The organism is Candidatus Solirubrobacter pratensis (assembly GCF_000425945.1).
GTDB lineage: Bacteria > Actinomycetota > Thermoleophilia > Solirubrobacterales > Solirubrobacteraceae > Solirubrobacter > Solirubrobacter pratensis.
The window spans coordinates 1-226,600 of record NZ_KE384480.1 but is presented as its reverse complement, the minus strand read 5'-3'; the positions used below and the strand labels follow the sequence as shown (position 1 = coordinate 226,600).

The window sequence follows — 226,600 nt, the reverse complement described above, 5'->3', positions numbered from 1 at the left end:
CACGCGGATCAGCCGGCCGCCCGCCGCGCTCCGGAACAGCGTGACCTCCTCAGAGCCGGCCGTCAGGCACAGGCCGCGATGTCCCCGACGCGGACCAGTGCCCGCTGGGCGGGCCTGCGCAGCGAGTCGGTGTTGATGAGGACCACCATCTGGCGCGCGGCATCCTCGCTGGAGAACGCATTGCTCAGGTAGCCGGGGAAGTCGCCGTTGTGGCCCCAGACCGACCCGCACGCCAGCTTGTTGGTCGGCGACAGGCCCATGCTCCGGGTCCTCCACAGCCCGAACCCGTACGACTCGCCCGGGGGGCCCATCGCCACCGTCGTCTTCATGGCCTCGAGGAGATCCGGGCGCAGCAGACGGCCTTGGAGGAGCGCGCGGTAGAAGCGGGCGAGGTCGTCGGCGGTCGAGACGATAGCGCCGGCGGCCCAGGCGAAGGAAGGACTGAAGACGGTGACGTCCCGAAGGGGCCGCTTGCCGAGCGCGAGGTAGCCGTGGGCGTGTCGGCCCCCGATCCGCGGCGACGTGTCGAACGTCGTATGACGAAGACCGAGGGGCGTGAAGATCCGCTGCTTCAGCTGCGCCTCGAGCGAGTCGCCGCCCGCGGACTCGACGATGAGCCCGAGCAGGATGTACCCGGTGTTCGAGTACGACCAGTTCGCGCCGGGCGCGAACAACGGCGGATGCGCGATCGCCCGCCCGACCAGCGTGCGGGGCGCCCGGACGACCCGCAGATGGCCATGCAGGTAGGGCTTGAGCACCGAGGGGTCTTCGGTGTAGTCGTAGAGCCCGCTGGTGTGGTTGAGCAGCTGCCGGATCGTGATGCCCTGGCCGTCGGGAACCAGCCCCGGCAGCCACCGCTCGACCGTGTCGTCGAGCGACAGCCTGCCCTCGCCCGCAAGCTGCAGGACGACCGTCGAGACGAACGTCTTCGTCACGCTGCCCACGCGAAAACGGTCGCTCACGCGCATCGGCGTCCTGTGAGCCCGGTCCGCAAGCCCTCTGGCCAGCCGGACCGTGCGGTCACCGTCGCGGACGAGCACCACCGCGCCCGGGGCTCCCGCCGCGACGAGCCGGTCAAGCGCCACACGGAGCCCTGGCAGGCTTCTCGTCAGGCGATCAGAACGCTCCCGGGCCGCGCCCGAGGGGGCCGTCACGCCGATCGCGACAAGGCCCGCGACCAGGCACGCCATGACGACGCCGGTACCCGAGCGGGGCACGGCGACAGCTCGTAGGGCATTCGAAAGCATGAAGCCTCTTCCGACGAGCAGCGATACGTCGAACCTGCCGCGCAACGGCAAGCACTTGCACCGTACGCCTGCGGCGTGCGCGACGCAACCACTCACCGGCCGTTTGCAGTGCGTTGGTCGCGGTCCTCGTCGCGGTCGTCGCGATCGGGGGGTCGCGTCGGCGCGCTAGGCGCGTACACCGCCGGGCTGAGCCGCCCGGCCGCGGGGCCAGGGCCGAAGCGCCTCGCATCGAGTGCGCTCGCCGAAGGGTGATGCGCTACGTCAGGTCGTGGTCAGCTTCAAGGCGAGTCATGCGCCCACATTCGACGCCCTGTGCGACGTCCCGCCTCCTCGCGCGGGCGGCATCGAGAACAACCCAGACGTCGGTTCAGCCGCTTGAGCGAAATTGCACGGTGAAACTCCGGTCGCGGCTCTCCCGCCTACGGCCGGATCGCGCCTCGTCCGGAATGCCGGCGCTAGCCATTGCGGGTTCCGTGCCTGGGTCGGCGCGCGTGAGCGGCATGTACGGTGCCCTGTGCATGGGCGACAGTTCTCCTTGGCCCGCGCGCGGAATCGCCACGCGTGCGCGCCTCACGGCAGCGCGGGAGCATGACGATGAGCGTCTTCAGGGAGGCTGAGCTTCGCTACCTGGCCGGGGGGCGCCAGCTCGGACGGCTCGCGACGGTCGGTGCGGACGGCACGCCGCACGTGGTGCCGGTCGCCTGGATCTACAACGCCGTACGCGACACGATCGACGTCGGGGGCTACGAGCTCGAGCGGTCGAAGAAGTTCCGCGACGTGGGCCGGACGGGGCGAGCCGCGATCGTGATCGACGATCTCGAGAGCACAGACCCGTGGCACCCGCGCGGCATCGAGATCCGCGGGCGCGGCGAGGCGATCGCGCTGCCGACGGCGTTGATCCGGATCCATCCGGAGCGCATCGTCACCTGGGGGCTCGAGCGGGCGCGCAGCGCGCGCACGGTGCAGCGGTAGGCGCGTTTCCGTGGCGCACAACCACGGAGTCGTACTCAGTCGAGCCGGATCACGATTCCGGTGAGGCCGTTGAGCACGGCCGCGACACCGGCCCGCACGGCGCGCGCGGCGCGCTCGCGGGTGAACGTGGCGGGATCGTAGGCGGTGGGCATGCCGAGTCCCTCGCCGCGGAACGAGGCGCCGGTCCAGTCCGTCGCGGTCACGTTCTGGGTCGGCTCGGCCAACTCTGCCCCGATGACGAGGAACTGCTGGTCGAGGTGGTTGGGAGTCACCAGCGCCAAGGGGTCGACGAGGGCGTTGCCGGCAGTGATGACCAGATCGGGCGCCAAGTCGATGGCTCGGCTGATGCGCGAGACGAACTGGCCGGGGTCGGCGGCGGTGACGGTCTTGAGGCTCACGTGCTCCTGCTCGGCCCACCTCGTCACCGCGCCCACCAGCGTCCTTGTCGGGAGGTCTTCGCCTGCCGTCAGAAGCACCACGCGGTAGCCCTTCGACGGGTGGACCCCGTCCCAGGACCCAAGACGCGGCGTGATGGTCGCCTCCGGGGCGGGCGGCGCGGTGCGGTCGACGAACCCCGGACCAAGGGTCCCGACGGCGGTGGGCTTCGTATGCGGCGCGGACCAGTCGTCGCTGGAGCCGCAGCCGCTGACCAGCACGGCCGTCGCGACCGTTACGAGCAGAGCGCAGGCGCGCCGGGGTCGAGAGCGCAAGAAGATCGTCTTTCCGGATTGCGGGCAGTGACGCGCACTTCTTACCAGTCGTCAGGTCGGGTCGCCGCTCGTTCACACATCGTTCACCGTTCGTGTACCTGCGGCAGCCAGGATGCCCCGCCGAAGGGAAGCCATGGCGTACCGCGTTCGACATCGCATCCGCTCTATCGTCCTGGCGGCGGCCACGGTAGGAGTCCTGCTCGTAACGGCAGCCTCCGCCTTCGCCCACGGGTTCAGCTCAGTGGTGTACGTCGATGCCACGTCTCCGGCGAGGGAGCACGTCCGCGCGGCGCTCGGGTTGGAGTACGACCTGCTTGTCGTCTCCGCCGCCGACTCCGAGAAGGACGATGCACTCTTCCGGGCCGGCACCGCCGCGTTCGAGGACCGCGACTCGGCGGAGCAGACGGCCGCGCTCGACGCCCACGCCGGCTCCGTCCTCGCCTACGTGACCAGGCGCTTCGGCGTCACCGCCAAGGGGGCAGACGCGTGCACCCCCGCGCGGGACGGCGGCTTCAGGATCCAACAGCGCGACGGCGTCCCGTACGCGCTGCTGGTTCTCGACTACCGGTGCCCGGAAGCCGCCGACGCGCACGTGCTGCGCAGCGAGCTGTTCCCGAACTCCGAGGGCTACGTGCGCGACACCAAGACGATCGTGACGTACGACCTCGACCTGAATACCGGCAGCGCCAGCCTCGATGCGCGCCAGCCGTCGTTCTCCACGCAGCAGTCGCTGCTCGAGCAATTCCGGGAGTTCTTCCGCCTCGGGGCCGAGCACCTCCTCACCGGCATCGACCACATCCTGTTCCTGCTGGCGCTCATCGCCGGGTCACGCCGTCTGCGCGAGATCGTCTTGGCGGCGACGACCTTCACCCTTGCCCACTCGGTGACCTTCATCCTGGCCGCTCTCGGCGTCGTGCACGTTCAAGCGTCGCTCGTCGAGCCTGTCATCGCGCTCTCGATCGCGGTGGTCGCAGGCCTGTACCTGTGGCGGATCTGGCGGCGCGGATCGCACGCCACCGACCTCGAGACGGTGGGTCAAGGGCGCCTTGGCCTCGACGCCGCGGGGCGGACGCGGCTCGCGGTGGTGTTCTGCTTCGGCCTGGTGCACGGGCTCGGGTTCGCCTCGGCGCTCGGGATCGACCGGGCCTGGTCGTGGACGCTTCTGTCGTCGCTGTTCGTCTTCAACCTCGGTATCGAGAGCGTGCAGCTCGGGATCATCTTGGTCGTCTTCCCCCTGCTCGCCCTGCTGCGCCGCCGCGCACCGCTCGCCGGGCTCTCGGCGACCGGAGGGATCGCCGCAGTCGTGACCGCGACGGGCCTGGTGTGGTTCGTGCAGCGCGTGATGCAGGGCTGACCGCGGCTGATGGATGGGCGGTTCTGGCGCAGGTCGCCTCGGCGCCGGCGCGCCCGCCGGCCGGTCACATCCGGCCCGGCCTCAGACATTCGCGCAAGTGCCATGGATTCGTCACGCACCGTTCACATCCGGCTACACCGGCTGCTGGAAGCTACGCGCGGTCCACTCATATCGACGAAAGGGAAGGAAACGTCGGTGAAGCTCTCCAACAGGACAATGAGGTCCTCTAATTCGCCACGGCCCCCGCGGCGTGGTCGACGCCGACCGGCGGTGAACGCCGGCCTGGCGGCCGTCGCCGTGTCGGCGGTGTTCGGCATCGGCTCGATGACCATCGCCGGTGCTCAAGCTCCCGCGACGTCCTCCGGCATCGTCCTCAGCGTCGGCGCCAACGCGTCGCAGCGTGTCGTGTCCTGGTACACCTCGGCCAACACCGCGCAGGCGGTGCAGCTCGCGCCGACCTCTCAGCTCGTGAACGGCGAGTTCCCCGCGAACGCCGTCACCTTCGCGGCCACCGTGGCCGCGAACAGCGTCAACGGCGGCTACAACGCGCACGCCGCGATCGATGGCCTCCAGGAGAACACCGCGTACTCCTATCGCGTCGGCGCCGAGGGCGCCTGGTCGCCGGCGTACGCGTTCAAGACCCAGAAGTTCGACGGTGACTTCGACTTCCTGTTCTTCGGCGATCCGCAGATCGGCTCGTCCGGGGATGTGGCCAAGGACGGCGCCGGCTGGCAGGACACCCTGAACGTGTCCCTCGCCGCGAACCCGGACGCCGAGCTGCTCGTGTCGGGCGGTGACCAGGTCGAGACCGCGAACACCGAGACGCAGTGGAACGCGTTCCTCGCGTCCGACAAGCTCCGCCAGTACCCGTGGGCGCCCACCATCGGCAACCACGACGTCGGCGGCAAGGCGTACGACCAGCACTTCTGGACCCCGAACACCGACCGTTCCGCGCCCTTCTACTCGGGCAACTCGACGACCCAGTCGGGCGGCGACTACTGGTACATCTACAAGGGCGTCCTGTTCATCCACCTCAACAGCAACGCGTACGCCAACGGCTCCGACGCCGCGCACATCGGCTACGTCACCGATGTCGTCAACGCGCACGCGGCCGACGCCAAGTACACGGTGCTCGTCTACCACCACTCGATCTACTCGCCTGCCGATCACGCCAACGACAGTGACAACCAGCAGCGCCGCCGGGACTTCCCGACCGCCTTCTCGAACCTCGGCGTCGACCTGGTCCTGCAGGGTCACGATCACAGTTACTCGCGCAGCTACGCGATCAAGAACGGCCAGAAGGCCAACGCGGATGAGCAGCCCGGCGCCGCCCAGGTGTCCGAGGGTCCGGGTGGGGTCATCTACGTGACGGGCAACTCCTCGTCGGGCTCGAAGTACTACGACCTGTCGGCCCCGAAGGTGGGCTCGGACTTCGGTCCGGACCCGCTGGACCCCACCGGCAAGCGACACTGGGCCAACTCGGTGGAGAACCAGGAGCACGTCCGCACCTACGTCAAGGTCGAGGTGGGCAAGAACGCGCTCGTCGTCGAGAACATCCGCAGCGGCACCTGCGCCGCCCCCAATGCCGCAGTCGAGCGCGGCAACGTGTCCTGGTGCGGCCCGAACAGCGGCGCCAGCCCGGCCCAGCCGGTCGGTTCCACGGTCGACAAGGTCGTGATCCACCGGTTCGCCGCGCCCCCCGTCGAGGCCGGCGTCGGCGGGACGGTCCCGCCGACGCTCGCGCTGACGCTCGGCGCGCCGGCGAGCTTCGGTGCCTTCACGCCCGGCGTCGGCAACGACTACACCGCCTCGACGACGGCGACCGTGACGTCCACCGCGGGTGACGCGACGCTGGCCGTGACCGACCCGAGCTCGACCGCGCCGGGCCGCCTGGTGAACGGCACGTTCGCGCTCGCCTCGCCGCTGCGGGTCGCGGGCACGCCGCTGCCGGCGACGGTGAGGACCTACGCGGCGCCGGTCTCCAATGACAACGTCGCGATCGACTTCAAGCAGTCGATCGCCGCGAACGAGCCGCTGCGGACCGGCACGTACGCGAAGACGCTGACGTTCACGCTGTCGACGACGAATCCGTAACGACCGGTAAGTCCCACAGCGGTGACGGGGTGGGCGCCATCGGCGCCCATCCCACTCGTGCGTTTACCCCCAGTTCCCAGACTCCCCGAGGACCATGACGTTGCACCCGCCCACACGCCGCACCGCCGCGGTCGCACTGCTGTTGGCCACGTCGGGGCTGTTCGGGTTGGTCGCCCGGCCTGCCGCGGCTGCGGACGACGCCGTCCCCTGGACGGTAAAGACGGCCGCCAACGACTTCGGGGCCGACCGGCAGAACTACGGCTACACCATCAATCCGGGCGGACGACTCGAGGACGGCATCGTCGTCGTCAACCGCGCCACCACGCCGCTCCACCTCACTCTCTACGCCGCCGACGGCTTCACCACCCACGCGGGCCGGCTCGACCTGGTCACCAAGGATGCGAAGTCGACGGCGGTAGGTGCATGGGTACACCCGGACCGAGACGACGTGACGGTCCCGTCCGGCGAATCGGTCGAGGTGCCGTTCGCAATCACCCTTCCCGAGGACGCCGCGCCGGGCGACTACGTGGGCGGCATCGTGACCTCGCCGGCGCAGACCGCCGCAGCGGGCGGGAGCGACGTGGACCGGCGAGTCGGCATCCGGATCCGCCTGCGTGTAGCCGGAGCGATCAAGCCGAGCCTCTCGGTCGAGAGCGTGCGCGTGCACTACTCGCATACGCCCAACCCGTTCGGGAAGGGAGACGCGACCGTCACCTATACGATCCACAACACGGGCAACGCCATCCTCACCGCCCGCCAAGCGGTGTCCGCCTCCGGTCCCTTCGGCCGCTGGGCGGTTGGTGGCAGGAAGATCGCCGACTCGCCCCCATTGCTGCCTGGTGACATGTGGAAGGAGTCCGTGCCGCTGCACGGTGTGGCTCCTGCGCTCAGGCTGAGGGCGACCGTCACACTCGTCCCTCTGCTCACCGACGCGGCAGGCTCGATCGCGCCGCTCGCCGCCACCAAGGCATCGGGGCACGCCTGGACGGTCCCGTGGTCTCTGCTGTTGGGAATCATCGTCCTGTGCGGCCTCGTCGTCGCAGGTGTGGCTCTTCGGCCTCGCCTGCGGGGCGCGGCTCCGCAGTGGTTTCGAAAGTGACCGGGCGCCTGCCCGTGCATGCTCGGAAGTCTGGGACGATGCCGGTTTCCGTCCCAGTGGAGGAGAAGCTGATGGTCGAGCCGTATCAGGCGATCGGGCTGGTCCCAACGATGTGGGGAATCCGGCGCCGCGACGACATCCGCCGCAACCTCGAGCACATCGACCACCTCATGACGGCGTCGACGTGGCTCGGTGGGCTCGACCTGCCGGTACGCCTGGTCGCGATCCCCGAAGGGGCGCTTCAGGGGTTCAACGACGAGGTGCTCGACGTCGACCACGAGACGTTCGCGCGCGAGTGCGCGATCGACATCCCCGGGCCCGAGACCGACGAGCTCGGGCGCCTGGCTGGCAAGTGGGGCGTGTTCGTGATGGCCCAGGCCAAGGCCCGGCATCCCGAGTTCCCGGGCCGGTTCTTCAACGTCGGCTTCGTGCTGGACCCGGACGGCCAGGTCGTGCTCCGCCACCACAAGGTCGTGCCGCTGCTCCCCGTCGAGCACTCGGTCACCCCGCACAACGTCTTCGACCGCTGGATCGAGCTCTACGGCGCGACGCTCGACGCCTTCTACCCGGTGGCGGACACCGAGATCGGCCGGCTCGGGATCATGATGGCCAACGAGGGCTCATATCCCGAGAACGCCCGCGGCCTGGCGATGAACGGCGCCGAGGTCGTCTATCGCGCCTCCTTCCCGCATCGCGCGAGCGACACGTTCGTCGTCCAGACCCGGGCCCGCGCGCTGGACAACAACATGTACGTCATCGCTCCCAACGTCGGCACCTACTACCTGACGCCCGAGGACGAGACGCCGATCGACACGTTCGGCGGCCACTCGCTGATCGTCGACCACCTCGGCCGCGTCGTCGGAGAGCACGCCTACAGCGGCGGCTCCTCCTGGGTGGCGGGGACGATCGACGTGCACGCACTGCGGCACTTCCGCGCCAACGCGAAGTGGGGAAACTGGCTCAAGGATCTCACGACCGAGCAGTACCGCCTGATCTACGAGCAGCCGATCTACCCGAAGAACCTCTACGCGGACCGCGCACCGTACGACCACGACACCTATCGCCGCGAGGTGCTGGAGCCCCAGGTGCGAGCGCTGCAGGAGCGCGGCATCTACGCGGCACTCGACCCGAGTACCGCGACCACCGCGTGAGCGCGGCACCGCGATCGACGAGCTGAGGGGCGCGCAGGCGGCGCTGCGGCCGCTAGCGGTCCGCGATCTGGAGCCGCTCGGCCGCCACGGCGGCCTCGCCGCGCGAGCGCACGTCGAGCTTGCGCAGGATCGCCGAGACGTGGTGGGCGACCGTCTTCTCGGAGACGAACAGCCGCGCCGCGATGTCGGCGTTGCGCAGCCCCTCCGCGACCAGCCCCAGCACCTCCTGCTCGCGCGCCGTGAGCCCGTTACGGTCGGCGCGGGTGGCGACGCGCGGGCCGCGGCCGACGTCGCGGGCGCTGCGCTCGCGCAGCATCCGCGCGACGCGCAGGGCCGCGGGGGGCGCGCCGAGGCGCTGCAGCCAGCCGAGCGCCTCGCGCTGCGCCGCCTCCTGGTCGGCGTGCGCGAGCGCGAGCGCCGCCTCGTACGGGCAGCCCGTCTGCGCCCAGCGCTCCGCCGCGACCGCGGCCGCGCCGGCGAGCTCGAGCATGAACGGCTCGGCGACCGCGTCGAGCGCGACCTCGTCGGCCATCCCGGCGCGGCGGCGCCAGACGAGCAGCTCGCCGGCCGCCCACGGATCGTCCTGCTCGACCGCGAGGCGCAGCGCCGCGACGGTCTCGGCGCCGATCGCGCCGTCCTCGCCGCCCAGCCAGCGGGCCTCCGCGCGCGCCGACGCCACCGGATGCAACCGCTGCAGCTCGCCGGTGCCGCGCGCGAGCTCGAGCGCCTCGTCGAGCGGCGGCCAGACGTTCGCCTCGCCGCGGCGGGCGCGCAGCCGGCCGAGCACGACGAGCGGGTAGATGCGGCTCGGCATCGCGACGCCGGGATGCGCGAGCACCTCGCGGGCGCTCTCGGCGGCGGCGTCCCAGCGCCCTCGCGCGAGCTGCGAGAGCGCGCGCTCGCCGCCCATGGAGAGCCGCCACGCATCGAGGTCGCGTTCGCGGCAGTACGCGATGCCCGCGTCGAGGCTGCGGTCCGCGGCCGAGTAGTCGCGCAGCCCGAGCTGCGTCGAGCCCAGGTTCGCGTACGCGCGCGCGACGTGCTCCTCGAACCCGTGCTCCAGCGCCAGCGCGAGGCTGCGCTCGAGCTTGGCCGCGCTCCCGCCGCGCCGCAGCTCGGCGGTGCCGGCGTTGTTGAGCGCGTGCGCGAGGATCTCGGGCTCGCCGAGCCCTTCGGCCAGCGCGATCGCTCGCTCGCCCCACGCGATCGCCGCGTCGTCGTCGCTGATCAGCATCCGCAGCTGCGCGAGGTTGCTGTAGGCCATCGCGAGCTCGCGGCCGGGGCCGAGTGGCTCCAGCAGCTCGATCGCGACGCGCGCCTCCTCCTCCGCGACCGCGGTCTCGCCGGAGAACCACGCCAGCCGCGACAGCCAGCGGTGCGCGCCGCCCTCGCGCAGGCGGTCGCCCGCGGCGCGGTGCAGCTCCATCGCGGCGCGGCGCGCCTCCGTCGCCTCCGCGATCGCGCCGGTCAGGTAGCACTCGTAGGAGCGCCGCTCGAGCAGCTCGACGCGGCGCGAGTACCCGAGCCAGGCCGAGTGCCGGAGGGCGCGGGCGTACTGCGACGCCGCCTCGCCATGCGACCCCAGCGCCGCCGCCCGCGCAGCCGCCGCCGAAGCGAACCGCAGGACCGCCTCGGCGTCGTCGGCAGCCTCGGCGTGGTGGGCGAGCCGTGCCGGGTCCGGGGGCCGCCCGATCGCCCCCTGGAGCGCCGCCAGCGCGCGGCGGTGCAGCTGCAGCCGGCGCAGCGGGGACAGCGCCTCCTCGATCGCCGCGCGCGCGATCTCGTGCCGGAGGCCGATCGTGGCGCGCTCGACCTGCAGCATCCCCGCCTCCAGGCACGCGTCGAGCCCGGCCGTCTCCCCGTCCGCCAGCGCGTCGAGCAGCCGCAGCTCCATCCGCGCGGGCTCGATCGCCACCGCGTCGAGCACCATGCGCGCGTGCTCGTCCAGCCGCGCGGCGCGCGCCAGCACGGCGTCGCGCACGGTGCGCGGGATGTCGCCGCCGGCGGCGACGACCTCGGTGACGAAGAACGGATTGCCGGCCGTGCGGTGATGCAGCTCCGCCGGATCCAGCCGGCCCGCGAGCGCGTGCACGGCTTGGAGCGAGAGCGGCGCGAGCGCGAGCCGGTCGATCGCGTCCGCCGGCACGTCGCCCAGCGCCACCTGCAGCGGCGCCGAGCCGTCGCGGCAGGTCGCGACGAGCAGCGCCGGCAGCGAGGCGATCCGGCGGGCGAGGAGGCGCAGGACGTCGAGCGTCGCCTCGTCGGCCCAGTGCAGGTCCTCCAGCACGACGATGCTCCCACCGCCGCGCAGCTCCGCCATCAGCGCGGCGGCGACCTCGGCGGGCGGCGCCTGGCGCACGATCGTCTCCAACAGCTCGCCGCCGGCGTCCTCGGCGATGTCCACGAACGGCCCGAGCGCGCGCGGCGTGCGCAGCGCGTCGCAGCCGCCAGACCGGACGCGCTCGCCACTCGCACGCGCGCACAGCTCGCGCACCAGTGCCGACTTGCCGATGCCGGCCTCGCCGGAGACCACGACGAGCCGCCCGCGCCCGCTCCCGCGCACCTCGCGCCGCCGGTCGTCCAGCCGCGCGAGCTCCGCGTCGCGTTCGAGGATCCGCGGCATCGCCTGCCTAGCATGCCGCTCCGGGGCCCGCTTGTCACTAGCCGCTCCCCGGTCAGGCCGCGGCGAAGAACGCGAGCAGCGCCTCGGCGGTCTCCTGCGGCGCCTCCTCGGGCAGATGGTGATCGGCCGGCAGCGGGCGGCCGTCGACCAGCTCCGCGTAGCCGCGCCAGACGTCGAGCACGCGGTAGCTGCGCCCGACGAAGCTGTGCCGGCCCCACAGCGCCAGCAGCGGCGCAGTCACGCGATGCCCGTGGGCGGCGTCGCGCGCGTCGTGCTCGAGGTCGATCGTGGCCGCCGCCCGGTAGTCCTCGCAGGAGGCGTGGATCGTCGCCGGATCGGAGAAGCAGCGGACGTACTCCTCCAGCGCGCCGGGATCGAACGGCGCGCCGCCATGGTGGCGCGCCTGCACGTGGGTCCGGATCCAGAACACAGCTTCGTCGGCGAGCAGCCGCTCGGGGACGCCGTCGGGCGCCGCGAGGAAGAACCAGTGGTAGTAGCCGCGCCCGAAGTCGGCGTCCGCGTGCCGGAACGCGTGCAGCGTCGGGACGATGTCGAGCACCGCCAGCGCGGACACCGCCGCCGGGTCGTCGAGCGCGAGGCGGTGCGCGACCCGGCCGCCCCGGTCATGCCCGGCGACGGCGAAGCGCTCGAACCCGAGCTCGCGCATCACCAGCAGCTGGTCGCGCGCCATCGCGCGCTTGGAATAGGCCTCGTGGCGGGTTCCCCCGCTGGGCTTGTCGCTGTCGCCGTAGCCGCGCAGGTCGGTCATGACGACCGTGTGGCGCTCGGCGAGCACGGGCGCCACCCGGTGCCAGACCACATGCGTCTGCGGATAGCCGTGGAGCAGCAGGACCGGCGGCCCGGCGCCGCCCGTCAGCGCGTTGATCGTGATCTCTCCGGCCCGCACGGCGCGTCTTCGGAACGTGTCCGGCAGCGGGACGCTCACCGGCCGATTCATGCACGGACCTTGTGGTTTGTCCAAGGCAAGGCGGCTGTTTTCGCCTGATCGCGCAATGGTCGCTCTCACGATCCGCCAATAGGGTGCGGGCGGGGCACAACCGAGCTTTCAGGAGGGACCCATGGAGCAACCGACGCAACCGCGGACGGGAATACCGGCGGCCGAGCTGGCCGCGCGCCGCGAGCGGCTGCAGGAGCACGTGCGCGCTGAAGGATTGAGCGGCTACGTGCTCTTCGGCGCCGACTACATCCGCTACTTCACCGGCTTGAACTTCCTCGCCACCGAGCGGCCCGTGGTCGTCGCCCAGGCCGTGGGCGGCGAGCCGGCGGTCTTCGTGCCCGATTTCGAGCTCGAGCGAGTGCGGGCCGAGACGGCGTTCGAGCGCGTCGAGTCCTACCCTGAGTATCCAGGCGTGCAGCACCCGATGCTGCTGCTCTCCCGGCTGCTCGCGGACCTCGGCATCCGCGGCAGCATCGGCGCCGACAGCGACGGCTATCCCGGCATCCTCGGCTACCGGGGCCGGTCGCTCAGTGACGCGGCGGAGAGCGCGGTCCTCCCGCTCGCGCCGGTCATCGAGGCCATGATGATGTGCAAGAGCGAGGCCGAGATCGGACTGATCCGCGAGAGCGCGCGCTGGTGCGAGCTCGCCCACCGCCTGCTGCAGGAGTACAGCCGCCCGGGCGCGACCGAGACCGAGGCCAGCCTGCGGGCCGGCATGGAGGCCACGCTCGCGATGATCGCGGCGCTCGGCGACGACTACGGCCAGCAAGGCTCCCAGGACGGCGCCGCGGCGGGCTACCGCGGGCAGATCGGGCCGCGCAGCGCGTGGGCGCACGCCGTCGCGCACAACATCGAGCTGCGCGCGGGCGACGTGCTCGTGAGCGAGACCAGCGCGCCGGTGTGGGGCTACAACGCCGAGCTCGAGCGCGCGATGATCATCGGCGCGCCGACGGACGAGATGCGCCGGCTGTTCGACCACACCGTGGCCGTCCAGCAGGTCGCGTTCGCGGCTCTGCGCCCGGGCGTCACCTGCTCGGACGTCGACGCGGCGGTGATGGAGTATCTCGAGGACCACCGGCTGCTCGGGCACTGGCGCCAGCACACCGGCCACGCGATCGGCCTGCGCAACCACGAGGCGCCGTTCCTGGACCTCGGCGACCACACGGTGATCGAGCCCGGGATGGTCTTCACGGTCGAGCCGGGCCTGTACGCGGCCGACCTCGGCGGCTTCCGCCACTCCGACACGGTCGCGGTCACGCCAGACGGCATCGAGATCCTGACCGACTACCCGAGCGACATCGAGAGCCTCACGATCCCGGCCTGATAGTCCTTCCGCCATGGCGGTGCTCGTGATCGGGACCCTGGACACCAAGGGCGACGAGCTCGCGTTCCTGCGCGAGCGCCTGCTGGAGTCCGGCGTCGGCGTCCTCCTCGCCGACGCGGGCACGCAGGGGGCGCCGCACGGCGCCGAACCGGACATCACGCGCGAGCAGGTCGCGGCGGAGGCGGGCGCCGACCTCGCCTCGCTGACCGATCGCGGCGCGGCGGTGAGCGCGATGGCCGCCGGAGCCGCCGCGCTCGCGGCGCGCCTGCACGCCGAGGGCCGGCTCGACGGCGTGCTCGGCGCCGGCGGCTCGGGCAACACGGCGATCGCGACGGCCGCGATGCGCGCCGTGCCGGTCGGCGTGCCGAAGCTGATGGTCTCGACGATGGCCGCCGGGGACACGCGCGACTACGTCGGCGGCAGCGACGTGACGCTGATGGCGTCGGTGACCGATGTCGCCGGGCTGAACTCGATCTCGGCGCGCATCCTCGCCAACGCGGCCGGCGCGATGGCGGGGATGGTCGGCGCGCCGCCGGTCGAGCAGGGCGAGCGGCGGGCCTTGCTCGCCGCGACGATGTTCGGGGTCACCACGCCGTGCGTCGACCACGCCCGCGAGCTGCTCGAGACGCGCGGGTACGAAGTCCTCGTCTTCCACGCCACCGGCACCGGCGGGCGCGCGATGGAGGCGCTCGTCGAGGCCGGCTTCCTGCGCGGCGTGCTCGACGCCACGACCACCGAGCTGTGCGACGACCTCGTCGGCGGCGTGCTCTCCGCCGGGCCGGAGCGGCTCGAGGCGGCCGGCCGCGCCGGCCTGCCCCAGGTCGTCTCCCTCGGCGCGCTCGACATGGTCAACTTCGGCGCCCGCGACACCGTGCCGCCGCAGTTCGAGGACCGCAACCTGTACGTCCACAATCCGTCCGTGACGCTCATGCGCACGACCGCGGAGGAGTGCGCGGAGCTGGGGCGCCGGATCGCCCGCAAGCTCTCGCGGGCCACCGGCCCGACGGCGCTCTTCATCCCGCTCGGCGGCGTCTCGCTGATCGACGCCGAGGGGCAGCCGTTCCACGACCCGGAGGCCGACGCGGCGCTGTTCGCCGCCTTGCGCGAAGGCCTCGACGACCGGGTCGAGCTGATCGAGCTGGACTGCAACATCAACGACGAGGCGTTCGCCGCGGCCATGGCGGAGAAGCTCGACGAGTACGTGCGAGGCGCCGCATGACCGGCGAGGAGGCCCGCGCGCGGCTGCGCGCGACGCTCGACGCCGGTGGCGTGATCATCGGCGCGGGCGCCGGGACCGGGCTCTCGGCGAAGTGCGCCGAGGACGGGGGCGCCGACCTGATCATCATCTACAACTCGGGCCGCTACCGGATGGCCGGTCGCGGCTCGCTGGCCGGGCTGATGCCCTACGGCGACGCCAACGCGATCGTCATGGACATGGCGCGCGAGGTGCTCCCGATCGCCCGCCGGACGCCGGTGCTCGCCGGCGTCTGCGGCACCGACCCGTTCCGGCTGATGGACCGCTTCCTGGGCGAGGTGCTCGACGCCGGCTTCGCCGGCGTGCAGAATTTCCCGACCGTCGGCCTGATCGACGGCACGTTCCGGATCAACCTCGAGGAGACCGGCATGGGCTTCGCACTCGAGGTCGAGATGATCCGCGCGGCCGCCTCGCTGGGCCTGCTGACGGCGCCCTATGTCTTCGATCCCCTGCAGGCGGCGGCGATGGCCGAGGCCGGCGCCGACGTCCTCGTCCCGCACATGGGGCTCACGACGAAGGGCACGATCGGCGCCCGGACGGCGAAGACGCTGGACCAGTGCGTCGAGGAGATCCAGGCGATGCGCGACGCCGCCGTGGCCGAGAACCCGCGCGTGATCGTGCTCTGCCACGGCGGCCCGCTCGCCGAGCCCGACGACGCCCGCTACGTGCTGGATCGCACAGAGGGCGTCGTCGGATTCTTCGGCGCCTCCAGCATGGAGCGGTTGCCGACCGAGGTCGCGATGACCGAGAACATGCGCCGCTTCAAGGCGCTCGCCGAGCGGAGCTGACCGCGTAAGCGATCCGGGCGGCGTGCCCTTGCGGGCGATCCCCCCGGCGTGCCAGGCTGGGGCTTGAAGGGTGCGACCCGGAGACCTCCGGCGTGACATTTCCCCGAGATGACCGGACCAGGGGTGAAGTGAGCGATCTGCGCGGGCTCGTCGAGCGGTACCTGAGCGCCTACAACGCGCGCGATCTCGCCGCGTGGGGCGAGCTGTTCCACGAGGACGCGATGATCCGCGCCGACGCCGGCACGATGCACGGCCGGCAGGCCGCGCAGGCGTTCGCGGAGGGGACGATGCGCGCGTTCCCGGGCGTCCGCGCCGAGCTCGAGCGCGTCGTCGGCGAGTCGGACACGACGATCGCCGTCGAGTACCGCCTCGTGAACCCGGACGAGGAACGGTTCGGATGGCGCCTGGCCGGCACGGTCTGCGACGTCTACGACGTCCGCGACGGCCGGATCGCCTCGTGCCGCTCCTATTACCTCGCCGACCCGGCGGACAAGACCGCGGCGGTACCGGTCCCCTCGCGGGCCGAGGCGGCGCGGATCGCCGAGGAGCAGGCCGCCCTGCGGCGCGTGGCCACCCTGGTCGCGCGCGGCGTGGCGCGCCGCGAGCTGTTCGCCGCCGTCAACCAGGAGATCGCGCAGCTCATCGGCGCCGAGCAGACGTCGATGATGCGGTTCGAGCCCGACGACACGATGACGCTCGTCGCCGCCTGGAGCAGCCACGAGGTCCCGTTCGAGCTCGGGGCCAACCGGCGGCTCGACGACACGCTGCGCGCCGTGCGCGATCGCGGCCACCCGCTGCGGTTCGAGTCGGCGGAGCTGCCGGAGTCCGGCCCGTTCATCGAAGAGGCGCGCCGGATCGGGATCCGCTCGTCGGTCGGGGTCCCGATCGTGGTCGAGGGCCGCGTGTGGGGCGTGGCCTTCGCCGCCTCTACTTGCCCCGAGCCGTTCCCGCCGGACACCGAGGCGCGGATCGCGGCGTTCTCCGAGCTGGTCGCCACGGCGATCGCCAACGCGCAGGCGCGCGGGGAGCTCCGGTCCCTGGCCGACGAGCAGGAGGCGCTGCGGCGGGTGGCGACGCTGGTCGCCGGCGGCGCTTCGCCGCCGGAGGTGTTCGCCGCCGTCACGCGGCAGGCGTCGCGGCTGTTCGGCGGCCAGCCGATGCGGCTGCACCGCTACGACGAGGAGGGAGGCGCGCCCGTGGTGGCGCTGCACGGCGCCCCGAGCTCGCTCGACGTCACCGTGCCGGCGAACGCCGACAGCGTGTCGTGGCGGATCCTGCAGACGAGACGCCCCGCCCGCATCGACGACTACGACGACATCGAGGGTCCCGTCGCCGATCAGGCGCGCTCGGTCGGCCTGAAGGCGGCGGTCGGCGCGCCGATCTTCGTGGGCGGCGTGCTCTGGGGCCACCTGCTCGCGATGTCCTTCGACGGGCCGCTGCCGCCCCGGACCGAGGAGCGCCTGGCGCAGTTCACCGAGCTCGTCGGGACGGCGGTCGCCAACGCCGACAGCCGCGAGGAGCTGACGGCGTCGCGAGCGCGGCTCGTGGCGGCCGCCGACGACAGCCGCCGCCGGATCCAGCGCGACCTGCACGACGGGGCACAGCAGCGGCTGATGCACGCCATCCTCAGGCTCCAGCTCGCCAGGGCGGCGCTGGGCCACGGCGGCCCGGGGACCGACCTGGTCGAAGAGGCGCTGCAGCAGGCCGAGCAGGCCAACGAGGACCTGCGCGAGCTGGTCCACGGCATCATGCCCTCGGCGCTCGCGCACGGCGGGCTGCGGGCCGGCGTCGAGGCGCTCGCCGCACACGTCGACCTGCCGGTGGCGATGGATGTCACGCCGCACCGCCTGCCCGCCGCCGTCGAGACGACCGCCTACTTCGTCGTCGCGGAGGCGCTCACCAACGCCGTCAAGCACGCCGGCGCGACGAGCGTGCGGGTCGTGGCGGTCGACGAGCCCGGCGCGCTGCGGGTGGAGGTCCGCGACGACGGCGCAGGCGGCGCCGATCCCGCGCGCGGCACGGGGCTCGTGGGCCTCGCCGACCGCGTCGCCGCCTCGGGCGGCTCGATCGCCGTCACGAGCCGGCCCGGCGAGGGCACGACGCTCGCCGTCACGCTTCCGGCCTGACCAGGCCCCCTCCTAGCGGCCCGCGAGCCGCTCGTCGGCGAGGCGGACGGCCGCATCCAGCGTCGTGATCCCCTCCGCCTCGGCGCGGCGCAGGATCTCGAGCGCGGTGTCGCCGAGCCGCTCGACCCGCTCGAAGGCCTCCTCGCGCGTGCGCCGGTCGCGACCGACGGTGACGGCGTAGAGCAGGCCGCCGGCGTTCGCGACGAAGTCGGGCACCCAGGCGATCCCGCGCGCCGCGAGCGCGGCGGCGACGCCGTCGCCGGCGAGCTGGTTGTTCGCCGCGCCGACGACGAGGCGGCAGCGCAGCGCGGCGGCCTCGTCCTGGGTGAGCGTCGCGCCGAGCGCGCAGGGGGCGACGATCTCGCACTCGCGCCGCTGCGCGCCGTCGAGCTCGATCCACTCGGCGCCGAGGTCCGCTGCCACGGTCCGGCGCGACGGGTCGATGTCGGTCACCGCGAGGCGCGCGCCGTCGGCCGCGAGCCGGCGGGCGAGCGGCTCCCCCACCCCGCCGAGCCCGACGATCGTCACGCGCACGCCGGCGAGCCCGGCGTTGCCGAGCACCTGCGCGGCGGCGGCGCGCATGCAGGCGTGGACGCCGACCGCCGTGCCGAGCGCCGTCCCGCCTTCCGCGAAGCCGGCCGCGTGCGGCGTGAGGCTGTGGACGAACTCCATGTCCGCCGGCGTCGTCCCGACGTCCGGGCCGGTCAGGTAGCGGCCCTCGAGCGAATCGACGATCTCGGCCAGGTCGCGCAGCACCGCCTCGCGCCGCTCGCCCTCCAGCGGCCACGGCGCCTCGCCGGGCGGCACCGCGATCACGCACTTGGCCCCGCCCGTCCGCGTCCCGGCGATCGCGGCCTTGCGCGACATCCCCTCCGACAGCCGCAGCGCGTCGTGCAGGCCGTCGAGCGGATCCGCGTAGCGGGCCAGGCGGCAGCCGCCGCCCGCGCGCCCCCGGGGCTCCGTGCCGGCCGTGGAGTGGATCGCGACCACGAACCGGTATCCGGTCCGCGGGCCGTGGCGCGCGATCACCAGCTCGTGATCGAACGGGACCTGGAGCTCGCTCACGGCGCGCACCCTACCGCGGGCGGCGGGAGGCAGCCGGTCTGGTGCGCGCTCTCGCTGACGCGCTACGGCGCGGTTCGCCTGAGGCCTCAGCCTCGCGCGGTCAGCAGCTCCGAGAGCGCACCGATCAGCTCGCGCGGCAGCGACTGCGCGTGCAGCTCGGCGAGCTTCGCCTCCGGCGACAGGTCCGACGAGAGCGTCCGCCACGCGCGCTCCTTCGCGCTATGCCCGTACTGCGCCGCGTCGAGCAGCGCGAACAGCGCCTGCGAGCGGTCCGGCGTGCGCGGGAGCAGGCCGGCGCCGGCGACGATGCGCAGCGGCTCCCCGGTGGGCGCGGCCTCGAGCGTCTCGCCGGCGCGGCCGGCGGCCAGGAACGTGACCGTCCACGTCCGCTCGGGCGGGAGGATCCCGTGCGGGTCCTCGGCGGCGCCGATCGTCAGCTCCCCGGTCTCCTGGCGCCAGGTGATCGTCGTCCTGGCCGTCGGGATGTCGTCCGGCGCCGCGCCGGTGCCGTCGTCCTCGATCAGCGTGAACACGCCGTCGGCGCCGGGGGCGACGATCAGCTCGAGCCGCTCCGGGTTGCGGGTCGCGTCCAGGTCGTCCTCTGCGGAGAGCGGGAGGATGCCGCCGGCGCGCAGCAGCGCCGGGATCGTGCTCGTGTCCCGGTGCAGCTCGATCTCGCGGTCGCCGTCGTAGACGGTCGAGGTGAAGATGTCGGTCCAGGTCCCCGGCGGCAGCCACGCGCGCACGGCGCCGCGCAGCGTGACGCGGTCGCGCGGCGCGGTGATCGGGGCGACGATCAGCTCCGAGCCGAAGGCGAATTGGTTCGGCACCTCGTAGGCGCGCGGGTCGGCGGGCGCGAGGTGGTACATCGGGCGCACCAGCGGCACGCTCTCGACGGCCGCGCGGTGGTTCATCGTGTGCAGGTAGGGCACGAGCCGGTGGCGGAAGCGCAGCGCGGCGACCATCGCGTCGCGCGCCTCGCGCGGGTACTGCCACGGCTCCTTGACGAGGAACGGGTTGCTCGACGAGTGCAGGCGCAGGATGGGAGAAAAGAGCCCGAGCTGGACCCAGCGCGTCGCGAGCTCGTCGTCGCGCTCGCCGTGGATGTGGCCGCCGACGTCATGGCTCCACCAGCCATAGCCGACGTTCGACGCGGTGGCGGTGAACTCGGGCTGGAAGTCGAGCGACGCCCACGTGATGTGGGTGTCGCCGGAGAAGCCGATCGGGTAGCGGTGGCTGCCCGGCCCCGCGTAGCGCGAGAACGTCAGCGGCCGCCGGCCCTCGCGGCCGGAGTCCAGGAAGTGGAAGTGGTTGAGCATCCACAGCGGGTCGACGCCCTGGACGCGCGAGTAGGTGCCCTGCTGCCAGTCCAGCCACCAGAAGTCGACGCCCTGCGCCTCGAGCGGGTGGTGCACGACCTTCAGGTACGCGTCCAGGAACGCGCGGTCGGTGATGTCGAACGCGATCGGCACGTCGGACTCCGGGTCGCGCCTCAGCGCCCGCGCCATCGCCGGATACGCGTCCTCGTACGGACGCACGCCGTCGGCGGGATGGACGTTGAGCGTCACCCGCAGCCCGCGCCGGTGCAGCTCGGCGAGGAAGCCCTCGGGATCCGGGAACAGGCTCCGCTCCCAGCTGTAGCCGGTCCAGCCCGAGCCGTAGGCCTCGGGCACCGAGTCCACGCGGTGCCAGTCCATGTCCAGCACCGCGACCGAGAGCGGCACGCCCTCCGCGGCGAAGCGGTCCATCAGGGCGAGGTAGGCGTCCGCGCTGTAGCGGTGGTAGCGGCTCCACCAATTGCCGAGCGTCCAGCGCGGCAGTACCGGCGGACGGCCGGAGACCGCGTAGAACGCCTCCAGCGCGGCCGCGTAGTCATGGCCGTAGGCGAAGACGTAGATGTCGATCCGGCCGCCGTCGCGCGGGCTCACCCAGCCGTCGTCCTCGAACACGAACGAGCCGGAGTCCTCGAGCGCGGCGATCCCCCCGCGCGACAGGATGCCGGGCTCGAACGCGACCCGGCCGTCGACGTCGTCGAGCGTGCGCACGGTGCCGCCAAGGTTGCGCAGGGGCTCGCCGTAGCGCCACACGCTGTGGTAGTTGCTGACGTTGCCGCGCGCCTGGATGCTCAGGCCGGCGGGTGAGAACGGCTCGCGGTCGTAGACGAGCCGCAGCCGGTCCGTGACGAGCTCCAGCACGGCCTCCCCGTCGGACAGCTCGAAGCGGGGCACGGGCAGGTCGCGGTGCAGCGCGAACGTCGAGGCGCGATCCTCGAAGACGCCGTCGTCGGCCCACTCGAGCCGGACGAGCCCCGCGGCGAGCACGGTGATTCGCCACCGGTCGCCCTGGACGACGGCGTCCGGATGGGCGACGGGAGACGTGTCGAGACGCAGATGCGAGTCCAAGCCGAGCAGAATGACCGATCGACCGGCCGCAAGCGGCGCACGAGGCCACCCACGGGAGAAACGGTCACTCCGCAGGGCCGGGTTCGCGCGGCCCGCGGGTCCTGTCCTCGCGGGACCCGGGTCGCCGGTCGACCCGACCCCCGCGTGCCAGGCGCGGATGCCTGCGGCGGTCGACGCGCCGACCCCCAACGCCCACAAGGCCACCCACGGGAGAAACGGTCACGCCGGAGGGCCGGATTCGCGGGGCCGGCGGGTCCTGTCCTCGCGGGACCCGGGTCGCCGGTCGACCCGACCCCCGCGTGCCAGGCGCGGATGCCTGCGGCGGTCGACGCGCCGACCCCCAACGCCCACGAGACCACCCACGGGAGAAACGGCCACGTCACATACCTAGCCTCGCGCTCTCGCCGAGGGTGTTTGTCGCCACGGCTTCGCGTTCCACCAAGGCGACTCGGTGGCGAGTCGGAACGCCGGCGCGTGGGGCAGCCGGCGGCGCTCGGCAGCGGTGATCGATGCGCCCGCGGCGCGCGAGGGGTGCACGACGAACCTTCGAACAGTTCGAAGGTTCGTAGGGCACTCCCGTGTACTCGTGCGCGGCGATGATCGTCGTGCTCGATCGCGCCGAGCAACTGGTCGTTCGTGTCCGCGGGGGCTCTGGTTCCCGACGCGGCGGCGCAAAGCGCGCGACGGGGATGACGGCAGGCCTCTTGGCTCAGCCTCGACTAGAGGCTGAGATCAGGCCGTGCGTGTGTAGACGAAGTCGGCGATCTGCTCGAGCTCGTCGGTCCGTCCCGCGCCGGCGCGGGCGAGCTCGGTGCGGGCCCTGCCGTGCGACTCCGCCGCCAGCCGGCGCGCCCGGCGCAGCCCGTAGCGGCTGACGTAGGTGAGCTTCCCGTGCCGCTCGTCGGAGCCGCGCGGCTTGCCGAGCTCCGCGTCGGTCCCGGTCACATCGAGGATGTCGTCGATGATCTGGAACAGCACGCCGAGCTCGGCGGCGAAGGCGCGGAAGTGGGGGCGCGCGGGCGCAGGCGTCTCGGCGAGCAGGAGCACGCACTCGACGGCGGCGCCGATCAGCCGCCCGGTCTTGAGCCGGTGCAGGCGGCGCAGCCCCACGCCGCGCATGCCGGCGAGGGCGCGCACGTCGATGTACTCGCCGCCGACCATCCCGTTGACGCCGGTCGCGTCGGCCAGCTCGGCGATCGCCGCGAGCACGTTCGCGGGCTCGCCGCGCTGCTCGCGCAGGACGAGCTTGAACGCCTCGGCGTACAGCCCGTCGCCGGCGAGGATCGCGACGTCCTCGCCGAAGCGCTTGTGGCTCGTCGGCCGGCCGCGGCGCACATCGTCGTCGTCGATCGCCGGGAGGTCGTCGTGGATCAGCGAGAACGTGTGGATGAGCTCGAGCGCGGCGGCGAGCGGGAGCACCTCGCGCGGGTCGCGGCCCACCGCCGTCGCCGTCGCGAGCGCCAGCACCGGGCGGATCCGCTTCCCGCCCGCCAGCAGCGAGTAGCGCATCGCCTCCTCGAGGCCGGCGGTCGCCGGCTCGCGCGCGAAGCGCAGGGCGGCGAGGTAGTCGTCGACGAGGTCGCGCAGGTGCAGCGGGTAGCCGGGCCCGGGCGCCATCGCGCGCTGCGCCTGGGCCCTTCCCATCAGCGGGCGCCGAGCGGCTCGGCGATCTCGCGGAGCTGGTTCTTGCACCACCAGGAGAACGTGTCGGCGGTGTCGCCGGAGGCGGCGAGCACGAAGTCCTCCCATGCCATCCAGCGGTGCTCCGCCACTTCGCCGGGGTTCGGGCGCGGCAGGCTGTCCGCGCGCGCCACGAACACCGGGCAGAACTCGTGCTCGACGATGCCGTGGAACGGCGGCGCGCGATAGACGTGGCGTGGCAGCACGACCTCGATGTCGCGCGCGGTCATCCCGAGCTCCTCCTGCAGCCGCCGCTCGACGGCGTCGGTGAAGCTCTCGCCCGGCGCCGGGTGGCCGCAGACGCTGTTGGTCCACACGCCCGGCCAGACCGTCTTCGCCAGGCTGCGGCGCGTCGCCAGGAAGCGCCCGTCGGCGTCGAACACGTAGCACGAGAACGCCAGGTGCAGCGGCGTGTCGGCATGGTGCGAGGACAGCTTCTCAGCCGTCCCGATGGGGTTGCCCTGCTCGTCGGAGAGAACGATGAGCTCCTCGTGCATACCTGAATCATGGGGATCCGGAGCGCGCGCGTGCGCCATCCCTTGGCCGGGCGGCGTCGCGCCCTTAGGGCAGATGCCCGCCCATCGGCGGCGCCGATCATCGGCTGGTGCCCGTCGCCTCCTTCCACTTGACGCGCTTTCCGAGCCCGGCGACGCAGCTCTCGCGCATGGGGATCGACCGGCTGCAGCTGCGGCGCGTCGGCGGCCTGCGCTTCTGGCGGCTGCTCGGCACGGGCCGCGGGCGCACGATGACGCTCTCGGCCGACCTGCGCCGCTGGGGGATGTTCGCGGTCTGGGACGACGACGCGGCGCTCGACGCGTTCCTCGCCGCGTCGCCGGTGGCGCGCCGCTGGGCGGCGCTCGCGCACGAGCGTTACGTGGTGCGGCTCGCGCCCGTGCGCTGGCACGGGGCGTGGGGCGCCCGCGACCCGTTCGAAGGCGCCGTTCCCGCCGCGCTCGGCACCGGGCCGGCCGCGATCCTCACGCGCGCCGCGATCCGTCCCCGGCGCGCGCGGGCGTTCTACGGCGCGGTCGCGGGACCGGACGCCGATCTCCCGCGCCAGCCCGGCCTGCTCGCGGCGGTGGGGATCGGCGAGCGGCCGCTGCTGCGCCAGGCGAACTTCTCGCTCTGGCGCTCGCTCGACGACGCCACGCGCTTCGCGTACGCGCGCCGTCCCCACGGGACGGTGGTGCGCCGCGCGCGCGCCGAAGACTGGTTCGCGGAGGAGCTGTTCGCGCGCTTCGTGCCGTACGGGTCCGAAGGGACCTGGGACGGCCGCGACCCGCTACGCGGCTGAGCCGATCTCGCGCGCGACGGCGCGGCCGCCGAGCACGACGAGCGGCAGGCCTCCGCCGGGATGCACGGTCCCGCCCGCCAGCCACAGCCCGTGCGCGCCTCGTACCCGGCGTCCCGGCCGCAGGAGCCCGCGCAGGCGGCCGTGCGGCGCGGCGCCGTAGATCGCGCCGCCGAGCGCGCCGGTCTCGCGCTCGAGGTCGGCAGGCGTGCGGACCACGAGCTCGGCGACCCGCTCGCGCACGCCGAGGCGGTCGGCCAATGCCGCCGCCGCGGCCGCCCAGTCCGCGCCGCCGCCGATCGCGGGCGCGTTGACGAGCACGAACCACGCCTCGTCGCCGGTCGGCGCGCCGGAGGCGTCCGTCACGCCGGGCGCGCAGACATAGACGGTGGGATCGCGGACAGGGCGGCGGTGCGCGAATACGTCGTCGAACTCGGCGTCGTAGTCGGCGGGGAAGATGATCGTATGGTGCGCGAGCGCGGGCGTACGCCCGCGCAGGCCGAGCATCAGCGCGAGGCCGGACAGCGAGCGCTCGGGCGGCGCCTGTGCGGGGCCGGGTTTCCCGAGCAGCCACGGCACGGCGCCCTCGTCCACGTCGGTCACCACGGCGTCGGCTGCCAGCGCCCCGGCGGCGGCGATGTCCACTCCCCGCACCTGGCCGTCGCGCATGACGATGCGCTCGACGCGCGTGTGCAGCCGCAGCTCCCCGCCGAGCGCCTCCAGCCGCCGCGCCATCGCCGCCACGAGCTCGTGCAGCCCGCCGCGCGGGTGCCATGCACCGAACGCGTGCTCCACGTACCCGGCGACGGCCAGTGCGGCCGGCGCGCGCCGCGGGTCGGCGCCCGCGTAGGTGGCGAAGCGCTCGATGACCATGCGCAGCCGCGGGTCGCGGGCGCGCGCGCGGGCGAGGTCGCGCAGCGTCCACCACGGGCGGATGCGGAGGGCGTTGCGCGGATCCTGCGGCCGCCACGGCGACGTCACGAGGACGCCCTCCGCCGCGCGCCAGATCGCCGCGCACGTCTCGAGGAAGCGGGCCCAGTCGGCTCCCGCGCCGGGTGACCACGCCTCCAGCGCCTCCAGCGCCCGCGGCAGGTCGGCCGACAGCTCCACGCTCGTGCCGTCGGCGAAGCGGTAGCGGGTGACGGGCTCGACGCGCAGCAGCTCGACCTCGTCGTCCAGCGGCGGGCCCGTCGCGGCGAAGAGCGCGCGGAACACCTGCGGCAGGGTGAGCAGCGAAGGCCCGGCGTCCCAGCGGAAGCCGCCGCGGGCGATCCGCGCGCACTTGCCGCCGGGCGCGTCGGCCTGCTCGAGCACGGTGACCGCGTGGCCGCCGTGGGCGAGCTCGATCGCGGCGGCGAGGCCTCCGACGCCCGCGCCGACGACGGCGATCCTCACCGGAATCTCTTCAGCAGCGCAGCAATCGCGAACGCGCCCATCGCCGGCGCGCCCGCCGCGGCGACCGCAGGCCGTCGCCAGAGCGCGGCGTTGGCGATCGTCTCCCCCGCCCATGTCCACACGTAGAGGGCGAGCGCGCCGTCGTCGCGCTCCTGCGGTCGTGCGCCGTCGGCGGCGGCGACGAACGCGAAGGCGGCGAGCCCGGTCGCGAGCCAGCCCGCGAAGTTCGTCGCGGGCACGCCCTCGTAGGCGCCGCCGTCCGGCCACGTCCAGTAGCCCTCGCGGGCCATCCGCGGATCGAGGAACACGTCCCAGGCGGTGAGGGCGCCGGCGGCGAGCGGCACCCGCAGCGCCCGGCGGTCGCTGATCCGCCCCGCGACGACCCAGGCGGGCCGCGCGAGCACCGCCCACCCGGCGGCCGCAAGCAGCGGAACGCCGCGCACGCGCGGGCCGAGCCGGTCCGAGTACGCGTAGCGCCCGAACGGAACCCCGGTGGCGACGCCGGCCAGCTCCGCGCCGAAGCCGGTGGCGCCGGCGGCGGCGAGCGCGAGGGCGCCACGCGGCCCCCGGGCCTCGAGCGCCTCGGCCGCAGAGGCCGCCAGCATCAGCAGCACGACGCCCCGGGTCTCGGCCGGCGGGCGCGGCGCCGCCGCGCGCCCGTAGGCGATCTGCTCGAGCGCCAGCGCACCGAGCAGGACGCGCGCGGGAGTGATCGGGCGAGCGCGCCGGACGACACGCACGGCGCGGCGGGCGCGCGCGCCCGCGCCCGCCGCTCCGTGTTCGTGTGCGCGGGTCTTCACCCGCGCCACGCGGCGCGGCCCCCGACGGCCAGCTTGCGCGTGCGGGGGACCACCGTGCGCCCCGGCTCCGGGCCGTAGCCCCCGCGCTCGATCTCTCGCAGGATCTCGCGGTACATCGCGCCCGCGGCCGCGATCGCCCGGCCGCCGCGGCGAAGCTCCACGACGCCGGCGAGGCCGTGGTCATAGAGCTCGTCGGCGTAGGCGATCTGCTCGCGCAGCAGGGCGGCGCGCCGTCCGGGGTGCGGCGGCCCGTGCCGGTTCACCGCCTCCTGCGCGATGTAGAGGCGCCCGTCGGCGGCGTCCTCGTCGATGTCGCGCAGGATGTTCGTCCGCTGCATCGCCATGCCCAGCGCGGCGGCGGCCGGGACCGCGCGGCCGACGTCGCGCGCGCCGAGCACGGCGGTCATCACGACGCCGACCGTGCCGGCCACCCGGAAGCAGTACTCGTCGACGTCGGCCTCGGTCGCGAACGTCGCCCGCGCGAGGTCCTGGCGCATGCCGGTGCAGAACTCCGCCAACGCCGATCGCGGCAGCGGATGACGGGCGGCGAGCGCGTCGAGCACCGCCACCTCGTGCGTCGCCTCGCCCGGGCGCCGCTGCGCCCATGCCGCGACCGCCTCCACGCGCTCGGCTGCATCCGGGTGCCCGTCGTCGACGAGGTCGTCGAGGGTGCGGAACACCAGATACAGCAGGTAGACGTCGTCGCGCACGGCGCGCGGCAGCAGCCTGCAGGCGAGCGCGAAGGTCCGGCCGGCGTGGCGGGTCGTCGCCCGCGCCTCGGCGACCGCCGCGCGCCGCGGGAGCGCCGCCGCGCCCTTGGCGCGCCGAAGACCCGATGCGGTGCTCATCACGCGGCCGCCGCGCGGCTCGTGTGCGCGTCGGCGACCACGAGCTCCGCCGTCACGCCTGCGCCGAGCAGGACACCCGGGATGCCGGCGCCCGGATGGGTCCCGCCGCCGACGTGGTACATGCCGCCGACGCCGCGGACGCGGTTGGGCGGGCGGAAGTACGCCGACTGCTGCAGCGTCGGCTCGACCGCGAACGCGTTGCCGGCGACCGCCCCGAGCTCGCGCTCGAAGTCCAGCGGCGTCATCCGGTGCTCCACGCGGACCGCGTCCGCGATGCCGTCGAGCCCGAAGGTGCGCTCGAGGTCGGTCACCAGGGCGTCGCGCAGCGCGCCGGCCTCGTGGTCCCAGTCGATCCCCGCGCGCAGGTTCGGCACCGGTAGCAGCACGCTCAGCGCGTCGCCGCCGGGCACCGCCATCGCCGGCTCGGTCCGCGCCGGCGCGTTCACGTAGGTGCAGAACGAGCTCGGCATCCGCCCGCCGCGCGTGGCGTTCTCGATGAAGCCGCGGTAGTCGGAGCCGACCAGCAGCGTGTGGTGGCGCAGCTCCTCGAACGTGCGGTCGAGGCCGAGGTAGAGCAGGAAGCACGACATCGTCGGCTGCAGCCGCCGGCCCTCGCGCGCGCGGCCGAGCAGCTCGTCGGTGCGCATCACGTCGGCGTTGGAGATCACGACGTCGGCCGGTATGCGCTCTCCCCCCTCGAGCCGCACCGCCCGCGCCTGGCCGCCGACCGTCTCGACCGCCTCGACGCGCGCGCCGCAGCGGACGTCCAGCGGGCGCGCCATCGCCTCGACGATCGAGTAGACCCCGCCGTCCGCATACCAGGCGCCGTCGAGCACCTGCAGATAGACGAGCGCCGCGTAGATCGCCGGGACGCGATACGGGTCGCCGCCGATGAACAGCGAGTGGAACGAGAACGCCTCGCGTATCCGCGGGTGGCGGAAGAAGCGCGATACGAACCCGTACAGGGGCAGCATCGCGTCGAGCCGGATCATGCTCGGGATCAGGGCGGCGAGCGAGCGGAAGTCCTCGAACGACCGGCGCCCGGCGCCGAGGACGGCGCGCTCGTAGATCGGCTGGAGCGCCTCGAGGAAGTCGTCGACGCGGCGGGCGTCGCGCGTGGAGAAGCGGGCGACCTCGTCGCGCAGCTGCGCGGGCGAGTCCCCGAAGTCGAACGTCCGCGCGTCCTCGGCCCAGCAGATCCGATAGAGCGGGTTCAGGCGCTGCAGCCGGATCTCCCGGTGCAGGTCCAGGCCGCCCGCCGCGAACGTCTCCTCGAGCAGCCACGGCATGGTGATCAGCGACGCCCCGGCGTCCCACGTGTAGTCGCCGTCGCGCAGCCGCGACACGCGGCCGCCGGGCGTCTCGCGCTGCTCGAGCACGGTGACGTCGAGGCCTTGGCCCTGCAGCCGCAGGGCGGCGGCCAGGCCGCCGAGCCCGGCGCCGATCACGACGACCTTCATGGCCGGGCGACGGCGGGGCGCGCCGTCGGGAGATGGGAAACGGACACGCGCTCAGGTTCGGGCTCCGGCCCGGAGCGGACGACTGTCCCGGCGGCGCGGACTCACCGTCCTTTGGTTTCGCCTGCGCCCGTCGCGACCTCGGCGGCGCGCCGCGGAACGTCAGACGATCGGCGGCGGGCTGCCCTCGGCGCTGGCGGGCAGCGCCGGATCCCAGTCGCAGACCGCGCAAGCATGACGGAACGTGGAGCGGGCGAACTCGAGTGCCGCGGCATGCGGGTCAGGGCCGGAGCGGATGTCGTCCCAGTCGAGCACGTACTCGCCGAGGTCCGGCTCCCACCGTGCCGCCGGAGGCGAGAGCCGCGCCTCGGCGAACCCCTCCGGCGCCGGGTGCGCGTAGGCGTAGAACGCGGCGCGGCCGTAGCGCGCGTCGCCGGGCCACCAGCCGACGGCGACCTCCTGCGCGTCCATCGCGTTGCGCATGATGAAGTCGCCGGACGGTGGATCGGCCGGCATTCCGGAGAAGAGGTTGACCGCCACGTCGAAGGAGCCCCACCAGGCGTTGACGGGGGTGGAGCGCCCGCGGTAGGGCGCGCGGAACTCGGCGAGGACGAGCGCGGCGCGCGTCGCGGCGGCGAAGTAGGACGCCACCTGATCCGCGTCGTAGCTCGCGTGCTCGTCGTCCTGATCCAGCGGCACGCTCCACGGCACCTCCTGTGGCGTCGGATCGATCTCGACCTCGCCGGCGAGGTCGCCAACCGCGTCGAGCAGCTCCCGCGTGACCTCCCCGACGGGCCGGTCGGGCGTCAGCGGAACGCGCCTCACCCGCCCGTCGCTGTGCTCGGCGACGACGTCGTGGGCGTGCAGGTCGAGCGCGACGACGAGCGCTCCGGAGCGGTCGGGTGCCGGCAGTGGGAGGGTCTCCCAGCCGCGGGCGCTGAGTCGCAGCGCGGTGTGCTGGAGCTGGGGCGCGGGCGGGGCGAGCGCGACCGCCAGCTTGCCGAGCACCTGGGTATGGGCGTGAAGCGTGTCGCACGTCGGGCGCCACCCGTCGTAGGAGAGCGCCGGCCACTCACGGGACATGCCAAGACGCTACCGGTCGGGACCGGCAGCCCCTCGTCGTGCCGCGACTCGGCCCTGCGCCCCACGCCGGCCACCGGCGCGTCGCGCCTCGAGCGCGCGCCGGCGTCGGCGCGCAACGCCCTGATCGGCGGCACCGCTGAGGCGCTCGCGATCATGCGCGAGGCCGACCCGCTCGTCAGCGTTGGGCGGCGCGATCGCGTTCGCGTCGCTGCGGCGCGCGCTCGACCGCAGCGGGCGGCGGGACCTGCTGACAGGCCGGGCGAACGTCTCGTCCACCCAGCGCGGACCCGCATCCGGCGCAGTCAGATCAAGGACGGAGCGTTGCTCGCAAGCGCGCCGGCGAGGTAGGCCCGCCGCATGCATGCCAAGGCAGCCATCACGGTGCTCCGCTCCCGCGAAGAGGTGGAGCGGCTCTGGCGCAGCGGCGACCACCGGCCCGAGTACATCTCGAGCGCCGGCGCCGAGGTGACCTTCAAGGACGCCCCCGGCGATCGAGGGACCGAGATCCACGTCGACCTGGCCCACGATGCCCCGGCCGGCAAGCTCGGGGACACGATCGTCAAGCTGGCCGGCGCCGCGCCGCTCGCCAAGATCAAGGACGAGCTGCGGCGGTTCAAGCAGCTGATGGAGACCGGCGACATCCCGCGCTCGGACGCGACGCCCGAGGGCGAGTCGGCGGAGCGCAAGCTCAAGCAGCGCCCGGCGCAGCCGCTCTCCGCCTCCGAGCTCGAGAAGGTGGGCGTGCTATGAGGGCCAACGTCTGGTCGGGCCGCAACACGGTCCAGGTCGAGAACGTGCCGGATCCCAAGGTCCTCAACGATCGCGACGCGATCGTGAGGATCACGTCGACGGCGATCTGCGGGTCCGACCTGCACCTCTACGACGGCTACGTCCCCACGATGAAGAAGGGCGACATCCTCGGCCATGAGTTCATGGGCGAGGTGGTCGAGACCGGCCGCGGCGTCTCCAACCTGCAGGTCGGCGACCGCGTCGTGGTCCCGTTCCCGATCGCGTGCGGCGACTGCTGGTCGTGCCGCCACGGGCTCTACTCGGTGTGCGAGAACTCCAACCCGAACGCCGGGCTGGCCGAGAAGCTGTTCGGGCTCCCGACCGCCGGCATCTTCGGCTACTCGCACCTGACCGGCGGATACGCCGGCGGGCAGGCCGAGTACGCGCGCGTGCCGTTCGCCGACGTCGGCCCGATCAAGATCGAGGACGACCTGACCGACGAGCAGGTCCTCTTCCTGTCGGACATCTTCCCGACCGGCTACATGGGCGCCGAGTTCTGCGAGATCAGCGGCGGCGAGGTGATCGCCGTGTTCGGCGCGGGCCCGGTCGGCCAGTTCGCGATCGCCAGCGCCATCCTGCTCGGCGCCGAGCGCGTGATCGCGATCGACCAGTACGACTACCGGCTGGAGATGGCACTGCGCAAGGCGGGCGCGACCGACGCGATCAACTTCGCCGAGAACCCGGACGTCGTCGAGCAGCTCAAGGAGCTCACCGGCGGGCGCGGGCCCGACGCGGTCATCGATGCGGTCGGGCTGGAGGCCGTGCACGGGCACGGCGCCCTGCACGCGGTCGAGCGCGTCAAGCAGGCGACGCGCTCCGAGACCGACCGCGGCCACGCCCTGCGCGACGCCATCCTCGCCTGCCGGCCCGGCGGCATCGTCTCCGTCATCGGCGTCTACGGCGGCCTGCTCGACAAGTTCCCGGCCGGCGCGCTGATGAACAAGGGGCTCACGCTCAAGACCGGTCAGTGCCACGTCCAGCGCTACACCAAGCCGCTCTACGAGCGGATCCGCAACGGCGAGATCGATCCGAGCTTCGTCGTCACGCACCGCCTCGAGCTCGGCCTGGCGCCCGACGCGTACGAGACGTTCAAGCACAAGCAGGACGAGTGCGTCAAGGTCGTGCTCAAGCCCTGAAAGGAGCCGAGATGCGCTTTCCGCGACCCGTCGACTCGACGCTCCACGGCGTCGTCGACTACAGCGCCGGCACGCTGCTCACGACCGCGTTCCCGAAGCTGGCCGGGATCGAGGGGACGCGGTCGGCCGGGCAGATCCGGCTCGCCGGCGCCCTGCACGCCGGCTACAGCACGCTGACCGACTACCCGCTCGGCATCGTCAAGCTGATCCCGTTCCGCGTCCACCTGGCGATCGACGCCCTCGGCGCGATCGCCCTGGCGGCGACGCCGTTCGTCACCGGTCAGTACCGCCGCGGCCGCGGTCAGTGGCTGCCGCATGTCGCGCTGACCGCGTTCGAGCTCGGTTCGCTCGCGCTGACCGACCCCCGCGGTAAGGGCAGCTTCCACGGCGACGTCGAGGCGGTCCGCCGCGCCAACATGCTCGAGCCGCACAGCAGGATCTACACCGGAGAGCCCGCGGTCGCGGCCGCGCGGGCGTAGCCCGCCGCTAAGCTCGCATGGCCGTGAGCCGCCCCTGCACCGCCCGCCATTGAGCGCGACGACCACCGCCCACGCCGCCGCCGCGGCGTCGGATGCGGGCAAGGTGGCGGCGGAGGCGGCGCGGCGCCGCACGTTCGCCATCATCTCGCATCCGGACGCCGGTAAGACGACGCTCACGGAGAAGCTGCTCCTCTATGCCGGCGCCGTCGGCGAGGCCGGAGCCGTCAAGGGCCGCCGCGGGCGGCGCGCGGCCACGTCGGACTGGATGGAGCTGGAGCGCCGCCGCGGCATCTCGGTCAGCTCGACGGTCCTGCGCTTCGAGCACGACGGCGTCGTGTTCAACCTGCTCGACACCCCGGGGCACCGCGACTTCTCCGAGGACACGCTGCGCGTGCTCGCCGCCGTCGACTCGGCCGTGATCCTGCTCGACGCCGCCCGCGGCGTCGAGCCGCAGACCGAGCGCCTGTTCCAGGTCGCCCGTGCGCGCGGGATCCCGCTGATGGCGTTCGTGAACAAGTACGACCGGCCGGGGATGGAGCCGCTCGCGATGATCGACCACCTCGAGTCGACGCTCGGCCTCTCGCTCGCGCCGCTCACCTGGCCGGTCGGCATCCCCGGCGACTTCCGCGGCGTGATCGACCGCCGCGACGGGACCTTCCACCGCTTCACGCGCAGCACCGGCGGCGCGCAGGTCGCCGGCGAGCAGATCCTCGCCGCGCGCGACGCCGCCGGGGAGGACGCGGCGCTGTGGGCGGTCGCCGAGGAGGAGCTCGAGCTCGTGGACGCCGTCGGCGGCGGCTTCGACGCGGCCGGCTTCGCGAGCGGCGAGCGCGTCCCGCTGTTCTTCGGCTCGGCCGCGTGGAACTTCGGCGTCGGACTGCTGCTCGGCGCGCTCGCCGAGCTCGCCCCGCCCGCCCGCGCCCGGCCGACCGCCGACGGCGAGCCGCGCGGCGTCGAGGAGCCGTTCGCCGCGCAGGTCTTCAAGGTCCAGGCCAACATGGACCCGCGCCACCGCGACCGCGTCGCGTTCCTGCGCGTCTGCTCCGGCCGCTTCGAGCGCGGCATGCGCGCCACCAACGCGCGCACCGGCCGCGGGCTCGCGCTCAGCCACGCGCACGAGGTGTTCGGGCAGGAGCGCGAGGTGCTCGACGACGCCTATCCCGGCGACGTCGTCGGCGTCGTGATCGGCGGCGACGTGCGCGTCGGCGACACGCTCTACGCCGGACGCCCGGTGGGCTTCCCACCGATCCCGAGCATCACGCCCGAGCACTTCGCCACGATCTCCAACCGCGACTCCAGCCGTCACAAGCAGTTCCGCCGCGGCCTCACGCAGCTCGACCAGGAGGGCGTCGTCCACGTCCTGCACCGCGAGCACGCGCAGGATCCGGTGCCGGTCCTCGGCGGCGTCGGCCCGATGCAGTTCGAGGTCGCCGTCGAGCGGCTGCGGACCGAGTTCGGCGCCGACGTCCGCACCGAGGTCCTGCCCTGGCAGGCCGCGCGCGTGACCGACGCCGGCGGCGCCGCGACCGTGCTCGCCGACACCGTCCGCAGCGACGTGCTCGTGCGCTCAGACGGGATGCAGCTCGCCGTCTTCCCCAACCGCTTCGTGCTCGAGCGCTTCGCCGACCGCCATCCCGGCGTGAGGCTGGACCGCATCATGCGCGACCCGGTCGCGCGGGCCTGACGCGTCAGCTCCACGACGTCGCACCCGATTACGGCGGTTCCCGCGCCGCCAGGCGGGGACCCTTTGAGTAACGCAAGCGAACGAAGGGAGCCCTATGCCCTGGACTGAGCTCAAGCCTCGCAAGTTCGCCGCCTTCGACAAGGAGCTGGACGGGATCTCCCGTCAGACGATGCAGGACCACTACAAGCTCTACGAGGGCTACGCCAAGAAGGCCAACGAGTGCCGCAAGATCCTCAACGAGTTCGACTACTCGCAGATCGAGGGCAATCAGGTCTACTCGCCGCTGCGCGCGGTCTCGGTCGACTATACGTTCGCGCTGCTCGGCTACAAGAACCACGACCTCTACTTCGGCCATCTCGGCGGTGACGGCGGCGCGCCGACCGGGCGCTTCGCCGAGCTCGCCGAGAGCGAGTTCAACGGCGTCGAGAAGTGGCAGGACGCCGTCAAGAAGGCCGCATCGGCCGCCCGCGGCTGGGTGATGGTCGGCTACGACCTCAACGACGGCTCGCTGTTCAACTACATCATGGACAGCCAGAACCTCTGGGCCGTCTACAACATGGTCCCGGTGCTCGCGATCGACGTCTACGAGCACGCCTACGTGCGCGACTTCGGCGCGACGCCCGACGGCCGCAAGCAGTACGTCGAGGCGTTCTTCCGCAACCTCGACTGGGACCACGTCAACCGCCAGCTCGCGCAGGCCGAGGCCGCCAAGCAGGGCGCCGACTCCAGCGTCTCCGAGCCCGCGGTCCCGTAGCGCGCGCGTGCCCCGTCGTCTTCTCCCGGCCCCGGGCGGGGCCGGGCGGGCGGCGCCTACGCAGCCGCGCGGATCGCGTCGTGATTCGGGGGCGTGCTGGGCGGGCAGGTGATGAGCATGGGCCAAGCCGCCCGGAGCGTCGCGCGCAAGCTGCTGGAGTCGCACCTGCTCGAGGGCGAGCTCGAGCCGGGAGCCGAGATCGCGCTGCGGATCGACCAGACGCTCACGCAGGACGCGACCGGCACGCTCGTGATGCTCGAGTTCGAGGCGCTCGGCGTCCCCGAGGTGCGGACCGAGCTGTCCGCCCAGTACGTCGATCACAACCTGATCCAGGCCGACTTCCGCAATGCCGACGATCATCTGTTCCTGCGATCCGCCGCGCGCCGCTGGGGGCTGTGGTTCTCCAAGCCCGGCAACGGCGTCTCCCATCCCGTCCACATGCAGCGCTTCGGCGTGCCGGGCAAGACGCTGCTCGGCTCGGACTCCCACACGTGCGCGGCCGGCTCGCTCGGCATGCTGGCGATCGGGACCGGCGGCCTCGACGTCGCGCTCGCGATGGCCGGCGAGCCGTACCACGTCAAGATGCCCGAGATCTGGGGGGTGCGGCTGGTCGGCGAGCTCCCGGACTGGGTGAGCGCGAAGGACGTGATCCTCGAGATGCTGCGCCGCCACGACGTCGATGGAGGCTACGGGCGCATCGTCGAGTACCACGGTCCCGGGCTCGCGCGTCTCAGCGCGATGGACCGGCACGTGATCGCCAACATGGGCGCCGAGCTCGGCGCGACCACGACCGTGTTCCCCTCCGACGGCGAGGTGCGGCGCTTCCTGGCGAGCGAGGACCGCGAAGGAGACTGGGTCGAGCTCGTCGCCGACGCGGGCGCGGCCTACGACATGACCGACGAGATCGACCTCTCCGAGCTCGAGCCGCTGATCGCGCTGCCGTCGAGCCCAGGCAACGTCAAGCCCGTGCGCGAGGTCGCGGGGACCGAGATCTCCCAGGCGCTGATCGGCTCATCCGCGAACCCGGGGCTGCGCGACTTCGAGATCGCCGCGCGGATCGTCGAGGGGCGCCAGACCGACGACGGCGTCTCCTTCGACGTCAACCCGACGTCGCGTCAGACGCTCGAGGCGCTCGCCCGCAGCGGTGCCGTCGCGACGCTCGTCGCCGCCGGCGCGCGGCTCAACCAGGCCGGCTGCCTCGGCTGCATCGGCGTCGGGCAGGCGCCCGCGAGCGGCGCCGTCTCGCTGCGCACCGTCCCGCGGAACTTCCCCGGCCGCTCCGGCACGCGCGACGACCAGGTCCACCTGTGCTCGCCGGAGACCGCCGCGGCATCCGCGCTCGCCGGGCGGATCACCGACCCGCGTGAGCTCGGCATCCCGTATCCGCGCATCGAGCCTCCTTCCGAGCAGGTCCCCAACGTGCGCATGCTCGTGGCGCCCGACCCCGATCCCGAGCGCCCGCTGCGCCGCGGCCCCAACATCAAGCCGCTGCCCCGCTTGGACCCGCTGCCCGGGGCGATCGAGGCGCCTGTCCTGCTCGCCCTCGGCGACGACGTCTCGACCGACGAGATCATGCCCGCGGGTCGCGCGCTGAGCCTGCGCTCCAACATCCCCGCGCTCGCCGAGTTCTACTTCGCCCAGATCGACGAGACCGCCTACGAGCGCGCCTGCGAGCTCGACGGCCACATCGTCGTCGGAGGCGAGAACTACGGCCAGGGGTCCAGCCGCGAGCACGGCGCGCTCGTCCCGGCGTTCCTCGGCCTGCGGGCCGTCATCGCCAACAGCTTCGCCCGCATCCATGGCCAGAACCTCGTGAACTTCGGCGTCGCGCCGCTGCTCTTCCGCGACGCCGCCGACCACGACGCGATCGAGCCGGGCGACCTCCTGCGCATCGACGACGTCCACGCCGGGCTGCGCGCCCGCGAGCCGTTCACGATCCGGAACGTCACGCGCGATCGCACCGTCATGGTCCGCCACGACCTCTCCGACCGGCAGGTTCGCGTCCTGCTCGCCGGCGGGCTCGTCAACGAGTTCCGAGCGCGCGACGCGGCGCGGCGCTGAGGTGTCCCACCCGCCGTGGGCCGCGTAGCAGGCTGATACGCCACCTTCGGTTGCACATCGTGTATGATGCGCAACCGATGGTTGCAAATACCGCCGCGATCGGCGCATATGGACGACATGAAGGAGCCCGACGCATGACCACGCACGCCACCGGCACGCCCGAGGAGCACCTCGCCGCACGGCTGAGCCTGCTCGAGGAGGAGAAGGAGCTGACGCGCCGGGGGGACGAGCTCGCCCGCCGCCGCCGCGAGCTGCCCTGGGTGCGCGTCCAGGAGCCCTACCGCTTCAGCACGCCCGACGGCGAGCGCACGCTGGCGGAGCTGTTCGACGGCCGCTCCCAGCTGCTCGTCTACCACTTCATGCTCGGTCCGGAATGGAGCGCCGGCTGTCCCGCGTGCTCGTTCTGGGCGGACGGGTTCGACGGCGTGACCGTCCATCTCAACCAGCGCGACGTGACGATGGTCTGCGTGTCGCGCGCGCCGCTGACGGCGATCGAGGCGTACAAGCGCCGGATGGGGTGGCGGTTGGACTGGGTGTCGTCGCTCGACAGCGACTTCAACGCCGACTTCGGCGTCTCGTTCCCGCCCGGCGCCGGCGGCGCGCACAACTTCACGCAGCCCCCGCACGGTGAAGAGCACGCCGGCCTGAGCGCCTTCGTCGCCGAGGACGACGCGATCTACCACGCGTACTCCTGCTACGCGCGCGGGCTCGACGCGTTCAACGTCGGCTACCAGCTGCTCGATCGCGCTCCGCGAGGGCGCGGCGAGGACGGCGTGCAGCCTTCGCACGCCTGGCTGAAGCGCCACGACGAGTACGCTCCCGTCCGGTGATCACGTTCGCGCACGTGGCCGGCGTGCCGGTCGAGGAGCTGTTGCCGCTGGCGCCCGGCGCCGCCGTCGTGCTGACCGCCCTGGCCGCCCGGCTGCGGGCGCTGCGGCATCGCCGCCCGCGGTCGGGTCCGCCCGCGGAGCAGGCGCGCCGCGACCGCGTCGCTTGACGCCGGCGGCTACGCCCCCTCCCCCGGTTCGCCGCGCCGGCTTCACGCGGCCTGGCGAGCCGCCCAGGCACACTGACCCATTCCGTTACCAGCGCACCGAGGTCGAGCGCCGGTTCGGCGTGTCCCCCATGACCGCGCCGCGCGATCTCGCCGAGCTCGAGCGCCAGGGGATCGCGCGGCGCACGCACGGCGGAGCGGTGGTGGCGTCGATCTCGGCCCAGGAAGACTGGTTCATGCAGCGCGTCGAGGTCGCCACGGAGGCGAAGGCGCAGCTCGCCGAGGCCGCCGGGCGTCTCGCCCTTAATCGCACGCCGTCGACCATTCGTCCTCGCTGTGACGGTGCTCACTCCGGCGGGATGGGGAGCGTGGCCACGACCACGGTGCCCTCGCCCGGCGGGCTGTCGATGTGCAGCTCGCCGTTGATCGCGGCGGCGCGGTCACGCAGCCCGAGCATCCCGGTGCTGCCGTCGAAGCTGGCGCCGCCGGCGCCGTCGTCGCGGATCTCGACCCGCAACGTGTGTCCGTCGATCACCGCGCTGATCCGCGCATGCCGTGCGCCGGCGTGCTTGACGGTGTTCGTCAGCGCCTCCGCGACGATGAAGTAGGCGGTCGCCTCCAGCGCCGCCGGCAGCCGTTCGGCGGTGATGTCGACCGACACCGGCAGCCGCACGCGGGAGACCAGTGCCTCGACTCCGGCCCGCAGCCCGCCGATGCTGAGCGACGCCGGAAGGATCCCGTGCGCGAGGTCGCGCAGCTCACGAGCCGCGAGCTCCCCGGATTCGAGCGCCTCCTCCACCAGCGTGACCGCCGGACCTGCGGCATCGCCGAGCGCGCGGCGCGCAAGCTTGAGCGCGATCACCGTCTGCACGAGGTGCTGCTGGGCGCCGTCGTGCAGGTCGCGCTCGATCCGGCGCCGCGTCTCGTCGGCCGTCGCGACGACCCGGGCGCGGGAGGCGGCGAGCTCCGCCCGGCTCTCAGCGTTCGCGATCGCGGTGCCGACGAGCTCGGCGAAGCTCTGCATCCGCTGCTCGGTGTCCGGGGGCAGCTGTCCCTTCGAGTCGCCCACGACGATCGTGCCCCAGAGGCTGCCCTCGACGATGATCGGACTGGCGACCGACGAGCGGATGCCGAGCCGACGCATGACATCGGCGACCGGCGTGGCCGCAGGTCCGTGACCGGCATCCTCCACGCGCGCCGCGCGCCTGGTGCGGAACACCGGCGTCATGGGCGATGCCTCGTCAGGCTCCCAGCGCGAGCCGACCGGGATGACGACGGCCTCCTCGACCGCGGCGACCATGACCGAGGTGCCGTCGGGCTCGAAGCGCGACACGGCGGCATGGTCGGTGCCGAACAGGCGGCGGACCTCGTCCGCAACCGCCTCGAAGACCTCCGCGGGCGCCACCCCGCGCGCGACGAGCGTCGCGACGCGCCGCAAGGCCGCCTGCTGGTCGGCCAGCCGGCGAAGCTCGTCGCGGTTGGTCTCCAGCGCGCGCGCCATCGTGTTGAACGAGCGCTCCAGCGCGCCGATCTCGGCCGGGCCGGTCTCCGCCATGCGCGTCCGCAGATCCCCGCCGGCGAGCCGGCCGGCCATCGCCGCCGCCCGGCGCACCGGCAGCACGATCGCCCGCGTGAGATACGCGCCGGAGAGGATGATCAGCAGCACGGAGCCCGCCAGACCGGCGCTCGCGACGGCGACCGCTCGCCGCGCATCGGCATCGGCGTGCGCGCTGCGCGCGTCGAAGATGCCGCGCTCGGCCGCGATGAAGCGGTCGAACTCGGCCCGGATGGCGTCCACGCGCCGGCTTCCCTCGTTCAACGCCGCGGCGCCCCGCGCCGACGGCCGGCCGCGCCGCGCCGCGTCCACGAGCGGAACCGAGTAGTCGCGCACGTAGGACTCGACGGCGGCCCCGATCTGCTGGGCTCGCCGGCGTTGCGCGGGCACCGCGCCGAGCGTGTCGAGCTGCCTCACAGCGTCCGGGATGGCGGCGCGGTCGGCCGTCCACGGACGCAGGAAGCGCGGGTCGTGGGAGATCAGGAACCCACGCTCGCCGGTCTCGAGGTCGAGCACGAGCCGCTCCACGGTGCTCGCGGCCGTCAGCGACCGCCGCGACTGGGTCGCCATCCTCGCCGATTCGCGCTGCTCGCCGATCGCGCGGTCGAGGATCGGGAACGCCGCGCCGATGAAGAGCGCGAGGAGCCCGCCAACCACGATCGTCCGGCCGGTAAGCCCAGTCACGGCCCGTCGGCACGATAGAGCCGCACCCCCGCGGACTCGGCGAGCGGAGCGTCGGGATCTCATGATCCACGCGCGCGCTCCCGGTGCGGCCGCGCTCGCGGTCACAGGCGCGCCGGTGCGCAGCCCCTCCCCCGGCTCCGAAGCGGACGGCCGCGGATCCCCGGTGCTCCGCGGAGGCCAAACGTGCTTCCGTACCCCCTAGGGGTATGCTAGCCTGCGCCACTCGATGTTCCTGCCGACCTTCGCAGTCATCGGCCTCCTGTGGGCCGAGCTGCTGACCGACCTCGGCGCGCTAGATGGTCATCGAGCACGCCGCGATGCTGCCGCCGATGGCGGCCGCGATGCTGCTGCGCCCGGCCGAGTACATGCACCACCACGGCCCCGAGCAGGTGACCGCCTGAGCCCGCTGCCCAAGCTCGCCTGACGCCGCCCGCAGGGCCCCCGAGGCGCGCGGGCAGACCGTGATCGCCGCCTGGGACGGCCGAGCATCTCGGTCGTCTCCAACGCGCTGCGCCTGCGCCGCCTCCAGGCGCGGCGCCCGCGGGGCCGCTCGATCGTCTGACCGCGGTCAGGCGCCGGTACCACGACGGGGGCTCCCCCGCCCTGAATGAGCGCGCGCGGGCATGGGTAGCGACCTGGGAGGTGGGACGGCGGAGCCGGGCCGGCGGACAGGCCGCGACGACGGGCTTCACCGCTCACCGGCCCTGGCCGCTCCCGCGCGGCCCGTGGGTGATGGGCCAGACGTGGGAGCACCTGCTGTTCGTCCACTGGACGGTCGAGCCGGACGTGCTGCGCTCGGTGGTCCCGCCGCAGCTGCCGATCGACACGTTCGGCGGCAGCGCCTGGCTCGGGATCGTCCCGTTCGAGGTCCGCGCCCTGCACCTGCGCGCTACACCGCCCCTGCCCGTCGGCTCGCGCTTCCTCGAGCTCAACGTGCGCACCTACACGACGATCGCCGACCGCCCCGGCATCTACTTCTTCAGCCTCGACGCCGGCAGTCGCCTCGCCGTCGCCGCGGCGCGCCGGACCTATCGCCTCCCGTACTTCCACGCGCGTATGGCCATCGCCCGGGACGGCGCGTGGGTGCGCTACTGCAGCCGCCGCGACGACACCCGCTGGCATGCCGAGTACCGCCCGGCCGGGGCGCCGTTCAACGCGGCGCCCGGCACGCTCGAGCACTTCCTCACCGAGCGCTACCGCCTCTACACGGTCCACCCCCGGCACGGCGTCATGCACGCCGACATCCACCATCGGCCATGGCCGCTGCAACCGGCCGAGGCGCGCATCCTCGAGAACACGATGGCGTCCGTCGAGCTCCCGGGCAGCGAGCCGCTGGTGCACTTCGCGGCGCGCCAGGACGTGGTCGTCTGGCGACCACGGCGAACCCCGTCCGAGCGCGCGGATGAGCATCGCTTCGCGTAACCCGGCTGACCGCCGTGGCCCCGGGGGCGTCCGCGCGTTGACGGGGGTCGCTCGGATCAAGCCGGATCTCCGCACCATGCGGGCGAGTGGCAGGAGTCTCTCTCGCAAACGCGAATGGTCCGACGTGCGAGCCGGCCTGGTGATCGCGTGCGGTCTGGCCTTGTGCGCCGCCGGCTGCGGCCGCGACGGCGACCGTGCCGAGGTGCGCACCGTCGCCGGCCGCTTCCTCCAGGCGCTGGAGGACCACGACGGAGCCGCCGCCTGCGCCGAGCTGAGCGCCGACACGCGCAAGCAGCTCGAGCAGTCCGAGCACCAGTCCTGCAGGGATGCCGTCGGCGGTATGGGCCTGCAGCGCGCGCCGGTGACACGCGTGCAGGTGTTCATCACCAACGCGAAGGCGGATCTCGCCAACGGGGACAGCCTCTTCCTTTCCCAAGGCGCGGCGGGCTGGCAGCTCTCCGCGGTGGGCTGCCGCCCGAAGGAGGGCAAGCCGGCCGACCGTCCCTACGACTGCGCGCTGGAGGCCTGAGATGCGAGCGACGTTCACCCTCTACATCGCGATGATCAGCGTGGGTCTGCTCGTCTACTTCGTGATCGGACTGCTCGCCCGGTGAGGCTCCGGCACCACGGCCTCGGGCTGTTCTTCGCCGCGATCTTCCTCGCCGCGCTCGTCGGCCAGGCCATCGTCGGCCACGCCGACTTCAACCACGCGCAGGCCGCGCACCATGGCGACCCCATCTCGCTCGGCCGCTACGTCACGTCATCGGCCTTCGGCGGCGACGTGCTCGAGAACTGGCAGTCGGAGTACCTCCAGTTCACGCTCTACATCCTCACGACCGTGTGGCTGCTGCAGCGCGGCTCGCCGGAATCCAAGCCGCTCGACAAGCGCGGCCGCGAATCCGACGCCGACCAGCGCGTCGGGGAGCACGCCTCCGAGCGCTCGCCGCGATGGGCCCGTGTCGGGGGCCTCCGGACCCGCCTGTACTCGAACTCGCTCGTGATCGTGATGACGGCGATCTTCTTCGCATCCTGGGGCGTGCAGGCGGTCGCCGGGCGCGTCTCGTACAACGCGGAGCAACTCGACCATCAGGAGGCCGCGGTCGGCCTGGTCCAGTACATCGGCAGCTCGGACTTCTGGGATCGCACGCTGCAGAACTGGCAATCCGAGTTCCTCGCCGTCGGCTCGATGGCCGTGCTCTCGATCTACCTCCGCCAGCGCGGATCGCCGGAATCCAAGCCGGTCGGCGCGCCGCACGACGCGACCGGCGGGGAATGACCGGGCGCGTCCCGGGATCGGCGAACTGCGGCTCCGACTACGCGTCCTGCTCCTCCTTCGCGATCTCCTCGTGGGGCGGCACACCGACGTCGTCAGGCGGCGCCGGCGCCTGTGTCTGGCCGTGAACCGCGTCGTCGGCGATCGGCGGCGCGGCCTGCGCGTTGCGGGCTCCTTCGTCGCCCGAGGAGGCGACGTCCTCGTCGACGCCTGGGTTCTCGCCGCCGGTCGCCGGCGGCTCCTGCCGCTCGCTCATGACTACGGCGCCGCCGAGATCGCCTCGACGAGGTCGCCGACCTTCTGCTCCTCGACGTTGCGGGCCAGGTCGGCCTGGCTCACCACGCCGATCAGCTCGTGCCCGTCGATCACCGGCAGCCGGCGGACCTTGTGCTCGGCCATCGTGTGCAACGCCTCGTCGACCGAGTCGTCGGCGCCGATCGTCACCGGCTTGCCCTGGGCAAGCTCGCCGGCGCGCGTCTGGGCGGGGTCCTTGCCCTGCGCGAGCGCCTTCACGACGATGTCGCGGTCGGTCAGCATGCCCTTCAGGCGGTCGTCCTCGCCGCAGATCGGCATCGCCCCGACGTCGAGGTCGGCCAGCTTGCGCGCCGCGTCGATCAGCGTCTCGTTCTCGCCGATGCACTCCGCGCCGCCGGACATCACGTCGCGTGCGGTCTTGCCCATGAGGGCCTCCTCTCGGTCGCTCGCGGATTCGCTACCCAGCGCCGGGCGCCGGCACCGGGCGGCGTCAGCGATGTGATCGCGCCCGCTACCGCGCTAGACGGCGCCTTGGTGTCGCATAGCGGTGTGATGGACCCGACTGCCCGGTTGCGCGAGTCGGCCATGCACCGCTCCCCGCGGACACGGCGCTGCCGCCTGGCAGGCGACAGCCGCGGGCGTTCTCGCGAATGGTTACCAGCGCCGAACCGCACGGAAGGCGCCACCGCGCGGCGGGCGAGGCTCGACGCGTCGTCGCTCGACTTTCGTCCAGAATGTCAACGACGCGGCAAAGCGAAGCACACCTTCACCGCTGCCTGATGTAGGTTCGGCTGACACTTCGCCGAATCCGGCGGGGTGGTTCTCGCGGCGCAACTCTCGGCCGGCTCTCGCACGTCGACCCCAGCGGTCCCGCGCCTTCTAGAGCAGGAGTCCGGTATGTCGATGTTGCCGCCGAATGGGTCCTCGTCAGCAGCGCCTGATCGACCGAGGGAATGGTCGACGAGGACGGTCGCGCGCGTCGCAGGGGTGTTGTTCGTCATCACCTTCGTGACCTCGATCCCAGCGTTGCTGCTCTACGACCCGGTGCTGAACCACCCCGGCTACATCCTCGGTTCCGGTGCCGACACCCGCGTGCTCCTGGGAGCGTTCTTGGAGCTGATCCTCATCATCGCGAACATCGGCACGGCGGTCGTGCTGTTCCCGATCCTCAAGCGGCAGAACGAAACCCTCGCTCTCGGCTTTGTCACGGCCCGTGTCGTCGAGAGCACGTTCATCGCCGTCGGCATCCTCAGCCTCCTCGCGGTCGTGACCCTGCGGCAGGACCTGGCCGGCACCGCCGGCTCGGACACAGCCGCGCTCACCACCGTCGGAAGGTCGCTGGTCGCGATCAAGGACTGGACGTTCCTCCTCGGACCCGGCTTCATCGTCGGCATCGGGAACGGGCTGTTGCTGGGCTACCTGATGTACCGGTCGGCCTTGGTGCCACAGCGCATGGCCATGCTGGGGCTCATCGGAGGACCGCTGATCTGCGCCTCGGGGATCGCCGTGCTGTTCGGCGCGTTCGACGCAGGCTCCGCGCCGCAGGCGATCGCGACGATCCCGGAGTTCGCTTGGGAGCTGTCGCTCGGGCTCTATCTGACGTTCAAGGGCTTCAAGCCGTCCTCGCCCATCCTCGACGAGACCCGCCATACCCGAGTGAACGAGGGCTCCCTCACCCGTGCTGTGTCTGCGCAATAGACGCCAGCGTGGCTGAAGTGCTGCTTTGCACGAGGCTCCGGTACGCTGCCAACGGCGCCGACCACGGGCGAGCACGCTGTGGCTTTGTGGCGAGGCTGTTGCGTAATTCGATCGAGCCGCGCCGCGATCACACCGCTATGCGACACCGGGGACGGCGCTAGACGGCGGTGCGGCCTCCGTCGGCGGCGAGGATCGCGCCGTTGACGTAGCTCGAGCGCGGCGAGGCCAGGAAGACGATCGCCTCGGCGATCTCCTCAGGGCCGGCTGGGCGGCCGAGCGGCGTCGTCTCCCCGAGCTGGCCGATGTCGTCGGCCATCTCCGCGGTGCCTTCGGTGCCGGTCGGGCCGACCGAGACCGCGTCGGCGCGCACGCCGTGCACCCGTGCTCGGCCGCCCACGTCTGCGTGAGCGACACGATCGCGGCCTTCGGCCTGCTCGTCGCCGAGGTGCGGCAGAGTCTTACGAGCCGGTGAACGGGCCGGCGCGCGGCGTAATGGGATGACGGGCGGCGGATACCAACGGGCGTTCATCCACGTCGCAAGGAGTGCCAACGTGAAGTTCTCTCGTCTCGCCGCCGCGGCCGGTGCCGCGCTCGCGGCCGCCGCGCTGCTCGCCGGACCCGCATCCGCCGCTCCGCACAAGCCGCGCGGTGCGGTGTTCGTCCAGACCGACGACCCCGCCGGCAACACGATCGTCGCCTACGACCGCGGCCCCGACGGCAGCCTCGAGCAGGCCGGCAGCTACCGCACCGGCGGGCTCGGCGGCGTGCTCGACGGGTCGATCGTCGACCACCTCGCCTCCCAGGGCTCGCTGCAACTCGACGACGGCCTGCTCTACGCCGTCAACGCGGGCAGCGACACGATCACCGTCTTCGCCGTCGACGGCGACCGGCTCGTCCGCCGCCAGGTCCTGCCGTCGTTCGGCGACTTCCCGGTCAGCATCGCCACCCACGGCAAGCTCGTCTACGTCCTCAACGCCCGCGGCGGCGGCTCCGTCCAGGGCTACGCGCGCGTCGGCGGCATCCTCGTCCCGGTCCCGCTCTGGCACCGCGGCCTCGGGCTGGACCCGAACGCCGCGCCGGAGTTCACCCACACCCCCGGCCAGGTGGCGTTCGCGCCGGACGGCTCGCAGCTCGTCGTCACGACCAAGGCCAACACGAACGCCGTGGACGTGTTCTCCGTCGATCGCCGCGGCGGCCTCTCGCCCCGCCCCACCACCACGGTCCTCCCCGGCGCCGTGCCGTTCGCCGTCGCGTTCGACGCGCGCGGGAACCTCGCGCTCGCCGAGGCCGGCCCGAACGCCGTCGCGACCTTCGGCCTCGACCGTCGCGGCGCGCTGAACCGGATCGCGCAGGTCGCGACCGGCCAGGCGGCGACATGCTGGATCGTCGACGTGAACGGCCGCCATTACCTCTCCAACGCGGGGAGCGGCACGGTGTCGGCGTTCGACGGCGCGCTCGCGCCGCTCGGGATCACGCCCACGCACGGCGGCACGGTCGACGCGGCCGCGTCGTCCGACGGGCGCTACCTCTACGTCCAGACCGGCGCCAGCGGCGGCGTCGACGCGTTCCGCGTCGGCCCCGACGGGGCGCTCACCGCGGCCGGCTCGGTCACCGTGCCCGGCGCCGTCGGCGGCGAAGGCATCGCCGCCTCCTGAAGGCGGCCACGCCCGGGGAGCGTCCGCGCTCCCCGGGCGGCGTGTCACCAGACGGTGTCCATCAGCGCGCCGTAGAGGAGCGCCTGGACGGCCGGCGCCGCGGCGAGCCCGCGGTGGCGCCGGACGAGCGGGGCCGCGGCGAGGCAGACGAAGGGCGCGAGGAACAGCCAGATGCGCTCGGTCTCGGCCTTCGTGAAGCCGGCGAGCGCGGAGACGGCGATCACGGCGCCGATCGCGACCGCGGCCGGCGAGGAGGCCTGCAGCGCGAGCCACGCGATCGGGATGCCGAGGACGATCGCGAACGCGACCGGCGACCCGAACACCCGCCGTCCAGCGCCGCGCCAAGCTAGGTCTGCCCGGCCGCGCCCCTATTACGAAGCCCTGAACTCCGCGGACGCGCGTCCTGGCGCTGAGACAATGGTCGGCATGGATCACGTCCGCGGCTCGGTGCTCGTCGTCGACGACGAGCCGACGATCGGCGAGGTGGTGTCGGCCTACTTGGAGCGCGCCGGATACGAGACGCGCGTGGCGGCGGACGGGCTCGCCGCGCTCGACGCCGTGGCCGAGCGGCGGCCTGACCTGATCGTGCTCGACCTCATGCTGCCCGGCCTCGACGGCCTCGAGGTGATGCGCCGCGTGCGCGATCGCGCCACCGCGATCATCCTGCTGACCGCCAAGGGCGAGGAGTCCGACCGCGTGATCGGGCTGCGCCTCGGCGCCGACGACTACGTCGTCAAGCCCTTCTCCCCCGCCGAGCTCGTCGCGCGCGTGGACGCCGTGCTGCGGCGCGTCGACACCGTCCCGGACCGCGCGCCGTCGCTGAGGTTCGGCCCGCTCGAGGTCGACCCCGGCGCGCGCCAGGCACGCAAGGACGGCGAGCCGGTCGCGCTGACCGCGCGCGAGTTCGACCTGCTGCTGTTCCTCGCCCGCCATCCCGGGCAGGCGTTCACGCGCGAGGAGCTGATGGATCACGTGTGGCGGTACGCGTTCTACACGGACACGTCGACCGTGACCGTGCACATCCGCCGGCTGCGCGCGAAGCTCGAGCGCGACCCGGAGGCGCCGCGCTGGATCGAGACGGTATGGGCGTCGGGTACCGCTTCGCGCCGTAGCGTTCGCGCTTGCGCTCGCGATCGCGATCGCCGGCGTCGTGCTCGCCGTCTACGGCGGCCACGCGGCGCTGATCACGTTCGAGATCGTCGCGCCGGTCGGGGTCGTCACGGTGCTCGCGTCGGAGTGGATCGCCGGCCTGCGCTGGGGCGGGCTGCGCCGGCGCTTCGCCGCGGTCGCCGGGCTTGCGGCGCTGGCGCTGGCGGTCGCGGTCGCGCTGTTCGTCGAGCTGATGTTCGTGTCACAGCACGACGCGCTGATGACCGCGCTGGTCGCGGGCTACGCCGCCGCGCTGGCGCTGTGGGCGGCGCGCCGGATGGGACGGCGCGCGCTCGCCGACCTCGATGTCGTGCGGGCGACGCTGCACGCGGTGGGAGAAGGGCGCCGCGACGTCCGCACGGGACTCTCGGGCGCCGACGAGATCGCGCAGCTCGGCCGCGACGTCGATGCGATGATCGCCCGCCTGGACCGCGAGGAGCGCGCCCGCCGCACGCTGTTCGCCGCCGTCTCGCACGACCTGCGGACGCCGATCACCGCGCTCGGGCTGCTCGCCACCGCGATCGACGACGAGGTCGTCGACCCGGAGAAGCGGCGCGAGTACGCGGCCCGGATGAGCACGCACGTACACGCGCTCGGCGCGCTGATCGACGACCTGTTCGAGCTCACGCGGCTGCAGTCGGACGACCTCTCGTGGACGATGGAGCACGTACGCGTGGACGAGCTCCTGCACGACGCGGTCGAGGCGATGCGGCCGGCCGCCGACGCCGGCTCGGTCGCAGTCGTGGCGGAGCTCGCCGATGACTTGTCCGCTCCGCGGGGGAATCCGGAGCAGCTGCAGCGCGTGCTCTTCAACCTGATCCAGAACGCGATCCGGCACACGCCGCCGGACGGCAGCGTGACCGTGCGGGCCGAGGACGTCGACGGCGGCGTCGAGGTCGAGGTCACCGACACGGGCGGCGGGATCGCCGCCGAGGCGCGCGACCGCGTCTTCGAGCCGTTCTATCGCGCCGACGCCGCCCGGCACGAGCCCGGCGCAGGCCTGGGACTCGCGATCTCGCGGGCGATCGTCGAGGCCCACGGCGGCGCGATCTGGCTCGAGGACGCCGCGCTCGGCACGCGCGTGCGCTTCAGGCTCCCGGCGACCGGAGAGCGCCCGGCGGCGTCCCCGGCCGGCTGATGCCGGGATCAGCTGGCCATGTCGCTCGGCCGCGCGATCCTTCGCCGCTCATCACGGGCGAGTGGCGCGCGGGTGACGTCCACCACGTGCGCGCGTGACGCGGTTCGCGGGCGAGGGCGGGCAATACGATGCGACGGAGGAGTGCGTCCAGGAGGCGTGGCTCGGCGTGATCCGCGGCCTCGACGGCTTCGAGGGACGGTCGCGGCTGCGGACCTGGGCGGTCGGGATCGTCGTCAACATCGCCCGCCGGCGCGCGCAGCGCGACGGGCGGGTGGTGCCCTGGACGGCGCTCGAGGACGACTCAGGCCCGACCGTCGATCCGCACCGGTTCCGCGTGGCCGGCGAGCGGTGGGCGGGCGGGTGGACCGAGCAGGGCGCGCCGCGCGCGTGGGAGCCGGAGGCGGCGCTGCTGTCGGGCGAGGCGATGGATGTCCTGGCGAGCGGGCTCGCCGAGCTGCCCCCGCGGCAGCGCGCCGTCGTCACGCTTCGCGACGTCCACGGCCTCACGCCTGAGGAGGTGTGCGGCGTGCTGGACCTGACCCTCGGCAACCAGCGCGTGCTCCTGCACCGCGGCCGGGCGCGCTTGCGGCAGCTCCTGGAGGACTACCATCGGCCGGACGTGGAGGCGACGCGGACATGACGGATGCCGGCCTGCGCTGCATCGAGGTCGTCGAGCTCGTCAGCGCCTACATCGACGACGAGCTCGACCCGCAGACGCGCCGGCGCGTCGAGGAGCACCTCGAGCTCTGCCCGCCCTGCAGGGTCTACGTCGAGCAGGTGCGCGAGACGGTCCTGACCCTCGGCGAGCTCCCGGCAGGAGCCCTCTCCGACCAGGCGGTCTCGGAGCTGGAAGCCGCGTTCCGCGCGTTTTCTCGCGGTCGCGCGTAACGCCCGCTCATGCCGCGTCACTCACGCGGTATGACTCCATCGGTCCTCCCCACCGGCTACGCGCTCGACCCCGCCTGGCACGCCGAGCGCGACCGCCTCGACAGCCTCACGTCCCCGTATGACCCGCGCACGCTCGCCCTGTGCGAGCGGCTTGGACTCGCGCCGGGCTGGAACTGCCTGGACGCCGGCGCGGGCACGGGCAGCCTCGCCGCCGCGCTGGCCGCGCGCGTCGGCCCGGCGGGAACGGTCACGGCCCTGGACGCGGACGCCCGCTTCCTCGCCCCGCTGGAGTCCGAGCGCCTGATCGTCGTCGGCAAGCCCGGCTCGCGCGTTCTTCACCACGATCCTCGACGGCGCCGGGGTCGAGCCGGGCGCGGCGCTCATGGTCGGCGACGACGTCGAGAGCGGACGAGCACGCCGGCGAGACCGGCGGCGAGCGCACCGCCGACGTCGGTCGGCAACTCCGCCGGGCGCAATGCACGACGCCGATGCGCTGATCGACCGGAGGGCGCGGCGGTTTCGCCTGGCTACCGCAGCGAGCCCGCGCCTGCACGAGGCTCCCGAAGTAGGGTGGCCGGACACAACGAAGGGAACCACCATGGTGAAGCTGATCGTGCTCTACGGCCCAGCCGCGGACCCGGATGCGTTCGAGCGCCACTACGCCGATACGCACACGGGGCTGGCGAAGGCCATCCCGGGGCTGCGGCGGTTCGAGGCAGGGCGTGGCATTGCCACCCCCGATGGCAGCGACCTCCCTTACCAGCGCATCGCCGAGCTCTCGTTCGACGACGCGGAGGCCCTGCAGGCGGGCATCGCGTCCGACGAGGGACAGGCCGCCGTCAACGACATTCCCAACTTCGCCACGGGTGGCGTCACGATCTTCATCGCGGAGATCGACGATTAGCGCCGGGCCGGCCGACCGACTGCCGCGAGCCGCCAGAACGTCCCCGGGCTCAGATGCGGTCGTCTGCCGGCGGACGTCCGGGATGCGTCACTCCGGTGGGATCTCGGTGTTGGAGTAGTAGGGCGCCCCGAACGGGAACTGCTCCGCGAGCCAGTGGCGCAGGGCGTGGTAGAGCGTCCGGTAGTAGCCATGCTCGTAGGCGCCCTGGGTCACCCACCAGCTGATGTCGACATCGTGCTCGAGGAGCGCCTCGGTCAGCTCCGTGCGGCGTCCCATCGGGTACAGGTAGCAGCAGCCGAGGTAGCCGCGGCCCGCGTCGCGAACCACGTAGGTGAACGAGGCTCCCTCTCGGAACTCGAGCTCGTGCCAGACGATGTCGACGAAGTTGAACTCCTCGGTGACCGGCTCGGTCGGCCAGCCGCCGCCCCGCGTCCGCTGGATCAGCGCGATACTCGCGTTGATGCCACGAACGTCGTCGCGCAGGTCGGCTCGCGTGATCGCCGTGGCGACGAGATCCTCGTAGGTCGACCGCGTCGGCGCGGTGAACCCGGGCGGCAGCCGGAGCTTCTTGATCAAGCTCGCGTAGTCGATGCCCGGCCCCTTCGCGCCGGCCGGCTTGCGCTGCGCTGCGCTGCAGGCATCTACGCGGCCGCGCGAGCGAGGGTCCGGTGGGTTTCGTAACTGACGATGACGATCCCGTCGCTGAGCGTCGTCGCGTCGGTCAGGTTGAAACCGACTGCGGGAGCGGCGCCGAACAGCAGATCGCTCGGGCTGCCGTTGCCCAGGATCAGCGGGTGCACCCAGAGCCGCAGCTCGTCGAGCAGGCCGTGCTCGAGCAGCAACCGCGAGACGGCACCGAAGCCGTATTGGAGTCGCCGTAGGTGCGCCGGCCCATCAGCAGCGCGTCACAGGACAGGAGCAGATCGGTCTGGATCTGCTCGGCGCGCCCGTCGCCGGGGCGGCCGAGCGAGGGCCACAGATGCGGCCCTTCGATGACACCGCCGGGGTGATGTAGGTCCAGTTGATGAGCTTGCGCGTCGTCGTCGAGGCCTACCAGCAGCTCGTCGCCGAGGGCTACCTGACCAGCCGGGCGGGTGGGTACACCCGCGTCGCCATCGGACCCGAGACCGCCGCGCCCCCTGCGCGGCCCGCTCCCGCACGAGCGCCGAGGATCGACTTCTGCCCGTGCAAAGCCGACGGTTCGCGGTTCCCGCGGGCGGCGTGGCTGCGGTCGATCCGGCGGGTCCTCACCGAGGCCTCCGCCGAGGACTTCGGCTACGTGAGCGGCCGCGGCGCGCCCGCGCTGCACGACGCGCTGGCCGGATACCTCAACCGTGTGCGCGGCACGTCGGCCAACGCGCGCGACATCGTGATCTGCAACGGCTACGCCCACGGCATAGCCCTCGTGATCCAGATGCTGGTGAAGTCCGGCGCTACGCGGCTTGCGGTCGAGGACCCGTGCGCGGACGACGATGCGGTTCCGGTCGCGCGCGCGGCCGGCCTTGAGGTCGTCGGCGTGCCGGTCGACGAGGACGGCGTCCGCGTCGACGCGCTCGACCGCATCGACGCCGATGCCCTGATCCTCACGCCGTCGCACCAGTGGCCGACCGGCGCGGTCCTGGCGCCCGCGCGGCGCGCCGCGGCGCTGCGCTGGGCGGAGGAGCGGGACGCGCTGATCGTCGAGGACGACTACGACGCGGAGTACCGCTACGACCGGGCGCCGATCGGCGCGATCCAGGGCCTCGCGCCCGATCGGGTCATCTACGCCGGCACGGCGAGCAAGACCCTCGCTCCGGGCCTGCGGCTCGGCTGGCTTGTCGCGCCTGGGCAGCTCATCGCCGGCATCGCCGAGGCCAAGACGCTCGCCGATCGCGGCTCGCCCGTGCTCGACCAGCTCGCGTTCGCCGACTTCCTCTCCCACGGCGAGTTCGACCGCCACCTTCGCCGCATGCGACCCCTGTACCGGCGGCGCCGGGACGCGCTCCTCACCGCGCTGCGCGAGCGGCTACCCGACCTCGAGCCGGCGGGGATCGCCGCGGGTCTGCACCTCGTGGCGTACCTGCCCGACGACGTCGCCGAGCCCGCGGTGGTCGAGGCCACATCCACACCCTGGCCGAAGTGATCGCGGAACTACGGGGCGCCGCGCCTCCGAAGGCCGCCTAGGCGAACGCATCGGCGCCACCGCCCGCGAGGCCGCCTCGAGTTCCCCGTAGGTCTCCGTGTTCAGATCAGGACGCGCGGTTGACCCGGCCGGCCGACGGGGGCTAGGGTGCTGCGCGGCCCCACGATGCGTGTTGCCCCCGTTCAGCATCCGCGCGGCCATCCCACGCCGCGCGTCGAGTTCAGCTCACTCCACGAGACGCTGATCATCGCGAGCGCGGCGACGGTCCTGGTCGAGCGCGGAGGCCCGGATGCCGCCGGCGGTGACTGAAGTCCTCGCGCGCCGCCCGCGACTCGCCGGCGTACCGAAGCAGTTCGTCGCCGTGGTGTGGCGCGTCGCCATCGTCCTCGTCGTCGCCGAGGCCGCCTACCAGCTCTCGGGTGCCGACGGCTACGACACGCTCTTCAACGACATCGTTCACGACGCGGTGATCTTCGGCGCCGCCGTGCTGTGCATCGCGCGCGGACGCGACGACGCGCGCTGGCGTCCGGTGTCGCTGGCGTTCGGCCTCGGGCTGATGGCCTGGACGGCGGGCAACGTCCTGTGGGCGATCCTCTACGCGCACGATCCGACGCCGCCCTACCCGTCGCCGGCAGACGCGCTGTGGCTGGCCTGGTACCCGCTCACCGCGGCCGGGATCGCCCTCCTCATCCGCCTGCAGATCACGCGCTTCCATCTGCACCGCTGGCTCGACGGCGTCGCCGTCATGCTGATCGTGCTCGCGCCGTGCGCGGCCTTGCTGCTGGAACCCGCCGCCATGGAGGCGACGTCGAGCACCGCCGCCACCGCCGTCAACTTCAGCTACTCGATCCTCGACACGCTGCTGATCGGCGCCGTCCTCGGCGTCTACGGCGTCACAGCCTGGCGTCCCGGCCGGACGTGGCTGCTGCTCGGCTTGGGCTGCATAGTGATGGCCCTCGGGGACGGCCTGTTCGCAGTCCAGGAGGCTCGCGACGCCTACGTCGCGGGGCGATACGACTTCATCTGGCCGCTCGGCGCCCTGATGATCGCCTACGCGATCTGGCGCCCGTCCGAGAAGCCCGTCTTCGACGCCGAGGTCGTCGGGTGGCGCGCGATCGTCCTGCCGGTCGCCGCCCAGGCGCTGGCGGCCGGCATCCAGGTCTATTCGCTCTTCCACGAGCTCGGCAGCGCCGAACGCATCATCACGCTCGTCGTGCTGCTCGTCGCGATGGCCCAGATCATCATCGCTCGGCCGCGGGACAGCAGCTAGCGCCGGCCGTTGAGGGACGCCCGCGGACCGACGTCCGTCGCAGCGCCCCTCGGCGCGCGGTCGGCCAATGCCACGACCGGCCAGCGCAGCCCGGCGCACGGTCATCGTCGCGCAGACAGATCGCACGGGACGGACCCCGGTCCTCGGCGACCTCGCGCCGGATCCATGCATCGACGCCGGCGTTGACCGGGACGGCGATCGGCGTCGCGTCAGGCGAACAACCCCGCGATCATCGCGCGCGCCTCATCCGGGCCCGTGATCTCGAGCTCGAGCTGCATGCCGGACGTGCGCAGCTCCATCGCGAGGAAGGCGCAGCATTCCGCCTCGGCCGCGATCGCGTCGCGCAGGGCGGACTCGGCGTCCGCGTCGAAGACGAGCAGCTCGCCTCGCTCGACGGACCGGCGGGATCGCAGGGCGTGGCGGGCGAGGTCCGCGGTCTCGTGCCGGCGTATTCGCAGCTCGGCGGGGCTCAGGGTGCAAGCGATCGAAGGCTTGGTCATGCCTAGACTCTCGATCCTCAACCCGACTTGAGGTCAAGTGCGATGGACGAGACACTCCGGATCGGCGATGTCGCCCGCACTGCCGGCGTGCGAAAGTCGCTGATCCGCTACTACGAGCTGATCCGCCTGCTCCCCGAGGCGCCGCGCGTCAGCGGTCAGCGTCGTTACGACGCCTCGGTGCTGCGCCGCCTCGCGGTCATCGACGTCGCCCAGCGCGCCGGCCTCTCGCTCGACGAGATCCGCGACCTGCTCGAGCTCGGCACCGATCCGCTCTCGCCGCGCCTGCGCGAGCTCGCCGAGCGCCGGCTGCCCGAGATCGAGCTCCTGATCGCGCGCGCCCAGCAAGTCCGCGCGTGGCTCGAGACGGCGACGCGCTGCGAGTGCGGGACCGTCGACGCCTGCGACCTCTTCGACGACCCTGCCCTACCCGCTCGCCACCAGGCGCTCGCGCTGCGAGCCGTTCACCGGTGACCGGACGCTCGATGGCCCTGTTCGTCGCGGCGGCGGTCGCCGAGATCGGCGGTGCGTTCTTGATGTGGCAGGCGATCAAGGACGGTCGCGGGCCGCTCTTCGCCCTCGCCGGCGCGGTCGCGCTCGCCGGCTATGGCGCGATCGCGGCGCTCCAGCCCGACGCGCACTTCGGCCGCGTCCTCGCCGCCTACGGCGGCGTGTTCATCGTCGGCTCACTGCTGTGGGGCGTCGCCTTCGACGGATTCCGTCCCGATCGCTATGACGTCACCGGAGCGCTTGTCTGCCTCGCGGGCGTCGCGCTGATCATGTACGCGCCGCGCTGACGCGACGCCGCGCCGAACCCTCGGCGCCGTCGCGCAAGGCCCCCTCCCGGCGACGACGCCACCGCGCTGCTGCGCCGCGCCGACGAGGCGCTCTACGCCGACAAGCGGCTCGCGATCACGTTGAGGGAGCCGACGCCCTGGCGACCGCGTCCGGGGCGGCTACGGACCGACGGCGGTGATGGACCCGGCGGACACGTTCACCTGGGCGAGCGGGGAGCCGATGATCGTGGGCCCGACCACGCTGCTGATCTGCCCGATCTGCGGGCCGGTGAACGCCAGCGCCGCGCCGCATGTCTGCGCTGACGTGCTGCCGTTGTTCCCGCCGAGCGACGGCCGGGTCGTCCCCACGCAGCCCGCGCTGCCGATCTCGTTCCCGCCGATCGCGACACCGCCGACCGGCGGGCCTGGATAGCCGATCGGCGCGACCTGCGCGCTCGCGCCGGAGACCGGAGTGACCACGGCCGCTGCGCCCATCGCGATCACCAACGCCAGTAGACGTCTGCGGATCAATCTCACGTCGACTCCTGTGCGTGTCGTCTCGCTGTCTCGGCGCCCGCATGCTTCTCGTACGAGCGGATACTCCACAGACTGGTGGCGGCGGCGTGGGTCCAGGACTGGCCGCCGGGCCAGCGGGCGCTAGCGCGATGATCAGGAGCCGGCAGGCTACGAGGCTCGCGCGCGGTCGATCGCGGACTGCAGCGAGCGTGCGTACGCCTCGCTGGTGTAGGTCGCGCCGGAGATCACGTCGACCTTCGCGCTGTGCGCCTTCAGCGCCTCGCTGCGGAGCAGCGGGATGGCCTGCGCGTCGATCGACTCGGAGCGGCCGGGCTCCGGCTGCAGCAGGACCATCTCGACGCCCGTCAGCCGCTTGCCCGAGAGCGTGGCCTTCACCTGCAGGACGCCGTAGGGATAGCTGATCGCGTCGCCCGTCGCCGACGCGTGCGTAGCCGCATGGCGATGGCGACGTGTGCGCGCCGGCGTCGGGGACGGGGCGGCGGCGGTCGCGCGCGGCAGCACGCCGGCGTTCAGGGCGGGCACGCGCGTCTTGAACGACGCGAGCACGACCACGACGACGGCGGTGACCACGAGTGCGGTGATCGCGCGGCGCATCAGTAGCCGAACCCCTCGCAGATGACCTGGCGCCGGGGCACGCCGGCGCGGCGCAGGGTGCGGCGTACGGCGTCGGCCATCGCGGGCGGGCCGCAGACGAACACGTCGCGCGCGCGGAGATCAGGGACGAGGTGGCGCAGGTGAGCCGGCCCAAGCAGCTCGCGCGCCGCCGGGTCGCGATGGTCGCCCAGCACGTAGTGCAGCTCGGCGCCGCGCCGGCTCGCGAGCTCGTCGAGCTCTTCGCGGAAGATGACGTCGCGCTCCCCGACCGCGCGGTAGACCACGGTCATGTCACCCGGCCCACCCGGCATGTCCTGCAGCAGGGCGCGGATCGGGGTGATGCCGACGCCGCCCGCGATCAACAGCGCACGGCGTCTGCGGCGGGCCGCGGCCGTGAAGGACCCGAACGGTCCCTCGGCCAGCACCCGCGTCCCGGGCCGCACACGGGCCAGCGAGGCGGAGAAGTCGCCGAGCGCCTTGACGGTGATCCGCAGGTGGCGGCCGTCGGGCGCGCAGGAGAGCGAGTACGGGTGCGCCTCCCACCAGCGGTCGCGCGTGAGGAAGCGGAAGAGGAAGAACTGGCCGGAGCGCGCCGCGAGGCGGTCGAGCCGGCGCCCGCCGATCCACAGCGTCACCACGCCGGGGCCTTCGGCGATGACGTCGATCACCTGCAGCCGGTGGTAGAAGCCACGCGCGATCGGCGCCGCCACACGGAAGACCACGAGCGCCGCCAGCGATCCGGCGTAGAGCGACTTCCAGTAGACCTGCGCGACGGGGTTGCCGGCGAAGTCATGGCCGGTCGCGATCTGGTGGCTGAAGGCGAGCGCGATGCCGAGGTAGCTGTAGAGATGGACGAAGTACCAGGTCTCGTAGCGCAGGCGCCGCCGCACGATCACGACGGACGCGACCACGACGCCGCTCAGCGCGAGCAGGCCCGCCGTCGCCGTCAGCACGCCCGGGAAGGTCGTCAGCAGGCTCCAGACCTCGCGCGGCAGCGACAGGCGGTCGGTCAGCGCGTAGCCGATCGAGATCAGCGCCGCGTGCGCGATCAGCAGGCCGAGCGCGGTGCGGCCGTTGACGCGATGCCAGAACGTCAGCCGCTCGAACCCGACCGCGCGCTCGAGCGCGGGTATCCGCGCGAGCAGCAGGACCTGCACGAGGATGAGATACGCGCCGAGCAGACCGGCCAGGCGGCCGCCGCTGGTCAGCACCCCGCCGATCTGATGGAGGTTCGAGAGCTCTCCGCCGCGCCACCACAGCCCGGCGACGAGCACCAGGTTGCCGGTGAACAGCGCGGCCAGGTCGAAGCCGGTGAGGCCGCGTGCGCGTGCGTGCACGCGGTGCCGGGGGATCGCGACTGAGGCCATGCGCTCCAGCATCGGCAACGACCGTAAGCCGAACGTAGGAGTCGCCGGCGTCAGTCGCCGAACCGGATCCGCAGCAGCGCGCCGCCACCAGGCGCGTTCGCCGCCGTGACCCAGCCGCCGTGGGCCTCCGCGGCCTGCTTGACGATCGCCAGCCCGAGGCCGGAGCCCGGCATCCCCCGCGCGCCGCCGGCGCGGAAGAAGCGCTCGAACACGTGCGGCAGATCCGCAGGCGCAAAGCCCGGGCCGTGGTCGCGCACGCTGAGGATCCCCTCGCGCAGCTCGACGTCGATCGCGCGGTCCGCCGGGCTCCACTTGATCGCGTTGTCGAGCAGGTTCGACACCGCGCGGCTGACGCGATCGGGCTCGCCTTGGACGACCGTGGGCTCGAGCGAGAGCCGGAACTCGGCGGCGCGCACCCGCGGCCGCTCCACCAGCGCCCGCACCACACGGTCCAGCCGGACGTCGTCCAGCGCGCGCTCCGGCGTGCTGCCGCGCGCGAGCTCGACCACGTCGGCGACGAGTGCCGTCAGCTCGTCCAGCTCGCCGACGATGTCCGCCCGCAACGCCGCGCGATCCTCCTCGGGCAGCTCGTCGGCGGCCTCCAGCGTCTGGATGTTCGCGCGCAGGCTCGCCATCGGGGTGCGCAGCTCGTGACTGGCGTCGGCCACGAGGTGCCGCTGGGCCTCGACGGACCGCTCGAGCGCGTCCAGCGTCGTATTGAAGCTGCGGGCGAGCCGCGCCAGCTCGTCGCCGCCGCGCACCTCCATCCGCTCGGACACGTCCGGATCGTGCGACAGCGCCTCGGTGCGGCGCGTGAAGCGATCGATCGGCGCCAGCGCGGTGCGCGCGACGAGCGCGCCGAGCGCGGCGGCCAGGGCGACGCCTGCGGCGGCGACGATCGCGAGCACGGCGACGATGCGGTCGAGCTCGTGATCAGCCTCGCCGAGGGGCCGCGCCACCTGCACCGCGCCGGCTCCCGTGCCGGTCGTCAGGACGCGCAGGCTCGTGTCGCCCACCGCCTGCGTGCTGACGTCGCTGCCGCGGCCGCTGCGCGCGATGGCGCGTGCGGCGGGGGTCAGCGGCACCGTCGTGGTCGCGCCGGCGGCGCGCACGATCGTCCCGTCCCGGCAGGCGATCTGGATGAAGCCGCCGGCGCCGCCGAAGCGCAGGTCGTCGCTGCCGGGCGCCGGCGCTGGGAACGAGCGCTCGTTGCTCGCGCAGACCTGGTCGCCGTCGCGATCGGGATCGGGGTCGTGGACGAACTGCTCGCTGCGCTCGTGCAGGGCGCTGTCGATCTCGCCGAGCAGGTCCGCGCGCAAGGCCAGGTAGATGACCGCCGCCGCGGCCAGCACCGCGACGGCCACGGCGGCGCCCGCGACCGCCGCTATCCGATGGCGCAGCGTCATGGCTCCCGCAGCGCGTAGCCGACGCCGCGCACGGTGTGGATCGACACGCGCGCACCCGCCTCGTCGAGCTTGCGCCGCAGGTAGCCGACATAGACGCGCAGCGCGTTGGACGCCGGGCCGAAGTCGTAGCCCCACACGCGGTCGTAGAGGACCTCGTGCGGCAGGACGTTGCGCGGGTTGCGCATCAGCACCTCCAGCAGCGCCAGCTCGGTCCGCGTCAGCACGACGAAGGTCCCGTCCACGTCGACGCCATGACGGGCGCCGTCCAGCGTCAGCTCGGCGAAGCGCAGCTCCCCTCCCTCGCCGGGTTCGACGCGACGCAGCAGCGCCCGCAGCCGCGCCTTCAGCTCGCCGACGTCGAACGGCTTGACCAGGTAGTCGTCCGCGCCGGCGTCGAGCCCGTCGATGCGATCCTCGACGGCATCGCGCGCGGTGAGCATCAGCACGGGCACCCGCTCGCCGGTCGCCCGCAGCCGGCGGCACACCTCCAGGCCGTCGACGTCCGGAAGCCCCACGTCGAGCACGATCGCGTCCGGCGGCGACTCCCCCACCCGCAGCATCGCGTCCTCGCCGCCGGCCGCGGTCTCGACGTCGTAGCCGGCGAGGCTCAGCGCGCGGCGCAGCGCGTCGCGCAGTGCGCGGTCGTCGTCCACGATCAGCAGTCGCATCGACTCCATTGTCGGCGCTGGCGGCCGCCTGGCGACCGGGTTCCTACGTTGCGCTTACGCAGCGGTGGCGGGCCGGCGCACCGTACGCCAGGAGTCCCACGTGATGCGGAGGATCACCACGGAGATCGCGAGTCCGATCAGCGGGTCCGCGATCGGCAGCCCGAGGGCGACGACGGCGGCGGAGGCGATCACGGCCAGCGAGACGTAGGCATCGGCGCGGGCGTGCGCGCCGTCGGCGATCAGCGCCGGGCTGTCCAGGCGGCGTCCGGCGCGTGTGCGGACCGACGCGGCCAGCCAGTTCCCGATGAACCCGATGGCGCCGGCGGCGGCGAGGGCTCCGAGCTGTCCGACGTGGGTCGGCTCGATGAGGCGGTGCACCGCTTCGTAGGCCGCGACGCAGGCGCTGACGAAGATCGCCAGGACGACGGCGAATCCCGCCCAGCGCTCCGCTCGGGCGCTCCGCAGGGCGAAGGCGATGCCGAGCGGGATCGCCGTGGCGGCGTCGCCGGCGTTGTGGATCAGGTCCGCGAGCAGCGCCACGCTGCCCGACATCGCGAACACGATGGCCTGAGCGGCGGCCGTCAGACCCAGGATCAGCAGCGCGACCGCGACCGCGCGGACGCCGTCCTTGGAACGCTTGATCGACTCGTCGACGAGCCCGTGCGAGTGGCCGTGGCCGTGGTGCGCCGCGTGCGGACCCGCATGAGCAGGGGCGTGTGGATGCGTGTGGCTGGGCATCGGCAGCGAGGGGTCAGCCGGTCGTGGTCTCGGCCGTGCGGCGCCGGCCCGAAAGGCCGAGCCGAACGTGCTCGACATGCGAGACGACCTGCTCGAGCAGCTCGGCGACATGGTCGTCGTGCAACTCATAGACGACCTGGCGGCCGTCGCGATCCCCGACCACCAGGCCGAGATGCCGGAGCATGCGAAGCTGATGCGACACCGCCGAGCTCTCCATGCCGACGCTCGCGGCGATCTCGTTGACCGACGCCGCACCGGCGTGCAGCCGAGCGAGGATCCGCAGCCGGCTGGGCGTCGCCAGCGCCTGCATGCTGTCGGCCGCCGCGCGGGCGAAGCCGCTCTCGTCCAAGAGGCGATCGACCTCCGAGTGCTCACCATGCGCCATTTCACATCCATGATACCCGCATAGGTGTTCAGGTATGCAGACGGTCCGGCGCTCGGCATGATGTGGCCGTGAGCGCACGCGACCACGAACCGGCCCGGCAGGTGATGGTGGAGCGGATCGAGCTGCGCGGCGGCGGCGGCGAGCCGGTCGACCTCGCACGCACGCTGCTCTCGCACGGCGTCGCCGAGCTGACGCCGAACGTCGTGGCCGAGGACGGCTCGGCGCTGGAGACGGTCCTGCCGGGCAGCGGACAAGCGTGGCTGGTGCGGGTCGTGGCCGACGGCGCGGACGGAGCCCGCATGGAGATCCGGGACGGCGCGCCGGCGGAGGAGCTCGCCCGCGCGATCCGGCACATGCTGCGGCTGGACGACGACCTGCGCCCGTTCTACGCCCGCGCGGCCGCGGACCCGGAGCTCGCCTGGGTGACGCAGGGCGCCGGACGCATGCTGCGCAGCCCGACCGTCTTCGAGGACCTCGTGAAGACGATCTGCACGACCAACTGCACCTGGGCGGCGACCAAGCGGATGGTCGGCGCGCTGGTGGACGAGCTCGGCACGCCGGCGGCCGGGGCGCCCGGGCGGCGCACGTTCCCCTCCCCCGCCGCGATGGCCGAGGCTGGCGACGACTTCTACACGGGCATCGCCAAGGCCGGCTACCGCGGCCCGTACCTGCGCGCGATCGCCGCCGACGTCGCCGAGCGGCGGCTCGACGTCGAGGCGCTCGCGGACCCGGCCCTGCCCGACGCCGAGGTGGCCGAGCGGCTGCTCGCGCTCCCGGGCGTCGGGCCGTACGCGTGCGCCCACACGATGATGCTGCTCGGCCGCTACGGCCAGCTGGTGCTCGACTCATGGACGCGACCGACCTACCGCCGGCTCTCCGGGCGCTCGCGCGTGACCGACAAGGGGATCGAGAAGGCCTTCCGGCGCTACCGCGAGTACGCCGGACTCGCGTTCTGGCTGATGCTGACCCGCGACTGGGTCCGCGAGCCGGCGCGAACGTGAGCCGCCGCGGCTCCCGTGACGTGGCGATCGCTGCCTACTTGACGATCAGCGACCCCCGCATTCCCGCCGCGTAGTGGCCGTCGACATTGCAGAGGAAGACGTACCTGCCGGGAGTGAGGTTGAAGGTATGCGTCCCGCTCGCTCCGGGTTTGCGCTCGCTGATCTCGCCGACGGACCCGGCCTCGGACGCCTTGCCGCCCTTGCTCGGGATGGCGTCCGGGGCGGCGTTGGTTCGCACGAGGACGAGCTCGTGCACTTGCTGCCCCGTGTTCGTGGCCTTGATCGTGAGCTTGCCCGCGCGAGCCGTGAGATCGCTCGGTGTGAAGCGAAAGTCGCGCATGTCGACGGTCACGCTCCGGCCGGCGACCGTGGGCGCGGAGGACTGCTTCGCTGCGCTCGTGGCGGTGCTGCTGGGGGCCGGATCCTTCGACGGATCGCTGCTGCTGCCGCATGCGGCGACTCCGGCTGCCAGCAGGGTGATGACGGCAGCCGCGGCGACTGTCCTGCACATTGGGGTCCTCCCGAACGACTTGAACGAAACGGAGGCGCGCGCCCCGGCAGACCTACCCGCCGAGTGCGACGGCTCCAGCGGATCGGGTCGCGATTGCGACGGATCGCGGGCGCACGAATGTCATCGCGCGGACTCGAGGGTCCCGATGCGATGCCAGTGGTGCGGCGGACCGTCGATCACTTCGTGGCGGCGGTGGAGCACCCGTGGTCGCTGGGCCGCCTCGGCGAGACGGCGCGCGAGTTGACGAGCAGGTCGTCGCGTTCCGGCTGCACGCCGACTCCTGGCACGCCGAGGGCAAGCTTTCGTAGGACAAGCCGGAAGCGGAGCGCCTGCGCGTGCTCGCCGGGCTGGAGGCGCCGGGTCCCGACGCCAAGGGACCGCTCGCGGCGGCGATGCGCCGGCACGCGATCCGGCCGTAGCATGGCGCGCGGAAGCGGCTTCGCGCACCAGAAGGTCCGCATGGCGTCGCTCCGCGGCCGGTGGGGAACGGGGTCACCGCTCGTTCACCTGACGTGACGGTTCGGCGTCTACGGTGGAGCGGGTGTCGTCAGCCGCGCCCGCGAGTCCGTTCCCGTACGTCGTCACGCTCGCAGGCGCCGCGGCGATGGCCTACGCCCGCTTCGGGACGCCGGACGCCGCGGAGGTGGCGCTCGTGTCGCTCGGCGCGGTCGCCGCCTTCATCCTCGCCGCCGTCGTGGCCCCGGACGGGCCGGTCGACAGCCCGATCGCCCAGGTCGCAGGCGTCGCCGCAGGGCTCGCGACCGGGTGGTGGCTCACGCACGCCACGGGCCCCGGCGTCCTCCCGTGGCTGCTGCTGGGCGTGCTGGCGAGCGCGGCGCACTTCGCCGCGCAGGAGGCGCCGGCCGGCGTCGCCAGGCTGGCGAAGGCGGTCGCGCACGTGGCGCGCCTGCGTATCGCGCGACGGGCGATGCGGCGCACGTAGTTCAATTGCCGCCATCTCCCTCAGCGACGTCCATCACGGCGAGGCGCGATGAGGCGGACCGGCGTCGCCGCCAAGCGGTTCGCGCTGCGCGTGCTGCGCGCGCGTGGCTACGAGCTCCGGCGCGCGGGATCGCGGCCGCGGCGCGACGTCCTGCTCGCCGGCGACCGGCTGGTGCGGGCGCCCGCGTTCATCCTGTGCTCCGTCCGCTCGGGGTCGACGCTCCTGCGGGTGCTGCTCGACAGCCACTCGGAGATCCACTCCCCGCCTGAGCTGCATCTGCGCGATCTCGTCGTCGAGTCGCGGTCGGACTACTCCGATCGCGCGCTGAAGGCGCTCGGGCTCGACGTCACGGCCCTCCAGTACCTGTTGTGGGACCGCCTGCTGCACCGCGAGCTGAGCGAGAGCGGCAAGCGCCTGCTCGTCAACAAGACGCCGAGCGACGTCTTCATCGCCGACCGCCTGCTCGACTGCTGGCCGGACGCGCGCTTCATCTACCTGCTGCGCCACCCGGCGGCGATCGCGGCCTCTCGCCACGCCGTTCGTCCGCAGGACAGCGCCGAGCGCAACGCCGAGATGGTGCTGCGCTACGGCGATGCGCTGGAGCGGGCGCGCCGCGTCCACCCGGGGCTCGACGTGCGCTACGAGGAGCTCGCCGCCGACCCGGCGCGCGTGACGCGCGACGTATGCGAGTACCTCGGCGTGCCGTGGGAGCCGAGCATGCTGGAGTACGGCCGCTTCGATCACGGCGGATACCGCGCCGGGCTGGGCGACTGGAAGGAGAAGATCCGCTCCGGCCACGTGCAGGCGCCGCCCCCGCCGCCCGAGGAGACGCCACCGCGGCTGGTGGAGCTGGCCGCGGCGTGGGGCTATGCCGTCGCGCGCCCCAGCGGCTGACCGCGCAGCCGGCGGAGGCGGCGGAGCGCCGCGGGCAGTCCCGGCACCCGGCGCGCGAGCCGGCGCGGCGTCGAAGGCCAGATCGTCGCCCGGCCTTCGGCGTTGACCGCGACGTACAGCGGATCGCCGCCGCGCAGCACGGTGGCCAGATGGGCGAACCCGCCGAAGGAGACGTTCGCGCGCACCTTCCAGCGGCCCGGCGCGAGCGGCGCTCCCGCCGCGGCGGTGGCGGGGTCCAGGCGCGCGGACGCGGTGAGGCGCGGTGCCCCACCGGGCGCCGGGGGGAGCGCGCGGACCTCGACCGGCTGCTCGTACTCGACGTCGTCGTCCGATACCAGGAGCAGCTGCACGCGGGCCTGCGTCATCGCGTCGGTGACGTCGGCCGCGTGCTCGCCCAGCGCCTCGGCGATCGCCTCCGGCAGCCTCCACAGCAGTCGGTCGCCGTCGCGGAGGAAGCCGGCGGCGCCGAGCGTCGCGTCGAGCTCCACGTGCACGGCACCACCGCGCCGGCGCGCGCGCCGCGAACGCACGCCGGCCCGCACGTGCAGCTCGAACGCCCCGAGGGCGCGCAGGGCCGCGAGCTCGCCGGTGCGCGTGAGCCGCGCCCGCAGCCGGTCGCGATACGAGAGCCCGGCGTCCAGGCGCTCGGGGACGCGGGTGTCGAGCAGGAGGCGGGCCTCGCGCAGGACGGCGGCCATGTAGGCGTCGTCGTTGCGGGCGAACTGGCGGCCGTTCAGCCGCCCGAGCAGCTTGCCGCGATACCAGCGCATGTACAGGCGGTCACGGAGCTCGCCGGGCTCGGTGTGCGCGTCGACGAGATCGAGAACCTCGCGCACGGCGGCGAAGTACGCGGGCGGATCGGGCGGCTTGAACGAGGCGTTCGTGTCACGGCCCCGGTGCATCCAGTGGTAACACGGGTAATCGGCGAGGATCGAGATCCTCCGCGCCCGGAAGTACGCCTCCACGACGAAGGGATGGTCCTCGAGCGGACGGGGGGCGTCGGGGAAGCGGATCTCGTGCTCCTCCAGGAGCGCGCGGCGGAACAGCTTGTGCGGCGTCAGCAGCCCGAACGGCGCCTCCCCGGCCGTGAGGCCGTGGGCGTCGCGCACGAACATCCCGCGGGGAAGCCAGCGGCCGTGTCCGACGACCTTGCCGACGACGATGTCGGCCTCGCCCGCCACCGCCGCCGCGTGCAGGCGCTCGAGCGCCTGCGGGCCGATCCAGTCGTCGTTGTCGACGAAGTGGACGAACTCGCCGGCGGCCAGCTCCAGGCCCACGTTTCGCGGGCGCCCGGGCCAGCCGGAGTTCGGGATGTGCTCGACGCGAACGCGGCGCTCGGTCGCCGCCAGCGCGTCCAGGCGCTCGCCCGTGCCGTCGGTGGAGCCATCATCGACGAAGATCAGCTCGTAGTCGGCCGGCGGCAGCGTCTGTCCCAGCAGCGACTCGAGGCATTGGTCGAAGTGGCGGCCCGGGTCGTACACCGGAACGATCACGCTGACCTTCATGCGGCGCCCAGAATAACGCGGGTCAGCAGCGTCCCCACGCCGCGTAGTAGCCGTTGGCGGCCAGCAGCCGGAAGCCGCGCATGGGGATGGCGTTGCGATAGCTGTCGGGCGAATACCCGTACCGCAGCAGCGTCAGCCGGCTCGTGGCATAGAGCGCGACGCCGCGCCGCGTCCGCTCGCGGGTGGCGCGGTCGCTGCGCGCCACGACGGCCCCCGCCGGCGCGCGCGCGATCCAGCGCAGCTCGGGGATGAGCTTGTGATTGGGCACCGAGATCGGGCCGCAGGCGCGGGCGGCGACGACCCGCGGGTCGTCGACGAGCGCGCGCAGCGCGGCGTGCGAGCGCCCGCGGAAGCGCAGTTCGGCGGCGAAGGTCGACGGTGTCGTATGGGTGACGGTGAACGCCGCCCCGGCGGCGACCGCGACGGCAGCCGCCGCGGCCCAGCAGCGCCGCGCGCGCGTGCCCGCGGGCAGCAGCGTCCAGCCCGCGACCGGCACGGCGGCGAACAGCACGAGCATCAGCGACGGCACGAGCAGGTAGCGGAACACGACCGACGCGCCGACCGCGGTGACGGCGGCGAACGTCGCCAGCCCGAGCCCGAGCAGCGCCGCGGGCACGCGCACGCGGGCACGGCCGAGCACGGGCGTCAGCACGATGCCCAGCACGCCCGCGGCGAGGATCGGCAGCTTGTCGAGGCCGACGAGGAAGCGGACGGTCGCCGCGGGGAGCTCGCCCAGCCCGGCGCTGCGTCCGAGATCCTCGGCCAGGGTGCTCGTATGCGAGAGCGAGAACAGCGGATCGCCGGTCACGGCCAGGTCGACCGCCGCCCACGCCAACGGCCCGGCGGCGGCCAGCGCGACGTACCCGGCCCGCCGGCGCGGCGACGCGCCGCCCCACACCCACAGCACATACGCGCCGCTCGCGACCCACGCGTCGGGCCGCATCAGCCCGGCCACGGCGATCATCGCGAGCACGGGCAGGCCGCGTCGCGGCCGCTCGGCCTCGAGCACCGCGGCCCACAGCAGCAGCGCGAGGTACGGGATGTCGACGTAGGCGCGCGCCGCGAGGAACGGCAGGTCGAAGCGCGTGCAGAGGATCGCCGCGGCGACGACGCCCGCGAGCATGCCGAACGAGGCGCGAGCGAGCCGGTACATCGCCGCGACGAGCGCGAGGAAGGACGCGAACGTCGCGGCCACCATGAGGCGGTCGGCGTCGAGCCCGGCAACGCTCAGCCCGGCGCCGAACGCGATCGTCAAGGGATGCTCGGTCGGCGCCCGGTAGGCCTCGAACGTCGGCGTCACGCCGTGCAGCAGCTCACGGCCCCACAACAGCGCGTAGTAGCTGTCGTAATTCGGATACGTCGGGTAGACGAGGACGCCCGCGACGGTGAGGCCGATCAGCGCCGCGAAGAGTGCCGCCGGCCACGCCCGGGTGCGCCGCGGCGCTGCGCGCCCTGGCCGGGGAAGTGCCCGAGTCGGCGAGAGCTGCGCCATGGGACCGGATGGCGAGTCTACGCCGCAACCGCGAGCCGGTCCCCGTGTTCAAGCTCGCCGGTGCCGCCTGCCGTCCACGTCCGCCGGTGCGCCCGCGCGCTGGCGGGGGCCCTCGCGCTGCTGCTCGGCGCCGCGACGCCGGCCCACGGCGCCTTCTCCGGCCGCGACGGAAAGCTGACGTACACGGCGGCGAACGGCCGCGACCGCGCCGTCACCCTCCGCAATCCCGACGGCTCGGCCCCGCGGCGGCTGCGCACCGGCGTCCCGGCCTCGACACCCGTCTTCTCGCCCGCCGGCCGGCGCATCGCCTTCTCGGGCCAGGGGCGGATCTGGGTGATGTACGCGGATGGCTCGGCGCTGCGCGCCGTCACCGATGGGCTGCAGCCGGCGTCCGAGCCGGCGTGGTCGCCGGACGGCACCGCGCTCGCGTTCGCCCAGGGCGCGCCCGGCGCGCGGCACATCGCCGTCGTGCGGGCGGACGGCAGCGGCGTCACGACGATCACCGCGGGGAGCGGAGACGACCGCTCGCCCGCCTGGTCGGCGCGGGGCATCGCGTTCGTGCGCCGGACGCGCCACGGCGGAGACGAGCTGTACGTCACCGGGCCGCTCGGCGGCAGAGCTCGGCGCCTGACCCGCACGCCCGCGGACGAGGAGTCGCCGGCGTGGTCGCCGGACGGGCGGCGGATCGCGTTCTCGAGCGGGCGCCCCGGGAGCCGCACGGTCGGCGTGATCCCCTCGGCCGGAGGCCGCGCGCGGACGCTGACGGCGCCTGCCGATGACGCCGCCGCGCCGGCTTGGGCGCCCGACGGCCGGCGCATGGCGCTGACCTTGCGCGCCCACGGCCGGCGCCGCGTCGCGATCATGCCCGCGCGCGGCGGCGATCGACGGGCCATCTCGCCGAGGTCCGTGGACGCCGGCCCGCCGGACTGGCAGCCCGCCGGCGCGGAACCGGTCATCGCCGCCGCGGGCGACATCGCCTGCGACCCGACGTCGCCTGACTTCAACGGCGGTCTGGGCACCCCCTCCCTCTGCCATCAGCGCCAGACCTCTGACATCCTGATGACGATGGATCTGTCGGCCGTGCTGGTGCTCGGTGACGCCCAATACTCCGACGGCCGCGCCGGAGCGTGGAGCGCGTTCGACAGCACGTGGGGACGCCTGAAGCCGCTGCTGCGGCCGGTGCCCGGCAACCACGAGTACCGCGACCCCGGCGCGTCCGGCTACTACGACTACTTCGACGGCGCGGGCGCGGCGAACGGACCGGCCGGCGCGCGCGGCCAGGGCTACTACAGCTTCGACGTCGGCACGTGGCACGTCGTGGCGCTCAACTCCGAGTGCTCCGATCCGCCGGCGCGCAACGGCGGCGTCGACTGCAGCGCCGGCTCGCCGCAGGAGCGCTGGCTGCGCGTCGATCTCGCGGCGCATCCGGCGACGTGCACGCTGGCGTTCTGGCACCACCCGTTGTGGAGCTCCGGGATTTCTGGGGAGAACGGCGCCATGTACCCCATCTGGGAGGACCTCTACAACGCGGGCGCCGACGTCGTCCTCAACGGCCACGACCACGCCTACGAGCGGCTGGCACCGCAGGATCCGGGCGGGACCCGCGATCCGGTGCGCGGGATCCGGGAGTTCGTCGTGGGCACCGGCGGCCGGAGCCTCCAGCGGGCCGTCGCCCCAGCGCCCAACAGCGAGGTCCGGCACGGCTCCTACGGCGTGCTGCAGCTCAAGCTCGGCAAGGGCGGCTACCGGTGGGCATTCGTCTCGGAGGCAGGCGTCGGCTTCACCGACTCCGGGGCCAACGCGTGTCACTGAGGTTGCCGGCGCCGGAGCCGGCGACCGGCCCGCGCGACGAGGCGCCTCCGCCGTTCGAGAGCAGGCGCGGCTGGCGCCATGCCGTGCGGCCCGCGGCGTGGCCGCCGCGTGTGGTCCTGCTCGGCATCCTCGCCGGTGGGCTCGCGCTGCGGCTCTACAGCAACGACCACGGGTTGCCGTACGTCTACCACCCGGACGAGGCGTTCCACTTCACGAGGCGCGCGATGTACATGTTCGTGAACCACAGCCTCGACCCGGTCTATCTCCAGAACCCGTCGGGCTTCACGGAGCTGATCTACGGCGTGCTGCGCTTCCAGTGGGGCGGGGGGTGGCCGTGGCACGACTATCGCGACCTCGTCGCGACCTACCGCCACGACCCGTCCGCCGTCTACCACACGGCGCGCGTCGTCTCCGCGATCATGTGCATGCTGGCCGTGGCCGCGGTCTACGGCGCCGGCCGCCGGCTGTGGGGCGTCGCGGAGGGCCTCGCGGCGGCCGCGGTCCTCAGCTTCGGGTTCCTGCCCGTCGCGTACTCGCGCTTCGCCGTCACGGACGTGAGCGCGCTCGTGTGGGTCACGATCGCCGTCTACGCGATCGTGCGCATACGCGAGACCGATCACCTGTGGGCCTACGCGCTGGCGGGCGCCGCCGCCGGTGTGGCGGTCGGCTTCAAGTACACCGCCGGCGTGATCCTCGGGCCGCTGCTCGTCGCCGCGATCCCCCATGTTCGCCGTGACCGCGCCGCGCTGGCGCGCCTCGCGGTCGCCCTGGCCGCGGCGACCTTCGCGTTCTTCCTCACCACCCCGTACTTCTTCATCCACCTCCACAAGGCGCTCTTCCAGCTCAAGCTGGAGAACGAGGCGGCGTCGAGCGCCAAGCTCGGCCAGGGCACCGGGAACCCGCTCGTCTTCTACGTCTCAAGCCTCACGTGGGCGCTGGGATGGGGGCCCGCGATCGCCGCCGCCGCGGGCATCGTCGTGGAGCTGCGCCGCGACCGCCCCCGCGGGATCCTGCTGGCGCTCATGCCGATCCTGCTGATCGGCTACATGTCGGTCGGCGCGGGCCGCTGGTTCGCCCGCTGGCTGCTGCCGGCCTACCCGGTGCTGGCGCTGCTGGCGGGCGTCGGGTTCGTGTGGGCCGGCCGGACGCTGTTCCGCCGCCACCCGCGCCTCGCGGCGGGCGCCGTCGCCGTCATCGTCGCCGGGTCGCTGGTCCAGCCGCTGGTCTCGGACCTCCACACCGGCCGCGTGCTCGGCATGCGGGACACGCGCCAGATGCTGCGCGACTTCCTCTTCGCCACCCTGCCGGCGAAGGCTCGCCTGGTGGTCGACCCGGCCATCCCCCGGGGGTTCTTCAACGGGCACTTCGCCAAGGGCTTCGGCCCGCCGCCGAAGACGCCGGCGCTGCAACTCGGGACGCCGGCCCGCTACATCTCGGTGCTGTCACCGGGCCGCATCGAGCAGTACCGGCGCGCGCACCACTGCATCGTCGTGGAGATGAGCCTCGTGCGCGACCGGGCCTTCCTGCAGCGCGTCCGCCGTGCCATGGCCTACTACCGCGCGCTGCCGCACGAAGGCACCGTGATCTTCCGCGCCTCGCCGTACAGGGCGGGCGCCAAGCCGGTGCCGTTCGACTTCGACTTCTCGACGCACCTGTACTACCCGAGCGCCTACGAGCGGCCGGGGCCGGACATCACCGTGTACCGCCTGAATCGCTGCACCGAGGGCTACGGGCTGGACGCGCACACCCCCTGAGGCGATGACGCGGCCGGCGCAGATCCTCGTGCTCGTGCTCCTGGGCGCGACCGTCGTCGCGCTCGCCGTCGACCAGCGCCTCAAGGAACGTCCGGCGGTGATCCGCCGGGTCAAGGTCGCGCGCTCGTTCAGCCCCAACGGCGACGGCTTCAACGACCGGGCCGGGATCCGCTTCATGGTGACGCGGCCGGACGTCGTGACCGTCACCGTGCTCGATGCGCACGGCGATCCCGTGCGCCGGCTCGCGAGGGCGAGGCGGGTGCCGGCCGACCGCAAGCTGCGCTTCTTCTGGGACGGGCGCACCGACGCCGGGCGGCGCGCGCCGCCCGGCGTCTACTACACGCGCGTGCGGCTCGGGCGGCGCGGGCAGACGATCCAGCTCGTGCGGCACATCCGGCTGAGCGCCCGGCCGCCGCGCCCCGCCGGGAGCGAGGCGCGGTAGTGCCCGCGCTCGAATCCGCCGGGGTCGTGGCCGTCGTCGCGTGCACCGGGGCGGCGGTGCTCGCGCCGTCGCGGCGGGCGCGCGGCGGGGCCACGCTGGCCGCGCTCGTGCTCACCCCGGCGCTGCTGATCGACGACCTCTCCACCAGCGAGCGGCTCGATGCGCTGACCGGCCGCCCGGTGCTGACGGCGATCGGCGCCGTCGTCGCGCTGGCCGCGCTCGCCGCCGCCGCGGCGGTCGCGAGCCGCCGGCCCGCGCTGGTCGCCGTCGCGGCCATCGCGGCCATGCCGTTCCGGATCCCGCTGAGCGTCTCGGGCGACACCGTCAACCTGCTCGTGCCGCTGTACGCCGTGATCGGCGCAGGCGCGCTGGCGAGCGCCGCGCGCGACCTGCGCGGCGGCGCGGGCGGCACGCGCCGGCCGACCGGCCTCGAGGTTGCGCTGCTCGGGTTCACGCTGCTCTACGCCGTCCAGGCGGCCTATTCGGCGGACTTCGCCAAGGCGCTGGAGCAGATCGTCTTCTTCTACGCGCCGTTCGCGCTGCTGTTCAAGCTGCTCGCCGAGCTCGAGTGGACGCCGCGGCTGCTGCGTGCCTGCCTCGCCACCATGACCGCGCTCGCGCTGGTCTTCTGCGCGATCGGCTTCGTCCAGCTCGCGACCGGGACGGTGTGGTTGAACGAGAAGCTGATCGCGGGCAACCGCTACACGACGTACTTCCGGGTCAACTCGGTGTTCTTCGACCCCAACGTCTACGGCCGCTTCCTGATCGTCGCGATGATCGGCGTGCTGACGGCGGCGCTGTGGTCGCGCCGGCCGCGCGCCGTGCCCGCCGCCGCCGCGGTGCTCGCGGTGCTCTGGCTGGGACTGCTGACCACGCGCTCGGAGTCGAGCATGCTGTCGCTGATCGTGGGCGTCGCGGCGCTCGCCGCGCTGCGCGGCGCGCCGGACCGGCTGCTGCGGCGCGGCGCGCCCGTGCTCGTCGCGGGCGCCGTGGTGGCGCTCGCCGCCGCCGCGCTGGCCGGCGGCAGCTCGCTGCGCAAGGCGACCAGCGGGCGCAGCGACCTCGTCAGCGGCGGCGTGCAGCTGTTCGCCGAACGGCCGGTCGCGGGCTGGGGCTCCGGCTCGTTCGCGGTCCAGTACCGGCGCCATGGCGAGGCGCGCAGCGCGGCCGCGGTGTCGGCGTCGCACACGATCCCGGTCACCGTCGCCGCCGAGCAGGGGATCGTCGGCCTCGCGGCGTACGTGGCGCTCCTCGTGGCGGCGTTCCGGCTGCTGCTGCCGGGCGCGAGCGAGTCGGCCGCGCGCGCCGGCGTCGCCGCCGCGTTCGCGGCGCTCGTCGTGCACACGCTGCTGTACGCCGCATTCCTGGAGGATCCGCTCGCGTGGATCCTGCTCGGCGCCGGCGTCGCCCTGCGGCGCGGACGCGACGCGCCGCCCGGCCCCGCCCCGGCGCGGGCTCAGACGTCCTCGAGCGCGACCTCGCTCTCGCCGACCTCCATGTAGCGCTCGTAGGCGTCGACGACCTCGTCGGTGTCGCCGTGCATCACGAGCTTGCCCTTGTCCATCCAGATGACCTGGTCGCAGAGCTCGCGGATGCTGCGGAGGGCGTGGCTGACGAGCAGGATCGTCCCGGCCTTCGCGCACAGCTCGCCCATCTTGTCGAACGACTTGCGCTTGAAGCGCGCGTCGCCGACCGACAGGGCTTCGTCGACCAGCAGGATGTCCGGGTCCATGTTGATGGCGACCGAGAACGCCAGGCGCCCGTACATGCCGGACGAGTAGGTCCGCATCGGCAGATCCATGAAGTCGCCGAGCTCCGCGAACTCCGCGATCTCCTCGTACTTGGCGGCCAGCTGATCGCGCCGCAGGCCGGCGGCGAGCCCGCCGAGGACGACGTTCTCGCGCCCGCTGAGCTGCCGGTTGAAGCCGACGCCGAGCGCCAGCAGCGTGCTCACGCGCCCGTGGACCTCGATCCGGCCATGCGAGGGCGGCAGGATCCCGGCGACGCAGCGCATCAGCGTCGACTTGCCGGCGCCGTTGACGCCGATCACGCCGGTCACGCCGCCGCGCCCGACCTCGAACGAGACGTCGCGCAGCGCCTCGATCTCGCGCACGGCGCGCTGCCCGCGGCCCATTCGGAGCAGCGCGCCCTTGAGCGTCGGCTTGGTCTCGTAGGTGGCGCGGTACGTGACCGAGAGCCGCTCCACCTTGACGATCGCCGGCGCCACCGTGGAGTCATAGACGGACGGCAAACTCACGCTCCCGGGCAACGAAGAACAGGCCGCCGGCGGCCACGGCGCCCACGCCCCAGGCAAGGCCCCAGAGCAGCAGCCCGGCGCCCGGAGCGCGACCCTCCGTCAGGACCTGGCTCCACGCGCCGAGCGTCGGCGCCAGCGGATTGGCGTCGATGATCGGGCGGAAGCGCTCCGGCACTTCGTCGAGGTAGTAGAGGACCGGCGACGCGTACATCCAGATCCGCATGACGTACGGCAGGAAGCTCGAGACGTCGCGGAAGTAGACCTGGAGCGCCGCCAGCAGCATCGTGAAGCCGGTCGTGAAGATCGCCAGCAGCAGGAAGACGGGAATCGCCCACAGCAGCTCCGGCGTGATCGGCAGGCCCGTGGCCACATGGACGACGGCGTAGATCGCGATCGTCGGCAGGAAGCGCATGAATGCGCTCAGCACGGACGAGAGCGGGAGCAGGACCCGCGGGAAGGCGGTGTTGAGGATCAGCTTGCCGCCGCCCACGACCGACTTGGTCCCCTGCTGGACCGCCTGGCTGAAGAACTGGAAGGCGAACAGGCCGACCATCAGATGCGCGAAGAACTGCGGACCGCGGGTGCCGTGCCGCAGGATGTCGACGAGGATGAAGTAGACCAGCGTCAGCAGCAGCGGGTTCAGCAGCAGCCAGAGCTGGCCGAGCGCCGTGTCGTAATGCTGCGCGCGCAGCTCGGTGCGCGACATCTCGCGCGCGAACTGCCGCCGCCGCCATGCCTCGCGCGCGTAGACGCGCAGGGGCGGAAGCCCGATGCGGTGCGGCTCGTACACATGGCGCTCGCCGGCCGGCACGGGCTGGGTCGAGGCCGCGCCGAGAGCCGTGCGGGACTCCGTGCTCACCGGCTCCAAGGGTAGACCCGACCTCAGCGCAGCCGGCTCGACGCCAGGATTCCGACGAGGTGGCCGACGAGCGTAACCGCCGCCACGGGGACGAGGGCGATCATGAGCCCGCGGGTCCCGATCAGGCGGCCGGCGGCGCTGTCGACGAGCGCCGCGGCGAGCGCGAGCAGCGTGGTCTCCATCGTCACGAGCGCGCGGAACACCGGCGCGAAGCCGGCCGCGCGCCGCAGCCGCCGCAGCGGGCCTCCACGCGGCACCGCCACGGCGTGCGTGTCGGGCGCGGGCGCGCGCCCGGCCGCGCTGCGCGAGAGCGGCACGAGCAGCGTCTCCGCCTTGACCAGCAGTCCCATCACGGCGACCAGGCAGCCGAGCGTCGTCCAGCCGTCGATCGAGCTCCATCCGCCCGAGGCGCGCACGCCGAGGGCGATCGCCAGCGAGGCGTCCGTGACGTGATGCGCGAGCCGGTCGAGGAAGATGCCCGCCGGCGACGACGTGCCGCGCCAGCGCGCGACCTCGCCGTCGCAGCAGTCGGCCAGCAGCTGCAGCTGCGCGAACGCGACCGCGCCGAGCGCGCCGGCGAGGCCGGGCAGCGTCAGCGACAGCGCCGCGAGCAGGCCGCTCGGGTACATCAGCCACGTCACCCCGTTCGCCGAGATGCGGGTGCGCAGCAGCAGCCGGGTGACGTAGGGGGAGAGCCGGCGCATGTAGAGGCGACCCGCCCAGTGCTCGGCGTTCGCTCGCCCGAGGACCGACTCGGGCTGCGTCACGCGACGCAGGTCAGCGATCGAAGGCTCGGACAAATGCGTCGACACGGCCGCGCACCTCCTTCTTCCCCATGTCGAGATGCTCGAGGATCGTATACCGGTCCGGCCGCGTGGCGGGCGCCTCGACGACCGCCGCGGCGAACTGCTCCTCGTCGAGCCCGATGTCGCGCGGCACGCGTGGAACCTCGAGCCTGCGCAGGCACGCGTCGATCTGCGCCAGCTTCGGATCGTCGCGCAGGAAGCACGCGAACATCGCGCCGACCGCCACCTGCGCCCCATGGCTCGCGCGGCCGGGGTACAGCACGTCCACGGCGTGCGCGATCTCGTGGCACGCGCCGCTGCACGGCCGGCTGCTGCCGGCCGCCGCCATCGCCACGCCGGCGAGGACCAGCGCCTCGGCGAGCGCCGTCAGGAATGTGTCCGAGGTCAGCTCGTCGTCCCGGTGCACGACCGACTCCGCCGCGGCACGGGCGAACATCGCGGCCAGCCCGTCGAACGTCTCGCCGCGCTCCCGGCCGGCCAGCTCCCAGTCGGCGAGCGCGCTGAGGTTGCTGAGCGCATCTCCGACGCCGGCACGCAGCTGCTCGATCGGGCAGCGCCGCACGTAGTCGAGATCGACCAGCACCGCGATCGGCGTCTGGACGCCGTAGGACCCCTTGCGGCCGCGGTGCTCGAGCGACGCCACCGGCGAGGCGATGCCGTCGTGCGAGAGGCTCGTCGCGACCGACACCATCGGCAGGCCGGCCTGGCTGGCGGCGTACTTGGCGACGTCGAGCGTGCGGCCGCCGCCGATGCCGACCACCGCGTCGTACCAGCCGGCGCGCAGCACGTCGCCAAGCCTTTGCGCCGACTCGATGCTGCCCGAGTCCACACGGTGGACGGGCGCGCTGTTGAGCGTCGGGCGGATCGCCTCGACGATCGTCGCGCCCTGGCCCGGCCCGACCGCCACCGCGACGTCGCCGCGCGCCGAGATGCGCCGGTCGGCGAGCAGGTCGCCGAGGCGCGCGATCGCGCCGCTGCGCACCTCCACGCTGAGCGGCGCCGGCACCATCCGCGCTAGGACCGGCACGACAGCTCCCGCGCCCGGGCGAGGTCGGCGTGGTTGTCGATCTCGATCCAGGCGATCCGGCCGACGGCCGCCACGCCGACCGGATGCCCGCGGTCGGCGTACTCCTGGAAGCCGTCCTCGTAGTAGAGGGACGGGTCCCGCCGCCAGGTCGCCTCCAGCGCGTCCGCCAGGGCGGCGGCGGCCGACGGCTCGATCAGCGTAAGGCCGATGTACTCGCCGTCCGCCGTGCCCGCGTGGGTGTGCTTCGTGATCCGCTCCACGGTGCCGGCCGGTGAAAGCCGGACCTTCATCTCCTCGTCGCCGAGCACCTTCTCGCGGTCGACGGCGAGCACCACGCCCGCGCCGTCGCCGCGCGCCTGGAGCAGGCGCTCCTCGACCGACGGCGGGTGCACGGTGTCGCCGTTGACGAGGAGCGCGCCGTCCGCGAAGGCCTCGCGCGCCAGCCACAGCGAGTAGGCGTTGTTCCACTCCTCGGCGCGGTCGTTGTGGACGAGCTCGATCCGCACGCCGTGGCGCCGCTCGAGCTCGGCCGCGCGCTGCTCGATCCGGTGGCCGGCGACGCCCTTGACGATCACCACGTCGTCGATCCCGGCGGCCCGCAGATTGGCCAGCGCGATGTCGAGGATCGTGGCGTCGCCGTCGACGGGCAGCAGCGTCTTCGGCAGCTCGCCCGTCAGCGGATGCAGGCGGCGCCCCGCGCCGGCGGCGAGCACGATGCCCTTCACGCCTCCTCCAGATCCTCGTCGACGTACACCGTCTGGGCCTGCGCGCGGGCGAAGCCCAGCCAGCTCACGATGCTCTCCGCTCCGAAGAGCACGGCGAGGCCGAGCGCCGCCACGACCAGCCCCGGGCCGAGCCCGCCGGCCGCGGCGAGCGCGTAGAGCACGAGCAGACGCCCGTCCCACCCCCCTGAGGCCGTCCGCAGCCACGCCGGCGGCGCGAGCTTCTGGTGGCGCAGGCGATAGACGGTGTCGTAGTGATGGAACGCCAGAACGCCGAGCAGCGCGTAGCAGGCCGGTAATGCGCCATGGTCGGTCAGGACCGTGACCCTCAGGAGGACCGCGTACTCGAGCAGCCGCAGCAGCGGCGGGACCAGCCACGCGAGCCGTCCGGCGTCCGCCCTCGCCGCGGCGGGCCCGGCCGCGGCGATCGCGATCGCGATCGCGACCAGGCCCGCGGCGGCCGGCGGGAGCCGGTCGCGCCAGACGACGAAGGCGGCGACCAGGGGCAGCGCCCCCGCGACCGTCCACACGAGCGGGCCGGGGCGCGCCGCGGCGGGCGGAGCGAGGCGCTCCGCGCCGGCAGCGAGCGGGCCGTCGTCGCGGTAGGCGGCGAGGACGCTCATCGCGCCACCGATCGAAGGATGCGGCCGGGCACGGCGTAGAGGGCGGCGATGCCGCCCCAGACCAGCAGCGCGGTGAACGTCAGCCGCGGCGAGCCGAGCGCGGCGGTGATCGAGATCAGCGCGAAGCGCTCGCCGATCGGCAGCACGACGATCCGCTTCGCCCACAGGATGCCCGGGACGCGGTCGAGCCGGCCGATCAGCGACACCGCACGGGCTGCGAGCCCCGGTCGCGCGGGCGCAGGGGCGGCGACCGGCGCGGGCCGGGCGACCGTGGCGACGGCGGTGCCGCCCGCGGGGGCGGACGGCTCGGCGGGCGGTTGCGCGGCCCGCGGCGCGACCGGCCGGTCCTCGACCTCGTGCAGGGCGAGGAGCGGAGCCGCAGCGATCGCCTGGTGGCGCGTGGCCGTGAACGAGAAGTCGATCATGTGCCGCACGGTCTGGAGCGTCAGCGCGGCGCCCGCGAGCGACCACACGTGCTGTCCGAAGCCGCGCGACGCGCCCACCGCGAGGCCGGCGTAGACGAGGTACTCCTTGCCGCGGTCGAAGACCGAGTCCAGCCATGCGCCGAGCTTCGAGAACGTCCGCGTATAGCGCGCGAGCTGGCCGTCGACGCAGTCGACCGTGAACGCCGCCTGGAGGAGGATCGCGCCCACGATCATCGACGCCCGCGAGCCGAGCGCGAAGGCGCCGGCGGCCACGGCGCCGATCGCCATCGAGACCGTCGTCATGGCGTTCGGCGTCCACCCGCGGCGCGCCGCGAAGCGGGCGATGTAGCGCGAGTACGGGCTGACGAAGAACGTCGTGAAGAAGCCGTCGGAGGACTTGACGGCCGAAGCGAGCGCGATCCGGTCCTCGTCGATGCCGGCGAGCTCGGCCTCGGCGCGGCGGGCCGCCTGGCCCGACAGCACGCGCGCCCAGAAGAACGCGCGCAGGTGGCTCTGGCCGACATGGGCGCCCGACCGCACCAGCCCGACCAGCGCGAGCGCGACGGCGTCCTCGCCGGCGGCGGCCACACGGGCGGCGAGCTCCGCGCCGGCGTCGGCGTCGAGCTCGAGCGCGGCCGGCTCGACCGCCTCCGGGTAGGGCGCCGGCTCCCCCGTCTCGGCCGCGAGCCGCCGGCGCCAGCGCTCCACGCGCCACTCGGCGGCCTTGCGCTCGAGCTCCGCGTCCCACTCCGGCGGGCGGGTGACGGGGTCGGCGAGCCGGGCGAGTGCCGTCGCGCCCGCGGCGAGCGCCCGGCGGTCGGCCCGGTCGACCTTCACGACGCCGAGGAAGTAGCCGCTCGGCACGGTGACGCGGTGGTAGGCCGACGCCGCGGCGACGACGCGGCCGCGGGCGGCGCGCGTGCGGAAGGCGAGGTCTCCGCGCAGCGGCGAGACGCTCACGAGGACGCCTGTGGCGATCCGCGGGTCGGCGAGCAGGCCGGCGAGCGCCTCGCGGTGCACGAGCACGTCGGCGCAGGCGAGCAGCAGCGGCCCGCCGCGCGCGGAGACGTCGGCGATCGCGCGCAGGTCGCCGGCCACGTCGGCCGACACCAGGACCGCAGCCGCGTCGCCGGCCTCGGCGCGCACGGCGTCCTCCCACTCCGGGCGCGTGATCACCGTCACCGGCGCGACGCCGAGCGACGCGAGCTGTCCCAGCAGCCGCGCCAGGAGCGTCGAGCCGCACGCCGGCAGCACGGCGGCGGCGCCGCCCTCGGCGGCCTCCGCCGTCGCCAGCAGGATCGCCGACGGGCTCATGCGGCCGCCTTCGCCGAGGCGGGCGCGAGCTCCTCGAGCAGCCGCTCCCACCGGCTCCCGATCACGCCGACGTCGAACTGCCGCGCGGTCCGGACGGCGGCCTCGCCCATGCGCCGCCGCCGCGGGGCGTCGTCGATCAGCTCCAGCAGCGCCGCCGCGAGAGCGTCGACGTCCTCGGCCGCTACGAGCAGCCCGTCCTCGCCGTGGTGGACGATCTCGCTCGGGCCGCGTGGGCAGTCGAAGGACACGACCGGCAGCCCCTTGCTCATCGCCTCGAGGATCACCATGCCGAAGCCCTCGTAGCGCGAGCTCAGCGCGAAGATCGACCCCTCCGCGAGAGCCTCGCCGAGGTGCTGCGTCGAGCCCATCAGGAACACGTGGTTGTAGAGGTCGCGCGTCGCGATCAGCCGGCGCAGCCGGTCGCGCTTGCGGCCGGCGCCGTAGATCCGCAGCGACCACTCGGGGCGCTCCCGCGCCACGCGCTCGAACGCGCGGATCAGCAGGTCGAAGCCCTTCTGCCAGGTCAGCCGCCCGGCGGCGACCACGATCGGCCTGGTGAGCTCCGCGCGCTCGCCGGGGATCTCCGGCAGGGCGTTCGGGATCCGCGCGATCCGCGTGTGGGCGTCCGCGAGCACGTGCGAGTAGTCCCGCTGATCGTCGGCCGTGAGCACCGCGAGCGCGTCGAGACCGCCGTACGCGCGGCGGATCTCCGCGGCGAGCGCAGGGCGGTGCGCGTGGAAGTTCATGTGCTCCTGGCCGATCGAGCGCACGTGGCCGGGCGTGAGCCGCGCCGCGATCAGGTTCAGGCCGGGCCGCGTGGTGATGAGCCAGCCCGGACTGAGCGAGCGGAGCTTGCGCACGAGCCGCACGTCGGTCCACAGCGAGCAGGCGTGGAACCCGTAGTCCTGATCGTGCATGAGCACGCTCGGCAGGCGGCTGAGCAGCCGCGCCCCGGCGGCCTTGGGAGTGGTGGCACGGCGGTCGTCGAGCGCCGTCACGCGCACGCCGGGCGGCATGGCGAAGAAGCCGAAGTCGCGCCGCCGGACCACGCTGATGATCTCGACGTCGTGGCGGCGTGCGAGCTCCTCCGCGAGGTTGAGGACGGTGCGGATCGTGCCGCCCATCCCGTAGGCGTGCATGATCAGGATGTAGACGGTGCCGGGGCCAGGCACGGGCGGGCCGGATGCCGGTCCTCGCGCGCCGGTGATCCGCGCGCCGAGCGCGAGCGCCATCCGCCGGGCGATGCGCAGCAGCGGCGTCGCGCGCTCGGCCCACCAGCCGCGCGATCCTGGCCGCGCCGTCTCGACGGCACGCCCCGCCGGGCGCGCGGCGCCGGCCGGCCCCGGCGCGCGCGAGCGGATGCTGAAGTTGTTCTCGACGGTGAAGTACGGCTGCAGCCGGCGTTCCGCGCCGGCCCGCTCCACGCGTCGCGCCGGGTACGCGACCGCCTGCTTCTTGTTGGCCACGTCGTCGTCGTGCGCGCCGAGTCGCAGCGGCGATCCGCTGCCCGTGTCGACGTAGAGATCCCAGACCTCGGGCTCCGCGTCGTCGCGAACGAGCCGTTCCAGCTCCAGCTCGGCCGTGAAGCCCGCGCCCACCGCGCTCACCGCCGAGACCAGCTCGTCCCCGCGCTCGCGGCTGCGGCAGACGAGCTCGAGGTGGCCGCCGCCGGGCGGCACGCTGCCTTCGAGCCGGACCGTGCGCTCGCCGACCCATGCCCGCGAGAGCTCGGCGTGCGGGGCGAGCGGCGCGATGCGCAGGCTCAAGCCGCCGTCCTCGGCCGCGTACGGCGCGACCTCGCATGCCTCGCCGGGGGCCAGGCTGAGCGTCGTGGCGTCGAGCCCGGCGCCGGCGCCGACCATCAGCCGCGCGCCGTCGACATAGCCGTCCCAGACGCCGCGCCAGTCGCCGCCTGCCAGCTCGACGTCGGCTTCGAAGCGCGACGAGTCCCCCGTCAACGCCACATGACGGTGCTCCGCGCCCGAACCCCGCTCGCGAAGCACGAGCACCGCCTCCGGGCGCGCGCTCCCGAGGTCGCCTTCGACGGTCAGCCGCCCCGGCCCGGTCGGTCGCACGCGCCGCACAGCCGGCGCCTTCAACGTCTCGTTGTGCGCCGGCGGCGCCCTCATGCGCCGCGCCCTACCCATTCTCGCGTGCCCAGACATGCGCGGCGCCGCGCCAAACCTCCTCCGGAGAAGGCGAGCATACCGGCACTGCGAATCAAGAGTGAACCGCAACCTTCTCTCTCTCCATGGTTTGCTCTAGTCGTTCCGTGCGCCTCGCCCGGGTCCTCGCATCCAGTTCGGTCGTCTGCGCCGCCTTGGCGCTCGCCTGCGCCCCCGCGCGGGCGGCGTGGCGGGCGCCTTGCGTGCCCGGCACCGGCGCCCCGGCCTGCACGTGGTGGAACGCCAAGAGGACGTTCGTCGCCGACGGCGACACCATCCGCGTGCACATCGCGGGCGACCGGCCCGGCCGCATCGCGACGATCCGCTTCACCGGCATCAACGCGATGGAGCTGCATCGCTACAGCGCCAGGTCCAGCCGCAGGCGCGGCGACTGCCACAGTGTCGAGGCCGCCGCGCTCGTCGACAGCCTGCTCGAGCGCGCGCACGGCCGGGTGCGGCTCGCGGCGCAGGACCCGTCGAGCGTGACCGGCGGCCGGCTGCGCCGCTCGGTCTGGGTCCGCAGCGGCGGGCGCTGGCAGGACGTCGCCCGGCTCGAGCTGCAGGCCGGGCTCGCGCTGTGGCTCCCGAACGCCGTCGAGCACGCCCACAACGCCGACTACAGCGCGCTATCCCAGGCCGCGGCGGCGGCGCATCTGGGCCTGTACGCGCCGAGCTCCTGCGGCGCCGGGCCGGACGACGACATCCCGCTGGCCGTCGACGTCAACTGGGACGCCGACGGTGCCGACGGCGCCGACCTCAACGGCGAGTGGGTGCAGATCCGCAACCTCGGCGCGCGCCCGCTGGCACTCGCGGGCTGGTGGCTGCGCGACTCATGGCTGCGCGTCAGCCCGCAGCCGCCGCACCGCCCGGGCTACGAGTTCCCGGCGCCGGCCGTGATCCCGCCCGGCGGCGCGGTCCGCGTCCATTCGGGCTGCGGCGCCGACGACGCCTCGGCGTTCCACTGGTGCCAGAAGGGCGGCGTCTTCGACAACGCGAGCACCGACGGGCGCCACATGGGCGACGGCGCATACCTGTTCGATCCGCAGGGTGACCTGCGCGCGAGCGAGATCTACCCGTGCCTGGTCGCATGCCAGGACCCGCTGCAGGGCAAGGTGCGCATCGCTGCGCATCCCACCACGCCGGAATCGATCAGCGTCTCGAACGCCGGCACGGAGCCCGTCGACCTGACCGGGCACGTCGTCAAGCTGCACCTCCGGCATCGCCCCGGCCGGTTCATCTTCTCCTACGCGTTCCCCGTCGGCTCGGTGATCGCGCCGGGACAGACCATGGAGCTGCTGCCACAGGGCTCGCCCGCCGCGGACGAGCCGCTCGTCAAGCACCTCGCCCGGAGGCCGTACGCCCTGGCGGATACGGGCGGCGCCGTGAGCCTGCGCAGCTTCACCGACGTGGTCGTCGACTGCTACGCATGGGGCGATGGCGGCTGCTGACGGGTATCGTTCCGCCGTGCGCCGACGACTGCTGCGGCTGCTGGTGCGAGCGGGCTACGACGTCCGGAGCGCCGGCCGCGGCACGGTGGTCGTCGGGCGGAGGCGCGACGCCAAGCTGATCAAGGCGGCCACGGGCGCCGTCGTCGTGACCGACCCGGTCCGCGTCCAAGCGGACTGGTTCGTCGCGGAGAAGGGCTTCACCGCCTACCTCGCCGGGCGGCACGTGGCAGAGCTGCTGCGCCTGTATCGCGTCAACTGCGTCGTGGACGTGGGCGCGAACCGCGGGCAGTACGCGCGACTGCTGCGGCGCGTCGGCTACGACGGCCACATCGTCTCGTTCGAGCCCGTGCCAGAGACCTTCGCCAAGCTCGCGGCGGCGGCACGCGACGACCCCGGCTGGACCGTCCACCGCTGCGCGCTCGGCGCGCAGGACGGCTCGCTGCCGATGAACGTCGTGCCGGGCACGATGAGCTCCGCGTTCTCGCCGACCGGCTTCGGGGCGCGCCGCTACGCGCAGCTGCGGTCGCCGCGCGTCGAGGAGGTCCCCGTCCGGCGCCTCGACGGCGTGCTCGACGAGGTGCTCCCGCCGGTCGCGCGACCGCGGCCGTTCCTCAAGCTGGACACGCAGGGCTACGACCTCGAGGCCTTCGCCGGCCTCGGCGAGCGTGCCTCAGAATTCGTCGGCCTGCAGGCGGAGCTCTCGGTGATGCCGATCTACGACGGCGCGCCGGGCATGGCCGAGGCGATCGCCGCGTACGAGGCGGCCGGGTTCGGGATCACCGCGCTGTATCCGGTGAGCCGCCAGCGGTCGACCGGGCGCGTCGTGGAGCTCGACTGCATGATGGTGCGGGCAGATCGGCTCTGAGACCGACGCAACTTTCCCCCACCGCGTGGGTTGCCTCGACATGACCAGAACGCTGGCGGCCGTGTCGGCGGCCGCGCTCGTCCTCGCCGCCGCGCCGGATGCGCATGCCTCGCCGGCCGGCGTCGCTTCGATCCCCGCGCGCGCGGCGACGCAGAAGGGGCGCTTCACCGGCCAGTTCGTCGTCGGCCGCTACGTCGCGAGCGGCGCCGGCATCCTCGCGACGGGCCGTCTCCAGGGCCGTCTGCGCGACAGCCGCTACCCGTCGGCGCGGGACATCGACCAGGGCTTCTCGACGTTCGTGACGGTCAGCGGGGCCCCCGCCGGCACGGCCGACTGCAAGCGGCTGACGCTCGCCTTCGCCGGCAAGACGGTGCGGATCTTCGGCCTGCGGGCGGCGGTCGCTCCGCGCACGGTCACGGTGCGGCCGCGGGGGCAGAACGCCGCCGGGATCGGCGAGGTGCTCTGCGCCGCCGGCGAGTGGCTCGCCGCCACGCCGCCGCCCGCGACGCCGCAACCGCCGCCCGACTGGCTGCTCCACGTGCTCAACGGGCTGCGCGCGGTCGATCGATGAGGCGCGCCGCCGGCGCGATCCTGCTCGCGGTCGTCGTGGCGGCGCTTCCCGCGACCGCGCGCGCGGCGCCCGTCCCGTCCCAGCCGCCGCTGATCCACGACGGTCCGACCGGACGGGTCCTGCTGAGCGCCGGATGGCGCCGCCGAATGGACCCGCGCGACGCCGGCCTCGCCGCGCACTGGGAGCGCCGGCCGCCGCGGACCGGCTGGACGCCGGTGCGGATCCCGGACGCATGGAACGCGACCGACTTCACCCAGCAGGGCTTCATCGGCGAGCCCGTGTGGTACCGCACCGACTTCCGCCTCCCGTCGAGCTCGCCGTCGCTCGGCTGGCGCCTCAGGTTCGAGGCCGTCAACTACCACGCCACCGTGTGGTTGAACGGCAAGCGGATCGGCGAGCACGCCGGCGGCTACCTGCCGTTCGAGGTCGACCTCGCCCACGCCGCGCGGCGGATCCGCGCCAATCGCCTGGTCGTCCGCGTCGACAACCGCCGCCTGCCGACGGACTTCCCGCCCTCGAGCTACTCGAACGCCGACGAACCCGGTGGGGGGTGGTGGAACTGGGGCGGGATCGTGCGCGAGGTCGAGCTGCGGCGGGTGAACGGGCTGTACTTCGACGAGGTCCAGGTCACGCCGCGGCTCGGATGCGGCGGCTGTCCGGCGACCGTGCGCTTTCACGCCGTCGTGCGCAACGCCGGCGCCGACGCGGCGCGGGCGAAGGTCACGGCGACGATCGGCGGGCGGTCCGTCCGGCTGGGAGCCGCGCGCATCCGGCGCGGCGCGATCCACGCGTTCTCGGGCACCGCGCGGATCCCGCGGCCGCACGTGTGGTGGCCTTCCGACCCCTACCTCTATCCGACCGGGCTGACCGCCTCGGCGGGCGGCTCCGCGCGAGCCACCTACCGGCTGCACACCGGCCTGCGGACCGTCGGCCGGGCCGGCGACGGGCATCTGCTGGTCAACGGCGTTCCCGTGCAGCTGCGCGGCGTCGCCGTGCACGAGGACGCGCCGGGAAAGGGCGCGGCGCTCGACGACGCCGACCGCGCGCAGCTTGCGGCGGAGGTCAAGCAGGTCGGCGCCACGCTGGTGCGCGCGCACTACCCGCTGCACCCTGCCTTCGAGGAGCTGGCCGACCGCGAGGGCCTGCTGCTGTGGTCCGAGGTCCCCGTCTACCGGCTCGTCACCGGCTTCATGGAGGTCCCCGGGGTGGTGGGCGCGGCGGTCGACGAGGTGCGCCAGAACGTCCTCGCCAACCGCAACCACGCGTCGGTGATCGTCTGGTCACTCGGCAACGAGCTCGACGAGACGTTTCCGGGCGCCATCAACCGCTACGTCACCGCGGCGACGCGTGTCGCGCACGCGCTCGACGGCTCACGGCCCGTCGGCATGGCCATCGAGGCCCACCGTCAGACCGCCTGCTCGCCGCGGCTGAACGCGCTCGACGTGATCGGCGCGAACGAGTACTTCGGCTGGTACGGCGGCAGCAGCGGCGATCTCTCCCCCTACCTCGACGAGCTCCACGCGTGCCATCCGGGGAAGGCGATCATCGTCACCGAGTTCGGCGCCGAGGCCAACCGGGACGGCCCGGTCGAACAGAAGGGCACCTACCAGTTCCAGCAGGCGTTCATCGCGACCCATCTTGCGGTGATGGCCGGCAAGCCGTGGCTGAGCGGCGTGGACTACTGGACGCTGCGCGAGTTCGTGTGCGCGCCGGGCTGGACGGGAGGCAATCCGCTGCCGCAGCCACCGATGCATCAGAAGGGCGTACTCAGCTATCAGGGCCAGCCCAAGCCGGCCTACGCCACGCTGCAGGCGGCATACCGATCCGTCGTCCAGATCCCCGGGCCGGCACCGGGCACCTGACGGCGGCGGGTATCCTGCTCGGCCGATGTCGCGGTTCCGGCGCTGGCAGCTGGTCGCCGGAGCGTGCGCCCTGCTGGCCGTGCTGCTCGCCGCCGGCGCGGCGGCGTTCCTGCTCACGCGGCCGGGCGACATCTCGAACCCCGGCGTGGAGTTCCACGCACAGACGCAGACGCCGACGCCGACGCCTTCGCCGAGCCCCGCGCCGCACAAGCGCGCCGGCGACCCTGCCGACGACTTCGTCTGGCCCGTCTACGGATACACCGAGGGCCGCACGCGCTATCTCGCCGGGCCGAGTCTGCGCCCGCCGTACGCGCGGCTGTGGTCGGTGCACGCGCGCAGCCTGCTCGAGTTCCCGCCGGCGATCGGCGGGCGCACGCTCTACCTGCTCGACAACGACGGCATCGTGTGGGCGATCGGCAAGCGCCACGGCGCCGTGCACTGGAAGCGCCGCGTCGGCGTGCTCGCGGCGTCCACGCCCGCCTACGGGGGCGGCCGCCTGTACGTCACCGTGCTCTCGCGCGCGCCCGGCCGGCCCGGCCGCGTGCTCGCGATGCGCGCGAGCGACGGGAAGATCCTGTGGTCGCGATCGCTGCCGAGTCGCACCGAGTCACCGCCGCTGCTCGACAGCGGACGCATCTACTTCGGCTCCGAGGACGGCACGGTCTACGCGCTGCGCGCGGGCGACGGCGGCGTGCGATGGACGTTCAAGGCCGACGGATCGGTGAAGGGCGGGCTCGCGCTCTCCGACGGCAAGCTCTACTTCGGGGACTACGCCGGGAAGATGTACGCGATCCGGCGCGCCGACGGCTCGCTCGTGTGGCGCACCGGGACCAGCGGCGCGGCGTTCGGCCTCTCCTCGGGGCAGTTCTATTCGACTCCCGCGGTCGCGTTCGGCCGCGTGTACATCGGCAACACCGACCACTACGTGTACTCGTTCGGCGCCGATCACGGCAAGCTCGCGTGGCGGCGCGGCACGGGCGGCTACGTCTATTCGTCGCCGGCGGTCGCGGACGTCCCCGGAGGGCGTCCCGCGGTCTACCTCGGCTCCTACGACGGCCGCTTCTACGCCCTCGACGCGAAGTCCGGCAGGACGCTGTGGACCTACCACGACGGCGGCACGATCTCGGGCGGCACGACGATCGTCGGCGACATCGTCTACTTCTCGAACAACCGCCTGAAGACGACCACCGGGCTCGGCGCTCGCACAGGCCGGCGCGTCTTCAAGTTCAACCACGGCGCCTTCAACCCCGTCGTCTCCGACGGCGAGCGGATCTACCTCACCGGCTCGTCCTCGCTGTACGCGCTGCGGCCGAAGGCCTCCCCCACGCGCCGGTAGACCGCGAGCGTCCGCTCTGCGATCCGGTCCCACGCGTACGGCCCGGCGCACGCCGCGAGCGCCCCGGCGGCCAGCCGCTCGCGGGCACCGGCGTCGGCGAGGAGGCGAGCGAGCTCGGCGCGCATCGCCGCGGGGTCGCCGTCGGGCACCGTCGCGACGGCGCCGTCGCGCGCCACGTCGACGAACCCGCCGACCGCCGTGGCGAGCACGGCGCAGCCGAACGGCAGCGCGCTGAAGAGCGCCCCGGAGGCCTCGATCGAGCGGTACGGGAAGACGACCACGTCGGCACGGCGGAAGAACGCCGGCAGCTCCGGGTCGGTCACGAAGCGGGGGATGAACCGCACGCCGGGCGGCGCGGCGCGCCGCAGCGGCTCCAGCGGCATCCGCGGCAGCCCGGCGATCCACAGCTCGGCGCCCTCGATGCCGCGCCATGCCTCGAGCAGCTGCTCGAGCCCGTGGTAGGGGCGCCACACGCCGATCGAGAGGACCACGGGGCCGCTGACGGCGGCGAGCTCCTCCGGCAGCGGGCGCTCGTCGCGCTGGCCGGCGAGGTAGTCGAACGCGCCGTGCGGCACGAGCTCGACCTTGGCCGGATCGACGCCGAACTCGTCGAGGAGCCGCGCGCGCCCCTGCTCGGTGTGGACGACGACCGCGTCCACGCGCTCGTAGAGCCGGCGGCGCGCCGCGATCGCGGCTCGCCCGCCCGTGCGCGGCACGATCTCGTGCGCGGTGAAGACGACGGGCACGTCGCGCGGCAGCAGGGCGACGTCCAGCGGCTCGACGGTGAGCCACTGCAGATGGAGCACGTCGGCGCGGGCGGCGCGCCGGCGCCAGGCGAGCATGTCCGGCCCGTGCTGCGCGAGCTTGACCAGACGCCGCACCAGCGGCTGCCGCAGGCGCGGCGTGAAGCGATAGAAGGAGCGATGCGCGGCGTACCCGTCGTTGTCCGGCACCGGGCCGTAGGCGAAGCTGCTCGTGTGCAGGTCGACCTGGGCGCCGGCGCGCGCCAGAGCCGCACAGAGGCCGTGGTCGTAGGCCGGGGCGTACGCCGACGGGTCGACCACCTGGACGCGCAACGGCCGCTCGCGCGGCGCTGCGGGCGCCTCGAGCCGGCGCGCGGGCGCGGACAGCTCGGCGCCGGCGGACATCTCGGCCTTCTACCTGCAGGCCCGCGCGGCGGCACCGGGATTGGTCCGACCTAAGACATCATGCCGCGGCTGAAGGCGTCGGTTAACGGACACGCGGCGCCTTGCGACCGGCGTGCCTGGATACTCCCACGCGTCTGAACTACGAGCTTGGACACCTCGGAATGCTCGAGTCGGAGGCGCTCCACGTCATGCGGGAGGTCGCGGCCGAGTTCGAGCGCCCCGTCCTGTTGTTCTCCGGCGGCAAGGACTCGCTGGTGCTGCTCCGGCTCGCCGAGAAGGCGTTCCGCCCCAGGCGCTTCCCCTTCCCGCTGCTGCACGTGGACACCGGCCACAACTTCCCCGAGGTGCTCGCGCTGCGCGACCGCCGGGTGGCCGAGCTCGGCGAGCGCCTGATCGTCGCGCGTGTGCAGGACGCGATCGACGCCGGCATCGTGGCCGATGAGACGGGGCCGTTCGCGTCGCGCAACCGCCTGCAGATCCCGACCCTGCTGCGCGCCGTCGCCGAGCACGGCTTCGACGCGGCGTTCGGTGGCGCGCGGCGCGACGAGGAGCGCTCGCGGGCCAAGGAGCGGATCTTCTCCTTCCGCGACGACACCGGGGCATGGGACCCCAAGCGGCAGCGGCCGGAGGTCTGGAACCTCTACAACGGCCGCATCCGCCGGGGCGAGCACGTCCGCGTGTTCCCGCTCTCCAACTGGACCGAGCTCGACGTCTGGCGCTACATCGCCCAAGAGCGGCTCGAGCTGCCGCGGATCTACTTCGCGCACGAGCGCCGGGTATTCGAGCGCGACGGCATGCTCTACGCCGTCAGCCCGTATGCCCCGCTGCTGCGGGACGAAGTCCCGTTCGAGGCCTCGGTGCGCTACCGCACGGTGGGCGACATGACGTGCACGGGCGCCGTCCGCTCGAGCGCCGCGTCGGTCGCCGGCGTGATCGCGGAGATCGCGGGCAGCCGCGTCACCGAGCGCGGCGAGACGCGCGCCGACGACCGCGTGACCGAAGCCGCCATGGAGGACCGCAAGCGGGAGGGCTACTTCTGACGCGGGCGACGGACGCGGACCTGCTGCGGCTCGTGACCGTCGGATCCGTCGACGACGGCAAGTCGACGCTGATCGGGCGGCTCCTACACGACTCGCGCGCGCTGATGGAGGACCAGCTCGACGCGCTCGCGCTCGCGAGCCGGCGCCGGCACGGAGGCGACGGCGGGCTCGACCTCGCGCTGGTCACCGACGGGCTGCGCGCCGAGCGCGAGGAGGGCATCACGATCGACGTCGCATACCGCTCCTTCGCGACGTCGCGGCGGAGGTTCATCATCGCCGACGCCCCGGGGCACGTCGCCTACACGCGCAACATGGTCACCGGCGCGTCGACCGCCGACTTGGCGATCGTGCTCGTCGACGCGCGGCGCGGTGCGGTCCAGCAGTCGCGGCGGCATCTCTTCATCGCCGCGCTGCTGCGCGTCCGTCACGTGGTCGTCGCGGTGAACAAGATGGATCTCGTCGGGTTCGACGAGGCGCGCTTCGACGCGATCGCCGCCGATCTCGCGTCCTTCGCCGCGCGCCTCGAGCTCGCGGACCTCACGTTCGTCCCGATCGCCGCGACGCGCGGCGACAACGTCGTGGAGCGCTCGGACGCCATGGACTGGTACCGCGGCCCACCGCTGCTGCACCACCTCGAGCACGTGCACATCGCCTCTGACCGCAACCTCCGCGATCCGCGGCTGCCGGTGCAGTGGGTCATCCGCCCGGGGACCGACGACTATCGCGGCTACGCCGGCCAGATCGCCGGCGGCGTCTGGCGGCCCGGCGACGAGATCCTCGTGCTCCCCGCGGGCACGCGGACCCGCGTGGCGTCGATCGACACGTTCGACGGTCCGGTCGCCGAAGCGTTCCCGCCGATGTCGGTGACGGTGCGCCTCGAGGACGACCTGGACGTCTCGCGCGGCGACGTGCTCTGCCGGCCGCACAACCGTGCGACGGTGAGCCGCGATCTCGACGCGACGCTGTGCTGGATGAGCGAGCGGCCCGCCACCGAGGGGAGCCGGTACGTGATCAAGCACGGCACGCGCACGGCGCGCGCGCTGCTGCGCCAGGTGCTGCACCGCGTCGACGTCGACACGCTGCACCGCGACGCGTCGGCGGCCGGGCTGGCGCTCAACGACATCGGGCGCGTGCTGATCCGCGCCGATCGCCCGCTGGTCTTCGACAGCTACGCCCGCAACCGCGCGACCGGCGCCTTCATCCTGATCGACGAGGCGACCAACGACACCGTCGCCGCCGGCATGATGCTCGCCGGGGCCGCGCTGGAGCCGCCCCCCGCCGAGGTCACGTGGCAGCCCGAGTCGCTCACGCCCGGAGAACGTGCCCAGGCGCTGGGCCATCGCGGCGCGACGATCTGGATGACCGGCCTCCCGGCCTCCGGCAAGTCCACGCTCGCGGGCGCCGTCGAGCGGGCGTTGGTGCAGCGCGGGCGCCCGGCGCTGCGGCTGGACGGCGACAACCTGCGCCACGGGCTCAACGCCGATCTCGGCTTCGATCCGGCGGGCCGCGCGGAGAACGTCCGCCGGACCGCGCACGCCGCGGCGCTGCTCGCGCAGTCGGGCGTCGTCGCGGTCGCGGCGCTCGTGAGCCCGTATGCGGCCGATCGCGCCGCCGCCCGCGCGGTGCACGAGCAGGCGGGGCTCCCGTTCATCGAGGTGTTCGTCGACACGCCGATCGGCGAGTGCGAGCGGCGCGACCCGAAGGGCCTCTATGCCCGGGCCAGGCGTGGCGACCTGGTCGGGCTGACCGGCGTCGACGACCCGTACGAGCCGCCGCCGGAGCCGGACCTCGCGCTCGCGCCCGGCCCGGTCGACGCACTCGTGCAAGCCGTGCTCGACGCGCTCGACGAGACCGAGCTCGCTCGTCCCGACTGAGGGAGCGACGTCTCACCCGTGGCCCGCGTCCATCTCACGCCGGCGGCGCGGATTTGCAGATACCGACTCTGGTGGGGGCTATCCGGTACCGCGGATGGCCGCTGCCAACGATGCAAGCGATGCGGGATGAGCCGAACCTGAAGGGCAAAGCGAGCAGGAGAAGCTTTGACATGGAGCGCATGCAGCTTGAAACGACGCAGCTCGGCACCACCGGCCTCGAGATCACTCGCGTAGGCCTGGGAGCGTGGGCGATGGGAGGCGGCGGCTGGGAGCTCGGCTGGGGGCCGCAGGACGACGGGGAGTCGCTGGAGGCGATCGGACGTGCGCTCGAGCTGGGCGTCAACTGGATCGACACCGCGGCCGGGTATGGGTTCGGGCATTCGGAGCGGATCGTGGGTCGCGCGCTGGAAGGGCTCGACGAGCGCCCGTACGTGTTCACGAAGTGCTCGCTCCTCGCCGGCCCGGGGGGCCAGGTCATCCACTGCCTCACGCGGGAATCGATCCTGCGCGAGGCGCATGCGAGCCTCGAGCGGCTCGGCATCGACGCGATCGACCTCTACCAGATCCACTGGCCGATCCCGGCACCGGACATCGAGGAGGGCTGGGACGCGCTGGCCGAGCTGAAGGAAGAGGGGCTCGTGCGCCATATCGGTGTGTCGAACTTCAACGTGGCGCAACTGCGGCGGATCGAGGCGATCGTGCCGGTCGAGACGCTGCAGCCGCCGTACTCGCTGGTCGAGCGCGCCGTCGAGGACGAGCTCCTGCCGTATGCCCGGCGCAACGACATCGGGGTGATCGTGTACTCGCCGATGGAATCGGGCCTGCTGACGGGGCAGATGCCGCGCGAGCGGATCGCGCAGCTGCCCGACGACGACTGGCGCAAGCACGAGGAGCGCTTCCAGGAGCCGCAGCTCTCGCGCCACCTCGCGCTCGTCGAACGGCTGGAGGCCGTCGCCGCGCGTCACCACACCACTCCCGGCGCGGTCGCGGTCGCGTGGACGCTGCGCAATCCTGCGGTGGACGGCGCGACCGTCAGCTTCCGGCGCGCGTCGCAGGTCGATCCGATCGTGGCCGCGGCGAGGCTCGAGCTCGACGCCGAGGACGTTGCGACGATCGGGAGCGAGGGCTGAGCCATGGAGAGCATCGGTGTCATCGGCCTGGAGCACATGGGCGGCGACATGGCGGCGCGCTGGCTGGCCGCCGGCTACACGGTCTACGGCACGACCCGCAGCCGCGCGCGTGCGCAATGGCTCGTCGAGCACGGCTTGCGCCCGCTGGACACGCCGCGTGCGATCGCCGAGGCGGTCGACGTCATCGTGACGTCGCTTCCCGACGATTGCGTCCTCGAGTCGGTCGCGTCGGGCCCTGACGGCATCCTGGCCGGCCTGCGCGCCGGCAAGGTCTGGCTGGATATGAGCACGGTCAGCCCGGACGGCAGCCGCGAGCTCGCCGCTCGCGCCCGCGAGCGCGGGGCCGAGATGCTCGACGCCCCGGTCTCCGGAACCGTTCCCCAGGTGCAGGCGGGAACGCCGACGATCATGATCGGCGGTGACGAGGAGGCCTGCAGGCGCGTCGAGCCGGTATTGCGCGTGCTCGGGACGCCACGGCGCATCGGGGAGCACGGGCAGGCGCTCGTGCTCAAGCTCGCGATCAACATCAGCCTGGCGGTGCAGATGCTCGCCTTCTCCGAGGGCCTGCTGCTGGCCGACCGCGAGGGGATCGACCTCCAGCTTGCGGCCGAGGTGATGGCCGAGAGCGCGATCGGCTCGCCGATGCTCAAGGCGCGCGTCCCGCTCGTGCTCGACACGCCCGACGCGGCATGGTTCGACATCGCCCAGATGCACAGGGACATTCGTCTTGCGCTGGCGACGGCACACGAGCTCGACGTGCCTCTCCCCTCGGCCGGCGTCGCCGACGACGTGCTCGCGGGCGCCACCACGCTCGGCTACCAACGCCGCGACATCGCAGCCATCTACGGAGTGCTCGCGCGCCTCGCGGAGCCGCCTTGCCACGGTGCGCTGCCCGTGGACGCCTGATCGGCGGCGACCGACGGTCTCACCCGGCGATCTCCGGCCGCCCGTACGCCTGCGCGTCCCGGATCGGAAGCGTCACCTCCACCGCCGTCCCGGCTCCCCGCGGGCTCTCCACCGCGATCGAGCCGCCGAGCGCCTCGACACGATCCCACAGTCCCGTCAGCCCCGAGCCGCGACTCGGATCGGCGCCCCCCACCCCGTCATCGCGCACCCGCAGCCGCAGCGTGCCGTCGACCGCCTGCACCTCGACCTCGGCTCCCGACGCGCGCGCGTGCTTGGCGACGTTCGACAGCGCCTCGGCGACGACGTAGTAGGCCGCGACCTCGACGTGCTCGGGCAGGCGTGCCTCGGTTCCGGCCGTCACCGTGACCGGGAGCGGGGAGCGGCGGGCCAGGGTCCTGAGCGCCGGGGCGAGGCCGCCCTGCGACAGGATCGCCGGGTGGATGCCGCGCGAGATCTCGCGCAGCTGCCCGGTGACCTCATTGATGTCCTCCACCGTCTGCGACAGCGAGGCCTCGAGGTCGGACAGCTCGGGTGGGACCCGCCTCGCCGCCCTGCGGAGGGCCAGAGCCAGTGAGACGAGGCGCTGTTGGACGCCGTCATGGAGGTCGCGCTCGATCTTGCGGCGGGTGTCGTCGGCGGTGGCCACGATGCGCGCGCGAGATGCGGTGAGCTGCGCGCGGCCGTCGGCATTGGCGATCGCGATCGCCAGCAGGTCGGTGAAATAGACCATCCGCTGCTCGGTGCCGGGTGGGAGCGGCGTACTCGCGGACGAGACGACGGTCGCGCCCCACAGCCGGCCTGCGACGACGACCGGGCTGGCCACCGAGGCGCGCACGCCGAGGCGCTCGAAGCGCTCGCGCACCCTTGGCGGTGCCCCGCTGTAGTCGTCGGCGCGAGCGGCGTGCCCCGCGCGGAACACCTCGGTTATCGCCATCGACGGCTCGAGCTCCCAGCGCGCGCCCGAATGGCCGTAAGGCCCGGATTCGGCGACGATCGTGGCCGTGGCGTCAAGCTCGAAGCGCGCGATCCGCGTGCTGTCGACGCCCAGCAGGTCGCGCATCTCGACGGCGGCGGCGAGGAAGACCTCGCTCGGCTCGACCCCGCGCGCGACAAGCGTCGCGAGGCGCCTCAGCGCCGCCTGCTCGTCGGCGAGCAGGCCGCGCTGCTCCTCGGATGCTTTGGCGCGCCGGCGGCTTGCGTCAGCCAGCGCCCCGACCATGACGGCCAAGGCGAGGTAGAGCAGGACCACGAGGAAGTTCTCCCAATCGCGCGAGTCGAACTCCCGGGTCGGCGGGATGTAGAACGAGTCGAAGGCCACGCCGGCGGCGATCGCGAGCGGAACGCCATACAAGGGGCCCAGGCGCATCACCCCGGCGGCCACGATGCCGAGGAAGATCAGCGCCCAGAGCACGATCGGGACCGGATGGTGCCGGACCGGGGTCGCCGCCGCGCACGCGACGAACAGAAGCGCGGCGGCCAGGAACGCGCCGGCGAGGTTCCTGGCCCTGGGCAAGCCCGACACGCGAGTCTCCCCGCTCACGCTCCGAGGTTAGTTAGTCGAGCTCGCGCTGCCGGCCGGCGGCCAGCAATCCCTCGATCGCCTCGGCTCCGAGCTCGGCCTTCGCCAAGAAGCCGAGCGCCGGACTGACCTCGATCAGCTCCGCGAACTCCTCCTCGGCGTGCGACGAGATGAGAATGACGTTCCGCACCGGGCCACCCTGGCCGGCGAGCCGCCGGACGACCGCGAAGCCGCTCTCGCCGCCCACGTCGATGTCCACGAGCGCCACGTCCGGGCGCAGCTCACGCGCGCGCCGGATCGCCTCCTCGCCGCTGCGCGCTATGCCGACGACGCTGATGCCGTCCTCCTCCAGCAGTTCACGGGCCTCTTGGAGGAACGTGGGGCTGTCGTCGACGATGAGGCACCGCAGCGCCATGGGATCAGACCACCCTACGACCGCGCGTCCGTCGGCGCATTGCAGGTACCCAGAAGCGTCGATAATCGCCGCATGGCTCCGCGGGTGATCCTCGCCGACGACGAGGTGCTGCTGCGTGAAGGGCTGGCGCGGCTGCTCGACGACTCCGGCTTCGAGGTCGTGGACAGCGCCGGCAACGGGGCCGCGCTGCTGGCGCTCGTTCGCCGCCACCGGCCCGACCTCGTCATCGTCGACATCCGCATGCCGCCCACCCACACGACCGAGGGACTCGAGGCCGCACGGACGATCCGCGAGGAGCTCCCCGGCACCGCGATCGTCGTGCTCTCCGCGCACGTCGAGGTCGAGCAGGCCACCGACGTGCTGGCCCAAGGCGCGCGCAGCGGCTACCTGCTGAAGGACCGCATCTCCGACGTCGACGAGTTCATCGACGCGCTGGAGCGGATCCTCAATGGAGGAGCCGTCGTGGATGCCGCCCTGGTCCAGGAGCTGGTCGCGGTGCGCCGCGCGCAGGACCCGCTCGAGCACCTCTCGCCGCGTGAGCGCGAGGTGCTCGGGCTGATGGCCGAGGGCCGTACGAACGGCGGGATCGCACGCCGTCTGTGGGTCACCGAGGGCACCGTGGAGAAGCACGTGCGCAGCATCTTCACGAAGTTGCGGCTCCCGGAGACGAGCGACGATCACCGCCGTGTCCTCGCCGTGATCCGGTTCCTCGAGACCCGCTGAAGCTCGCGACTCGACAGGCGCGCAGGCGTCTCGGTGCGGACACGTGGCGTGCGCCGGTGCCGCGGATGGCGGCGGGTCCGGCGGCATCGCTGCTCGACCGCATGCGCGACCTGGCGACCGGGCGCGGCAGCGGCGACTGACGGTCCCGCTCTTCCGGCGAGGTCAGGCCTCCGCCCCGACGAGCGTCGTGATGCGTCTCGCCTCGGCGATCACGTCACCCGTGAGCCGGAGGACGACGCCGCAGAGCAGGCCGTCGTCCCGCGCGGCGGCGCCGCCGACCGCGACCCGCTGGCGCGTCGCGAGGGTCCGCAGCGGCTCGGCGGCCTCCCGCACGCGGTCGCCGTCGACCGAGTGCAGGACCACGAAGCTCGGTTGCAGCTGACGGGCCGCCTCGTCGACCGTCTCGATCGGCGCGTCGGGACCGAGGTAGACGATGCGCCAGCCGCGCGCCCGCAGCGCCAGCCCGAAGGCGATCAGGCCGAGGTCGTGGTGCTCGCCCGGCAGGCAGGCGAGCACCGCCACCGGGCCGACGCCGAGGCCCCAGCCGCGCGCCAGGCCGAGCAGCCGGCCGCGGAGCACGCCGGACGCGAAGTGCTCCTGCGCGACGGAGGCTTCGCCGCGCTCCCAGCGTTCGCCGAGCGTGCACAGGTACGGCAGGATCACGTCGGCGAGCAGCGTGTCGACGGTCGCCGCGGCGAGCAGCCGGTCGAGGATCTCCTGCGCCCGCGGCTCGTCGAAGCGATCCAGGGCGTCGGCGAGCGCTTCGCGCAGCGCCACCGGGGAGAGTGCGGCCGCCGGCGCCGGCGCCTCGTCGCGGAGCTCGCCGCGCGAGACGAGCGCCGCCGCCTCTGCGGCCGCCAGCCCGTCGGCGAGATGCTCCTGCATGACGCGGACGCGCTCGACGTCCGCGGCGGAGTACAAGCGCAAGCCGCCCGCCGAGCGCGTCGGGCGCAATAGCCCGTACCGGCGCTCCCACGCGCGAAGCAGCTCCGGCCTCACACCCGAGCGCTTGCTGAGCTCCCCGATGCGCAGGACGCCGTCGTTTTGCATACAAGGACTGTACAGATGTTGAACAGGAGCTTGACAGGTCGTGCGACCGGTCCTACCGTACGAAGCATGTACAGTACCTCGACAAAAGGTGGACAGATGAAGTCGCTGAACATGCTGGCCGCAATCCTCGTCATCGTCGGCGGGCTCAACTGGGGCCTCGTCGCGATCGCCGAGTTCGACCTCGTCGCCTGGATCTTCGGCGAACAGTTCGGGACCACCAACGCCGCGAGCCGGATCGTCTACGGACTCGTCGGACTCGCCGCCGTCTACGGCGCCGCCGCGCTGCTCGCCCGGCGCCGGCCCGCCGGCAGCCGCCGCGCCGCGACGGCCGCCCGCTGACCACGGCAATCCACCGCCCCAAAACGGAGACTCACATGCACCGCATCGGCACCATCCTCGCCATCGCCGCCACGTCCGGCGCCGCCCTCGTTGCCGGCCCGGCGTCCGCAAGCCCCGCCCGGACGGCCCCCCGCAACGACATCGTCGAGACCGCGGCCGCGGCCGGCAACTTCAAGACGCTCGCGTCGCTGCTGCAGCAGGCCGATCTCGCCGGGACCCTGAAGGGCAAGGGCCCGTACACGGTGTTCGCGCCGACCGACGCGGCGTTCGCCAAGGTCCCCTCGTCGACGCTCAACGCGCTGGCAGCCGACAAGGCCAAGCTCCGCTCGATCCTGCTCTACCACGTCGCCAAGGGCAGGCTGACGGCGAGCAAGGTCGTCAAGCGTCACTCGATCAAGACCCTCAACGGCCAGCGTCTCCCCGTCCGCGTCCGCAGCGGCAAGGTCTACGTCGGCGGCGCCCGGGTCACCACGCCGGACGTCGCCGCGTCGAACGGCGTCATCCACGTCATCAACCAGGTGCTGGTCCCGCGCTGACACAGCTTCTGCATGCGCCCGGCGCGGCCCGCCGCGCCGGGCGCTCGTAGAGCGCTCCGATCACCAGTCGCCCGACGCCTGCGGCGGTGGCGCGGACTGCGGCGTGACGATCGGCACGGTGAAGTGGTGCGTGCGGCGATCCTCGAGGCGGTGCATCGCGTCGCGCACGGAGTGCTCGCTCGGCCGGTGCCACATCGGCAGCTCGGGGCCGCCCGGCGGAGGCGGGCCTTGAGCTCCGGGGAAGGGAGTCGCTTCCATGCCGTCGAGGATCGGGCCTCGGCCGCAAAGAACCCGTACAGGTCGCGGCTCGCGCCATCAAGATCTCGTGAAGCGATGGAATCTTTACGCCGGGCGGCGATTCCTGTACGCGCTCTACATACGCGTCGCCGCACGATGCAAGCCATGGTGAATGCACTCGTGAGCCTCCTGTCGCAACTCCGCCGCCTCGGCCGCCGCGAGCCACGGCTCGCGATCCTCGTGATCCGGCGGCAGCGGCGTCCCGGCGACTACCACTGACGCGAGGCGCGATGGATGGCGACTCGCCGGCGCGTCTGGACAGCGCCGAGTTGAAGTACGTCGTCCCTCCGGGGAAGGACTGCCTCGGTCAGGCCGGGCCAGCCGGCGGCCGGCCCGGGCCGTGCCCTCCCCGCCGGCTGGGCCGCCTTCGGCCTGTAGGGGACCTCTCCCCCATCCGAGGCGGGACTTCTCCTAGGATTCCTCGTCGGCGCGTGTCGAGAACGGGCGGTCGGCTCCGACTCATGGGCACCGGCGGCCAAGGCGGCCGCCAACACGAGAGGAGCACGAACGATGACCAAGGTGACCGCCCAGATGTCGGTGTCCCTCGACGGCTTCTACACCGGACCGCGGGACACGCGGGCCCCCAAGGACATGAGTGGCTGGATGCGGGGCCCCGAAGCGCCCGGTTTCTTCCGGGTCACCCGCTGGGTCGTCGACGCCATGGCCTGGCGCGAGCGGCTGGGCTTCGCCGGCGGCGAGCAGTCGATCAACTCTCAGATCGTCGGGGAGACGTTCGCGGCGGCCGGTGCCTATGTCATGGGCCGGCGCATGTTCGACGCCGGCGAGGTCCCCTGGGGCGAGGAGCCGCCGTTCCACGCCCCGGTGTTCGTCGTCACCCACCGTTCCCGGGACGTGCTCGAACGACAGGGTGGCACCTCCTTCACCTTTGTCACCGAAGGACTCGAGCGGGCCATCGAGCTGGCCCGGGACGCCGCCGGTAGCAAGGACGTGGCGGTGGCCGGCGGCGGGGAGCTCCTGCGCCAGGTGCTGGCCGCCGGGCTGCTCGACCAGCTTGAGGTGCACATCGCCCCGGTGCTGCTGGGCGACGGCCAGCGCCTGTTCGACCCCAGCCTCGGCCTCGGCGCCGACGACGGCATCGAGCTGGTCCCGACCCGGGTCGTCGAGGCGCCCGAGGTCACCCACATTCGCTACACCGTCACCGGGCGGTCGAAGCTGGTGCTGGACGATCGCGGCGCCGGCGGCGACCTGGTCGGACCCGCCAAGCCGGAGCAGTGAGAGAGGGGCTAGCTGTGAAGTACATGCTGCTGATCTACGGCAACGAGGAAGCCTTCAGCTCGGTGGGTGCGGAGGCCTTCGCCGAGATCCTCCGCGCGACCGATGCCCTCAACCAGGAGCTGTTCGAGTCGGGTGAGCTGGTCGGCGCCTATGGCGTGGCCGACCAGGTGAACGCCAAGATGGTCCGGGTCTCCGGCGGGACGCCGGTGGTGACCGACGGCCCCTTCGCCGAGGCCAAGGAGTACCTGGGCAGCTTCACGATCCTCGACTGCGACAGCCTGGAACGGGCACTGGAGATCGCGGCTCGCAACCCGTCGGCGCGCTACTGGGGCGTCGAGGTCCGGCCACTCATGCACGAGGCCGACGTCGAGCCGTGACCTACTGGCGGGCCGTCCGGCGGCTGGTCCCGGAGGTGCTCGGTGCGCTGGTGCGCCGCTACGGCCACTTCGACGCCTGCGAGGACGCCGTCCAGGAGGCGCTGGTGGCAGCCACGGTCCAGTGGCCGGTGCAGGGGTGGCCGGAGGATCCCCGAGGGTGGTTGGTGACGGTGGCGTCGCGTCGCCTCGCCGACCAGCTGCGCAGCGACGCCGCCCGCCGCCGGCGGGAGGAGGCCGATGCCATCCGCACTCCGCCCCCGCCCGCCGGTGGCGAGGTGTACCCCGACGTCGAAGCCCGTGGCCCCACCGGCGACGACACCCTCACGCTGCTGTTCCTGTGCTGCCACCGGGCGCTGACGCCCGCGTCGCAGGTCGCGCTGACCCTGCGGGCCGTCGGCGGCCTGTCGACCGCCGAGATCGCCCGGGCCTTCCTCGTGCCCGAGGCGACCATGGCGCAGCGCATCAGCCGGGCGAAGCAACGCATCAAGGCGACCGGAGCCAGCTTCGACCTGCCGCCGCCGGCTGAGCAGGCGGAGCGGCTCGGCGTCGTGCTCCACGTGGTCTACCTCGTCTTCAACGAGGGCTACACGGCCACGTCGGGAGCGCAGCTGGTGCGGGCAGAGCTGACGGCCGAGGCCATCCGGCTGGCCCGCGAGCTCCATCGGCTGGTCCCCGGCGACGGCGAGGTGGCCGGGCTCCTGGGCCTTCTGCTGCTGACCGACGCCCGCCGCCAGGCCCGCACGGCCCCGGACGGGTCGCTGGTGCCGCTGAGCGAGCAGGACCGGACGCTCTGGAACACCAAAGCCATCGCCGAGGGCGTGGCCCTCGTGACCGACACCCTGTCGAGGGGCCCGATCGGCCCGTACCAGCTCCAGGCCGCCATCGCCGCCGTCCACGACGAGGCACCCACCGCCGAAGTCACCGACTGGCCGCAGATTCTCGCCCTCTACACGGTTCTGGAGCGCGTGGCACCCAACCCGACGGTGACGCTCAACCGGGCGGTGGCGGTGGCCAAGGTACAAGGACCCGCGGCCGGGCTCGCCCTACTCGACGCCCTGTCGGCCGGCGAGCGCATCTCCGCCTCCCACCACCTCGTGTCCGTGCGGGCCCACCTGCTGGAGATGGCCGGCGACCACGACGCGGCGCGCGCCGGCTACCAAGAGGCGGCCCGACGCACCACCAGCGAACCCGAGAGGCGCCACCTCCTGACTCGCGCCGCATGGCTGGGGTGACTGACCGTGGGGTGGCACGTCCGCCCCCCAGGTCACGAGCGATCATCGCCGGGGGCGCGATCGCGCACGACCGCCCATCGGCGCGCACGGATTCCGGGGGTGCCTCACGGACCTTCGAACTATTCGAAGTTTCGTAGGGCACCCCCAATGGCATCGCCGAAAAACCGATCATTCGGCCTTCGCGAGCCGCGCAGGCAAGCTCACCCGCTCTCCGGCTCATGAGGTCCCGCGCCACGAGCGCGGGGAGCACGGGCTCAGCGATCGGCCGGTCTCAGGACGCACACCGATCATGAGGACCGCGCACGGCCGTCCCGGCGCCGGCGATGCCGTGGCGGGCTCGGGCGTTCCTGCTCTTGCTTCGACGTCAGCGTGAACTCTTCCCGCCCGCTCTGCGCGTGATCGAGCGCGTTCGGCTCCCGATGTCGCGCCCGGCACGCGGTGTGCCGGGCGGACATGGTTCAGCCGGTCAGCGCGCGGGCTCCGCGTCGGGGCGAGCCGCGTGCAGTGCCCCCGCCGCCGGTGTGTACACGGTCGAGTGGCCGTCATCCCAGTCGATGCGGTACCGCGGCACGGGATCCTCGCGCAGCACCTCGCGGACGGTGCCCGCGCGCGCTCGGCGCTCAGTCGACTCCGACTCCGCGACTACCCGATCTCCGACCTGGAAGGTCAATTGATCATCCTCCCTTCACTTGCTACGCCACGAGCGTAGCGAGATCGGATGGACGATCAGGTGCGCGGAGTCGCAGCACGTTCCAGGAGCGGGGCGGCAACTCGGCGCGCAGCGTCCCGTCGCGGACGGTCGCTCCCGCGGCGCGTCGCGGCACGACGCGATCGGGGTGCTCTGCTGTGTTGGCGGCGCCGATGTCCGGGTCGGCCAGCACGACGTGCTCGGCGACCTCGACGTCGTCGAGCTCGCGCAGGATCGCCTCGACGGACAGCGTGGCATCCGCGCGGTTGACGGCGAAGAGCGTCAGCGCGCCGTCGGGGCCGAGCACGGCGGTGGCCTCGATCGACGGCACGGCGCCTTCGCCGGGGACCTCGTACGTCGGGCCTTCCGGCTCGACGCGCAAGACCGTCCCGCGCGCGAAGCGCGACGCGTGGGCGAAGGGATGGAAGGTCGTCTGGCGCCAGGCCGGTCCGCCGTCGAGGGTCCGGATCGGCGGGATCACGTTGACCAGCTGCGCGAGGCAGCCGATCTTCACGCGATCGGCGTGCCGCAGCAGCGTGATCAGCAGGCAGCCGACCACCAGGGCATCGGCGATCGTGTGCTCGTCCTCGGCGAGCGCGGGCGCGCGCCGGAATGGCTCGTTCGCGCCCGGGCGATGCGGGTTGGCGGTCCTGTGCCAGACGTTCCACTCGTCCACGCTGATCCCGATGCGCCTGCGGCTGCGCTTGCGCCCGGCCACTGCGTCCGCCGTGGCGACGACCGTGCCGATCATCCGCTCGAGGTCGAGCGAGCACGCGAGGTAGGCATCGACGTGCGGGTGGTCGAGCGGGTCGTAGTAGCTGTGCAGCGAGACGTAGTCGGCCACGTCCCAGGCGAGGTCGAGGACCGTGTCCTCCCACGCCCCGAACGTCGGCATGGAGGAGTTGGAGCTGCCGACGACCGCCAGCTCGATCGACGGGTCCACCAAGCGCATCGCCTTGCCCGCCTCGAGCGCGAGCCGTCCGTACTCGACCGCCGTCTTGCGGCCGACCTGCCACGGTCCGTCCAGCTCGTTGCCGAGGCACCACAGCCGCACCCCGTACGGCTCGGGGTGCCCGTTCTCGACGCGCCAGTCGGCATAGCGGGTGCCGGCCGGCGCGTTGCAGTACTCCACGAGGTTGCGCGCGGCGTCGACCCCTCGCGTCCCGAGGTTGACCGCCAGCATCGGCTGCGCGCCAGACCGCTCGATCCAGAGCATGAACTCGTCGGTGCCGACCTCGTTGGGCTCGATCGAATGCCAGGCGAGGTCCAGGCGCCGCGGGCGCCGCTCGCGCGGCCCGACGCCGTCCTCCCAGTCGTATGCGGAGACGAAGTTGCCGCCGGGATAGCGCACGACGGTGACGCCGAGCTCGCGCACGAGGTCGAGCACGTCGGTCCGGAATCCGTCCGCGTCCGCGGACGGGTGGCCCGGCTCATAGATGCCGCCGTAGACCGCCCGGCCCATGTGCTCCACGAACGATCCGAACAGCCGCTCGTCGACGTCGGCCACCGTGAAGGCCGGGTCGAGCACCATCCGGACCATCGGAGTAGCGTTGCACGGATGCGCGGTACCGAGCCGCCGGCGTGGACGGACGCGTCGACGCCGGTCGCCGAGCGCGCGGAGCTGTTGCTCGGCGAGATGACCCTCGAGGAGAAGCTCGCGCAACTGGGGAGCGTCTGGGTCGGGGCCGAGCCGTTGCAGGAGGCGTTCGCGGAGCCCGCGCCGTTCGAGGAGGCCAGCGCCGACGGCATCGGGCACATCACCCGCCCGCTCGGGACGCGGCCCGTCGACCCCGTCGAGGGCGCGCGGCGACTCGCCGACCTGCAGCGGGACCTTGCGGCGCCGTGGAGTCTCGGACTACTGGGCGATCGCCTTCCTGCGCCTCATGCACCGCGTCGCGGCCTCGCCGGGCGAGGCGGGCGCGCGGGCCCCTGAAGGCGGGAATCGACGTCGAGCTGCCCCACGTGGGCTGCTACGCCGAGCCACTGGCCGGCCTCGTCCGCGACGGCACGATTCCCGAGCACCTCGTCGACCGGGCCGGGCGTGATGGCGCGCCACCCCGGGCTCGGGCTCGGGATCGAGGTACCGACGCTGCTGGCGGCGCTGCGTGCGGAGCTGCCCGGCGTCACGGTCGTCCACGAGCCCGGCTGTCCGATCCAGGAGCCCGACCGCTCGAGGCTGTCCGCCGCGGCCGGCGCGGCCCGCAGTGCAGAGCTCTGCATCGCCGTGGTCGGAGATCGGCCGGGGCTGTTCGGCCGCGGCACCTCGGGCGAGGGCTGTGACGCCGAGGACCTCTCGCTGCCGGGGATCCAGGACGAGCTGCTCGAGGCGCTGCTCGAGACGCAGACCCCGCTCGTTCGAGTACAGCGGCTTCGAGCTCGGCGCCGACGAGATCAGCACCGACGCGGAGGTGGAGGTGTCGTGCGTCGTGCGCAACGCGGGTGACCGCGCCGGCGCGGAGGTCGTCCAGCTCTACATCGGCGATCCGGTGGCCCAGGTCACGCGTCCGGTCCTCCAGCTCGCGGGCTTCAGCCGCGTCGAGCACGCGCCGGGAGAGCGGGCGCGCGTGACGTTCCGCCTGCACGCCGACAGGACGGCGTTCACCGGCGTCGACCTGCGCCGCATCGTCGAGCCGGGTCGGATCGACGTGCTGATCGGCGCGTCGTGCGAGGACATCCGCGGTCGGCTGTCGTTCCGGCTCACCGGCGGCACCCGGGTCGTCGGGCACGACCGCGTGCTCACGACTCCGGCAGTCCGTTCGCCCGCGTGACCTGCGCGGCCATGCGAAGTCGTCCGGAAAGCGCACGGTCATGCGTCCATCCCTTGCCCCTCGTCTCCCGGGTTGAGCAGCTCGGTCAGCGTGCGCGCCTCTTCGGCGACGAGCGCCGGATCGTCGTCCGGAACGAACTCGAGCAGCGCGTCCACCGGCGCTTCGGCGGCCGTGAGCGCGTCGAATGCCGCGCGCCACAGCTCCGCGCGCCCGGCGAGCCGCAGCCGTGTGCTCCCAGGCCACCACGAGAACACGTGAACCGCCGCGACATGGCCGCGCAGCCGCCGGAGCCCCGCCAGCGCCTGATCGTCGGGCAGATCCTGCGGAGGCTGCCAGTAGCTGCGCACGCGAGCGCCTCCAGGACCCGCGCGCTCGACGGCCTCGAGCAGCCCGAGCGCCGGCTGCGCGCCGTCGGTCAGCGTGCCGCCGTGGAACTCGAATGCGACCTCGATGCCGTCGGCAGCGGCGCGATCGGCGGCGTCGCGGGCGGCGAGCGCGACGCGGGCGCGATCGGCCGGGGTGGCTTCGGCCGAGGCGACGTCGCCTGCCCAGATGCGGATGCGCGGCGCGCCCAGCTCGCGCGCGACGGCCATCACCGCCGTGAAGCTCTCCGGGTCATCGCGTCCCGCGCGGTAGTAGGAGCCGTACGAGGCGACCTGCAGGGCCGCCGGCGGCGGTAGCGTCGCGCGCCGCCGCGGCGGCGGCCGCGTCGCCCGGCGGGACGTGGACATCGGCGCCCCACTCGATGGCCTGAAGGCCGGCGGTCGCCGCGACGCCGACGACATCGTCGACGCCCAGGGCACGCAGCGTGACCGAGCACAGGCCGGTCCGGATCACCCGCGCAGCGTATTCGGCGTGGCACGAGCGTGCGGCCGGCACCGACACGCGCGCGCTGGGGCTATCGACGGACAGCCGCTGCAGACGCGGCGCGGTATCTCACACCGCCGCTCACCACCGTCAGGCAGGACTTCGACGCGGTCGTACGCGAGAGCACGGCACGCGCGCCCCTCGTCAGCCCATCCGCTCCATCTGGGGCATCGCGTCAGCTCCGGGGATCGTGAGGGCCGGGACCACGCCGGGCGCGGCGAGCAGCAGGATGCCGAGCGCGAGGAGGATCCCGGCCGTGCCGTACGTCGCGACCCGACGCCACGGCAGCGTCTTCTCGGCCGCGATGAGCGCGGCCACGAACGCCATCCAGACGATGCTCATGACGCCCAGCGCGAACAGCGAGGCCATCAGCGCCCAGCAGCAGCCGACGCACCACGCGCCGTGCCGGACGCCCATCCGCAGTGAGCCGGCCCGGCCCTCGCGCCAGGCGCCGAGCAGGAATCCCAGAGGGCTCCGGCACTTCCCGAGGCAGACGTCCTTGAGCGGCGTGAGCTCGTAGGCCGCCGCGGCGAGGAGCGTGGCGCCGGCGACCCAGCGCCCCGCGCGGTCCCAGGACAGCACGTCACCCGCGATGCCCCCACCGGCCCGCGCGATGGCGAACGCGGCCACGCCCGCGGCTCCCCACGTCACGACATAACCGGCGGTGAACAGGAGCGGCGCAACCCGATCCCTTGTCATGCGCGAGTACAGCGCGACCGTCGGAGCGAGCGACGGGAACATCATCGCGGCCATCATCACGACCCACACGCCGAGGAACCGGCCGAGCGTTCCGAGCGCGGTCCACGGCCCGTCGTCCATGCCGTGCATGCGGTCTGCAGTCGACCACCACCCGAGCGCTGCGACGGCGAAGAGGAGGGCGACGAGACCGAGGCGCGCACGAACGGCCGCGAGCGCCGCCGTCGCGCCGGCGGGCCTATCGGTCGCCGGGGCGATCATGCGGCCCAGGAGAACTCGGACGTGGAAAGGCCCGTCTTGCCCTCGTACTCGATCCCGAAGGCATTGATCCGCGAGCGCCTCGCCTCGGCCATCGTGAGATCGGATCCAACCGGGTGGAACATGCCGGCGAACCGGACCGGCTCGCCGGTCTCGACGCCGAAGGGCACGATGTCCTCGATCTCGAAGTCGATCGCGTCCCCCACGCGCACGCCATGGCGCAGGCCGTCGTCGGTGCGCTCGATCCGCGCCCGCTCGACGCCGAGCACCTCACCGACCAGTGGAGCGAGGCCCGCCATGGGACCCCCGAGCTGCCCGCCGAAGACCTTGGCGAGCTTGTCCGCCTGCTCGTCGCTCGCCCGCTCGTCGATGAACATCCCGAGCCGCCAGTTCCCCTCGGTCATCACCTTCGGGGTGTCGATGATCACCACGGCATCCAGCCCGGCAACGTCGGTGCCGTCGATCTCTCCCTCGTGCACGTGGAACGCGAGGGTCGCACGGCAGAAGTCGTAGGTCGCGCCGTGGTCGAACGACAGGTTGCACGGGCACATCAGCTCGCAGGAGCAGGTCTCCGCGTAGCTGCCCTTCATCTTCCAGGCCATCCGGCACCGCCTCTCGGTCGACCGGATCGATTCTCCAGCGCGCCTCTGAGCGCGTCAACCGCGCCGAGGCAGAGGCGGTCGCGCTCGAGGAGTCGCGGTGCGCAGCGGCACAGCGCAGCGCACCGCGCCTCGAGTTCAGAGCATCGGGATCTTGGGACCCAACGACGGCTGGGCAGCCGGAGCCGCGCAGCCGACCGAGCTTCCCGCGTTCGTCAGGACGCTCGCGAGCGACGCGCCGCCGATGCCCCGCGTGGGCCCGAACGGTCCCATCGTCGTGTTCAAGAGCTGGCAGACCGTCGGGTCCACCGCAGAGCTCGTGGGCGCGGCGTTGGCGCTCGCCGCCGGGACGGCGACCGCAACCGCGGCGATGACGGCCGTGACAACAGCCAGGGGCTTACGTCGAGACAGCATTTCAGCAGCGCTCCTTCATGCCGGACGGCAGGGCCGCCCGACGATGCGTTTCGGGGGGATGCCGTCGATGATGCCGCCGCGGATGCACGCCGGCTGCTGTCCCGCCGGGCAATTGTTTCCGCCCAAGGCGCAGCGATAGTCCGACCCGACCGTTCTAACGCCGACACCGCCCGCCTCAGGGCACCATCATCCACCACGGGCAGCCGGTGGCGAGATTGAGCGGGCCGGTGTAGGACTCCGGGCAGTGCGGCGACCCGGGCCACGGCTCCACGGGGGCACCGGTCGAGGCACCAGCCGAGGCCACCGGGACAGCGAGGGCCAGCGCGGCAGCGACGGCCGCGAGCCCGGCGAAGCGTCTCCTGAGGAACATGATGCGTCTCCCATTGGTCGAGCGGCCGGCGACGCCACCCGCGGATCGTTGACGTCTGCTGTGAACGCCCTCTGCGCGGGGATTCTTTCGCCCGCCGCGCTCACCCCTGCCTGCCCTGCGGGACAGTCTTCCCTGCCCCCTGATCCGCCGCGCAGCTCGCCCGCCCGGGCGACGTGCGCCACCACGGTGACCCGGCGCCGTCGCAGCACGTCGACGGGTCGGGCGAGCTCAGCCGTGCGCGATCGCGGAGCCCCGTCCAGCCTCACACCGGAGGGCTCCGGTCAGGCTGTATGGGCGCGGAGGCGGAAGGCGAGGGCGCACACGTCGTCGTCGCTGGTGCCGTGCTCGAGCAGCGCACCGGGAAGGGCCAGGACGAGCGCGTGCGGCGCGGCATCCGGGACGGTGCGGATCGCCGCGAGCAGCCGTTCCAGGCCCGCGTCGATCGGTTCGGTGCGTCGTTCGACGAGGCCGTCGGTGTACAGCAGGAAGCCCCCGCCGGGCGCGAGCGTGAAGTCTCCCTGGATCCGCGTGACGCCGGGCACGGGGATGCCGAGCGGGGTCGAGCGTCCTTCCATGAACAGCTCCGGGACGCCGTCGGCGTCGAGCACCACCGGCGGCAGATGGCCGGCGGACGCGAACCTCACGCAGCCGGTCCGCGGGTCGACGTCCGCGTAGGCGAGCGTCGCGTAGCGTGCCGCCTCCAGCTGATCGACGAAGGTGTCGAGGTGGTGGAGGATCTCGGCGGGTCCGAGGCCGACGCCGGCGATCGCCCGGACGGCGCTGCGCAGCTGTCCCATCGCGCTGGCCGCGGCAAGGCCGCGGCCGACGACGTCGCCGACGACGACGGCGACCCGGTCCTGCGGGAGCGTGAACGCGTCGTGCCAGTCGCCGCCGACCTGCAGGTGCTCGAGCGCAGGGCTATAGAGCGCCGCGACCTCGAAGCGCGGGTCCTCCGGGGCGGCGGCCGCCAGGAGGCTCCGCTGCAGCCCGTGCGCGACATCGCGCGCCTCGTCGTGAAGCCGCGATCGCTCCAGCGCCAGCGCGGTCTGCCGGGCCGTTGCGATCAGGAAGGCCCGGTCCTCCGGCTCGAAGCGCCGAGTCGCGGGGAACCCGAGCCAGAGCCAGCTGCCGACCGGGTCGGTGCCCAGCCGTACGCGCACCGTCGCGCCACGGCGGCCCTCCTCGCCCTCGTCGAACTCAGGCGCCGCATCCGAGCCGGCGATGTCCCCCGGTTCGACCTCGCCGTGGCTCGCCACCACCTGGAGTGCCTGGCTCTCGGGGTCGGCCATGGCGACGGCGACGCGGTCGGCCCCGAACGCGGCGACGAGCTCACGGATCACGGCGGTCGCGACCGCGGCGCTGTCAGGCGCGGCGGTGAGCGCTTCGGTGATGCGCTGCAGCCGCTCGATCCGCTCGCGCGCGACTCGCTCACGATCGCGGGCGGCGAGCAGCTCGCGCTCGTACAGCTTGCGCTCGGTGGCGTCGAACACGGTCGTCCGCACCACTCGCGGCGCGCCGGCCTCATCACGCACCAGCACCGAGTTGATCAGCACCGGCAAGCGGCTCGCGTCCGCACGCACGATGTCGAGGGCGATCTCGCGGACGGCTCCCTGCATGCGCAGCAGCGGCGAGTAGTGCGTCTCGTGGTAGATCCGGCCGCCGGCGGTCAGGAGGTCCTGGAAGCGCTTGACCCCGACCAGATCCTCGCGGCGATAGCCGGTCCAGCGCAGGAATGTCGCGTTGACGCGCACGATCCTTCCGTCCGGCGCGGCGGACAGATAACCGCACGGCGCGTTCTCGTAGAGCTCCTCGGCGCTCTCGTCGAGGCCGCTGGGTTCCCAGGAGGCTCGTTTCATGGCGCCCGCCCAAGGCGTCAGACGAACGCCCGGATCGCGTCCACCGTCTCCTCCGGAGCGCTCAAGTTCGGACAGTGCCCTGTCGCGGCCAATTGGACGAGCTCCGAACCGGCGATCTCGCGCTGCACGTACTCCCCGACCGCCTGCGGTGCGATCGCGTCCTCGCTGCACTGCAGGACCAGCGTGGGGACGCGCACGTGGGCCAGATCGGCGCGGTTGTCCGACATGAAGGTCACGCGAGCAAAGCTCGCGGCGATGTCCGGATCGGTCCGGCAGAAGCTCGCCGTCAGCTCCTCGCCGAGCTCCGGCCGGTCCGGCGCCCCCATGATCACCGGCGCCATCACGCTCGACCAACCGAGGAAGTTGCTCTCGAGCGACTCCAGCAACTCGTCGATGTCCTCGCGGCTGAAGCCGCCCGTGTAACCGTCGGCGTCGATATAGCGCGGCGACGGACCGACGAGCACCAGCCGTGCGATCCGCTCTGGATCGAGGATCGCGGCCAGCACGCCGATCATCGCGCTGACCGAGTGCCCGACGAAGATCGCGTCGGTGACCTCCAGGGCGCGGCAGATCTCCAGCACGTCATCGGCATAGCCGTCGAGCGAGCCGTACCGCGCCTCGTCGTATGCCGACAGGTCCGAGCCGCCCGCCCCGACGTGGTCGAACAGCACCACCCGGTGATCGGCCTCGAACGCCGGCGCGACGAACCGCCACATGTGCTGATCGCACCCGAACCCGTGGGCGAAGATCATCGCGCGACCGTCCGTCCGCCCCGAGACCTTGACGTTGTTGCGTGCGAGCACGTCCACGCGCCACCAGTCTACGGCCCGCTCCACATCCGCCGGGGGCTCCGGTATGCGGCGGCGGCCTGCTCGGCCCGGGTCAGGCGACGGCTTCGCGGAACACGCCGGTGGCCCAGGCCAGAACCACGGCGCAGAGCGGCGTGAGCACGGCGAACGCCTGCCAGACGTGCGGACCGCAGAACGTGCCGGCGGCGAGAGATCGGCAGCAGCACGCCCGCGAGCAGCAGCAGCGGCAGCGGCAGGTTGAGGCCGTTGATGATCGCCGCGAAGCTGCTGATGTCCTTCGTGAGGAGCGCGGTCGCGATCGAGAACGCGGCCGCGGTGGTCATCAGCAGCGCGAGGAGCACCGCGAGCACGGCGAGGCCGAGCCAGTGCACGTGGAATCCGAACGCGGCGCCGACCGCCACGACGATCGCGTCGAACGCGAACATCATCGTCATGCCGGACAGGATCGGGCCGGCGAGGATCGCGAAGCGGCTCGCCGGGATGACGCGAAATCGCTCGATCACGCCGGCGCGAAGCTCGAAGATCGTGCTGAAGCCCGCGCCGGCCCCGGTCGAGAAGGCAAGCAGCCCGAGGATGCCCGGCAGGAAGACGTCGAGCACGTCGCCGCCGCGCAACAGGCTCTTCAGCAGCGGCGTGAACAGCGCAGGAACACGTCGTCGAGCGTCGGCTCGGAGAGGTGCATCGACCGCAGGCCGATGCCCTCGCGGTCGAGCAGGCGCAGCAGGTCCGGCAGTGCGGTGGTCACCTCGGCGACAGGAGCGCGGCCGGTCAGAGCTCGATCGGCAGGTGCCGGGGGCCGCGAAGCATGGCGTTGCGCCGGTACGCGGGCGGGTCCTGGACCAGGCGTGCGGTACCGAGGCGGGGGATCAGCGCGCCAAGCGCGATCTGCGCTTCGATTCGGGCGAGCGGTGCGCCGTAGCAGATGTGGACGCCGCTGCCGAAGGCGAGGTGCTGGTTGTCCGGCCGGGCCGGGTCGAACCGCTCGGGGTCGCGGAACCGCCTGCGGTCACGCATGCCTGAGGCCAGCGCGAGCACCAGGGATGCGCCCTTGGGGATGGTGGTGCCCGCCACGTCGACGTCGGCGAGAGGGGTGCGCTCCCGCATCTGCACGGGGGGCTCGTAGCGCAGCAGTTCCTCCACGGCGTTGGGCAGCAGGCCGGGTTCACGGCGCAACCGGTCCAGCTGGTCGGGGTGGCGCAGCAGCGTGAGCACACCGCTCGCGATCAGGTTGACCGTGGTCTCGTGTCCGGCGACGAGCAGCAGGACGGCGGTGACCGTCAGCTCCTCGCGGGTGAGCCGCCTGGCCGGGTCCGGCTCGTTGACGAAGGCGGAGAGCATGTCGTCGCTCGGGTGGCCGCGGCGCTGCTCGGCGAGGTCCATCAGGTACCGGCCCATCTCCGCCCGGGCCTGCGCTCCCGTCCGTTGGCGCTCGGTGGGATCCTCGCGGGGCCTGAAGTCCGCGGAGTCCACGAGCGCGTCGGACCACGCGCGGAACGCCGGCTCGTCCTCGCGCGGAACACCGAGCAGCCGGCAGATGACGGTGACCGGCAGCGGATAGGCGAAGTCCTCGACGACGTCGAGCCGCTTGCGGTCTCCGAGCGCCTCGATCAGCTCCTCGGTGATCCTGGCGATCCCGTCTCGCATCGCGTCGATCCGCCCCGGGCTGTGCGGCGGGCCGAACGGCCGCATCGCCAGGCTTCGCAGCCGCTGATGCTCGGGGTCGTCGAGCCGGATGAAGGGACGCGACTGCTCCTCGTCGGACAGGGCGCGGTCGCCGGCGGTGCGGTTGCGAAGGTCCGAGCTGATCCGTGGATCGTGCAGCAGTGCCGCGATCTCGTGGTACGTGCCGACCAGGTAGCTGCCGTCCGTCTGCCGGGCCACGCCCGCTTCACGGAGCTCCGCGTACAGCGGGTAGGGATCGGGGCGGTTGGCGTAATCGGTGATCCGCTCCAGCAGGGTGTCGGCGGCCATGCGTATCGGCTCCTCGGGAGGGTCAGTCGGCGGGGCGCACCAAGACGAGTCGGCGGTCCGGCAGGTAGCCGGTGAGCGCAACGGTGGGGCCGTGGGAGAGCCGCGCCGGGTCCGGCACGTCGGACGGGACCGGGAACCCCGCCACCGCCGAGCCGTCGGCCGCGCCGGGACCGGGCGGGAACGGGGCCGCGGTCTCGATCAGGCGCTGGTAGTGCTCCAGCCACTTGGCCATGTCGATGGTGACCGCGGCCGTGACGCGGCCCCGGTAGCCGTAGACCGCCACCAGGCGGCGCTCGGCGAGCGAGCCCTGGACGATGGCCACCTCATCGGAGAAGGTGGGCACGCCCACGGACTTGATGTTGAGCCCGAACTGGCTCGACCAGAACACCGGGACGGCAAGGTGCGGGCGCCGCAGCGGTCCCGGACTGACCATGTTGTGGGCCGCCACCTCGGCCTGCGCGACGGCGTTGCCCCAGTGCTCGAGCGCGAGCATCTGGTACTCGAACAGCGGGTGCGGGAAGCGGGCGACGTCGCCGGTCACGAAGACGTCGTCGGTGACGATCCCGTACATGTCGAAGACGCGGCACCCGGCGTCGCACGCGACCCCGCGCGTGCCCGCGGCCAGGCCGGAGGTCCCCAGCCACTCGGTGTTGCGGACCGCGCCCAGGGCGACGACGCAGACGTCCGCGTCGATGCGCGTGCCGTCGGAGAGCTCCGCGCCGGTGAGCCGGCCGTTCCCTCGCAGCGCGGTCACCGTCACGCCGCAGCGCAGGTCCACGCCGTGGGCGTGCTGCAGGCCGGCCGCCAGCACTCCGAGAGTCCTGCCGAGCGCGCCGACCAGCGGTACGGGGCCGCGTTCCGCGACCGTGACCTCGAGGCCGAGCTCCCGGCAGGCCGAGGCGATCTCCGAGCCGGTGAAGCCGGCCCCGATCACGAGCACCCGGCGCGGCCCCGCGGCCAGGCGCCCGGCCAGGCGCTCGGCATCGTCACTGGTGCGCAAGGTGAACACCCCGTCCAGAGCGGCCTCCGCGGGGTTCGGCCAGGGCCGCGCCCGGGTCCCGGTGGCGATCAGCAGCCGGTCGTAGGGCAGGGACTCGCCGTCGGCCAGCATGACGCGCTTCTTGACCGCGTCCAGCCCGATGGCGCGCACCCCGAGCCGCCATTGCGCGTCCGGATCCCGGCGCATCGGCAGCCCGGTGGCGTTCGCGGCCACCCGGCCGAGCAGCACCTGCTTCGACAACGGCGGCCTGTCGTACGGCGGATGCGGCTCGTCCCCGACCACGGTCACCGAGCCGGTGAAGCCCTCCTCGCGCAGCGCCTCGGCGGCCCGCAACCCGGCCAGCGACGCACCGACGATGACGACGCGGCCCTCCCGCAGATCACGGGATGCCGGCACCCGGCTCCTCGCCCACGAGGATCGCCTGGACCGGGCACGCCGCAGCCGCCTGGCGCACGCGTTCGAGCTGGTCGTCGGGGACGGACGGGTCGTACCGCAGCGCCTCCTCACCATGGAGCTCGAACACCCTCGGCGCGAGGAACACGCACTGGGCATAGGCCTGGCAGCGGTTGAGGTCCACGACGATCCGCGTCCGCCGCGCGGCCGTTCGGCTCGTCTGCAGCTCCGGGCACGGGCTGGCCTGCTCCGCGGCGCGCGCACGATCAAGTGAGTCACCGGAGGACACCGTTGCCCGCCTGCTCATGGCCTCCACGCTCACACCGGCTCCCGGCCGCGCCAACGGTCCTCCCGGCCAGCTCGTGCCGATCAAGCGACCCAGTCGGCTTGCCGTCGTGGTAGAGGAGTCAGGCTCCACCTAGGCTGCGGTAGTCCGCGACGACATGATCGGCGAACTTCTCATCCTCGGGATCACGCTGAGCCTGGACAACTTCCGCACGGCGATCGCGCTCGGGACGCTTCGGCTCACGCGGCGCCGTTCCGTGAAGGTGGCCTTGGTGTTCGGGTTCTGGGATGCCGTGGCGCCGCTGGTGGGCATCCTGGGGGGCGCCTACCTCGCCCGGACGATCGGCTCCACAGCCGACCACGTCGGGGTGGTCGTGCTGGCTGCGTACGGGCTTTACCTCCTTGTGCAGGCATGGCGCACCCCGGAGCCGGAGGAGCCGGACGAGCGATGGGCGCTGTTCGGGCTTCCCCTGCCGTTGAGCGTGGACAATGTCGTCGCCGGCACGAGCCTGGGCCTGGTCGGCTTCTCCCCCTGGCTCGCGCCGCCGCTCTTCGGCGTCATCACGACCGCGATGACGTTCCTCGGGTTGCAGCTTGGAGGAGTGGCGGCCCGCTTCGTTCGCATCCGCTCCGATCTCTTGGCCGGTCTCGGGCTCATCATCATGGCCGTCGTGCTGGAGCTGGAGTAGGGCAGCGCCGGCAACGTTTGAGACCCGCGGAGATCGCTTGGTACCTTCCCGGCATGGCTGTCCAGCAGCCCTGGCATCGCGGGTGCTTCGCTCACCTCGAGCCCGCCATCGAGCCGTAGGCGCGCATGCTCGCACGGCGCAGCTTCTGGCCCAGCTTCTTCTCCCGGATCGCAGCCCGCCGGCAGTGGGATGCCAAGGCCATCGACCTCGCCCCGGACGCCCGGGCGTGGCCCGGCCTCCCGGACGCGCGCCGCCACCGCCTCACCACGCTCCTCGCGAGCTTCTGCGTGGCCGAGGACGCCGTGGCCGAGCAGCTCGCGCCGTTCGGCGCTGCGGCCAAGCAGACCTCGCTGGCCTCGGAGGAGAGCTTGGTGGCCTGGGTCTTCTTCCTGCAGCGCCGCGATGAGGTGCGCCACGCGCTGCTCTTCGACCGCATCGCCGCCGAGGTGCTCGAGCTGCCCGGCGCCACCCCGGCCGAGCGGCGCGCCGCCGGCCGGGTCTACGTCCCGCCCGCGATACTCGAGCTCTTCGAGGTGCGGCTGCCCGAGCTGGCCGCCGAACTTGCGGCGGGCCGCACCGGGCTGAGTGAGGGCGTCGGGCTGTACCACATGCTGCTCGAGGGGATCGTCTTCGACGCCGGGCAGCGCGCGCTGCTCGACGACCTCGCCGACGGCGCGCTGCCTGGCGTGCTCGAGGGCGTGACGCGCGTCGCGCTCGACGAGCGCTGGCACATCGGCTTCGGCCTGCGCTGCCTGATCGAGGCCCAGCCCTCCGCAGCGTTCCTCGACGACCTGCCGGCGCGCGCCGCGGACGCCTCCGCAGCCTGGGGCGACGTCGTCTCCCCCGCCACGCGCGAGCGCATCGCGCGCAGGTGTAGCCGGCGGCTGTCGGCCGCCGGGCTGATCGAGGCCTGGGCGGCGGCGTAGCTCGGTCCGCTTCGCGCGGCGTCAGACGGCTGACGACGACCCGAAGGAGCCCGGGTCGCCCCTTACACCGGCGGCACCTTCAGGGGTACGCTTTGCCGCAAGTATCCGGACGCAAGGGGAGGAGTGCCGTGAGCCAGACTGCGCAGGCACGCTCCGTCGATTTGGACCGGCAGAATGGAGCGGCGCTCGGCCGAATCCTCGGCCGCGGAAGCATCGGACACGCCGAGGAGGGGCCTGACGGATCGATGCACGCCACGATCCGGATCCCGCCCGACGAGCTGGTCTTCGAGCCGGGGATCCTCGTGCTGCCTCATGGAGGCGAGGTCGAGCTCGAGCTCATCAACGATGACTTGAACACTCACTGCGCGGTCCTGCCGAGCAACGGCGACAGCCAATTCATATGGCTGGTCAACCACTCGCGCGGAACGGCCAACCTCGAGCTCGACGGCCCGGGGTATTACTGGTACGGCTCGCGTACCGGCAACGATGAGGGCCGTGGCCTGACCGGGGCGATCGTCGTGCAAGGGGACGCTCCGCCGGAGGCGCGTCAGGACCGCCCGCCGCAGCCGCGACCGTAGATCGACTCCCGGGCTCGACCACGAGCGTGGATAGGAGCATTTGATGGCAACGGGAACGGAGTACGTAGACGCAGGCAAGGCCGTCAACGCAGGGGCCCTGAGCGGCCTGGTCGGCAGTGCGCCGCCGGTGACCAAGGGCGTCACCTACGAGCGCATCCTCAACGCGCGCTCGGAACCGCAGAACTGGCTCACCTATTACGGCGCCTACGACGGGCAGCGCTACAGCCCGCTGGACCAGATCAACACGGAGAACGTCAGGCGACTCGCCCCCGCGTGGGTCTTCCAGTGCGGCTCGGTGGGCCTGCACGCGGGCAAATCGACGTACTCGTTCGAGACCGCGCCGATCGTCGTGGACGGAATCATGTTCGTGTCGGGCTGGGATGGCTGGGTCTGGGCCCTCGACGCCCGGACCGGATCCGAGCTGTGGCGCTACAAGCATGCGATCCCGTATGACACGTCGCTCTGCTGCGGCAACGTGAACCGCGGCGTCGCCGTGGCCGAGGGCAAGGTCTTCGTCGTCACCCTGAACGCCCATCTGCTGGCGCTCGACGCCGAGACGGGCAAGGTCGTGTGGGACCAGACCTACGGCGATGTGCGGGCCGGCGAGAGCGCCACGGTCGCTCCGTTGGTCGTCAAGGACATGGTCATCGTCGGGAGCTCCGGCGGTGAGTTCGGTGTGCGCGGCCACCTCGACGCGTTCAAGCGCGAGACCGGCGAGCGCGTATGGCGGACGTACATGGTGCCCAAGCCCGGCGAGCCCGGCTCCGAGACCTGGCCCGCGGACGGTGAGGCCTGGGCACGGGGCGGCGCGAACTGCTGGATCACGAGCACCTTCGACCCGGAGCTCAACCTCCTCTACGTGGGCACCGGCAACCCGGCACCGGACTTCGACGGAGCCGTCCGGGAGGGCGACAACCTGTTCACCGATTGCTGTGTCGCCGTCGATGCCGACAGCGGCCAGATCCGTTGGCACTACCAGTACACCCCGCACGACCTGTGGGACTACGACAGCACGATGGAGCACATCCTGTTCGAGTCCGACGGGCGCAAGCTGCTGGGGCACTTCGACAAGAACGGGTACTTCTTCGTCCTCGATCGCACGGACGGTCGACTCGTCCGGGTGGCGCCGTTCGTCGACCGCATCGACTGGGGCGAGATCGACGCCGACGGCAAGGTCACGCCGCTGAGGTACCCCGACGCGGAGGGCGATCCGGTTCACTTCTGGCCGGGTCCGGCGGGTGCCAAGGAATGGACGCACGCGGCGTACAGCCCGAAGACAGGACACTTCTACGTGCCGGTCCAGGATGTCGGTGCGACCGCCACACGGCGGCGCAGGGAGTTCAAGGAGAGCATTCCGTACTGGGGCGCGGGCGTCGCGGTCGACCTCGACGACATGGCAGGGGCCGTGAGCGCCTTCGATCCGTCCACCGGCAAGGAGGTGTGGCGCTGGCGCAACGACGTCCCGATGTGCTCGTCCGTGCTGGCCACGGGCGGTGACGTCGTCTTCGCCGGTGAGCCCACGGGCGAGCTCAACGCGCTCGACGCCCGCAGCGGGGAGCTGCTGTGGCAGTTCCAGTGCGGAAGCGGTCACCACAGCAACCCGACGACCTACAGCCTCGACGGAAGGCAGTACATCGCCGTGCCGACCGGGTGGGGCGCCTGGACCGAGGGATTCCTGCCCGGGATGCTCGGGGCGGGCCAGGGCAGCGCGCTGTTCGTCTTCGCACTGCCGGAGGAGTAACGGTACGTCACATGTAATGCGACAAGGAGCCGTGGTATGAGATGGATCAAGCCCCAATTTGAGTTCGTCGACCTCTGCTGCGAGGTCACCACCTACGTGTTCCGTCGGTAGCCACCCCCACTCCGTGGCGCCTGCGGAGTTCGTCGCTCAGCTCCGCGCGCAGGGGACCCGCTACCACAACCTCCACCCGTTTCACATGCGGATGGATGCGGGTGAGCTCACGCGCGGCGAGCTTCAGCGCTGGGTCGCGAACCGCTTCTACTACCAGCGGTGCATCCCGCTCAAGGATGCGGCCATCGTCTCGAACTGTCCGGACATCGAGGTGCGGCGCGAGTGGATCAAGCGGATCGTCGACCACGACGGCACCTCGGCCGGAACGGGCGGGATCGAGTCGTGGCTGCGGCTCGGCGAGGCGCTCGGCGTGCCGCGTGACGAGCTCCTGTCCGAGCGGCGGGTGCTCCCGGCGGTGCGCTACGCGGTCGACGCGTACGTGAACTTCGCGCGCCAGAGGCCATGGCTGGAGGCGGTGGCGTCGTCGCTGACAGAGCTGTTCGGGCCGGCTGCGATCCGCGTCCGCGTGGCGGCGCTCGAGGCGCACTATCCGTGGATCGATCCTCTGGGACTCGAATACTTCCGCAGCCGGCTCGACCGCGCGCCGCGTGACGCGCAGCACGCACTCCAGCTCGTCGTCGAGCGCTGCCTGACGCAGGAGCAGCAGGAGCGCGCCGTCGCGGCCCTCAGGTTCAAGACGGAGATGTTGTGGGCGCAGCTCGACGCGATCGAGCGGGGTGACACGCAGCCGGAGACGGCGGCGTGAACCGCCCTCGGCTCGTCGACGGCGCTCGCCTCCAGTACGACGACGTGCGCGAGGAGCACGTCCTGCTCGTTCCGGAGGGCGCCGTGCGCCTGAACGAGACGGCGGCACACGTGCTCGAGCTGTGTGACGGCGGCCGCTCGCCCGAGGAGATCGCCGCCGTTCTCTCGCAGCGCTACTCCGGCGCGGACGTCACCGAGGACGTGCGTGAGCTGCTCGGGGGGATGGTCGAGCACGGGCTGGTGGTCGATGCCGCCTAGGCCATACACGCTCGTCGCGGAGCTTTCGTACCGCTGCCCGTTGCACTGCCCGTACTGCTCGAATCCCGTCGCGATCCGCGGCGACCGCTACCGCGACGAGCTCGAGACCGAGCAGTGGCAGCGCGTCTTTCGCGAAGCGCGAGCGCTCGGCGTGCTCCAGCTCGCGCTGACCGGCGGCGAGCCGATGGTGCGCCGCGATCTGGACGAGCTCGTGGCCGCCGGGCGCGCGGCCGGCCTGTACTCGACCCTCGTGACGGCGGGCACGCTGCTGACGCGCCAGCGCGCCGTGCGCCTGAAGGAGGCAGGGCTCGACCACATCCAGGTCTCGATCCAGAGCCCTGACCCGCAGGAGAACGACCGGATCGCCGGCGTGCGCTCGTTCGAGAAGAAGATCGCGGCCGCGCGCGCGGCGCGTGAGCTGGCGTTCCCGCTCACGATCAACTGCGTGCTGCATCGCCAGAACCTCGACCGGATCGACGAGGTTCTCCGGCTCGCGGAGGAGCTCGACGCCCAGCGCCTCGAGCTCGCGAACACGCAGTACTACGGGTGGGCGGTCGTGAACCAGCAGGCGCTCGTCCCCATGCGCGCGCAGCTCGACCGCGCCGAGGAGGCGGTGAGGCGCTTCCGCGCGCGCGTCGGCCCGAGGATCACCGTCCTCTGGGTGCTCCCGGACTACTTCGAGGAGCTGCCGAAGCCGTGCATGGGCGGCTGGGGGCGGACCACGATGGTCGTCGCGCCGGACGGCGAGGTCCTCCCCTGCCACGCGGCATCGACGATCCCCGGACTCACGTTCCCCAACGCACGCGATCGCTCACTCGACTGGATCTGGCACGAGGCGGACGCGTTCAACCGCTTCCGCGACACCGGCTGGATGCAGGAGCCGTGCCGGTCATGTCCGCTCGGGCGCCAGGAGGAGGACTGGGGCGGCTGCCGCTGCCAGGCGCTCCGCTTCACCGGCGACGCCGCGGCGACCGATCCGGTCTGCCGGTTCTCGCCGCATCACGGCGCCATCGTCGCTGCCCGCGAGCCGGCACAGGCCGATGCCTTCAGATACCGGACGACGCGGCGGCCGGCGCGCGTCTGAGGCGAGGCTCAGGTCGTTCGGACGTGCGCGCTCGGATTCTCGGTTCCGCCGCCGGTGGCGGGTTCCCGCAGTGGAACTGCCGCTGCGAGACGTGCGAGGCGGCCCGCACGGGAACCGCCGCACGTCCTCGAACGCAGTCGTCGCTCGCGATCCGCGGGGCGGTGGGTCCGTGGTTCTTGGCCAACGCCGCGCCGGACCTCCGCCAGCAGCTGGAGCCGCTCGCAGCCGAGCCCGCGAACGGCGTGCGCGCCGCGCCGGTGGCCGGGATCCTCTTGACGGATGCGGAGATCGACCACACGGCGGGCCTGCTGCTCATGCGCGAGTCCTCGACGGCGATCCGGGCGTACGGGAGCGACGCGGTCCGCCGTGCCCTGACCGACGGCTATCCGGTGCTGCCGATGCTCGCCCGCTACTGCGGCGTCGACTGGCGAAGGCTCGATCCGGGGGACTCGCTCGTGATCGACGGGTCCTCGCTCGAGGTCGAGTCGTTCGCGGTCGGCGGCGACGCGCCGCGCTACCTGGCCGGGGCCGGAGCCGACGTCGAGGCCAGCGGATTCGTGTTCCACGACCGCTCGACCGGCGGCGTGCTCACGTACCTGCCGGGCCTCGCGCGGCTCGATGACGATGTGCTCGGCCGCCTCGCCGCGAGCGACGTGGCACTCGTCGACGGCACGTTCTGGCGCGACGACGAGCTCGTGCGCCTGGGGATCTCCGAGCGCACGGCGCGGCAGATGGGCCACGTGCCGCTCTCCGGCCCCGGAGGGACATTGGAGGCGTTCTCGCGGCTCGAGCGCCCGCGAGTGATCCTCGTCCATGTCAACAACACGAATCCGGTGCTCCTCGAGCGCTCGCCGCAGCGCGAGGCGGTCCTGCGCGCCGGAGCCGAGGTGGCGTACGACGGGCTGGAGGTGGAGCTGTGAGATCGTGTGACGTGCGCACACCCGACGCGCCAACGGGCGCGCTTCCTTGCTCCGCGCCGATGCGGCCGTGACGCTCTCGGGAGCGACCTGAGCGACACGCTGTACGTGTCGAGGACGGCAAGGTCGAGATCCGCCATGCACAACCGACATCCGCCGCCGCACGTCCGGGCCCTCGAGGCCCATCTGGGATCCCGCGACGTCGCGCGGGTCATCTACGGGGCGGTCCTCGGGCTGGCGCTGGTGGTCGCGCTCGAGCGGCATCCCCCGACCGCCGGCCAGACTCTAGGCGCGGTGATCGCGACCGCGCTGGCGGTCGGCCTGGCGGAGGTGTACAGCGAGTTCGTCGGCACGGAGGCGCGCGAGCGGCGGCATATCGGGCGCGCGGAGGTCCGCAGGCTGGCGGCCGAGGCCGTCCCCGTCACGTTCGGCGCCGGCTTTCCCGCGCTGTTCTTCCTGCTCGCCGCCGCCGGCGTGATCGAGCTCCAGGCGGCGTTCACGCTGGCGAAGTGGACCGGATTGGCACTGATCTGCGCGTACGGGTTCCTCGCGTCGCGGCTCGCCGGGTCGGGGAGCGGCGCAGCGCTGCTGCACGCGTCGGCGGTGGGCGCGATCGGAGGCGCGTTGATTGCGGTGAAGGCGCTGCTGCACTGATGCGCGCCGGCACACCCACCGAACCGAAGACGAGTGGTGATCAGACGACGGCCATGGCGTCGCCCGAGCCGGACCTCTCGGGGTCCGGCAGGCGCACCATGCGGAAGGAGTTCAAGAGCCCGGCGAGCGCGGCGAGGAGCGGGATCACGAGCGCGACTTGAAGGGCGAGCGGCCTGGCGTCGGTGTTGATCCGGACGATCTCGTCCTGGATCTCCTCGGGCTGGCCGGCGAGCTGCTCTTCGAGTTGCGTGTTGCTCATGACCTGGGCGTCGTGCTCGAGCACATGCGCGACGCGCTGCTGCTCGGCCTGGGGAAGGACGTCACTGGCCTGCGCTTTGTTCGTGAACGCGATCGAGAGCGTCGCGAGCATGATCGCTCCCGCGAAGGCCAGGCCGAACGACAGCCCGAACGACCCAGCCGCGGAGTTGACGCCGGCGGCCTCGCTGACGCGCTCGTCCGAGATCGGCGACAGCGTGTAGTTGTTGAGCTGGGACACCAGCAGGCCCAGCCCGGCTCCCGCGATCACGAGGGGAATCAGGAGGTACCAGCCGGAGTCGGCCCGCGGCACGGTCGCGATCAGCGCGAGGACCCCGAGCGTGACGAGCGCGAATCCGCCCCGGATGATGCTGCTGGGACGCCGCTTGCCCGCCTTCCTCCCGGCCAGGAGCGCGATCGCGAACATCGTGAGCGACAGCGGGGCGAGCGAGAGGCCGGCCTCCATGGCGTCGTACTCGAGCACCATCTGCAGGTAGATCGGAAGCGCGATCATCAAGCCGCCGAGCGCGATCTGCTGCAGCATCTGCTGCGAGACGCCGAGCCGGAAGTAGCGGGAGGCGAAGAGGTCCGGATCCAGCAGCGTCGGCTTGCCTTCGCGCTTGCGCCGCTTCAGCCACGTGACGAGCAGGGCCAGCGCCGCCGCACCGATCACGATCAGCGCTCCCACGGCTTCGCCGCCTTCCTGCCACACCAGGATGCCGAGCACGACGCCGCCCATGCCGACGATCGAGAGCACTGCCCCCACCGGGTCCACGCGCCGTGGTCCCGTGTAGGGCACGTCGCGGACGAGGTTGGCGCCGGACAGCACGATCGCGATCACGGCGGCTTCGAGCACGAACGCGACGCGCCACGAGAGATACGTGGTGATGAAGCCCCCGAGCAGTGGACCGACCGCGGCTGCGATCGCGGCCGCGGCCCCGACCATCGCGTAGACCTTCCTCTGCGCCGGGCCCTCGAAATTGCCGTGGATGAGCGATTGCATCGACGGCAGCAGCAGGGACGCGCCGAGCCCGCCCACGATCGCCCAGAAGATGATGATCACGGTCAAGCTCTGAGCGAGCGCCATCGCCAGCGCGCCGACCGCGTATCCGAGCAGGCCCAGCACATAGGCCCGCTTGCGGCCGAAGAGATCGCCGATCTTGCTCCCCGTCAGGATGAACGCGGCCGACACCAGCGCCTCGAGCGCGATCGCCGATTGCACGCCGCTGACGGTCGTGTCGAGATCCCGCGTCACCGCGGAGATCGAGACGTTCATCAGCGACGTGTCGACGACGAGCACGAACATCGCCATCGCGAGCAGGATCGCGAGCCGGGGAGTGCCGGCCGCCTCCGCAGGCGCGAGTGCGTCCCCTTGTGCGGTCATCGCCGGCCGGTCTCGGGTGGGAGCGAGCAGCCGTCAGTCGTTGTAGCGGACGCCGTAGGCGACGAGCCCGTAGACCGCGACCATGTCGAGCGCGAAGAGCGCGAGCGACCACCACGGGTAGGCGGGGATCGACAGCATCTGCGAGATCGCGTTCAAGGTGATGAAGACGATGCCGGTCCAGACGGCCCACTGCCGCCGGTTGAAGATGCCCAGGCTTGCGAAGATCATCCCGGCGCCGATGACGAGGGCGATCCAGCCCCAGAGGTTGAGGTCGCTGATGACGTAGTTCGCGTTGGCGACGAAGAAGTGGGCCTTGCCGATCGCGGCGATGCCCCAGATGACGTTGAGAACGCCCCCGATCAGCACCAGGATGCCGGCATACGTCAACCAGCCTTGACCGGTCTGAGTCTCGACGGCGATACGCGGGCTGCCTTGTGTCGTTGCCATCTTTGCTCCTTTCGCTCGGTTCGCGTCACGATCGCGAGTCCGCCGCGCGCGGCCAAGGGCGGACGCATGCGTCGTGGTGGGTGCGCGTATCCCGTCCGCACACCGGCACGTCTCATTGCCGCCGCCAAACCGCGGGCGCAGCATGAATCCATGACCGTCCTTTGGATCTTCGTGTCCGCGGTCCTCGTCGTGCTCGCGATCACGACCGTCGTGGACATCGCGCAGCGCAGCTACTCAGGCTGGGCCAAGGCCGGCTGGATCACGCTCGTGGTGATCCTGCCGCTGCTGGGGTCGCTGGTGTACTGGGTCGTCCGCCCCACGCCGCCCGGCCAAGCCGAGAGGACCCACCTCGCCAACGCTGACCTGCACCGCACGCGCGGCGAGCAGCTGTAGAGCGCGCCATGGCATCCTCCAGCCTCGATCGCGCGCCGCGCATCGGCGACGCCGATCTTCCCCGGTTCCTCGAGCTGCTCTCCGGATCCGACAGCGTCGAGCTCAAGCTGACCGTCCCCGAGTCCGACCAGCGCTCCGCTGTCCAGGTGCTGGGGATGGACCCGATCGACGCCCAGATCCGCCAGGTCTTCTTCTTCGACACGCCTGACCTCGCGCTCGACCGCGCCGGTCTCGTGGTGCGCGGGCGCCGAACCCAGCGCAAGGGCGACGACTCCGTGGTGAAGCTGCGGCCGGTCCTGCCGGAGGAGCTTTCCGTCGCCCTGCGGCGGTCGGCGGGCTTCAACGTCGAGCTCGACGCGCTCCCCGGCGGCTTCGTGTGCTCGGCGTCGTTCAAGGGCCGGCCGACCACGGGGTTGGTCAAGACCGTCGCCGACGGCCAGGCGCCCGTCCACAAGCTGTTCTCCAAGGAGCAGCGGGCGTTCTTCCGCGCGCACGCGCCCGACGGGCTCGAGCTCGACGACCTCGTGGTCCTGGGCCCGATCCTCGTGTTGAAGCTGCGACTCGTGCCGGAGCGCCTCGGACGCCGGCTGGTTGCGGAGGTGTGGCTCTACCCCGATGACTCCCGCATCCTTGAGCTCTCGACCAAGTGCCCTCCCGAAGAGGCCTTCCGCACAGCGGCCGAGACCAGGGCCTGCCTCACGCAGTACGGCATCGACCTCAGCGGCGCGCAGGAGACCAAGACGCGCCGCGCACTTGATTTCTTCGCGGCGCGAGCGGGGGCGGCGACATGACCGGCCAGCCCCCACAGCGCCGGCGCCAGGCGCTCGCCGTGACGCTGATCGTCGTCGCATCGATGCTCGCGTTCCTGGCGATCTTCGCGATCTGGGTCAACCGGCAGGTGCTCAACACGGACAACTGGACGCGTACGAGCACCCAGCTGCTCGAGCAGCCCGTCATCCGCGACCAGGTCGCCGCGCGGCTGACCGACGAGCTGTTCGCGAGCGTCGATGTGCAGCAGGCGCTCCGCAACGTGCTTCCGCCACGCGCCGACGCGCTCGCCGGACCGGTCGCGAACGCGCTCCGGACGCAGGTCGAGAAGACGGCCCGCAAGGCGCTCGTGCGCCCCGACGTACAGGCGCGCTGGGCGGATGCCAACCGCACGGCTCACGAGCAGCTCCTCGCGGTCCTCGCGGGAGGGGGCAGCACCGTCTCCACCGACCACGGGCGGGTGGTACTCGACTTGAGACAGCTGCTCGCGCAGCTTCAGCAGCAGACCGGCGTCGGCGGCCGCCTGCGCAAGGTGCTTCCTGCCAGCGCGACGCGCATCACGCTGTTCCAGTCCCGGCAGCTCGAGTCGGCGCAGCGGGCGGTCCGCATCCTGCGGCCGCTTCCGGTCGTGCTGATCGTCGCTTCGCTGGGGCTGTTCGCGGCGGCGATCGCGGTCGCCCCCGGGTGGCGGCGGCGGGCGGTGCGCGCGTATGGCATCGGATTCATCGCCGCGGGCGCCGCCGCGCTGCTCGTGCGCCTGGTGGCGGGCGACCAGGTCGTCGGCTCGCTCTCGAAGACTGCCGCGGCCGAGCCGGCGATCCGCGAGGTCTGGACCATCGCGACCGCGCTACTCGTCGAGATCGCCGTGGCGACGCTCATCTACGGCGCCGTGATCGTGCTGGGCGCATGGGTTGCGGGCCCCACCGCCTGGGCGACCGCGGTCCGCCGTGTCGTCGCGCCGTACCTGCGGTCGCCGGCGATCGCCTACGCCGCGCTGGCCCTCGTGGTCGCGGGCTTGATCTGGTGGGAGCCGACGCCGGCATGGCGCAACGCGCCGATGCTCCTGATCCTGATCGCGCTGCTGGCGGCCGGCGTCGAAGGCCTGCGGCGCCAGGTCATCCGCGAGTTCCCGACGGCGACGCGCGAAGCCGCGGCGCGCCGGCGACGTGAGCGCTGGGAGCGCTTCTGGACGGCCAGCCGCCGGCGCGGCGCGACCGCCCGGGAGACGGCGTCGCGCGCAGTGCAGTCGAGCTCGAGCGCGCTGGCCGCAGGGCGAGAGTCCGCCGCGAGCCGGTTCTCCTCCTCGTCGTCATCGTCGGGCGACGCCCGGCTGGAGGAGCTCGAGCGGCTCGGCCGGCTGCGCCAGGCGGGAGTGCTCAACGACGACGAGCTCCGCGCGGAGAAGGAGCGCATCCTGCGCAACGGGCAGCAGCCGTCCGACGCCGATCAGCTGCCGGCGACGCAAAGCTGACGCGAGCGTCGCCGGCCCCTCGCGGCTCAATGAGCCGCGAGGGCCTGCTCCTTGATGGCCTGGAACTCAGACCGGTCGATCGCGCCCTTCTCGAGCAGCTCCTGCGCCTTGGCGATCTCGGTCGCCGCGCCGGCGCCGCCGCCGTTATCAACGGCGACCGCCCTGACGTGGTCGTCGAACTGACGCTGCGACACCTGAGCGCGCTCGAGGTTGCGCTCGGCGATGCCGTCGTGCTGGGCGATCAGATACGCCAGCACACCGATGAACGGGAGCACGATCATCAGGACGCACCAGGCCGCCTTGGCCCAGCCGCCGATGTCGCGCCGGCGGAAGACGTCGGTGAAGATGATGACGATCATCCAGATCCAGATCACCCACGTGAAGAAGATGATCATCGTCCAGAGGACGTCGAGGAAGGGATAGTCGGCGGCTAGCAGCATGTGGGCGCTCCCCTAGGCGGGATCGATATCGATCGGATTCTCCGGCCGCGTGATCGGCCCGCCAAGGCGGCACGCATCCCCACGTGGGTGGTGCCGCCATGACGGTCGCGTTCACCCACATCGGATGACGACGCCGCGGGCGTGACCGAGGAGCGTTCCGTGCGACCCGAAAGGAGGCCGCCATGGCCGTCGAACCCTCCGAGACACCAGTTCTCGACTTGCTGGCCGGCATGACCGCGCAGTCGTTCGAGGCGTCCAGCTTGGACCCGGCGACGCTGATGCTGGCGCGCATCGCCGCGCTCGTCGCCGTGGATGCGCCGCCGGCCTCGTATCTGATGAACCTCGGCGCCGCCACCGAGGCCGGCGTCGACGTCGAGCAGGTCCGGGGAGTCCTGACGGCGGTCGCGCCTATCGTCGGTACCGCGCGCGTCGCCTCGGCCACCGGCAACATCGTGCGAGCGCTGGGACTGGCGCTCGAGTCGGCCGAGCTCGACGAGTAAGCGTCACGCGGCGACGGGCGTGCGCGTCTCGGTCGCCGACTCGTGGCGCCGGCGCAGGGCGAGCAGGCGCTCGGTGAGCCAGGAGATCAGCGCGCTCAGGAGCATGCCCACGATGCCGTAGACGATCATGGCGAACAGCACCGAGGTGTCGAGCACGGAGTCGCCGTTGAGCTTGACCGGTTCGAAGATCCCCCGGAACGGTGCCATCACGCGCGCCAGGCTGCGGTAGACCCACTCCGCGAACGGCGCGTCGGGGTTCGCGCCGAACAGGAGCAGGAAGAAGCCGAGCACGAGGATGATCAGCGCGATCAGCACGAAGGCGTACACGAGGTAGCTGAGGCCGCGCGCGACCCGCACGGTTGTGATGGTTGCGTTCCCCATGCACCTATCGCAGCCGACCGCCCGCCGGCCCGCAAGGATGCGCGCTTCCCTCGCGCCCGGGAGGCGTGCAGGCGGCCGTGCGCGCAGTGGTGTGCGCGCCCCTCGCCTGGGCCGGTGAGCCTCCTTGGCCGCCGCCCCGGCCGCGGCCATGCTGGCGACACGTGAGCACGGAGACGGTACAGGCGCTCCACTCGGGCCGGAGGCGCCCCCGCGGCGCGGCCGCCGAGCCTACGGTGCGGCAGGACGCCGGGCCGCCGCGGCTGCCCGCCGGCATCGTGCCGCGCGCCGCCCTCGTGCGCCGGCTGCTGGCCTGCCGGGACGCGCCGGTCGCGACCATCGTGGCGCCGGCCGGCTACGGCAAGACCGCGCTGCTCGCGGAATGGGCGTTGCGCGACGGCCGTCCGTTCTCCTGGTCTGCGCTCGACGGCGGCGACGGCGCGGCCGCGACGGTGCGCTCGATCGAAGCGGCGGCCGCGTCCGGGGCGCCGCAGGTGATCGTGCTCGACGACGCCGCGCTCGCGCCCGCCGACGCGGTCGCCGACATCCTCCAGGCGGCGGCCCGGCTGCCGCGCGGCGTGATGCTGGCGGTGGCCTCGCGCGGCGATCTCCCGGCACCGATCGGCCGGCTGCGAGCCCACCGCCTGATGCTCGAGATCACGCGGCGCGACCTCGCCATGGGCCGGCTCGAAGCGGCGATGCTGCTCGATGGTGCCGGACTGCGATTGGATGCCGAGCAGGTCGATCTCCTGCTCGCGCGCACCGAGGGCTGGCCGGCCGCGCTCTATCTCGCCGCCCTCTCGGTCGCCGATGCCTCCGACGCCGGAGCGGCCATCGCCGGGTTCGACGGCGCGGACCGGTTCGTCGCCGAGTACGTGCAGGGCGAGCTGCTGGCCCAGCTTGCGCCGTCCCAGCGCACGTTGCTGCGCCGCAGCTCGATCCTGGACACGCTGTCGGCCCCGCTCTGCGACGCGGTCGCCGGAGCCCGCGGCTCGGCCGCCGCGATCGAGCAGCTCCTGCACGCAGGCCTGCCGGTCGAGCGGGTCGACCGGCAGGGGACGGTGTTCCGATGCCACCCGCTGCTCGTACAGGCTCTTCGGGCCGAGCTCGCCCGGGTGGAGCCCGGGCTCGACCGCACATTGCATCGCCGCGCCGCCGTCTGGCTTGCCCGCGAACGGGAGCCGGGCGCGGCGATCCATCATGCGATCGCCTCCCGGGACGCGCGCCTGGCGGGCTCCTTGATGTGGTCGCTCGCGCCCGCCTACGCCCTCGATGGCCGCGAGACCACGCTGGCCGAGTGGCTGCGGTGCTTGATGGCGCGCGAGATCGTCGCGCACGCGCCGCTCGCGCTCACCGCCGCCGTCTGCCACGTCGCGCAAGGGCGGCGCATCGAGGCGCTGCGCGCGGTCGAAGCCGCGGAGCGGGCGCTGCAGGAGCTTCCGAGTGCCCCGGGGTGGGTGGCCGCAACCGCGCTCCTGCGCGCGGGCATCGCGCGCCACGGCATGCGGCAGATGGCCGACGACGCCGCACGCGCATGCGAGCAGGCACCGCCGGGCGGCGCGTGGCAATCGCTGGGACTGCTCCTCGGCGGCATCGCACAGCAGCTGGCCGGGGACGTCGGGGCGGCCCGCGATGCGCTCGAAGAAGCCGCAGTCCGGACCGATGGCCGGGTCGCGGCCGTCGCCGCGGTGGCACATGCCCAGCTCGCGCTGGTCGCGGCCGACCTGGCCGACTGGGACGAGGCGGAGCGCCAAGCGCAGGCCGCGTCGGCGTCGCTGTCCGGGAACGGTGCGCCGCGCCCGGTGCACGCGCTGATCCTCGCCGTGACGGCCGTCGTCGCGGCCAATCGCGGAGAGACCGAGCGAGCGAGCCGCGACGCCGCCGGCTCGCTGCGGCTGGTCCTGCCGCGGGCGGACTTCCCGCCATGGCTGCTCGCCGAGACGCACGTGTGGCTCGCTCGCGCCGAGATCCGCCTCAGCGATGGACCCACCGCCCGGATGCTCCTCGGTCATGCCGCCCGGCTTCAGGCCCAGGTACCCGACGCGCCGCTGCTCGCTCGCTGGGTGCACGACGGCTGGGCCCGCGCGGACGCCTTCGCCGCCAGCGCGGGCGGCGACGGGCCCGCGCTCACGAACGCCGAGCTGCGCGTGCTCAGGCTGCTCGAGAGCTGCATGTCGTTCCGCGAGATCGGCGAGCGCCTGCACGTGTCGCCCAACACGGTCAAGACGCAGGCGCTTGCGGTCTATCGCAAGCTGAACGTCTCGTGCCGGTCCGATGCCGTGTCGCGCGGCCGCGTCGCGGGCCTGATCGGCGGCTGACGGACGGCGCGGCGCCGCTCCTGCACGTACACGACCACCGTTCCCGCGAGGCGGTCGTGCAGCGCGCGGCGCCGGCCGTCGACGAGGATCAGCAGGAACCCCGCGCACAACGGCAGCGCGGAGAGCGGCAGGGCCAGGGCGCGCAGCGCGGCGCGGCCCGCGTGCACCGGTCGCCCGGTGGACGCCTCCCGCACGGCGATGCCGAGCAGCCGGTTGCCGGGGGTCTGGCCGCTCGCCGACCAGAAGAAGACGAAGTAGGCCAACGTCCATGCCAGCGCCGCCACGGCTCCGATCGCCGCGATCACGCTCGTCACCTGCTGCGGGATCTCGAGCAGCGACAGGCAGAGCGCGATGACGGCGCCCACGAACCAGGCGACGGCGTTGATGATGGCCGCGTCGGCCGCGAACGCCAGCGTCCGGGTGGCGAGTCCCGCGTAGAGCGGCGAAGCGACGCCCGCCCCGCCCTCGCTGCGCGCATCCGCCGTCATGTCGCCGACGGCGCCTCGCCGGCGCCGGGTCGCGGCCGGCGGCGCAGCAGCCGCCGGGCGGCGCGTTCGAGCCGGACGTCCGCCGTGCGCGATCGCTCGCGGATCTCGCCGGTCACCTGGTCGGCGAACCCCGCGCCCTGCTGCGTGATGGCCTCGGACACCGCCGGGCTCTGCGCGATGTCGTCGATGAGGGTCCACATCGCCTCGCTGGTGCGCATCCGCCGGACGACGTCGTCGGCGATCCGGGCGGCGGCTTCGTCGACGACGCGGCTCTCGACCACGCGCGTGATCATCCGCTCCATCCCCGGGCTTTCGAGCGCTGCCGTCAGGAGCTGCTCGGCCCGCGGGCTCTCGAGCACCAGCTCGACGATCCGCTCGAGCTCCGGCCCTTCGAGCAGCCGCGCCGCCAGCTGCTCGGCGATGCCGCCCGCGAGCAGGCGGTCCGCGATGAGCTGCGCTCCACCGGCGACGTCGAGGCCATCGAGGGTGCGATCGAACACGCCTTCGGCCATGACCTCCTGCGTCACGCGCTCGACGACCTCGAAGCGCACGAGATCGCGCGTGATCACGCCGACGAGCCGGCCGCCCAGCGCATGGTCGACGGCGCGCTCGGCGGCGTCGCTGTCCAGCAGGCGCGCGACGGCCTCGTCGGTGTAGACGGACGTCAGCGCCCCGTCGAGCAGGACGAGCGTCCGGCGGCCGACCTCGGAAGCGAGCTGCCGCCGCGCCCCGCGCTCGACCCGGCGCGCGGCGGCCCAGGCGCCGGCGGCCGGGCGGGTGGCGAGGGTACCGGTGGCCAGGCCCGCCGCTGCGAGTCGCATGACCGCGCCGGGGATGCGCGTGGACGGCATCGACCCGCTCAACTGTTCAGCAGCTTGTGCTTCTCGGCTTCGAACTCCTCATCGGTGAGGATGCCGTCGTCGCGCAGCGTCGCGAGCTCGCGGAGCTTCGCGACGCGATCGGGGCCGGCCGGAGCCGGGGGCGGCGCGGCCTCTGGCGGAGCGTCGTAGTACTCCTCCTGAGCGCCCCAGCGTCTCGCCTGCCGGCGCGACACGCGATTGCTGACGGCGGTGGCGGTGCCGGCGACGACGGCGGTGCGGGCGACGCCGCGGAGCAGTCCGGGCATGGTGACTTCCTTTCGTCTCAGTGAGCGGCCTCGACGACGTCGAGCGAAGCGAGGAGTTCGTCGGCGGGGATGCGCCCGGTCGCGACGAGCTGCCCGCCGGAGCGGCGCAGCGCCGCGGCGATCGGCGCGATGAAGCGGTTCTCCCACACCAGCACGGCCGCCGTGGTGCCGGGGGCGAGCGCGGACGCCGCCTCTTCGAGATCCTCGGTGCTGAGCAGCCCGGACGACGCGCCCTCGAATTGCATGAAGGCGTCGTCGTTGGAGAACGACCCCAGGTCCAGCGTCCTGGTGGTGCCGTCCTCGTCCCTGGCGAGGAACGCGATGTCGAGGATGCGGATGATGCCGTGCTCGACCAGGTCGATGATCATCGGCGCCGCTTCGCCGCTCGGCCCCCCGGTCGGCCACTCGAGCACCACGTAGTCGATCGGGCCGAGCTCCTCGAGCATGTCTTGCGTCATCGTTGCCTCCTTCGTCGGGAGGCTGACGATCCGCCGCCGGCGGTCCCGCCGCATCATCCCATCGGGGTGAGGCAGGGCCGTGCGTCGCGTGGTGACCTCGATGCATGTCCGAAGACCGGCACCCCGTGCTCGTGGCCTACGACGGATCCGCCGAGTCCCAAGCCGCGGTCGAGGCCGCGGCGGAGCTCTTCCCGGACCACCGGCTGGTCGTCGTCAGCGTGTGGGAGCCGGGCCTCGCGATGGCGATGGTCTCGACCACCGACATCACCGGCGCCGGCTATGTCGTGCCGACGCCGGAGCAGATGGCGCGGGTGGACGGAGCACAGCGCGACCGCGCCACCGGCGCCGCCGAGTCCGGCGCGCAGCTCGCCCGCGACCGCGGAGTTGCGGCGGAGGCGCTTCCCGTAGCGGACGAGAAGGACGTCGTGGACACGATCGCCGCGATCGCCCGGCGACTCGATGCAAGCGCCGTCGTCGTCGGATCGCGAGGCCTCGGAGCGTTCAAGTCGGGCCTGTTCGGTTCGACGTCGCGCGGGCTGCTGCGGCGCCTCGAGCGTCCCGTGTTGGTCGTCAAGGCGCCGGAGTAACCGACCAGGAGGAACTCGAATGTGCCGCTGGAACGCCTACTTCGGCCAGCCGCTCGTGATGGAGGAGTTGCTGTTCCGCACCGAGCACGGTCTCATCGACCAGAGCCGGCACGCGCGCATGGGAGTCGAGACCACGAACGGCGACGGATTCGGCCTCGGCTGGTACTCGTCCGGCGACCGCCGGCGTCCTCGGCGCTATCGCAACATCTCCCCGGCGTGGAGCGACGCCAACCTGCGCGACCTCGCCGCCCACATCGAGTCGCCGCTGTTCCTCGCCCACATCCGCGCGACGACCGGGACGCCCGTCCAGCAGACCAACTGCCACCCCTTCCGCCATGGGCGCTGGCTGTTCGTCCACAACGGCGCGATCAACGGCTTCCATGAGATCCGGCGCGATCTGCTGCTGCAGGTCGACCGGGAGCTCTTCGAGGGCATCGTCGGCTCGACCGATTCGGAGGTGCTCTTCTACCTCGCGCTGTCGTGCGGCCTCGAAGAGGATCCGATCGGCGCCGTCGAGTGCGCGGTCGGCCGGATCGAGGCGGCGGCCGAGGCCCACGGGATCGAGAACGCGGTCCAGATGACGCTGGGCTTCAGCGACGGCGAGCGGCTGTGGGCCGTGCGCTACTCCACGGAGGGGCACTCGCGGACGCTGTTCGTCTCCGCCGACCGCGAGACCGTGCAGTCGCTGCACCCGGACAACCCCCGCTTCGCGCGTCTGACCGACGAGGACCGCATCATCGTCTCCGAGCCGCTCTCGGACCTGCCCGGCGTCTGGGTCGAGGTCCCGGAGTCGACGGCGTTGATCGTGCAGCCCGGCGAGGACGAGCGGCGGCCGTTCCATCCCCAGGCGCCGGCTGTCGAGCACATCGCCGCGGCGACGTAGAGATGCGATGACGAAGACGGAGCCGTCTCGCCCGGAGGAGGACCACCAGATCCGCTCCGACGAGCTGACCGGCGTCTTCGCCGTGCGCGCGTGGATCTTCGACCTCGGCGTGACCTCCTGGCTGCTGGTCGGGATCACGCTGCTCGCGGTCGCCGTGGTGTGGCTGCTCTCGCTCACGCACGCGATCGTCTTCCCCGTGGTCACCGCGGCGATCCTCGCCTCCGTCCTCTCTCCCGTGATCGGCGCGATGCAGCGACGCGGTCTCCCGCGCAGCGCGGCCGCCGCGATCGTCCTGCTCGGCGCGATCGCGCTCGCAGTGCTGCTCACCGTGGTCATCCTCGCGGGGATCGGCAGCCAGTCCGCCGAGCTCCGGGACGACCTCCACGCGGCGGCCGGCACGCTCCGCGGCTGGCTGCAGGACGCCGGCGTCGACGCCGACCATGCGGCGCGTGCGCAGGCCGATGGGAGCACCGCGGTCGGCGACGCGTTCCACACGCTGCTCACCGGACTGGCCGGCGGACTCGGCGCGCTCGCGTCGCTCGCCGTGTTCCTCTCCTTCACGGCGCTGAGCCTGTTCTTCCTGCTCAAGGATGGACCGCTCATCCGCGCGTGGACGGAGCGCCACATGGGCGTCCCACGGTCGGTCGCGCACGCGATCACAGGACGGACGCTGCAGTCGCTGCGCGGATACTTCGCCGGGGTCACGGCGGTTGCGGTTTTCAATGGCGTGGTGATCGGCCTCAGCGCCGTGGTGCTCGGGGTCCCGCGCGCCGGCTCGATCGCGATCGTGAACTTCGTCACCGCCTACATCCCGTACCTCGGCGCCTGGTCGGCCGGCGCCTTCACCGTCCTGATCGCCCTCGGCTCGAAGGGATCGGGGACCGCGCTCGCGATGGCGGTGATCTCGCTGCTCGCCAACGGGGCGCTGCAGCAGCTGATCCAGCCGCTCGCATACGGCGCCGCGCTCGACATGCATCCCCTCGGCATCCTCATCGTGACGATCGCCGCCGGCAGCCTGTTCGGCGCGATCGGGCTCATTCTCGCGGCGCCGCTCACCTCCGCGGCGCTACGCGTCTCCGCCGACGTCGCGCGCGCCCGCGCGCCGGATCAGCCGGTCGCGACCGGCCGGGGAGCCGAGGTCGCCGCCGGCGGCCCCTGAAGCGCCCGGCGCCAGCTCCACAGCAGCTCGTGCACCGCGGCGGCGCCGACGATCGGACCCGACGGCGGCGCGAACATGGCCGGAGCGAGGATGAACGCCCGCGTCTGCGGCCCACCGAGGCCCCCGTGGAACGAGATCAGCTCCTCGAAGGCGCAGCCCTCGTCCAGGACGGGGTTGTAGAAGCTGCCGACCATGATGTCCGCGACGTGCTCGAAGCCGTCGGTCCGCCGCAGGTGCGTGGCAGCCGTGGCCCCGAACGGCGCAAGCGGATCGCTTCCGTCGATGCGGCGCTCGTCGAGGTAGTTGGCGCCGGCCTCGCCGAGGACGACGGCGCCGTGCTCGCCCGAGTGGACGAGAAGCCAGCCGACATGCGGATGGTCCCGGAGCGCGCCGAGGAGCCGCGGATGGCGCTCCTCGATCTCCTCGAGGGTCAGGCGCCGCCGGCGCTCCATCAGGTAGACGAGGCCGAGATTGCCCGAGCCGAGGACCACGACGTCCCGGTCGGAGACGTCGTTCTTCGAGCGTCTGGCCGGCGGGTGCCCGGTCGCCTCGTCGACCGCATGCCGGATCATCGCGTTCTGCTCGTCGCCGCCCGCGACGCCCGTCACGACGCCGCCGCCTAGCGACCGCTCGACCAACTCGTCGAGACCGTATCCGTTGCGCTGCCTGAACGTCGCGCCCTGCGTCTGCCCGTGATCGGACAACACGACGATCTCGTACGGCCGCGGCGCGAACCGCCTCGCGCGAGCGATGCGCGCGAACTGCTGGTCGAGCTTGCGCAGCGCCTCCAGGGTGTCGGCCCGCTGGAGACCCGAGTGGTGCGCGACCTCGTCGTAGCTCGCGAACGTCGCGTAGACGGCCGGCCGGCCGCGCATCATGTCGGTCAGCACGGCGAAGACGATGAGGTCGCGGATGACGACGCACATCGCGGCCCGCATGAGCGGATACGTCCCTCCCCTGTGCCCGCGCGGACGGACGTTCCGCCGCGCGGCGCGGAGCGAGGCCGAGAGCTCGAGCGCGAGCTCCCAGCCGAACAGCACGAGCGCGCGCGTGACGTTGAACCCGTTCGCGAAGAAGGCCCGGTATCCGGGGTTGGCACGCCGCTCCTCGTCCATCCGGCTGACGGTGAGGACCGTCTCGCGGGCCTCGCCGGACAGCAGGTTGCCCCGGCTCGTCCCGCCGTCGACGAGCAGCCCGCGCCCGGTCGCGCAGCGCCGCTCGATCGCAGCGCAGTCGCCCGGCGATGAGCAGGCGACCAGCCTCCCCGTGTCCTTCTCGACCCAGCGGAACGCCGGGATGTCGTCGTTGGACCCCAGCAGGATGCCGGCCTGGCTGGCCCCCGTCTGCGACGAGAGGTCGGTCTCCCACTCGAGCAGGCGATAGCCGTCCTCGGCGACCCATCTCGCCAGCGTCGGCGCGCTGCCGTCGCGCATCGCGTCGCGCAGAACGGTGAGTGCGAGGCCGTCGATCTCGAGGAACAAGATCCCGGGGACGTCCGTACGGTCCGACGTGCCCTGGCGACGCGCGATGCGCCGTGTCACGCGCAGCGCGTATTCATCGTCGTCGTTGGTCCCGAGCGCGATCTGGAGGCAGAGGCTCACGGCGGAGACCGTCAGCGCGGCGAGCAGCGCGTCGCCGAACGTGTCGATCCGGATGTCGTCCGGAAGCGCGTGGGCAGCCAGCTGCAGCACGAGCGCGTCGCCGGCGAGCGCGAGCAGGAAGCCGGCGGCGACGGTGAAGGGCAGGCGGAGCGCGGCGAGCAGCGGCGGAAGCAGCGCGTTCAGGACCGCGACGGCCGCCGCGACCGCGAACGCCGCGCGGGAACCTGTCAGCGCGACGCCCGGGAGGAGCCAGGAGGCCGCCCCAACCGCTGCGGCGCCGATCGCCCAGGAGAGCACAAGCCGTCCGATCCGCAAGCGCGGGATCTCGGGCTGCCAGCGAGGCTGCTGCCCCCAGGGCGGAGCTGAGGGGGCCGGCGTCTTCATGCGATCGGATTCCAGACTCTCGAATGGTGAGCGAATGACACCGTAATGCCTCCGCGCCCGGTGCCCCGCACGGTGGTGTGCGTGTGCCGCGTTCCGTAGCACTCCTGAGCGCTCGGAGGTAGTGTCGGTTCATGTCGATCCGCATCGCGCTCGGCGATGACAGCCTGATCGTCCGGGAAGGGGTTCGTCAACTGCTCGCCGGCGACCCGCAGATGGAGATCACGGCGACCGTCGGCGACGTGGCCGCGTTGCGCGAAGCGTGCGACCGGGACCCTCCCGACGTGGTGGTGACGGACATCCGGATGCCGCCGACCAACACCGACGAGGGGATCAGGCTGGCGACCGAGCTGCGCGACAAGCACCCGGAGATAGGCGTCGTCGTGCTCAGTCAGTTCTCTGACCCCATCTACGCGCTCGCCCTGCTCGACAGGGGCTCCGACCGCCGCGCCTACCTGCTCAAGGAGCGCCTGCACAACCGCGCGGAGCTGACCGCCGCCATCCGCGCCGTCCATGAGGGGGGCTCGATGATCGATCCCAAGATCGTCGAGACGCTGGTCCACGCGCGGACGCAGGCCGCATCGTCGCCGCTCAACGAGCTGACGGCCCGCGAGCGCGAGGTGCTCGGCGAGATCGCCCAGGGGAAGAGCAATACGGCGATCGCCGAGTCGCTCTTCTTGACCAAGCGCGCCGTGGAGAAGCACATCAATGCGATCTTCATGAAGCTCGGCCTCGCGGATTCGCAGGACGCCAGCAAGCGCGTCAAGGCGACGCTCATGCTCCTGGCCAACGGCGGCGCCGAGCCGTACGAGACGGTCTGAGTCGCTCCTAGGCGGCAGAGAAGGCGTCCTTGCAGTCAGCGGTGATGCGCTTGAGCTGCGAGACCACCGCCGCCGCCTGGTCGCGCACGTTGCCGCCGCTCGTCAGACCGCTGAGCGTGGACACATAGGCCCTCGCACAGCCGGCCGCCACGCCGGCCTTCGACTCCGCCACGCGCTGTTGCGCGTCCGCTTTCGCCGCCTGCGCGTTCGCCTTCGCGGTCTCGCCCTTCGCCGCGATCGCGTCCTGCGCGGCTGCGCCCGCATCCTTGGCGGCCTGCGCCCCGGCGTCCGTCGCGCTCTTGATCTGCTGCTCGGCGGCGGCAAGGTCCGCGTTCGTCGCGCCGATCTGCGCTGCGAGCGCCCCGATGACCGAGGTGATCGCCGCGCGCGCCGCGCCGCCGTCCTGTGCGCTCTGGTCGACCTGCGCCTGCAGCCGGTCGACGTCGCTGCGGGCGCTGTCCAGGTCGGACTGGGTCTTGAGCCCCCAGACCAGCAGGCCCACGGCGATGACCGCGAGCGCCACGCTGACCCACAGCCATGGGCTGCGGCGCTTATGGGCCGGCTCGCTGCCGGCCGGCTGTGGCTCGACCGTGGTCATGCCACCATGCTCATGCGTCGCCCGCGCTCGAGCCATCGTGCCCGCGCGTGCGCGACGGTGGTGCGCGCATGTCGCCGCCCGGCGATCATCCGCTTCGGGTGATGCAGCCGCCCGAGAGCGTCTGGACGCTGGACCGGCCATGGAGCTCGAGATGGCAGCGCGTGCCGCGACGGCGAACGGATCCAGCGTCCTCTTGGTGGCGTACGTCGCCTTCGTCTGGTGCTCGGCGGTGGGTTCGGCGGTCGCCCTCGCGGTTCGGGGCCGGCGCGCGGAGCTGCGCCGGCTTCGCCGCTGCCCGCGGTGCGCGCAGCGCGCCGTGCGCGCCGTCGAGACCTTCAGCGTCGACGCGATCTTCGTGGAGGTTCGGATCGAATGCGGGCAATGTGGCATCGCCCGGCGCCTCGTCGTCGCCCGCGGCGACCTGTGCGACCTCGTCCGCAGGCTCGAGCGAGACCGGCGCGCGATCGGCGGCTACGCCGTGGTCATGACGCGCGCCCGGACGCGAAGCGACTTCGAAGGCTTCATGCGCGAGCTCCGCGACGACATCGTCGGCGCGGACGACTTCATGGCGCTGACGGGCCCGCGGTCATGACGGGCCGAGCGCCTCGGCATGCGAGATCAGCGCCGCGGTGGTCTCGCTCGCCCCGCGCGGCAGGATGAGCACCGGGCAGGCGGCCTGCTCGGCGACCTTGCGCGACACGCTGCCGAGGATCGTCGCGCGCCGCGGGCCGTGCGCCCGCGAGCCCATGACGAGCAGGTCGACGTGCCGGGATGCCGCGATGAGCCCGTCGGCGGGGTCGTTGTAGAGGATGTCCACCTCGGCGTCGACGCCGTGCGCCATCTCGGCCAGCGCCTGCTTGAGCCCCAGCTGCTCGGCCATGCCGTGGCGCGCCTCAGCCGCCTGGTCGGGATCGACGTCGCGATGCTGCTCCGCGAGCATTCCGTGCCCCTGTTCGGTCGCAAGCTTGGGATCGAGCACCGCGAGGGCGCGGAGCTTGACCGAGCCCGAGCGGGCCAGCGCGGCGGCGGACCGCAGTGCCTCACGGCCCTCGGGCGTCGGCACGAACGCCGCGCCGATCACCCGCACGCCCTCCTCAGGACGACGGTAGCCCTGCGGCACGACCGCGACCGGGCATGCGGCCGAGTGGATCACCCGCTCGACGTTGGTGCCCAACAGCGCCGAGCCGGCCGCGCCGCGGTGCGTGGAGCCGAGCGCGATCATCTGCGGCGCCAGCTCCTTGAGCGCCGCGGTCAGACCGCCGCCGACCGTGCGCGCCTCGCGCACAACCACCTCGGCGGCGACGTGGCGGCGCTGCAGCTCGACGCGGAGATGCTTGATCGCGGCCCCGTCGTCGTCGATGTCTCCCGCGAGCCGGCGCACGAGCGGGCCTCCCTGCCGGATGGCGAGGATGGTGAGGGGCGCGCCGGTGATCCTGCTCGCCGCGATGCCGAACTCGACCGGCTCCCGGCCGGGGGAGCGCGGGCTGAACGCGGCGAGGATCGGCGCCTGACGAGCGTCTTCGGTCATGCCACGACGCTAATCGCCGGCGTGGTGGAGCCATCACCTCAACCGGGTGATGTCCGGCTGCATCCGTGCCGCCACCATGCCGCGACGATCACCTCTCGAAGGAGTCCACCATGACCTCAGCAGTCTCTCCGGGCGCCGGAACCGCGGCGGCCGGCTCATCGGGCGTTCGCGCCGTCGAGCGCGAGATCGGCCGCTACTGGTGGCTGTGGCTGGTCACCGGCGTCGCCTGGGTGTTCGCCGCGCTGGTCATCCTGCAGTTCGATGCGGCCTCGATCACGACGATCGGGATCATCGTCGGCTGCATGTTCGTGTTCGCGGGCGCCCAGCAGCTGGTGCTCGCCACGCTTGCGGATCGACTGCGCTGGCTGTGGGCGATCGTCGGCGTGCTGTTCCTGGTGTTCGGCGTGGTCTGCTTCGCGAACCCTGAGAACACGTTCGCCGGCCTGGCCGATCTCCTCGGGTTCCTGTTCCTCACCGTCGGCGTCTGGTGGATCATCTCCGCCTTCCTCCAGCAGTCGGACAACCCCGTGTGGTGGCTCGGCCTCATCAGCGGCATCCTCATGTGCATGCTGGCCTTCTGGACGGCCGGCCAGTTCTTCCTCGAAAAGGCCTACACGCTGCTGGTCTTCGCCGGGATCTGGGCGCTGATGCACGGCGTCACCGACATCGTCCGCGCGTTCAGGGTGCGGATGGCGCGCGATCTGAGCTGAGCACCGGGGTCTCCGGCGGTGGTGCGCGCACCATGCTCGGCACGCGCGGGATGCTCACTCCCCCCGATGACACGTGTACGCCGCCTCGCCCACCGCCTTGCACGGTGGGAGCCTGATGTGCAGGCGCGGACGGGTACGACGTCCGTACGGGAATGTCGATCGTGATGGAAGGACCGAGGATGTACACGCTCACGGTGTGGCGATCGCCGGCTCCCCAGGACGCGGAGGCGCACGTGCTGCCTCGGCTCGAGCAGCTTGTGGGCGACGGCGTGGCCGTCGTGGAGGACGCCGCGCTCGTGAGCTGGCCGGCCGGCCGGCGGAAGCCCTCGACGCGCGAGCTCGGGAGCCTCTCCGGACCCGGGAGCCTCTGGGGCGGGTTCTGGGGAGTCCTGCTCGCCCTGGTCTTCCTCACGCCGATCGCCGGGCCCGCGTTCGGCGCCGCCGCCGGCGCGATTGCCGGCTCGCTCTCGGACTTCGGCGTCGAGGACGACTTCGTCATGCGTGTCCGAGAGCAGGTGACACCCGGTTCATCGGCCGTCTTCGTCCTTGCCACCGCAACCGCGGCGGAGCGCCTCGCGGCCGAGCTCGACGGGCTCGCCATCACGACGGTGCGCTCTGAGCTCTCCGACGAGCAGGAGCACCGTCTACGCGACGTGCTGGCGGAGGAGTCCTCGCGTTCCTGACGTCAGGCGAGCGGGATCGCGCCGCTGATCCGCGTTCCACGCCCCGGCGCGGAATCGATCGTGAGCCGCCCACCCACCGCCTCGATGCGATCGCGCATGTTGCGCAACCCGCCGCTGAACGCTCCGGCAGGGGGTACGAACCCGGCGCCGTCGTCGTGGACCTCGAACCGCAGCCGGTCGGCCTGCCGGAGCGAGACCCACAGACCGGTCGCGCCTCGCGCGTGCTTGCAGGCGTTCTGCGCCGCCTCGAGGCACGTGAAGTAGACCGCGGTCTCGACCTCCGGCGGTTGCCGGGACAAGCCGCTGATCGCGAGGTGCATCGGAAGCGGGACATCCGAGGCCATGCCGCGCACCGCGTCCGCCAGGCCGCGGTCGCTGAGCAGCGACGGATAGACCCCATGCGCCAGCGAGCGCAGCTCGTCGAGGGCCAGCTCGACATCGGTGCCCAGCTGGTGGAACGCCTTCGCGCCATCGGCGGGATCGTCCGCGGAGAGCTCCTCGGCGAGCGAGAGCTTGATCCGGAGTCCGATCAACCGCTGTTGCGCCCCGTCGTGCAGATCGCGCTCGATCCGCGACCGCTCGAGATCGGCGGCGCGGGCGATGCGCTTGCGCGACTCCTCCAGATCGCTGAGCGAGCTCGCGAGCCTGCTCACCAGCTGCGCGTTCCGGAAGCTGGCGAGGACGATCGCGCACACGGCCGCGACGAGCTCCTCGTCCTCGTCGAGCGCCGGGTCGTGCACCAAGGCGCCGACCGGTCCGGACTCGTCCTCGATCATCGTCACCGCCAGCCCGCGCTCAGCGGCCTCCGCCAGGGACGTCGTGCGACCGGACGAGTCGCGCCACCGGTCCCGGGTCCCGTCCCGCGCGAGCACATCGAGGCGTGGGTCGTCGAGCGTGGCCGCGAGCCTCGCGCGGAGCTCCCGCGGTTCGGTGCCTTCCGTCAGCGCGGGGCTGAGGCGCGAGAGCGTATGACCGAGCGTCATGCTGCGGCGCAGCAGCCCGACCAGGAATCCCGCGGCCAGCCCCGGGATGCTGAGCGCCCAGATCAAGCCCAGGGAGGTGGTGAGCTCGCCGTTCGACGTCGCACGCCGGACGACGAGGTAGACGATGAGGCTGGCGACCGACGCGATGCTCGCGACCAGCACCGGCGCGACGGTGCGTCCGCGGACCGGGCCGGCGATACGCCACCGCAGCGCTAGCGACACGCTCACGCCGGTGAGCAGAGCGACCGCGATCGCTTCGCGCAGCGGCCTGACGACGTCCTCCATCAGCGCCGGCTGGGAATCGAGGACGAGGAACGCGTTGGGCGGGCAGTGCGCGTCGCAGCTCGCCCACGGCGTGTGCGTCGGGTACGCCTCGACCAACAGGGCGGAGCCGGCATAGAGGACGATGACGAGCACGCAGACCGCACCGAACAACCGGCGGTCGAGGGCGCGGGCGATACGCCCCCCAGGGAACGTGAGCATCAGGTAGACGAGCAGCGGGAAGATGGCCCAAGCCGACACCCGGCCGACGCTGTACGGCAGGCTGTCGCTCGATTCGCCCAGCGAAGTGAGCGACCACACGAGCCCGGCGCCCATGATGAGGAAGCCGAAGCCTGCCGTGTGCGGCGACCGGATCGCGTACAGGCCCGTCAGCACCGGGAGGCCGACGATCAAGGCCTCGAGCAGCGATCGCGACACCACCTGATCGGGCGGTGCGTTCGTGGCGATCACGACGATGCCGCCGGCGCCGAGGGCGATCACCAAGACGGCGAAGGATGCCGACATGAGGCGCCGCCAGCGGCGGTGGAGCTCAGGCGGCTTGGTGGTGACCGAGCGCGCGTTCATGCGTTGGCGCCGGACGCTGCCGGCAGGGGCACGGTCGCGAGCGGCACCACCGACTCTACCGGTGCGCCGCACCCGCGACCAGTGGGTCCACGTACGCCGATCACCGGCGGCGGTGGGCCACCCATAGCCCGCGAAGCAGCCGCGGCGTCAGCCAATGCTTGCGCAGCAGCGCCGCGGCGCCGCAGCCACTCGCCAGGCCGGACAGCCGGCGCGGCTCGTCGCTGGAGACCAGCACTACCACCCGCGCGCGATCGTCGCGGGTGAGGAGACGCGAGACCTCGATCCCGCCCACGGTCGGGAGCCGGACATCGAGGATGACGACGTCGGGATCGGCCGCACGCACGACTTCCAACGCCGTGGCGCCGTCCTCCGCTTCGCCGACGAGCTCGAAGCGGGGCGTGCGCTCGATGATCGCCCGGGCGGCCTCCCGGAACACCGCCTGATCGTCCACCGTCACGACCCGGACCTGCCGCGCCGGCCCGCGAATTGTCGGCGACGGTTGCATCTGAGTCCTCTCATCGTCGGCGACGGCCCGGCTCTATGCGAGGGTGCGCGCACCATCAGCAGGAGACGCGCATACCCCATTGCCCGGGGCCTTGGCGCGGAACAGACTGCCCGGCAACCGGACTCGAAGGAGGGCAGAGATGAGCTCACTCGTGGCCATCGCGTATCCCGACGCCGCGACGGCGGAGCAGGTGCGAAGCGAGCTGATGCAGATGGCGACCGAGCATCTGGTGCAGTTGGAGGATGCGGTCGTGGTCGAGCACCAGCCGGACGGCAAGATCAAGCTGCACCAGGCGATGAAGCCGGCGACCGCCGGCGCCGCGGGAGGCGCCCTGTGGGGAGGCCTGATCGGGCTGCTGTTCCTCGCGCCGCTGTTCGGCATGGCGATCGGAGCCGCGTCCGGCGCCGTCGCCGGGAAGTTCGCCGACGCCGGTGTGGACGACAAGTTCATGAAGACTCTCGGCACGAAGATGCCCGCGGGCGGCGCGGCGCTGATCATGCTCGGCCGCAGCAATGCGCCCGAGCGGGTCATCGATCGCGTCAAGTCGTACGGCGGCGAGGTCATCCAGACGTCGCTCACCGACGAAGAGGAGGAGCGCCTGCGCTCCGCCCTCGGCGAGCCGGTTCCCACCTAGGCTAGGCATTGAACGGACGACCGCACCGCCCGGCACAGCCCGGGCGGTGCTCGTTCGCCGTCGCCGCCGGACACCGAGCTTCACGCCAGTCGGGCGCCGGCCCGATGCGCTTCGCCGATCGCCTCGGCCAGCCGTCGCAGGCCGAGCGCGTACGGAGGACACCAGCCATCCGGGCGAGTTCGGGGATGCAGGCGCCGGTCCTGCAGGTCGGCGATCTTGACCACCCGCGCCAGCTGTCCGGACCGCCCAAACGAGCGCGCGATCAGCTCGACATGCGCGAGGTAGGCGAGATCCGAGCGCGAGTGCGTCGGCCGGTTCAGCAGCCGGATGGCGCGCAGCTCCTCGCCGCTGAGCCCGGCCATCAGGAGCTCCTGCTCGCTCACGTCGGGACGCTCGAGCACCTCGTGCAGCCAGCCCACGACCTGTGCGTCAGGCGGGACCAGGCGCGCCACGCGCCGGATGTGCCACAGCAGCGGGGTGCCGTCATCCTCGGCGTCGTCCGCATGCAGCCGCTCTGCGATCGCTCGTGCGTGCGCCGAATCCATGGTCCCGCGATCCTGCCATCGCGGCGCCGGGCGGACTAGACGGCCGGCACCCTTCACGCGGGTGGTGTGCACCCCCGCGCGGCAGGCCAGACGGCACGATTGGCGCGCCGTGCGAACGCTCATAGCCTCGGTCTCATGGTCATCGACACGCGCGAGCAGCCCATGCCGCAAAGCGCGGCGGCACCCTCGCCGTTCACGCCGATCGCGGACTACGCGTTCCTGTCGGACTGCCACACGGGAGCGCTCGTCGCCCCCGACGGCACGATCGACTGGCTGTGCATCCCGCGCTTCGACGCGCCCAGCGTCTTCGGCAGCCTGCTCGATCGTCAGGCCGGAGGACTCCGGCTCGGCCCGTTCGGCGTGAACGTCCCGACGACGCGGTCATACGAGCCCGGCACGAACGTGCTGGTCACGACGTGGCACGCCCCGGGCGGCTGGGTGGTGGTCCGCGACGCGCTGACCATGGGCCCACGGCGCGGCACCGACTCCATCACGCCTCACACCCGCCCTCCCGCCGACGACGACGCCGACCACATGCTCGTGCGCGTCGTGTCGTGCATCGACGGCGCCGTCGAGATCGAGCTGCTGTGCGAGCCGGTCTTCGACTACGGCCGCGCCACGGCCGTATGGACCCCTGCGGGCGGAGGAGCCGACGCGACGGGAGGCGAGCTGCCGATCCGCCTGCGGACCGACATGTCGCTCGGGGTGGAGGGCGCCGGCGTGCGTGCCCGGCACGTCCTGCGCGCGGGCGAGCGCCTGTACTGCTCGCTCTCGTGGGACGCGGCCGCCGCCGTACCGGCGGACGCGGGCGAAGCCGAGGAGCGGCTGGCCGCGACCTGCCGGTTCTGGCGCGGCTGGATCGACCGATCGCGGCCGGTCGATCATCGCTGGCGCGAGCCGATCGAGCGCTCGGCGCTCACGATCAAGGGCCTCACCTTCATGCCGACCGGCGCGACGGTCGCCGCACTCACGACGTCGCTGCCCGAGACTCCGGGCGGCGAGCGCAACTGGGACTACCGCTTCACCTGGATGCGCGACACCACCTTCACCCTCCGCGCGCTGCATTGGCTGAACCTCGACTGGGAGGCCGGGGAGTTCATGCAGTTCGTCGCAGACCTGGAGCCGAACGCCGACGGTGCGCTCCAGATCATGTACGGCATCGACGGGCGTCGCGACCTGACCGAATCGACGCGCGACGAGCTCTCGGGCTACGCCGGCGCGCGACCGGTCCGGATCGGCAACGGCGCGTTCGACCAGCGCCAGAACGACGTCTACGGCGCCGTGCTGGACTCGATCCTGCTCCACACCCGCCGCAGCCAGCGGCTTCCGCGGCGGCTGTGGCCGATCGTCGAATCGCAGGCCGAGTGCGCGACGCGCGATTGGCGCGAGCCCGACCAGGGCATCTGGGAGGCGCGCGGCGAGCCGCAGCACTACGTCTCCTCGAAGCTGATGGGCTGGGTCGCGCTCGACCGCGCCGCCAAGCTGGCGGCGATCGGCGGCGACGGCGACCGCGAGCGCGCCTGGCGCGCGACGGCCGACGAGATCCACGCCGACATCCTCGAGCACGGCATGAGCGAGCGCGGCGTCCTGCGCCAGCACTACGCCACGGATGCGCTCGACGCCTCGACGCTGCTCGCCGCGCTGTTCGGCTTCCTCCCGGCCGACGACCCCCGGCTGCAGGCGACCGTGAACGCGATCGCCGACGAGCTGACTGAGGACGGCTTCGTGCTGCGCTATCGCACCGAGGAGACCGACGACGGCCTGTGCGGCAAGGAGGGCACGTTCATCATCTGCTCCTTCTGGCTGGTCTCGTCGCTGGCGATCATCGGCGAGCTCCAGCAGGCCCGGGATCTGATGGAGCGACTGCTCGGCATCGCCTCCCCGCTCGGCCTCTACGCGGAGGAGTTCGACACCGCGACGGGACGGCACCTGGGGAACTTCCCACAGGCGTTCTCCCACCTCGCGCTGCTCGAGGCGGCGGCGCGGATCATCCTCGCCGAGCGGCTGGACGAGTTCAGCTGACCTGCGTCACCGGCGGGCGTCAGTCCTGCTTGCGCGCGATCGCGTCGGCCAGCTCCTCCTTGCTCATGTTCGAGCGGCCTTCCACGCCGAGCTCCTTCGCGCGGTCGTAGAGCTCCTGCTTGGAGCTGCCCTGCACGTCGACGCCGCCGTGCGTGCGCTTCGGGCGGTCGCGCGCGGCCTTGCCGCCCTGCGCGGCCTGCGGGTCACTCGGGCCCTTGGAGTCCTTGAGCTCCCAGTGGTCGCCCTTCTTCTCCGCGATGTGCTTGACCGCCGCGAACGCGGTGCGGTGCGCGCGCTGCTCGGAGTCGTACTGGTCGTGCGCGCTGTCGAGCGCCTTCTCGTAGGTCCTTTGGACCTTCTTCGGCGAGCGCTCGAGCGTGCCGGGGAGATCTTCCTTCTTGGATGGCATGACAGTCGGCTACCCAGCATGGGCGGCGCACTTGCATGAACGCCGTCGTCAGCCGCGCGACGACGTCGCCGAGCCTAGGCCGCGCCGTCACGGCGGTTGACGAACACGCGGTCGAGCGCCGAGCGCAGCCCGACGGCGAGCGCGCCCATCAGCACGGCGCTGTCGGCCAGGCTCGAGAGCTCGACCTTGGGCGGATACGGGAGCCAGGCCGGGAGCAGCCGCCGCACGCCGTCGAGCAGCTCGGGATTGGCCCCGATGCCGCCCCCGAGGACCACGAGGCCGACGTCGGTCACGGCGGCCATCGGCACCAGATGGCGGGCGATCCGGCGCGCCTCCTCGGCCACCACCGCGCCGGCCACGGCGTCGCCGGCGCGCGCGGCGGCGAACACCGCGCGCGGGTCGTAGGGCGGCGTCAACGCCGTCACCGCTCCCTCAGCCAGCCGCGCCGCGAGCTCCGAGAACGCGCCCGCAGACGGGTCGAGCTCCTCCTCGCTGCCGGCGCGGACGTAGTCGAGCTCGCCGGCGGCGCCGTTCTGGCCGCGCTGGAGCTCGCCCCGGAGCACCAGGCCCGCGCCGAGCCCGGTGCCGATCGAGAGCACGACGTAGTTGTCCACCCCGCGCGCAACGCCGTCGCGCCCCTCGCCGAGCGCGGCGAGGTTGACGTCGTTCTCCACCGTGACGGCGTGGCCGAGGCGCACGGCCAGCTCCTCGCCGAAGCGGCGGCCGTCGAGCCCCTCGACGTTGCTCGCGAGCCGGATCGTCCCCGTGGCCGCCTCGACGACACCGGGGACGCCGACGACCACCGCGTCGATCAGCCGCGAGGGAAGGCCGGCCGCGTCGACGAGCTGATCGCGCATGCGCACGATGGCGTCGAGCACCTCGTCGGCATGCGCGCCCGCGAGCTCGTCGTCGCGGCGCGCACGCATCGTCCCCGAGAGGTCCCCGATCGCCCCACGCAAGAAGTGCGCGCCGACGTCGATGCCGAGCACCAGCGCCGCCTCGTCGACGGGCTCGAAGTAGACGGCGCCGTAGCGCGGTCCGGGCGGCCTCGCCGAGGACTCGCGCACCAGCCCCGCGTCGAGCAGCGCCTGCAGCGCGAGCGACACCGTCGGCTTGGAGATGCGCGCCCGCCGCGAGATCTCGGCGCGCGAGATCGGCGCGCCGGCACGGATCGTGCCGAGCACCGTCTCCTCGTTGAGCCGCTTGAGCAGCGTCGGCGTCGCGGCGGGGCGCGGGGCGTGCATCTGGGCCGGGTCAGCCGAGCCGGGCGCCGCTGATCGGATCGAACAGGTGGGCCTCGCCGGCGACCGGTCGCAGCGCGACGCGCGCACCCCGCTCGGGCGCGCGGCGCGCGCTCGAGCGCGCCACGAGCTTGCGCTCGACGCCGCCGATCGTCGTCACGCAGAACACGTACGCGTCCGCGCCGATGTCCTCGACCACCTGGACCTCGGCGCTGATGCCCTCCGGCGCGAGCTCGAGCGACTCGGGCCGGACGCCGACCACGAGGTCGCTCCAGCCGCCCGCCGAGGACGCGGCGCGCACGTCGTCGGGCAGCGGCACGTCGACGCCACCCAGCGACACGGAGCCGTTCTCACCGAGCGGGACGTCGAGGAAGTTCATCGCCGGCGAGCCGATGAAGCCCGCGACGAAGCGGTTGGCCGGCCGGTCATAGAGCACGCGCGGCGCGTCGCACTGCTGCAGGTGGCCGTTGTGCAGCACGGCCACGCGATGGCCGAGCGTCATCGCCTCCGATTGGTCATGCGTGACGTAGACGGTCGTGACGCCGAGGCGCGACTGCAGCGCGGCGATGTCGGCGCGCATCTGCACGCGCAGCTTGGCGTCGAGGTTCGACAGCGGCTCGTCCATCAGGAACACGCTCGCATCGCGCACGATCGCGCGACCCATGGCGACGCGCTGGCGCTGGCCGCCCGAGAGCTGCCCGGGCTTGCGCTCCAGGTACTCGGTGAGGCCCAGCATCGTGGCCGCCTCGTGCACGCGCCGTTCGCGCTCGGCCTTCTTGACGCCGGCGATCTTGAGCGGGAACGCGATGTTGGCGGCGACGCTGAGGTACGGGTAGAGCGCATAGTTCTGGAACACCATCGCGACGTCGCGCGCCTTCGGCGGGTCGTCGGTGACGTCGCGCTCGCCGATGTGGATCGCGCCGCCGTCGACCTCCTCGAGCCCCGCGAGCATCCGCAACGCCGTCGTCTTGCCCGAGCCGGACGGGCCGACGAGCACGAGCAGCTCGCCGTCGGAGATCCGCAGGTCCAGCGCGGCCACCGCCGGCGCGTCGGTGCCGGGGTAGATCCGCGTCGCCCGCTCGTAGCGGACCTCAGCCATGGAACACCTCCGCCAGGCGGTCGTCGGGTTGCAGCTCGCGGCGCAGGCGCTCGCGAGCCGAAGCCGGAGCGCCGAGCCGGTCCAGCGCGAGCAGGGCGGCGCCGACCACGGGCGGCGCGTCGACCACGCTGGTGACCAGCGGCACGCCGAGCACGGCGAGGCCGGCGTTCACGGCGCCGAGCAGGAGCGGGTCGCGGGCGCGCAGGATCCCGCCGCCGAGCAGGACCTCGGCCGGCTCTCCGAGCGGGCCGATCCGCTCCAGCGCGACGCGCACGAGCGCCACGATCTCGGCGGCGAGCCGGTCGACCAGCTGCGCGGCGACGCGATCGGAGGCCGCCTCGGCGAGCACGATCGGCGCGAGCTCGACGAAGCGCCGCCGGCGCAGCTCGCCGCCGTGCACGGCCTCGGCGAGCGCGAGCAGCGAGCCGGCGCCGAAGTGCGCCGCCACCCGCCGCTCCAGCGACGTCCGCGGGCCGCGCCCGTCCTCGCTGCGCGCCGCGGCAGAGATCGCGGCCTTGCCGAGGTCGTAGCCGCCGCCCCAGTCGCCCGTGATCTCGCCGAGCGCAGGGAACCACGCGCGCCGGCCGTCGGGTCCGACGCCGACGCAGTTGATCCCGGCGCCGCACACCACGGCGACGCCCCAGCCGCGGTCGGTGCCGGCGCGCAACAGGGCGAACGTGTCGTTGCCGACCTCCACCACGCGCGCCCAGCCGCGCCGCTCGATCCGTTCGCGCGCGACGGTGACCTCGCGCGGGAAGTCGACGCCCGCGAGCCGCAGGTCGGCGATCGCGATCTCGGGGCGCGCGCCGCCGTCGAGGCCAGCGACCGCCAGCGCCTCGCCGAGCAGCGCCTCGATCCGGTCCAGCGCGCCCTCGACGCCGTGCTCGTGCGGCGAGCTGCCGGGGCCGCGCACGAATGCGAGCACCTCGCCCTCGGCCGAGAGCACCGCGAGGTCCGTCTTGGCGTTCCCGCCGTCGACGGCGAGCAGCAGGCCCGTCATCGCGCCGCCGTGGCCAGCAGGGGGTCGAGCAGCCCGTCGACCTTGTCGAGCTGGCCGATCAGCGGATGGGCGAGCAGCGCCTTGCGGGCGACGACCGGGTCGCTCGTCAGCGCCGCTTGGACGGTCAGGCGCTCGTAGGCGGCGACGTGCTGTACGAGCCCGAGCAGCTCCGGCGCCAGCGGCGCCTGCGAGAGCGGCGCCGGGCCGGTGGCGTCGACCCGCGCCGGGACCTCCACCACGTCGTCGTCGGCGAGCCCGGCGAGCGTCCCGCGGTTGCGCGTGTCGACGACGTGCACGGCGCCGTCGCCGGAGATCAGCGAGCCGACCAGGCCCACCGCCGCCTCGCTGTAGAAGGCGCCGCCGCGGCGCTCGAGCAGCTCCGGCTTGGTGTCCAGCGATTCGTCGCGGTACATGGCGAGCAGCGTGCGCTCGATCTCGGCCACCGTCTGCGCGCGCGGGACGCCGGTTCGCTGCTCCTCCAGCACGCGGTCATGCGCGTAGAAGTAGCGCAGGTAGTAGGAGGGAACCGCGCCGAGCTCGTCGAGCAGGCGCCGGGGCAGGGCGACCGCCGCCGCCAGCTCGTCGCCGTGCCGGGCCAGCAGGTCCGGCAGGACGTCCGTGCCGTCGAGCCGCACGGCGCGAATCCACGTCAGGTGGTTGAGGCCGACCTGGTCGATCAGGATCCGCTCGGGCGCGACGTCGAGCATCCGCGCGATCGAGCGCTGGAATCCGATCGCGACGTTGCACAGCCCGACGGCGCGATGGCCGGCGTCCAGCAGTGCGCGCGTGACGATGCCGACGGGGTTGGTGAAGTCGACGATCCACGCGTCCGGCGCCGCGCGCTCCACCACGCGCTCGGCCAGCTCGAGCACGATCGGCACCGTGCGCATCGCCTTGGCGAAGCCGCCGGCGCCGGTCGTCTCCTGGCCGATGCAGCCGCAGCGCAGCGGCACCGTCTCGTCCTGCAGGCGCGCGCCCTGGCCGCCCACGCGGATCTGCAGGAGCACGAACGAGGCGCCGTCGAGCGCGGCGTCGAGGTCACCTGTGCGCATGAGTGCGCCGCCGTAGCCCGCGCGGTCGAGCATCCGCCGCGCGAGCGCGGCGACGACCTCCAAGCGGCCGGCGTCGAGGTCGTGCAGCGCAAGCTCGTCGACGGCGCCGAGCGCCGTCACCTTCGAGACGAGCTCGGGCGTGTAGGTCGAGCCCGCGCCGATCACGGCCAGCTTCATCCCTTCACCCCCGTGAGGGTGACGCCCTCGACGAACGCGCGCTGGGCGAGGAAGAACAGCACGATCACGGGCGCCATCACCAGCAGCGTCGCGGCCATCGTGAGGTTCCACTGCACCTGGTGCAACGAACGGAACTCCGACAGTCCGATCGACAGCACCCAGTGGTGCGCGGTCTGGCCCGTGTAGAGCAGCGGCAGGAAGAAGTCGTTGAACGTGTACAGGAACGAGAACAGCGCGACGGCGGCGATCGCCGGCTTGGCGAGCCGCACCACGACCGTGGCGATGATCCGCAGCTCGCCGCAGCCGTCGACGCGGGCGGCGTCGATGTACTCCTCGGGGATGGTGAGGAAGAACTGGCGCAGCAGGAAGATCGAGAACGCGTCGCCGAACCAGTTGGGGATGATCACCGGCCACAGCGTCCCGATGAAGTCGATCCCGAACGGGTGGATCTTCGACCACATCACGTACAGCGGGACGACGGTGACCTGCGGCGGGAGCATCAGCGCCACGAGCACGATCACGAACGCGACCTCGCGCCCGCGCCAGCGCAGCCTGGCCAGCGCATAGGCGACCGGCACGCTTGAGATCAGCAGGCCGAGCGTCGCCAGCACCGAGTACATGAGCGTGTTCAGCGTCCAGCGCCACATCGGCGCCGTGGTGAACACGTCCTTGAAGTTGTGCCACGCGAACGGGTGCGGCCACAGGCGCGACGAGAGCGCCTGCTCGTTGCTCATCAACGCGGTCAAGGCGATGAAGACGATCGGGGCCAGGAAGGCGATCGCGGCGGCGATCAGCAGGCTGTGGTCGGCGACCGCGATCAGCAGCTTGCGCCGGCGCACGGCGGCCGGTGGCCGCCGGCGGACGAATTCCGCGGCGGCCGGGGCGTCGAGCTCGACGGCGGTCATCGCGTCCCTCCGTGCACCCAGCGGCGCGAGTTGATCACGATCACGAGCGTGAACGCGAACGACACGACCAGCAGGACCATCGCGATCGCCGACGCGTAGCCCATCTGGAAGTCGTTGAAGCCGTGCTGGTAGAGGAGCACCGGGTAGAACAGCGTCGAGTCCTTCGGGTAACCGAGGTTCACCGACGTCACGTCCGCCGCCTGCGACGCCTGCCCGGCGGCGACGCCCGCCGCGACGTAGGCCTGGGTGAAGTACTGCAGCCCGAGGATGACGCCGTAGACGGCGGAGAACATGATCACCGGGCTGATCGACGGCAGCGTGACGTAGATCAGCCGCTTGAACGCGCCCGCGCCGTCGAGCTGGGCCGACTCATACAGCGTGCGCGGGACGTCGAGCACCGCGGCGAGGAAGATCACCATCGTGTTGCCGATGCCCCACAGCGCCAGCATCGTCAGCGCCGGCTTGGACCACGACGGGTCCTGGAACCACAGCGGCCCCTGGATGCCGAGGTGGCCGAGGATGACGTTCACCGGCCCCGTGCCCGGGTTGAGTATGAACACGAATCCGAGCGTCGCGGCGACCGGCGGCGCGAGCGCCGGCAGATAGAAGATCGTGCGGAAGACGCCCGCGCCCGAGCGCGCCCGCGCGAGCAGCAGCGCGATGCCGAACGCGAACAGCACCTGCAGCGGCACCATGATGCAGATCACCCACAGCGTGTTCTTGATCGCCGTCCACACCTGCGGGTCCTTGGAGAACATGAACTTGTAGTTCGCCAACCCGATCCAGCGCGGCGCCGACAGCAGGTCGTAGTGCGTGAACGACAGGTAGAGGTTCATGACCAGCGGATAGCCGAAGAACACGCTGAAGCCGACGATCCACGGGCTCATCAACAGCAGGACGACGCGGCGCCGCCGCCACGCCGCCCTGCGGCGGGCGCGCCGCCGCTCAGGGGTGGCGACGGCGGCCCATGCCTTTGCGTCCGATCCGGCCATCGCGGCCTACGGCGCGCCCTTGGCCTGCGCGACCTGCGCGTCGAGCTGCTTGTCGAGGGCGGTCAGGCCGCCCTGGAGGTCACCGACGCCGCCGCCCTGCCACTTGGTGGCGAACGCCTGCACGAGGTTGGTGTAGGCGACGCCCGAGGCCATGATCGGCGAGGTGCCGGACTTCGGGTTCGAGAAGATCTTCAGGAACGTCGCGAAGTGCTCGTCCGGCGTCAGCTCCGACGAGGTCGTCGACTCGGTCGTCGACGGCACGTTGCGCAGGCCGTTCGAGAGCATGGCGAGAGCGTGCGTGTCGGTCGTCAGCCACTTGACGAGCTGCCACGCCGCGGCTGTGTTCTTGCCGTTGCGCGGGATCCCGATGATCGTCCCGTTGATGTAGCCCGAGCCGTACAGGTCCGGCGTGGCGTCGTCGACCGCCATCGGCGCGGTGCCGTAGTCGAGGTCCGGGTGCTCGTCCTGGATGAACGCGACGCGCCACTCGCCGTCGAGGTTCATCGCGACCTTGCCGACCTCGAAGGCGTTGGACGCGGAGAACTCGTCGCCGAGCCCCGACTGGAAGCGGACGAGGTTCTTGTATCCGTAGAAGTCGATCAGGCTCTTCTGCCACTGCAGCCACTTCGTCCACGCCTGCTGCTTGGAGAGGATCGCGTGACCCTGCCCGTCGACGTACTTGCCGCCGTATGCCTGGATCCAGCGTTCCGGGACGTTCTCGTAGAAGCCGATGAACGGGTCGATCCCGATCTGCTTGAGCGTGCCGTCGGAGTTGCGGATCGTGAGCTTCTTCGCGTCCTCGGTGAGCTCGGACAGCGTCTTCGGCGGATCGGTGATGCCGGCCTTCTTGAACAGCGTCTTGTTGTAGTAGAGGCCGTAGGTGTCGGCGAGCAGCGGCAGCGCGCACTTCTTGCCGTCATATTGGGTGTAGTAGTTGGTCGCCGCCGGGAAGGCGTCGGTGCCGATGCCGGACGCCTTGAGCAGCGGATTGAGGTCGATCCAGCCGCCGGTGCCGCAGTAGACGCCGACGTTGTAGGAGTTGAACGAGCTGACGACGTCCGGCGCGTTGCCGGCGCGGATCGCGGCGACGATCTTGTTGTCGTTGATCCCTCCGGTCACGTTGACGGTGACCTTCGGGTGCAGCTTGGTGTATTCGGCCGCCACCGACTTGAACACCTTCAGCTCGCGCGCGCTCCAGCCGACCCAGACGTCCAGCGTCACGGGCTTGTCGGGCGTCGCCTGCGCGGCCTTGCCGGTGCTGCTCGCGTTGCCGGAGTCCTTGGAGCCGCCTCCCCCGCAGCCCACGATCACGGCGGCCGTGCATCCAAGCGCCGCAGCCGCCGTCGCCACACGTCTCATCACTCGACTCGACCTCCTCCCCAGAAGGTGTTAGGGCCGCTGACGAGATCACCCCGTAAGCGCCCGGCGGCACGCGAGTCAAAACCTCGGCGGGCGGGCGACCGAACGCGACGGGCGGGCGTCGCATGGCCTAGTCGAGGCGAGACGATACACCGCGGCTAGCAGATAGTAAAGCTTCCTAATGAAACCGCTCGCCTGCGGCGAGTCCGCGCATCCTCGGCCCGCGCCGTCGCCGCTCGGGCGGTCCCCGCGTCCGCCGGAGTCTCAGGAAGGCAGGCGCTCGAGCAGCACGTACACGCCGTGCTCGCCGGCCGCATGGAAGCCGAGGCGCTCGTACAGCCTCCGCGCCCGATTGTTGACCTCGACGTGGATGGACAGCTTGCGGGCGCTCGCCTGCGCCTCGGCGATCAGCGAGCGCAACAGGCCGCCGCCGATCCCGCGGCCGCGGTAGGCCGGCGCCAGCGCGACGTCCATGATCCGGATGTCGCGCGGACCGCGGTGCACATACAACCTCCCGGCGCGCTCGCCGTCGATCTCGATCACGTCGAGCGTCGCCCCGGGGTAGTGCTGCCGGTAGTGCGCGTCCTGCGCGGCGAACTGCTGCGCGATGAACGTCCGTCTGGCGGCGTCGCCCCACGGCAGGTGCGCGAGCTCGGGCTCCCGTACGCCGGCATAGAGGTCCACGAGGAACGCTCGATCGTCGGCGGTCACCGGCCTCAGGCGGGCGTCCACTAGGTGCGCGGCGGATACACGCCCTGAAGGGCGATGTTGAAGTAGAAGGTCAGGTACGGCTGCAGGTTGTTGTGCGGCTGGTCGCCGCCGATGGGGCTCAGCGCCTCCGGGGCGAGCTGGGTGTTCGCCGAGGCCTGGTAGAGCGTGCCTCCCGAAGACTGGGCCCACGAGGCGCTCCCGCTCGGGACGTTCGTGTCCGCGACGTCGATGGCGTCCCCGCGCGCCGCGTGCGTGTGCGCGGGCAGCTCGGACTCGAGCAGCGTCACCGTCTCGGCACCGCCGGTCTCGCCGAGATCGTGCAGGCTCAGCCCCGGCCCCTGACCCGGGTGCATCGGGGACCGGCCCTGCAGATCGGGCAGCGCGAAGTTCGACTTGCCGTCTCCGCCGTACGTCGTCCCGAGCAGCGAGAAAAGCGCGGTGTTCTGAGAGACCGGCATGAGCTGGCCGTCGCACCACGCCCAGCCCTTGGGAGCGAAGTCGAACGGGAAGATCCGGATCTCAGCCATGAATGGGTCGGCCACGGTCCTCTCTCCTAGGTCGGGCTCGGGAAGATCCCGAAGAGCGAGATGATGAAGTTGACGCAGAGATACGGCTGGAAGTTGGTGTGCGGCCGGCTGCCGCCGACGGTGCCGACCGCGGCGGCATTGAAGCTGCCGGACGGCGCGTCGTTGATGTAGGGCGTGACGTTGAAGGACTGCGCCGGCAGCGCGCCGGCAGGACTGGTCTGGCTGCCCCTCGCGCCACCGACCGCGATCTGCGGGTGTGAGTGGGCGGGAAGCTGCGCCACCGACAGCGTGATCTCCTCGGCGCCGCCCGTCTCGGCGAGGACGAAGCCGTTGCCCTGGTGCAACGGGAGCCGCCCGCGTAGGTCGGGCAGCGCGAACGTGCTCTGGCCGTCCCCACCGTATGTCGTGCCGATGAGCTGGAAGAGCGTCTCGTTCTCGGAGATGGGGAGCTGCTGTCCTTCGCAGAACATCCAGCCGGCCGGCGCGAAGTTCCCGGCGAACATCCGGATCTCTCCGACGTATGGCTGTGCCATTGCTCGAGCTCCTCAGTTCTGAGACGGGAAGATGCCCTGCAGGGCGACGCAGAAGCTGAGTGTCAGGAACGGCTGCATGTTCACGTGCGCCTGGGTGCCGCCGATCGGCGCGATCGAGTCAGGCCGAAGCGATGTGAGGGCTCCCCCATTCGGCGCCGCGTAGACATTGTTGCCCCCGCCGAGGAAGTTGTTGCTCGGTGATGCCGAGCCGCCCGTCGCGGCGGAATTGGCGGCGACGGTGTGGGTGTGGCCGGGCGTCTCCGCGAGCGAGAGCGTGTGCGCCTGCTCCCCGCCCCGCTCCCCCAGCGTGTGGCCCGAGCCGGCATGGACCGGCGCTCTCGCCCGCAGATCCGGCAGCCCGAAGTTCACCCGCCCGTCGCCGCCGAATGTCGTTCCCAGCAGGGCGAACAGCGCCTGGTTCTGGTTGATCGGCAACAGCTGCCCGTTGCAGAGGGCCCAGCCCTTGGGAGCGAACGAGAATGACATGAGCCTGATCTCGGAGAGGAAGGGTTCGGCCATGCGCGTGTCTCCTTGGGCGATCCTACGGGCAGCTGCCGCCGGCGCCGGTGAAGCCGCCGCCGGGTGGTGAGTTGACGCTCGCGATGACGCTCGGGCCACCAAAGGGATTGTTGGCCGCGACGAAGCTCTGCACGGCGTTGGCGTCGGTCGCCGCGCCGGCGTATCCGGGCAGGCGGATCGTCGTGCTCTGGCGCTGGCGCAGACGCACGTCCTGGCCGCCGCCGACTGACGGCACGCCGTCGGCGCCGCTCGTCGCCAGCGAGTTCGCGAGCGCCCCGGGGCCGCCGATCAGCGTGCACGCCTGGTAGGCGTCGCCGGGGACCGTCCCGACATTGAGGTGGATGCCGTTCTTCGGGATCGTGATCGTCCCCGCGGTGTCGCCCGGCTGGCTGATCGTGTTCCCGGTGATCGTGGCGCTGATCGTTCCGGGCTGCGCGGTCGCCCCGCCCCCGGCGAGCAGCTCGACGCCGTTGTTGTTGTAGCCGAAGATCGAGTTGCCGGTGACCGCCCATGTCATCGTCCCCTGGCCGACGGTCTGGAGCTTCAGCGCCGACCCTTCCTTGGAACCGGAGTTGCCGACGCCCGAGACTCCGATGGCATTGTTCGCGAACGTGCCCGTCTGGGTCGATGGGCCGGTCGTCTTGACGGCCAGGATGCCGGGTCCGACGGCGTCGCGGAACGTGTTGTTCGTAATGGTCATCGTCGTATTGCCGCCCGCGCCGTCGTTGGAGAGCGTCAGTCCGCCGCCGCCGGTCGCGATCGCCGGGTGGTTGTTGGAGAACGCGTTGCCGGTCAGCACGAGGTCACCCGCTCCCGTGCCGTTGTGCTCATAGTCGACGAGGTCGCCGGCCGCGCCCGTGAATGTGCTGTTCTGGATCGTCGCCTTCAACGTCCCGGCGGTGGCGCTCGATCGGAGACCGATCCCGTCGTTGCCGCCCGCGGTGCTGTTGAGACCGATGTTCACGTTGTCGAACGTGATCCGGTCGAGCGACCCCGTCGCGTTGTGGACCCGGAAGTTGTCCTCGTAGCCGCCGCTCACCGCGGTGTCGGTGACCGACGCCGAGCCGGTGAGGTCGTCGAACCACACGCTCGAGTCGTCGAACGGCGTCGTGCCGTTGGTGCCGTTGGTGCCGTCGATGACGCTGCCGGCGAGCGTGAGGCCGGCGACGTCGGTGCCGCGGATCGCGTAGTTGCTGTTGTCGTGGATCCACATCCGCGTCAGCGAGGGCGCGGTCGTGTCCTTGAGCACGATGCCCGTGCCCACCGGCGCCGCCGACGAGTCGTCGGCGCCGGTGGAGCTCTGGATCTGCCCGCCCGAGCAGCCGCTCGTGTTCGCCGCCGTGCAGGTGCCGCCGTTGCCGGTCACGACGAGGCCGCCGCTCGAACCTGTCGTGTCGAGCTTGATGCCGTTCGCGGCTCCGTTGGCGGAGATGCTCCGGAACGTGAGGCCGCTCGAGCCGATCGTCGTGCCCACGACGTCGAGCGCCCTCCCGGTCGTCGTGGCGAGCGTGTTCGCGGACCCCGTGACGTTCACCGTCCCGCCCCCGGTCGCGACGAATGCGCTGCTGGCGCCGGTGTTGGCCGTGACGCCGCCGCTGAGGTTGATCGTGGCGCCGGTGTTCGAGCTGAGGCTGATGCCGGTGCCGGTGTCGCTGATCGCGCCAGTCAAGGTCGTCGTTCCGCCGCCACGGTTGGAGATCGAGACGGAGTGGCCGGCGCTCGTGGTGACGTCGGCGCCGATGTTGATCGCCCCGCCGGCGGCGCCGCTGAGCGCGAGCCCGCCGCCGCCGTTGCCCGAGATCGCCGTATTGGCGCCGTAGCTGAGCGTGCCGATCGAGCTGCCGCTCACGCCTGCGCCGGAGGCGCCGGTGACATTGACCCGCTGGATCGTGTTGCCGTCGGCGAGGGTCAGCCCCGTGCCGCCGCCGTTGGTGAGCGTGGGGTTGGCGCCTCCGCCGGCGACGAGGTTCGACGTGCGGGAGAGGCTGTCGGTGATCGACAGTCCCTGCGGCTCGCCGACGAGGCGCTGACCGCCCTCGAGCACGAAGCCGGCCGAGGTGGCGTTGCCGCTGCCTTGGTAGACGAAGATGACGTCCCCGATCCCGTCGAGCCCGTCCGAGGCGCCGCCGCTGCTGAGCGGGGCGAGCGAGCTCAACGGGGCACGCGACGTGCCGTCGCCCGCGCTCGCGCCGGGGTTCACGAACCACACCCTCGGGCCGATGACGTCGATCGTCACCGTCGCGGTGCCCGTGCGGGCCGGCGTGTCGTTGTCGTGGACCGTGTAGCCGAACGTGTCGGCGCCGGTGAAGCCGGGCGGCGGCGTGTAGCTGAACGTCCCGTCCGAATTGACGGCGACGACCCCGCCCTGCGCGCTCGACGAGCCCGCGGTGGCCGTCAGGCTCGCGTGCGCCGTGTCGGGATCGACGTCGTTGCCGAGCAGGTTCCCCGTGACCGGGACATCCGGGCCGGACGGCGACGTCGAGACGGCGAGCGTGACGCCGGCGAGCGCGCTGCTCGCGCCGTTGAAGGCGTCGGCGACGGGGACCGGCGAGTCGTTGGACGCCGTCACGGTGACATCGCGTGTCTGCAGGTTGCCGGCATGGTTCGACGACTGGCCGTCGTCCACCTGGAACGTGACCGTCCGCGTCGTCGCGCTCGGCGTGTCGGAGCTGTCCGAATACTTGACCGAGCGCAGCGCCGCCTGGTAGTTCGCAACGCTTGAAGAACCGCTGAGCGAGAGGAGGCACGTGCCGGCCGTGTAGCTGCCGCCGATGCCGTTCTGACCGGAGAAGACGAGCAGGTCCTCGCCCGGCCGGCAGTTGCCGGCGATCTGAACGGTCGCGCCCGCCAGGTTGGCGCTGTCGGGATCGGCGATCGTGAGCGCCCCGGTGATCTGGCTCTGGCTCGGCGGCGAGTCCACGCTCTCGACGTAGCTGAGGGCCGCCGGCTCGATCCCTGCCAGGGCCGGCGGATCGTTCACCGCCGTCACCGCGATCACGCGCGTCGCCGGGGCGCTCGTGCCGCCGTCGCCGTCGGTGAGCACGAAGCGCGCGGTCCGCGTCGCCGTCGACGGGTCGTCCGAGACGTTGCGGTAGGTGATGTCGCGTACGAGCGCCCGCGTGGCGGCGGCGTCGGCGGCCGCGTCGAGCGTGACTACCAGCGGCGTCGTGCCGCTGCCGCCGGTGAAGCTGCCGATCGTCGCTCCGCCGAACGTCACGCCGGATCCCGAGACGCCGATCTGCCCCGCGCCCGTACCCTGGTCGCGGATCTCGAGGCGATCGTCGATCGTCCCGCCGGCGCTGTAGTCGACCGTCAGCGTGCCGGTGTCGAAGTCCGGCGAATCGACGTCGCTGACGGTCGTGCTCGCGGTGACCGGCGTCGCGGGATCGTTCTCGGCATAGGTCAGCGCGGCCCCTTCGATGCTCTGGAGCTCGGGGGCGTCGTCGACGGCGGTGACGGTGATGCTCACCGTCGCGGGGCCGGAGTCGACACGACCGTCGCCGGCGGTGAAGGCGAAGCCGTCGGGACCGGCGTAGTCGAGGCCGGGCGTGTACGTCACATCGGCGGTGCAGGTGTCGGGCGTGCCGTGATCGCACGTCACCGCCCCGACCGGGCCCAGCGATCCATTGGACGGCTGGGTCGCGATCGCGAAGCTCAGCGGATCGTCGCCGTCGGCGTCGCTCGCGGACAGCGTGATCGTCTTCGCCGTGTCCTCGTTGGTGGTCGCCGACTGCGCCGCGGCCACCGGCGGCTGGTTGGGCGGCACGACGGTCAGCGCCAGCGTGTCGGTGTCGGTCAGCGGACCGCCGGCGCCGGTATGCGCGAGGTCGTCGGTGGTGAAGGTCACCGCGTCGGCGCCCGTGTACGCCGCGTCACTGTGGTACACGAGGCCGTTCGCGCCGGCGAGCGTCGCGTCGATCGCCGCCAAGCTCGCCGTGACCACGACCGTCGGGGTCGCGTTGCCCGTGACCTGCAGCGGCGCGACGCCGCCGAAGGTCGACGTGCTCACGGTCACCGTGCCGTGCGCGACCGAGAGGGTCAGTCGCACGTCGCCGCCGCCGGCGTCGACGTCCGAGATCGATGCGCCCGTGATCGGCGTGTCGGTGGCACGCACGGCGACGATCGAACCTGCCGGAAGCAGGTTGACCGGCGCGTCGTCGACCGCGTCGACCGCGATCGAAACGGTCGCGCCGCGCGACGTCCGCGGTGCCGAGCAGCCGGGACCGGGCGCGCCGCAATCGTCGGGATCGCCGCGGTCGGTGACCGTGTATGTGAAGCCGTCCGGACCGTTGTAGTCGGCGTCCGGCGTGTAAGTCCGGCCGGCTGCGCTTCCGCTCACATGGCCATGCGACGGGCCACTCGTGATCTGGTAGGTGAAGTTCGCGTCGCTCGTCTCGACGTCGGAGGCGAGCACGGCCAGATCGACCGCCCGCGACGCGTCCTCGTCGACGCTCACGCCGGCGTCGCTCGCCAGCGGCGCGTCGTTGACCGGATCGACCGTTATCGACACGGTCTGCGTGCTCGACGACCTCGGCGCGTCGCATGCCGGCGGCCCGCCGGCGCAGTCGTCCGGATCGCCGCGATCGGTCACCTTGTACGTGAAGCTGTCAGGCCCGCTGTAGTCGGCGTCGGGCTGATACGTCGGCGTCGCGCCGCCGCCGTCGAGGTGACCGTGCGCCGGATCGGCGACGATCTGATAGCCGAGATTCGCGTCGCTCGTCTCGAGATCGGACGCGAGCGCACCGAGATCGACCGCCCTCGGCGCGTCCTCGTTCAGGCTCACGCTCGCCGCCGTCGCCACCGGCGTGTCGTTGACCGGATCGACCGCGATCGCGACGGTCGCGGTCGTCGAGTCGCTCGTCCCGTCGTTGACCGTGTATGTGAAGCTGTCCGCCCCGTTGAAGTCCGCGTCCGGCGTGTAGACGACGCCGGCGGTGCAACTGCTGGGCGTCGCGCCATCGCACGTCGCCCTCGGCGCGTTCGTGTCGACGTGGCCGTGCCCGGGCGCCGACACGTGGAAGGTCAGCGCGCCTGCGTCCTGGTCGGCGCCCGACAGGGCGATCGCGCTCGACCCGTCCTCGGTGACGCCGGTGACCGACTTCGCGCCGGCCGCCGGCGGGTCATCGAGGTCGTTGACGGTGATCGTGAAGGCCTTCTCGAAGGTCGCGCCGGCGCCGTCCTTGGCCTGGACGCGGATCGAATAGCTGTGCTTGGCCTCGTAGTCGAAGACCGCGTTCGTCTCGAGCGTCGAGCCGGCGATCGTGAAGGCGGCGTTGTCGGCGCCGCCGGCCACGAGCGTGAAGCTGTGTCGGTCGCGGCGGTCGCGATCGACCGCGCGCAGCGTCCCGACCGTCGTCCCGGCGGGCTGGTTCTCCGGGACGCTCTGGTTCGACAGCAGGATGTCGCTCGGCGCGTGCTTGCGCGCCCGCGGCGGCGGCGTCTTCTGCTTGATCACCTCGCAGTCGGACGCGACGCGGTCGAGGGCGTCCGCGCGCGCCGTGTCGCTGCGGCCGCCACCACAGCGCGAGGTGTCGGCGAAGCGCGCGGAGTCGCGAGCGTCGAGCCGGTCATTGCCCGCTCCGCCGACGAGCGTGTCGTCTCCGTCACCGCCGCGCAGCAGATCGCGGCCGTCACCGCCACGGAGCCGGTTCGCCCGGGCGTCGCCCACCAGCGTGTCGTCGCCGGCGCCGCCACGCACCTCTTCGACCTCGCCGCGCACGTCGTCGCCCTCGTTGCGAGCCCCGTCGTTCGCCGCGCGACCGATCGTGACGTCGATCGGCGCCTTGCGCGCCTGATAGTCCGCGATGTCCGCGCCGGGACCTCCCGACAGGACGTCGGGGCCGGCGCCGCCCTGGAGGAAGTCCTCGCCGGGGCCTCCGAAGAGCCGATCGGCGCCCCCGTACCCGTACAGGTGATCCTTGCCCGGACCGCCGTACAACGTGTCGTCGCCCGGACCGCCGAAGACGATGTCGGCCCCACCGCCGCCGCGCACCACGTCGTTGCCGCCGCGCGCGCAGATCACGTCGTCACTCGGCGTGCCGGCGAGCGTGTCGTTGCCCGGAGTGCCGACGATCGTGCACCTGGGCAGTGGCGAGGCGCTGGTCCACGCCTGAACCAGCGGCACGACGAGCAGGCACGACGCGACGGGCAACGCGAGGCTCGACGCGCTCAGCCACCAGAATTTCCGTGTGATCACCTGTGCTGGTCCTGACTCCGCGAGATCGGCAGAACGCTCAGGAGATTGGCGTTCACCGCCGCGGCGCGACGACCCTCCTGCATCCACGCGCCGATTGCAAGGGCCGCGCGCGGACAACCCGCCGGTGACTACCCGATCACGGCCTCGTAGCGCATGCCGCGCTCATCCGGGCCCAGCGGCACAAGGAACAGCTCGAACGCACCGAGCCGCGCATGGCGCAGCGCAAACGTCTGCTGAGGACGGGCGCGTTGCTCACCCTCGGCGTGGAAGAGCAGCGAGAACGGCGCCCGGCGCGCCCCGTCGGGGGCTCCATGGCGCGACGCCTCTGCTGACGTGAGGACCAGCTCGAAGCTCATCCCCGACGGTGTCATCGCCGCAAACCGCTCGCCGACGTGCGGGGCGAACGTCTCACAGGTGGCCGTGGCGATCACGCCGCCGGCCTCGTCCGTCGCTCACCGAATCTGTTCATCGATCCTCACTTTTACGCAATTTTCGCAAGCTGACAATGCCGCACGGCCCGTTGACAGGCCGTCGGCCGGGGACTAGCGTCCGGCCTGCAAGGTCAAGACATGCTGATCGAACCGAAATGCGGTTCACTGGTGTTGAAGCGGCCATGTTGATGAGCGTCGCATGATCAATACACATATCCAGATCATGATGGCCGCCGGATGACGCGGATCCTGTACTGGAACCTGCGCAACTTCACGCAGGCGAAGATCTACCGCAACGACAGCTGGGCGGGCTTCGTCGAGTCCCAGTCGCGCCTGGACCACATCCTCAACGAGGTCATCGCGCCGACCCCGCCGCCGGTGCTGCCTGCCAACTCGCCGCCACCGCCGGACCTGATCGTGATCGCCGAGGTCTACTCCCGCGTGCGCGAGGTGAGCTATCAGGGCAACGTGCTCAACCGCGCGTCCAGCGTCGGCCGGGGTGTGCTGATGCTGCTGGATCAGATCCGCAACAAGCTCGGCAACACGTGGTGCCTCGTCCCGCCGCTGATGCTCGGCGACCTCGGCATCCGCGAGGCGGTGGCGGTCTTCTACGACTCGACGTCGATCGGGTTCGCGGGCCCGTACGTGTGGTCGACGGACAACGGGCTCTCGCTCGCCCGAGAGGCGACCCCGGGGAACGTCGCGGCGATCGCGGACTATCCGGCGGACTGGCGCAACGCGATGCCGAATCCGGCGAACCCGATCACCGCCCTGCAACTGAACCGCACCTGGGCCGCGGGCGCCGTCCAGGTCCCGGAGTGGCGCGGCGCCGGGCAGTGGGAGCACCACACCGCCGGCGGCGTCCGGATCGACTTCCCCTACCCCCAGAGCCGCAGCCCGTTCTACACGCGGATGCGCGACATCGGCGGCGCTCGGACGCTCAACCTCTACACGGTCCACACGTCGCCCGCCTCGGCTGTGGCAGGGACGCGCAACATCGCGGACATCCCGGCGCTCGCGGCGGCGCCCGCCAACGAGGTCAACATCGTCGTCGGCGACTTCAACGTCGAGACGTTCAACATGAACGTCAACGGCGCCTACAGGCCGCTCGTGAACCTCAACTACTCGTGGCTGCTGGACCCTCGCGACGGGACCGGCAACATCAACGCCGCGCGCCACCCGTACTGCCTCACCCACCTGCTGCCCGTCGACCTGGCGACGCCGTTCAATGCCAACGGCGCGGCGCCTGATCCGCAGCACAACGTCTACCCGCGCTTCGGCTACCTCGGCGGCACGGCGATCAATCCGCGGAGGGCGACCGACAGCGGCTGCATCGACAACGTGTTCGTCCTCTACCCCGCGCCGGCGCCGGGGCACAACTTCAACACGACGATCGTCAACACGGTCGTGGGCAAGCCGTACGCCCCCCTGCCGCCGGCGCCTGCCGTCGCCGGTCTGACCGGCGGCTACGGCTACTCCAGCCGGCTGGCGGCGCCGGTCCCCCTCCCGGCCGGGGTCAATCCCGCCGCCGGCGCCGGCGGGTTCGCGACGTGGCCGAACTTCGGGCGGATCGCCGACGTGAGCGACCACATGGCGATCGTCTTCGATGTCTGACGAGCGGCGGAACCGGTCATGAGCCTCTCCGACCTGCAGACGGCGCTGCAGTCGCAGGTCGACGCCGGCAAGGCGTTCACGATCTCCGAGGCGACGCTGACGAAGGCGGGCCTGACGCCGCGGGCCGGCCTCGACGCGCTCGTGCGGGGCGGGTTCATGCTCGGCAGCGCCGACCTCTCCGTCGCCTACGACGCAACGGTGCCGCCCCCGGCCGGCGACACGCTCGCGCTGACCGGCACGGCGGACGTGCTCGGCGTCACGGGCGCGACGGCCGCCGTGTGCTTCACGGCGCCGGACGGCGGCACCGCGGACGTCCAGATCGCGATCGCGCCGGCGGACGGCTGGACGCTGGGGAGCACGTTCTCGGCGCTCGCCACCGCGCCGTTCGACGAGTTGAAGCTGGGCGACGTCCGCTACGTCGCGACGACGCTCCCGGGCGACACCTACGCCTGGAACGGCGGCGTCCAGGCGCTGACGCCGGGCGCGCAGCTCTTCAGCCTCGCGACGCTCGACGGGCCGCTCGCCGTCGCCGTCGCGCTGTTGAAGGCCGGCTCGACGAGCGACAGCGTCGCCCTGACCGGCATGGTCGATCCGTCGAAGCTCGCGAGCCCCGACGACGGGATCCCCGCGCTCGGGCTCAGCGCGCCGCTCACCGGCGGGATCGCGCTGCCGGCGCAGTTCCCGCTCAGCACCCCGCGGCTGGAGCTCGCGTCCGGCCCCGGGGAGGACGGCAAGGCGATCGCGTGGCTCGCGTTCGCGACGACGCTGAGCCTCGACGGCAAGCCGCAGTGCGACCTCAAGGCGCTGCTGGCGTCCGGGCTGACGACCGTCACGCTCGCGCTGTCGCCGCTCCAGCCGCCCGTCGCGGGCACGCTCGATCCCGCGACGCTGATCAGCCTGCTGGGCGTCGACTTCACGACCGGCATCCCGCCGCTGCTGCAGAGCATCTTCCACGCGGTCACGCTCAAGGGCCTGTCGGCCACGTTCTCGCTGGGATCGTCGATCGACCTCGTCGCGGTCGGCGCGAGCATCGGCTCCTCGGGCCCGTGGGGCTACGGCCAGTTCACGATCACCGAGACCACGCTGTCGGTCGCGGCGACGGCGCCCTTCGCCACGGCGCTGATCTCCTTCGACGCCAAGTCGAAGCTCTTCCCGGAGGTCATCGACGGCGAGTTCGACCTCGGCATCCAGTACGACGTCGGATCCGGGGACCTGGCGGTCTCGGCGGCGTTCATCGGCAAGCTCGCGCTCTCGAGGGTCGTGAGCGGGCTCTCTGACGGTGGCGTCACGCTGCCGGACGGGCTCGAGCTGACGCTGACGGAGCTCGGCGTCGCGCTCGACAAGCCCTCGCAGGGAGCGGTCGAGTACACGCTCTACGCCACCGCCGACGGGGCCGTGACGCTCCCGCTGCTCGGCGTCCACGTCGACGGCGAGCTCCAGCTGCTCGTCGACTCCGCGAAGAAGACCTATGAGCTCGTCGGCGGGCTCGTGCTCGGCGACTCCTCGTTCGGCGTCACCGTCGCGCTCGTCGGGTCCGACGCCACCATCACCGGCACCTGGCAGGCGCTCAACCAGGACTACCTGGGGATCGACACGCTGGCCACGGCGATCGGGATCACGGCGCCGCCGATCCCGAAGGGGCTCGACCTGGACCTCGAGTCGGCGACGCTCAGCTACGACTTCACGAAGGCGATCCTCGTCCTGGAGGCGCACTCGGCGACCTACGGCAAGGCGGTGCTGGTCGCGCTCAAGAGCACGGGGTGGTCGTTCTTCTTCGGGCTCGAGATCGATCGCAAGATCAGCCTCAGCGACATCCCGATCATCGGCCCCGACCTCGACAAGGTCGTCTCGGTCGCGGTCGACGACATCCAGGTGCTCGTCTCCTCGCCGCTCGACGCGACCGCCGCCGGCCTGATCGACGGCGAGCTGACCCGGCTCGGCGGCGGGTATCCGGCCGTGCCGACGGCGGGGATGTCCGGCGTCGCGCTGGCGATGGTGTTCGACGCGGGCGGCGAGAAGACGACGCTGACGATCGGCACGCCGGCGAGCACCGGCGAGAACGCGCTCGCGCTCGCGCCGGCCGGCGCCCCGCCCAGCCCGTCGGACGGCACGGTGTGGCTGACGCTGCAGAAGAGCTTCGGCCCCGTGGCGTTCCAGAAGGTCGGGATCCGCTACCGCGACAGCGTCCTGTACTTCCTGATGAACGCGTCGGTGTCGGCGGGCGGGCTGACGATCGCGGTGATGGGGCTCGGCGTCGGCTCGCCGCTGACCTCGTTCGACACGAAGTTCACGATCGACGGGCTCGCGATCACCTACGCCGAGGGGCCGGTCGAGCTGAGCGGGGCGCTGGTGGGCAAGATCGACCCGGTCGACTTCTACGGCGAGCTGATCCTCGGGGTCGAGCAGCTGCAGATCGCGGCGCTCGGCGGGTACTGCGAAGTCGACGGGCATCCGTCGTTCTTCCTCTACGCGGTGCTCGACTACCCGATCGGCGGGCCTGCGTTCTTCTTCGTCACCGGCCTGGCGGCCGGCTTCGGCTTCAACCGCCGGCTCGTCATCCCGCCGGTCGACGGCGTGGCCACCTTCCCGCTCGTCCAGTGGGCACAGGGGGCCGGCAACCCGCCGCCGATGGACACCGGCGCGATCGCCGACGCGGTCACCAAGGTGATCGGCGAGCTGTCGAGCTCGGGCGTCGTCGCGCCGTCGGTGGGCGACTACTGGCTGGCCGTCGGCGTCCGCTTCACGTCGTTCGAGCTGGTGGAGTCGTTCGCGCTGCTGACGGTCGAGTTCGGCTCGCAGTTCGAGGTCGCGCTGCTCGGCATCTCCACCGTGCAGCTGCCGCCCGCGCCGGCGCCGGCGGTCGCGCTCGCGCAGCTCGAGCTTGAGGCCGTGTTCATCCCGTCGCAGGGCCTGCTCTCGATCAGCGGCCAGCTGACGCCGCAGTCGTTCGTGCTGTCGCAGGACTGCCACCTGACCGGCGGCTTCGCGATGACGACGTGGTTCAGCGGCGAGCACGAGGGCGAGTTCGTCGTCACGCTCGGCGGTTACAGCCCGCGCTTCGACAAGCCGAGCTACTACCCGGCCGTCCCCCGGCTGGGGCTCAACTGGCAGGTGACGCCCGAGCTGACGATCGCCGGCGATCTCTACTTCGCGCTGACGTCGAGCGCGGTGATGGCGGGCGGCGGGCTCAGCGCCGTCTGGCAGAGCGGCGACATCCGCGCGTGGTTCGACGTCGAGGCGGACTTCCTGCTCGTCTTCGAGCCCTTCCACTACTACATCTCGGCCGGGATCCACCTGGGCGCGTCGTTCACGGTGGACCTGCTGTTCACGTCGTTCAAGGTGAGCATCCACCTCGGCGTGGACCTGAACATCTGGGGCCCGCCCTTCGCCGGCACGGCGACGATCGACCTGTCGATCATCAGCTTCACGATCGGCTTCGGCCCAGGGTCGCCGGACACGCGCACGACGATCGACTGGGGCGACTTCGTCGCCAAGCTGATCCCGAGCGCGCCGGCGGCGTCGGCTCGGAAGCTCGGCCTGGCCGCCGGCGCCGACGACACGAAGGTGCCGGCGGTCGTCCAGATCGTCGTGCAAGCCGGGCTGCTCAAGCGCCTGACCGACGAGGACGGGCAGCTCAACTGGGTCGTCAGCGGCGAGCAGCTTCAGCTCGTCACGCAGTCGGCGATCCCGACGAAGGATTGGACGTTCAGCCCGAACGTCACGCTCGCGCCGGACGCGCCGGTCCCCAACACCGACTTCGGCGTCGGCCCGGTCGGCGTCGGCTCCGGCGAGCTGACCTCGACGCACACGATCGAGATCGTGTCGACCGAGGACTCCGAGTTCCACGCCGATCCGGTCGTGCGCAACGTGCCTGCGGCGCTGTGGCGCCAGCGGCAGTTCGACTCGCACGGCGTGCCGGTCGGCGTCGACCCGCTCAACGGCACGACGGTCGACGGCGTGGCGGTCGGGTTCACGATCACGCCGTTCGTCAAGCCGCCGGACCACACGCTGCCGATCAAGCTGGTCGACCTCGAGTACACGATCGCCGACCCGATCAAGCCGTTCGCGTGGACCGACGCGATCGCGCCGGAGACCGACCCGTTCACCGACCAGACGGTGTGGGGCACGATCGCCGCGGCGGGGCCCGCGAGCGTGCGGTCCGCGCTGGTCGCCGCGATCGCGAGCGAGGGCCGGGCGATGCCCAAGACGATCGACGTGTCCGAGCTGTCGACGCAGGCCGCGTACGACCTCGTCGCCAACCCGGTCCTGCGGCTGCTGGGAGAGCAGAAGTGACCGCGGCGCGGCGCACCGTGGCGCCGGAGCACCGGCTCGTGACGTTCATCCAGTACGACCAGCCGGCGCTCAAGGACGGCGAGTACGAGATCACCGCCGCGCAGGGCACCAACCAGGTCGCGCCGAAGACGCCCGACACGTTCTCGGTCACGCGGCGCTTCGCCGTGGCGGGGGAGCGGTTCTCGCTGGACCCGAGCGAGCTCGCCGCCGTCTTCCCCCCTGACCTCGCGGTCGGCGAGCTCGACGGCGACCTCCCGCACGTGCTCTTCAACCGCCGCACGCTGCCGTGGGAGCGCACCGCCACACCGGATCCGAGCGCTCCGTGGCTCGCCGTGCTGTTGTTCGACGAGGCCCAGGCGCCGGCGCCGCACAAGCGCACCGCCAAGGACCTGATCGCGGCCGGCACGCCGATCACGGCCGCCGGCTCGACGGTGACCGGCATCGGCACGCTGCCGGCGGGGATCGTCTCCTATCCGTCGATCAACCCGCTCGACTACGGCGAGACGCCCGACGACGCGTGCATGACGATCGACGTCGACGCGGCGCTGTTCAGCGCGATCGCGCCGGCCGCCGCGGACCTGCCGTACCTCGCCCACATCCGCGAGACCGACACGGTCGACGCCCACGACACGACGACCGAGGTGAGCTCGCCGGCCGTGGTGCTCGGCAACCGCGTCCCCGCGCGGGGCGGGACCCGCGCCCACGCGTACCTCGTCTCGCTCGAGAACATGGCCCCGCTGCTGCCCGACGCGCAGGGCAACCCCGCGCCCGGACTCGCCGGCGCGAGCACCGTGCGACTGCTGACCTACCGCTGGTGGTCGTTCACCGCCACCGACGGCGACGCCACGTTCCAGGCGCTGCTCGAGGGCGTGAACGCGGTGCCGCCGGGGCAGGCCGGGCCGCTCTCCTCGCTCCAGCTGCCCTACCTCGGCGCGCGCCCGACGCCGGGGCAGGTCCAGCAGGCGATGAACGACCTCCAGGCGGGCAGCGTGACGGCGGCCGACGCCGCGATCCTCGCCCACAACGCGTTCGGGCTCGGCTACGTGCCGCTCGCGCACCGCCTGCGTCACGGTGGCGAGACGGTCTCCTGGTACCGCGGCCCGCTCGCGCCGCTGCCGGTCAGCGCCACGGTGCAGACGCCGATCTCCTGCCCCGACGCCGCGACCCGCTACGACCCGTCGACGGGGATGTTCGACATCTCCTACGCCGCCGCCTGGCAGCTCGGCCTGCTGCTCGGCCTGCAGAGCCGCAGCTTCGGGACCGCGCTCTACAACTGGCGCCGCGGGCTGCGCGCGCACGCCGTCGTGCGCACCGAGCAGGCGCGCTACGAGCAGCTGCTCGGCGGCGCGTTCGAGAGCGTCCTCGGCGCGCGCGCCGCTCGGCTGGCCGACCTGGAGCCGGTGCCCCCCGCGCCCGTCGTCCGGTGGCTCGCGCGCCTGGCGCTGCTGGACGGCGTGCCATTCAACTACCTCGTCCCCGACGAGGGCATGCTCCCGCCCGAGTCGCTGCGGATGTTCCACCTCGACCGCGCATGGATCGACGCGCTGATTGACGGCGCGTCGAGCATCGGTCGCGCGACCGCCGGCGAGCCGCTCCCGGAGGCGCTCCTCGGCCTCGTGGATGCCGAGCGCCGCGAGGTCCGGCCGAATCCCGCGCCGGCGGTCGCGCTGCACGAGAACGCGACCGGCGAGGTCACCGGCTTCCTGCTGCGCTCGGCCGCCGTCGCGGGCTGGCCGAACGCGGCCGCGAGCGCGTACGCCGACAGCGAGCGGCTGCAGCCGTTGAAGGTGCTGCGCTCGGTGCGGCTCGGCACCGACGTGATGCTGTGCCTGTTCGACGGCGTGGCCGACGTCGTCGCCGTGCACGAGCCGGCGGGCCAGCTGCACTGCGGGGTCGAGGGTGTCTCCGGCAGCTTCACGACCACCCTGCGCGAGGTGGTCGGCACAGCGCCGGGACACCAGTACGACCCGCCGCAGGGCGAGGCCGCGGTGCTGACGCGCGCCGACGCGCGCACGCTGCAGGTCGCCGCGACGGCGACGAGCATCGAGGACACCCTCAACACGCGCTTCGGCCAGAAGCTGACGCTGTTCACGTCGGCCGAGTTCGCGCTGGAGATGGTCAAGGGGGTGGTCGAGGTTGAGTTCCGCCAAGGCGGCTGACGCCACCGCGACGCTGGTCGTGCCGATCGACGTCGTCGGGCTGTGCATCGGCGAGGACGACTACCAGCAGGCGACCGGCGGGTTCGCCGGCGCGACCGCGGTCTACGACCAGCAGGTGACCAGCAAGCACGCGGCATTCCTCGGCGACAACGTCGCCCGCGGGTTCGACGACGATCCGTGGGATCAGCTGCAGACCGGCGTGCACCTGCATTGGGCGCTGCCCGACGGGCTGACGAGCGGCGGCGGCCCCGGCCACGAGCTGGACTTCCCGGCGGCGCCGAACCGCTGGCTCGTGACCCGGATCGCGATCTCCGGCGGCACGGTCGCGACGCGCTCGTGGCTGGTGGAGAGCGACGCGCTGAGTGCCCAGCAGCCGCCGCAGGGCTCGTCGGTCACGCTCCCGGTCAAGCCTGGGAAGCTCGGGCAGGACTTCGGCTTCCTCGGCCGCTCGCAGGCGCTCGGCCCGGAGGGCTGGTCGGCGGAGCTCGCGACGGATGGCCCGGCGCTGGCCGACGCCGCCGGCGCGCCGCTGAACGCCGTCTCCAACGGCGAGATCGGCTTCGCGGCCTACTACCCGGGCTGCCGCGGCGTGTTCGGCTTCTGGGACGAGCTGGACGACATCGACCCGCCGAAGTCCGCCCCCGCCCAGCTCTCCTACTCCGTGATCGGCTGGTACGACGAACCGGCGCACGACCCCGTGCAACCCGGCGCCACGCCCGCCCAGCTCGAGAAGGCGCTCGGCTGGACCTTCGCCGCCGCCGACCCGGCGCCGTCGGGGAGCATCTACGCCGGCACGTTCGACGGGATCGGCTGGAGCAGGCACCTGCCCTACGTCCTCGGCCAGCCCGTGCAGCAGCCGCTGCAGGCGCGCGCGGCGATCGGGAACACCTCGGCGGAGGCGCTCGCCGCCTACTTCACGGCGCGCGAGGCGCCGACCGTGCCGCTGTTCGAGACGCTGCTGGACGCGTTCCAGTCGGGCCTGCTCGACACCTTCAAGCAGCCCGCCGCCAACGGGCTGAGCCAGCTGGAGGAGCGGCTGCACGACCAGCGCTTCGCCGGGCTGCACTCGGGCACGGTCTTCTCGATCGTCTCGGCCGACGACGACGGGCCCGACCCGCGCGAGCTGATCGACCTGCCCGCGCCGCTGGCCGACGCACTCGACACGCTCAACGTGCTGCGCCGCCAGGCCGACCAGTGCGCGTTCCACGCCGACTGGTACCGCTGGCAGCTGTTCGCCGACTGGTACCGGATCTTCATGATCGACGCGTCCGGCCAGAACGAGGCCTACGCGATCGCCGCCAAGCGCTACGGCGACTGGCAGGACCTGGCGAACGCGCGCGACACGCTCAACACCGCGGCCGACCGCCGGCACGACGCGGTCACGGCGCAGCTGAACCCGCTCATGCGCCTGCGCCGCGCGCCCGCCGAGCGCTTCGTGCAGCCGCTCGACCCCGCCGTCCTGCTCACGGGCGACGCCGTCCAGTTCCCGGCGCGCTACGGCGGCGACGGGCGCTTCAACCCGGACGGCTACCTCGTCTGCCGCACCGACGGCGAGCTCCTGACCGCCGCCGCCGTCGGGAGCACGACGCTGACCGCCGCGTCGCTGACCGGCGTCACGGCGCCGGCCGGGCTGCCCGCGCCGGCGTTGATCACGGCCCTGCTGCGCGAGAGCTGCCTGCTCTGCACGCAGCTGCTGGCCAACCTCAGCGGCCACGCCGAGCCGACGCTGCGCACCGCGCTCGCCCTCGCGCTCGAAGGCGAAGCGCAGAGCGTCTACACGCTCACCGGCCGGCCGCCGTCGCCGGTCGGCGTGAACTGGTGGACGCCCGACCAGTGGCTGCCGATCTTCGCCTCCTGGACGGTGTCCTACCTGCCGCTGCAGCCGACCAGCGCCGGTGGGGCGCCGGTCGCGTACGGCGCCACGATCGTCAACGCGAACTTCCGGCTCGACCAGGACGCCGGCGGAACGCTGACCTACGCGCCGAGCGGAAAGCCGGGGACCATCACGATCGACCCGGCGACGGCCGGCTTCACGCAGCAGTACATCGGCGCCGGCAACCTCACGCCCACGCCGGCCGCCACGCTCACGCGGCTGCTCACGAGCTACCTCGAGACGCACAAGGACGCGACGCTGAGCGCGGTGCTCGCGGAGCTGACGTCGGGCGCCGGCTTCCTCGTGGCGCCGCTCAGCGGCTTCGTCGACGCGCTGACCATGCGCCAGCGTGGCGTGCAGCTGCAGGTGCAGGTCCCGTCGACGAGCGAGTACGCGCCGCTGACCGAGGCGATCAATCCAATCGCCGGCGACGCCCCGCGCGAGGGCGGCCCCGACTTCGACAGCGACTTCAACCCCCTGCGCGCGGGCTATCTGAAGCTCTCGCTGACCCTCGTGGACGCGTTCGGCCAGAAGCGCGACGTCGAGATCGCGCAGCTCGAGTGCGCCGAGTCGATGACCACCGAAGTCGCCGGCGCGACCGTCGCGTCGGTCGCGTACCTGTCGCCGGCGATCGCCCAGCCCAGCCGGCTCGCGTTCCACTGGCTGGCGGCGGACGGCTCGGACACCGAGGAGCTGACCGGCGTCCCGGCCGTCTCGCCCGTGTGCGGCTGGCTGCTGCCCAACCACGTCGACGGGTCGCTCGCGCTCTACGACGCGCTGGGCCGCCCGCTCGGGACGCTCTTCCCCGAGCACGGCGGAGGCGACTCGGCGATCGGCTGGCAGTCGGCGCCGGGGGACGCGCGCACGATCGACGAGGACCTGGCAACGGTCATGCAGTACCAGAACCCGCAGCTGGCGGCCGTGGCGCTGGCGCTCGGCGGGCCGCAGGCGACCGCCGAGAACTTCGCCGCGATGTGGGCCGTGATCGACACCGTGGGGCAGACGATCGAGCCCGGCCCGCTGCCGACCGACAGCGACCTCGCGGTCCTCGTCGGCCGGCCGATCGCGCTCGTGCAGGCGGCGGTGCGGCTCGAGCTGCAGGGCGCGCCGATGCTCGACCTCGGCTGGGACGTGGTCGGCACCGACTCCGACGCGGGTCTGACCGGGATCCAGTTCCCGGTCGTCCTCGGCGATCTGGCGAAGCTGCGCGACGGGCTGATCGGCTACTACAAGGAGACCGCGCCGGGCTCCGGCTACGACCTCTCGACGTTCTACTCCCAGGGCGCCGACCGGCAGGCCACCTCCGGCGTCGTGCTGCCGGCGCAGGACACGCTGCGCGTCACGCCGGCGCCGCCGCTCGGTGCCTCAGAGCCGCCGGATCTCGGGCCCTACACGCAGAAGGTCCTGATGCTGATCGATTCGCGCGCGCGGGTGCACGCGACGACGGGGATCCTTCCCACGGGCGTGCTCGAGCTCCCGCCCGACCAGAGCCAGGGGACGATCAGCGCGCTCGACCTCTCGCTCTTCTCGGCGCCGGTGCTGCGCGGCGCCGGCGCGCTGGCGATCCCGGCCCCGAGCGAGAGCGGCTACGCCGTCTCCTACGTCGACCAGGACCACGGGGACGGCGGCGCGCTCGAGTGGGTCGTGACGCAGGTCGCGGCGCCGACGGCGACCGCCGTCTGGGCCTACACGCCGCAGGAGGTGCGGGAGGGCTGGCTGCGGCTGAACCCGCTCCAGCTGGGGTTCGACCTCGCCGACGCGCAGGGCAAGCCGGTCGTGCGGTCCGGGCAGCCCAACACGCTGACGCTGACCCTGACCAACCGGTCGCGCCGGACGCTGACGTTCCGGCACGGGCCGCCCGTCGCCGAGGGCGCCCCGCCGTCCGGCTCGGTCTTCTACGTCCATCTCGGCACGCTCGTGGCGCAGGAGGACGTCGCGCAGATCGCGCTGAGCGCTCCGGGCTGGACGTTCCGGTACTTCGCGAGCCCGCAGTACGGCGCGTACTGGGCGGCGGCGCCGGCCGCCGACCTCTCGCTCCCGGCGTCGGGCTCGCTGGCGATCGCGGTCGGCGACCTGATCGCGGCGCCCGCCGGCGCCCAGGCGCAGGTCGCCTTCGACTACTACGCGATCGACGGCGTCGACGACGGCGTCTACGCCGACGTGCTCGCCATCGAGACCAAGACCACGTGACCAGGACGGGAGCAACCATGACCGTGCAGACCGCCGACCCGACGCTCGTGTCGCAGACCGCCTACCCGCAGCTGGTGTTCGAGATCGACAGCGCCGGGGCGCCGAGCACGATCTACGTGACCGGCACCGCGTCGGACAACGACCTCACGCTGAAGATCGCGACGACGGCGAGCGCGACCTTCAGCCCGGCGCCGCACGTGGTCGACAAGCCGCAGGCTCCAACCGCGACCGGGTCGCTGCTGTACCTCGACCTCACGCCGCTGAACCTCACCGCGGCGGAGTTCGCGGCGATCTCGCCCACGCCGTCGGACTGGACGATGGTCGCGTTCCCGGACGACCAGCTGATCGGCATGACGCCCGAGGCCGACGTCACGATCGGGCCTTCGGACTCGATCGAGCTGCATATCGGCGCGCTCGCGGACCCGCAGGCGACGGGCGCGAGCGCATCGCTGACCGTCACGGCCTTCCGCGTCGCGGGGATCACGATCGGCAGCCTGCCGTTCCCGTCGAACTTCAGCGTCGCGCTCGCCACGCCGCCCGACGGCGGCGAGGCGCTCAGCCAGGACCTGCTGGTCGAGCTCGCGACGCCCGACGTGGTCAACAGCATCCCGGCGTACGACCCGGTCGCCAACCAGCTCGCGTTCGCGTTCTACGCCGGCCCGCGCGGCCGGCCGGTGGTCGCCGGCGCCGAGACCCAGTTCACGCTCAGCTTCGTCTACTCCAGCGATCCGTCGGGCTACGGCGCGCTGTGCACGACCGACGAGGTCAAGCCGCCGTTCGAGGTCGTCAGCGGCGTCAACGCGGGCGCGTGGAAGATCACCGCCAACCGCTCCCAGCAGAGCCCGTCGTGGACACTGCGTCCGCCGCCGAAACACCCGATCGTCGGCACCGGTCCGCTCGCCACCGTCGGCATCCTCGCCAACGACTTGGTGACGACCTTCCAGCCGGGCCCGACCGTCGCGCTGATCTCCTACACGGGCCTCACCGGCTACGCGGACGGCGTCTTCACGCTGCCGATGACCAAGCACGCGCACGTGAGCATCGGCGCGCTCAGCGTCAAGCCGAATCCGACCGTGCTGGCCGACGGCTCCGCGGCGGTCACGGTCTCCTGGCAGGCCGAGAACGCGGGCACGATGACGCTCGCGCCGTTCGACGTGAACGTGACCGGCAAGACGAGCTACCCGGCGGTCATCACCGACACGACGCCGATCAGCCTGACCGCCGAGGGCACGTACCTCGCCAGCGCCGGCAACATCGCGCTGGCCAACACGACGGCGGTCGTGCAGCCGGTGATCAACTCCTTCGGCGCCTCGCCGCGCGCGGTGTACGCCGGGGACCTGCCGCGCGACGTCGCCCTCAGCTGGAACGTCAACACCAACGACAAGCTGCAGCTGGTCTCCTCGACGGGCGACCCGGACCCGGACCAGTACGGCGCGATCGGGACCGTCAGCAAGCCGATCTCCGGGCCGCAGATGTTCACGCTCGTGCCGCTCGGGCAGTCGGAGGGCCCGGCGGTCGAGCGCAGCATCATCGTGTCGGCCTTCGCGCCGCAGGTGCAGCCCAGGGCGGTCGCCGCCGCGTACCTCGCGGCGCCGCCGAACGCGAGCTTCATCCTGGCGTCCGACGGCAGGACGGTGAGCGCGGTCGACACGATGGTCTACCAACCGGTCAGTGGGACCATCCCTGTCGGCGCGTCGCCCGCCGGCATGGCATTCTCGAGCGACGGCAGCATCCTCTACGTGGCGAACTCGGGCGACGGGACCGTGTCCGCGCTCGACGTCACGGCGACCGGCGCCGTGCCGCAGTACGGATTCACGACGCGCTCCACGACGACGGTGGGCGGCGCGCCGCAGCGGGTCGCGCTGTCCCCCGACGGCGCCTACCTGTACGTCACCGTCGACGGCGGCTCGCAGCCCGGCAAGCTCGTCGTGCTCTCGACGGCGGGCACGCCCGTCGTCGTCGACAACCTGACGGTCGGCGTGGCACCGCGCGGCGTCGCGGTGATGCCCTCGGGCGCGCAGCTGTTCGTCGCCAACTCGGGGTCCTCGACCGTGACGGTGATCGGCCGCGGCCCGAACGGCCGGCATTCGGTCGTCGACTCGATCACCGGCCTGAGCGCGGCGCAGGACGTCGCCGTCACGGCGGACGGCGACGTCGTGCTCGTCGCGTGCCCGACGGCCAACGCGGTCGTCGCGCTCAACGCCATCCACCCACAGGCGCCGCGCGCGACGCTGACGGTCGGCAACGCGCCGCAGCAGCTCGCGCTGCTGCCGGGCGGCGCCTACGCCGTCGTCACCAACCAGGGCGACGGCACCGTCTCGCTGCTCTCCGCCGGCTCCACGCCCTCGCAGTGCACGCTGCTGGAGGCCGGCATACAGGTCGGCTCGAGCCCGGGCGCGATCGCGGCGACGCCCGACGGCGGGCTGGTGCTGGTCGGGACGGGCGGCGGCGGCGGGCTGGCGGTGGTCACGCTCGCCGAGTACCAGACCGGCCAGGCCCCGCCGGCGATCGGCGGGCAGCCGACGGACGTCGCCGTGTCCCCGGACGACACCAAGGTCGTCGCGTGGCATTCGGCCCGCGAGACGTTCTCGCCGGGCCACCCGTCGACCGGGCTGTTCGTCTACGACGTCGCCTCGGAGGTCGTCACGCCGGAGCTCGCGAGCACGCCGGTCGTCGACTTCGTCCACCACCCGGACGCGGCCGCGGCGACCGGGTTCCTCGCCGACGACACGCATGCGAGCGTGACGATCCTCAGCACCGCGTCGTGGACGGCCACGGGCACGATCGACCTCTCCGCCGAGACCGACGGGCTTCCCACCGGCCTCGCCGTCTCGAGCGACGGCACCACCTTGTTCGTGCTGACCGCGTCGGCGAGCCGCGCCTACGAGCTGGTCGTCTACGCGCTCGCGGGCTCCCCGCCGATGGGCACAGCGCTCGGCACCGTCAAGCTGCTGACCGGATCGCCCGGCTCGGCCGTGACGCTCGCCGCCGCCCCGGACGGCTCGAAGGCCTACGTCACCGACGAGGTGAGCGGGAACTTGCTCGTCGTCGCGCGCGGCAACGACGACAGCTACGCGCTGAGCGGCAGCCCCGTCGCCGTCGGAAGCCTGCCGGTCGCCACCGCGCTCTCGCCGGACGGCACCGGCCTCTACATCGCGTGCGAGGGCATGTCCAACAACGGCAGCCTCGCCGTCGTGGACACGGCCACGCTCGCGCTGCAGAGCGTCATCCTGCCGGCGAACGCGTACACGTCGCTGGGCGAGCTGGTCGTCTCGCCCGACGGCACGCGCGTGCTCGCGACCGACGCCGTGGCAGCCGGGGTGCGGGTGTTCGACGCGGCGTCCCTGCGGCTCGTGCAGACGATCCAGTGGAACGGCGGCGTGGAGTGGCCGAACGGCATCGCCGTGGCCGCCGACGGGTCGCGCATCTTCACCACGAACATCGTCAGCGGCAACCTCGGCGTCGTCGCCCAGGTCCAGGCCGCCGCGTCGGGCGCCCTCCGCCACGTCCCCCACCCGACCGTCGTCGCGGCCGAGCTGGCGCCCGCCGCCGGCCTCGGGTCCGCGCCGTATCAGGGGCTGTTCCTGCGCGACTACGTCGGCCAGACGCCGCAGAGCGGGAACACGACGGGCGCGTGGACGACGTGCCCGGACATCTGGTTCGCGGGGCAGCAGCCGCTGCCCGATCCCCAGACCACGCTCGTCGGGGGCTACGGCAACGACTCCCCCAGCACGGTCTACATCGCGGCGGGCGGAGGCCAGCAGCCGATCGACAACTACGTCTACGTCCGCGGGCTCAACGCGACCAACGGGGCCAACCGCTCGCGCGTGTGGCTGTACTACGTCAACGGCGGCGGCGACCCCTCACTGATGCTGTGGCCGCCGAGCTGGCTGAACGCGGGCATCGCGGCGGCGAACACCTACCCCGCGGTGGGTTACGTCGAGGTCCCGTCGGCCGCGCTGAACGAGATCGACTTCACCTACCCGCCGTTCATCTGGAACGCCGTCCCGGTCTCAGGCCACTACTGCATGATCGCCTGGGTCGAGAACCCGCCGCTGAGCCAGCCGGCGACCGATCCGCGCGCCGGCATCGGCAGCCTTGGCACCTGGAATGACCTCGCGACGTTCGTGCAGACCACGCCGAACATGGGCTGGAAGAACACGGTCGAGCAGGCGACGACGCAGGGGCAGAGCTGGGTCCTGGACATGCCGCTGCAGGGGCCGCCGGTCGGCGGGCTGTTCAAGTGCGGGCTGCAGTTCAACAACGTCCCGACGGACGGGTACTTCGCCTTCTCGATCACCGGGCCGACGCCACAGGGGAGCGTGTCGGTGCCCAAGACGCCGATCACCTCGATCGGCGAGACCTACCTCACGCCGATCGACTGGACGGGCTCCAACAACTACACCGCGACGATGTCGGTGAGCTACTGGGCGGGCGCGACGCCGATGCCCAAAGGCGCGAACATCACGCCGGCGGCCGGCTCGTCCTCGCGAGCGCAGGTGGGCCTCGTCCAGGATCCGCTCGTCGGCGCGATCCGCGCGGACGTCTACCCGTCCGGCCTGGTGGAGGACGGCTTCGAGCAGGAGTGGCTCACGATCGTGGGGTCGGTCCAGGTGAACCTCACGTAGAGCACGGTGCGCCCTCACCGCCGCGGGCTCTACTCGCTCCAGAAGTCGCCGACGATCTCCGCGTCGGATTCGACGTGCGGTCCGAAGACCAGGACTTCGAGCCCGTCGGGGCCGGCTTCGAAGGATCGAGCGACGCCTGGGCTGACGCGGACTGCGTCAAGCGGGGTCAGCGCCACGAGCTCATCGTCGAGCTTGACGCGCCCGGTGCCGGCGAGCACCACGTAGATCTCCTCTGCGGTGCCGTGGCGATGGGCGAAGGCCTCGCGTTGTCCGGGCTTGATGACGAGGAAGTTCATCCCCGTCTGTTGGGCGCCCAGGTCTTCCCGCGGAAAGCGCGCCTCCTGAGTGGCCGAGAGCCCGTGTCGCACGGCCGAGTCCTGGACGTCACGAAGGTTCTTCTTCGCGTACCGCATCAGCCGCGATCCTACGGCAGGCGCCATGTTCCTGCGGCATGCCGCGCTTCACGTCGCGGCCGACAGGATCTCGGCCTCGAAGAACGGCGCATAGCGGGGCGTCCCGAACCACCAGCCGACAGCCAGGCGCGACGGCACGACGTAGTCGCCGAAGCGGCGCTCCGCGAGCACGCGGCAGCCGCAGGGCACGTACCCGCGCTCGCCGCGCCAGCGCAGCGCGCTCACCGAGCGGATCGAACCTTCAGCGTCGATCTCGATCCGGACCTCCGGGCGTTCCGGCGGCACGTTCCACGCCGCTACGACCACGTCGTCGGCCTCTGCGCGACCGCGTGCGCGAAGTAGCGGCGGACCGGATCATCGAGCGCCCGCGGAATATCGGAGGCGCTCATGACGGCGTTCCACCGATGGGGCGACCGCGACGGCGGCCCGCCTGCTCGCCGAGAGTGTCCGGTGCGGGGATCACGAGTGGAGGCTCAGCACCTCGATGCTGCGCGCGTCGATGCCCAGGCTCGCTTGGACCGGACGCCCGCGCACGCGCCCGAGCTCTTCGTCGATGCCTTCGAGGTACCCGGCGAGCTCGCGGCCGGCGATCTTCGTCGGCGGCCACCACAACGCGTGGCCGGCGACGTCCGCGTGCTCGTCGCCGGCGGCCTCGTCGCGACGCAGGAAGCGTGCCCAGCGCTCGGTCAGCAGCATGCCGCGCAGGACCGGCACGAACGGCTCGGCGTCTACGTCGGCCCCGGCGCCGGCGGCGATCTGCGCCGCGGCGGCGTCCGCCTGCTGGCAGGCGAGACCGCCCTGCTTGATCGCGAACGCGGTGGCGTCGCCGGCGGCGTAGACGTCCGGCACGCCGGTGACGCGCCCATGGACGTCCACGACGAGGAAGCCGGAGGGATCGGCGGGAAGGCCGTCGATCGACGGGCCTTCGAGCCGCGGGAGCGTCACCACGCGCTGCACCTCCAGCTCCTCGCCGACGAGCGCGATGTGCCCATCGTCGACGCTGTCGACGGGCGCGGAGGTGTGCAGGGCGATGCCGGCGTCGCGCAGGAGCGCCTCGACCTCGCGCGCGGCATCGAGCCCGAAGACGCCGAGCGGTGCCTCCTCCGGGGTCACGAGGTGCAGCTCCACCCGGATGCCGAGCTCGTACGCCCGCTCGGCCAGCATCAGCGCGAGCTCGTACAGCGGCAGCGGCCACGTGCCGCCCGGCGGCGCGACGAACGCGATCTTGCGCGTGTAGCCGCCCTCGACGTCCTGGACGAGCCCGTGGACCGCCTCGGCGTCGGCCGCCGAGCCGGTGAAGACGGTCGCCCGGGCATACGGGCGGACAGGCACGCCGCCGGACGCGACGAGCAGGACGTCGTAGGCGATCTGCGCGCCGTCGGTGGTCTCCACGACGTGAGAAGCGGCGTCGACACGGGCGAGCGTGCCGCGCTCGTGGGCGAACCCGGCGTCGGCCGCGACGCGGGCGAGCGGGTAGGTCCAGGCGCCGCCGGCCGCGAACGGCTCCAGGACGCTGAGCGGACGGTAGGTGAAGTCGGAGTTCGGAGCCAGCACAGTCGTGGAGACGCGGTCGCCGGCCAGACGATGGAGCCTGAGCGCGGCTTCGAGCGCCGCGGGGCCGCCACCGGCGATGAGGACGTTGGTGGGCATGCGGCAACGCTAGGTCCGCATGCGGGTCGTGGCCTCCGGGACGACGACCCGTCGCGCTCGTGGAAAACCCACCTGCGCCGGTCGGTAAGTCCCGGATGGCGGGACGCCGTCGCGGCCATACGGTGCGGTCATGACCGAAGCCAGGCACGTCGCGATCGCGGGTGGCGGTCCCGCCGCCGTCGACGCCGCACTCGCGCTCCAGCGCCTCGCCGTCCGATGTCCGACCCGATGCGCGTCCTGATCGCCGGCGGCGGCGTCGCCGCCCTCGAAGCCGTCCTCGCGCTGCGCGCGCTCGCCGGCGACCGCGTCGCGGTCGAGTTGCTCGCCCCGGGAACGCAGTTCCCACACCGCCCCGAATCCGTGCGATCGCCGTTCAGCGGCGAGCCGGCGCCGCAGATCTCGTTCGATCGCGTCCCGATCACCCATCACCGCGGCGCGCTCGCCGCGGTCGCCGCGGACCGCCGCGAGGCCCGCACCACCGACGGCGGCCGGCTCTCCTACGACCGCCTGATCGTCGCCACCGGCGCCCGGTCGGTCGAAGCGGTGCACGGCGCCACGCTGTTCCGCGGCCCGGTCAGCGCCGGCGCGGTCGAGGGCGCGCTGCGCGACGCCAAGGGCCGGGTGGTGTTCGCGCTACCCGCCGAGTCCGCCTGGGCGCTCCCGATCTACGAGCTCGCGCTGCTCGCCGCCCATGAGCGGCGAGGCGGACCCGAGCTGATGGTCGTCACCCATGAGCCGCGGCCACTCGACATCTTCGGCCGGACGGCGTCCGACGCCGTCGCACGGCTGCTCGATCGCGCCGGCATCGAGTTCCTCGGCGATACCGTCGCCGACTCGGTGCTGGGCGACGCCGTCGTGACCCACGACGGCCGCCTGATCACCGCAGACGCCGTCATCGCCCTCCCCCGCCCCGAGCCGCGCGCCATCGCCGGCCTGCCCGAGGGATTCCTCGAGATCGACGAGCACGCCCGCGTCGTCGGCGTCCCTGGTGTCTTCGCCGCCGGCGACGGGACCGCCGGGCCGATCAAGCAGGGCGGGCTCGCTACGCAGCAGGCCGACGCCGCGGCGGAGCGGATCGCCGCCGAGGCCGGAGCCGGCAACGACCCGCGCCCGTACCGGCCGGTGCTGCGGGGCCTGCTCCTCACCGGCGAGGCGCCGCTGTACATGCGCAAGGACCTGACCGGCGACGACGCCCTCGCTCGCCCGCTGCGCTACGCGCCGCCGCAGACGTCGCGCTCGCCGCTGTGGTGGCCCGACGAGAAGATCGTCGGCCGCTACCTGTCCGGTTACATCGCGGGCGGGCGCGCGGCATGACGGCGCGCGCCATGTATCTGTACTGGAGCCCGCTCGGGGCAGGCGGTCACTCCGCGGCCGCTCGGCGAGCCGATGCTCCGGTGAACCACCGGGACCACCAAGGAGGACCACGTGAGCACCATCCTGATCGGCGTCGATGACTCGGCGCGCTCCGAGGACGCCGTCGCGTTCGCCCGCCGGCTGGCCGGCGCCGCGAGCGGTCAGGTCATCCTCGCGTGCGCGTTCCTGTACAGCGACATCCCGACTCGAGCCTCCAACGTCACCTATCGCGAGGCACTGAAGACCGAGGCGAGCCGGACCGCGCGCCGGATGGCCGAGCTGCTGTCAGACGTCCCGCTCGAGCGCGTCCGCACGGCGACGGTCGCCAACCCTTCGGTCGCCCACGCGCTCACCGACCTCGCCGAGGCCGAGCAGGCGTCGATCATCGTCGTCGGCTCCACCCACACGGGCCGGGCCGGCCGCGTGCTGCCCGGCTCCACGGCCGAGCGACTGCTGCACGGGGCTCCGTGCGCCGTGGCCGTCGTCCCCAACGGCTACTGCACGACCACCCACCCGGCGATCCGCCGCATCGGCGTCGCCTACAACGCCACCGACGAGGCACCGGCCGCCGCCGAGGCGGCCCGCGCGGTCGGCGCCGAGCTCGAGGTGATCGGCGTCGTCGCAGCCGACGACTACGGCGCGCCGGCGCTGATGGGCGGCCCGAGCTACGACACCCTGCGCGAGGACATCGAGGAGCACGTGCAGAAGAGCCTCGACGCTGTCGTGAAGGGCCTGCCGGCGGACGTCCACGGCGAGACCATCCGGCTCTCCGGCGACCCCGCCGACCAGATCGCCGCCCGCAGCGGGAACGTCGATCTGATGGTGATGGGATCGCGCGGCTACGGTCCGGTGCACGCCGTCCTGGCCGGCGGCGTGAGCGGGCGCGTGGTGCGCGAGGCGCAGTGCCCCGTGATCGTCGTCCCGCGCGGCGTGCAGGCGCCGCTCCGCGAGCTGTTCGGGGCTGCCGCCGCCGCACGCGTCTGAGGACTCGAGCACGGGTGAGCGCGTGTCGCGTCAGGCCGTGTGACCGTGACCGCGACGCCGCGCCGGGATCCGCGCCCGCAGCGTCGTCCCCTCGCCGGGAGCCGATTCGACTTCGAGCGTGCCTTGGACGAGCGCAACCCGCTCGCGCATCCCGATCAGGCCGAAGCCGCCGCCGTCGGCATGCGGCTCGAAGCCGCGCCCGTCGTCGCGGAGCATGATCTCAACCGCGTCCGCGACATCGAAGACGCGGATCTCGACGCGCGTGGCGTCCGCATGCTTGACCACGTTCGTGAGGCCCTCCTGGACGAGCCGGTAGGTCGTCGACTCGATCTCGGTGAGGTGACGCGCGGCGGCCTCTCCGCTGTCGAACGCAAGCCTGACGTCGAGTTCGACCTCGAGGCCCGACTGCTCCGCGACGCGGGCTGCCAGCGTCTCGAGCGCCGCCTTGGTGCCGAGCTCGTCGAGCGCGGCAGGCCTGAGGTCCGTGATGAGCGCGCGGAGGCTCGCGATGCCGTCGGTCAGGAGCTCGATCGCCTCGCCGATCGCGAACGTTATGCGGTCCGGATCGCCGCTGCGGCGGGCGCCTGAGAGCAGGACGCGGAGCCCCGCCAAGTGCTGGAGCGTGTCGTCGTGCAGCTCGCGGGCCCAGCGTCTGCGCTCGGCCTCCGAGGCCTCGATGCTTCGCCGGAGCGCCTCGTCGCCCGCCATCTGCGCCGTCGCCACCGCGGTGGCCGCGCTGGCCGCGAACGCCTCCAGCAGGCGCTCGTCATCCTCTCCGAAGGGCCGGTCGGCGCCCATCCGGTCCAGGACCACCAGGAACCCGACCGGGCGATTGCGGAACAGCATCGGCGCCACGATCGCGGTGCGGGCGCCGAGCTCGCGCGCCGCGAGCGTCTCGGGCGGCAGCTCGGAGAAGCGCTGTGCCTTCCCGGTCTTGATCGCCGCCGCGGCGACCGAGTTCGCGATCGGCACGCGCCGGCTCCTAAGGCGCTCGACACCCTCGCCGGCCACCGCCGCGATCACGAACTCGTCGCCGTCGACGAGCGCGATCTCGGCCGCGCGCGCGTCGATCAGCGCGCGCGAGCGCTTGGCGACGAGCTCCAGGACCCGCTCCAGGTCGGTCACGCCGCCGAGCGCCCGGCTGATCTCGGTCATCGTCTCCAGGCCCCGGATCGCCCGCTCGAGCTCGTCGCGTCGCTCGCTGACAGTGCGGTACAACCGCGCATTGGAGATCGCGATCGCCGCCCAGCCGGCCAGCACGATCGCCGCCTCCTCGTCGTCGTCGGTGAACTCCTGGCCTTCGGCCTTCTCGGTCAGGTAGAGGTTGCCCCAGGCCTCCCCCTCGATCAGGATCGGCACCCCGAGGAAGGACGTCATCGCCGGATGCGCGAGCGGGAACCCGTACGAGCGCGGGTGGGCGCCTACGTCGGCCAGGCGCAGCGGCCTGGGATCGTCGATCAGGACTCCCAACACGCCGCGTCCGCGCGGGAGATCGCCGATCTGGCGGTGCGTCTCCTCGTCGATGCCGACGGTGAGGAACCGTTCGAGGCGCTCGCGGCGCTCGTCCAGGACTCCGATCGCGGCGTAACTCGATCCGGTCAGCTCGCGCGCAACCTCCAGAAGGCGCTGGAGCACCGTCTCGGGCTCCAGCTCGGAGATCAGCGACCGGCCGACATCGAGAAGCCGTCGGAGCCGTTGCTCATCCATGCCTGATGCCAACGCTACAGATCCGCCCTCGGGACCGTCCGCGGCGACGCACGTGCGGCAAACTGCGGACGCGTGCGCCGCCCGGTCCTGGTCCTCAATTGCGGCTCCTCGTCGCTCAAGTACCGCCTCGTCGACGTCGCCGAGCGGGCCGACGTCGCCTCCGGATCGATCGAGCGCATCGGCTCGTCCGCGAGCCGCTTCGTGCACCGCGACGAGCGCGGCGAGCGGTCGCGCGAGCTGGGGATCGGCGATCACGCGGCCGCCGCCGGCGCGGCGCTCGGCGCGTTCGACCCGCCGCTGTCCGGCCGCGCGCTGCTCGCCGTCGCGCATCGCGTCGTCCACGGAGGGACGAGCTTCACGGGGCCGGTGGCGATCGACGACGGGGTGGTCGTGCAGATCCGCGCCCTCGGCACGCTCGCGCCCCTGCACAACGGCATCGACGCGGACGTGATCGACGTCGCCCGCCGCGCGCTCCCCGGCGTACCGCATGTCGCCGTCTTCGACACCGCGTTCCATCACACGCTGCCGCCGCGGGCGTTCACGTACGCGGTGCCGCGCGAATGGGGCGTCCGTCGCTACGGCTTCCACGGGACGTCGGTGGCGTACGTCGCGCGCGAAGCCGCGCGCGTCATCGGCCGGCCGCCGGAGGAGCTGCGCCTGATCGTGCTGCATCTCGGCAACGGTGCCAGCGCAACGGCCGTCGCGGGCGGGCGGAGCGTGGATACGTCGATGGGGCTGACGCCGCTCGAGGGCCTGGTCATGGGCACGCGCTCCGGCGACGTGGATCCCGCGCTCGTCGAGTACCTCGAGCGCGTGTCCGGCCTGTCGGCGCACGACGTCGACGAGCGGCTCAACTCGGGCAGCGGACTGCTCGCGCTCGCCGGCGTGAGCGACATGCGCGAGGTCCACCGGAGGATCGCGGCCGGCGACGCGCGCGCCGAGCTTGCGCTCGACGTCTACTGCTACCGCATCCGCAGGTACGTCGGCGCGTACCTGGCTGCGCTCGGCGGCGCCGACGCGATCGTCTTCACCGCCGGCGTCGGCGAGCATGACGCTGTCGTCCGCGCGCGCTCGCTCGCCGGCCTGGCGGCCCTCGGCATCCGGGTCGACGACGCGCGCAACGCCGCGCATGAGCGAACCATCTCGCCGCCTGGCGCCGAGATCGCCGTACTCGTCATCCCGACCGACGAGGAGCTCGAGATGGCGCTCCAGGCGGCGCGGCTGACGTCGGCGTAGCGCCTACCGCGGCCAGACCCAGTCCTTGACCTCGGCCGGATCGTCGCCGTGCGCGCGTGTGTACTCGCGGTGGCGCAGGCGCTCGTCGACCATCCGCTGGCGCAGGTGCGCCGCTCGCGGGCCGAGCCGGGGAACCCGGTCGATGACGTCCATGACGAGGTGGAAGCGGTCCATGTCGTTGAGCATGACCATGTCGAACGGCGTCGTGGTCGTGCCCTCCTCCTTGTAGCCGCGCACGTGGATGTTGCGGTGGTTCGCCCTCCTATAGGTGAGGCGGTGGATCAGCCAGGGGTAGCCGTGGTAGGCGAAGATCACCGGCCGGTCGAGGGTGAACAGGGCGTTGAACTGGCTGTCGGACAGGCCGTGCGGGTGCTCGCGCTCGTCCTGCAGGCGCATCAGGTCGATGACGTTGACGACGCGGACCTTGAGCTCGGGCCTGTGCTCGCGCAGCAGCGTGGCGGCCGCGAGCGTCTCGAGCGTGGGGACGTCGCCCGCGCAGCCGAGCACGACGTCGGGCTCGCCGCCGGCGTCGTTGGACGCCCACTCCCAGATGCCGATCCCACGCGTGCAGTGCGCGATCGCGTCCTCCATCGAGAGGTAGTCGAGCGACGGCTGCTTGCCCGCCACGATCACGTTGACGTAGTGGCGCGAGCGCAGGCAGTGGTCGGCGACCGACAGCAGGCAATTGGCGTCCGGCGGCAGGTAGACGCGGACGATCTCGGCCTTCTTGTTGACCACGTGGTCGATGAAGCCGGGGTCCTGGTGTGAGAAGCCGTTGTGATCTTGCCGCCAGACGTGCGAGGAGAGGAGGTAGTTCAGCGACGCGATCGGCCGCCGCCACGGGATCCCGCGGGTGACCTTCAACCACTTCGCGTGCTGGTTGAACATCGAGTCGACGATGTGGATGAACGCCTCGTAGCAATTGAACAGCCCGTGCCGGCCGGTCAGCAGGTAGCCCTCCAGCCAGCCCTGGCACAGGTGCTCGCTGAGCACCTCCATCACGCGCCCGTCGGGCGCGAGGTGGTCGTCGCCCGGGCGCGTCTCGGCCATCCATGCGCGGTCGGTCGCCTCGAACACGGCGGCCAGCCGGTTGGACGCGGTCTCGTCAGGCCCGAAGAGCCGGAACGTCTCGGGGTTCGCGCGCATGACGTCGCGCAGCCAGGCGCCGAGCACGCGCGTCGGCTCGCTGGTGCCCGCCGCTGGCGCGTCCACCGCGACGGCGTAGTCGCGGAAGTCGGGCAGTCGCAGGTCGCGCAACAGGACGCCGCCGTTGGATTGCGGGATCGCGCCCATGCGCCGCTCCCCGGCGGAGCCAGCGCGGTCAGCTCGGAGCGCGGCGCGCCGTGCTTGTCGAACAGCTCTTCGGGCCGGTAGGAGCGCATCCACGCCTCAAGCGCGGCCAGGTGATCGGGGCGCTCCGCCAGCCCCGCGAGCGGAACCTGATGCGCGCGGAACGTCCCTTCGACGGGGATGCCGTCGACCTCGCGCGGGCCGGTCCAGCCCTTGGGAGTGCGCAGCACCAGCATCGGCCACCGCGGGCGCGAGCGATCGCCTTCGCGAGCCCGCCTCTGGATGGCGGCGATCTCGTCGAGCGCGGAGTCCAGCGCCGCTGCGAGCGCCTGGTGCACCTCGGCCGGCTCGTCGCCCTCGACGAACAGCGGCTCGTGGCCATAGCCGCGCAGCAGCTCGCGCAGCTCGCCGTCGCCGATCCGCGCGAGCACCGTCGGGTTGGCGATCTTGTAGCCGTTGAGGTGCAGCACCGGTAGGACCGCCCCGTCGCGCGCCGGGTCGAGGAACTTGTTCGAGTGCCAGCTCGCCGCGAGCGGCCCGGTCTCCGCCTCGCCGTCGCCGACCACGCACAGGACCAGCAGCTCCGGATTGTCGAACGCCGCGCCGTAGGCGTGCACGAGCGCGTAGCCGAGCTCGCCGCCCTCGTGGATCGAACCCGGCGTCTCCGGCGCGACATGGCTCGGGATTCCGCCCGGATAGGAGAACTGGCGGAACAGCTCCCGCATCCCCCGCTCGTCGCGCGACACGCTCGGGTAGAGCTCGCTGTAGCTGCCCTCCAGCCACGTGTTCGCCACCAGGCCCGGTCCGCCGTGACCAGGACCGGTCACGAACAGCGCGTTCAGGTGGCGACGCCGGATCGCGCGGTTCATGTGCGCGTAGAGCAGGTTCAGCCCGGGCGTGGTGCCCCAGTGGCCGAGCAGCCGCGGCTTGACGTGCTCGAGCCGCAACGGCTCGCGCAGCAGCGGGTTCTCGCGCAGGTAGATCTGGCCCACGGACAGGTAGTTGGCGGCGCGCCAGTACGCGTCGAGCGCCGACAGGTCGGTCTCCGAGAGCGGGCGCGGCAGTCGGGCGGTCACGGTTATCTCGTCAAGCCTCGTCTCCGGCGCGGCGCACTCGAACCGTGGAAGGCCGCGCACCATTGCGGCTTAACACGGACCGGGCTCATGCGTCAAGCGGCGGCCGAAGCTCGTCCGCGCCGGTAGCGCCGGCGGGCGCAGCCCGGGAGCGGAAGAGCGCGGTCAGGCCGCGGCGAGGCTGCGGGCTTCCACGGATGGGCGGCGGCCGGCGGGCGGCAATCATCCGGGCATGACTTCCGCCCCTCCCCTCCACGTCGTCCCGCACCGGCTCGGGAGCTGGCACCTGCGCCGCGAAGGCGATGAGCGCCCGCTGTCCGAGCATGGCAGCGAGACCGAGGCCGAGCAGGCTGCGCGGCGACTAGCCGATCGCGCCGGCCATCGGCAGATCGTCATCCATGACCGCTACGGGCGCGTTCGCCGCGCCGCCGTGCGCAGGCAGTGACGTCCTCCCAGGACATTGACGTCCGCGTGCTGCTCGCCGATTACGAAGGCGCCGGCCGGCGCGCGCTCGCCGGCGTGCTCAGCTCCATGACCGGCGTCGTGCTCGCCGGTGAGGTCGCCGAGCGTGCGGAGCTGGCTGCTGCGCTGCGCCTGGCGCGCGCCGACGTCCTGGTGATCGACGATCGCCTCCTGCGCGACGGCGGTCGCGCCCTCGCCGACCTGGAGCGCCAGGCGCCGGAGCTGCGAATCCTCGTGCTCGGCGTCGACGACGATCCCGCATTCGCCACCAGAGCACAGCACCTCGGCGCCGAGGCCTGGATCGCCAAGGATCGCGCCGGCGAACAGCTGCCCGCGCTGTTGCAGACGCGATGACCGCGCTTCGCCGGATTCGATGACCATGACCGTCGACGAAGCACCCGGGCGCAGCGGCGACTGGCTGGAAGTCGCACAGCCCGGCCAAGGCCTGCCCCGCCGCGGACAGATCGTCGAGGTGCTCGGCGGTCCACGGCATGAGCACTACCGCGTTCGGTGGACGGACGACTACGAGTCGATCCACTATCCCGTCGAGGGGACGCGGATCCTGGAGCCGTCAAGCGCGGTGATGGCCGATCGAGGTGCGGTGCGGCGAGCACCGCGATGGGGCAGGCGGACCATCCTCTGAGACCGGACGCGGTGGTCAACCCCGGCCGCGCGGGAGCGTCCGCAGCCAGGCGTCGATCGCGGCGAAGTCGGCGTCGGTGACGACGCTCGGCGGGAACAGGCCGTGAGCGTGGACGTGGCGGAAGTCGCCGAGCTCGACGCCGCCCGCCAGCCGCGGGCCGCGCAGCCCCTGGGCGCGATCGCCGTGGCATGACGCGCATCCCAGGCCGCTGACGGAGAACGCCTGGCTCCCCGCCTTCGCGGGATCGGTGCCGCGGGCGAGCGCCACGTCGAGCCGCGCCGCGCCGGAGGCGCTCTGCGCGTACTGGCCGGCGGAGTCGACCCCGACGCCGTGGTTATAGGTCATGCGGCCGCCGATGTACCCCTGCGTGAGCACCGCGGCGAGCGCGAGCACCCCGCCGGCGATCAGCTCCGGACCATGCGTGTGACGGTCGGCTGCCACGCGCACGCGGCGCCACGCGGCGATCGCGACGATGGTGACGGCGAGCGCGATGCCGAGCCAGAAGTGGATCGTGCCGATGCGGAAGCTGCTTCCGCGCAGCGTCGTCTGCGCCTGCCCCCAGACGAGCAGGCCGGTGATCCCGGCGAGCCCGACGCCCGCGACCGCGGCTCCGACCACCCACGGTTCAGCCGCGGCCAGCGAAGCGCCGCCGCGGCCGGCCCGGCGGACGAGCAGGATCAGCAGGTAGACCGGGACCGCGACGACCGCAAGGTGCGTCGCCGCCCCGTGAAGCTCCGAGAGATGCGGCATCGCCGCAGGGTGCCCGGTGCCGGGTAATGGTTCGGCAAAGGGGGCTCGGCTCGGAGCGCGTGACCACCTCGCGCGCCCGCGGCCTCGTAGCATCGAGCCGTGGCTCACGTACTGCTCCTCGAGGACGACCAAGACATCGCGGAGGCGCTGACCGGCGAGGGCTACGACGTGGCGACCGCGGGCGACGGAAGCATCGCGCTGGACGCGGTGCTCGAGGCGCCTCCAGACCTGATCATCCTCGATATCGGCCTGCCCGGCATCGATGGCCTCGAGGTGTGCCGCCAAGCGCGTGAGCTGCGCCCCCAACTGCCGATCTCATGCTGACCGCCCGGGACGGCGAGCTCGAGACGATCGCCGGCCTCGACGCGGGAGCCGACGACTACGTCACCAAGCCGTTCCGGCTCGCGGTGCTGCTGGCGCGCGTGCGCGCCATGCTGCGGCGCAGCGCTCCCTCGGAGCTGACCGCGGCTGACGTCCGCGTCGACGAGTCCTCCCGCCGGGCATGGCGGGGCGAGCGCGAGCTCGACTTGTCGCCCAAGGAGTTCGATCTGCTCGCGCTGCTCGTTCGCGAGGCGGGAAACGCACTCGCGCGCGAGCGCATCATGGACGTGGTCTGGGACGTCAACTGGTTCGGCTCCACGAAGACGCTGGACATGCACATGTCGTGGCTGCGGCGCAAGCTCGGAGACCCGCCGCTGATCTCGACCGTCCGACGGATCGGGTTCCGCTTCGAGCGCCGATGAGGCGGCGGCTGATCGCGACGACCGCGCTGATCGCGCTCGCGGCGATCCTCGTGCTCGGCATCCCGCTCGGCATCGTCGAGAGCGCGCGAGCCCGCACCGACGCGCTGGGACGCCTGGAGCGAGAAGCCGACGGAATCGCCGCGGCCGTCGACGATCGCGCGGCCGCTGCGCGCGGTATCGATGCGACGATGCTCTCGCCCTGGTTGCGGCCGGGGCACGCGGCAGTGATCGTCGCCGGAGGAAGGCGGATCGACGTCGGGCGGGTCCCCAGGGGAGGCGTCCTGTCTTCGCGCTCAGGCGCCACGCAGGGCGTGCGCGTCACGGTGTTCGCCTCCGCCGGCGAGGTCACCCAGCGGCGCCGCCAGGTGTGGCTGCTGGTCGGTGGCCTCGCCGTGGTCGGGACCGCGGCGGCAGCCGGCCTCGCGGTCCTGCAGGCGCGCCGCTTCACTCGCCCGCTCGGGCAGCTCGTCGCCACGTCGGCGCGCCTCGGCGCCGGCGACTTCTCGGCGCGCACCGGGAGGCTGGACCTGCCCGAGCTCGATCACGTCGCGGCGACGCTCGACGCGGCCGCCGTCCAGATCGCCCAGCTGGTCGGACGACAGCGCGAGTTCGCTGCCAACGTCTCCCATCAGCTGCGCACGCCGCTGACGGCCATGCGCCTGCGGCTCGACTCGCTGGCGGCGCTCGACCATCCGCCCGCCGTGCAGGCGCAGCTCGAGGCGGCCTTACGCGTCGCGGACCGCCTGGAGCGGACCGTGGCCGACCTGCTCGAGCTGGCACGCGCGGGCGACATCGGGCGGCCGCGTGACGTCGACCTCGCCGATCTTGCACGCGAGCACGCGACCGGCTGGCAGCCGGTCTATGCGCGCGCCGGCCGAGCTCTGAGCATCCGGGTGGACGAGCCGCTGCCCGCGCGAGTCAGCCCCGGAGGCGTCGCCCAGGCGCTCGATGTCCTGCTCGAGAACGCGATCGCCCACGGAGCGGGAACGACCCACCTCCACGCCCGGCTCGTCGACGGGCGCCGGGTGCTCGCCGTCGAGGATGCCGGCGCCGGCGTGGCCGAAGGCCTCGAGCAGTCGATCTTCGAGCACCACGTCTCGACCGCGGGCTCGACCGGGCTCGGGCTCCCGCTCGCGCGTGCGCTGGTGGAGGCCGACGGCGGGCGCCTGATCCTCGCCCGAGCGCGCCCGGCGCGGTTCGAGATCGTCATCCCCGAGCCGCGGACAGCTGCCGCTCAGCGTGCGGGAAAGCCGCACTGACCGCGTGCCCGACTCCGGATGCAGCAGTGACTGATTGCGTCTGGAATGGCTGCGTGTTCCAAGCTACTGCAGTCAAGGAGAAGAGGGAGATGCGCAAGCTGCTCCGTTACGGCGGCGTCGCCGCCGGCATCGTGCTGATCGCCATCGGCATCGGCTCCATCGTCATGGGCTTCACCGGACGCGATCAGGTCCGCAGCGACCTGGGGCGCGAGCAGATCGTCGGCACGCCCGACCTCGCGTCGCCTGATGCTCGCGAGTCGGGGCGCGCGAACGTGGCGCAGCCCGCCGCGACGGCCATCTAGCCACGCGCGAGATGAAGGTTCCGGGCTGGCATTCCCGCGTCCGCAGACGTCCGCTCGCAGGTGTGGGCTGCGCTGCAGAGCGGCCTGATCGACGCTGCGGACCTCGCCTGACGCGGCATCGCCACGGGCGGCTGGTGTTCGCCGTCAACGCGCGGCGCGCGACTTTCACAGCTCGGCGACCCGGCGACCACGGGCCGCCATGAGCCGCCTCGACGGCCAGATCAGATCTCGACGAGACCGTGGCTGAGCGCGTAACGGACGAGCTCGGCGCGTGAGGTCCGGCGGATCTTCTGCTGGATGTGCGCGCGGTGCGTCTCGACCGTGCGGGTGGAGAGGAACAGCTGCTCGGCGATCTCGGTGTTGGTATGGCCAAGGGCGATCAGACGCAAGACCTCGAGCTCGCGTTCGGAGAGGTCGTCGGGCGGGCCGGCCGCCTGGGCGGGCTGCGCCGCGATCCTCGCCCCGAGCCGGGGGTTGAGATAGTTCTGGCCCTCCGCGGCGAGCCGGATCGCCTCGAGCAACTCCTCGTCGGCGGCTTCCTTGAGCACGAAGCCGAGCGCGCCGGACTGCAGCGCCTGGCGCGCGAAACCGGGATCGTCCTGCATCGTCAGCACGACGATCGCGGTGTCGGGCGCCTCGGCGCGCAGCCGCGGAATCGCTTCCAGGCCTGACTCGCCGTGCATGTTGAGATCAAGCACGAGGACGCAAGGCCGGTGGGCGCGCGCGAGGCGCTCGGCGTCCGGGACGGATCCGGCCTCGGCGACGACCTGCATCGCCGGCTCCGCGTCGATCAGGAGCCGCAGCCCTTGGCGGACGACTGTGTGGTCGTCGGCGATGACGACCGTGGTCTTCTCGCGGTCCGCATGCTCGGCGCGGGTCGTCGACGGCTCAGAGGAAGCGCTGGTCACGTAGCGAACGGTACGCCCGCCATGGGCTCGCCGGTCCGGAGCGCGCCGCGGTCCACGTCCGTAGTTCTCCGCAGACTCTCCCATCGATGATCGTGGACCGAACCGTATGGCGACGCTGTGGAGGTCGCCTCCGGCGAGGCCCGCGGTGCTCTGCGGGGTTCCACGGACGGCCGCCTCACGGAGGAGCTGCGGGCGCCTCGCCCCTCCACCTCAGCGGACGCCCGAGGCGCCATGCGATCCGCCCGGCGCCTGCCCTGGCGCGTTGCCCGAGTTCCCCGGGGCGCTCGGAGGCGGCGCCGGCCCCGGAGCGGGCGTGCCCGCCGGATCGGGCCGGGCCGGAGCGGTCACCGGGTCGGCTTGCTTTTTGGCCGGGCCGGGAGGGGTCGCGGCGCCGGCGTGCTTCTTGGCCTGGCCCGCAGGCGTCGCGGTGCCCGCTTGCTTCCTGGCCTGGCCGGCCGCGGCGCCGGTTTGCTTCTTGGCCTGGCCGGGATGGGCCACGGCGCCGGTTTGCTCCTTGGCCTGCCCGGGAGGGGCCGCGGGCTCCGGTGGCTTCCTCGCCTGCCGGGGCGCGCCGGCGTCGCCCATCGCGGGCTGCGCGGGCGCGGCCGGCGCCGGCGGCCTCGGGGTGCCGGTCGCGGTCCGCGGTGTCCGGCGCGGCAGCATCGCCGTCCGCGTTCCCCGCGCGCGGGACTTCGCCGGCCGGGCCGGCGCCGGCGCCCGAGGCGGCTGCGCGACCGCCTCCCGCGGCCTCGGCGTAGCGGCGACGGCATGCGGCGACGGTCGGCTCTTGCTCGCCCGCGCGGCCCCCGCGGGCCGTGCCGAGGACTGCCGTGCATGGTGCAGCGAATGCGCACCGGTCGCCGCCGTCGCCGTGACGACTACGGCGCCGATCGCGACCTTGGCGAGCAGCCGGCCGGCGAGCGCTCCGGCGCCCGCGCCCGCGCTCGCCGAGCCGTGCAGCGCCGCGAGGAGCGCCGCGCCGGCGCCCGCCGGGAGGGTCGGCGCGAGCGCGGCGAGCTCCGCGGGACGTCGTCCCATGTCGGCTTTGAAGCGCCGGCAGGACGCGCACGAGCGCAGGTGCGCGCGCAGCCGGCGCGCGCGCATGACGCGCCCGTCACCGTCCGAGAGCGCCCGCTGAACCTCCAAGCAGGGCGTCGCGCGCCCCTCGTCGCACTTCGACAGCGCCCGGCGGGCGTCGAGGATCGCCTGCTTGACCGCGCCCGGCGTCGTCTCGAGCGTCGCCGCGATCTCCGCCGGCCGCAGCCCGTAGAGCTCCCGCAGGATCAGCGCCGTGCGCTGGCGGCGGGGCAGGTCGTCGAGGTCCTGTCGCAGCAGGCGCAGCGTCTCGCGGGCTTGGATGCGGTCATCGACGGCGGCGGCGTCAGCAAGCTCACCGTCGAGCTCGACCACGGGGCGACGGCGCCGCAGGATCGACACCGACTCGTTGTGCGCGATGTGGAACAGCCACGGCCGCAGGTCGAAGTCACGCGGCTCGCTCTTAAGCGCCGCGTACGCGCGCGTCATCGTGCTCTGCATCGCATCCTGGGCGTCGTGCTCGTGCCGCACGATCGACCGGCAGTAGCGGTAGAGCGCCCGGTGGTGACGCTCATAGAGCGCCGTGAACTCCTCCCGCTCGGCATCCGGTGCCGGCGCGGCATGTCCCTTCGACATCACGTAGCGCCCAATATGCCAGCGCGGGCACCGACTGGTGGAAGTCGTCTCACCTGATCGTCGACCGGCGCGCGGACCGCGGCGGCGTGGCGAGCGGCAGCCGGGGCCGATCAGCGAGCGGTCGAGCCACCAGCTCGGGCCGCGATGTCAGACTCCTTACACTTGGGTATGTAGCAACTGACTCGCGGCACACGTGCGCGTCGTCGTGCTGAAGGCCTCGACTCGCAGGAGGACGGATGAAGACGTGGCGCGCTGTCGGTGCAGTGGTCATCCTCGGAGCGGCCGCGCTCGCGGCGCCGCCGGCGCTGGGCGCCGTCTCGCCCCTCGTGCAGGTCACGGGGGCGTCGCCGTTCGCGGTCGGGTGCGCGGGGAGCGGCCATGACCCGACGGGCGAGGTGTTCGAGGATGCCGAGGTCGAACCGTGGGTCGCGGTCGATCCCGCCGACCCGAGCCACGTCGCCGGGAGCTGGCAGCAGGACCGCTGGAGCGACGGCGGGTCGCACGGGCTGGTGGCGAGCGCGTCGCTGAACGGCGGCACGGCGTGGAACGGCGAGACGTTCGCCGACTTCAGCCGCTGCCCGCTGTTCGCGCATTACGGCGATCCTGACGCCCAGGATCCCGGCCGCGAGTTCGATCGCGGCAGCGACCCGTGGGTCTCCTGGGGCACCGGCAGCCGGCTGCATCAGATCGCGCTGACGGTCAGTCAGCCGTCGGTGGGGCTCGGCCTCAACGCGGGCATCCTCGTGTCGCACTCCGATGACTTCGGCGCGACGTGGTCGCACCCGCAGGCGATCAAGGAGGACCACGGCGGCAACGTGCTCGACGACAAGGAGTCGCTCACGGCGGACCCGGCGAGCGGCTACGTCTACGCGATCTGGGATCGCCTCGTGGCCCCGAACGGCCACGCCGACCTCGAGGCGACGGAGAACGCGATCGGCTACCGCGGCCCGACCTGGTTCGCCTCGAGCCCCAACAACGGCGAGACGTGGTCGTCGGCGCGGATGATCTACGACCCGGGCGAGATCAACCAGACGATCGCCAACCAGATCGCCGTCGAGCCGGACGGGACGCTCGTCGACGTGTTCCTGCAGATCAACAACTTCAAGAACAGCCACGGCAGCCGCGGGCTCAACGTCGCCGTCATGCGCTCGAGCGATCACGGAGCGTCGTGGTCGAAGCCGGTGTTCGTCCACAAGACGGTCGACGCGACGGTGCGGACCCCGGGCGACGGCCAGGCGCTGCGCACGGGAGACATCGCTCCGGACATCGCGATCGACGGGCGCACCGGCGCCATCTATGTCGTCTGGCAGGACGCCGTCTCCGGCACCCCCGCCATCTACCTGTCGAAGTCGACCGACGGCGGGAGCTCGTGGAGCGCCGCGCAGATGGTCAGCGACCCGCCGGCCGGGGTGTCCGCCTTCACCGCGGCGGTCGACGTCGATGCGGCCGGCGCCGTCGGCGTGACGTACTACGACTTCCGCAACGACACGTCCGACACGGCGACGGCGCTGACCGACTACTGGATCCGCACCTCGACGGACGGCGGCGCCGCCTGGGCTCCGTCCCAGCGTGTCACGCCGGCGTCGTTCGACATGAAGAAGGCGCCGGTCGCGCGCGGCTACTTCACCGGCGACTACGAGGGACTCGATCACGCCGGCAGCACGTTCAAGGTCTTCTTCGTCCAGACCCACAACGCGGACGCCGGCACCAACCCGACGGACGTCTACTCCGCCGACGCGACGCCGTGACCGGCTCGCGCCTGCTCGTCGCGACGCTCGCCCCGATCACCGCGGTGGTCGCGGACGACGGCAGTCCCGCCTATCACCAGAACCAGGTTCTCGGCGTCGTGCCGCGAGCCACCTTCGGGAGGACCTATTGAGCGACCGTACGAGGATCCACGCCTTCGCAGCTGCGACGGGGGTCGCGGCCGCCCTGCTGGCCGTGCCGGGCAGCGCCGGCGCGCAGGGTGCGCTGACCCGGGTCAGCGCGGACCCGTTCACCAACCCGACGAGCCAGCACGCGACCGAGGTCGAGCCGGACACGTTCGCCAACGGCTCGACCGTGGTCGCCGCGTTCCAGGTCGGGCGCTTCTTCAGCGGCGGGGCGAGCGACATCGGCTTCGCGCGCTCGGGCGACGGCGGCTCGCACTGGGACGCGCCCGGGTTCCTGCCGGGGATGACGACCAGCGCCGGCGCCGAGAGCCCGTTCGAACGCGTCAGCGACGCGAGCGTGGCGTATGACGCGGCGCACGCGACGTGGCTGATCTCCTCGATCCCGCTGCTGCCGGACACGTCCGTGCCGACGGTGCTCGTCAACCGCTCGACCGACGACGGGCGGACCTGGAGCACGCCGGTGCAGATCCCGCCGCCGGCTTCACACTCCGTCGATCTCGACAAGAACTGGACGGTGTGCGACAACGGCGCGTCCAGCCCGTTCCGGGGCCATTGCTACACGGAGCTGGACAACTTCGGCGAGGGCGATCGGGAGCTGATGAGCACGTCGACCGACGGCGGGCGGAGCTGGAGCGTGCCGATCGAGACGGCCGGCCATGACAAGGGCCTCGGCGGTCAACCGGTGGTGCAGCCCGACGGCACCGTGATCGTCCCGTTCGAGAGCCTCGACGGCAAGATCGCCGCCTTCGCCTCCACCGACGGCGGCGCCTCTTGGACGCGAGCCGTCAAGGTCGACGGCGTGCGCTTCCACCCGGTCGACGGCAACCTGCGGACGAGCCCGCTCCCGAGCGCCGAGATCGGCGCCGACGGCACGGTCTACGTCGCGTGGCAGGACTGCCGCTTCAGGTCCCGCTGCGCGAGCAACGACATCGTCTTCTCGAGGTCCGCCGACGGCAGCGCGTGGAGCGCTCCAGCACGGATCCCGATCGACGACGTCGCGAGCGGCGCCGACCACTTCATCCCGGGACTCGCGGTCGACTCCGCCACCGCCGGCGCCGCCACGCACCTCGCCCTGACGTACTACTTCTACCCCCAGGCGGCATGCGGCGCCGGCTGCCGGTTGGAGGTGGGCTACGTCTCCTCGCCGGACGGCGGGGCGCACTGGAGCGCTCCCACCGTGCTCGCCGGCCCGATGGCGCTGACCGACATCGCCCAGACCTCGCAAGGCCCGATGGTCGGCGACTACATCTCGACCTCGTTCTCGGCCGGTCGCGCCGTGACCGTGTTCCCGATCGGGCGCACCCGGCCGACGGCGACGAGCTACGACGAGGCGACCTACGCCCCGGCTGCGCCGCTGGCCGTCGCAGCGCCGGCAGACGCCACGCGCGCGGCAAGCAGCACCGGTGCGGCACCGGTGTCGGGCATCGGCACCGGCGAGACGCACCACGCGCTCAGAGACGACTGACGCGACCCGCCCGCGGCCGCCCGCTCGCCCCCGCGCGGGCGGGCGGACCGTGCATCGGCGGCGTCCGGCTCAGGCGGCGAGCGCGAGAGCGGGGACTCCGGCGGCCGTGACGAAGGCGTCGAAGATCGCGGCGTGCTCCGGTCGATGGGTGAGGAGCTCGGCATGCCACTGGACGCCGAGGCAGAACCGCGCCGTCGGGTCGCAGATGGCCTCTATCGTGCCGTCCGGGGCACGGGCGCAGATCTCCAGGCCGTTGCCGAGGCGATCGATCGCCTGATGGTGGAGACTGTTGACGGCGAGCCAGCGGTGGCCCGTCACGCGGTGCAGGGGTGAGCCGGCCGTCACGGTGACGGGATGGCTGGTCTCGAAGGGCTCGTGGGTCTGGAGGTGCTCGACGTCGGTGCGGTCGGGCAGGTGCTGGTGCAGCGTCCCGCCGCGGACGACGTTGAGCGCCTGCATGCCGCGGCAGAGAGCGAGCACGGGCAGGTCGCGCTGGGCGGCGGCGGCGAGCACCGCAAGCTCGTAGTCGTCGGCGACGCGGTCGACGTCGGGACCGAGTCGCGGGTGCGGGAGCTGTCCGTAGGTCGCCGGGGCCAGGTCGGGGCCGCCGCTGAAGAGCAAGCCGTCGAGGCGGTTGAGCAGGGCGCCGGCGTCGTCGGTGTAGCCGTGCGCGGGAAGGACGACCGCGATGCCGCCCGCCTCCTGCACCGCCTGGGTGTAGGTCAGCCGCAGCGAGAGCCGGGCGGGTGCGCGGTCGCGCTCGCGCCGGCCCGGCGCGGGCGCCCAAGCCGGCGCGGTCTCGGCCTTGAGCTCGTGCGTGACGACGCCGATCAGCGGCGGGTGGTGCGGGTGTCGGCGGTGGATGCCTGAATGGTCCACGCTGCGCGGCCTTCATCACAGCGTGCTTCCCAGCGTCCGTCGTTGTGGTCTGGCACCGGGCCCCGTAGGGCGACCCCTAAGCACACCCGCGGGCAGGCCCGACCCCTCGCGTCTGGCGATAGAGAGGTTCGTCCACCGGAGGAGCCGCAATGCCCGACGTCGCGATGCCGTGCGACATCGCCGCCACGGCAGCCACAGATGTGCGTGACGCAGCGACCTCAATCGACGTCGAGCAGGACCTGTGTCGCGTCGTCGGCGACCTCCCCGTCCGTCGCGTCGAGCACCGCGCGCTCGATCGCCGCGACCGTCGCGGAGGCGGGAAGCCCGGCGGTCTGCAAGAGCAGTCTTTGGAGCCAGTCCGAACCGAGCCGCGTCCCGTCGCGACGCCGCGCTTCGACGATCCCGTCGGAGTAGATCAGCATCCGATCGCCCGAGCGCACCCGGATCGTCGCGCTGGGAATCGCGCGCTCGCGGTCCAGGATGCCGAGCGGATAGGTCGTTTCGCCGCGCAGCTCGCGCACCGTCCCGTTGCGCAGCAGCAGCGGGGGAAGGTGGCCGCAGTTGGCCCAGGCAAGCTCGTCGCGAGTCGGGCGCCACAGCCCCACGATCGCCGTCAGGAAGGCGTGCGAATCGAGATCGTGGACGGCGCGATGCATCTCCAGACAGCACTCTGATGGCTGCGCGCCTTGGCGTCGGCTGGTGCGAAACGCCCCGATGCTGACCGCCGAGATCGCCGCAGCGCGGACCCCCTTGCCCATCGCGTCACCGGTCGCGATCCAGACGCCCTCGGGGTTCTCGGCGTGGTCGAACCAATCGCCGCCGACGTCGTAGGCGGGCAGCACGCTGGCGACGACCTGACCGCCGCGCAGGCGTGCGATCCGCGCAGGGAACAGCTCCAGCTGGATCTCGGCGGCGGTGCTCGGCCGCTTGCGCCGCCGCCCACGCTCGAAGACGTCGGTGAACCCGCTCGCCAGTTCGAAGGCCGGGGCGACAGCGCACGCCAGTTCGCTCAACGCGCCCCCGGCCGCTTCGGTCGTGGCGAGCACGCCGACCGCTCGGCCGAGGACCCACAGCGGCGCGACCGTACACTCCGGCCAGGTCTTGACGAGCTGCTGACGCACCTGCCGCGAGCTCTCGGCTTCGAACTCCGGTCCGACGGCGCCGATGGCCTCGAGCCGTTCCGGCAGGCCATCGTCGCCCGCGAAACGGAGCAGGCACACCCCCTCCACATCGATCAGGTAGATCGCGGCCAAGCCGCCACCCGCAAGCGCACGAATGCGCTCGATCACCCGGGCCGGAAGCACGCCGAGCGGCTCCCGAGCCAGATCCGAGTCGGCGGCCACCACCGCTCAGCTACCCGCCGAGCGCCCCCGACGTGCCTGCTTCTAGGCGCCCTGCCGCCGAATGCGCTTATCGGACGGGATCCCACGGTCGTGCGCCGAAGAACGCACGGGTGTCGTCGGCGAGCAGCTCGGGCTCCTGCTATTGCACGAGCGACAATCGGCGCAGCTTGAGCGCGACGTGCACGGCGAGCCGCGCCTCAGGATCCTCGAGTGTGTCCCCCAGCACCTCAGTCGCATGGCGCAGCCGGTGGCGGAAGGTGTTGCGGTGCATGAAGCAGCGCGCGGCCGCCACGTCGTGCCGCGGGTAGTCGAGCCCGGCCTCGAGCACGGTCAGCAGACCGCCCTGATGCTCGCCGTCCCACGCGAGCAGCGGACCGATCTGCCGGCGCACGAACTCGCGCGCCTCGTCGGTCTCGGCGACGCGCGCGAGCAGGCGGTCGAGCGCATAGTGGCGCACGGACACAAGGGGCTGATCGTCCTCCCTGCGCGGTCCCATGCGCCACAGCGCGTCGAGCTCGGCGACGCCCCCGCTCAGGTCGGCGAGGGCCAGGGCGCGCTCGCCGACGATCACCTGCGGACGCGCGATGGGAGCGAGGCGCCGCGCGCGTCCCGCGACCTTGCGGAACCACTCCAGCGCTCGCGCGCTGCCATCGGCGCCCTGGCCCGGATGGAGGAGGGCGATCCGCTCACCGAGCAGCACGCTCAGCGCGCCGCTCGGCTCTTCGCGAGCCTCGCCGTCGATCGCCTCGGCGACCTCAGGCCGCGGAGCGCGCCCGCGCCAACCCAGTATCGCGGCCCAGTACATGTCGGCCAGCTCGAGCCCACAGCCGGCGGCTTCGCGTCGGGCACGCGCGGGGCCGACGTCGGAGTCGCAGATGATCCGCCGCAGCATCTCGGTCGTCCGCGCCCGTAGCAGCATGGCGCGCTGGAGCTGGTCGGCGAGCAGCGCCGAGAGCAGCTCGACGAGCTGCCGGTTGTTGTGGCCTTCGCCGTCGATCTCGCCGATAGCCAGGAACCCGAACCGGGACGACGACCGATGGATGCTCAGAATCCGCCATCCGGGTGGCGCGACCAGCCGGTTCGTCGCCGCCGCGCGGGCGATCGCGAGCGCGCGCTCGCCGGTCTCGGTGTCGGGCGCACGGCCGAGCGACTCGCCGGACGGCCCGGCCAGGCCGAGCGGCTGCCGCAGCACCTTCTCGGCCGCAAGGATGAGCCGCGCTGGAGCGTCGGTCTCGACCGCGACGCGCACAAGCGAGGTCACCAGCTCCGGAGAGGGCCCCGCGACGTCTGGCTCACCCTGCGCTGCGCTCACGTTCCCGCCCGCGGTGTAACCCCGTGTCGTCTGCCCGGCAGGAGCCCCATCTCGTGAGCCGCGCACTCGTCGTATGGTCCTACCGCACTGGACCAAGGGTCTATGGGGGGTCCGCCGCGTGTTGGCAAGCTGACAGCACGATGGCTGACATCGGACGTCCCGAACGCGAGATCGAGGTCCGGCCCGCCGAACTCCCGCTGCCGCGCGAGCTGCCGCTCGAGCCGCCGCTGCCGGGTCCGGCCGAGCCGCAACCCGCCAAGGAGCCTGTACCCGCTTGAACGTCGTACAGGAGCCGCTCCTCGGATGGCGCGGCTGGCAGGTGGTCGAGGGCCGGCACGGGCCCGCACTGGCGTCGTGGTGGGTGGACGCGGTCTGGCCCGCGCGGCGCCCGCTCGAGGCGCGCTGCGGCGTGCACGGATCGCGCCCGGCGGCGCACCACGCCTGCGGCATCCACGCGTTCAGCGCCCGCGACGAGGCGCTCGCCTACCTCCATCGCACCCACGACAGCGTGCCGCTCCTGTTCTGCCGACGGCCGCAGCGCGCGCTCGCGGTGGCGATCGGACGGGTCTCCGGCTGGGGACGCGCCGTGACGCATCGGCGCGGCTGGCGCAGCGAGTTCGCATATCCGTACGACCTCTTTCTGCTCGAGAGAGATGACGGCCTCGCCCGGGCGGTGGCCGATCGGTACGCCGTCGACGTCTCTGCCCTCCCCCCAATCCGCTAGGAACAACATGCGCCGGATCATCGGCATCCAGCTCCATCATTCAGTCAACCTGGACGACGCAAGCCGCTACGGGGTCAACATGTTGAGCGCCCTCGAAGGCGCGCTCAAACGGACCGGCGACCCCGAGATCCAGGCGCTGATCGATCAACTGCAGCCGCTCGTGCGCCAGATCGGCGTCGCCCGCACCGCCGCCGGCCTGCGGCTGCAGCTGCACCATCGCGATCCTGACTTCAAGCGCTACGTCGACGGCGAGCTGCCCTGGCCCGACGAGCTGGAGGAGGGCTTCGTTCCCCGCTGCACGTGCGGCGATCGCTGCCTCTTCCACGACGTCGGTCGCGGAACGCAGGACGACTGCAACTGCGATCGCGTCTGCGGGCAGCACGGCGAGGCCGAGGCCGCCTGACCTAAGGCGTCAAGGCCGAGACGCGCAGGGTCCCGCGCGCGGTGCCCGCGGCTCGCTCGCGGTAGCCGGGCACGAACAGCGACGTCACGATCGCGTGCTCGGCGGTCAGCTCGTCGATGACCGGCCACAGCTCGGCGATCCGGCTCGGGCGATCGATGCAGACGGTGTAGGTCGGGCGGTGGCTGGCGACCCGCCCGAGCTTGTCGCCGTGCGGCGGCTCGTCGCTGGAGAAGCCCCACTCGCCCATGATCGTCGTCGCGCCGGCGGCGTCCGCTCGCCGCAGCCGCCGGGTCAGCTCGCCGTACAGCGGGCGGCCGTCGACCTGGGCCGTCCGCCGCGTGTAGACCCGGATCGTCTGCCAGATGCCGTCGTGCGCGCTGCTTGGCAGAGGCTCGAGCAGGGCGCCGTCGTGCTTGACCTGCGCGATCCGCTCGAGCGTCACGAGCGGCGACCGCAGAAGATCGGCGAGGTATGGAAGGCACGGTTGCAGCAGGCCGGCCGGGGCGACCGAGATGACGACCATCGGCGCGCCGTTGGAGCGCAGCAGCGTCGCACGCCGCCGGCGGCCGCCGACGAGTCCGTCGACCCCACCGAGCACGATCGCCCCGCTCGCCCCGTGGCGGCGCAGCGTCGCCACCGCCTGACGGTACGCCGGCCGCCCCATCACGCGCTCGTCCGATCCGCAGTACAGCGTCAGCTTCGCCGCCTGGCCGGGTCCCGGAGGGAACTCGGCCTCCGCGACGTCCGGGCCGGATGCGAGCCGTGCGTGCTCGAGCGTGACGAGGCCGCGCGGCACCGCGCGATCGACGTCGTCGAGCGCCGCCTCGATCCGACGGCGGGCGTCGACGGCCACGGCGAGCAGCGGCAGGTCGGTGGACACGTCCGGGAAGCGCTCGGCGTGGATGCGGCGGTTGATGCCGAAGCCCTCGATCCCGCGCAGCAGGGCGGCGGTCGCGATGCCGCGCCTCTGCAGCGCGCGCATCAGCGCCTCGCTTGCGAGCAGCGGCCCAGAGGTGATCGACTCGCCGAAGTACACGGAGAGCCTCAGGGCGTCGGCGATCATCCCAGCGCTTCTCCGCACACCCAGCCGCCATACGTCATCGCCAGCCCGGCACCCATCGAGCCGAGCAGGTACAGCCACGCGGTCGGGAAGGCGCCGTCCTCGCCGAGGCGCTGCGCCTCCACCATCCAAGTCGAGAACGTGGTGTACGCGCCGAGCAGTCCGGTCCCCAGCACGAGGAGCACGTGGCCGGTCACCGACAGACCGGTCAGCAGACCGAGCAGGAAGCCGCCCGACAGGTTGACGACGAACGTGCCGAGAGGGAAGGCGCTCGGCCGGCGCGCGGAGACGGCGCCGCCGACGTAGAAGCGCGCGCACGCGCCGGCGGCGCCGAGCAGCGCCACCCCGATCCACGCCAGCACGCCGCTCACCCGTAGCGCCGCCTCCGCGCGGCCACGGTCGCGGCGGCCGCCGCGAGCATGCCCGCCAGCAGGCTCACGGTCGCATACTCCGCCGCCATCCGGGCATGGCCGTCGCGCGCGAGCCGGATCGTCTCCACCTGGAAGCTGGAGAACGTCGTCAGCGCGCCGCAGAAGCCCGTTCCGAGCACAAGCCGGACGTACCGCGTCGGCGCCACCATCTCCGCCAGTCGCGTCGTCGCCCATGCGAGCACCAGCGTGCCCGCGAGGTTGACCGTGAACGTCGCCCACGGCCACTCCCCGGGGCGGGTGGGCAGCGCCCTCCCGACACCGCCGCGTGCCAGCGCACCGAGGGCGCCGCCGGCTGCGACGGCGAGCGCGCGCATCATTGCCTGCAAGCCTGCAGCCTCGCGCGCGGCGTAGAGGTGCGCCGCGAACCGATCCGCGCCATTCCGGCGTCACATCTCGTGCATCCTGCACACGCCGGCGAGAACGGCCTTGACCGCGCGCAGCGCGCTTCTTACAACCGTGCTGCGCCGGCCGCTGGCGTCGGCGCGGTGAGGCATCAACCAGAGGAGGACGCCGATGCCCGAGGTGGTCTTCAGCGTCGACCAGTCCAAGTCGATGGCCGACCAGGCTGTACCCGGCCACAACCGCTGGCACCCCGACATCCCGCCTGCGGCGTCGGTGACGCCGGGAAGTGAGTTCCGGGTGGAGTGCCGCGAGTGGACCGATGCGCAGCTCGGCAACAACGACTCCGCCAACGATGTGCGCGACGTCAACCTGTCGGTCTGCCACATGCTCAGTGGCCCGGTCGAGATCCAGGGTGCCGAGCCGGGCGATCTGCTCGTGGTGGACATCCTCGACCTCGGCCCCTGCCAGCCGCCGCAGGAGTCCGGCGACGCCCCGGGGCAGGGGTGGGGCTACACCGGCGTGTTCGCGAAGGTCAACGGCGGCGGGTTCCTGACCGACCACTTCCCAGACGCCTACAAGGCGATCTGGGACTTCCACGGCCACGACGCCACGTCGCGTCACATCCCGGGTGTGCGCTACACCGGCATCACCCACCCGGGGCTGTTCGGGACCGCGCCGTCGGCGGACCTGCTGGCGGAGTGGAATCGCCGCGAACAGGCCCTGATCGACAAGGATCCCGAGCGGGTGCCTCCGCTGGCGCTGCCGCCGCTCGAGGAGGGCGTGCTCGCCGGCACGCTGGATGGCGCCGAGCGCGATCGCGTCGGGCGCGAGGGCGCGCGGACGGTTCCCGCGCGCGAGAACGGCGGCAATCACGACATCAAGAACTTCACGCGCGGCAGCCGGGTCTACTACCCGGTCCACGTGTCGGGCGCGAAGCTCTCCGGCGGTGACCTGCACTACTCGCAGGGCGACGGCGAGATCACATTCTGCGGCGCGATCGAGATGGGCGGCTACATCGACTTCGGCGTCGACCTGATCAAGGACGGCATGAACAAGTACGGGATCACGACCAACCCGATGTTGATCCCGGGTCGGATCGAGCCCCGTTACAGCGAGTTCCTCACCTTCATCGGGGTCTCGGTGGACGAGACCACAGGCGAGAACTACTACCTGGACGCGTCGATCGCCTATCGCCGGGCGTGCTTGAACGCGATCGAGTACCTGCGCAAGTTCGGCTACTCGGGAGAGCAGGCGTACCTGCTGCTCGGATCGGCGCCGATCGAGGGGCGGATCTCCGGCGTGGTCGACATCCCGAACGCGTGCTGCTCGCTCTACCTGCCGACCGCGGTCTTCGACTTCGACGTTCGCCCCAGGCAGGAAGGCCCGGAGTCGGCGTCGCGCGGCGAACCCGCGAGGACGAGCTAGGGACCGTGCCGTTCTACGAGTTCATGTGCGAGGGCTGCGGCCCGTTCGAGGAGCTCCGGCCGATGGCCGACGCGAGCGATCCGGCAGCCTGCCCCGCATGCGGTGGCGAGGCTCGCCGGGTGTTCAGCCCGCCGGGCCTCGCGCTGCTCACCAGGCCCCTGCGCTGTGCGCTCGAGCGCGAGGAGAAGAGCGCGCATGAGCCCGACGTCGTGGGCGAGAAGCGCGGCCGCCCGATGAGCCACCGGCACGCTCCGGCGCCGTCGTGGGTGCTCGCGCACTGAGGGAGCGAAGGAGGAGTCAACGATGCTGCTCGGCGTGGTGCTTCTGTACGTCGGCGCGGTGCTCGTGATCAACGGCATCTGGCTCATCGGCCAGGCGCGTCTCGCGGGGGCCGGCGAGGCGGCCGCGCGGGCCGGCGAGGCGCATCCGTTCTTCATCCAGGGCCGCGAGGTCGCGGTGATCAACGTCTTCACCGGCTTCGTCGGCGTGGTCGCCGCCGTCACGCTGATGGTCCAGGGCAATCGCAGCCAGGACCTGCCGTCGATCCGCGCAGGCGGGTTGATCCTGCTGTTCGCGTTCACCTACCTCTGGGTGGCGGCCAACGGCTTCCTCAACGCCGGCGGCCGCGGGTTCGGCTGGTACTGCCTGTTCGTGGCCGTGACCGCGATACCCGCGGGGATCTACACGCTCGCTAACGCGAACGGCGACGACGCCTCGATCTACCTGGGGATCTGCTGGTTCGCATGGGCGGTGCTGTGGTTCCTGTTCTTCATGCTGCTCGCGCTCGACCGGCCCATCGCCCGGCTCGCCGGTGGGCTGGCGGTGCTGGAAGGGATCGCCACCGCGTGGGTGTTCGGCCTCTTGCTCCTGCTGGACGTGATCGCGTTCTGATCGCGAGCCGGGTGGCGCGCGGGCGATCCGCGCGCCCCCGGCGAGGCCCAGCTCGGCGGCGGTCGCCGGGGCAGGTCGAGAGCCTTGGCGCTCGATAGCCGACCGGCCCAACCATCGGTCAGATCTCGCCGCACCTTGGGCCCGCGCACTCGGCCGCAGGCGTGGCATAGCCTCGAACGATGTCAGAGCAACCGCATTCGGCCGATCGCGGCGCAGTGCTGCCGGGAACGGTCGCCGCACAGCCGGTGGCGTTCTGGATGGCGATGCTGGGCTCGCTCGGCATCATCGTCGGCGGCATCGCTCCGTGGGCGACCGCGTTCACGTTCGAGTCGTTCAGCGGCACCCGCTTCCACGGCTGGAGCGACGTCGCGGTTGGTCTCGTTGCCATGACCGCGCTGGGCCTCTATCAGCTGCGTCCGGTTCGCCTCCTGCTCGTCGGGGCGGCCGTGATCGGGGCGCTCGCCGCGGCCGGGGCGGTCGTGACCTGGAGCAAGATCCAGTCGGGCGGCGTCTTCACCGTCTTCGGCGTGCAGTACCGGTACCTGGATCCCGCCTGGGGCCTGTACCTCCTGCTCGGCGGCGCGCTGACGCTCCTCTTCACAGCGTCCGCGCTCGCCTGGCACGCGCGCCGCTGAGCGGGTCGCGTTACGGGCGGTGGTGAGGCGGCTGGTCGAACCCAGCGCCGGCGGCGATCCGTGACGCGAACGCCCGCTCGCCGGCCTGCCGCAACTCGAGCCGCTTGACTTCGAGATCGACGATGCGTTGACGCCCACGCCGTCCGGATTCGGAGCTCTGATGCATTAGTACATGCTCCGCGCGTTGGGCCGGCGTGTCATCGGCCCCCGGTCGGCTCTTTGTGCTACTCCGGCCGGCTGATCGCGCGCTCTTGCGTACGCCGTGGAGTCGTATCGGCAGCTCGGGTCGGTGATGTCACCGAGCCTATTCCGCGGCGTCGGCGCCCCCGTGACGGCTCACCCCGGTGAAGGGAGTCGGCGCGGCATGTGAAGGGCTCGGGGAGCGAGCGGACGGCGAGGTGGGACGGGCGGCGAACGCGCTCGAGGACCGCGGCTGGATCAGGACGCGGCGCGGTCGGCAAGCTCGGCGTGACCCTCCGCGTGCGCGCAATGCGCGCAGCAGTACATCGCGCCGCCCGCCTCATGCCCGTGCCCGATGATCGCGCAGCCACAGTGCTCGCAGCGCGGAGCGATCGCGTGGATGGCACACTCGAACGAGTCGAACGTATGCGTCGCCCCGGCGACGGTGACCTCCATCGCCTTGTCGTAATCGTTGCCGCAGACCTCGCACACTGCCATGGGCGACTCGCCTCCATCGGCTCGACGAAACCGTGACCCAGGCCTACCCACGCGCTGTCGTCCTGTCACGCGTCGACGCACCAGGACCAGCAGACGGTTCCGGACGGCGGAGAGCGGGCAGGCTACTGACGAACGCATGGTGACGCCGATCGTCAAAGAGCGACGCGCGAGGCTGGAGCCCGTGACCCGCGATTCCTTCGTCGGACCGCCGCGCTCGGCCGGCGCAGTGGCGGGCGGCCGAGCTACAGGCATGTCCGGGTCTCCGGGTCGGCAACCCAGTGTGCGACCTCGTCCTGAGCCCGCTGAGGCGTGAAGGCGACGCCCGAGGAGATCGAGCGTCGCGCCGCGGGCGGTCAGCTTGAGCCTTGGGCCTTGATCGTGCGGTCGAACACCAGGTTGCCGTCGTTGATCGAGTAGACGCCGTAGTCGGTCAGGGAGGTGTCGGCCGGGATGCCCTGCTCGGGATTCGCGAAGGTCGTATCGGCGACGCCGTCGGGCCCATAGAGCTTCGCGTGTGGCAGCGCCGCCGCGAAATCCTTGAACACCTGTGCCGCGTCGTTCGCGGTGATGCCCGAGAAGGGCACGATGCGCGCGAACGTCCGGACGCCGGCCGGGTCGTACTTGTCCGGCTCCCCTGGTGTCGCTCCGGGCTCGTCGGTCGTCAGGCCCACGGCGGTGTTGGACGGGCTGATCTGCGCGATTCCGGCCTCGTTGAGGATCGGCAGCGAGACGGCCGTTGCGCCGGAGTTGAACTCGCCGAGGTAGACGGCCGTGGTCTTGTCCTGCGACGCCTTGCCAGCGTTCGCCGAGGTCGCCTCCGGCGTCCACGTGCCCGCTTGCGCCGTCGCGTCGTCGAGCGGCTTGTATGTGACGGCGATGTCGCGAGGAAAGCGCGTTCAGCGCGACGGGCGTGCTCACGCACCCACTCCCGCGAGATCACCATCGGAACGTGCTAGGGGAAGTGCCGATGGGCTCCCTTCGCTCGGATCTCCTCCGCCGCGTACTGGGGTGCCTGCGCGATCACCCGCACGACGACACCGTCGAGGACGTGGCGCGCCGGCTCGGCTTCGTCGAGCGCGACGCGGTGGACGCGGCGCTCCAGGTGCTCGAGCAGGACGGTCTGGCGTGGCATGCCGGCGAGCATTGGCAGCTGACGCGCCGAGGATGGGAGGTCGCGCGCGAGCACGATCCGCGCCCGGACACCGACTAGCGCCGCGTCGTTCGTCGCCGCGTGCGAGGTCGATGCAAGCACTGCGCGCCTGGCGCGCTCGAGGTCAGCACGGTGACGGGCGGCACGCTCGCGGTCAGTACGTCCGCGGGCGCCATTGAGTCGCGCGTCGAGCGGCTGGCACATTCGATCAACCGCGGTGCGCAGCTCGGACACGTCGATTCCTGAGGTCAGTGTCATCACCGTCGATGATCAGGCGGTGTTCCGCGAGGCTGCGCGTGCGCTGGTCGCTGCGACCGCCGGGTTCACGCTCCTGGGCGAGGCCGCGTGTGGCGAGGATGCGGTCACGCTGGCCGCGCGATTGCACCCGGATCTCATGCTCGTGGATCTGGGGCTGCCGGACATCTCGGGGTTTGAGACGAGTGCCCGCCTTGCCCGTCTGCGCCCGCGACCGTTCGTCGTGCTGGTCTCCACGAGGGAGGATCCGATCCTGTCCGATCTGGCCGGCTCGCACGGTGCTCTCGGGTTCCTGCCGAAGCGGGCGTTGCGGCCCAAGACGTTGCGAGCGCTGTGGCAGCTTCGTGATGGCAGCGAGGCGTGGATCGCGAGCCACAGCCCTCCCCGAGCACACACGCTGGCGGAGACGCTCGGCTCGTAGTAGAGATTCGAGGGTGCTGTCGCGCCGCGTCGCGCCCGGGTGGATCCTGACGATCGTCGGCGTGATCGCGGCGGTGCTCGCGCTCGACACATGGATCGTGAGCCCCTACAGGGTCTCCTCCGCGTCGATGGAGCCGACGCTGCATTGCGCGCGAGACACGCCCAATTGCCTGGCCGGCTCCAGCGACGGCGTGCTCGCGAACCGGATCGTGTACCACTTCCGCAGCCCGCGCCGCGGCGACGTGGTCGTCGTCAGGCTTCCGCCCGCAGCAGAGCGGCGCTGCGGCTCGGCCGGCACCGTGGTGAAACGCTTGATCGGCCTCCCCGGCGAGACGGTGAGCGAGCGCAACGGCTTCGTCTCCATCGACGGCAGGCCGCTCGACGAGCCCTACATCGACCTCTTCCGGCGCGACCACGAGCCGCCGAGGGCCTGGGACGTGCCGCGCGGGGAGTACTTCTTCATGGGCGACAACCGCGCCGACTCCTGCGATTCGCGCCTCGTCGGCTCGATCCCGCGCAAGCGGATCGTCGGCGAGGCGGTCGCCATCTACTGGCCTCCGCACCGCATCGGCTTCTTATAGAGGAGTCGGGTCCGGCCCTCCGGCCGAGCGTCCCCGGGTCGGGGTCAGAGGTGCGCCCACGCGACGAGGCCGCCGCCGGCGACGATGACGACGAGCGCCAACATGAGCACGAGCCCCTGTCCACGCCGGCGGCCCGGCATGGACATGGCCGCCGGCGCGGGAGCCGTGACGTACACGTACTCGGCGCCGTCGCTCTCCCGCGGCGGCCCGGGGTTGGCGAGGAACGTGTCGTACTGATGCGCGCGCGCTGCCCGCAGATGGGCGTCCTCGGCGATCGTCAGAAGCCGGCGGGAGTCCAGCCGAGGTCCGCGCCGCGCAGCGTCCGCCCACGTCGCGCCGCGCGGAGGAACGAGGCTGCGCATGGGTTCGACGGGCCGCGCGACGATCCGCACCCGGGGCGCCGCCACCCCGGTGGCGGGGCCGCTGAAGCGAATCGTCCGCGTCAGCGGCCCGCCATCGCCGAGGCGGGCGGAGAAGCGCATCCGGCCGCCGTGCAGGCCGGCGACGTGGCCACCCTGGAACATGATCTCGCCGCGTACGTCGAGCGGCGCCTCGACCGCCGCGGTGCGCGCGGCGACCGGGCCGCGGGCGTGGATCGTGACGCCGCCAAGCGGGTAGACGCCGCGGCGCGCTTCGTCGAGCGCCCGCACAAGCGCCGGGAGGTCCGCGCGGGCCGAAGCCGAGGGCGCCGGCGTGCGCGTCGCGTCGTAGAGCGTGAGCACCAGCGACAGCGTGCCGCTACGGCGCTCCCCGGCGCGCAGCGAAGAGCCGTCCACCTCGGCGCGGATCCCCAACCGCAGCGGCAGGTACGGCGCTGCGGCGGCCGGCTGCAGCCGCGCGTCGGCGCCGAGCGTGCGCGCGCCGTCGGAGAAGCCCGCCCACAGGATCGCGCCCGTACGCCGGCCTGGCGCCGACTCCGAGTCCGACGTCGCCTGCACGCTCAGCACCGGTGCCGGCACCGTGTAGGAGTAGTCGCCGGTCCCGACGACATGCAGCCGCTGCGCGACGGCGACGGAGACCGGCCGGCCGGTGGCGTCGACGCCCGTGGTGATGCGCTCTTGGCTGTCGACCCGCTGATGGAACGCCGTCGCCTCCTGCTCGCGCGGCGTGTTCGCGGCCGGCGGTGCGAGCGGCGGCTCCTGCGTCAGCGCGGTCGTCGGGTCGACGAGCGTGAGCGCCGTCTGCTGCTCCGCGTGAGCCGGGGCGGCGGCGAGCGCCGCCACCGTGGCCGCGAGCACTACGACTCGCATCACCGCGGGGCGACCTGCGTGAGTACCGGCAGCGTCGACGACAGCGGATCGTCCTTGACCGCACGGAACGTCATGTCGTGGAAGGCGGCGAAGTAGACGTCGTCGTTGACGACGCCTTCGTGGTAGTTCTCGTTGAATCCGCGCTCGTCGCCGTTGGCGCCGCGCACGCTGACCTGGTTGAGCGCCGCGATCAGCTTGCGGCCGTCGGTTCCGCCGGCCTGCCGGATCGCCGACGCGAGCAGGTTGACGAAGTCCGACGCATACATCGCGTACTCCGGCAGCGCGCTCACCGGCTGCCCGGCCGCGTTCTTGACCCCGATCCGGTCCGCGCCGAAGGCCGTGTCGTACATCGCCAGGTACGTCTCGAACGGGCCGGGACCGACCTCGGCGGTCAGCCGGCCGTCAGCGAACGTGAGGCCGTCGACCCAATCGGGATGCTCGCTCAGCTCCTCGCGCACGACCGGGTCGGCTGCATCCGGCGGCGCGTAGATCGGCACCGCCCAGCCGGTGACGCGGGCGGCGCGCACTGCGGCCGCGATCGTCGCCGGCCCGCCCCACACGAGCAGCGCGGTCGGGTTCGCCCGCCGCGCGCGCAGGACCGGGGCGGAGAGGTCGGACGCGTCGGCCGAGACGGCGATCTTCGCGGCGATCGCCTTCGACGAATAGGAGAACGCGTCATCGAGCGCGTCGCGGCCGCCGAGCCCGTACGCCGAGTCGTCGTACAGGATCGCTGGCTTGACGTGAATGCGCGCGAGGTACTCGGCGAAGCGCAGCGCGATCCCGTGGTCGGTCGGCACGATCCGGAACACGTTCGGGCGCGTCCTCGGGTCGACGAGGTTCGCGGCGCCCTGATGGACGATGCAGATCGGCACGCCGGCCGCATTGGCCTCCCGCCACGACGCCTCGGCGCCGGTGCCCTCGTCGACGATCGCGACCGCGCCATCGGCGATTGCATGGCGAACGTTGGCGACCGCTGTTCCCGCCGAGAGCCCATTGTCGTAGCGCTTCACGCGCAGCCGGTACGTGCCGCCGGCGAGCCGGATCCCGCCGGCCGCGTTGATCTGCGCCGCGGCGAGCGACACGCCGCGCGCGATCTGCTCCCCGAGCGCCGACTGGCGCGAGAACGGCGCATTGACGGCGATCAGCGCGACGCGGCCCCCGGCGGGCTGGTGGCCGCCGCAGGCCGACACCGCGAGCGCGAGACCGAGCGCCGCCCCGGCGAGCTTCATCGCGGCGAGGATACTTCGCCCGACAGCGTGAAGCGGCCGAGGTAGGCGGTGCGCACCGCCGGGTCGCGGGCGATCTCGGCGGGCGCTCCGACGGCGATGGCGCGGCCGGCGTCGAGCACGGTGACGCGGTCGGCGACGGTGGCTACGAAACGCAGGTTGTGCTCGACGACCAGCACTCCGACGCCACGGTCGCGCAGTCCGAGCACGGCGTCCGCGAGCCGCGGCAGCTCCGCCGCGCCGACGCCCGACGACGGCTCGTCGAGCAAGACCACGCGCGGATCGGTGCCAAGCACGATCGCGATCATCAGCAGCCGCTGCTCGGTCGCCGACAGCTCGTCGGCAGGCTGGTCCGCGCGAGGGCCGAGGCCGACCGCCACGAGCGCCTCGCGAGCCGTCGCGCGCAGCGCGAGCGCTTCCGCGCGCTGGCGCGGCGTCGCCGCGATCGAGCGCGCCATGCCGCTATGGCGGGCGCGCGTCGCGACGCCCACGACGACGTTCTCGAGCGCGCTCAGCTCGCCGAATACGGCGGTCGCCTGCAGCGCGCGCACGATCCCGAGCTCGACGCGACGCGCCACGGGCGCGGCGGTGATGTCAGCGCCGCCCAGTTCGACGCGACCGCCGTCCAGGCGCAGCGTGTCCGCCAGCGCGCGCAGCGCCGTCGTCTTCCCGGAGCCGTTGAGGCCGACGAGCGCGTGGACGTGGCCAGGCTCGACGTCGAGGTCGAGACCGGCGAGCACGACCGTGTCGCCGTAGCGCTTGGCCAGGCCGCGCGCGCGCAATGGCGCTGCGCCCTCCCGGGGCGGCAGCGGGGCCGCGCCGTCTCGGGACGGCGGCGGCGCCGCGCCGTCGCGGCGCGTGACGCGGAGGAGATGCCGCTCGAGCGCCGGCAGCAGCCCGCGCGGGTCCTCGGGAAGCAGCAGGAGGACGACAAGCGCGGCGATCATCGTCTGAAAGCACGCCGCGAGCTGGTCGGAGAACCCGGCCGCGGAGCGGCCGGCTGCGGCGACGAGCGCGAGCAACGCGATCCCGGCCGGGCCGCCGAGCGCGCTCGCCGCTCCACCGATCAGGACCGCCACCAGCAGCTCCAGCGATAGATCCGGGCCATATGCGGCAGGGTCGGCGACGCCCGTCACGTCGACGTTCAGCGCCCCGGCGAGGCCCGCGAGCAGCGCCGCGAGGCCACAGGCCCGGACCCGCAGGCGCGCGACCGGCACGCCGGCCGCCGCGGCGGCCGCCGGCCGATCACGGGCGGCCGCGATGCGCATTCCGACAGGCGCGCGTGTAAGCGTGACGAATGCAAGCGCGGCGAGCGCGAGGAGCACCAGCGCCAGCGCGTAGTGACCGGCCGCGGAGAGCGCCGGCGCCACCGCGAGCCCTTCGGAGCCGCCGAACACCGACGGGAACGCCTGCAGCGCGAGCAGCGCGAGCCACGACAGCAGCCACGTCGCGACGGCGATCAGCGCGGGCCGCAGGCGCACGGTCGCGACGCCCGCGAGCAGGCCGGCCGCGCCGGCGGCGAGCGCGCCGAGCACGGCCGCCGGGGCGAGCGGCAAGCCGAGATGCAGCCGCGCGAGCACGCTCGCGAACGCGCCGATGCCGACGAACGCGCCTTGGGCCAACGACGGCACGCCCGCGACGCCGACGGCAAAGCCGAGCCCGACCGCCGCGACGGCGAGATACAGGTGGCCGGCGAGCTGCCCGAGATTCCCGAGCAGCCCCGTCGCCGGCGGCACGATCGCCGCAGCCGCGAGGGCCGCGCACGCCAGCGTGGCGCGCAGGCCCCAGGAAGCCCGCGCGCCCCGGGCCGCGCGCCGCAGCTCGACGCCGGTGCGCCCGAGCGCGCTCATTCTGCGGGCTCCGGCGCGCGCCTGCGCGTCAGCTCGACCGCGACCAGGGCGAGCACGACAGGGATCAGCACCGCGAAGCGCGGGCCGAGCCCGTTCCCGTCGATCGTGCCGTCGGCGATCGCCGACTCGGCGATGCCGAGCACGAGGCCGGCGGCGAACGCGCGCAGCGGCGAGTGGAAGCCGACGGCGACCGCCGCGACGAGTCCCTTGATGCCCAGCAGCGTGCCGCTGTCGGCGGAGAACGCCGCGCTCGGCGCGGCCGCGACCGCCGCCACCATCGCGATCGCGCCGGCGAGCGCGAACGCGAGCGTGACGAGCCGGTCGACCGGCACGCCGACCATCCGCGCGCCCTCGACGTCCTCGGCGATCGCCCGCAGGCCGCGCCCGGTGCGTGTGCGCGTCAGCATCCAGCTCGCCGACAGCGCCAGCGCGAGCGCGACCGCGAGCACGAAGAACGCGCGCACCTGGATCGCGGCGCCGCCCACGTCGACGATGCCTTCGTGCCCGATGCGGCGGAACGGCAGCGGGTCCGGGAACACGTACGCCGGGCGCCCGAAGCTCGCTTGCAGCGCGGCGTGGACGGCGGCCCCGACGGCGAGCGTCGCCACCACCGAGCCGATCGCCGAGCCGCGTGCCAGATACGGCTGGACCGCCACCGCGTAGGTCGCGGCTCCGGCTGCGGCGCAGGCCAGGAAGCCGGCCGCGAGGGCGAGCGCGAAGCGCCCGCCGCCGACGCTCGTCTGCGTCACCGGGCCCGTGCCGGCCGCGACCAGCAGCGTCACGAACACCGCCAGCCCCACCAGTTCGCCCAGCGCGAAGTGCACTACTCCGGTCAATCGATAGACGAGCGTCAACCCGGACGCCAGCAGCCCATACACGCCGCCGGACGCGAGCCCGGTCACCAGGATCTGGAGCGCCAGGCTCACGAGCCGAAGCCTAAGCGGTGGCGCTTTTGTGAGAGTCACATGTGTATGAACGGGCGATGACAACTCACTTGCATGCGGTCAAGGTTGCTGGTTAAGTTTCGCTCGTTCCGGCGGAGAGCTCCGGAGGGGTCCTAGAGGAGGTACGGAGTGAAATTCCGTGCATCGGTGAAGTACGCGGTCGTCGCGACCGTGACGGCAGGCGCCATCGTCGTCCCGCTCACCATGAGGTCGGCCGGGGCGGATCCGCCGTTCAAGCTCAACCAGATCCACCAGGACCCGTTCGCGGACGGGATCGGCTACCACGCGAGCGAGGAAGAGCCGTCGATCGCGTCGTGGGGTGACACAATCGTCGCGAGCTATCAGGTCGGCCGTATCTACGACGGCGGCGCGTCGGACATCGGCTTCTCGACCAGCACCAACGGAGGCGAGAGCTGGAAGCAGGGCGAGCTGCCGCTCACGGTTCAGGGCGGCGGGCCGTCCGCGCCGACGGCGGACGCGCCGTATTACCCGTTGACGCGCGGCAGTGACACGGTCGTCGCCTACGACGCCAAGCACGCCACGTGGATGATCAACACCCTGGGCCTCGTCGGCAACGCGGTGGTGCCGGCGGTGTTCGTCAACCTCTCCAGCGACGCCGTGCACTGGTCGCAGCCGATCGCCACGCACGTGACGGCGCCGAGCGCCGACTCTCCCGACAAGAACTGGATCACGTGCGACAACTGGCCCAAGAGCGCGGGCTACGGCAACTGCTACATCGAATACGACAACAACGGCAACGGCAACCGCCTGCTGATGCAGGTCTCCAGCGATGGTGGGCACACCTGGACGCAGACTGCGAACGCCGTGCCGGGCAACGGCAACACGTCCGACGTCCAGGGCCAGCAGCCGCTGGCCGCTGCCGCGAACGCCGGCGACACCAACATCAAGGTCAACAGCGTGACCGGCTTCGCTGCCGGCCAGACGATCACGATCAACCGCGATCCCAGCGGCGGGAGCCTGCAGGAGTCTGCCGTCATCCAGACGGTCGGCACCGCCGGTGCGGCGGGAACCGGGATCACCCTGACCGCGCCGCTCGCCAAGGCGCACGCCGCCGGGTCGCCGGTGGGCGTCGCGACCAACAACACCACCGGCACGACCGGCGCGATCGGCGGCGTCCCGCTGGTTCAGCCCCCGCCGCCCGGCGCTCCCGCCGGCACGTGCGGGCGCGTCGTCGTCCCATACGCGGGCGGTGGCGGCGTCAGCTACATCACGTCGAGCGACTGCGGCGCGAGCTGGTCCGCCCGCACGCTGATCACGCCGAACATGACCGCGACGCACACGGCCGCCGGGCAGCTGCGCACCTCGCTGCTGCCGATGGCGACGATGGACGGCGCGGGCGCGATCTACCTGACGTGGCAGACGCGCAGCTTCCGCGTCGGCAGCGTGAGCTCGACCCCCAACGACATCGCGATGAGCGTGATGCCCGCCCCGACCGCCGCCGGTCCGGACCCGGCGTTCGGCGCACCCGCCCGGGTCCCGATCGAGGCCGACGACACGACCGCCAACACGGTCGACCACTTCATCCCGGGCATCGCCGCGGATCCCACCACCTCAGGTGACTCGGCGCACCTCGGCCTGTACTACTACTTCTATCCCACGGCCGCATGCGTGTTCGCGAACCCCGGCGGGAACCAGTGCGATCTCAGCGTCGGCTACATCACCTCCACCGACGGCGGCGAGACGTGGGGCACGGCGACCACGCTGGCGCACATGACGCTCGCCGACGTCGTCCGCAGCAGCCAGGGGCCGATGGTCGGCGACTACTCGCAGGCGGCCGTCATCACCGGCGGCAAGCAGGCCGGCAACGCGATCTCCGCATTCGCGGTGGGCACGCAGGAGAACAAGCTCGACGAATCCATGTACGTCGCCGGCAAGGGGCTCCCGATCACCGGCGGCGAGGTCAGGCTCGGTCGCCCGTCGAAGGACGCGATCGAGCAGGCCGAGAACACGACGCCCGAGAAGCACCCGGCCGTGCCCCCGCGCGGGCTCGGCAGGTGACCCAGAGGTAGACGACGGGCTCGCCGGGCGATCGCCCGGCGAGCCCGTTCGCAATGATGGCCCCTTGCGCGGTGTGCGCTTCCGGACCGGCTGCTTGACCATGCGGTTCTCATCCTGAGAGGTTCGCGTGGTGCTCGGATATCGCCTACGTGACCTGGAACGCGGCGCACTCGAGCGCGTCGCGGACGGCCTGTACGCGCTCAGGCGCTACCTGCTCGACCAACCGCTCTTCACGAGCACGATCCTGCCCGCCATCCCCCGGCCGCTGCGTTGGACGATGCGCAAGGCCTACCTGATGCCCGCCGACGTCATCGAGAAGGCCGTCGGGCGGCGCGCCGCGATGGTGCCGCCGCGGTCGCAGATGTTCGTCGGCTCCGTGGAGGACTTCGAGCGCAGCGGGGAACTGCTCACGACGCGCCTGATCGACCTCGCGGGGCTGACGCCCGGCTCGTCGGTGCTCGACGTGGGCTGCGGCATCGGGCGCCTGGCCGTGGCGCTCACTCGCCGGCTCGGCCCGGATGGCACTTATGAAGGCCTGGACATCGTGCCGCCGGGCATCGAATGGTGCCGTCAGAACATCACCGCACGCCATCCCAACTTCCGCTTCACGCTCGCGGAGGTGTTCAATGGCGAGTACAACCCGCACGGCCGCGTGCATCCCTCCGAGTACCAGCTCCCCTACGCCGACGCGACGTTCGACCTCGTGGTACTCACGTCGGTGTTCACGCACATGCTTCCGGGCGACATGGAGCACTACGTGGACGAGATCGCACGCGTGCTCAAGCCCGGCGGGCGCTGCTTCGCGACGTACTCGCTGCTTGACCCGCAGTCGCGCCGGCTGATGGAATCCGGCCGCAGCGACACGCGTTTCAAGCACGCCATGGGGCCGTGCGCGGTGGTCGACGAGAAGGTCCCCGAGCTCGCGGTCGCCTACGACGAGGACTACGTGCGTGACGTGTTCGCGCGCCGCGGCCTGAGCACCGACGGCGGCATCCACTACGGGACCTGGTCCGGCCGCGAGACCTCAGGCCGCTCGACGGGACTGAGCCAGGACATCGTGCTCGCAGTCCGAGCAGCGGCGTAGCCCGCCGATTTCGAGGGCTGATGCGCGAGTTCTAGGGTCGGAAGCGCAGCCCGTCGAGCGCGATCTGGAGCATGTGCTCGATCTGCTCGGCCTCGGCGCCTGGGATCTTCGCGATGCCGCCGACCATCTGGATGATCTCCGCGAGGTTGGTGTCGGGCCGGACGGCCCCCGAGCGCTGGGCTCGGGCGAGCAGCGGCTCGCCGGCGGCGAACAGCATCCCGCGGCAACTCAGGAAGAACGGCGCGTCACGGTCGACGTACTCGAGCAGCTCGTGGGCCAGCGCCTGCTTGGTGGCAAGGTAACCGACGAGCCCGTGCACCCAGGCCACGAAGCCGTCCCACGGGGGGAGGGCGTGGAACTCGGACGCCGAGCGGCACAGCGTGTCGAGCTCTTCGACGTAGACCGCCTCGAGCAGCGCCTGGCGGTTCGGGAAGTTTCGGTACAGCGTGCCGATCCCGACCTCGGCGCGGCGCGCGATCTCCTCCAGCGACGTCGAGGTGCCGCGCTGGGCGAACGCGTCGCGGGCGGCGGCGACGACCTTCGCGTAGTTGCGGCGAGCGTCCGCGCGCTTGGGTCGCTGGGGAAGGACGTGTTCGATGGGGTCGGTCGTGCTCATGGGGTTCCGGCGAGATCCGCTTGACAAACCGGAGGGTACCTCCGCTATAGTTCTGGTTCCGGAGGCGCCCTCCACTTACGTTTCGGAGGGTTCCTCCAGTTTAGCGCCTCCTCCCCGGAATCCATATGCCTTCAGCCTCCCTCCCCTCCTCATCCAGCAGCAGCGAGCGCCGCCGGTGGCTCGCGCTCGGGGTCGTCTGCCTGGCGCAGCTCATGATCGTGCTCGACACGACGATCGTGAACGTCGCGCTCCCGGACATCCAGCGCGAGCTCGACTTCACCCAAGGCAATCTGACCTGGGTCATCAACGCCTTCCTCGTCACGTTCGGCAGCTTCCTGCTGCTCGCCGGCCGGCTCGGCGACCTGTTCGGGCGCAAGCGGGTCTTCCTCTCGGGCGTCACGCTCTTCACCGCCGCCTCCGCGCTGTGCGGGCTCGCGGCCGACCAGGGCATGCTGATCGGTGCCCGCTTCGTCCAGGGTGTCGGCGCCGCCGTGCAGGCGTCGGTGATCCTCGCCATCATCGTCACCGAGTTCCCGCGGCCCGCCGAGCGTGCCCGCGCCATGAGCGCGTACGTGTTCGTCGCCGTCGCCGGCGGATCGCTCGGGCTGCTCGCCGGAGGCGCTCTCACGCAGGCCCTCAGCTGGCACTGGATCTTCTTCGTCAACCTGCCCATCGGCGCCGCCACCGTCGCGCTCGGCCGAGCGCTGATCCCCGCCGACGAAGCGCGCGCCGAGCGCGGCCGTGTCGACTGGCTCGGCGCGGTGCTGGTCACCGCCTCGCTGATGACCGCGATCTACGCGATCGTGCAGGCAAGCGACCACGGCTGGACCTCGAGCCGCGTGCTCGAGTTCGCCGCGCTCGCCGCGGCGCTGATGGCCGCGTTCATCGTGACCGAGGGCCGGATCGAGAACCCGATCATGCCGCTGCGCATCCTGCGCCTGCGCGGCCTCGTCAGCTCGAGCGTCGTGCGCGGCTTCCTCGTCACCGGCATGTACTCGACGTTCTTCCTCGGCACGCTCTATCTCGAGCACGTCCGCCATTACGGCGCGCTGCAGACCGGCCTCGCCTTCCTGCCCTGGACGCTCACGGTCGGCGCCCTGTCGCTCGGGATCACCGCCCGCCTGGTCAACCGGTTCGGCGCGTTCCGCGTGCTGATCGTCGGCATGCTCACCGTGATCGCCGGCCTCGGCCTGCTCACCACCACCGAGGCGCACACGAGCTTCTTCCCGACCGTCTTCGTGGCCATGTTCCTCATCGGCCTCGGGATCGGCAGCGCGTTCATGCCGCTGCTCTCGATCGCCATGGCCGACGTCCCCTCCGCCGACGCCGGGCTCGGCTCGGGCATCGTCAACGTCTCACAGCAGGTCTCCGGAGCGCTCGGCCTCGCCGTCCTCGGCACCATCGCCACCAACCGCACCCAGACGCTGCAAGCGACCGACCACCCGCTCACCGAGTCGCTGATCGCCGGCTACCACCTCGCCTTCGTGATCGGCGCGGGCAGCGTCGCCGCGGGCCTCGTCGGCGCGCTCGTCCTGCTGCGCCCGCGCCGGGCGACCGAGCCCGAGCCCGCCGCCGCGCATGCTCGCGACCTCGAGCGCCTGGCCGCCTGACCACCCTTTCCGCAAGGAGCCTCATGTCCCACCTCGACACGGATCCCGACCGCGTCACCACCTCCAACCACCGCGCACATGTGCTCGCCGAGGCGGTCGTGTCGGCGTACATCGACGAGATCGCCCGCTCCGCACGCCCGCGCCAACGTGTCGTCTCCACCCCGTCGCGCAGGCCGACGGCACGAACGCACGGCGCCGCCCACAGCCGTAGCCGCGTGCTGACGAGGCGCGGTCGTCCCGTCGCGAGCGAGCTCGGAGCCTGATCGGCCGCGCAGATCGCACGCCCGGGCTCCGCCGGCGGCGGCGTAGTTCACCCTCACCGGGTTCGCGGCAGCTCTCGACGCTCCAACCGCCGACCCGGGGGCGCACGGATTCCCCGGAGGACGAAAGCGCGCGGTGCCCGCAGGGTCTGCGCACATGGCGACGCGAGTGGCCGGGTCGCGTCGGGCGGCGTGCGTGTCGTGGCGCGGCGGCCAGGCGCCCGCCCGCCGCGGGCGCCGCTCAGCAGCCCGAGTCGGCAGTCGTCACGTCCTGCGCTTCGTGGCGTGAGCACCCACGTGAGCCGGGAGGATGTCGCTGAAGACGAACCCGTCGCGCCGCACGATCTCGCCACGCTCGATCGGGATGGGGCGATCGAAGATCGGGCCGGCATGCACGAACGTGTGGAACTCGCCGTTCTCGCCACACGGGTCGACGTGCGCGGGAAGGTCGGCCAGCAGCGACGCGTCGTATGCGCGGCCGGCAAACGACGGGTCCAGCTTGGAAGGATCGACGCAGACCAGGACCGCCTGGAAGCCGGCGTCGACGAACTCGCGAGCGAGCGCGCCGGTGTCCCGCCTCCACAGCGGGAACGTCGTCGTCCAGCCGGCGGTGGAGAGCCGTTGTTCGCGGTATGCGCGGATGTCCTCCAGGAAGAGGTCGGCGAACGCCATCGTGCGCAGGCCGGCGAGCGGCGGGACGGCCAGCGCCTGCGCCATGCGCGCCTCGTAGACATCGTTCGGGCACAGCGCGGGGATCGCGATCTCCACGAGCGGCACCCCGGCCGCATCCGCCTGCGCGTGCACCAACTCGCGCCGGACCCCGTGCATGCTCACCCGACCGTAGTCTTCCGTCACGGTGGTCACCAACGCCGCAGGCGTGATCCCCTGCTCTCGGCGCAGCGCTCGCAACGCGAGTGCCGAGTCCTTTCCGCCGCTCCACGACAGCGCGATCACCACCGCAGCGTAGTTCCGGCGGACGTGACGCCGGCCGGCGGCAGGTCGAACTGCCGCAGCAACGGCGACGGCCGCGCGGCGGCGAAGGCTGGGGGCGCCTTGAGCGGCACTGCTTGCCGCGAGGAGGCGAAGCCGTCATAGGCGGGGCCAAGGCGGCGAGCGGCGGCATTCAGCGCGGCCACGGCGGTGGTGTCGGGCCAGCGCCCGTGGTCGATGCGCGCGAGCAGCACGTGCAGCGCGGTGAGCATCTCGGCGTCGGTGAACGTGCAATGTCCCGTACGGCGGATGAACAGCTGGCGGATCCGCGCCCCACGTCCGGCGCCGGCGACCGCCGCCGCGAAGGCCTGCTCGTGCTGATACGGCACGATCCAGTCCGAGGTCGTGTGCAGGGTCAGCAGCGGCGCCTGCAGCTCGCCGTCGAAGACGATGTTGCGCTCCAGGTAGGCCCGCGCGCGAGCCTGCGCGTGGTTGCGGGGAGCGGCGGCGAGCGTGGCGAGGTCGGCTCGCAGCTCCAGGCCCGCCGCGCGGTAGAGCGCGTGCACCTCGTCGCGGTCGGCGGAGCGGCGCAGCTGCGCGGCGTAGTCGACGCCGGCGTTCCAGGAGGGGTTGCCGCCCGCCCGCCGCTCGAGCTCCCGCCGGTACCCGAACGCGAACGCGAGTTGGGTGCGCAGCGCGTGGAACTGCGCCCGCTCCCAGCCGGCGCCGGCGCCGCCCGGGAGATCGATGAGCGCCGCGGCGAGCGCGGTCCGGGCGCGGCCCGCGGACGTCCGCTGCGCCGCGGTCAGCGCCGCCCGGGCGAAGGCGACGTTCGCGCGCGGGTCGGTGATGCCGGTGAGCACGAGCCGGGACGCCGGTTGCGCGACGGCGCGATCGGGGTCGCGCGCCATCAGCGTCTTGAACACCACCGCGAGGTCGAGGCTCGCGTTCCAGAACGCGACCGCGCCGCCGAGGACACCGCACATCGCGAGCCCGCCCGCGAACTCGCGCGGCTGCCGCTGCAGCAGCCCGGCCGTGATCAGGCCCCCCATCGAGTCGCCCCACGCGACCGTCGCCCGCGGCGTGCCGAATTCGCGCCGGAAGCGGCGCAGCACGGCCTCCTGGTCGGCGAACGCGTCGGCGACCGCCCAGCCGACCGAGGCGTACGAGGAGCCCGCGAGCGCATACCCCTGCCCGAGCAGATGATCGCCGACGACAGGATCGATCGCGCCCGCGGCCGGCACGTTCGGCTCCCCGGGCGGGATGAAGCCGTGACTGAACAACAGGAGCCGTCCGTTCCAGCGCCGCGGCATCTGGATCGTCCACGCGGCGCCGTCCCGCAGACGGCCCGCCTCGCAGCGCACGTCCGTCCGGCAGGCCGGCGCGCCGGCACGGATCGCGGCCTGCGCGCCGCCCGCGACCGCCACGGCGGCCACGGCGAGGACAGCGAGGCGGCTGCGCACACGCATGAGAGCGGGATTCTCGCCGCGGGCGCGGCTCCCGTCGTCGGCCGAAAGACGAGTCTTGGACTTTTGGGCCGCCCTCCGTGGATGTCACCACGAAGGCCTGGGGGCGCGGGTCGGTAGGCGGCGGCGCGTGTGCGCCGCCGCCTACGTGTGCACGCTCCTACGGTGTCGTGGTGGACAGCGTGAACGTCAGCGTCTTGCTGTAGCTGCCGGTGCGCAGCGCGTCGTTGGCACCGATCGTCTGGCGCAGCGCGATCGTCACCGGGTCGTGGCTGACCGGGGCGCTCCAGCTCAGCAGCGCGAGCGGGTCGCCCGAGACCGGGGCCAACGCGCTGCCCGAGCCCGCGGCGGGGCTGCCGGCCTGGGCCCGCAGCGGTTGCGGCAGAGAGAACGAGCCGTTGACCAGGTGACCGGCCGCGACGCCGCTCGGGTCGGCCACCGACAGTGCCGCTTGCGCGACGCGTTTCGCAACTTGGTCACGTGCGCCGATTCCGTGTCACAT

Annotated in this window: 218 protein-coding genes and 5 pseudogenes; 113 read left to right on the top strand and 110 right to left on the bottom strand. The window is 72.6% G+C overall.

The features are described from left to right. Positions 1-62 precede the first annotated feature (62 nt). On the bottom strand, positions 63-1,190 hold the full coding sequence (locus tag H958_RS40355; RefSeq protein WP_231379401.1) for a serine hydrolase domain-containing protein: 1,128 nt from the start codon (positions 1,188-1,190) through the stop codon (positions 63-65). A 651-nt stretch (positions 1,191-1,841) separates the two neighbouring features. Between H958_RS40355 and H958_RS0125580 the strand changes: the two genes are divergently transcribed. Continuing rightward, a complete protein-coding gene (locus tag H958_RS0125580) occupies positions 1,842-2,219 on the top strand; it encodes a PPOX class F420-dependent oxidoreductase (RefSeq protein WP_028060723.1) in 378 nt (125 codons plus the stop codon). A gap of 35 nt (positions 2,220-2,254) precedes the next feature. Here H958_RS0125580 and H958_RS0125575 read toward each other — a convergent pair whose 3' ends face one another. Beyond that, positions 2,255-2,875, bottom strand: a complete 621-nt coding sequence (locus H958_RS0125575) for a type 1 periplasmic-binding domain-containing protein (RefSeq protein ID WP_196807566.1) — start codon at positions 2,873-2,875, stop codon at positions 2,255-2,257. A gap of 187 nt (positions 2,876-3,062) precedes the next feature. Between H958_RS0125575 and H958_RS0125570 the strand changes: the two genes are divergently transcribed. From H958_RS0125570 to H958_RS0125555, 4 genes are all read left to right on the top strand, one after another. After that, positions 3,063-4,283 (top strand): HupE/UreJ family protein, encoded by a 1,221-nt coding sequence (locus H958_RS0125570; protein WP_028060721.1) that lies wholly within the window; start codon positions 3,063-3,065, stop codon positions 4,281-4,283. Between the two features lie 216 nt (positions 4,284-4,499). Next, entirely contained in the window at positions 4,500-6,377 is a 1,878-nt protein-coding gene (locus tag H958_RS40350) for a fibronectin type III domain-containing protein (protein WP_081686269.1), read from the top strand. A 94-nt stretch (positions 6,378-6,471) separates the two neighbouring features. Then, positions 6,472-7,476, top strand: coding sequence for a WxL protein peptidoglycan domain-containing protein (locus tag H958_RS0125560; protein WP_037411460.1), 1,005 nt, complete (start codon positions 6,472-6,474; stop codon positions 7,474-7,476). 71 nt (positions 7,477-7,547) lie between these two features. Further along, on the top strand, positions 7,548-8,627 hold the full coding sequence (locus tag H958_RS0125555) for a nitrilase-related carbon-nitrogen hydrolase (protein ID WP_028060719.1): 1,080 nt from the start codon (positions 7,548-7,550) through the stop codon (positions 8,625-8,627). Between the two features lie 52 nt (positions 8,628-8,679). On the opposite strand, the gene H958_RS0125550 is transcribed toward H958_RS0125555, so the two are convergent. Both H958_RS0125550 and H958_RS0125545 read right to left on the bottom strand, forming a co-directional pair. Next, on the bottom strand, positions 8,680-11,250 hold the full coding sequence (locus H958_RS0125550; protein WP_028060718.1) for an ATP-binding protein: 2,571 nt from the start codon (positions 11,248-11,250) through the stop codon (positions 8,680-8,682). 52 nt (positions 11,251-11,302) lie between these two features. After that, positions 11,303-12,196 carry an alpha/beta fold hydrolase gene (locus tag H958_RS0125545; protein WP_196807562.1) on the bottom strand — a complete coding sequence of 298 codons (894 nt, stop codon included), beginning with the start codon at positions 12,194-12,196 and terminating at the stop codon, positions 11,303-11,305. 133 nt (positions 12,197-12,329) lie between these two features. Between H958_RS0125545 and H958_RS40345 the strand changes: the two genes are divergently transcribed. The 4 genes from H958_RS40345 to H958_RS0125525 all read left to right on the top strand — a co-directional run bounded on the left by H958_RS40345 (position 12,330) and on the right by H958_RS0125525 (position 17,701). Then, a complete protein-coding gene (locus tag H958_RS40345) occupies positions 12,330-13,532 on the top strand; it encodes a M24 family metallopeptidase (protein ID WP_051324815.1) in 1,203 nt (400 codons plus the stop codon). A gap of 13 nt (positions 13,533-13,545) precedes the next feature. Continuing rightward, positions 13,546-14,751 (top strand): Tm-1-like ATP-binding domain-containing protein, encoded by a 1,206-nt coding sequence (locus H958_RS0125535; RefSeq protein WP_028060716.1) that lies wholly within the window; start codon positions 13,546-13,548, stop codon positions 14,749-14,751. Continuing rightward, complete coding sequence (locus H958_RS0125530; protein WP_028060715.1) at positions 14,748-15,575, top strand: phosphoenolpyruvate hydrolase family protein; 828 nt, start codon at positions 14,748-14,750, stop codon at positions 15,573-15,575. The genes H958_RS0125535 and H958_RS0125530 overlap by 4 nt, the downstream gene beginning before the upstream one ends. Positions 15,576-15,703: 128 nt before the next feature. Further along, positions 15,704-17,701, top strand: a complete 1,998-nt coding sequence (locus H958_RS0125525) for a GAF domain-containing protein (protein ID WP_051324814.1) — start codon at positions 15,704-15,706, stop codon at positions 17,699-17,701. Between the two features lie 12 nt (positions 17,702-17,713). Here the strand turns inward: H958_RS0125525 and H958_RS0125520 are convergent, their stop codons facing one another. From H958_RS0125520 to idi, 4 genes are all read right to left on the bottom strand, one after another. After that, the gene (locus tag H958_RS0125520; protein ID WP_028060713.1) at positions 17,714-18,766 is read right to left on the bottom strand and encodes a Glu/Leu/Phe/Val dehydrogenase family protein; all 1,053 of its coding nucleotides are present in this window, start codon (positions 18,764-18,766) and stop codon (positions 17,714-17,716) included. Positions 18,767-18,852: 86 nt separating this feature from the next. After that, entirely contained in the window at positions 18,853-21,168 is a 2,316-nt protein-coding gene (locus H958_RS0125515; RefSeq protein ID WP_051324812.1) for a glycoside hydrolase family 31 protein, read from the bottom strand. 732 nt (positions 21,169-21,900) lie between these two features. Continuing rightward, complete coding sequence (locus tag H958_RS40340; RefSeq protein ID WP_081686265.1) at positions 21,901-22,812, bottom strand: polyprenyl synthetase family protein; 912 nt, start codon at positions 22,810-22,812, stop codon at positions 21,901-21,903. After that, on the bottom strand, positions 22,812-23,345 hold the full coding sequence (gene idi, locus H958_RS0125505) for an isopentenyl-diphosphate Delta-isomerase (protein WP_028060711.1): 534 nt from the start codon (positions 23,343-23,345) through the stop codon (positions 22,812-22,814). The genes H958_RS40340 and idi overlap by 1 nt, the downstream gene beginning before the upstream one ends. A gap of 107 nt (positions 23,346-23,452) precedes the next feature. Between idi and H958_RS0125500 the strand changes: the two genes are divergently transcribed. Beyond that, the gene (locus tag H958_RS0125500; RefSeq protein ID WP_196807561.1) at positions 23,453-24,142 is read left to right on the top strand and encodes a hypothetical protein; all 690 of its coding nucleotides are present in this window, start codon (positions 23,453-23,455) and stop codon (positions 24,140-24,142) included. Here the strand turns inward: H958_RS0125500 and H958_RS0125495 are convergent. The 5 genes from H958_RS0125495 to H958_RS0125475 form a co-directional block, all read right to left on the bottom strand. Beyond that, positions 24,131-25,534, bottom strand: coding sequence for a phytoene desaturase family protein (locus H958_RS0125495; protein WP_037411458.1), 1,404 nt, complete (start codon positions 25,532-25,534; stop codon positions 24,131-24,133). The two genes, H958_RS0125500 and H958_RS0125495, sit on opposite strands and share 12 nt — an antisense overlap. Next, a complete protein-coding gene (locus H958_RS0125490) occupies positions 25,531-26,334 on the bottom strand; it encodes a carotenoid biosynthesis protein (RefSeq protein WP_156028277.1) in 804 nt (267 codons plus the stop codon). Before H958_RS0125490 ends, H958_RS0125495 begins: the two co-directional genes overlap by 4 nt. Then, the gene (locus H958_RS44060) at positions 26,331-27,182 is read right to left on the bottom strand and encodes a phytoene/squalene synthase family protein (protein WP_051324811.1); all 852 of its coding nucleotides are present in this window, start codon (positions 27,180-27,182) and stop codon (positions 26,331-26,333) included. The genes H958_RS0125490 and H958_RS44060 overlap by 4 nt, the downstream gene beginning before the upstream one ends. Next, positions 27,182-28,642 carry a phytoene desaturase family protein gene (crtI, locus tag H958_RS0125480; RefSeq protein ID WP_028060708.1) on the bottom strand — a complete coding sequence of 487 codons (1,461 nt, stop codon included), beginning with the start codon at positions 28,640-28,642 and terminating at the stop codon, positions 27,182-27,184. Before crtI ends, H958_RS44060 begins: the two co-directional genes overlap by 1 nt. Before the next feature lie 159 nt (positions 28,643-28,801). Continuing rightward, the gene (locus tag H958_RS0125475; protein WP_028060707.1) at positions 28,802-29,722 is read right to left on the bottom strand and encodes a DUF5996 family protein; all 921 of its coding nucleotides are present in this window, start codon (positions 29,720-29,722) and stop codon (positions 28,802-28,804) included. Between the two features lie 357 nt (positions 29,723-30,079). Here H958_RS0125475 and H958_RS0125470 point away from each other — a divergent pair, with 357 nt between their 5' ends. The 9 genes and pseudogenes from H958_RS0125470 to H958_RS48810 form a co-directional block, all read left to right on the top strand. Next, positions 30,080-30,472, top strand: a complete 393-nt coding sequence (locus tag H958_RS0125470; protein ID WP_028060706.1) for an SRPBCC family protein — start codon at positions 30,080-30,082, stop codon at positions 30,470-30,472. Continuing rightward, on the top strand, positions 30,469-31,647 hold the full coding sequence (locus H958_RS0125465; RefSeq protein WP_028060705.1) for a zinc-dependent alcohol dehydrogenase: 1,179 nt from the start codon (positions 30,469-30,471) through the stop codon (positions 31,645-31,647). Before H958_RS0125470 ends, H958_RS0125465 begins: the two co-directional genes overlap by 4 nt. A gap of 11 nt (positions 31,648-31,658) precedes the next feature. After that, a complete protein-coding gene (locus H958_RS44055) occupies positions 31,659-32,126 on the top strand; it encodes a hypothetical protein (protein WP_051324810.1) in 468 nt (155 codons plus the stop codon). A 49-nt stretch (positions 32,127-32,175) separates the two neighbouring features. Next, positions 32,176-33,810 carry a peptide chain release factor 3 gene (locus H958_RS0125455; protein ID WP_028060704.1) on the top strand — a complete coding sequence of 545 codons (1,635 nt, stop codon included), beginning with the start codon at positions 32,176-32,178 and terminating at the stop codon, positions 33,808-33,810. Positions 33,811-33,904: 94 nt separating this feature from the next. Beyond that, the gene (locus tag H958_RS40325) at positions 33,905-34,564 is read left to right on the top strand and encodes a superoxide dismutase (protein ID WP_051324809.1); all 660 of its coding nucleotides are present in this window, start codon (positions 33,905-33,907) and stop codon (positions 34,562-34,564) included. Between the two features lie 117 nt (positions 34,565-34,681). Then, positions 34,682-36,625: an aconitate hydratase gene (locus H958_RS0125445; RefSeq protein WP_037411651.1), complete on the top strand. Its 1,944-nt coding sequence runs from the start codon at positions 34,682-34,684 to the stop codon at positions 36,623-36,625. A 134-nt stretch (positions 36,626-36,759) separates the two neighbouring features. Further along, complete coding sequence (locus H958_RS0125440) at positions 36,760-37,455, top strand: DUF899 domain-containing protein (RefSeq protein WP_028060702.1); 696 nt, start codon at positions 36,760-36,762, stop codon at positions 37,453-37,455. Then, the gene (locus H958_RS46800; RefSeq protein WP_156028276.1) at positions 37,452-37,622 is read left to right on the top strand and encodes a hypothetical protein; all 171 of its coding nucleotides are present in this window, start codon (positions 37,452-37,454) and stop codon (positions 37,620-37,622) included. Before H958_RS0125440 ends, H958_RS46800 begins: the two co-directional genes overlap by 4 nt. Continuing rightward, positions 37,619-37,819, top strand: a pseudogene (locus H958_RS48810) (DeoR family transcriptional regulator); the annotation flags it as partial. The gene H958_RS46800 and the pseudogene H958_RS48810, both read left to right, overlap by 4 nt. Before the next feature lie 146 nt (positions 37,820-37,965). Here H958_RS48810 and H958_RS44050 read toward each other — a convergent pair. Continuing rightward, on the bottom strand, positions 37,966-39,858 hold the full coding sequence (locus H958_RS44050) for a CHASE3 domain-containing protein (protein ID WP_196807560.1): 1,893 nt from the start codon (positions 39,856-39,858) through the stop codon (positions 37,966-37,968). Positions 39,859-40,500: 642 nt separating this feature from the next. Here H958_RS44050 and H958_RS40315 point away from each other — a divergent pair. The 3 genes from H958_RS40315 to H958_RS0125400 all read left to right on the top strand — a co-directional run bounded on the left by H958_RS40315 (position 40,501) and on the right by H958_RS0125400 (position 42,556). Continuing rightward, the gene (locus H958_RS40315; RefSeq protein ID WP_051324807.1) at positions 40,501-41,280 is read left to right on the top strand and encodes a YqjF family protein; all 780 of its coding nucleotides are present in this window, start codon (positions 40,501-40,503) and stop codon (positions 41,278-41,280) included. A 124-nt stretch (positions 41,281-41,404) separates the two neighbouring features. Further along, positions 41,405-41,809 (top strand): hypothetical protein, encoded by a 405-nt coding sequence (locus H958_RS0125410; protein WP_156028274.1) that lies wholly within the window; start codon positions 41,405-41,407, stop codon positions 41,807-41,809. Between the two features lie 81 nt (positions 41,810-41,890). Further along, the gene (locus tag H958_RS0125400) at positions 41,891-42,556 is read left to right on the top strand and encodes a DUF6766 family protein (RefSeq protein ID WP_028060700.1); all 666 of its coding nucleotides are present in this window, start codon (positions 41,891-41,893) and stop codon (positions 42,554-42,556) included. Between the two features lie 37 nt (positions 42,557-42,593). On the opposite strand, the gene H958_RS0125395 is transcribed toward H958_RS0125400, so the two are convergent. Together H958_RS0125395 and H958_RS0125390 are read right to left on the bottom strand one after the other, a co-directional pair. Then, positions 42,594-42,809: a hypothetical protein gene (locus tag H958_RS0125395; protein ID WP_028060699.1), complete on the bottom strand. Its 216-nt coding sequence runs from the start codon at positions 42,807-42,809 to the stop codon at positions 42,594-42,596. Between the two features lie 2 nt (positions 42,810-42,811). After that, positions 42,812-43,234: a CBS domain-containing protein gene (locus tag H958_RS0125390; RefSeq protein WP_028060698.1), complete on the bottom strand. Its 423-nt coding sequence runs from the start codon at positions 43,232-43,234 to the stop codon at positions 42,812-42,814. 561 nt (positions 43,235-43,795) lie between these two features. On the opposite strand from H958_RS0125390, the gene H958_RS40310 reads away from it, so the two are divergent. Further along, on the top strand, positions 43,796-44,506 hold the full coding sequence (locus H958_RS40310) for a DUF4386 domain-containing protein (protein ID WP_196807559.1): 711 nt from the start codon (positions 43,796-43,798) through the stop codon (positions 44,504-44,506). 157 nt (positions 44,507-44,663) lie between these two features. Here H958_RS40310 and H958_RS47865 read toward each other — a convergent pair whose 3' ends face one another. After that, positions 44,664-44,903 carry an SDR family oxidoreductase gene (locus H958_RS47865; RefSeq protein ID WP_231379373.1) on the bottom strand — a complete coding sequence of 80 codons (240 nt, stop codon included), beginning with the start codon at positions 44,901-44,903 and terminating at the stop codon, positions 44,664-44,666. A 154-nt stretch (positions 44,904-45,057) separates the two neighbouring features. Here H958_RS47865 and H958_RS0125370 point away from each other — a divergent pair, with 154 nt between their 5' ends. After that, positions 45,058-46,161 carry a lactonase family protein gene (locus tag H958_RS0125370; protein ID WP_028060696.1) on the top strand — a complete coding sequence of 368 codons (1,104 nt, stop codon included), beginning with the start codon at positions 45,058-45,060 and terminating at the stop codon, positions 46,159-46,161. Positions 46,162-46,205: 44 nt separating this feature from the next. Here the strand turns inward: H958_RS0125370 and H958_RS40305 are convergent, their stop codons facing one another. After that, the gene (locus tag H958_RS40305) at positions 46,206-46,484 is read right to left on the bottom strand and encodes a hypothetical protein (protein WP_037411455.1); all 279 of its coding nucleotides are present in this window, start codon (positions 46,482-46,484) and stop codon (positions 46,206-46,208) included. On the opposite strand from H958_RS40305, the pseudogene H958_RS49240 reads away from it, so the two are divergent. From H958_RS49240 to H958_RS0125350, 4 genes and pseudogenes are all read left to right on the top strand, one after another. After that, positions 46,444-47,196, top strand: a pseudogene (locus H958_RS49240) (response regulator transcription factor); the annotation flags it as partial. The gene H958_RS40305 and the pseudogene H958_RS49240 sit on opposite strands and share 41 nt — an antisense overlap. A gap of 115 nt (positions 47,197-47,311) precedes the next feature. Then, entirely contained in the window at positions 47,312-48,448 is a 1,137-nt protein-coding gene (locus tag H958_RS40300) for a HAMP domain-containing sensor histidine kinase (RefSeq protein WP_037411453.1), read from the top strand. A gap of 94 nt (positions 48,449-48,542) precedes the next feature. Continuing rightward, positions 48,543-49,088, top strand: a complete 546-nt coding sequence (locus H958_RS40295) for an RNA polymerase sigma factor (protein WP_037411452.1) — start codon at positions 48,543-48,545, stop codon at positions 49,086-49,088. Continuing rightward, a complete protein-coding gene (locus H958_RS0125350; protein WP_051324804.1) occupies positions 49,085-49,336 on the top strand; it encodes an anti-sigma factor family protein in 252 nt (83 codons plus the stop codon). Before H958_RS40295 ends, H958_RS0125350 begins: the two co-directional genes overlap by 4 nt. Before the next feature lie 21 nt (positions 49,337-49,357). Here the strand turns inward: H958_RS0125350 and H958_RS0125345 are convergent, their stop codons facing one another. Next, a complete protein-coding gene (locus H958_RS0125345) occupies positions 49,358-49,720 on the bottom strand; it encodes a hypothetical protein (RefSeq protein ID WP_028060694.1) in 363 nt (120 codons plus the stop codon). 214 nt (positions 49,721-49,934) lie between these two features. Here H958_RS0125345 and H958_RS0125340 point away from each other — a divergent pair, with 214 nt between their 5' ends. Continuing rightward, entirely contained in the window at positions 49,935-50,240 is a 306-nt protein-coding gene (locus H958_RS0125340; RefSeq protein WP_028060693.1) for an EthD family reductase, read from the top strand. An 87-nt stretch (positions 50,241-50,327) separates the two neighbouring features. Here the strand turns inward: H958_RS0125340 and H958_RS0125335 are convergent, their stop codons facing one another. Both H958_RS0125335 and H958_RS0125330 read right to left on the bottom strand, forming a co-directional pair. Further along, positions 50,328-50,816, bottom strand: a complete 489-nt coding sequence (locus H958_RS0125335; protein ID WP_196807557.1) for a hypothetical protein — start codon at positions 50,814-50,816, stop codon at positions 50,328-50,330. 65 nt (positions 50,817-50,881) lie between these two features. Beyond that, positions 50,882-51,082: a hypothetical protein gene (locus H958_RS0125330; RefSeq protein WP_028060691.1), complete on the bottom strand. Its 201-nt coding sequence runs from the start codon at positions 51,080-51,082 to the stop codon at positions 50,882-50,884. 182 nt (positions 51,083-51,264) lie between these two features. Between H958_RS0125330 and H958_RS40290 the strand changes: the two genes are divergently transcribed. The 3 genes from H958_RS40290 (at position 51,265) to H958_RS0125315 (ending at position 53,632) form a co-directional block, all read left to right on the top strand. Further along, the gene (locus H958_RS40290) at positions 51,265-52,362 is read left to right on the top strand and encodes an aminotransferase-like domain-containing protein (protein ID WP_081686261.1); all 1,098 of its coding nucleotides are present in this window, start codon (positions 51,265-51,267) and stop codon (positions 52,360-52,362) included. A 147-nt stretch (positions 52,363-52,509) separates the two neighbouring features. After that, the gene (locus H958_RS46795) at positions 52,510-52,671 is read left to right on the top strand and encodes a hypothetical protein (protein ID WP_156028272.1); all 162 of its coding nucleotides are present in this window, start codon (positions 52,510-52,512) and stop codon (positions 52,669-52,671) included. Then, positions 52,664-53,632: a hypothetical protein gene (locus tag H958_RS0125315; RefSeq protein WP_156028271.1), complete on the top strand. Its 969-nt coding sequence runs from the start codon at positions 52,664-52,666 to the stop codon at positions 53,630-53,632. Before H958_RS46795 ends, H958_RS0125315 begins: the two co-directional genes overlap by 8 nt. A gap of 209 nt (positions 53,633-53,841) precedes the next feature. Here H958_RS0125315 and H958_RS40285 read toward each other — a convergent pair whose 3' ends face one another. Continuing rightward, on the bottom strand, positions 53,842-54,132 hold the full coding sequence (locus H958_RS40285; protein ID WP_051324803.1) for a hypothetical protein: 291 nt from the start codon (positions 54,130-54,132) through the stop codon (positions 53,842-53,844). A gap of 42 nt (positions 54,133-54,174) precedes the next feature. On the opposite strand from H958_RS40285, the gene H958_RS40280 reads away from it, so the two are divergent. Together H958_RS40280 and H958_RS0125300 are read left to right on the top strand one after the other, a co-directional pair. Then, a complete protein-coding gene (locus H958_RS40280) occupies positions 54,175-54,603 on the top strand; it encodes a MerR family transcriptional regulator (protein ID WP_051324802.1) in 429 nt (142 codons plus the stop codon). Between the two features lie 11 nt (positions 54,604-54,614). Continuing rightward, the gene (locus tag H958_RS0125300) at positions 54,615-54,926 is read left to right on the top strand and encodes a YnfA family protein (protein ID WP_037411636.1); all 312 of its coding nucleotides are present in this window, start codon (positions 54,615-54,617) and stop codon (positions 54,924-54,926) included. A 159-nt stretch (positions 54,927-55,085) separates the two neighbouring features. Here H958_RS0125300 and H958_RS0125295 read toward each other — a convergent pair whose 3' ends face one another. From H958_RS0125295 to H958_RS40270, 7 genes are all read right to left on the bottom strand, one after another. Next, on the bottom strand, positions 55,086-55,400 hold the full coding sequence (locus H958_RS0125295; protein WP_231379372.1) for a hypothetical protein: 315 nt from the start codon (positions 55,398-55,400) through the stop codon (positions 55,086-55,088). A gap of 189 nt (positions 55,401-55,589) precedes the next feature. Further along, a complete protein-coding gene (locus tag H958_RS0125290) occupies positions 55,590-56,036 on the bottom strand; it encodes an FMN-binding protein (protein WP_028060687.1) in 447 nt (148 codons plus the stop codon). Beyond that, positions 56,036-57,403 carry a ferredoxin reductase family protein gene (locus tag H958_RS0125285; RefSeq protein ID WP_028060686.1) on the bottom strand — a complete coding sequence of 456 codons (1,368 nt, stop codon included), beginning with the start codon at positions 57,401-57,403 and terminating at the stop codon, positions 56,036-56,038. Before H958_RS0125285 ends, H958_RS0125290 begins: the two co-directional genes overlap by 1 nt. 50 nt (positions 57,404-57,453) lie before the next feature. Beyond that, positions 57,454-58,809 (bottom strand): sensor histidine kinase, encoded by a 1,356-nt coding sequence (locus tag H958_RS0125280; protein ID WP_028060685.1) that lies wholly within the window; start codon positions 58,807-58,809, stop codon positions 57,454-57,456. Continuing rightward, positions 58,806-59,477, bottom strand: coding sequence for a response regulator transcription factor (locus H958_RS0125275; protein ID WP_028060684.1), 672 nt, complete (start codon positions 59,475-59,477; stop codon positions 58,806-58,808). Before H958_RS0125275 ends, H958_RS0125280 begins: the two co-directional genes overlap by 4 nt. Positions 59,478-59,531: 54 nt before the next feature. Beyond that, the gene (locus H958_RS40275) at positions 59,532-60,215 is read right to left on the bottom strand and encodes a cation diffusion facilitator family transporter (protein WP_051324800.1); all 684 of its coding nucleotides are present in this window, start codon (positions 60,213-60,215) and stop codon (positions 59,532-59,534) included. 13 nt (positions 60,216-60,228) lie between these two features. Continuing rightward, entirely contained in the window at positions 60,229-60,600 is a 372-nt protein-coding gene (locus tag H958_RS40270) for an ArsR/SmtB family transcription factor (RefSeq protein ID WP_051324799.1), read from the bottom strand. Between the two features lie 68 nt (positions 60,601-60,668). Here H958_RS40270 and H958_RS40265 point away from each other — a divergent pair, with 68 nt between their 5' ends. Beyond that, positions 60,669-61,601, top strand: a complete 933-nt coding sequence (locus H958_RS40265) for a DNA-3-methyladenine glycosylase family protein (protein WP_156028269.1) — start codon at positions 60,669-60,671, stop codon at positions 61,599-61,601. A 34-nt stretch (positions 61,602-61,635) separates the two neighbouring features. Here H958_RS40265 and H958_RS44045 read toward each other — a convergent pair whose 3' ends face one another. Continuing rightward, a complete protein-coding gene (locus H958_RS44045) occupies positions 61,636-62,112 on the bottom strand; it encodes a cupredoxin domain-containing protein (protein ID WP_051324797.1) in 477 nt (158 codons plus the stop codon). Positions 62,113-62,653: 541 nt separating this feature from the next. Between H958_RS44045 and H958_RS0125245 the strand changes: the two genes are divergently transcribed. Both H958_RS0125245 and H958_RS40255 read left to right on the top strand, forming a co-directional pair. Next, the gene (locus tag H958_RS0125245; protein WP_156028268.1) at positions 62,654-63,055 is read left to right on the top strand and encodes a hypothetical protein; all 402 of its coding nucleotides are present in this window, start codon (positions 62,654-62,656) and stop codon (positions 63,053-63,055) included. Positions 63,056-63,103: 48 nt separating this feature from the next. After that, positions 63,104-63,949 carry a sulfotransferase family protein gene (locus H958_RS40255; RefSeq protein WP_196807556.1) on the top strand — a complete coding sequence of 282 codons (846 nt, stop codon included), beginning with the start codon at positions 63,104-63,106 and terminating at the stop codon, positions 63,947-63,949. Here H958_RS40255 and H958_RS40250 read toward each other — a convergent pair. After that, entirely contained in the window at positions 63,922-65,454 is a 1,533-nt protein-coding gene (locus tag H958_RS40250; protein ID WP_051324796.1) for a glycosyltransferase family 2 protein, read from the bottom strand. The two genes, H958_RS40255 and H958_RS40250, sit on opposite strands and share 28 nt — an antisense overlap. A 22-nt stretch (positions 65,455-65,476) precedes the next feature. After that, positions 65,477-66,946: a hypothetical protein gene (locus tag H958_RS46790; RefSeq protein WP_028060681.1), complete on the bottom strand. Its 1,470-nt coding sequence runs from the start codon at positions 66,944-66,946 to the stop codon at positions 65,477-65,479. A 60-nt stretch (positions 66,947-67,006) separates the two neighbouring features. On the opposite strand from H958_RS46790, the gene H958_RS46785 reads away from it, so the two are divergent. The 4 genes from H958_RS46785 to H958_RS0125210 are packed head-to-tail and all read left to right on the top strand — an operon-like array spanning position 67,007 to position 72,456. Then, positions 67,007-68,758, top strand: a complete 1,752-nt coding sequence (locus H958_RS46785; protein WP_051324795.1) for a metallophosphoesterase — start codon at positions 67,007-67,009, stop codon at positions 68,756-68,758. Continuing rightward, positions 68,749-70,512: a glycosyltransferase family 39 protein gene (locus H958_RS0125220; RefSeq protein WP_156028267.1), complete on the top strand. Its 1,764-nt coding sequence runs from the start codon at positions 68,749-68,751 to the stop codon at positions 70,510-70,512. Before H958_RS46785 ends, H958_RS0125220 begins: the two co-directional genes overlap by 10 nt. A 4-nt stretch (positions 70,513-70,516) precedes the next feature. After that, complete coding sequence (locus tag H958_RS0125215) at positions 70,517-70,954, top strand: FlgD immunoglobulin-like domain containing protein (RefSeq protein WP_028060679.1); 438 nt, start codon at positions 70,517-70,519, stop codon at positions 70,952-70,954. Then, entirely contained in the window at positions 70,954-72,456 is a 1,503-nt protein-coding gene (locus H958_RS0125210) for an O-antigen ligase family protein (RefSeq protein ID WP_028060678.1), read from the top strand. The genes H958_RS0125215 and H958_RS0125210 overlap by 1 nt, the downstream gene beginning before the upstream one ends. Here the strand turns inward: H958_RS0125210 and H958_RS0125205 are convergent. Genes H958_RS0125205 through H958_RS47860 form a run of 8 tightly spaced genes read right to left on the bottom strand, consistent with a single transcriptional unit; the run spans position 72,411 to position 81,116 of the window. After that, on the bottom strand, positions 72,411-73,211 hold the full coding sequence (locus H958_RS0125205) for an ABC transporter ATP-binding protein (RefSeq protein WP_051324794.1): 801 nt from the start codon (positions 73,209-73,211) through the stop codon (positions 72,411-72,413). The genes H958_RS0125210 and H958_RS0125205 overlap by 46 nt on opposite strands. After that, positions 73,189-74,070, bottom strand: coding sequence for an ABC transporter permease (locus tag H958_RS0125200; protein WP_196807554.1), 882 nt, complete (start codon positions 74,068-74,070; stop codon positions 73,189-73,191). Before H958_RS0125200 ends, H958_RS0125205 begins: the two co-directional genes overlap by 23 nt. Positions 74,071-74,093: 23 nt before the next feature. Then, positions 74,094-74,837 (bottom strand): CDP-alcohol phosphatidyltransferase family protein, encoded by a 744-nt coding sequence (locus tag H958_RS0125195; protein ID WP_081686257.1) that lies wholly within the window; start codon positions 74,835-74,837, stop codon positions 74,094-74,096. 10 nt (positions 74,838-74,847) lie between these two features. Continuing rightward, the gene (locus tag H958_RS0125190) at positions 74,848-75,903 is read right to left on the bottom strand and encodes an iron-containing alcohol dehydrogenase family protein (RefSeq protein WP_028060674.1); all 1,056 of its coding nucleotides are present in this window, start codon (positions 75,901-75,903) and stop codon (positions 74,848-74,850) included. Then, positions 75,891-76,628 carry a phosphocholine cytidylyltransferase family protein gene (locus H958_RS0125185; protein WP_028060673.1) on the bottom strand — a complete coding sequence of 246 codons (738 nt, stop codon included), beginning with the start codon at positions 76,626-76,628 and terminating at the stop codon, positions 75,891-75,893. Before H958_RS0125185 ends, H958_RS0125190 begins: the two co-directional genes overlap by 13 nt. Further along, positions 76,625-77,248: a DUF5941 domain-containing protein gene (locus H958_RS48960; protein WP_051324793.1), complete on the bottom strand. Its 624-nt coding sequence runs from the start codon at positions 77,246-77,248 to the stop codon at positions 76,625-76,627. Before H958_RS48960 ends, H958_RS0125185 begins: the two co-directional genes overlap by 4 nt. After that, positions 77,245-78,987, bottom strand: coding sequence for a CDP-alcohol phosphatidyltransferase family protein (locus tag H958_RS48805; protein ID WP_051324792.1), 1,743 nt, complete (start codon positions 78,985-78,987; stop codon positions 77,245-77,247). Before H958_RS48805 ends, H958_RS48960 begins: the two co-directional genes overlap by 4 nt. Beyond that, positions 78,984-81,116 carry a glycosyltransferase family 4 protein gene (locus tag H958_RS47860; RefSeq protein WP_196807553.1) on the bottom strand — a complete coding sequence of 711 codons (2,133 nt, stop codon included), beginning with the start codon at positions 81,114-81,116 and terminating at the stop codon, positions 78,984-78,986. The genes H958_RS48805 and H958_RS47860 overlap by 4 nt, the downstream gene beginning before the upstream one ends. Before the next feature lie 239 nt (positions 81,117-81,355). Between H958_RS47860 and H958_RS40235 the strand changes: the two genes are divergently transcribed. The 5 genes from H958_RS40235 to H958_RS0125150 are packed head-to-tail and all read left to right on the top strand — an operon-like array spanning position 81,356 to position 87,234. Then, a complete protein-coding gene (locus tag H958_RS40235; protein WP_051324791.1) occupies positions 81,356-82,600 on the top strand; it encodes a lamin tail domain-containing protein in 1,245 nt (414 codons plus the stop codon). 16 nt (positions 82,601-82,616) lie between these two features. Beyond that, entirely contained in the window at positions 82,617-83,465 is an 849-nt protein-coding gene (locus H958_RS0125165; RefSeq protein WP_196807552.1) for an FkbM family methyltransferase, read from the top strand. Between the two features lie 40 nt (positions 83,466-83,505). Then, complete coding sequence (locus H958_RS0125160; protein ID WP_028060670.1) at positions 83,506-84,036, top strand: hypothetical protein; 531 nt, start codon at positions 83,506-83,508, stop codon at positions 84,034-84,036. Beyond that, positions 84,033-85,898 carry a glycoside hydrolase family 2 protein gene (locus H958_RS0125155; RefSeq protein ID WP_028060669.1) on the top strand — a complete coding sequence of 622 codons (1,866 nt, stop codon included), beginning with the start codon at positions 84,033-84,035 and terminating at the stop codon, positions 85,896-85,898. The genes H958_RS0125160 and H958_RS0125155 overlap by 4 nt, the downstream gene beginning before the upstream one ends. A gap of 25 nt (positions 85,899-85,923) precedes the next feature. Next, a complete protein-coding gene (locus H958_RS0125150) occupies positions 85,924-87,234 on the top strand; it encodes a PQQ-binding-like beta-propeller repeat protein (RefSeq protein ID WP_028060668.1) in 1,311 nt (436 codons plus the stop codon). On the opposite strand, the gene H958_RS40230 is transcribed toward H958_RS0125150, so the two are convergent. Next, entirely contained in the window at positions 87,171-88,382 is a 1,212-nt protein-coding gene (locus tag H958_RS40230) for a glycosyltransferase family 4 protein (RefSeq protein ID WP_081686255.1), read from the bottom strand. The genes H958_RS0125150 and H958_RS40230 overlap by 64 nt on opposite strands. A gap of 134 nt (positions 88,383-88,516) precedes the next feature. On the opposite strand from H958_RS40230, the gene cysD reads away from it, so the two are divergent. From cysD to H958_RS40225, 4 genes are all read left to right on the top strand, one after another. Continuing rightward, positions 88,517-89,422 carry a sulfate adenylyltransferase subunit CysD gene (cysD, locus tag H958_RS0125140; protein WP_028060667.1) on the top strand — a complete coding sequence of 302 codons (906 nt, stop codon included), beginning with the start codon at positions 88,517-88,519 and terminating at the stop codon, positions 89,420-89,422. Next, positions 89,419-91,296, top strand: coding sequence for an adenylyl-sulfate kinase (cysC, locus tag H958_RS0125135; RefSeq protein ID WP_028060666.1), 1,878 nt, complete (start codon positions 89,419-89,421; stop codon positions 91,294-91,296). The genes cysD and cysC overlap by 4 nt, the downstream gene beginning before the upstream one ends. Positions 91,297-91,475: 179 nt before the next feature. Then, on the top strand, positions 91,476-92,426 hold the full coding sequence (locus H958_RS0125130; protein WP_037411614.1) for an aldo/keto reductase: 951 nt from the start codon (positions 91,476-91,478) through the stop codon (positions 92,424-92,426). 3 nt (positions 92,427-92,429) lie between these two features. Further along, the gene (locus H958_RS40225) at positions 92,430-93,332 is read left to right on the top strand and encodes an NAD(P)-dependent oxidoreductase (protein ID WP_051324789.1); all 903 of its coding nucleotides are present in this window, start codon (positions 92,430-92,432) and stop codon (positions 93,330-93,332) included. 19 nt (positions 93,333-93,351) lie between these two features. On the opposite strand, the gene H958_RS40220 is transcribed toward H958_RS40225, so the two are convergent. Together H958_RS40220 and H958_RS0125115 are read right to left on the bottom strand one after the other, a co-directional pair. Beyond that, positions 93,352-94,872 carry a DUF4118 domain-containing protein gene (locus tag H958_RS40220; protein ID WP_081686254.1) on the bottom strand — a complete coding sequence of 507 codons (1,521 nt, stop codon included), beginning with the start codon at positions 94,870-94,872 and terminating at the stop codon, positions 93,352-93,354. Between the two features lie 13 nt (positions 94,873-94,885). Further along, positions 94,886-95,266, bottom strand: a complete 381-nt coding sequence (locus H958_RS0125115) for a response regulator (protein WP_028060664.1) — start codon at positions 95,264-95,266, stop codon at positions 94,886-94,888. Positions 95,267-95,338: 72 nt separating this feature from the next. Here H958_RS0125115 and H958_RS0125110 point away from each other — a divergent pair, with 72 nt between their 5' ends. Further along, the gene (locus tag H958_RS0125110; protein ID WP_028060663.1) at positions 95,339-95,989 is read left to right on the top strand and encodes a response regulator transcription factor; all 651 of its coding nucleotides are present in this window, start codon (positions 95,339-95,341) and stop codon (positions 95,987-95,989) included. A 162-nt stretch (positions 95,990-96,151) separates the two neighbouring features. On the opposite strand, the gene H958_RS40215 is transcribed toward H958_RS0125110, so the two are convergent. Continuing rightward, positions 96,152-97,039 carry a MerR family transcriptional regulator gene (locus H958_RS40215; RefSeq protein ID WP_051324787.1) on the bottom strand — a complete coding sequence of 296 codons (888 nt, stop codon included), beginning with the start codon at positions 97,037-97,039 and terminating at the stop codon, positions 96,152-96,154. 96 nt (positions 97,040-97,135) lie between these two features. Here H958_RS40215 and H958_RS0125095 point away from each other — a divergent pair, with 96 nt between their 5' ends. Beyond that, positions 97,136-97,378: a DUF378 domain-containing protein gene (locus tag H958_RS0125095; RefSeq protein ID WP_028060662.1), complete on the top strand. Its 243-nt coding sequence runs from the start codon at positions 97,136-97,138 to the stop codon at positions 97,376-97,378. A 35-nt stretch (positions 97,379-97,413) separates the two neighbouring features. Next, positions 97,414-97,914 carry a fasciclin domain-containing protein gene (locus H958_RS0125090; RefSeq protein WP_028060661.1) on the top strand — a complete coding sequence of 167 codons (501 nt, stop codon included), beginning with the start codon at positions 97,414-97,416 and terminating at the stop codon, positions 97,912-97,914. Between the two features lie 60 nt (positions 97,915-97,974). Here H958_RS0125090 and H958_RS46780 read toward each other — a convergent pair whose 3' ends face one another. Beyond that, on the bottom strand, positions 97,975-98,172 hold the full coding sequence (locus H958_RS46780; protein WP_156028266.1) for a hypothetical protein: 198 nt from the start codon (positions 98,170-98,172) through the stop codon (positions 97,975-97,977). 549 nt (positions 98,173-98,721) lie between these two features. Here H958_RS46780 and H958_RS0125075 point away from each other — a divergent pair. Genes H958_RS0125075 through H958_RS0125065 form a run of 3 tightly spaced genes read left to right on the top strand, consistent with a single transcriptional unit; the run spans position 98,722 to position 101,056 of the window. Then, positions 98,722-99,447, top strand: coding sequence for a dihydrofolate reductase family protein (locus H958_RS0125075; protein WP_028060660.1), 726 nt, complete (start codon positions 98,722-98,724; stop codon positions 99,445-99,447). A 14-nt stretch (positions 99,448-99,461) separates the two neighbouring features. Next, entirely contained in the window at positions 99,462-99,824 is a 363-nt protein-coding gene (locus H958_RS0125070) for a YciI family protein (protein WP_028060659.1), read from the top strand. Continuing rightward, positions 99,821-101,056, top strand: coding sequence for an RNA polymerase sigma factor (locus tag H958_RS0125065; RefSeq protein WP_028060658.1), 1,236 nt, complete (start codon positions 99,821-99,823; stop codon positions 101,054-101,056). Before H958_RS0125070 ends, H958_RS0125065 begins: the two co-directional genes overlap by 4 nt. Before the next feature lie 466 nt (positions 101,057-101,522). Here the strand turns inward: H958_RS0125065 and H958_RS40210 are convergent, their stop codons facing one another. Both H958_RS40210 and arfA read right to left on the bottom strand, forming a co-directional pair. Continuing rightward, complete coding sequence (locus H958_RS40210) at positions 101,523-101,726, bottom strand: DUF1918 domain-containing protein (protein WP_037411447.1); 204 nt, start codon at positions 101,724-101,726, stop codon at positions 101,523-101,525. 22 nt (positions 101,727-101,748) lie between these two features. Beyond that, positions 101,749-103,284 (bottom strand): arabinosylfuranosidase ArfA, encoded by a 1,536-nt coding sequence (gene arfA / locus H958_RS40205; protein WP_037411445.1) that lies wholly within the window; start codon positions 103,282-103,284, stop codon positions 101,749-101,751. 18 nt (positions 103,285-103,302) lie between these two features. Between arfA and H958_RS47855 the strand changes: the two genes are divergently transcribed. Both H958_RS47855 and H958_RS49235 read left to right on the top strand, forming a co-directional pair. Further along, on the top strand, positions 103,303-103,677 hold the full coding sequence (locus tag H958_RS47855) for a hypothetical protein (RefSeq protein WP_028060657.1): 375 nt from the start codon (positions 103,303-103,305) through the stop codon (positions 103,675-103,677). Between the two features lie 108 nt (positions 103,678-103,785). Further along, positions 103,786-104,512 (top strand): annotated as a pseudogene (locus H958_RS49235) (fibronectin type III-like domain-contianing protein); the annotation flags it as partial. A 38-nt stretch (positions 104,513-104,550) separates the two neighbouring features. On the opposite strand, the gene H958_RS40200 reads toward H958_RS49235, so the two are convergent. From H958_RS40200 to H958_RS0125025, 3 genes are all read right to left on the bottom strand, one after another. Beyond that, entirely contained in the window at positions 104,551-105,243 is a 693-nt protein-coding gene (locus tag H958_RS40200) for a TIM barrel protein (RefSeq protein WP_196807548.1), read from the bottom strand. 280 nt (positions 105,244-105,523) lie between these two features. Further along, positions 105,524-106,336: a DUF2182 domain-containing protein gene (locus H958_RS0125030; RefSeq protein ID WP_028060654.1), complete on the bottom strand. Its 813-nt coding sequence runs from the start codon at positions 106,334-106,336 to the stop codon at positions 105,524-105,526. After that, positions 106,333-106,935, bottom strand: coding sequence for a DUF1326 domain-containing protein (locus H958_RS0125025; RefSeq protein WP_028060653.1), 603 nt, complete (start codon positions 106,933-106,935; stop codon positions 106,333-106,335). The genes H958_RS0125030 and H958_RS0125025 overlap by 4 nt, the downstream gene beginning before the upstream one ends. A 151-nt stretch (positions 106,936-107,086) precedes the next feature. Between H958_RS0125025 and H958_RS46770 the strand changes: the two genes are divergently transcribed. Further along, on the top strand, positions 107,087-107,485 hold the full coding sequence (locus H958_RS46770; RefSeq protein WP_156028265.1) for a hypothetical protein: 399 nt from the start codon (positions 107,087-107,089) through the stop codon (positions 107,483-107,485). Between the two features lie 36 nt (positions 107,486-107,521). On the opposite strand, the gene H958_RS0125015 is transcribed toward H958_RS46770, so the two are convergent. The 8 genes from H958_RS0125015 to H958_RS0124980 form a co-directional block, all read right to left on the bottom strand. After that, positions 107,522-107,716 carry a hypothetical protein gene (locus tag H958_RS0125015; protein ID WP_028060652.1) on the bottom strand — a complete coding sequence of 65 codons (195 nt, stop codon included), beginning with the start codon at positions 107,714-107,716 and terminating at the stop codon, positions 107,522-107,524. 281 nt (positions 107,717-107,997) lie between these two features. Further along, a complete protein-coding gene (locus H958_RS44025; RefSeq protein WP_028060651.1) occupies positions 107,998-109,572 on the bottom strand; it encodes a SpoIIE family protein phosphatase in 1,575 nt (524 codons plus the stop codon). Positions 109,573-109,589: 17 nt separating this feature from the next. Next, positions 109,590-110,381: an alpha/beta fold hydrolase gene (locus H958_RS0125005; RefSeq protein WP_028060650.1), complete on the bottom strand. Its 792-nt coding sequence runs from the start codon at positions 110,379-110,381 to the stop codon at positions 109,590-109,592. Between the two features lie 11 nt (positions 110,382-110,392). Continuing rightward, on the bottom strand, positions 110,393-110,995 hold the full coding sequence (locus H958_RS40190) for an ABC transporter permease (protein WP_051324786.1): 603 nt from the start codon (positions 110,993-110,995) through the stop codon (positions 110,393-110,395). Positions 110,996-111,003: 8 nt separating this feature from the next. After that, positions 111,004-111,126, bottom strand: a complete 123-nt coding sequence (locus H958_RS48800; protein WP_255325451.1) for a hypothetical protein — start codon at positions 111,124-111,126, stop codon at positions 111,004-111,006. A gap of 23 nt (positions 111,127-111,149) precedes the next feature. Beyond that, positions 111,150-112,352 (bottom strand): cytochrome P450, encoded by a 1,203-nt coding sequence (locus H958_RS0124990; protein ID WP_028060649.1) that lies wholly within the window; start codon positions 112,350-112,352, stop codon positions 111,150-111,152. A 22-nt stretch (positions 112,353-112,374) separates the two neighbouring features. Continuing rightward, the gene (locus H958_RS0124985; protein WP_037411444.1) at positions 112,375-113,748 is read right to left on the bottom strand and encodes an NAD(P)/FAD-dependent oxidoreductase; all 1,374 of its coding nucleotides are present in this window, start codon (positions 113,746-113,748) and stop codon (positions 112,375-112,377) included. Continuing rightward, positions 113,732-113,971 (bottom strand): ferredoxin, encoded by a 240-nt coding sequence (locus H958_RS0124980; protein WP_051324954.1) that lies wholly within the window; start codon positions 113,969-113,971, stop codon positions 113,732-113,734. The genes H958_RS0124985 and H958_RS0124980 overlap by 17 nt, the downstream gene beginning before the upstream one ends. Before the next feature lie 217 nt (positions 113,972-114,188). Between H958_RS0124980 and H958_RS0124975 the strand changes: the two genes are divergently transcribed. The 9 genes from H958_RS0124975 to H958_RS0124935 all read left to right on the top strand — a co-directional run bounded on the left by H958_RS0124975 (position 114,189) and on the right by H958_RS0124935 (position 121,693). Then, a complete protein-coding gene (locus tag H958_RS0124975; protein WP_028060646.1) occupies positions 114,189-114,719 on the top strand; it encodes a manganese efflux pump MntP in 531 nt (176 codons plus the stop codon). Positions 114,720-114,844: 125 nt separating this feature from the next. Next, complete coding sequence (locus H958_RS0124970) at positions 114,845-115,645, top strand: ferritin family protein (RefSeq protein ID WP_028060645.1); 801 nt, start codon at positions 114,845-114,847, stop codon at positions 115,643-115,645. A 128-nt stretch (positions 115,646-115,773) separates the two neighbouring features. Further along, complete coding sequence (locus H958_RS0124965; protein ID WP_028060644.1) at positions 115,774-116,223, top strand: MSMEG_3727 family PQQ-associated protein; 450 nt, start codon at positions 115,774-115,776, stop codon at positions 116,221-116,223. 43 nt (positions 116,224-116,266) lie between these two features. Beyond that, on the top strand, positions 116,267-117,964 hold the full coding sequence (locus tag H958_RS0124960) for a PQQ-dependent dehydrogenase, methanol/ethanol family (protein ID WP_037411443.1): 1,698 nt from the start codon (positions 116,267-116,269) through the stop codon (positions 117,962-117,964). 124 nt (positions 117,965-118,088) lie between these two features. Then, on the top strand, positions 118,089-118,781 hold the full coding sequence (gene pqqC, locus H958_RS0124955; RefSeq protein ID WP_028060642.1) for a pyrroloquinoline-quinone synthase PqqC: 693 nt from the start codon (positions 118,089-118,091) through the stop codon (positions 118,779-118,781). Further along, positions 118,778-119,038 (top strand): pyrroloquinoline quinone biosynthesis peptide chaperone PqqD, encoded by a 261-nt coding sequence (gene pqqD, locus H958_RS0124950; protein WP_028060641.1) that lies wholly within the window; start codon positions 118,778-118,780, stop codon positions 119,036-119,038. The genes pqqC and pqqD overlap by 4 nt, the downstream gene beginning before the upstream one ends. Further along, complete coding sequence (pqqE, locus tag H958_RS0124945) at positions 119,028-120,122, top strand: pyrroloquinoline quinone biosynthesis protein PqqE (RefSeq protein WP_028060640.1); 1,095 nt, start codon at positions 119,028-119,030, stop codon at positions 120,120-120,122. The genes pqqD and pqqE overlap by 11 nt, the downstream gene beginning before the upstream one ends. A 23-nt stretch (positions 120,123-120,145) precedes the next feature. After that, on the top strand, positions 120,146-121,042 hold the full coding sequence (pqqB, locus tag H958_RS0124940) for a pyrroloquinoline quinone biosynthesis protein PqqB (protein WP_028060639.1): 897 nt from the start codon (positions 120,146-120,148) through the stop codon (positions 121,040-121,042). A gap of 135 nt (positions 121,043-121,177) precedes the next feature. After that, positions 121,178-121,693, top strand: coding sequence for a hypothetical protein (locus H958_RS0124935; RefSeq protein WP_028060638.1), 516 nt, complete (start codon positions 121,178-121,180; stop codon positions 121,691-121,693). Positions 121,694-121,733: 40 nt separating this feature from the next. On the opposite strand, the gene H958_RS0124930 is transcribed toward H958_RS0124935, so the two are convergent. Both H958_RS0124930 and H958_RS40185 read right to left on the bottom strand, forming a co-directional pair. Further along, positions 121,734-123,332, bottom strand: coding sequence for an MFS transporter (locus H958_RS0124930; protein ID WP_028060637.1), 1,599 nt, complete (start codon positions 123,330-123,332; stop codon positions 121,734-121,736). Positions 123,333-123,365: 33 nt separating this feature from the next. Further along, the gene (locus tag H958_RS40185; protein WP_156028264.1) at positions 123,366-123,779 is read right to left on the bottom strand and encodes a DUF7144 family membrane protein; all 414 of its coding nucleotides are present in this window, start codon (positions 123,777-123,779) and stop codon (positions 123,366-123,368) included. Positions 123,780-123,929: 150 nt separating this feature from the next. Between H958_RS40185 and H958_RS40180 the strand changes: the two genes are divergently transcribed. From H958_RS40180 to H958_RS0124910, 3 genes are read left to right on the top strand one after another with little or no spacing between them, the layout of a single operon-like run. Next, on the top strand, positions 123,930-124,172 hold the full coding sequence (locus H958_RS40180) for a PLDc N-terminal domain-containing protein (RefSeq protein ID WP_051324784.1): 243 nt from the start codon (positions 123,930-123,932) through the stop codon (positions 124,170-124,172). A gap of 8 nt (positions 124,173-124,180) precedes the next feature. Then, the gene (locus H958_RS0124915) at positions 124,181-124,963 is read left to right on the top strand and encodes a hypothetical protein (protein ID WP_028060636.1); all 783 of its coding nucleotides are present in this window, start codon (positions 124,181-124,183) and stop codon (positions 124,961-124,963) included. After that, entirely contained in the window at positions 124,960-126,411 is a 1,452-nt protein-coding gene (locus tag H958_RS0124910) for an SHOCT domain-containing protein (protein ID WP_028060635.1), read from the top strand. The genes H958_RS0124915 and H958_RS0124910 overlap by 4 nt, the downstream gene beginning before the upstream one ends. Positions 126,412-126,437: 26 nt before the next feature. Here H958_RS0124910 and H958_RS0124905 read toward each other — a convergent pair whose 3' ends face one another. Further along, positions 126,438-126,851, bottom strand: coding sequence for an SHOCT domain-containing protein (locus tag H958_RS0124905; RefSeq protein ID WP_028060634.1), 414 nt, complete (start codon positions 126,849-126,851; stop codon positions 126,438-126,440). Positions 126,852-127,033: 182 nt separating this feature from the next. On the opposite strand from H958_RS0124905, the gene H958_RS0124900 reads away from it, so the two are divergent. Next, the gene (locus H958_RS0124900; RefSeq protein ID WP_028060633.1) at positions 127,034-127,351 is read left to right on the top strand and encodes a carboxymuconolactone decarboxylase family protein; all 318 of its coding nucleotides are present in this window, start codon (positions 127,034-127,036) and stop codon (positions 127,349-127,351) included. Between the two features lie 3 nt (positions 127,352-127,354). Here the strand turns inward: H958_RS0124900 and H958_RS40175 are convergent, their stop codons facing one another. Next, positions 127,355-127,708 (bottom strand): YggT family protein, encoded by a 354-nt coding sequence (locus tag H958_RS40175; protein WP_037411442.1) that lies wholly within the window; start codon positions 127,706-127,708, stop codon positions 127,355-127,357. 185 nt (positions 127,709-127,893) lie between these two features. On the opposite strand from H958_RS40175, the gene H958_RS0124890 reads away from it, so the two are divergent. After that, entirely contained in the window at positions 127,894-130,047 is a 2,154-nt protein-coding gene (locus H958_RS0124890; RefSeq protein WP_037411441.1) for a LuxR C-terminal-related transcriptional regulator, read from the top strand. Here H958_RS0124890 and H958_RS44020 read toward each other — a convergent pair. From H958_RS44020 to H958_RS0124870, 4 genes are read right to left on the bottom strand one after another with little or no spacing between them, the layout of a single operon-like run. Further along, positions 129,972-130,535 carry an RDD family protein gene (locus tag H958_RS44020; protein ID WP_051324783.1) on the bottom strand — a complete coding sequence of 188 codons (564 nt, stop codon included), beginning with the start codon at positions 130,533-130,535 and terminating at the stop codon, positions 129,972-129,974. The two genes, H958_RS0124890 and H958_RS44020, sit on opposite strands and share 76 nt — an antisense overlap. Next, the gene (locus H958_RS0124880; RefSeq protein ID WP_028060631.1) at positions 130,532-131,398 is read right to left on the bottom strand and encodes a hypothetical protein; all 867 of its coding nucleotides are present in this window, start codon (positions 131,396-131,398) and stop codon (positions 130,532-130,534) included. The genes H958_RS44020 and H958_RS0124880 overlap by 4 nt, the downstream gene beginning before the upstream one ends. Continuing rightward, on the bottom strand, positions 131,395-131,661 hold the full coding sequence (locus H958_RS0124875; protein ID WP_028060630.1) for an SHOCT domain-containing protein: 267 nt from the start codon (positions 131,659-131,661) through the stop codon (positions 131,395-131,397). The genes H958_RS0124880 and H958_RS0124875 overlap by 4 nt, the downstream gene beginning before the upstream one ends. Before the next feature lie 17 nt (positions 131,662-131,678). Beyond that, positions 131,679-132,119 (bottom strand): DUF6325 family protein, encoded by a 441-nt coding sequence (locus H958_RS0124870; protein WP_028060629.1) that lies wholly within the window; start codon positions 132,117-132,119, stop codon positions 131,679-131,681. Positions 132,120-132,223: 104 nt separating this feature from the next. On the opposite strand from H958_RS0124870, the gene H958_RS40165 reads away from it, so the two are divergent. Genes H958_RS40165 through H958_RS0124855 form a run of 3 tightly spaced genes read left to right on the top strand, consistent with a single transcriptional unit; the run spans position 132,224 to position 134,748 of the window. After that, complete coding sequence (locus tag H958_RS40165; protein ID WP_051324782.1) at positions 132,224-132,706, top strand: universal stress protein; 483 nt, start codon at positions 132,224-132,226, stop codon at positions 132,704-132,706. 19 nt (positions 132,707-132,725) lie between these two features. Further along, the gene (locus H958_RS0124860; RefSeq protein WP_028060628.1) at positions 132,726-133,589 is read left to right on the top strand and encodes a class II glutamine amidotransferase; all 864 of its coding nucleotides are present in this window, start codon (positions 132,726-132,728) and stop codon (positions 133,587-133,589) included. A gap of 7 nt (positions 133,590-133,596) precedes the next feature. Next, complete coding sequence (locus tag H958_RS0124855) at positions 133,597-134,748, top strand: AI-2E family transporter (RefSeq protein WP_028060627.1); 1,152 nt, start codon at positions 133,597-133,599, stop codon at positions 134,746-134,748. On the opposite strand, the gene H958_RS40160 is transcribed toward H958_RS0124855, so the two are convergent. Next, the gene (locus H958_RS40160) at positions 134,697-136,664 is read right to left on the bottom strand and encodes a phage holin family protein (protein ID WP_051324781.1); all 1,968 of its coding nucleotides are present in this window, start codon (positions 136,662-136,664) and stop codon (positions 134,697-134,699) included. The genes H958_RS0124855 and H958_RS40160 overlap by 52 nt on opposite strands. 200 nt (positions 136,665-136,864) lie before the next feature. Between H958_RS40160 and H958_RS0124845 the strand changes: the two genes are divergently transcribed. Continuing rightward, positions 136,865-137,551, top strand: a complete 687-nt coding sequence (locus tag H958_RS0124845) for a LuxR C-terminal-related transcriptional regulator (RefSeq protein WP_028060626.1) — start codon at positions 136,865-136,867, stop codon at positions 137,549-137,551. Between the two features lie 7 nt (positions 137,552-137,558). Here the strand turns inward: H958_RS0124845 and H958_RS0124840 are convergent, their stop codons facing one another. After that, positions 137,559-138,074 (bottom strand): hypothetical protein, encoded by a 516-nt coding sequence (locus H958_RS0124840; RefSeq protein ID WP_156028263.1) that lies wholly within the window; start codon positions 138,072-138,074, stop codon positions 137,559-137,561. A gap of 214 nt (positions 138,075-138,288) precedes the next feature. Here H958_RS0124840 and H958_RS0124835 point away from each other — a divergent pair, with 214 nt between their 5' ends. Continuing rightward, positions 138,289-138,741 (top strand): hypothetical protein, encoded by a 453-nt coding sequence (locus tag H958_RS0124835; protein WP_028060624.1) that lies wholly within the window; start codon positions 138,289-138,291, stop codon positions 138,739-138,741. Here H958_RS0124835 and H958_RS0124830 read toward each other — a convergent pair. Further along, on the bottom strand, positions 138,736-139,677 hold the full coding sequence (locus H958_RS0124830) for a universal stress protein (RefSeq protein ID WP_028060623.1): 942 nt from the start codon (positions 139,675-139,677) through the stop codon (positions 138,736-138,738). The genes H958_RS0124835 and H958_RS0124830 overlap by 6 nt on opposite strands. Positions 139,678-139,787: 110 nt before the next feature. Between H958_RS0124830 and H958_RS40155 the strand changes: the two genes are divergently transcribed. Next, complete coding sequence (locus H958_RS40155; RefSeq protein WP_051324780.1) at positions 139,788-140,387, top strand: HdeD family acid-resistance protein; 600 nt, start codon at positions 139,788-139,790, stop codon at positions 140,385-140,387. Positions 140,388-140,566: 179 nt separating this feature from the next. After that, the gene (locus H958_RS0124820; protein WP_028060622.1) at positions 140,567-141,070 is read left to right on the top strand and encodes a DUF1269 domain-containing protein; all 504 of its coding nucleotides are present in this window, start codon (positions 140,567-140,569) and stop codon (positions 141,068-141,070) included. A gap of 2 nt (positions 141,071-141,072) precedes the next feature. Here the strand turns inward: H958_RS0124820 and H958_RS0124815 are convergent, their stop codons facing one another. Continuing rightward, on the bottom strand, positions 141,073-142,899 hold the full coding sequence (locus H958_RS0124815) for a sensor histidine kinase (RefSeq protein WP_028060621.1): 1,827 nt from the start codon (positions 142,897-142,899) through the stop codon (positions 141,073-141,075). Between the two features lie 100 nt (positions 142,900-142,999). Beyond that, positions 143,000-143,356, bottom strand: coding sequence for a response regulator (locus H958_RS40150; protein ID WP_051324779.1), 357 nt, complete (start codon positions 143,354-143,356; stop codon positions 143,000-143,002). Between the two features lie 187 nt (positions 143,357-143,543). On the opposite strand from H958_RS40150, the gene H958_RS0124805 reads away from it, so the two are divergent. Then, positions 143,544-144,038, top strand: a complete 495-nt coding sequence (locus H958_RS0124805; RefSeq protein WP_028060620.1) for a DUF1269 domain-containing protein — start codon at positions 143,544-143,546, stop codon at positions 144,036-144,038. 80 nt (positions 144,039-144,118) lie between these two features. Here H958_RS0124805 and H958_RS0124800 read toward each other — a convergent pair whose 3' ends face one another. After that, entirely contained in the window at positions 144,119-144,583 is a 465-nt protein-coding gene (locus tag H958_RS0124800; RefSeq protein ID WP_028060619.1) for a hypothetical protein, read from the bottom strand. Positions 144,584-144,718: 135 nt separating this feature from the next. On the opposite strand from H958_RS0124800, the gene H958_RS0124795 reads away from it, so the two are divergent. After that, positions 144,719-146,605 carry a glycoside hydrolase family 15 protein gene (locus H958_RS0124795; protein ID WP_028060618.1) on the top strand — a complete coding sequence of 629 codons (1,887 nt, stop codon included), beginning with the start codon at positions 144,719-144,721 and terminating at the stop codon, positions 146,603-146,605. 19 nt (positions 146,606-146,624) lie between these two features. Here the strand turns inward: H958_RS0124795 and H958_RS0124790 are convergent, their stop codons facing one another. The 14 genes from H958_RS0124790 to H958_RS0124725 form a co-directional block, all read right to left on the bottom strand. Further along, complete coding sequence (locus H958_RS0124790) at positions 146,625-147,014, bottom strand: ChaB family protein (protein WP_028060617.1); 390 nt, start codon at positions 147,012-147,014, stop codon at positions 146,625-146,627. Between the two features lie 74 nt (positions 147,015-147,088). Continuing rightward, entirely contained in the window at positions 147,089-148,258 is a 1,170-nt protein-coding gene (locus tag H958_RS0124785) for an ROK family transcriptional regulator (protein WP_037411440.1), read from the bottom strand. A gap of 10 nt (positions 148,259-148,268) precedes the next feature. Continuing rightward, positions 148,269-149,354 carry an ABC transporter ATP-binding protein gene (locus H958_RS0124780; RefSeq protein WP_028060615.1) on the bottom strand — a complete coding sequence of 362 codons (1,086 nt, stop codon included), beginning with the start codon at positions 149,352-149,354 and terminating at the stop codon, positions 148,269-148,271. Beyond that, a complete protein-coding gene (locus tag H958_RS40145; RefSeq protein WP_051324778.1) occupies positions 149,347-150,354 on the bottom strand; it encodes an N-acetylglucosamine kinase in 1,008 nt (335 codons plus the stop codon). Before H958_RS40145 ends, H958_RS0124780 begins: the two co-directional genes overlap by 8 nt. Then, on the bottom strand, positions 150,351-151,583 hold the full coding sequence (locus tag H958_RS0124770; RefSeq protein ID WP_028060614.1) for a 6-phospho-beta-glucosidase: 1,233 nt from the start codon (positions 151,581-151,583) through the stop codon (positions 150,351-150,353). Before H958_RS0124770 ends, H958_RS40145 begins: the two co-directional genes overlap by 4 nt. Continuing rightward, complete coding sequence (locus H958_RS0124765) at positions 151,580-152,488, bottom strand: carbohydrate ABC transporter permease (protein WP_028060613.1); 909 nt, start codon at positions 152,486-152,488, stop codon at positions 151,580-151,582. The genes H958_RS0124770 and H958_RS0124765 overlap by 4 nt, the downstream gene beginning before the upstream one ends. After that, positions 152,485-153,480, bottom strand: a complete 996-nt coding sequence (locus H958_RS40140) for a carbohydrate ABC transporter permease (protein WP_051324777.1) — start codon at positions 153,478-153,480, stop codon at positions 152,485-152,487. Before H958_RS40140 ends, H958_RS0124765 begins: the two co-directional genes overlap by 4 nt. Before the next feature lie 6 nt (positions 153,481-153,486). Then, positions 153,487-154,839, bottom strand: a complete 1,353-nt coding sequence (locus H958_RS0124755; protein ID WP_028060612.1) for an extracellular solute-binding protein — start codon at positions 154,837-154,839, stop codon at positions 153,487-153,489. Between the two features lie 264 nt (positions 154,840-155,103). Continuing rightward, a complete protein-coding gene (locus H958_RS0124750) occupies positions 155,104-155,571 on the bottom strand; it encodes a GNAT family N-acetyltransferase (RefSeq protein ID WP_028060611.1) in 468 nt (155 codons plus the stop codon). Then, on the bottom strand, positions 155,571-156,092 hold the full coding sequence (locus H958_RS0124745; RefSeq protein WP_028060610.1) for a phage tail protein: 522 nt from the start codon (positions 156,090-156,092) through the stop codon (positions 155,571-155,573). The genes H958_RS0124750 and H958_RS0124745 overlap by 1 nt, the downstream gene beginning before the upstream one ends. Before the next feature lie 11 nt (positions 156,093-156,103). Beyond that, positions 156,104-156,610 carry a phage tail protein gene (locus tag H958_RS0124740; protein ID WP_028060609.1) on the bottom strand — a complete coding sequence of 169 codons (507 nt, stop codon included), beginning with the start codon at positions 156,608-156,610 and terminating at the stop codon, positions 156,104-156,106. A 12-nt stretch (positions 156,611-156,622) separates the two neighbouring features. After that, positions 156,623-157,129 (bottom strand): phage tail protein, encoded by a 507-nt coding sequence (locus tag H958_RS0124735; RefSeq protein ID WP_028060608.1) that lies wholly within the window; start codon positions 157,127-157,129, stop codon positions 156,623-156,625. A gap of 22 nt (positions 157,130-157,151) precedes the next feature. Continuing rightward, positions 157,152-163,325 carry a tandem-95 repeat protein gene (locus tag H958_RS0124730; protein WP_028060607.1) on the bottom strand — a complete coding sequence of 2,058 codons (6,174 nt, stop codon included), beginning with the start codon at positions 163,323-163,325 and terminating at the stop codon, positions 157,152-157,154. 128 nt (positions 163,326-163,453) lie between these two features. Continuing rightward, complete coding sequence (locus H958_RS0124725) at positions 163,454-163,756, bottom strand: DUF6916 family protein (protein WP_028060606.1); 303 nt, start codon at positions 163,754-163,756, stop codon at positions 163,454-163,456. Between the two features lie 237 nt (positions 163,757-163,993). Here H958_RS0124725 and H958_RS0124720 point away from each other — a divergent pair, with 237 nt between their 5' ends. The 5 genes from H958_RS0124720 to H958_RS0124700 are packed head-to-tail and all read left to right on the top strand — an operon-like array spanning position 163,994 to position 180,513. Then, positions 163,994-165,370 (top strand): hypothetical protein, encoded by a 1,377-nt coding sequence (locus tag H958_RS0124720; protein WP_028060605.1) that lies wholly within the window; start codon positions 163,994-163,996, stop codon positions 165,368-165,370. Between the two features lie 18 nt (positions 165,371-165,388). Beyond that, positions 165,389-169,663 carry a DUF6603 domain-containing protein gene (locus H958_RS44015; protein WP_051324775.1) on the top strand — a complete coding sequence of 1,425 codons (4,275 nt, stop codon included), beginning with the start codon at positions 165,389-165,391 and terminating at the stop codon, positions 169,661-169,663. After that, the gene (locus H958_RS0124710; RefSeq protein ID WP_028060604.1) at positions 169,660-171,822 is read left to right on the top strand and encodes a hypothetical protein; all 2,163 of its coding nucleotides are present in this window, start codon (positions 169,660-169,662) and stop codon (positions 171,820-171,822) included. The genes H958_RS44015 and H958_RS0124710 overlap by 4 nt, the downstream gene beginning before the upstream one ends. Beyond that, positions 171,800-175,885, top strand: a complete 4,086-nt coding sequence (locus H958_RS0124705; protein WP_028060603.1) for a hypothetical protein — start codon at positions 171,800-171,802, stop codon at positions 175,883-175,885. The genes H958_RS0124710 and H958_RS0124705 overlap by 23 nt, the downstream gene beginning before the upstream one ends. A gap of 17 nt (positions 175,886-175,902) precedes the next feature. Beyond that, a complete protein-coding gene (locus H958_RS0124700; RefSeq protein ID WP_028060602.1) occupies positions 175,903-180,513 on the top strand; it encodes a beta-propeller fold lactonase family protein in 4,611 nt (1,536 codons plus the stop codon). 29 nt (positions 180,514-180,542) lie between these two features. Here H958_RS0124700 and H958_RS44010 read toward each other — a convergent pair whose 3' ends face one another. From H958_RS44010 to H958_RS0124680, 3 genes are all read right to left on the bottom strand, one after another. Further along, positions 180,543-180,926 carry a cupin domain-containing protein gene (locus H958_RS44010; protein ID WP_051324774.1) on the bottom strand — a complete coding sequence of 128 codons (384 nt, stop codon included), beginning with the start codon at positions 180,924-180,926 and terminating at the stop codon, positions 180,543-180,545. Between the two features lie 48 nt (positions 180,927-180,974). Beyond that, positions 180,975-181,211 carry a DUF6920 family protein gene (locus H958_RS0124690; RefSeq protein WP_156028262.1) on the bottom strand — a complete coding sequence of 79 codons (237 nt, stop codon included), beginning with the start codon at positions 181,209-181,211 and terminating at the stop codon, positions 180,975-180,977. A gap of 174 nt (positions 181,212-181,385) precedes the next feature. Further along, entirely contained in the window at positions 181,386-182,576 is a 1,191-nt protein-coding gene (locus tag H958_RS0124680; protein WP_028060600.1) for an NAD(P)/FAD-dependent oxidoreductase, read from the bottom strand. A gap of 216 nt (positions 182,577-182,792) precedes the next feature. Between H958_RS0124680 and H958_RS0124675 the strand changes: the two genes are divergently transcribed. Beyond that, a complete protein-coding gene (locus tag H958_RS0124675) occupies positions 182,793-183,890 on the top strand; it encodes an FAD-dependent oxidoreductase (RefSeq protein WP_028060599.1) in 1,098 nt (365 codons plus the stop codon). A gap of 111 nt (positions 183,891-184,001) precedes the next feature. Beyond that, positions 184,002-184,913: a universal stress protein gene (locus tag H958_RS40125; RefSeq protein ID WP_051324773.1), complete on the top strand. Its 912-nt coding sequence runs from the start codon at positions 184,002-184,004 to the stop codon at positions 184,911-184,913. A gap of 30 nt (positions 184,914-184,943) precedes the next feature. Here the strand turns inward: H958_RS40125 and H958_RS0124665 are convergent, their stop codons facing one another. Then, on the bottom strand, positions 184,944-186,620 hold the full coding sequence (locus tag H958_RS0124665) for a GAF domain-containing sensor histidine kinase (protein WP_028060598.1): 1,677 nt from the start codon (positions 186,618-186,620) through the stop codon (positions 184,944-184,946). A gap of 72 nt (positions 186,621-186,692) precedes the next feature. Here H958_RS0124665 and H958_RS0124660 point away from each other — a divergent pair, with 72 nt between their 5' ends. Further along, positions 186,693-187,856, top strand: a complete 1,164-nt coding sequence (locus H958_RS0124660) for an acetate/propionate family kinase (protein ID WP_028060597.1) — start codon at positions 186,693-186,695, stop codon at positions 187,854-187,856. A gap of 3 nt (positions 187,857-187,859) precedes the next feature. Here the strand turns inward: H958_RS0124660 and H958_RS49230 are convergent. After that, a pseudogene (locus H958_RS49230) lies at positions 187,860-190,228 on the bottom strand (phosphoketolase family protein). Between the two features lie 223 nt (positions 190,229-190,451). Here H958_RS49230 and H958_RS0124650 point away from each other — a divergent pair. From H958_RS0124650 to H958_RS0124640, 3 genes are read left to right on the top strand one after another with little or no spacing between them, the layout of a single operon-like run. Then, positions 190,452-190,664, top strand: a complete 213-nt coding sequence (locus H958_RS0124650; RefSeq protein WP_028060596.1) for a DUF2188 domain-containing protein — start codon at positions 190,452-190,454, stop codon at positions 190,662-190,664. After that, positions 190,661-191,035: a response regulator gene (locus H958_RS0124645; RefSeq protein ID WP_028060595.1), complete on the top strand. Its 375-nt coding sequence runs from the start codon at positions 190,661-190,663 to the stop codon at positions 191,033-191,035. The genes H958_RS0124650 and H958_RS0124645 overlap by 4 nt, the downstream gene beginning before the upstream one ends. 25 nt (positions 191,036-191,060) lie before the next feature. After that, positions 191,061-191,324 carry a DUF1918 domain-containing protein gene (locus H958_RS0124640; RefSeq protein WP_028060594.1) on the top strand — a complete coding sequence of 88 codons (264 nt, stop codon included), beginning with the start codon at positions 191,061-191,063 and terminating at the stop codon, positions 191,322-191,324. 15 nt (positions 191,325-191,339) lie between these two features. Here the strand turns inward: H958_RS0124640 and H958_RS0124635 are convergent, their stop codons facing one another. Next, complete coding sequence (locus H958_RS0124635; protein WP_028060593.1) at positions 191,340-192,074, bottom strand: DUF2231 domain-containing protein; 735 nt, start codon at positions 192,072-192,074, stop codon at positions 191,340-191,342. Positions 192,075-192,173: 99 nt separating this feature from the next. Here H958_RS0124635 and H958_RS40115 point away from each other — a divergent pair. The 3 genes and pseudogenes from H958_RS40115 (at position 192,174) to H958_RS0124620 (ending at position 194,378) form a co-directional block, all read left to right on the top strand. After that, positions 192,174-192,817 (top strand): annotated as a pseudogene (locus H958_RS40115) (response regulator transcription factor). Next, the gene (locus tag H958_RS44005; RefSeq protein ID WP_051324772.1) at positions 192,814-194,076 is read left to right on the top strand and encodes a HAMP domain-containing sensor histidine kinase; all 1,263 of its coding nucleotides are present in this window, start codon (positions 192,814-192,816) and stop codon (positions 194,074-194,076) included. The pseudogene H958_RS40115 and the gene H958_RS44005 overlap by 4 nt, the downstream one beginning before the upstream one ends. An 89-nt stretch (positions 194,077-194,165) precedes the next feature. After that, positions 194,166-194,378: a hypothetical protein gene (locus H958_RS0124620; protein ID WP_028060592.1), complete on the top strand. Its 213-nt coding sequence runs from the start codon at positions 194,166-194,168 to the stop codon at positions 194,376-194,378. A 221-nt stretch (positions 194,379-194,599) separates the two neighbouring features. Here the strand turns inward: H958_RS0124620 and H958_RS0124615 are convergent, their stop codons facing one another. Together H958_RS0124615 and H958_RS0124610 are read right to left on the bottom strand one after the other, a co-directional pair. Further along, the gene (locus H958_RS0124615) at positions 194,600-195,286 is read right to left on the bottom strand and encodes a response regulator (RefSeq protein ID WP_231379366.1); all 687 of its coding nucleotides are present in this window, start codon (positions 195,284-195,286) and stop codon (positions 194,600-194,602) included. A gap of 210 nt (positions 195,287-195,496) precedes the next feature. Further along, a complete protein-coding gene (locus H958_RS0124610; RefSeq protein ID WP_028060590.1) occupies positions 195,497-196,957 on the bottom strand; it encodes an RNA polymerase sigma factor in 1,461 nt (486 codons plus the stop codon). 236 nt (positions 196,958-197,193) lie between these two features. Here H958_RS0124610 and H958_RS0124605 point away from each other — a divergent pair, with 236 nt between their 5' ends. The 3 genes from H958_RS0124605 to H958_RS40105 are packed head-to-tail and all read left to right on the top strand — an operon-like array spanning position 197,194 to position 200,314. Further along, positions 197,194-198,705: a sialidase family protein gene (locus tag H958_RS0124605; protein ID WP_037411438.1), complete on the top strand. Its 1,512-nt coding sequence runs from the start codon at positions 197,194-197,196 to the stop codon at positions 198,703-198,705. Next, positions 198,702-198,836, top strand: coding sequence for a hypothetical protein (locus H958_RS48795; RefSeq protein WP_255325450.1), 135 nt, complete (start codon positions 198,702-198,704; stop codon positions 198,834-198,836). The genes H958_RS0124605 and H958_RS48795 overlap by 4 nt, the downstream gene beginning before the upstream one ends. Beyond that, positions 198,833-200,314, top strand: coding sequence for a sialidase family protein (locus H958_RS40105; protein WP_081686241.1), 1,482 nt, complete (start codon positions 198,833-198,835; stop codon positions 200,312-200,314). Before H958_RS48795 ends, H958_RS40105 begins: the two co-directional genes overlap by 4 nt. Before the next feature lie 69 nt (positions 200,315-200,383). On the opposite strand, the gene H958_RS40100 is transcribed toward H958_RS40105, so the two are convergent. From H958_RS40100 to H958_RS0124580, 3 genes are all read right to left on the bottom strand, one after another. Next, the gene (locus H958_RS40100; protein ID WP_156028260.1) at positions 200,384-201,193 is read right to left on the bottom strand and encodes a gamma-glutamyl-gamma-aminobutyrate hydrolase family protein; all 810 of its coding nucleotides are present in this window, start codon (positions 201,191-201,193) and stop codon (positions 200,384-200,386) included. Positions 201,194-201,411: 218 nt separating this feature from the next. Then, entirely contained in the window at positions 201,412-202,536 is a 1,125-nt protein-coding gene (locus H958_RS44000) for a PP2C family protein-serine/threonine phosphatase (RefSeq protein WP_156028259.1), read from the bottom strand. A 139-nt stretch (positions 202,537-202,675) separates the two neighbouring features. Continuing rightward, positions 202,676-203,797 carry a PucR family transcriptional regulator gene (locus H958_RS0124580; RefSeq protein ID WP_196807545.1) on the bottom strand — a complete coding sequence of 374 codons (1,122 nt, stop codon included), beginning with the start codon at positions 203,795-203,797 and terminating at the stop codon, positions 202,676-202,678. A gap of 191 nt (positions 203,798-203,988) precedes the next feature. Between H958_RS0124580 and H958_RS47835 the strand changes: the two genes are divergently transcribed. The 3 genes from H958_RS47835 to H958_RS40090 are packed head-to-tail and all read left to right on the top strand — an operon-like array spanning position 203,989 to position 204,975. After that, positions 203,989-204,126, top strand: a complete 138-nt coding sequence (locus tag H958_RS47835) for a hypothetical protein (RefSeq protein ID WP_196807544.1) — start codon at positions 203,989-203,991, stop codon at positions 204,124-204,126. After that, positions 204,123-204,572 (top strand): hypothetical protein, encoded by a 450-nt coding sequence (locus tag H958_RS47830; protein WP_028060587.1) that lies wholly within the window; start codon positions 204,123-204,125, stop codon positions 204,570-204,572. The genes H958_RS47835 and H958_RS47830 overlap by 4 nt, the downstream gene beginning before the upstream one ends. A 7-nt stretch (positions 204,573-204,579) precedes the next feature. Continuing rightward, positions 204,580-204,975, top strand: a complete 396-nt coding sequence (locus H958_RS40090; RefSeq protein ID WP_051324770.1) for a hypothetical protein — start codon at positions 204,580-204,582, stop codon at positions 204,973-204,975. Position 204,976: 1 nt separating this feature from the next. Here the strand turns inward: H958_RS40090 and H958_RS40085 are convergent, their stop codons facing one another. The 3 genes from H958_RS40085 to crcB (H958_RS0124550) are packed head-to-tail and all read right to left on the bottom strand — an operon-like array spanning position 204,977 to position 206,783. After that, entirely contained in the window at positions 204,977-206,038 is a 1,062-nt protein-coding gene (locus tag H958_RS40085) for a DUF190 domain-containing protein (RefSeq protein WP_051324769.1), read from the bottom strand. After that, the gene (gene crcB / locus H958_RS0124555; protein ID WP_156028390.1) at positions 206,035-206,397 is read right to left on the bottom strand and encodes a fluoride efflux transporter CrcB; all 363 of its coding nucleotides are present in this window, start codon (positions 206,395-206,397) and stop codon (positions 206,035-206,037) included. Before crcB (H958_RS0124555) ends, H958_RS40085 begins: the two co-directional genes overlap by 4 nt. Before the next feature lie 5 nt (positions 206,398-206,402). Continuing rightward, positions 206,403-206,783 (bottom strand): fluoride efflux transporter CrcB, encoded by a 381-nt coding sequence (gene crcB, locus H958_RS0124550; protein WP_037411437.1) that lies wholly within the window; start codon positions 206,781-206,783, stop codon positions 206,403-206,405. 196 nt (positions 206,784-206,979) lie between these two features. On the opposite strand from crcB (H958_RS0124550), the gene fmdA reads away from it, so the two are divergent. The 4 genes from fmdA to H958_RS0124525 all read left to right on the top strand — a co-directional run bounded on the left by fmdA (position 206,980) and on the right by H958_RS0124525 (position 209,759). Further along, on the top strand, positions 206,980-208,233 hold the full coding sequence (gene fmdA, locus H958_RS0124540; RefSeq protein WP_028060584.1) for a formamidase: 1,254 nt from the start codon (positions 206,980-206,982) through the stop codon (positions 208,231-208,233). A 5-nt stretch (positions 208,234-208,238) separates the two neighbouring features. Continuing rightward, entirely contained in the window at positions 208,239-208,514 is a 276-nt protein-coding gene (locus H958_RS40080) for an FmdB family zinc ribbon protein (protein WP_028060583.1), read from the top strand. Positions 208,515-208,536: 22 nt separating this feature from the next. After that, a complete protein-coding gene (locus H958_RS0124530) occupies positions 208,537-209,124 on the top strand; it encodes an AmiS/UreI family transporter (protein WP_028060582.1) in 588 nt (195 codons plus the stop codon). A gap of 179 nt (positions 209,125-209,303) precedes the next feature. Next, positions 209,304-209,759, top strand: coding sequence for a hypothetical protein (locus H958_RS0124525; protein WP_156028258.1), 456 nt, complete (start codon positions 209,304-209,306; stop codon positions 209,757-209,759). Positions 209,760-210,197: 438 nt separating this feature from the next. On the opposite strand, the gene H958_RS0124515 is transcribed toward H958_RS0124525, so the two are convergent. Together H958_RS0124515 and H958_RS0124510 are read right to left on the bottom strand one after the other, a co-directional pair. Continuing rightward, positions 210,198-210,437, bottom strand: coding sequence for a hypothetical protein (locus tag H958_RS0124515; protein ID WP_028060580.1), 240 nt, complete (start codon positions 210,435-210,437; stop codon positions 210,198-210,200). 353 nt (positions 210,438-210,790) lie between these two features. Then, positions 210,791-211,108 (bottom strand): hypothetical protein, encoded by a 318-nt coding sequence (locus H958_RS0124510; protein WP_028060579.1) that lies wholly within the window; start codon positions 211,106-211,108, stop codon positions 210,791-210,793. A gap of 296 nt (positions 211,109-211,404) precedes the next feature. On the opposite strand from H958_RS0124510, the gene H958_RS0124500 reads away from it, so the two are divergent. From H958_RS0124500 to lepB, 3 genes are all read left to right on the top strand, one after another. Then, entirely contained in the window at positions 211,405-211,647 is a 243-nt protein-coding gene (locus tag H958_RS0124500) for a MarR family transcriptional regulator (protein WP_028060578.1), read from the top strand. A gap of 157 nt (positions 211,648-211,804) precedes the next feature. Continuing rightward, positions 211,805-212,263 carry a response regulator gene (locus tag H958_RS40075; RefSeq protein WP_051324768.1) on the top strand — a complete coding sequence of 153 codons (459 nt, stop codon included), beginning with the start codon at positions 211,805-211,807 and terminating at the stop codon, positions 212,261-212,263. 13 nt (positions 212,264-212,276) lie between these two features. Continuing rightward, on the top strand, positions 212,277-212,843 hold the full coding sequence (gene lepB, locus H958_RS0124490) for a signal peptidase I (RefSeq protein ID WP_028060577.1): 567 nt from the start codon (positions 212,277-212,279) through the stop codon (positions 212,841-212,843). 44 nt (positions 212,844-212,887) lie between these two features. On the opposite strand, the gene H958_RS0124485 is transcribed toward lepB, so the two are convergent. Genes H958_RS0124485 through H958_RS0124470 form a run of 4 tightly spaced genes read right to left on the bottom strand, consistent with a single transcriptional unit; the run spans position 212,888 to position 218,095 of the window. Further along, positions 212,888-214,081, bottom strand: a complete 1,194-nt coding sequence (locus tag H958_RS0124485; protein ID WP_028060576.1) for a hypothetical protein — start codon at positions 214,079-214,081, stop codon at positions 212,888-212,890. An 11-nt stretch (positions 214,082-214,092) separates the two neighbouring features. Further along, entirely contained in the window at positions 214,093-215,322 is a 1,230-nt protein-coding gene (locus H958_RS0124480; protein WP_028060575.1) for an ABC transporter substrate-binding protein, read from the bottom strand. Then, positions 215,319-217,169 (bottom strand): ABC transporter permease subunit, encoded by a 1,851-nt coding sequence (locus tag H958_RS0124475; RefSeq protein ID WP_028060574.1) that lies wholly within the window; start codon positions 217,167-217,169, stop codon positions 215,319-215,321. The genes H958_RS0124480 and H958_RS0124475 overlap by 4 nt, the downstream gene beginning before the upstream one ends. Further along, entirely contained in the window at positions 217,166-218,095 is a 930-nt protein-coding gene (locus tag H958_RS0124470; RefSeq protein WP_028060573.1) for a branched-chain amino acid ABC transporter permease, read from the bottom strand. Before H958_RS0124470 ends, H958_RS0124475 begins: the two co-directional genes overlap by 4 nt. 147 nt (positions 218,096-218,242) lie before the next feature. Here H958_RS0124470 and H958_RS0124465 point away from each other — a divergent pair, with 147 nt between their 5' ends. Continuing rightward, positions 218,243-220,132 carry a hypothetical protein gene (locus H958_RS0124465; protein ID WP_156028256.1) on the top strand — a complete coding sequence of 630 codons (1,890 nt, stop codon included), beginning with the start codon at positions 218,243-218,245 and terminating at the stop codon, positions 220,130-220,132. 130 nt (positions 220,133-220,262) lie between these two features. Then, complete coding sequence (locus H958_RS0124460) at positions 220,263-221,216, top strand: class I SAM-dependent methyltransferase (protein WP_051324767.1); 954 nt, start codon at positions 220,263-220,265, stop codon at positions 221,214-221,216. 31 nt (positions 221,217-221,247) lie between these two features. On the opposite strand, the gene H958_RS0124455 is transcribed toward H958_RS0124460, so the two are convergent. Beyond that, positions 221,248-221,832, bottom strand: coding sequence for a TetR/AcrR family transcriptional regulator (locus H958_RS0124455; protein ID WP_028060570.1), 585 nt, complete (start codon positions 221,830-221,832; stop codon positions 221,248-221,250). A 125-nt stretch (positions 221,833-221,957) separates the two neighbouring features. On the opposite strand from H958_RS0124455, the gene H958_RS40070 reads away from it, so the two are divergent. Together H958_RS40070 and H958_RS0124445 are read left to right on the top strand one after the other, a co-directional pair. Continuing rightward, entirely contained in the window at positions 221,958-223,442 is a 1,485-nt protein-coding gene (locus H958_RS40070; protein ID WP_051324766.1) for an MFS transporter, read from the top strand. 23 nt (positions 223,443-223,465) lie between these two features. Beyond that, complete coding sequence (locus H958_RS0124445) at positions 223,466-223,705, top strand: hypothetical protein (RefSeq protein ID WP_028060569.1); 240 nt, start codon at positions 223,466-223,468, stop codon at positions 223,703-223,705. Between the two features lie 261 nt (positions 223,706-223,966). Here the strand turns inward: H958_RS0124445 and H958_RS40065 are convergent, their stop codons facing one another. The 3 genes from H958_RS40065 to H958_RS0124430 all read right to left on the bottom strand — a co-directional run bounded on the left by H958_RS40065 (position 223,967) and on the right by H958_RS0124430 (position 226,537). Beyond that, positions 223,967-224,656 (bottom strand): adenine nucleotide alpha hydrolase, encoded by a 690-nt coding sequence (locus H958_RS40065; RefSeq protein WP_231379365.1) that lies wholly within the window; start codon positions 224,654-224,656, stop codon positions 223,967-223,969. Continuing rightward, on the bottom strand, positions 224,653-226,101 hold the full coding sequence (locus tag H958_RS40060; RefSeq protein WP_051324764.1) for an alpha/beta fold hydrolase: 1,449 nt from the start codon (positions 226,099-226,101) through the stop codon (positions 224,653-224,655). Before H958_RS40060 ends, H958_RS40065 begins: the two co-directional genes overlap by 4 nt. Before the next feature lie 157 nt (positions 226,102-226,258). Beyond that, positions 226,259-226,537, bottom strand: coding sequence for a hypothetical protein (locus H958_RS0124430; RefSeq protein WP_028060568.1), 279 nt, complete (start codon positions 226,535-226,537; stop codon positions 226,259-226,261). Positions 226,538-226,600: the final 63 nt, after the last annotated feature.

Coding starts and splice junctions, on each gene's coding strand:
- H958_RS40355 (WP_231379401.1), bottom strand. CDS start 1,190: ATGGCGTGCCTGGTCGCGGGCCTTGTCGCGATCGGCGTGACGGCCCCC.
- H958_RS0125580 (WP_028060723.1), top strand. CDS start 1,842: ATGAGCGTCTTCAGGGAGGCTGAGCTTCGCTACCTGGCCGGGGGGCGC.
- H958_RS0125570 (WP_028060721.1), top strand. CDS start 3,063: ATGGCGTACCGCGTTCGACATCGCATCCGCTCTATCGTCCTGGCGGCG.
- H958_RS40350 (WP_081686269.1), top strand. CDS start 4,500: ATGAGGTCCTCTAATTCGCCACGGCCCCCGCGGCGTGGTCGACGCCGA.
- H958_RS0125560 (WP_037411460.1), top strand. CDS start 6,472: ATGACGTTGCACCCGCCCACACGCCGCACCGCCGCGGTCGCACTGCTG.
- H958_RS0125555 (WP_028060719.1), top strand. CDS start 7,548: ATGGTCGAGCCGTATCAGGCGATCGGGCTGGTCCCAACGATGTGGGGA.
- H958_RS0125550 (WP_028060718.1), bottom strand. CDS start 11,250: ATGCCGCGGATCCTCGAACGCGACGCGGAGCTCGCGCGGCTGGACGAC.
- H958_RS40345 (WP_051324815.1), top strand. CDS start 12,330: ATGGAGCAACCGACGCAACCGCGGACGGGAATACCGGCGGCCGAGCTG.
- H958_RS0125535 (WP_028060716.1), top strand. CDS start 13,546: ATGGCGGTGCTCGTGATCGGGACCCTGGACACCAAGGGCGACGAGCTC.
- H958_RS0125530 (WP_028060715.1), top strand. CDS start 14,748: ATGACCGGCGAGGAGGCCCGCGCGCGGCTGCGCGCGACGCTCGACGCC.
- H958_RS40340 (WP_081686265.1), bottom strand. CDS start 22,812: ATGGGAAGGGCCCAGGCGCAGCGCGCGATGGCGCCCGGGCCCGGCTAC.
- idi (WP_028060711.1), bottom strand. CDS start 23,345: ATGCACGAGGAGCTCATCGTTCTCTCCGACGAGCAGGGCAACCCCATC.
- H958_RS44060 (WP_051324811.1), bottom strand. CDS start 27,182: ATGAGCACCGCATCGGGTCTTCGGCGCGCCAAGGGCGCGGCGGCGCTC.
- crtI (WP_028060708.1), bottom strand. CDS start 28,642: ATGAAGGTCGTCGTGATCGGCGCCGGGCTCGGCGGCCTGGCCGCCGCC.
- H958_RS0125475 (WP_028060707.1), bottom strand. CDS start 29,722: ATGTCCCGTGAGTGGCCGGCGCTCTCCTACGACGGGTGGCGCCCGACG.
- H958_RS0125470 (WP_028060706.1), top strand. CDS start 30,080: ATGCATGCCAAGGCAGCCATCACGGTGCTCCGCTCCCGCGAAGAGGTG.
- H958_RS0125465 (WP_028060705.1), top strand. CDS start 30,469: ATGAGGGCCAACGTCTGGTCGGGCCGCAACACGGTCCAGGTCGAGAAC.
- H958_RS44055 (WP_051324810.1), top strand. CDS start 31,659: ATGCGCTTTCCGCGACCCGTCGACTCGACGCTCCACGGCGTCGTCGAC.
- H958_RS40325 (WP_051324809.1), top strand. CDS start 33,905: ATGCCCTGGACTGAGCTCAAGCCTCGCAAGTTCGCCGCCTTCGACAAG.
- H958_RS0125445 (WP_037411651.1), top strand. CDS start 34,682: ATGGGCCAAGCCGCCCGGAGCGTCGCGCGCAAGCTGCTGGAGTCGCAC.
- H958_RS0125440 (WP_028060702.1), top strand. CDS start 36,760: ATGACCACGCACGCCACCGGCACGCCCGAGGAGCACCTCGCCGCACGG.
- H958_RS0125395 (WP_028060699.1), bottom strand. CDS start 42,809: ATGAGCGAGCGGCAGGAGCCGCCGGCGACCGGCGGCGAGAACCCAGGC.
- H958_RS0125390 (WP_028060698.1), bottom strand. CDS start 43,234: ATGGGCAAGACCGCACGCGACGTGATGTCCGGCGGCGCGGAGTGCATC.
- H958_RS0125350 (WP_051324804.1), top strand. CDS start 49,085: ATGACGGATGCCGGCCTGCGCTGCATCGAGGTCGTCGAGCTCGTCAGC.
- H958_RS0125345 (WP_028060694.1), bottom strand. CDS start 49,720: ATGAGCGCCGCGCCCGGCTCGACCCCGGCGCCGTCGAGGATCGTGGTG.
- H958_RS0125340 (WP_028060693.1), top strand. CDS start 49,935: ATGGTGAAGCTGATCGTGCTCTACGGCCCAGCCGCGGACCCGGATGCG.
- H958_RS40290 (WP_081686261.1), top strand. CDS start 51,265: ATGAGCTTGCGCGTCGTCGTCGAGGCCTACCAGCAGCTCGTCGCCGAG.
- H958_RS40285 (WP_051324803.1), bottom strand. CDS start 54,132: ATGACCAAGCCTTCGATCGCTTGCACCCTGAGCCCCGCCGAGCTGCGA.
- H958_RS40280 (WP_051324802.1), top strand. CDS start 54,175: ATGGACGAGACACTCCGGATCGGCGATGTCGCCCGCACTGCCGGCGTG.
- H958_RS0125300 (WP_037411636.1), top strand. CDS start 54,615: ATGGCCCTGTTCGTCGCGGCGGCGGTCGCCGAGATCGGCGGTGCGTTC.
- H958_RS0125295 (WP_231379372.1), bottom strand. CDS start 55,400: ATGGGCGCAGCGGCCGTGGTCACTCCGGTCTCCGGCGCGAGCGCGCAG.
- H958_RS0125290 (WP_028060687.1), bottom strand. CDS start 56,036: ATGCGCCGCGCGATCACCGCACTCGTGGTCACCGCCGTCGTCGTGGTC.
- H958_RS0125285 (WP_028060686.1), bottom strand. CDS start 57,403: ATGGCCTCAGTCGCGATCCCCCGGCACCGCGTGCACGCACGCGCACGC.
- H958_RS0125280 (WP_028060685.1), bottom strand. CDS start 58,809: ATGACGCTGCGCCATCGGATAGCGGCGGTCGCGGGCGCCGCCGTGGCC.
- H958_RS0125275 (WP_028060684.1), bottom strand. CDS start 59,477: ATGCGACTGCTGATCGTGGACGACGACCGCGCACTGCGCGACGCGCTG.
- H958_RS40275 (WP_051324800.1), bottom strand. CDS start 60,215: ATGCCCAGCCACACGCATCCACACGCCCCTGCTCATGCGGGTCCGCAC.
- H958_RS40270 (WP_051324799.1), bottom strand. CDS start 60,600: ATGGCGCATGGTGAGCACTCGGAGGTCGATCGCCTCTTGGACGAGAGC.
- H958_RS44045 (WP_051324797.1), bottom strand. CDS start 62,112: ATGTGCAGGACAGTCGCCGCGGCTGCCGTCATCACCCTGCTGGCAGCC.
- H958_RS40255 (WP_196807556.1), top strand. CDS start 63,104: ATGAGGCGGACCGGCGTCGCCGCCAAGCGGTTCGCGCTGCGCGTGCTG.
- H958_RS40250 (WP_051324796.1), bottom strand. CDS start 65,454: ATGAAGGTCAGCGTGATCGTTCCGGTGTACGACCCGGGCCGCCACTTC.
- H958_RS46790 (WP_028060681.1), bottom strand. CDS start 66,946: ATGGCGCAGCTCTCGCCGACTCGGGCACTTCCCCGGCCAGGGCGCGCA.
- H958_RS0125215 (WP_028060679.1), top strand. CDS start 70,517: ATGACGCGGCCGGCGCAGATCCTCGTGCTCGTGCTCCTGGGCGCGACC.
- H958_RS48960 (WP_051324793.1), bottom strand. CDS start 77,248: ATGAGCGTCCTCGCCGCCTACCGCGACGACGGCCCGCTCGCTGCCGGC.
- H958_RS48805 (WP_051324792.1), bottom strand. CDS start 78,987: ATGAGCCCGTCGGCGATCCTGCTGGCGACGGCGGAGGCCGCCGAGGGC.
- H958_RS47860 (WP_196807553.1), bottom strand. CDS start 81,116: ATGAGGGCGCCGCCGGCGCACAACGAGACGTTGAAGGCGCCGGCTGTG.
- H958_RS0125160 (WP_028060670.1), top strand. CDS start 83,506: ATGACCAGAACGCTGGCGGCCGTGTCGGCGGCCGCGCTCGTCCTCGCC.
- H958_RS0125155 (WP_028060669.1), top strand. CDS start 84,033: ATGAGGCGCGCCGCCGGCGCGATCCTGCTCGCGGTCGTCGTGGCGGCG.
- H958_RS0125150 (WP_028060668.1), top strand. CDS start 85,924: ATGTCGCGGTTCCGGCGCTGGCAGCTGGTCGCCGGAGCGTGCGCCCTG.
- H958_RS40230 (WP_081686255.1), bottom strand. CDS start 88,382: ATGTCCGCCGGCGCCGAGCTGTCCGCGCCCGCGCGCCGGCTCGAGGCG.
- H958_RS0125130 (WP_037411614.1), top strand. CDS start 91,476: ATGCAGCTTGAAACGACGCAGCTCGGCACCACCGGCCTCGAGATCACT.
- H958_RS40225 (WP_051324789.1), top strand. CDS start 92,430: ATGGAGAGCATCGGTGTCATCGGCCTGGAGCACATGGGCGGCGACATG.
- H958_RS0125115 (WP_028060664.1), bottom strand. CDS start 95,266: ATGGCGCTGCGGTGCCTCATCGTCGACGACAGCCCCACGTTCCTCCAA.
- H958_RS0125110 (WP_028060663.1), top strand. CDS start 95,339: ATGGCTCCGCGGGTGATCCTCGCCGACGACGAGGTGCTGCTGCGTGAA.
- H958_RS40215 (WP_051324787.1), bottom strand. CDS start 97,039: ATGCAAAACGACGGCGTCCTGCGCATCGGGGAGCTCAGCAAGCGCTCG.
- H958_RS0125095 (WP_028060662.1), top strand. CDS start 97,136: ATGAAGTCGCTGAACATGCTGGCCGCAATCCTCGTCATCGTCGGCGGG.
- H958_RS0125090 (WP_028060661.1), top strand. CDS start 97,414: ATGCACCGCATCGGCACCATCCTCGCCATCGCCGCCACGTCCGGCGCC.
- H958_RS46780 (WP_156028266.1), bottom strand. CDS start 98,172: ATGGAAGCGACTCCCTTCCCCGGAGCTCAAGGCCCGCCTCCGCCGGGC.
- H958_RS0125075 (WP_028060660.1), top strand. CDS start 98,722: ATGACCAAGGTGACCGCCCAGATGTCGGTGTCCCTCGACGGCTTCTAC.
- arfA (WP_037411445.1), bottom strand. CDS start 103,284: ATGGTCCGGATGGTGCTCGACCCGGCCTTCACGGTGGCCGACGTCGAC.
- H958_RS47855 (WP_028060657.1), top strand. CDS start 103,303: ATGCGCGGTACCGAGCCGCCGGCGTGGACGGACGCGTCGACGCCGGTC.
- H958_RS40200 (WP_196807548.1), bottom strand. CDS start 105,243: ATGTCCACGTCCCGCCGGGCGACGCGGCCGCCGCCGCGGCGGCGCGCG.
- H958_RS0125030 (WP_028060654.1), bottom strand. CDS start 106,336: ATGATCGCCCCGGCGACCGATAGGCCCGCCGGCGCGACGGCGGCGCTC.
- H958_RS0125025 (WP_028060653.1), bottom strand. CDS start 106,935: ATGGCCTGGAAGATGAAGGGCAGCTACGCGGAGACCTGCTCCTGCGAG.
- H958_RS0125015 (WP_028060652.1), bottom strand. CDS start 107,716: ATGTTCCTCAGGAGACGCTTCGCCGGGCTCGCGGCCGTCGCTGCCGCG.
- H958_RS44025 (WP_028060651.1), bottom strand. CDS start 109,572: ATGAAACGAGCCTCCTGGGAACCCAGCGGCCTCGACGAGAGCGCCGAG.
- H958_RS0124990 (WP_028060649.1), bottom strand. CDS start 112,352: ATGGCCGCCGACACCCTGCTGGAGCGGATCACCGATTACGCCAACCGC.
- H958_RS0124975 (WP_028060646.1), top strand. CDS start 114,189: ATGATCGGCGAACTTCTCATCCTCGGGATCACGCTGAGCCTGGACAAC.
- H958_RS0124970 (WP_028060645.1), top strand. CDS start 114,845: ATGCTCGCACGGCGCAGCTTCTGGCCCAGCTTCTTCTCCCGGATCGCA.
- H958_RS0124960 (WP_037411443.1), top strand. CDS start 116,267: ATGGCAACGGGAACGGAGTACGTAGACGCAGGCAAGGCCGTCAACGCA.
- pqqE (WP_028060640.1), top strand. CDS start 119,028: ATGCCGCCTAGGCCATACACGCTCGTCGCGGAGCTTTCGTACCGCTGC.
- H958_RS0124935 (WP_028060638.1), top strand. CDS start 121,178: ATGCACAACCGACATCCGCCGCCGCACGTCCGGGCCCTCGAGGCCCAT.
- H958_RS0124930 (WP_028060637.1), bottom strand. CDS start 123,332: ATGACCGCACAAGGGGACGCACTCGCGCCTGCGGAGGCGGCCGGCACT.
- H958_RS40185 (WP_156028264.1), bottom strand. CDS start 123,779: ATGGCAACGACACAAGGCAGCCCGCGTATCGCCGTCGAGACTCAGACC.
- H958_RS40180 (WP_051324784.1), top strand. CDS start 123,930: ATGACCGTCCTTTGGATCTTCGTGTCCGCGGTCCTCGTCGTGCTCGCG.
- H958_RS0124915 (WP_028060636.1), top strand. CDS start 124,181: ATGGCATCCTCCAGCCTCGATCGCGCGCCGCGCATCGGCGACGCCGAT.
- H958_RS0124910 (WP_028060635.1), top strand. CDS start 124,960: ATGACCGGCCAGCCCCCACAGCGCCGGCGCCAGGCGCTCGCCGTGACG.
- H958_RS0124905 (WP_028060634.1), bottom strand. CDS start 126,851: ATGCTGCTAGCCGCCGACTATCCCTTCCTCGACGTCCTCTGGACGATG.
- H958_RS0124900 (WP_028060633.1), top strand. CDS start 127,034: ATGGCCGTCGAACCCTCCGAGACACCAGTTCTCGACTTGCTGGCCGGC.
- H958_RS44020 (WP_051324783.1), bottom strand. CDS start 130,535: ATGACGGCGGATGCGCGCAGCGAGGGCGGGGCGGGCGTCGCTTCGCCG.
- H958_RS0124875 (WP_028060630.1), bottom strand. CDS start 131,661: ATGCCCGGACTGCTCCGCGGCGTCGCCCGCACCGCCGTCGTCGCCGGC.
- H958_RS0124870 (WP_028060629.1), bottom strand. CDS start 132,119: ATGACGCAAGACATGCTCGAGGAGCTCGGCCCGATCGACTACGTGGTG.
- H958_RS40165 (WP_051324782.1), top strand. CDS start 132,224: ATGTCCGAAGACCGGCACCCCGTGCTCGTGGCCTACGACGGATCCGCC.
- H958_RS0124860 (WP_028060628.1), top strand. CDS start 132,726: ATGTGCCGCTGGAACGCCTACTTCGGCCAGCCGCTCGTGATGGAGGAG.
- H958_RS0124855 (WP_028060627.1), top strand. CDS start 133,597: ATGACGAAGACGGAGCCGTCTCGCCCGGAGGAGGACCACCAGATCCGC.
- H958_RS0124845 (WP_028060626.1), top strand. CDS start 136,865: ATGTCGATCCGCATCGCGCTCGGCGATGACAGCCTGATCGTCCGGGAA.
- H958_RS0124835 (WP_028060624.1), top strand. CDS start 138,289: ATGGAGCTCGAGATGGCAGCGCGTGCCGCGACGGCGAACGGATCCAGC.
- H958_RS0124830 (WP_028060623.1), bottom strand. CDS start 139,677: ATGACCGAAGACGCTCGTCAGGCGCCGATCCTCGCCGCGTTCAGCCCG.
- H958_RS40155 (WP_051324780.1), top strand. CDS start 139,788: ATGACCTCAGCAGTCTCTCCGGGCGCCGGAACCGCGGCGGCCGGCTCA.
- H958_RS0124820 (WP_028060622.1), top strand. CDS start 140,567: ATGTACACGCTCACGGTGTGGCGATCGCCGGCTCCCCAGGACGCGGAG.
- H958_RS0124815 (WP_028060621.1), bottom strand. CDS start 142,899: ATGAACGCGCGCTCGGTCACCACCAAGCCGCCTGAGCTCCACCGCCGC.
- H958_RS0124805 (WP_028060620.1), top strand. CDS start 143,544: ATGAGCTCACTCGTGGCCATCGCGTATCCCGACGCCGCGACGGCGGAG.
- H958_RS0124800 (WP_028060619.1), bottom strand. CDS start 144,583: ATGGATTCGGCGCACGCACGAGCGATCGCAGAGCGGCTGCATGCGGAC.
- H958_RS0124795 (WP_028060618.1), top strand. CDS start 144,719: ATGGTCATCGACACGCGCGAGCAGCCCATGCCGCAAAGCGCGGCGGCA.
- H958_RS0124790 (WP_028060617.1), bottom strand. CDS start 147,014: ATGCCATCCAAGAAGGAAGATCTCCCCGGCACGCTCGAGCGCTCGCCG.
- H958_RS0124785 (WP_037411440.1), bottom strand. CDS start 148,258: ATGCACGCCCCGCGCCCCGCCGCGACGCCGACGCTGCTCAAGCGGCTC.
- H958_RS0124780 (WP_028060615.1), bottom strand. CDS start 149,354: ATGGCTGAGGTCCGCTACGAGCGGGCGACGCGGATCTACCCCGGCACC.
- H958_RS40145 (WP_051324778.1), bottom strand. CDS start 150,354: ATGACGGGCCTGCTGCTCGCCGTCGACGGCGGGAACGCCAAGACGGAC.
- H958_RS0124770 (WP_028060614.1), bottom strand. CDS start 151,583: ATGAAGCTGGCCGTGATCGGCGCGGGCTCGACCTACACGCCCGAGCTC.
- H958_RS0124765 (WP_028060613.1), bottom strand. CDS start 152,488: ATGACCGCCGTCGAGCTCGACGCCCCGGCCGCCGCGGAATTCGTCCGC.
- H958_RS40140 (WP_051324777.1), bottom strand. CDS start 153,480: ATGGCCGGATCGGACGCAAAGGCATGGGCCGCCGTCGCCACCCCTGAG.
- H958_RS0124755 (WP_028060612.1), bottom strand. CDS start 154,839: ATGAGACGTGTGGCGACGGCGGCTGCGGCGCTTGGATGCACGGCCGCC.
- H958_RS0124740 (WP_028060609.1), bottom strand. CDS start 156,610: ATGGCACAGCCATACGTCGGAGAGATCCGGATGTTCGCCGGGAACTTC.
- H958_RS0124735 (WP_028060608.1), bottom strand. CDS start 157,129: ATGGCCGAACCCTTCCTCTCCGAGATCAGGCTCATGTCATTCTCGTTC.
- H958_RS0124720 (WP_028060605.1), top strand. CDS start 163,994: ATGACGCGGATCCTGTACTGGAACCTGCGCAACTTCACGCAGGCGAAG.
- H958_RS44015 (WP_051324775.1), top strand. CDS start 165,389: ATGAGCCTCTCCGACCTGCAGACGGCGCTGCAGTCGCAGGTCGACGCC.
- H958_RS0124700 (WP_028060602.1), top strand. CDS start 175,903: ATGACCGTGCAGACCGCCGACCCGACGCTCGTGTCGCAGACCGCCTAC.
- H958_RS44010 (WP_051324774.1), bottom strand. CDS start 180,926: ATGCGGTACGCGAAGAAGAACCTTCGTGACGTCCAGGACTCGGCCGTG.
- H958_RS0124680 (WP_028060600.1), bottom strand. CDS start 182,576: ATGCCCACCAACGTCCTCATCGCCGGTGGCGGCCCCGCGGCGCTCGAA.
- H958_RS0124675 (WP_028060599.1), top strand. CDS start 182,793: ATGTCCGACCCGATGCGCGTCCTGATCGCCGGCGGCGGCGTCGCCGCC.
- H958_RS0124665 (WP_028060598.1), bottom strand. CDS start 186,620: ATGGATGAGCAACGGCTCCGACGGCTTCTCGATGTCGGCCGGTCGCTG.
- H958_RS0124650 (WP_028060596.1), top strand. CDS start 190,452: ATGACTTCCGCCCCTCCCCTCCACGTCGTCCCGCACCGGCTCGGGAGC.
- H958_RS0124640 (WP_028060594.1), top strand. CDS start 191,061: ATGACCGTCGACGAAGCACCCGGGCGCAGCGGCGACTGGCTGGAAGTC.
- H958_RS0124635 (WP_028060593.1), bottom strand. CDS start 192,074: ATGCCGCATCTCTCGGAGCTTCACGGGGCGGCGACGCACCTTGCGGTC.
- H958_RS44005 (WP_051324772.1), top strand. CDS start 192,814: ATGAGGCGGCGGCTGATCGCGACGACCGCGCTGATCGCGCTCGCGGCG.
- H958_RS0124620 (WP_028060592.1), top strand. CDS start 194,166: ATGCGCAAGCTGCTCCGTTACGGCGGCGTCGCCGCCGGCATCGTGCTG.
- H958_RS0124610 (WP_028060590.1), bottom strand. CDS start 196,957: ATGTCGAAGGGACATGCCGCGCCGGCACCGGATGCCGAGCGGGAGGAG.
- H958_RS0124605 (WP_037411438.1), top strand. CDS start 197,194: ATGAAGACGTGGCGCGCTGTCGGTGCAGTGGTCATCCTCGGAGCGGCC.
- H958_RS47835 (WP_196807544.1), top strand. CDS start 203,989: ATGGCTGACATCGGACGTCCCGAACGCGAGATCGAGGTCCGGCCCGCC.
- H958_RS40090 (WP_051324770.1), top strand. CDS start 204,580: ATGCGCCGGATCATCGGCATCCAGCTCCATCATTCAGTCAACCTGGAC.
- H958_RS40085 (WP_051324769.1), bottom strand. CDS start 206,038: ATGATCGCCGACGCCCTGAGGCTCTCCGTGTACTTCGGCGAGTCGATC.
- crcB (WP_037411437.1), bottom strand. CDS start 206,783: ATGATGCGCGCGCTCGCCGTCGCAGCCGGCGGCGCCCTCGGTGCGCTG.
- fmdA (WP_028060584.1), top strand. CDS start 206,980: ATGCCCGAGGTGGTCTTCAGCGTCGACCAGTCCAAGTCGATGGCCGAC.
- H958_RS0124530 (WP_028060582.1), top strand. CDS start 208,537: ATGCTGCTCGGCGTGGTGCTTCTGTACGTCGGCGCGGTGCTCGTGATC.
- H958_RS0124525 (WP_156028258.1), top strand. CDS start 209,304: ATGTCAGAGCAACCGCATTCGGCCGATCGCGGCGCAGTGCTGCCGGGA.
- H958_RS0124515 (WP_028060580.1), bottom strand. CDS start 210,437: ATGGCAGTGTGCGAGGTCTGCGGCAACGATTACGACAAGGCGATGGAG.
- H958_RS0124500 (WP_028060578.1), top strand. CDS start 211,405: ATGGGCTCCCTTCGCTCGGATCTCCTCCGCCGCGTACTGGGGTGCCTG.
- H958_RS0124480 (WP_028060575.1), bottom strand. CDS start 215,322: ATGAAGCTCGCCGGGGCGGCGCTCGGTCTCGCGCTCGCGGTGTCGGCC.
- H958_RS0124475 (WP_028060574.1), bottom strand. CDS start 217,169: ATGAGCGCGCTCGGGCGCACCGGCGTCGAGCTGCGGCGCGCGGCCCGG.
- H958_RS0124455 (WP_028060570.1), bottom strand. CDS start 221,832: ATGAGCACGACCGACCCCATCGAACACGTCCTTCCCCAGCGACCCAAG.
- H958_RS40070 (WP_051324766.1), top strand. CDS start 221,958: ATGCCTTCAGCCTCCCTCCCCTCCTCATCCAGCAGCAGCGAGCGCCGC.
- H958_RS0124445 (WP_028060569.1), top strand. CDS start 223,466: ATGTCCCACCTCGACACGGATCCCGACCGCGTCACCACCTCCAACCAC.
- H958_RS40060 (WP_051324764.1), bottom strand. CDS start 226,101: ATGCGTGTGCGCAGCCGCCTCGCTGTCCTCGCCGTGGCCGCCGTGGCG.